Below are 185,425 nucleotides of genomic sequence, written 5' to 3' on the forward strand. Positions count from 1 at the left end.
CGCGTCGACAACGCTTACGGCGACAGAAACCTCATCTGCACATGCCCCCCCATGTCAGAATACGAAGAAGCCGCAGAATAATACAACAAAACCCCGCCAAAATCGGCGGGGTTTTTCGCCAATCGGAAACCGATGTTCTGATTTGAACCCCTTTTGCGTGTCGTTTTTACCCAGCGAAGCGTCTTTTTCGCTTGCTGCAGGTGCGAGCGCCCCATACGCCTGTGCGTGGGACACCCCTCCCCAACGAGGGGCGTGTATCTGGAAGGGTAATACAGATGACTATCGAACAACCGGCGACGCGGCCGGCAAATCCGCGTTTTTCCTCGGGCCCCTGTGCCAAACCCCCCACATTTGATCTGTCGAAACTGGCCGATGCTGCATTGGGTCGTTCGCACCGCGCGGCTGTAGGCAAGGACAAGCTGAAAGCGGCCATCGAAGGCACGCGTGAGGTTCTGGGCATTCCGGCGGACTACAAGGTCGGCATCGTTCCCGCCTCGGACACTGGCGCGGTTGAGATGGCCCTGTGGTCGCTTCTGGGCGAACGCAAGGTTGAGATGCTGGCTTGGGAGAGTTTCGGATCCGGATGGGTCACTGACGTAGTCAAACAGTTGAAGATCGATGCCGAGGTGAAAACCGCAGATTACGGTCAGATCGTCGATCTGGCTTCGGTCGATTTCGCCAATGATGTGGTGTTTACGTGGAACGGCACGACCTCGGGCGTGCGGGTTCCCAATGGCGATTGGATCGCTGATGACCGTCAGGGGCTGACCATCTGCGATGCAACTTCGGCGGCCTTTGCGATGGATTTGCCTTGGGACAAGCTGGATGTGACAACTTTCAGCTGGCAGAAGGTGCTGGGTGGCGAAGCGGCCCACGGGATGCTGATCCTGAGCCCCCGCGCGGTTGAACGGCTTGAGAACTATACGCCCGCTTGGCCGCTGCCGAAGATCTTCCGCCTGACCAAAGGCGGCAAGTTGATTGATGGTATTTTCACCGGCGCGACGATCAACACGCCCTCGATGCTGGCAGTTGAGGACTACCTGTTCGCGCTGGACTGGGCGCGTTCGGTTGGTGGGCTGCAAGGGCTGATCGCGCGTGCTGATGCCAATGCCGGTGCGGTGCACGCGTTCTGCGACCAAAACGACTGGATTGCCAATCTGGCTGAAGATGCGGCGACTCAGTCGAATACTTCGGTCTGTCTGAAATTCACGGACGCACGCATTCAAGACGGTGCTGTATTCGCAAAAGCTGTGGCGAAACGACTGGAAACCGAGAACATCGCGCTGGATATCGGCGCCTATCGCGACGCGCCTGCGGGCCTGCGTATCTGGTGCGGTGGTACGGTTGAAACCTCGGATATCGAGGCGATGCTGCCCTGGTTGGCCTGGGCTTTTGAGGCCGAGATCGCAGCGCAGTCGGCAGCCGCCTGACAAGAATTTTCGACGAAAATTCTGGGCCCGCCTGTGGCCCGGACCTTCCATATAATTCAAGGACCAGAGAATATGGCCCCCAAAGTACTCGTATCCGACAAGCTCAGCGAAACGGCTGTGCAAATCTTCCGTGATCGCGGCATTGACGTGGATTTCATGCCCGATCTGGGCAAGGACAAGGATAAATTGGCCGAGGTGATCGGTCAGTATGACGGCCTTGCCATCCGTTCGGCTACCAAGGTTACGCCAACCATTCTGGAGCAGGCCGAAAAGCTGAAAGTCATCGGCCGTGCCGGGATCGGTACTGACAATATCGATAAAGAGGCTGCGTCGAAAAAAGGTGTGATCGTGATGAACACACCTTTCGGCAACATGATCACCACCGCCGAGCATGCGATTGCGATGATGTTCGCTGTTGCACGCCAGATTCCCGAAGCCTCTACCTCGACCCACGCGGGCAAGTGGGAGAAGTCTAAGTTTATGGGCATCGAGCTGACCAACAAGACTCTCGGTGTAATTGGAGCGGGCAATATTGGCGGAATCGTTTGCGAACGCGCCTTGGGTCTGAAGATGAAGGTCATCGCCTATGACCCCTATCTGGGCGAAGAGAAAGCCGCACAGATGGGCGTGGAGAAGGTCGATCTGGACGAGTTGCTGGCTCGGGCCGATTTCATCACCCTGCACGTGCCGCTGACCGATCAGACCCGCAACATCCTGAGCCGAGAGAACCTGGCCAAGACCAAGAAAGGTGTGCGCATTATCAACTGTGCGCGTGGTGGTCTGGTCGATGAGGATGCGCTGGCCGAGGCGTTGCAATCCGGTCATGTCGCCGGTGCGGCCTTTGACGTGTTCAGCGAAGAACCCGCGAAAGAAAACGCGTTGTTCAACCTGCCCAACGTGGTCTGTACTCCGCATCTGGGTGCTGCGACGACCGAAGCGCAGGAGAACGTGGCGCTGCAGGTGGCCGAGCAGATTTCGAACTATCTGCTGACCGGTGCGGTGGAAAACGCGCTCAATATGCCCAGCGTGACGGCCGAAGAGGCTAAAGTCATGGGCCCCTGGATTAAGCTCGCCGGGCATCTGGGCAGTTTCATCGGTCAGATGACAGACGAACCGATCAAGGCGATCAACATTCTCTACGATGGTGTTGCCGCCGAGATGAATCTGGCCGCGCTGAACTGCGCGGTCGTCGCGGGGATCATGAAAAAGTTCAACCCCGAGGTGAACATGGTTTCCGCCCCAGTCGTCGCAAAAGAGCGCGGTATCCAGATTTCGACCACAAATCAGGATAAATCCGGCGCGTTCGAGGGTTATATCAAGGTGACGGTCGTCACCGAGAAGCGAGAGCGCTCGATCGGCGGCACCGTGTTCAGTGATGGCAAGCCACGCTTCATCCAGATCAAGGGCATCAATATCGATGCCGAGATCGGGGCGCATATGCTGTACACCACCAACGAGGATGTGCCGGGTATCATCGGTGCTCTGGGTCAGACGATGGGCGAGAACGACGTGAACATCGCTAACTTTACTCTTGGCCGATCCGAGGCTGGGGGCGAGGCCATTGCGCTCCTGTATGTGGATGAGCCCGTTCCGGCAGAGGCGCGTGCAAAATTGGCTGAGACTGGTCTGTTCACTCAGATCAAACCGTTGGAATTTGACGTCGTCTGATACCGGCGGCTCGTTTATGACAACTATGGACGCCCGTGCCGGTTCCGGCGCGGGCATCCTCTTTTCAACGCGCTGATTTTGCGGCAGAACAGCTGCAGCTGCACCGGCCTGAGGGGAAAGAGATGACCAACCCAATTTATGCTATCGGTGATCTTCACGGGCATGTCGACGAATTCGAACGTGCGGTGTCTCTGATCGAGAGCGATGGTGGCCCGGAGGCGGAGGTTGTTTTTCTGGGCGATTATGTAGATCGGGGGCCGGACAGCCGGGGCGTTCTGGATCGGTTGATTGCAGGGCGTGATGCGGGCAAGCGCTGGATCACACTGCTTGGAAATCATGACCGGATGTTTGCCTGGTTCCTTGAGGATATCCCGCGCCACGATCCACATTTGCTGGTCGGCTACCACTGGCTCCATGATCGTTTGGGGGGGATTGAGACTCTGCGCAGCTACGACGTGGTCTTTGAGCTGCAAACGCGACTAGAGGATGTGCACGCGATGGCGATGGGTGTCGTGCCGGACGCTCATCGACTTTTTCTGCGCGGTTTGGTGATGATGCACCAGACACCGGATCTGGCCTTCGTGCATGCCGGAATTCGGCCCGGTGTGCCGCTGAATGCCCAGCAAGAAAGCGATTTGGTCTGGATCAGGCAAGCATTCCATGCGCATCCCGGACCGCATCCGAAATTGATCGTGCATGGACATACCCCGGTAGATCGGGTGACGCATTATGGCCATCGGATCAATCTGGACAGCGGCGCGGGCTATGGCCGCCCGGTTGGCGTCACAGTGTTTGAAGGCGACATGTGCTGGGAGCTGACGAATAAGGGGCGTGTATTGCTGAAGCCTTAGGTGCCAGCTCTTCGTGCTTCCTGAGGCAGATATGACAACCGCTTGGGATCAGAATTGCGTGGTCATTCGATACCCGGCGGCAAAATACATCTTGGCAAAGGTGACGGGGTGACCCTGCAGCCATGTGATGCGCTCGGCGGTAAAGACCGGCTCTCCTTCCGGTACGTCGAGGAAACCGGCGATCGTAGGATCGGCGCGGCTGGCCAGAAAGGTCAGTTCGACATTTGTGAAGGGCACGGTTTGCACCAACCAGTCATTGGGTCCGATTTTGCTGAAATCGGCTTGTTCCACCTTTGGAACGCTCTCGATCACGATCCAGCGGTCCTCGAACTGAAACGGGGTATTGCCGGAGTAATGCATGCAGCGGACATGCATCACGCTTTGTCCGGGTTGCAGCGCCAACCGGGCGCTCAGCCAATCGGGGGCCAGTTGAGCCCCGGATGAGACCAGCGCATAGCGATAGGTGCCGCCCATCGCTTCGACCTCATCCCGGATCAGCGGAATGGTAAAGCGCGCCTGCCTCTGTGGTGCGCTCAGGACTCGGGTTCCGGCTTTGCGGCGACGCTCCAGATAGCCTTCGTCTGCCAGCTCGCGCAGCGCGCGGTTTACGGTCGTGCGGGTGCACGAAAACTCGACCGCAAGTGCCTGTTCATTGGGCAGCAGCGTGTCCGGCTGCCACTCGCCCGAACGAATGCGGCGCAGGACGGTTTCCTTGATGTCCTTATAGCTGGTGGTGTCGCTGCTTTGAGTCATGTCTAATCTGGTTATCGGGATATGAATCAAATGTCAGCCAACAGATCGGTCATCGCGCTGTGATAGGCCGCCAGGATGGCGTCACGAGCGATATGTCGACCGGCGCGCACCTGATGACGCCCTGCAGACCACAGATCAGTTACGGTGCCATCGGGTGCCGCGAAACACAGGCCATCGAGCAACTGGTCATCGCGCAAGGTACACAAGGTCGGGTGGGACCGGTCGATCGCCACCAGATCGGCCAGCTTACCGACAGCGATCTCGCCTGCCTGGCGGCCAAGAGCCTGCGCACCACCGCGCGCCGCGCCAGTATAGAGCGCATGTCCCACTGAGCCTTCGCCTGGGACTAGCACAGTACGCGCCTTGTCGCGCAGCCGCTGAGAGTATTCCAATGTCCGAAGCTCCTCGGGGAGCGAAATGCGCACATTAGAGTCTGATCCGACACCAAACGCGCCGCCGTTTTCGATGTAGACCGCGCCGTTGAAAATACCGTCGCCCAGATTGGCCTCGGTAATCGGGCACAATCCGGCAACGGCCCCCGAGCGTGCGAGCGCGCTCGTCTCAGCATCGGTCATGTGGGTCGCGTGAATGAGGCACCAGCGTGCGTTGACCTCGACATTGTCCAACAACCATGCAACCGGGCGCTGGCCGAGCGCGGCCTCGACATCGGTAACCTCTTGCACCTGTTCTGAGATATGGATGTGAACCGGGCCCTGAGGCGTTTGTGCCAGCACATTTTTTAGATCATCCGGCGTTGTTGCCCGCAGGGAATGCGGCGCGATGCCGATGCGGCTGTCCGTATGGGGCAGGGTGGATCGGCATTCATCCACCAGACGTAGAAACTGATCAACATCATTGTCAAACCGCATCTGCCCTCCGACCAATGCCTCCTGCCGGACTCCGCCATAGGTGTAGAGGACGGGCAGATGCGTCAGCCCGATCCCGGTCTGGTTGGCGGCTGCGAATATACGCTGGCTCAACTCGGTCAGCTGCGCATAGAGGGCGCCGCCCGGTTGATGGTGGACATAATGGAACTCTCCGACCGAGGCATAACCGGCCTCCTGCATCTCCATAAAGACGAGCGCAGCGATGGCTTCGATCTGCTTAGGCGTCAGACGATCCAGAAAGCGATACATAAGGGTGCGCCATGTCCAGAAGCTTTCGCGCCCGGCAGCGCGTACCTCGGTCATTCCGGCCATGGCACGCTGAAATGCATGGCTGTGCAGGTTTCCCAGCGCAGGCAGCAGAACGTCGACACGGGTGTCGTTGGGTCGTGCCGCGCTTTGCGGTTCAAGCGAGGTTATCCGCCCGTCGGTGATTTCAACCCGCAGATCGCGCACCCAATCCGAGCCTAACAAGGCGGTCTTAGCATGAACCGTCATGGCGTTTCCAATTTGTGTAGACTTTACATTAATACATGTATACGAAAAAACCAAGCGCAGGGGGAGCCCAAAAGATTCGCCATGACGAAAAAAACCATTCTTCGCAGCAAGCACATCGCCACCATGCAAGCCGGCCATCCTTATGGATTGATCGAAGATGGTGCGGTGATCGTTGAAGGGGATCGTATTGCCTGGGTTGGGTCGTGGTCCGAGCTTCCGCAATCTTACGCTGAACTGCCCTGCACCGATTTTGGTGACCGCCTGATCACCCCGACCTTGATCGATGCTCACACACACGTGGTTTTTGGTGGCAATCGCGCCGCTGAGTTCGAGATGCGTTTGAACGGTGCAACCTACGAAGAAGTCGCGCGTGCAGGGGGCGGTATTCTGTCGACGGTCAACGCCACCCGCGCCGCATCGGAAGAGGCCTTACTCGCAGGCGCTTTGCCGCGTGTGGACGCCCTGCTGGCCGAGGGCGTGTCTTGTATCGAAGTCAAGTCCGGCTATGGGCTCGATACCGACACTGAACTGCGCATGCTGCGCGCTGCGCGAGGGATTGCGCAGGAACGGCCTGTTCGCGTTCAGACCAGCTTTCTCGGGGCGCATGCGATCCCGCCCGAATATGCCGGGCGTGGTGATGCCTATATCGAAGAGATCTGTATTCCGACCCTGCGCGCGGCCCACGCCGAAGGTCTGGTGGATGCCGTCGATGGGTTCTGTGAGGGTATTGCCTTTGACCCGACACAGATCGAGCGCGTTTTCCAAGTCGCGAGAGAGCTGGGCCTGCCGGTCAAGCTGCATGCCGAGCAGTTGTCCAACCTGGGTGGTGCCAAGCTGGCGGCCTCATACGGTGCCATTTCTGCCGACCACATCGAATACCTCGATGCCGAAGGGGTTGCAGCCATGGCGCAGGCGGGCACGGCTGCGGTTCTGCTGCCCGGGGCCTTCTATACGCTGCATGAAACTCGACTGCCCCCGATCGAGGCGTTGCGCGAACAGGGTGTTCCGATGGTGCTGGCCACCGATTGCAACCCGGGCTCGTCGCCGCTGACATCGCTGCTGTTGACGATGAACATGGGATGCACCCTGTTCCGCCTTACGCCACAAGAGGCCCTTGCCGGCGTGACCTGCAACGCCGCGCGCGCCCTGGGTCTGAACGATGCCGGTATGATCGCCGCCGGGCTGCGCGCTGATCTGGCGGTCTGGGATGTTACGCATCCTGCTGAACTGTCCTATCGTATCGGCTTCAACCCTCTGCACACTCGCATATTCGGAGGTCTGCAATGACGCCCTTATCCCTCGTTCCGGGTCAGGTTTCGCTGGCTCAGCTTGAGGACATCTATTGGTCCGAGGTTCCGATCTTGCTGGATGCCTCATGCCGACCCAAAGCCGAGGCCGCGGCAGCGCGCATCGCGCAGGCGGCGCAAGGGTCTGACCCGGTTTACGGAGTGAATACGGGGTTCGGCAAGCTGGCCAGCCACAAGATCGCGGCCGAGGACACGTCAACCCTACAACGCAATCTGATCCTCAGCCATTGCTGCGGTGTTGGCCCATCTGTGCTGCGTCGACTGGCGCGGCTCATGATGTCGCTCAAACTGCTCTCGTTTGGGCGCGGTGCATCTGGCGTACGCTGGGATCTGATCGAGCTGCTGCAGCAGATGCTGGCGTGTGGGGTCACGCCTGTGATCCCGGCACAGGGTTCGGTCGGGGCATCCGGCGATCTGGCCCCATTGGCGCATATGACGGCGGTCGTGATCGGTGAAGGCGAGGCCGAAGTGAACGGCGCGGTTCTGCCGGGGACCGAAGCGCTTAGATCCGTTGGATTAGAGCCGATTCAGCTAGGACCCAAGGAAGGATTGGCCTTTATCAACGGCACCCAGTTTTCGACCGCTTATGCCCTGGCTGGCCTGTTTGAAGGCTGGCGCGCTGCGCAGAATGCTTTGGTGGTATCAGCGGCCTCAACCGATGCGATCATGGGGTCGACCGCGCCTTTGCAGCCGGAAATCCATGCCCTGCGCGGTCATCGCGGCCAGATTGAAGCTGCCGCTGCCATGCGCGCGGCGCTAGACGGGTCGGAAATCCGCGAAAGCCACCGCGACGGTGATACACGCGTGCAGGACCCTTATTGCATCCGCTGCCAGCCGCAGGTGACGGGTGCGGCCATGGATGTGATCCGGCAGGCCGCGTCGACGCTGGTGATCGAGGCGAATGCGGCCACAGACAACCCATTGGTATTGACTGACCCCGAGGCGATTGTCTCGGGCGGGAATTTCCATGCCGAGCCGGTAGGGTTCGCCGCCGACATGATCGCGCTGGCCCTGTCCGAGATCGGAGCGATTGCCCAGCGTCGCATTGCCCTGATGGTAGACCCGGCGCTCAGCTTCGATCTGCCGCCGTTCCTTACCCCGCAACCGGGCCTGAACTCGGGCCTGATGATTGCCGAAGTCACCGCCGCCGCACTGATGAGCGAGAACAAACATCTGGCCAATCCGTGCGTGACCGACAGTACGCCCACCTCGGCCAATCAGGAGGACCACGTCTCGATGGCCGCCCATGGCGCGCGGCGATTGGCGCGGATGGTCGAGAACCTGAACTATATTCTTGGGATCGAGCTGCTCTGCGCTGCACAAGGCGTTGAATTCCGCGCACCTCTGCAAACCAGCGCGCCGCTGCAGCGTGTGATCAGCCGTTTGCGGGCCGATATCCCGTCGCTGGCCGAGGATCGCTATCTCGCGCCTGAACTGGAGCAGGTGCGTACCCTGATCGCCGATGGGGCCGTTCTGCAGGCGTCCGAAGTGTCGATGCCGGGATTGGTCTGATGCAGGTGTTTGAGGTTCAAAGGGGGGATGGCCCCATTGTTCTGGGCCAACCACATGGCGGAACCTATGTGCCACCAGAAGTTGCTGAGCGGCTGAATGCAAACGGGCTGTCCCTGAAAGATACGGATTGGCACATAAACAGGCTCTATGATGGGCTATTGCAGAATGCGACCGTGGTGCAATCGCATGTTCATCGCTATGTGATCGACTGCAACCGCGACCCGTTGGGCGTGTCCCTGTATCCCGGTCAAAATACAACAACTCTGGTGCCTTTGACCGACTTTGACGGGCAGCCGATCTGGAAAGATGGGCAAGAGCCATCTGCGGATGAGATCGAAGCGCGCCGCCAAGCCTATCATGCGCCATATCACGCGGCGTTGGAGGAAGAGTTGCAGCGGGTCAAAGCCAAGCATGGTTTTGCGATCCTGTTCGACTGCCATTCGATCCGCAGCCGAATTCCCTTTCTGTTCGAAGGCACCTTGCCCGATCTGAATATCGGCACGGATGGCGGCGTAACCTGCGCGCCTGAAATCGAGTCTATTACGAACGAATTTGCTGCGTCTTCACCCTTTAGCACGGTCTTGAATGGCCGCTTCCGAGGGGGGTGGACCACCCGCCATTATGGCCGCCCTGCCGAAGGGATGCATGCGATTCAGATGGAACTTGCCCAATCGACCTATCTGACCTCGGAAGCTGCACCTTGGGCCTTTGACGACAATAAGGCGACACGTCTGCGCCGCTGGCTATACGACATTCTGGACGCCATCCAAGACACTGCATTGGAGCTAACGCCATGACCGACCCTCGCAAGAACACCCGTGATGTTTTCCCCCCGACCGGCCCTGAGCTGAACGCCAAAAGCTGGGTGACCGAGGCACCGTTGCGGATGTTGATGAACAACCTGCACCCCGATGTAGCCGAAAACCCGCATGAGCTGGTGGTCTATGGCGGCATCGGACGCGCGGCGCGGACATGGAAGGATTTCGATACTATTGTGGCCGGTTTGAAGGATCTGGAGGAGGACGAAACCCTGATCGTTCAGTCCGGTAAGCCCATCGCCATCATCCGTACACATAAGGACGCGCCGCGTGTGCTGATTGCGAATTCCAACCTCGTGCCGCATTGGGCAACCTGGGATCATTTCAACGAGCTCGATAAGAAGGGCCTGATGATGTACGGCCAGATGACCGCTGGTTCGTGGATTTACATCGGCACGCAGGGCATCGTTCAGGGCACTTATGAAACCTTTGCCGAAGCTGGCCGTCAGCACTACGACGGCGATCTGACCGGTAAGTGGATTCTAACCGGGGGGCTCGGCGGCATGGGTGGCGCGCAGCCGCTGGCTGCAGTGTTTGCGGGGGCGTGCTGTCTGGCGGTCGAGTGCAACCCGGACAGTATCGATTTCCGTTTGCGCACCAAGTACCTCGACGAAAAAGCCGAAACGCTGGACGAAGCGCTTGAGATGATCGACCGCTGGACCAAGGCGGGTGAGGCGAAATCTGTTGGCCTGTTGGGGAATGCCGCTGAGGTCTTCCCTGAAATCTACCGTCGTATGTCCGAGGGCGGCATGCGCCCGGATATCGTCACCGATCAGACCAGCGCCCATGACCCGATCAACGGCTATCTGCCTTTAGGGTGGTCTATGGCGCAGTGGCGCGAGAAGCGCGAAACAAACCCTAAATCGGTGGAAAAAGCCGCGCGCGCTTCGATGAAGCAGCATGTGGCGGCGATGGTCGATTTCTGGAACGCGGGCGTTCCGACGCTGGATTACGGCAACAACATTCGCCAGGTGGCGCAGGACGAGGGGCTTGAGAATGCCTTCGCCTTCCCCGGTTTTGTCCCCGCCTATATCCGCCCGCTCTTTTGTAAAGGCATTGGCCCGTTCCGCTGGTGTGCGCTGTCAGGCGACCCCGAGGATATCTATAAAACCGACGCCAAGATGAAGGAGCTGTTTCCCGAAAATGAGCATCTGCATCGCTGGCTGGACATGGCGCAGGAACGCATCGCGTTTCAGGGTCTACCTGCGCGTATTTGCTGGATCGGGCTGGGGGATCGGCATCGTGCTGGGCTCGCTTTCAACGAAATGGTCGCCAATGGAGAGTTGAAAGCACCGGTTGTCATTGGGCGCGATCATCTGGATTCGGGTTCGGTCGCCAGCCCCAACCGTGAAACTGAGGCCATGCTTGATGGCTCGGATGCGGTGTCGGATTGGCCGTTGCTGAATGCTCTGATCAATACTGCCAGTGGCGCGACATGGGTGTCGCTGCACCATGGCGGCGGTGTGGGAATGGGCTTCAGCCAGCACGCCGGTGTGGTGATCTGCGCCGATGGTACTGACGATGCCGCGCGGCGGCTGGAGCGGGTACTGTGGAACGACCCCGCCTCAGGCGTGTGGCGGCACGCGGATGCAGGGTACGAGATCGCGAAAGATTGCGCACGGGAACATGGGCTGCGTCTGCCGGGTATTCTGGGTTAGGTCAAACTGTCTCTGGCGAAACATCGACCCCTGCGATATCTCGCAGGGGAACTTGCCGGAGATCGAATATGTACGTAGCCACCCTGCTGACCAATCCGAATGCGCCGACGCTCGAACAGGCTTTGGTCGAGTCTCTGCGCAATGCCTGGGGCGGGGGCGATGCTATCTGGCTGAGCCCCGATGAGGCGGCCGAGTTTTCCATGCCCGAGATGCCGGATAACCGATGGGATGTCTGGGCGGATCTTCAGCAGGTCGGCGTAGATCTGGTGGTTCAGCCATCAGAAGGGCGCCGCAAGAAAATGTTGCTGGCCGATATGGACAGCACGATGATCCAGCAAGAGTGCATCGACGAATTGGCCGATGAAGCAGGCGTCGGTGAACGGGTCAAGGACATCACGGCGCGCGCGATGAATGGTGAGCTGGACTTCGAAGGCGCGCTGACCGAGCGTGTGGGCTTGCTGAAAGGGCTGGACGAAAGCGTTATCTCCAAGGTGCTGAACGAACGGATCACGCTGATGCCCGGCGGCAAAGTGCTGTTGGCGACGATGCGGGTGAACGGGGCCTATGCCGCATTGGTATCGGGCGGATTTACGGCTTTCACCGCACGCGTTGCTGCGCAGTTGGGCTTTGATGAGAATCGGGCCAACACTTTGCTGGCCGAAGACGGCAAGCTGACCGGTGATGTACAACGACCCATTTTGGGACGGCAAGCCAAGATTGAGGCGTTAGAGCAGATCTCGACCCGTTTGGGCATTGCTGAAAGCGATGTGATTGCCGTGGGTGACGGGGCCAACGATTTGGGCATGCTGGGCCGGGCAGGGACCGGTGTGGCGCTGCATGCCAAGCCCTCGGTTGCGGCCGAATGCGATGTCAGGGTCAATCACGGCGATCTGACGGCGCTGCTTTATCTGCAAGGATACGGCCGTTCCGATTTCGCCGCAGCATAACAGGGTTTTCATTATTTAACATTTGTGTTAAATAATAGTCATGAGCACGCTTCTGACCAGTTTCTCCGCATTGTCTGATGCCACCCGGTTCTCAATTGTCGAGCAACTGATGGATCAGGGAGAGTTGCCTGCCGGTGATCTGATTGAGGGGCGCGGCATCTCCGGTGCCGCGATATCACGCCATCTGAAGGTACTGCGCGAAGCCGGGCTGGTGCAGCAGCGTGTGCAGGGCACGCAACGGATGTATTCCATCCGCCCCGAAGGCCTGCGGGCCATTGCTGACTGGACGATCTCAAAACGGCAATTCTGGGAGAGCAGCCTCGATCGCCTCGGTGAAATTATCGAAAGGGAGAATTCATGGCCGACCTGAAACTGGAACGGGAATTTCCCGTCAGCCCCGATGACCTGTTTGCATGGGTCAGCGATGGTGCAAAACTGTTGCAATGGTGGGGCCCTGAAGGGATCCACGTGACCGAGCACAATCTGGATTTTTCCCGCATCGGGCCGTGGTTTTCGGTCATGGAGAACAGCGAGGGTCAGACATATAAGGTTTCTGGTCATGTAACCCATGTTGATCCGCCAAAATCGGTTGGACTCACCTGGGCTTGGCATGACGATCAGGATCAACGCGGAGCTGAAAGCCACGTCACCTTTTCCGTGGCGGCCACGGAATCCGGGTCTCGATTGACTCTGGATCACCGGGAACTGGCGGATGCCGAAGCAGCTTCGAACCACAATCAGGGTTGGACATCGTCGCTGCGTAAGCTGGAAGCGCAAGCGAAGTAGGTTTTCATCAGGGAGGAGAGATATGCCCCAATATTTGTTTGTCTATCACGGGGGACATACCCCAACTGACCCCGCCGAGGTCGAAACCACCATGGCCGCGTGGGGCGCGTGGTTTCAGAATATGGGTGAAGCGTTGGATATTCCGGGCAACCCGGTGGGTCAGTCTTACACCGTGAGCAGCAGCGGCGTTGTCGACAATGGCGGCGCGAACCCGGCTTCGGGATTTACGGTCATCAAGGCCGACAGCATTGATGCCGCGACCGAGATGGCCAAGGGCTGTCCAATGGTGGTGAATGGTTCGGGCTCGGTCGAGGTGGCCGAGGTGCACGAGATCGAGATGTGAGCCTTAGCCGGGGAAACCCGGCGCTGGTTTGATCACACCACATTCCAGCCCGCGGCGGCTGTATTGCGCGGCGTTCATGAATTTGCAGGTGGCCGGGTGATCGGCCTCCAGCACGCCAAGGCTGACCAGAATGGCGGCAATGGCGCATTCGCTGGCGCGGGTAGTGCCATCGGTGATCTTAAGCGCGACGCCCATGCGTTTTTCGGGGATGATGGCTACAAAGACGGCCTCAGCCCCGGTTTTGATTGCGGCACGACCATTCATGGCGCGCATAAGCTCAGTGCAGGCGCGGTTTTCGCCTGCGACCAGTTCAGGGTGCTGCATCATAGCGGCCGTTAACTGCTGAGCGGCATCACTTGCCCGGTCCGACCGGTCGGCTGCGGATGCAAACCAGGCCATCGAGCGGGCCAGTCCCACCAGAGAGGTGGCGAAGTTCGGGGCCGAGCATCCGTCGATTCCATAACAAGGGCTGGTCTCGCTAGTGGTTTCTTCAAAAGCAGAGAGGCAGGCTTGCTGAACCGGATGGTCGATCTCAAGATATTCGGGGCCGGCCCCCATATGCTGCGCAACGGTCAGGAAGCCGCAGTGTTTGCCCGAGCAATTGTTATGAATCTGGCACGGCGTGTCATCGGCCAAAATCAGCCCGTCCCGCGCGGCCATGTCTTGCGGCTCTTGCGGACCGCAACGCAGGTCGGGCTCAGCCAGACCAAGATGATTCAACCATGCCGAGACGCGGTCCGTATGGATATGCGCACCACTATGTGAGGCACAGGACAGCGCCAGATGTTCGGAAGTCAGGCCGTATTTCGCTGCGGCACCCGAGGTGATCAGAGGCATTGCCTGTATCATCTTGGCTGAAGATCGGGGATAGATTACCGCCTGCGGATCGCCCCAGCTTTGCACGATCTGACCGGCATCGTTACAGATCACCGCGTGGCCCAGGTGCAGGCTTTCCAACAACGGTCCGCGCCATAGTTCTGTCATCGTTACCGGTTGTGTCATCGTGGTCTCCGATCCATGCGCAAAAAACTGCCAATCGCCCTTTCGCCTGTGGCGAAACCTGCGTTAGTGTGTGTATGTCGACAATCATCGGGATACGCAACTTATCAAGGACGAGCCGGGCAGAGCTCGCGAGCCGATTCCGATGGGTATGAGGTATAGGTCGGGCTAGGAGGCTGAAGAGATGGGATCAAAGCTCGTTCGCGTGATCGCGGGCCTGTGCATGGCAGGAATGGCGACAACGACGTTTGCGCAGCAGGCAACAAGCACAAATCGCGTTGCAGCAAAAACTGATTGGAGCGTATTCGTCGAAGAAGATCCAACCGAATGCTGGAGCGTTTCGGCGCCGAAGGAAACGGTGAACACGCGCGGTGGTCGTGTCGTGTCGGTACGGCGCAGCGATATCCTGCTGTTCGTCTTCTACCGCCCGAACGCTGAGGTTAAGGGCCAGGTTACCTTTACAGGCGGCTATCCATTTGCATCTGGTTCGACCGTCAATCTGGTTGTGGATGGCAGCGAGTTTGAACTTTTTACCGATGGCGAATGGGCATGGCCTGCAACGGCCTCGGACGATGCCAAGATCGTCACGGCGATGAAACGGGGCAGTGAAGCGGTATTGACCGCCCGCTCGGAACGCGGAACGCAGACCAAGGATACATTCTCGCTGCTGGGCTTCACCGCCGCCATCGAGGATGCCGAAAAGCGCTGCACGAACTAAGCGACTTACATGTCCAAGCTGTAAACCCCGCCACTCGGCGGGGTTTTTTGATTTTACCCTCTTTTCGTCAAAGGTTTACGCGACGTCCCCTCACATAAATTGATCCCGATCAAAGCCTGACGGCCCGGCTTCTGAACTAATTGGTTCAGACAGAACAGTGGGAGACACCAATGACTTTGAAACCCTACCTTGCCGCGCTCTTGATGGTATCCGCAGCGTTTCTGACGGCCTGTGAGAAGCAATCGGACACATATCCGATTACGGGTGAGCAATGCGCGCCGGAAGACCCGGTGCAAACTCTGGATGCCGGGGATTGTTACATCCCGCCGGCAGTGAACTGACCTGAAAGGGCCGCAGGCGAACCGTTCCTCTGCGGCTCTTTTGTTCTAATCCGCGCTCTGTGTTAGGCATTGGTGGAATATAGTCACCACCAGAGAGGTCGACCGATGCGTTGGATTCTGATCCTGTTTCCCTTTGCTGCGCTGGCAGATCCGACGATGGAATGTTCGGAAGCCGGTTCTCAGGTTGAAATCGGGGCTTGCGTCTCGGAAATGGAAGAGCGTGTGGAGGCCGCGATCGAGGCCAGCTATTCCCTCGCAATGCAGGCAGCGACGGAGTTGGATGACGTCACCGGTCGCGTTGTCGCCCAGCCAGCGCTGGAAGCGGCACAGGATGCATGGACCGACTACCGGGATACGCAGTGCGATGCGGTTGGCGCTTCGTTTGGTGGCGGGTCGGGTACGGGCATCGCCATTACCGCTTGTCGTGTTGATCTTGGCCGCGCCCGTGTCGATGAATTGCTGCAGTTTGCGAACTGAAGCACGATTCCTTTTGATCTTTGCGCGCGTTCCTATATAGAGGCGCATCCCAAGCCAGAATCCATTGAGATAGCCACATGTCGCCCAAAGCGCCGATCACTCAAGACGTCATGACCATCCCCCGCAAATTGCCTGAGGGGAAGGTGAACCTTGTTGGCCTGACCCGTGATCAGTTGCGCGAGGTGCTGATTGAACATGGCACGCCTGAGAAGCAGGCAAAGATGCGCACCGGTCAGATCTGGCAATGGATCTATCAATGGGGTGTGCGCGATTTTAGCGAGATGACCAACCTCGCCAAAGCCTACCGTGCGCAACTGGCCGAGAATTTCGTGATCGAAATTCCCGAAGTGGTGACCCGTCAGGTGTCTGAGGACGGTACCCGAAAGTATCTGTGCCGCATCGCGGGTGGGCACGAGGTCGAGGTGGTGTATATCCCCGAAGAGGATCGCGGCACGCTGTGTATCTCGTCTCAGGTAGGCTGCACGCTGACCTGTTCCTTTTGCCACACCGGCACGCAGAAACTGGTGCGCAATCTGACAGCGGCTGAAATCGTTGGTCAGGTGATGATGGCCCGTGATGATCTTGAAGAATGGCCGACCCCGGGCGCGCCCAAGGATGAAACCCGCCTTCTGTCGAACATCGTTCTGATGGGCATGGGTGAGCCGCTGTACAATTTCGAAAATGTCCGCGACGCCATGAAGATCGCGATGGACCCCGAAGGGATATCCCTGTCGCGCCGCCGGATCACGCTTTCGACTTCGGGCGTTGTGCCGGAAATCGCGCGCACCGCCGAGGAAATCGGTTGTCTGCTGGCGATCTCGTTCCACGCCACCACGGATGAGACCCGCGACGTGCTGGTCCCGATCAACAAGCGTTGGAACATCGAGGAGCTGTTGCAGGCGCTGGCCAGCTATCCCAATGTCTCGAATTCGGAACGGATCACGTTTGAATATGTGATGCTGGACGGTGTGAATGACAGCGACGAGGACGCGCACCGGCTGATCGCGCATATCAAGCGCCACAACATCCCGGCCAAGATCAATCTGATCCCGTTCAACGAATGGCCCGGCGCGCCGTACAAACGCAGCTCGAACAATCGTATTCGGGCTTTTGCGAACATCATTTATCAGGCGGGCTATGCCTCACCTATCCGCAAGACGCGGGGCGAGGATATCATGGCTGCCTGTGGTCAGCTGAAATCAGCGACCGAGCGCGCCCGGAAATCGCGTAAGCAAATTGAATCTGAGGCCGGATTGGGCTGAATTGTCAGAATTAATGTGAACATTGTGCTTTAATTTGATATGATTGTTCACGTATTGGCGGGGATGGAAGCTCACCACTACACACAAGGCGGTGAGTCTGCGATCCGGCTCATGGCAAGTTATTGTAAGCGCGCTATCCTCTATTTTGAGGCTTAACGCGGCGTTCAGGCAAAACCGTTTATCGGATGGGCCAGGTAAAATGTTTGAAAACCAAAGGTATCTTGTCGGCACGACATTATTATTATCTGTGCTGACAACCGGCGCATTAGCGCAGAGTACGGATCAAGAAGCGCATTTGGCGATCGAGAATCCGGCTGATTTGTCGAAAGATGAAGCACAAGATCACTATCGTTCTCTCACAAAGCGCATGTCGCGTGGCTATGCGGCGGCGCAGCTTGGTCTGATCCTAAACTATCAAAGCTGGCCTCTGTTCAACGATGCGCCCTATATCTCGGCCACCCATGGGCAGCGCTATGTGAACAGCTATGCCAACCGGATGGCGCATAACTACGGGACCTTGACCGAGGGCGAGGTGCTGCCCGTCGGCTCCGTACTGGCCAAGGACAGCATGACCGTGACAGATGAGGGCAATGTTCATCCCGGTGCTTTGTTCGTGATGGAGAAGCTGGCTGCAGGAGCAAACCCTGAAACTGCCGATTGGCGCTATATCATGGTGATGCCGGACGGATCGTTGTTCGGCGATACGATGGGATTTCGCGCAGCGTCGGTGGCCTATTGCCATGACTGCCACGAAGCCGTTGCGGACCGCGACTATACATTCTACGTCCCCGAAGAGTACCGCACCGAATAACCTTCAGATCGCCCGGTCTTGTAACTTCAGGTCGCTCGCTTCCTGACGGCTGAGCTGTTCGCCCTGCTTGCGTTTGGACAGAACCTCGCGGGCCAGTGCATATTTCTCATCCTGCCAGAAGATCAGGCAGCCATTGCAGCCCTTACCGCAGCAGCCCTCGGTCCCGATGCGGTTGGTCTTGAAGCGGCGTTCATTGCCGTCCTCGCCGATCTTCTCGACCAGTTCATCGCGGCGGCGCGCATAGGCGGTGGGATTGTCGCGCCCGGATGTTTCCAGCCCCTGTACCAGCTTGTCAAAGCGGATGCGGCTCCAGTGTTCGTCGGTCAGTGCGCGCTCTTTTCGCAGGACGGAATAGACCGGGAATCGTGCGCGCAGGTCGTCGATGTCCTCGTGATCGAACAGGGCGAAGGGTATGCGGATGATGGTTTTCGAGCTGCCATGCACCACGTCCAGCCGTGTGCCATCCGATGCGCGTTCAAAGTCATAGACCCGCAGCAGCACCGTCTCGCGTGAGATGGGCGAGACGAAATCCAGCACATCGCCCGCTTCCAGCTTGTTTTTAACCTCGACCAGAAAGGCATCCTCGGTCACGTCGGTGACGATCCCGGCATATTCCCATTGCGCGATCGAGGCCGTGTGTTCGTAGTCATGCGAGTAGTTGGTCAGGCGGCCTTCGTGGAAAGCCAGCGTATAGCCGCGGTTTCCGACAGTTTCGAGCTCGCGCATATAGGGCTTCGGGTCCCAGTTCTCGGGATTCGCGTGATAATCGTCGACGGCCATGCGATAAGCCCGCGCGACGATGGCAGCGTAATATTCAGACTTGCCGCGCCCTTCGACCTTGAGGCTGTCGACCCCGATCTTCAGGTACTCATCCAGCTTCGGCATGATGCAGAGATCGCGGGAGTTGAGGATGTATGAGCCGCGATCATCCTCTTCGATAGGCATCAGATCACCGGGGCGGCAGCCTTCTTCCAGCAGAAACTCGAACAGGTCGGCGTTTTCCTCGGTGATGCGCAGCTCCTGATGCGTGCCATCCTTGAGGCGCAGTTTCAGCCCATAGTTCCAGCGGCAGGAATTGGCGCAATTGCCCTGATTGGCCCCGCGTTCGGCCATGAAGTTCGACAGCAGGCAGCGGCCCGAATAGGTCATGCACATCGCGCCATGAACAAAGGCCTCAAGCTTGATATCGGGGCATTTCTCGCGGATTTCCACCAGTTCGGGGTAGGAAACCTCGCGCGCCAGAACCACCAACTCAGCCCCCTGATCCTGCCAGAACTTCACTGACAGCCACGAGCAGATATTGGCTTGAGTCGAAATATGCAGCGGCAATTCGGGAGCCCGTTCGCGGACGTATTGGAACACGCCCGGATCGGCGATGATCAGCCCGTCAGGTTTCACCTTGCGCACCGTGTCGATATATTCGTCCAGCTTCGGGATGTCTTTGTTGTGCGAAAACAGGTTCAGCGTCAGATAGGCGCGCCGTCCATGGCTATGACAGAACTCTACGCCCTCAATCACCTCTTCCAGCGAGAACTCGGACTTGGTGCGCAGCGACATATCCGGCGTGCCCAGATAGACAGCATCCGCGCCGTAGAGAATGGCGAGTTTCAGTTTGCGCAGATTGCCCGCAGGCATCAGCAATTCGGATCTGGACTGGGTCATGGGACTACCGGGCAAGAGGTCAAGGCGGCCTTCTACGCCATATCCTGTGCCACCAAAACCCCGTTACCTGCGACGGAACCGCGCTGTGCCTATGACCTCGATCAGCTGTTGGCGCACGGGTTCGGGCTGTGTCTCGACGGCATTCAGAACCTCGCGCAGTTCAGCCCGCAGCCCGTGCATCTGGTCGATCAGAGAGATCATCATCGACAGCGCGTCGGCCTCCATGTCGTATTGCTCGTGCAATTCGCAGGCCAGTTCCAGACGAGCAACATCGATACTGTGATACACCATGCCCTGGTCCGATTGCTCAGGGATCACGATCTCGGCCGCCAGATACTCTGTCAAACGGTCCGAGGTCAGGCGGGTGACGGTTTCGATCAGTTCCTTCTCGGTCAGGGTCATGACGGCATTCCTTTCCGCGGATCATAGCTGTGCGTCTCACGCCATGTCTCCAGGAACTGCTTCAACTCATCATCGATCTTGTCCGGCATGGTGACGGTCAATTCGATCAGCTGATCCCCACGGTCCGAAGACCCACGTTTCTTGACCCCCTTGCCCCGCAGCCGCAGGGTTTTGCCGCTGCTGGTGCCCGCCGGGACGCTGACACTTACGCCGCCATCGATCGTGGGCGCAGGGACTTTGCCGCCCAGAATGGCTTCGTCGACCGTGATGGGCAGCGTGATGTGGATGTCGTCGCCCTGACGGTCAAACACCGGGTGCCCGGCGACAGACACTGTCACCAAAGCATCACCCGGCGGGCCTTCACCATACCCCGGTGCCCCTTTGCCCTTCAGCCGGATGGTCTGGCCATCGGTGATGCCGACGGGGATCTTAACTTCGATCCGGTCGCCATCCGGCAAGGTCAGTTTCTGGCTGGCCCCAAACACCGCATCCAGAAAACTGATCTGCAGTGAGTAGTTCAGATTGTGACCTGGCGCATGAAACTCTTGCGTGCGCTGACCTCCAAACCCGCCGCGCCCGCGCATGAATTCGGCGAAGATATCGGACATATCGTCGGGGTCCGCCTGACGGCCGCGATAAGGGTTGCCAGCAGCCTCGGCATAATCGCGATAATACTGTTGCTGGGGCCGCTCCTGCCCCGCAGCATCAATCTCGCCATTATCGTACTTAGCGCGCGTCTCGGGGTCTTTCAGCAGATCGTACGCGGCTGCGGCGGCTTTGAACTTTGCCTCTGCCTCGGCATCGCCGGGTTTCAGGTCCGGGTGGCACTCCTTCGCAATGCGCCGATAGGCTTTCTTGATCTCGGCAGCACTGGCATCTTTGGCGACACCGAGAACGGAATAGGGATCGTCGCTCATCTCACCTCTCGTGGGTTTGGGTGGGGCTGATCTTGATGAAGGTATTTTATCATGTGATTTCAACAGGTCAAAATGACAGAGGCTCTGAATTACCTCGCAAAATCCAATTGCCCTGCTAATATCTGCATGTTTCGAACTGTCATTTGCCGGAGGTCGCCCCATGTCGCGCAGAATAAAGTCCGCCCTCGCCTTGTTGGCCGGGAATGCCATCGGGTTGTTGCTGGCCTCGCTGCTGCTGGCGGGCTTTGCGGTCAAGCCGATCTCGTTCATCGTGGTGGTGATTGTGTTCACGCTGGTTCAGGTGGTGGCCGAGCCGCTGATCCTGAAGCTGGGCGAAAAGAAAGCCCCGGCGCTGAAAGGCGGGATCGCGCTGATCGTCACCTTTGTGGGATTGCTGGTAACCGATCTGATCACCGCTGGGCTGACAGTCGGCGGCATTTCCAACCTGCTGGCCGCGACTTTGCTGGTCTGGCTGGGAGCTTTGATCGCCAGCATCGTGCTGCCGATCTATGTGTTTACCGAGCTGCGTGAGCCCAAGAAGAAATCATAGCGCGTTCAGACTGGTCTCGATCGCCTGCCACAGCTCTTCCACTGGTTCGCATCCGACCGACAGCCGGACGAAAGCGGGGTCGACATCGTCACCCCAGCGCGCGCGACGTTCGGCCGAGCTGTGGACGCCGCCGAAAGAGGTCGCGGGGCGCAGCAGAGGGCAGCCATTGATAAAGGCCTCGGCCTTGTCTTCGCTGTCCAATGTCAGGGAGAGCAGAAAGCCGAACCGTGTGGTTTGGGCGTGCGCCAGCGTGTGCGAGGGATCATCAGTCAGACCGGGATAGCGTACTTGCTTCACCGACGGATGCTTGGCCAACCGCTTCGCCAACATCTGAGCCGAGGTACACATGCGGTCGAACCGTACATCCAACGTCTCCAAACCGCGATGCAGCAACCACGCCTCATGTGGTCCGGGGATCGCCCCGGAGACTTTGCGCCATTCCTCGACCCGTTCCATGATCTGATCGTTGCGGCTGGCCACATGGCCCATCAGCATGTCAGAATGACCACCCATCGCCTTGGTATCCGACGAGACGACAACGTCGATGCCAAGGTCCAACGGGCGCTGGCCCAGCGGTGTCATCGTTGTGTTGTCGGCAATCGTGATGCCGCCCGCAGAGCGTACCTGTTCTGACACGGCCCTAAGGTCGATCATGTCCAAACCGGGGTTCGAGGGGCTTTCGACGAACACCACGTCGAAGACGTCAAAACCACCTTCGGCAAACGCAGTGGTGGGGCGTTCCTCGACCACGACGCCGAGGCGTGACAAGAATCGATCTGCCAGAAGGCGGGTAACGTAGTAACCGTCTGACGGGATCAACAGGCGTGAACCAGCTTGTACGGTGGCAAAAAGCGCCGCCGAGATCGCCGCCATGCCCGACGGGAAGCTGAGGCAGGGTGCCGCTTCCAGATGCGACAGCACGTGCTCCAACTGCACCCATGTCGGGTTGTCGACTCGGCCATAGGTCGCGTGCCCATCAGGGGCGCCCGGCAGATGGTACATGCTGCTTTGCGTTAAAGGCAAAGCCACAGGCTCACCCTTGTTCAGAGCGTTTCCGCGCAAGTGCAACATCTCTCCGGTCTTGGGTGCCATAGTTCAGCGCCCCGGAATTTCGTCGCGGGGTGGGGCGGGCTCCCAGTTCTCGATGATGTCGACCGCCTCTTGCGCGGTGTCGACAAAGCGGAACAGGTCGAGGTCTTCATCCGAAATGGTGCCTGCGTCTGCGAGGGCTTCCCAGTTGATGACCTTCTCCCAGAACGCGCGCCCGAACAGCAGGAAGGGAACGCGGTCCATCCGGCCGGTCTGGATCAGGGTGAGGGATTCGAACAGCTCATCCATCGTGCCGAAGCCGCCCGGGAAGATTGTGATGGCGCGGGCGCGCATCAGGAAATGCATCTTGCGGATGGCGAAATAGTGGAAATTGAAGCTGAGGTCCGGCGTCACAAATTCGTTCGGCGCCTGTTCATGCGGCAACACGATGTTCAGTCCGATGGAACAGCCACCCGCATCCTGTGCGCCACGGTTTCCTGCCTCCATCACGCCGGGGCCGCCGCCCGTGACGATCACGTTCTCACGGCAGCCGGTCTGGTTCGACTTCTCCGTCATCAATCGGGCGAACTCGCGCGCTTCGTCATAATACTGCGACAGCCCCGCTAATGTTTCTGTCCGTGCAGTGTGCTTTTGCGATGGCTCGGGAATCCGCGCGCCACCAAACATGACGATGGTCGAGGTGATCTCGCGTTCGCTCATGATCATCTCGGGTTTCAGCAACTCCAGCTGCAGGCGTACGGGGCGCAGCTCGTCGCGACACAGGAATTCGTCATCGGCGAAGGCAAGGCGATAGGCCGGGGACCGCGTCTGGGGCGTGTCCGGAACCTCGCTCGCGGTTGAGCGGTCGGTTTGCGCGTCACGGAACGGGTTGTGGCGGTCTTCTCTCATCGGTGATCGATCCCTGCTTGCGTGTTCATGAAACAGCTATAGGGTTCGCGGGCAGAGTGCCAGTCACGGAAAGACAAGTAATGGATTGGAAGAGTGAAATATCCGCCGCGCGGGATCGCATCGCCGGTTACGCGCAGATTACGCCGGTGATGGAAAGCAACATGCTGGGCTATCCGGTCGAGATGAAGCTTGAGCATTTGCAGCACACCGGCAGCTTCAAGGCGCGCGGGGCGTTCAATACGTTGCTGAGTATGGATGTGCCAGACGCGGGCGTCGTTGCAGCCTCTGGCGGCAACCACGGTGCGGCAGCGGCTTATGCCGCGCAAACGCTGGGATATCCGGCCAAGATTTTCGTGCCCGAGTTGGCAGGGCCGTCAAAGATTGCGTTGATCGAACAGACAGGCGCGGACCTGAGCGTTGTGTTCGGTGAATACGCAAACGCGTTGATGGGTGCGCAGGCGCACGAGGCCGAATCCGGCGCGATGCAGATCCATGCTTATGATGCGCCCGCAACTGTGGCCGGGCAGGGCACTTGTTTTGCTGAGTGGGAAGCACAGGGACTGCAGGCTGACACCGTTCTGATCGCAGTAGGCGGCGGCGGTTTGATCGCGGGCGCACTTGCGTGGTTGCAGGGCGCACGCAAAGTTGTGGCGGTGGAGCCAGAAACCTCTTGCGCTTTGAACGCTGCGTTGCAGGCGGGTGAACCCGTGGATGTCTCGGTTTCGGGCATTGCTGCGAATGCGCTGGGCGCACGGCGGATCGGATCGATCTGTTTCGAACTGGCGCAGGGGATGGCTTCGGTTCTGGTCACGGACGAGGCCATCGCAGAGGCGCAGAAGCGGTTGTGGCAGGCACATCGTATTCTTGTCGAACCCGCGGGCGCGACGGCGTTGGCTGCACTAATGTCCGGCGCTTACAGGCCCGCACCGGATGAAAGTGTTGCCGTACTTATCTGCGGTGGCAACATTTCTCCGGACCCGTTGGGCGCCTAAGGGGGCAAGTCAGCCGCAAACCGCGCGTTCTGCGTCGCATTGCGGCCAGTTCCGCGCGCGCTTATACGCAAGACCAACGTGAATAGATTCTGCAGGGAGCCCTCACATGTCCAATGCGCAACTGGAAGCCGCCATCGAAACCGCCTGGGAGGCGCGCGACACCATCACCCCCGCCACCACAGGCGAAACGCGCGAAGCGATCGAGGATACGCTGAACGCGCTGGACAGCGGCTCTCTGCGTGTGGCTGAGAAGCGCGACAGCGGAGACTGGCACGTAAACCAATGGGCTAAGAAAGCGGTTCTGCTGGGCTTCCGCATCAAGGATATGGAAATTCAGGCCGGTGGTCCGCAAGCCGGTGGCTGGTGGGACAAGGTGGACAGCAAGTTCGCTGGATGGGGTGAAAACCAGTGGCGCTCGGCCGGGTTCCGCGCCGTGCCGAACTGTGTGGTCCGCAAATCGGCCTATGTTGCGCCGGGCGTGGTGTTGATGCCGTCGTTCGTGAACTTGGGCGCATACGTTGATGAAGGCACAATGGTTGATACCTGGGCCACCGTTGGTTCATGTGCGCAGATCGGCAAGAACGTGCACCTGTCGGGCGGCGTCGGCATCGGCGGTGTGCTGGAGCCAATGCAAGCCGGTCCGACCATCATCGAAGACAACTGCTTTATCGGCGCGCGCTCGGAAGTGGTCGAGGGTTGCATCGTCCGTGAGGGCTCGGTTCTGGGCATGGGCGTGTTCATCGGCAAATCGACCAAGATCGTCGACCGCGAAACCGGAGAGGTCATGTATGGCGAAGTGCCGCCCTATTCGGTTGTCGTAGCGGGCTCGATGCCGTCGAAGAACAACGTCAGCCTTTACTGCGCGGTTATCGTTAAGCGCGTCGACGAAAAGACCCGTTCGAAAACCGGGATCAACGAGCTGCTGCGCGACTGATCCCATAGATTCGGTTTGAGAAGGTCGCAGAGCGCACGCTCTGCGGCCTTTCTTATTTCGGCATGAATTCCAGCACTGTTTGCTGAAAGAAGTCAATCGCCGCTTCACCTCCGGCCCCTTTGGCCAAAGGACCGACTTGATATCGTGGTGATTGAAGGGCGCGCTGCATCTTTTCGCAAACCCAAACATCCTCGGTCTGGAAATCTCCGGTTTCCAGCGGGTGTTGCGTCCAATGAGAGGATTTGATCCGGCCGGTTTCCTGGTCATATCCAGGTATGTCCGCCGCACGATGACTGTAGCTAAACCAGCCTCTGGGCGACCAGTTTCTGACCCGCAGCAGTGTTGTGTTGGCATCCACCGACTCCATCACCGAGATCGAAAATCCCCAGGGGTTTGGCGTCAGGATTGTGGTTGGAAACAGCATATAGACCCCGCCATAGCCGGGGGTGTCTGCATTCCGAACCGTTTTCAAACCTGATCCTTTCGCCGAGTTTTCCACAAATTGAGGAATACGATGTTTGACGCCTTCACGCTCGGTCGACCACCAGACCATGTTGTGTCCAAAGACTTCCCAGAGGTTCTTGTCGTGGGTCGGGCCGCCCAGCGTGTCCTTGTGCAGATAAGCCAGATGGTAGCCGTCGATTGCATTTTCAAAGAAGACCTTCCAGTTGCAGCTGATCTCATAGATCACATCGTCCGGATTCTCCTGCATCTCGGTTGACGCCAGATCATGAGGCCACGGGACCTGATCCAGATCGCCGAGCCATGTGTCAAAGCTCTGATCCGGTTCAGGATGAACAAATACAAGGTTGCGAAACACGCCGACCGAAGCGCCGAATAGCCCAGTAGCTTTCTTATCCAGATCCGGGAAGCATTCGCGCTGGGCCGGGACGCCACGCAAAGCGCCATCCAGGTTGTAGACCCAGTTGTGATAGGGGCAGACGATGGTTTTACCTGCGTTGCCGCAGCCTTCCAGCAATTCGGTTCCGCGATGACGGCACTGGTTATGGAAGGCGCGTAAGTCCCCGGCTGCATCCCGTATGACGATCAGAGCATAGTCTCCGGCCTGAATCGTTCTGAAATCGCCGGGTTCGGAAAAATCCATGGTCACCCCGGCGAAGGTCCAGCAATTGCTGAACAGAGCTTTCTGCTCGGCCTCAAACCACGTGTCTGAGATGTATGACTCGCGCGGCAGGCGTTGTTGGGGTTGCTCTGGAAGTGCGGCAAGCAGCGGCATCGGTGAGTCCATTGATTGTCAAATATGATAATTATCAATATTGACAATCAATGACCGAATGTCCAGATTTGATCTGAAGATTTTTTTTACGGCTGACATGGAGGCAGGATGAACTTCGCTCACACCCTGAAGCATCAGAAATGGATGACTGTATTGATACTGGCAGTGCTTCTTGTTTCTACTGTCGCTGGCTTCTATGGCCTGTGGGGGCTGTTATTCATCTTCTGGGGGGTGCTGTCGGTACGCTCGGGGCAGGCTTTTCTGATTGAGCCGATTGACCGGGCAAAGGATCCTGCCTTGTTCTGGTTGCTCACGGTTCTGTGGATTTCACTGGGGCTTCTCTACATTCTCACAGATGTCTTCCAGCTCTCTGCGAACGGGTTCTGATGCCACGCCCCAGCCTGAAAGACGCCAGATCCGAACAGATTCTGAACGCCTTTATGCGCTGCGTCGCGCGATATGGGTTGGACGGTTCGACCCTGGCTCGCATATCGGAGGAAGCGGGTGTCGGACGACCATTGCTGCGCCACTATCTGGGCAATCGGGATGAGATGGTGCGCAAACTACTGGAGCACGTCCTGAAGGTATTTGCAGATCAGACAGAGGCGCTTTTTGGTTCTCTGCCGCATTCAGGTCGGGTAGAGGCGATGATAGAGACGTTGTTTGGTCGCAGCGCCTATTCCTCAGAAAGCGCCGCAGTCTTCGCGGCATTGGTCGCTGCATCTGAGCGGCATGAGGATCTTCGAGAGCCCTTGCTTGGGTTCATCTATGATTTCGAAGCGAGGATTGCCGCTGAAATCACGCGCGAACACCCGGGTGCAGATGCGCGGGACGTTCAAGTCGTGGCTGCGGGGATGTCCGCAATCTATTTCAATACGGATGCGGTGATGCCGTTGAGCCCTCGGGGCGATTGGCGCGATACGCAGCGCGCAGCCGCAGAGATGTTGCTGGCCCACTTGGCAAGCGCTGCCAGCGATTGAGTTGACCGTTTTGCCAGGTCGGCGTATTGCGGGCGATATGGAAAAGCAGAAAAAACCTTCGCGCCAGCAGGTCTATACGTTGTTGGTTCAGATTGGCCGCAAGGATGGCGACGGCCTGCCCGAAGGGGCCACCGGCGCGGCACTGATGTGTTTTGCCAGCGGTGTGGATGAGGCCGAGGCCGTGCGCGAGACGGTTGCGATCCTGAAACAGGCTGATACTGCGCCGCTGGATGTCACGGGCTATGGCACCCTGGCCGAGCGTGAGGCGCAGGGGCACGATATTGATCCGGATGAGCGGGCATTGATGCAGCGAGCTCTGGATGAAAACGCCGTTATCGTGGCGCAGATGACGCCGTTTTTCGGAGACGAGGAAACCGCTTAGTTCGGCGATCCGAACCACTTGCGGTAGATTTCATCATATGTGCCATCTTCGCGCAGTGACAGCAGCGCCTGGTTGACGTCTTCGACCAAAGGCGAACCCGTCGGGAAAGCAATCCCATAGTTTTCGCGCAGAAAGACACCGCCGGTCATCGTAGCGATGCGACGCCCTTCGTGCGACGCGTAATAGGACAGGATCGGTGCGTCGAACACCACCGCGTTCAATTCGTCATTTTCAAATGCGGCCAGCATCTCTTGCAGGCCGGGATAGCCGGCAAACTCGATCTCGCGTCGGTTCAGGAAACTGGCCGCTGTCGATCCGTTGATTGTGCCGACCTCTTTGCCATAGAGGTCATTTACCGAATTCACGCTGCCCGTAATGGCATCTATGGTCATGACCGAGGTGATGCGCGCGGTGAAGACTGACACGATGAACAGCGATGACACCACCAGAATCACACCCAAAAGGCGGCCAAACGGGGTGCGGGGCATCCGTTCTTCAAACCCGCCATTGACGACGAGGTTGAGGGCCCACCAGAACGAGGGAAACCAGGCTTCATTCAGTTCGCGGTCAAAGTAAGGTTGCGCGCGGCGTTCAAAACCCCACATCAGCATCCCGCCGCCCAGCAGGATCGCAAAGGCCAATCCTATAGCGATGAACAGTTCGCGCGATAGCAACGCCTGCAGCAGTGATGGCCTGCGTGTAGCTTCGGACGGCACCATGATCTGCAGGCCAGCCTCAAAGATTGGCTGGCTGAAGTCCATCTGCGTCTCGCGCATTGCCGTGATCGAGATGTTTGCAATCGCCAGATCGGCCGAACCGTCCTGAACCGCGCCTAGCATTTCGCTGAACCCTTCGACCCGGTTTACGGAATACTCCCAGTCCAGCGACCCGGCCAAAGCCGCCAGAAGATCCATCGAGAATCCGGTCTGGGCGCCATCCTCGACAAATGAGAAAGGGGCGCGGGTCACTGTTGTAACCGTAAGGGTCTGGGCCTGGCTCTGCTGCGCGAAGACGGCGAAAGTCAGGCAGATCAATACGAAGAGGGCACGCTTCATGGTCAATTCACCTGTTTCGCGGCCCTCTACCTCAAATTGTTGCAGCGCGGCAAGGTCGCCGCTAGGTCAAGGCCCATGTTTTGTTGGGGTATCAAACCGAGAGTGCCTGCGGATCAATCGGGAATTTTAGCTCTTCAGGGTTGGCATTCCGGTCAATTCGTTGAATCTGTGCAGGAACACAGGCACTCGCAGCGATGAAAGGCCCATTATGACCAACCCCGTTCAGCTGACCGCAGATTTAATCCGTTGCCCATCGGTCACACCCGAGGAAGGCGGAGCGTTGGTCTTGTTGGAACAGGTCCTGTCGAAAGCTGGCTTTGACTGCACCCGCGTGGACCGTGGTGGCGTCAGCAACCTGTTTGCGCGGTGGGGAAGCAAAGCGCATGCGAGAAGCTTTGGCTTCAACGGTCACACGGATGTTGTTCCGGTGGGCGATGAAGCGGCATGGACCAAACCTCCGTTCGGGGCTGAAGTCCATGATGGGGTGATATTCGGCCGCGGGGCAACTGATATGAAATCGGGTGTGGCGGCCTTTGCGGCGGCGGCAGTGGATTTCGTCCGTGATACGCCTCCGGATGGGGCGATCATTCTGGCCATCACCGGCGATGAAGAGGGGGACGCGCTGGATGGCACAACCGCGTTGCTCGATCATATGGATGTAGCTGGTGAGCAAATGTCCGTGTGCCTGGTGGGCGAGCCCACCTGCCCGAACCGGATGGGCGAGATGATCAAGATCGGTCGGCGCGGATCGATGACGGCTTGGTTCACGGTGACCGGTGTTCAGGGCCATTCAGCTTATCCACACCGGGCAAAAAACCCCTTGCCCGCGATGGCGCGGCTGATGGATCGGTTGGGCAGTCATGAGCTGGATCAAGGCAGCGACCATTTCGACGCCTCGACGCTGGCCATTGTCACCATCGATACCGGGAATCCAGCGACCAATGTGATCCCGGCCCAGTGTCGTGCGGCCGTCAACATTCGGTTCAATGATCTGCATTCGGGGTCCAGCCTCAGCGATTGGCTACTCGAAGCGGCGGATCAAGTGGCCCGGGAGTATGGCGTACAGATTGATACGAAAATCAAGATCTCGGGCGAAAGCTTTCTGACCCCACCCGGCGCATTGTCGGATCTGGTGTCTCGGGCGGTAGCAGCAGAGACGGGCCTCACACCCGAACTGTCGACAACCGGCGGGACTTCGGATGCGCGGTTTATCAAGAACCACTGCCCGGTGGTCGAGTTTGGCCTTGTTGGCCGGACGATGCATCAGGTGGATGAATGCGTCGAGGTCGCCCAAATCGAACAGCTTAAGGCGATCTATACCCGAATCCTGGCGGACTATTTCGCCTGATCCATGCAGCGCACTTTGGTGATCATGGTAAAGGAACCCCGCCCGAGGCGTGTCAAAACGCGGCTGGGTCGCGACATCGGCATGGTCGGTGCGGCGTGGTGGTTTCGTCATCAGACCGGGTCTTTGATCCGGCGTTTGCGCGATCCGCGCTGGCAGATCGTGCTGGCCGTCGCTCCGGATCAGGAGGGGCTGACCAGTCGAATCTGGCCCGCTGACCTGCCCCGCGCAGCGCAGGGGCTGGGTGATCTGGGCGACCGAATGGGTCGGATGCTGCGCGGGATGCCCAAAGGTCCGGTCTGCCTGATCGGCGCAGATATTCCGGGGGTCACGCGCAGGCATATCGCGCAGGCGTTTGATGCATTGGGGTGCACGCAGATGGTGTTTGGCCCCGCGCCAGATGGGGGATACTGGTTGGTCGGTGCGCAGCGCTATGCGGCCTTGCCGCGCAACCTGTTTCGCAATGTACGCTGGTCGACCGAGTACGCCTTGGCGGATACTCTGGCTTCAATCCCCGGCTATCGCGTTGCACTGCTCGACCAGCTCCGTGATGTGGATACGGTGGCTGATCTGAATCCCTAGTTTTTTTGGTCATGACGTGGTCGCAAACGCATGATAGGCCGAAAGCATGACTCGCATTCCCTCCAAGCAGGAGGTCCTGGACTGGATCTCGGCGAACCCTACCCTGACCTCGAAGCGCGATATTGCCAAGGCTTTTGGCATCAAGGGCGCAGATCGGATTGATCTGAAGCGTATCCTCAAGGAACTTGAGGCCGAGGGGCACCTGGAAAAGCGCAAGCGCAGCTACCGTGACCCGGATCGTTTGCCACCCGTGAGTGTCCTGCAGGTCAAGGCCTCGAACGCCGACGGGGACTTGTTTGCCCGTCCGCTGGAATGGCATGGCGAGGGAGTCGAACCCATCGTGCTGATCATCGCCCGCGCCAGTGACCCGGCGCTGGGTGAGGGCGACCGGATTCTGGCCCGCCTGACGGTGGTGCATGAGGAAGACCACAATTATGAGGCGCGCCTGATACGTCGCATCGGAACCAACCCGCGCAAGATCGTCGGTATCTTTCGCAAGGGGGCCGAAGGCGGTCGGATCGTGCCCATCGACAAGGCTGGTCAGACCGAATGGCTGGTTGCAGACGGTGCCGTTCTGGGGGCCAAGGACGGAGAGCTGGTCGAGGCCGAACAGGCCGGGCCGAAGAACCGCATGGGGCTGCCCCGCGCACGGATCGTGGAACGGCTGGGGGACCCCACTGCTCCCAAGGCAGTCTCGCTGATCGCCATTCACCAACACGGCATTCCAGACGATTTCCCTGACAAGGTGATTGAGGAAGCCGACAAGGCCAAACCTGTCGGCCTTAAGGCGCGTGAGGACCTGCGGGATATGCCGCTGCTGACCATCGACCCCTCGGATGCGCGCGATCATGACGACGCTTGCTATGCCCATGCGGACGATGATCCCAAGAACCCCGGCGGCCATGTGATCTGGGTCGCCATCGCCGATGTCGCCGCCTATGTGCAGCCCGGTACTGCGCTGGATCGCGAGGCGCGTAAACGAGGCAACTCCAGTTATTTCCCCGACCGCGTGGTGCCGATGCTGCCGGATCGTCTGTCGGGTGATCTGTGCTCGCTACACGAAGGTGTACCGCGCGCCTGTATCGCCGTGCGCATGCAGATCGACGCGGACGGCAACAAGATCGGGCACCGGTTCGTGCGGGGTCTGATGCGTTCTGCTGCCTCGCTGAACTACGCCGAAGTGCAGGAGGCCATTGACGGCACTCCCAATGACCGCACCGGACCTCTGTTAGAGACGGTTCTGAAGCCGCTCTATGCCGCTTATACGGCGCTAAAGAAGGCACGTGCCGCACGGCAGCCATTGGAACTGGACCTGCCCGAACGCAAGATCGTGCTGTCCGACACGGGCGAAGTAACCAGCGTCGCCTTCCGCGACCGGCTGGATGCGCATAAGCTGATCGAGGAGTTCATGATCCTCGCCAATGTCGCCGCCGCCGAAACCCTGATCGCCAAACGCCGACCGCTGCTGTTCCGGGTGCACGAGGAACCCGCGCCTGAGAAGCTGGAAAGCCTGCGGGAAACGGCGCAGGCGGCGGGGCTGAATCTGGCCAAGGGGCAGGTGTTGCAGACCCGGCACCTGAACGCGCTGCTGAACGCCGCCGCCGGGACCGAGGATGCGGAACTGATCAACCTGACCACCCTGCGGTCGATGGCGCAGGCCTATTACAACCCTGAGAATTTCGGCCATTTCGGGCTGGCGCTGCGGAACTATGCGCATTTCACCTCGCCCATTCGCCGCTATGCCGACCTGATCGTGCACCGCGCGCTGATCTCGGCGCATGGCTGGGGCAAGGATGGGCTGACCGAGGATGAAATTGCGCGGCTGGAGGAAACCGCAACGCATATCTCGGATACCGAGCGTCGCTCGATGATGGCCGAGCGGGATACGACCGATCGCTATCTGGCGGCCTATCTCAGCGAGCGGGTGGGCAACGAGTTCACCGGTCGCATTAGCGGCATTGCCCGGTTCGGAGCCTTCGTGAAGATGGACGAAACCGGCGCGGATGGGCTGGTGCCCGTGCGCTCGCTGGGGCGTGAGTTTTTCCACTTTGACCGAGAGGCCGGAACCCTGATGGGTTCGGATACCGGCCTGATCATCGCCATCGGCCAGCGTGTCACCGTGCGGCTGACCGAGGCGACCCCGGTGACGGGCGGGCTGGAGTTGGAGTTGCTGTCGATCGATGATCAGGACCTTCCGCGCGGGCGTGGCCCGGCCAAGCGTGGCGCGCGGCGCAAGGCCGTCAGCACCAAGCGCAAGAAGGACAAGATCAAGCGCAAGGTCGAGCGCAAACGCCGTCAGAGGTGATAAGTCAGCGCCCGTGCAATCAGCCAGCCATGGCGTGTCGGGTCGATTTGGTCCGGGTCGTCGAACAAGATGGCCCGGTTGCCGTCGATCCGATCCTCGCCCGGAAAGGCTGACGTAAAATCGCCCATCAACCTGCTCTGGCAATGTACGAATAGGGCAAACGACGCCGATTTGTGCCCGCCCAGCCGGATCGTTGATCCTTTTGGTGCCAGATAGGCGGGCTGGTCCCAGCGCAGTGCCTCTTGCAGCGGCTGGGCGCCCGATAGGGACGCGGCAGTTTCGAAGATAAGCATGCGCAGAGCCAACGCGCCCGCGCGGGTGTCCTCTGGTAGCGCATCAAAAGCGGCGGCCACTTTGGGGTCTTCAAACGGCGTCATAAGGGGATCGCCTGTTCCATCCGGTCCACATAACTGTTCAGCAGCTTATCCTGTTTGATCCTGCGGGTCAGCGGTGTATCGGCAGGCGTGGCCCGCATTGCCGCGAGCATGGGGCCGAGGCTCATGTCCGCCGAGGTCGGCGTGTCGCTCACCAGATAAGGTGACTGCCACAGATAGGTCGAGATCGCTTCGAGATCGCGCTCCAGCCTGTCTTGCTGTTCAGCCGGCGAAAAGCGGGACACGCCTTGAAAGGACAACCCCTTGAGGACCGACCTGCGGATCGAATTGGACACAGGCTTGCGGATCAATGCCGGGATCGTGGCAAAAAACGTATCGCGCAGGATCGGCCAGACCTGATCGTTGGCCCAGCGATCCTGTACGATGTGAAAATACAGATGCTCTTCCGCCAGCCGGATCAATGCGCGGGACTGAGCCTTCTGCATGTCACTAAGGCCGGTGTCGAAATCGGCCCCCTGTGCCTCAAGCCAGTCACGGATCAGATCGCTGTCGGGCACCAGACGCTCGGGCGTGCGCAGTACCGGCAGTTTCTGATGCGGCATCTTGCGGGGGTCTAGCATGTCGGACCGCCTCCAGCGCAGGCCCGAGCGTTGCAACATCAGCGCGGTTTTCACGCAGAACGGACTGGCGCTAAACTGGCCAAAGGCAGAGGGGAAGGTGAGTAGGGTCAGCATCGTGATCTCCATCTTGCGGGTTGAGTGATGGATACGCTGCCCTAATGACAGATATTGTCATTAGGGTTAGATTAACTTTCATCATGTCTCGTACCGCTCGCCTGTTCCAATTGATGCAAGCCTTACGTTCTGGCCCATCGCCCAGAACATCCGTCCAGTTGGCGCAGGATCTGGGCGTCTCCGCACGCACTATCCATCGCGATATCGACGCTTTGCGCGCCTTGGGCGCGGTGATTGACGGAGAGGCCGGGTTCGGATTCACCCTGATCGAAGATGCCACTCTACCACCGCTGGGGTTCACCAATGATGAGCTTGAAGCGCTTGTTCTGGGACTGCGCGAGGTACAGTTGATCGGTGACCCGGCGCTGTCGGATGCGGCCAGCGAGGCGCTGCGCAAGTTACAGGGGCGTCTGCCACCGCGGCAATCGCATCGGCTAAGCCATGCCGTTCTGACCGCCACGCGGTTTGACCGGCCTACAGCGCCCACGATCGAAGTTGCCGCCCTGCGTCTGGCTGCATGGGATGAGCGCGCGGTCGAGTTTGCCTATACCGATGCCAAGGGTGATGGCACACGCCGCCGGGTCAATCCGCTGAGCATCGTTTACATGGATCGCGCCAGTGTTCTGCTCAGCTGGTGCCATTTGCGGCAGGATTTTCGGGTCTTTCGGCTGGACCGGATGCAAGAGATGACCGTGACCGAAGAAAGCTTCCGACCCAATCGCGTGCCTCTTTTGCGGGAAGCCATTGCGCGCATCCGCGCCCAACACGACGCACAAGAACGCGAGACAGGGTCCTGAGCACTTTGTGAAACGTCTCTTTTGCGCTATCATCTGCCGCGAGCAGTAATCAGGAAAAACGGAATGCATAAATGCATAGGTGGCGTCATGACCGCCGCATTATGGGCATCCATCGTGCAGGCGGATATATCAGACAAATCAATACGGCCCTTGGCCCGACCTCAGGTCGAAAACGTACAGCTGGCCTCGGCGGATGTGACGATTTCCATCCGTCCCGTGGTGCGGCCAGAGGCGAAGGCATATCCCGTGTCGGCTGAGGGCAACGCGCGGTTTCAGGCATGGTTGGGTGCGTTTCACGAACGAGCGATGGCGCAAGGTATTTCAGCCGCAACGCTGGATCGGGCGTTGGCAGGGCTCAGCTATGACAAGGATGTCATACGGCGCGATCGCAATCAGGCCGAGTTTTCCAAGCCGATCTGGGAATATCTGGATACTGCCGTCTCGGACACGCGAGTTGCGAATGGTCGCGCAGGGCTGGAACGGCACCGGGACGCTCTGACCCGGATTGAGGCACGATATGGCGTTGAAAAAGAGGTCGTGACCGCAATCTGGGGTCTGGAAACCTCGTTCGGGTCCTATCGCGGCAGCAATCAGACCATCCAGTCACTGGCGACACTGGCTTTCGATGCGCGGCGCGCGAAGTTCTTTGAAACACAGCTGATCGCGGCCCTGCAGATCGTACAAGCTGGAGATGTTCATCCGAGAATTATGGTTGGCAGCTGGGCCGGGGCGATGGGGCATACGCAGTTCATGCCGACATCATTTTTGGACTATGCGGTTGATTTCGACGCAGATGGTCGACGCGACATCTGGTCGGATGATCCGACCGATGCGCTGGCCTCGACCGCTGCCTATCTTGCGCGGCATGGTTGGATCAAGGGGCAGCCCTGGGGCGTCGAGGTTCGGCTGCCGGAGGGTTTCGACTACCAGCTTGCCCGACGCGATCATAAATTGATGCCATCAGAATGGGCCGAATTGGGTGTCTTGTCCCGGAACGGCAGCGCTGTGCCGGATCATGGCCCAGCATCAATCCTACTGCCTGCTGGGGGGCGTGGGGTCGCCTTGATGATCTTCGACAATTTCAAAGTGATCGAGGCCTACAATGGGGCCGACGCCTATGTGATCGGCATAGGCCATCTGTCCGACAGGCTGGCGGGCAGCACGCCGTTTCAAGCCGGTTGGCCACGCGGTGACAGGGTGCTGAGCTTTACCGAGCGCAAAGAGCTGCAACAGCGCCTGACTCAGGCCGGGTTTGACACGAAGGGCGTTGACGGTCGCACGGGGCCGAACACGATCAATGCCGTCCGCGCCTTCCAACTGGCGCAGGGATTGGTGCCGGATGGCTATCCGTCGCTCAGTTTGTTGGAACGGATGCGTTGAAGGATCGGGTGGCCTGTCCGGGGCCGCCCGATCGCTCAGGATACGATAGTCAGACGGGGCTAGTTTTGCGACGCTACAGAAGCGCGACTTCCAAATCATATCCTGCTTGGTAGTCCGGGGCTCCATTCTCAACCCGCCAAAGGCAGTAGGTTGCCATGCGCCAAGCATACCATGGTCGCAGTGCCTCGTAGCGTTGAGTGATATCCGGATCTCCGTATGCAATAAGAAAGCGGTTTGTTTCAGCTTCTGTCAAAGTTTGTCCACGATAAATCTGCTGCATCGCGGGGGACAGAAACATTGCCAGATCCTCGCTAGGGTCACCAAACGCGGGACACTGCCAGTCGATCAGGGTCAACCCGTTTTTGGTCTGCAAGATGTTACCAGCGACCGGATCGCCGTGAATCAGGCATCTGCTTGATAGCGGTGGGACTTGGCGCTGAGGTCGCCGATGAAGCAAACGGTTTGCATTCTCAGTCTTGCACAGAGCCAATATCGCTTGCGTGTGCTTGTCCAGATCATCACTGCCATTGCAGCCCAAGGGAACATCCAGCTCGACGGGCCGTAAATGCACCTGCCGCAATAACTGCGCGACGTTTTCGACCCCGTCAGACCACGGCGCGCCCGGGGCATGGTCATAGTAGACCCAGTTTGATCGCCCAAACGAGCCGGTTGCGCGCAGTTTTGGCACGAAGCCGGTGTCACTTAGCGCTTGCAGACAGGCCGCTTCGAGCTTCGCGTCATTGCGAAACAGCGGGTTCTTTTCGTTTGCCCGGTAGAGCTTCAAGACCGTGCCACCGTCATCGGTTCGCACTTTCCAAACCTGATTGGTTCGGCCACCATAAAGGACCTCGTACCGGACATCCGGTTCGACCAGTTTCCGGGCGTGTAGCTGTTCCACAAGATCGGGCGGTGGTTGAATGTGATTGGACAGGAGCTTTACCAGTTCTTCGGGCGAGTCGTACTTCGCCAAGCTTTGGCGCGCTCTGATGATCAGATCAAGCGCCTGTGCGGATTTGTCGGACCGTTTCAACCGCTACTTTGGCCCCACTATTCAGAGTCAGCATGATGGCCCCATCGCCAATCTGCGCCTCAACCACGCGGCTGAATACCGAGGCGGACACGCTGCTCAATCTCTTGCCATCCTTGAAGCTTTCGAGCGTGGCCGAGTACGCACCAGCGGGCAGGGGGCTGCCGGTGTCATCGACACCAGACCAGTCGAATTCTGTCGCGTCGATTGGCACCGTGATGCGGTCGACAATCTCGCCCTGATCGTTCCGTATGACCAGCTCGGCAGCGTCGGCCGTGGCTTCGGCCTGCGCGAATATGGTGATCGGCTGGTTCTCAAACCGAAATGGGGCGGGGACCTGAACATCCATCCCGACCCAACTGCCAAGCTGTTCGAGATTGACGACCCCCAGCGCTTGGGTCAATGCCGACAAAAGTTCATTGGCTTTGACCTGCTGTTCAACCATGGAAAACTGTGCCAGTTGCGATGCGTATTCCGAGGAATCCAGAGGTTCCAGCGGGTCCTGATTGCGCGCCTGCACTGTCAGCAAGCGAAGAAATGTCTCAAAGTCTGAGGTCAACGCCGAGCTTTGCGCGCTATTGGTCGTAACTGAAGTTGGTGTGGTCGCTGAGTTTGTGGGATTGATCATGGTCAGAGTCTCATATCAAGGCCCCGATCGGGGTCGATCCGTATAGGGCGTACCGTGGTTTCTACACCGCCGGTCGCTTCATTGGTGTTTGAAGTCTGCTCAAATTCTGGTCGTGCACGCTCAGGCGGTGCGTTGCCGGATGTTCCGAGATCCAGCGACAGGCCACCATATCCCAACCTTTCGAATTCAGCAGATAAAATCGCGACGTGGCGGCGCATGAGATCGAGCGTCTCGGGCCTTTCGGCCAGAATTACCAGATGCATTCCGTCATCACGTCCGTTGAGCGTGATTGATACACGTCCAAGTTCTTCGGGGTTGAGAGCGATTTCTACTGCGCCTGAGCCGGGTTTCGCGGAAATGACAGCCGCCATCTGACCAGCAATCAACCGTGCCGTTTCGGGCCGTGCAGGCAAAGATGACAAGTGAGAAATGCCGTCACGCAGGATTTGTCCTGTTGCGGTTTCTCTCAAGGCGGACAAATCCTGTGGTTCGGTTTCGATCTCTGGACCAGTCTTATCTGTGACACCGATCAACGTGGGGATGGTGATCTGCGGCGCAGCAATCGTAGCGGATTTAGAAGCCTGCGACGGCTGCCTGTCGACCAGATCCAGAGCCGCGAGGTTATGCGCTTTGGGCAAAGGGTCATGCTTAAGATTTCTGGCAAGCGCCTCCATGACCGATACGACGTTTTTGGGTTGCGGCGCGGTACTTTGTTCGACTTTCACCTCAATTTCGTTGGTAGGCATCAAACGCGGCTCAACGGCCTGTACGCTGACGACAGGCGATGTCTCTGTTGCTGGTTTGGATTGTAATGCTGTGACTTCATTTACTGAATTTGGAGCAACTGAGGTTAACTCAACCTGTGTCTGGTCGCTGATCGCATCAGTTTCGACCTTTGGTTCTATCGATGTCACGTCACTCTCAACGGGCAATGTATACGATTGGGCCAATTCTTCTATCGAGTGATCCTCTGAGGGCGCATTTCCGACCTGAGGCTCTAATACGGGTGCCGAATATTCGGTTTCCGGAAGTTCAGCTGGCGTAGTCTGATCATCTGTTGCGGCGACCATCGCCTCTTGATCTGCAACCGGGTGCTCGGCCTCTTCATTCATCGCGGCTTCAAAGTCGAGGCCGCTTTTGGGATCTCGATCGCTACTTTGCGAGGTGTCCGGTCCGGTTCCACCACGGGGTGTCACTGTCATCAGTGTCAGCGGGTTGGGCATGTTGCTGCGACTCCGTTTGTCTGCGCTGCAGCTTGCCCTCAGGAAGTTACGTTTATTTTAACTGCTTTCGCTTCTGATCGCGAAAGTTCGAAGCAAATTTCGGAGAAACCGATGACGAATCCACTGGCTGCGCCCGGCGCAGGAAATTCAGCTCTGCCGCAGAAGCTCAAGGCGGCGTCTGTCGAGCTTGAGGCTGCTTTTCTGGCTGAGATGCTGAAATCGGCGGGCCTGGGCGAGGCGCGGAGAAGCTTTGGTGGCGGTGCTGGCGAGGACCAGTTCGCCTCGTTCCTTGTGCAACAACAAGCGCAACAGATGGCACGAGCCGGAGGCATCGGCCTGTCTGAAATCCTGTTCAATGCAATGAGGGAGAAATCAGATGGATAATGACCCGATCAGAGCACTTGAAGAGTTGTTGGATACTGAACGTGCAGCGCTTATGCAGGGCAATTTGGAGGCTCTGGATCAGTTGACACCTCAGAAAGAAGACCTGATTGGCGCGATCAACGATCAGCGGGTTTTTGAAGCCGAAGATCTGGTCCGTATCCAGAATAAGGTTGAGCGGAATCAGGCCTTGCTGAACAGCGCGGCCGAAGGGATTCGTGCGGTGGCCGACCGGATGTCGGAACTGCGTCGGGTACGACAGGAGTTCAGCACTTATGATGCCTCGGGTCAGCGCAATGGCTATGCCGTTCGCGCATGCGCGAAGCTTGAGAAACGGGCTTAGAAGCCGTTTGATTCAAATCCTTGGTTTTGCAGATGCACATCTTAGCACTCCGTTAGGGGATAGCGGTCAAAGGTTGCAGTGCACCTGATCAGCAGGTGGCGCGTAAGCCACAGGGCACGACGCACAGGTCAGAACGACAGAATGCCTACCGCTTGAGGTGGGAAAGCAGCGGCGCGAAACGCGCCCGAACGTAAAGAGGATGACAAACATGTCCAGCATTCTGACGAACAATGGCGCGATGGTCGCGCTGCAAACCCTGAAATCAGTCAACAAGAACCTGGAAATGACCCAGAACGCGATCTCGACCGGTAAGGATGTCGCGACCGCCAAGGACAATTCGGCCGTCTGGGCGATTTCTAAGGTCATGGAGTCGGATGTAAAGGGTTTCAAGGCGATTAAAGACAGCCTTGCTTTGGGTGAATCGACGGTCGCGGTTGCGCGAAACGCGTCGGAAACCGTGACCGACCTGCTGACGCAAATGAAAGAAAAAATCGTCGCGGCGCAGGAAGACAACGTTGATCGTTCCAAGATCAATGATGATGTTGCCGCACTTCGTGGTCAAATCGCATCTGTTGTGGGGGCCGCGCAGTTCAATGGCCTGAACTTGGTTGACGGCACTGCCGGTACCGTCTCCGTCCTGTCGTCGCTGGATCGTGATAACAGCGGCGCGGTGAATGCGTCTTCGATCTCGGTTGCCAGCCAGGACTTGTCTATCGGTGGCTATACCGCGAAGGGTGTCCTTGCCGGTTCGGACAACGCCACGACAGACAATGACGTCGCCGGTTTCACGCTGAACCGCGCAACGGGCACTGGTGACATCGTCATCGACAGTTCCACTGACAACTTTGAAGTTGGCGACAGCGTATCGATCCGGGTCGGTGATCAAGAGGTGTCTTACACCATTCAAACCAGTGATCTGGATCCGTCCGGTACATATGACGAAAACTATACCGATGCGCTGGTTGCTGTTGGCCTCAAGAACCAGATTGATGCGCTTGGCATCACAGGTCTCGCGGCGGATTATGATTCTTCCGGTGCGCCGAACACCATTTCCTTTGCAACCGGTGCTGCTGCTGCGGGTGCTGACGCCGATCAGGATATTTCCATCTCGGCACAATTTACCAACGCGGGTTCGGGCGGGCTCGGCGCGCTGAGCTCGATCGACGTGTCCACGGATGCGGGTGCAGCCGCTGCGCTGGGCACCATTGAATCGCTGATCGATACCTCGATTGACGCGGCCGCAGCATTTGGTTCTGTGCAAGGTCGTATCGAAACTCAGCAGGATTTTGTGTCCAAGCTGACCGACTCGTTTAAATCGGGCATCGGTTCGTTGGTCGACGCTGATATGGAAGAGACTTCGGCCCGTTTGCAAGCGCTGCAGGTTCAGCAACAGCTGGCGACACAGTCGCTGTCGATCGCGAACCAGGCACCACAGTCCATTCTGTCGCTGTTCCGTTAAACCAGAGCTAACCCGGGGCGCGTATGACGCGCCCCGGATCTGATCGCCCCCGAAGGACAATTGGAAGGATTTCAAGTGACCCCGCAAACGCTGGCCCAACGCGCTTATGGACAATCGACTGCACCAACGCGCACCCCTCGGGATACGGAATACGAGGCGATTTCAAGAATTACTCACCGTCTGAAGGCGGCAGCATCCCGCAAGGCAACAGATTTTGGCGGCTTTGTGCATGCCCTACATGAAAACCGACGGTTGTGGAGCGTACTGGCAACGGAAGTTTCGGATACCGATAATGCGTTGCCGAATGAACTCCGCGCCAGGATATTCTATCTGGCCGAGTTTACGGAACACCACAGCAGCCAAGTTCTGGGCAACAAGGCCGAGGTTGAACCCTTGCTTGAGATCAACATGGCCGTCCTGCGCGGGCTGCGTCAAATGAGGGGCAACTGATGGGCGGGCTGGTTCTGAAACTCGCCCCAAAGGAACGTGTTCTAATCAATGGGGTCGTGATCGAAAACGGGGATCGTCGCAGCCGGTTCTCGATCGTGACGCCAGAAGCCAACGTCTTGCGCTTGCGTGACGCGATTCACCCGGAAGAAGCCAATACTCCGGTGCGTCGGGTCTGCTATGCCGCGCAGCTTGTTCTGTCCGGCGACAGCGAACCGGATCAGGCGCGCCAGCAATTGCTGCGTAGAGTCGAAGAGCTGAGTCAGGTCTTTACCGACGCTGATAGCCGGCGCGTGCTGACGGACGCAACCGAGGCCTTGGTGGCCGAGCAATACTACAGATGTCTCAAGTCGCTCCGGTCTTTGCTGCCACGCGAAGAACGTTTGATGGCCTATCAGCAATGACGTTCCAGCCGGTCATACCGACGGGTGGGCTGGTAGGCTGGCGTTTCCTGCAGCGGACCTATGACGCGCAGTTTCAAAGCTATTCGGCGTCCACCGTGAATGAGAGGGAAACGAATTACTTCCTCGACAATATTAGCAAGGCGCGTTCAGCCGAAGATCTGGTTTCAGATCGACGGTTGTTACAAGTGGCGCTTGGAGCCTTTGGGCTGGAGCAGGATCTGAACAATCGGTTCTTCATTCAGAAAGTCCTGTCTGATGGTACGCAGGCGGATGATGCGCTTTCCAACCGGTTGGCGGACAACCGGTACCGTGAGCTTGCCAACGCGTTCGGTTTCGGTCCGGGGGATGTGCCAAAGACCAATCTGGTCAATGCAATGCGAAAGGTTGCTGACGATAATCTGATAACTCGTTTCGAGGTCTCGGTTGGTGAGCAGGACGAGACCATGCGCATTGCGTTGTATACTCAGCACGCCTTATCTGACATCGCGGAACGAAGCGGAAGTGAAGATAGAAAGTGGTTTGACCTGATGGGTTTGCCACCATTGCGCAAGATGATGGAGACAGCCCTTGGGTTGCCTTCTGCCTTTGCGCAGCTTGATATCGACAAGCAGCTTGAGGTTTTCAAAGACCGATTGCAGCGCATCACAGGCTCTTCTGATTTGTCTCAATTCACTGATGTGCAGGCAGTTGAAAAGTTGACGGATACCTATCTGGCCCGCAGCCAGATTGCCCAGTTACAGAACACGATCTCGCCCGCGCAGACAGCGTTGATATTGCTGGATGGAGGATGATCAGGCGAAGTTGACCTTTATGCATCCAATATGTCGTCTGCAGGGGTACGCATCGCAAAGGACTTGACGGGTTTGGATACATTATGCAATTTCACGGCCCCCAAAGTGACGGCGTGCTGACAACTCGGTTCTATATCTTGTGACACAACGATTCTGTGGCCGATGGATTTCCCATATTCGCCAAGGCGCGCGGCCACATTGGCGGCTTGCCCGATCACCGTGAAATCCAACCGCTCACGTGACCCAACATTGCCATAGGTCACGCGCCCGTAGGCAACGCCGATCGAACAATCGCAGTAATGATCGCTCTCTTCTTTGCGCAGCTCGGCCAGTTTCTCGACGATTTCGACCGCCGATTGCTGTGCATTTGAACGGGCTTGGGCCGGCTTGTCCCCGGCAGGGAACACGGCCAACACAGCATCGCCGATGAATTTCAGAACTTCTCCGTCATGATCGTGCACGATGCCCGACACGGTTTCGAAAAACGAGTTCAGGATCGTAATATAGTCGCTCCGGCCCAGCGTTTCCTCCAGTGTGGTGGAGTTGCGAAGGTCACAGAACATGATCGCGGCATCGATGTCATCACCGTCACCGCGGCGGATTTCGCCACCCAGCACGCGCGCACCCGTGCGCTTGCCCACATAAGTCTCAAGTAGAACCTGTGCGTTTTCGCGTTGCATGAAGACCTCGTAAAAGCGAGCGATAACTGACGAACATTCGAAAACCAGCCCAAGGTTTTCAGTTGTGAATCCGTTGGGGTGATCGCAGGTCAAGGTCAGGACATTCGTCCGCCCATCCGAAAAGGGCAGCGGCATGGCAACGTAATCGGTCGCACCTTTGGCGCGCAAATCTTCGATGATCGGAAAGCTGTTATGCGGATTGTCATCATTCAAGCGCTGACGCACCCCGCCCAGCCCATTCGAGACATGGCGCAAGGGGCTGTTGGTAAAGGCCGGGTGGTCGTGGATCTCATAGCTTGGGGTATGCGTCGAAATTTCGGCCGCGTCTTTTTCCCAGATATAGTGTTTGCCCGCGATCAGCGGGTGCAGCGACCAGACCAGAATGCTGAGGCGCTGAATAGCGATGCCGTGTTCCAGCATCTTCTCGGCCAGCGCTTTGGTAAAGCCGTCGGGGGTGTCGACCTCGGACGCACCACGCATTAGCCAGTCGATCAAAGGCCCGCTGATATTGCCGTCATCGGGTTGCCGCAGCGTATTGTCGCCAAGGTCGATCCGCGTTGCGGTGTTGGGCATGAAACCGATATGGCCCTGAATAGCCTTGCTTTCGGGCAGGGCGTCCTCATAGGCCCAGATTGAGTTGGTCAGCCGTTCTTCGGGCAGGCTGATGTCGTGATAGGTCGCGGTGCCCTTGAAGGGGCAGAAGGTCTGCAGCTCGGTTTCGGGGCCCAGCTCCACACACAGATCTTCGCGTGGCACATAGATTGCCGGCGGCAGCCGCGTTTCATACATGACCTTGGCGTTGCGGCTTTCGGCCAGAAGGGTTTCACCGCGATAGATTGCAATCCGCCCGCGCAGGGGTTCGACGGAAATCCCATAGCCTTTGGTATTCGGAGTGGCGTGGACGTTCATCTGTAACCTCCCTTGACCAGCCCTTATAGGATGGGTCCTAACAGGCACATTGCCAAGGGGAGGGCGAGAGTTTTTCCGGAGGGTCGCGGCCTAGACCATCTGAATGACGTCTTTTTCAATCGACAGCATGTAGCCTTTCTTGGCGATATTTTTCACCAGAAGCTCACTTACCATTTGATTGCCCAGGGCATCCCGCAGGCGTTTGATCCTGGTGGCGCCTGCCGCTTCATCGCAATCGGAGGCATCCTTGCCCGAGATCATCGCCTCGATCTGCACACCGGACAGAACCTCGTCATCCAACCGGGATTCGGCCAGCACCGACAGGGTTTCCATCGCGGCTGGCGTCAGTTTGAAATCCATGTTGTTGAGGTAGACCGTATTTTCCTCGCGGCTGATCAGGAGTGAGGTCACCTGAATCCCGGTACGCTCGATCTGCGCCATGCGGCGATTGAACAGGACCAGCATTACCAAAAAGACCAATGCCGCGATCAGCATGGCGCTGGCAAAGACCAGCAGTACGAAGATCACCATGCGATAACTGGACAGCGTGTCCGCAAAAGCAGTGCCGGACTGTGCCAGAATTTCAAGCAGTCGGATTTCTGATTGCGAGGTAAGGTCGGCCTCGACAAACAAACGCTCAACCCTTGCGTTGAAGGCATTCGCGTCGGGCAGCGTCCAGAACAGGAATACCGCAGCCGTTACGAGGATCGCAACGATCGCTGCAATCCCCAGCCCAACCAACCGAACCCCCGAACGACGCGCTTCAGTAACGGAGATAGAATTTTCCGGCATTGGCCTTCCTTTGATCCAACCCATCCGCCTCGAACACGGACATGACGTTTAGCAGGGTCCAGCCATTCGACTTCAGCCGTTTTGCGACTTCTTTCTGGGCCGATCCCTTTTTGCAGCTTGAGACCTGCATAACGCCATAGTGCAGCCGCAAGGGATCATCCTGCTTGGCTTTGTAATCGGCATAACAATCTGCCGCTGTGGCCTGCGACCCAACCGATATCAGAGCCGTCAGAACCAAAGAAGAGAGGATCTGTTTCATGGGCTGCATCCTGCGCACGAGTTGTGCGGATATTCAATAACTCAAGGGGTTTGGAGGCCTGATATTGGATAACAACTTGCCGTTATTGCTTGTCTGGACGGGGCGGTCGCAGTGTCGATGCATCAAATACGCGGTCCGATATGGGCCTGCCCCAATATCCGAAAGGACATGAAACATGCACCGGAAGTTTATCGCTCTGATTATTGCCACAGCCATCGCCATTACAGGAGTCTCTGTTTCACAGGCGCGCGCTGCTGATACTCGGGATATCCTCGGCGGGTTGGCGGCGCTCGCCATTCTGGGTGCGGCAGTGAATTACTATCAGGATGAAAAGCGCGAGGAAGAAGAGCGCCGCAAGAAACATAAGCGCAAGAAGGCTTCCAAGAAGAAAAAGCCCCATGTGCGCCCGCTGCCTGATCGTGTCGCGCGCTATAATCTGCCACAGCGCTGCCTGCGCACGTTCAATGCCTATTCGAAAAAACATCCGTTGCTTGGGCCGAACTGCCTCAAGAAACACTACAAATATGCAGATAGCCTGCCCCACCAGTGCAAGGTTGGTTTCTGGAATGGTAAAAAGGTAAAACGGGCATACGAACCCGCTTGCCTGCGCCAGAAAGGATACCGCGTCTTTTACTAGTAACCGGTTTCGAGCAGGAGTGGCGCCAAAGAAGCGTCACGCTGGGAGAGGGTGGCGCAAGCTGCCCTCTTCTTTTTTCTTGCGTCTGCCTTTGAAACGCGATTTGCCACAGGCATGTCGACACCTGATTTTGCACTTGAACAAGCCTTGCTGGCACACGGCTATCTCAGAATTGCCGGTGTGGACGAGGTTGGACGCGGGCCGTTAGCTGGCCCTGTCGTTGCCGCTGCGGTGGTTTTGAACCCGGAGGATATTCCCGCAGGGCTGAACGACTCTAAAAAGCTGACTGCCAAGCGCCGCGGCGCACTTGAGGTTGTGCTGCGCGAACGGGCGGACGTGGCCATTGCCGAAGCCTCAGTCGCTGAGATCGACGCGCACAACATCCTACGCGCCTCGCATCTGGCGATGGAGCGCGCGGTGGCGCAGCTGGATCCGGCGCCGGGTTTCCTGCTGATTGATGGAAATCTGATTCCGCGCGGATTGGAAATTCCGTCTGAGGGGGTGGTGAAGGGGGATGCACGGTCGGTGTCGATTGCGGCGGCCTCGATCCTTGCCAAGAACTGGCGCGATCGGTTGATGGTGGATTTGGCGCAACAGCACCCGGGCTATGGCTGGGAGGCAAATGCCGGATATCCGACAAAACAGCACCGCGAGGCGCTGCGAAATCTCGGCGTGACCCCACACCATAGACGTTCCTTCAAACCTGTCCACAATATCTTGTATCAAGAGTAAATCGTAAGTCGCTGATTCAAAAAAGAAATTGACGGCGAATCATCTTTGACTCATCCTTGTCTCAACCAAATGAGCGCAAAAGCGCCGTGGAACTGAGGCAGTGATATGACCACAATCAAGACGAAGGGCGCAACCGCGCTCCCTTTAAACACGATCCTATCCGGGGACTGCATCGAGATGATGAACAGTCTGCCCGAGGCGTCGGTTGACCTGATTTTTGCGGACCCGCCGTATAACCTGCAGCTGAAAGGTCAGTTGCATCGGCCCGATAACTCTCAGGTGGATGCGGTCGATGATCACTGGGATCAATTCTCCAGTTTTGGGGCCTATGACCAGTTCACGCGCGAATGGTTGAAGGCAGCGCATCGTCTGCTGAAACCCAACGGTGCGATCTGGGTGATCGGGTCTTATCACAACATCTTCCGCGTCGGATCGGCCTTGCAGGATGCCGGGTATTGGATTTTGAATGACGTCGTTTGGCGTAAGTCGAACCCCATGCCGAACTTCCGCGGCAAGCGATTCACCAACGCGCATGAGACGATGATCTGGGCCTCCAAGCGGGAAGGCGCGAAATACACCTTCAACTATGAGGCGCTGAAGGCGCTGAATGAAGGCGTGCAGATGCGCAGTGACTGGGTTCTGCCGATCTGCACCGGGCATGAGCGCCTGAAGGACGAAAACGGAGACAAGGCACATCCGACGCAGAAACCGGAATCGCTGCTGCATCGCGTTCTGATTGGTTCGACCAATCCGGGTGATGTGGTGCTAGACCCGTTCTTCGGCACTGGTACCACCGGAGCTGTCGCCAAGATGCTGGGGCGTGAGTTCATCGGAATCGAGCGTGAGGAAAGCTATCGCAAGGTGGCCGAGAAGCGTATCGCCAAGGTCCGTAAATTTGACCGCGAGGCGTTGGAGGTCAGCGCCAGCAAACGCGCCGAGCCGCGCGTGCCCTTTGGCCAGTTGGTTGAACGCGGCATGCTGCGCCCGGGTGAAGAGCTCTATTCCATGAACCAGCGACATAAGGCCAAGGTTCGGGCTGACGGTACGCTGGTGGGCGACAACGTCAAAGGTTCGATCCACCAGGTCGGGGCGCATCTGGAAAATGCGCCGTCTTGCAACGGCTGGACCTATTGGTGTTTCAAACGTGATGGCAAGACGGTTCCGATTGATGTTCTGCGTCAGCAGATCCGGGCCGAGATGCACAACTGATATTGCAAATACCGCCGGTGCCTGTGGCCTGACACTAGGCACTAAGCCTTGCCCCGCCGAAGCTACGGCGGGGTCTTTTGTTTTCTCATAAACAGTGGTTGCATGGGGCAGCCTCTATACGTCGCAAGAAAGATCACGGCCATGACCGAGACCACCGTGCGCAGACCTCGCAGCCTGTTTTTCACGCAACCCGACACGTTCGATCTGAACAACAAATACACCGAAGCCACCCTCGAACGACACAAGCGCGAGGGACTGGAACTGGCCGTGCGTGCCCGCTGGGTGGCGATGGGGCTTACGGGGCTGCTGCTGATCTACCTCAATCCGCAATGGGAGGTGATGTGGTATCATTTCATCCTGCTGCTGATCTGCGCCAATGGCTGGCTGATCCAGCGCGCAGGTCGGGTCGGGCAATCCCGGACCGAGTTGCTTTTGATCTTCGTGGACCTGCTGATCATGACGCTGGGCATGATCATTCCCAACCCGTTCAGCGATGATGTGCGGCCTTTGGCGATGCAGTACCGGTTCGATAATTTTCAGTATTTCTTCATCATCCTGGCCGCAGGCACGTTGGCCTATTCCTGGCGCACGGTGATCGCCATTGGAACCTGGACCGCGGGAATGTGGACGGCGGGCTGGATCATCGCCTGGTGGGTGGCAACGCCAATTCCGGGAATCAGCGAGAGGGTGGCAGAAGCGTTGTCGGGCTATCCGGATGTGGCCGAGTTCATGGACCCGAACAGTTTCATGCCGACCATGCGCATCCAGCAGGTAATCGTGTTCGTCATGGTTGCCGTCACGCTCGGTATCTCGATGCGTCGCCTCAATCGCTTATTGATGAGCAATGCCGGGTTAGAGCGTGAGCGGGCCAATCTGTCGCGTTATTTCTCGCCCAATGTTGTGGATGAGCTGAGCCAGAACGATGAGCCTTTGAAACAGATCCGCAAGGAAGATGTGGCGGTTCTGTTCATCGATATCGTCGGATTTACCAAATACGCGGCGGGGCGTGATCCTTACGAGGTGATCGAGGTCTTGCGCGGCTTTCACGCACGGATGGAGACTGAGGTGTTCCGCCATCACGGAACGCTGGACAAGTATCTGGGGGACGGGTTGATGGCGACTTTTGGCACGCCGGTGCCAACGCCCTTGGATGCGAGCAACGCGCTGGGCTGTGCGCGTGCGATGGTTGGGGTGATCGACCGCTGGAACATGGATCGCCGTCGGGCCGGAGAACCGGAAATCCATGTTGGGATCGGAGTGCACTTTGGCTCTGTGGTTTTAGGGGACATTGGCGCAAACCGTCTGGAATTTGCGGTGATCGGAGATGCGGTGAATGTCGCCGCCAAGCTTGAGGCGCTGACCCGCGATTTCCATGCCCGTATCATTGTGAGTGATGCCGTGCGGGCACGGGTTGCGGAAGAAAATCCCTCCGCTCTGGACGCCATGGCCGGCTTTGAAGCCAAGCCACGGCAAGCCGTACGCGGGGTTGAGGCGCCGATGGATATCTGGGTGATGGCAGACTGAGGTCCTCCCGCCCATCAGCGCAGCATCGCAGATGCAGCTCTGACGGTTGGGTCGGGCAGCGCGCGGGCGCGCGCTGTGGTCACGCCCCGGGTCTGGGGTTTTGAGCTTTGTTGTAGGGCAGCCAGTTGGTGATCTCGGGATAGTATTGCCGTCGCCATGCTCGCACGCGGGGGTTCATAACCCGACGCCAGAGGGGCGGGATCATCGCGGTCACGGTCATTACCGGATAGCCATAGGGCAATTGTGGTGCGGTATCCTGTGAATGGTGCTGCAGCAGCGGGAACCGACGATTGGGCTTGTAGTGGTGATCCGAGTGGCGCTGCAGATTGATCAGCAGCCAGTTCGATGCCTTCTGCGAGGCATTCCAGGAATGGCAGGGCCGGACGTGTTCGTATTTACCATCGCCGAGGTATTTGCGGGTCAGGCCGTAGTGCTCGACATAGTTGACCAGTTCGAGTTGCCAGATTGCGGTTCCGGCCTGCAGCAGGAACAAGGCCACGCCGGACCAGCCTCCGACCAACAGGGCCAGAAACAGCATCGCGCCCTGCAACACCCAGTAGCGCCAGAACGGGTTGGCGCGATCACTCCACGGGCGGTCCTTGCGGGCCAGCTTTTCGCGCTCGGTGCGGAAGGCTGAGATCAAGCTTTGACGCAGCACGCGAGGGTAGAAGCGGTGGAACCCTTCGTTATAGAGGGCTGTTACCGGGTCACGTGGGGTGGCGACATAGCGGTGATGGACCAGAAGGTGTTCGGACCTGAAATGGGAATAAAGCACCATGGCCAGAAGGATATCGCCCAGCCAGCGTTCAAGGCGGCCTTTCTGATGCATCAGCTCATGGCTGTAGTTGATCCCGATCGTGCCTGAAATCACGCCCATACCAAAGAAAACGCCGATCTTTTCCAGCGTCGACAGGTCCGCGCGGGTCACGTACCAGATCAGGCCAAACAACGTCAGGAACTGTATCGGAGCCCAAAGCTTGGTCAGCAGGATGTACCAGCGTAACCCGGTTTCGGGCGTGTCAGGGTCGGCGTTTTCGAGGTTCAGCCCGGTCAACTGATCGAGCACGGCAAAGGCCCACCAAGTTGAGAGCGGGACCAGAAGAACCCACCAGCCTCCCGCCAGTGTCGTGGCCCAGATCAGCGGGATCAACAGGATCGAGATCCAGTAGGGAAGGGCGGATTGCCAGCGGGACAGGGTGTCTGGTGCGATCATTTTGGCGCTCGGGTCTGTTGCCTTCACCTAGCCATGTTTGCGTTAGATTCACAACGCGCTATTGGCCGCGCCAGAGCGCATGGGCCTTGCGCATCACCGTTGGTAGATCACTGGGGCGGAAGGCGTGCTTGTCGATCAGGATCAGATCGCCGGTTGGCGCGCCTTCGGGCAAATCAGCGATCCAGACGCGCAGGATCAGGTGAAAATGGGTAAAGGTGTGGCGCACTTCGCCCGGCAGGACTTGCCAGTCGGCGGGGAACGGAGGGGCCTCGGGCGGGGCCTCCGACCATTCCGATCCGGGCCAGCCGAGCATGCCGCCCAGCAGGCCTTTGTCGGGGCGCCGCTCCAGTAGGAGGGCTTGGCTCGCGTCTTGCGCGATATAGATATGCCCGTGGCGCGTGGGTTTGGGCTGTTTTGGTGTCTTGCGCGGAAGCTCGGCCTGAGTACCAGCGATCCGTGCCTGGCAGGGATTACGCAAAGGACAGATGCCGCAAGCGGGTGATTTGGGTCTGCAGATGGTGGCCCCCAAATCCATCACCGCCTGGGCGTAGTCTCCTGGGCGGAGGGTTGGGGTCAGCGCTGTGGCTTTCTCTTTCAGCACAAGTTTGGACCCCGGAAATGGGTCGTGAATATCGAAAAATCGCGCCATGACCCGTTCGACGTTGCCGTCCAGCACTGTCTCGGGCTGATCAAAGGCAATGGCCGAGATCGCGGCAGCGGTATAGGGGCCGATACCGGGCAGTTTCAGCAGAGCCTCATAAGTGTCGGGGAACCGCCCCCCATGATCCTGCGCCACGACGCGCGCGCATTTCAGCAGGTTGCGGGCGCGGGCGTAATAGCCCAGCCCAGCCCATTCCGCCATCACCTGATCATCCGGGGCCGCAGCCAGGGCCTGCACGTTTGGCCAGCGCGTGGTGAACCGCATGAAATAGTCACGCACCGCAGCGACCGTCGTTTGCTGCAGCATCACTTCGGACAGCCAGACTTGGTAAGGATCGGGCTGCACGCCGTCAGCGCGCTGAGCAGGACCCACACGCCAGGGCATTTCGCGGGCATGGCGGTCATACCAGTCCAACAACGCGGCGCTCACGGTGAATTCAGTGGAATCACGCAAGTTTTATTCATCTCCCTGTCGGGTTTTGCTGGCACCCGGTTTCCTGCCCATTACAATAGCGGCACAGGAGTTGGAAACCAGATGCAGCGCAAACGGTCCACGACCCGCGGGTTCAAACGCACCGCGACTTTGCTGAACGACCAGATCAGGCGCGCCGGTGAGAGCCGGGGCTTTGCTGTGTCGCGTCTGTTGACCCACTGGGCCGAGATTGTCGGGCAGGATATCGCCTCGATCGCTCAGCCGGTGAAGGTGGGATATGCCAAAGGTGGGTTCGGAGCTACTTTGACGGTCCTGACCACCGGGCCACAGGCTGCGATGCTGGACATGCAGCGCGAACAGCTGCGCGACAAGGTGAACGCGGTCTATGGCTTCAACGCGATCAGCCGCGTGCGCATCACCCAGACCGCTCCGACCGGATTTGCTGAGGGGCAGGCCAGTTTCGATCACAAACCGAAGGTGGTAAAACCCACGATTTCTACGGAGATTGCCGCCGAGGCGGACAAAGTGTCACGCGATGTAAATGATGAAGATTTGCGTGCGGCCCTTGAACGTCTCGGTCGCAACGTTTTATCCAGACAGAAACACTAAGAAAGGGCTTAGCATGAGCCGTATTGCAACCGTAATCTGTGCGGCCGTCGCCGTCGCCGCTGGCGGCTATTGGCTGTCGCTCTCGAATTCATCGACCCCAGCTTATCCTTTGGTCAGCGCGGCCGAGGCGCAGGAGGCTGATCTGGATACATCGACCGTCGTCGAGATGGTGCAGGGCGCCGAAGATGCGCCGGTCGAGATCATCGAATATGCCTCCTATACCTGCCCGCATTGCGCGAACTTCCACCAAGGTGCCTATAAGCAGCTCAAGAAGGATTTCATCGATACCGGCAAGGTGAAGTTCATCTATCGCGAGGTTTACTTTGACCGCTATGGTCTCTGGGCCTCGATGGTTGCGCGCTGCGCGGGGCCCGAGAAATTCTTTGGCATCACCGATCTGATCTATGAAGGTCAGTCCGAATGGACTCGTGCCGGTGGTCCGGCCGAGATCGTGGACGAACTACGCAAGATTGGTCGTCTGGCCGGTATCGACAATGACCAGCTTGAGGCCTGCCTGCAGGATGGCACCCGTGCCCAGACCCTTGTGGCTTGGTATCAGGAGAACGCCGAACGCGACGGCATTCAGGCGACCCCGTCTTTCGTGGTGAATGGCAAGCAGGTCGACAACCAGTCTTACGACGAATTCAAGAAGCTGATCGAAGACGAACTCGGCAGCTAAATCTCAACAGGCCAGCCCGCCAAGGGCTGGCCTGTCTTTCAGGGTGATGGGGCGATCTGTGCCAACATCTCTTTGATCTTTTCATCCTCATCAATCTGTAATCGCACCGGCAGCGTCAGTACCTTGTTGCGGAATGAGGCTGGAAGGCGAACAGCGTCTTTTTCGGTGGTCACCAGCTGGGCCCCCAGAGCGCGGGATTCATTTTCGAGCCGTGTCATCAGAGCAGCGGTCAGTGGCTGGTGGTCATCCAGCGCCTCAGACCGCAACAGCCGGGCACCCTGCTGGCGTAAGGTGGCAAAGAACTTTTCCGGATGGCCGATGCCTGCGAAGGCCAGAACAGGTGTTTCTGCCCAATCCATCCCGGTTTGCAGCGGGCACACCTCACCTCTGGCATGAGGAACGGTCAACGCCGGACCCCAGCGCTTGGCAAACGAGGCCTGCGCATCGTCAGCACCCAGAGATAAAACAAGATCGGCGCGTTTCAGGCCGATGGCGACGGGCTCGCGCAGTGGGCCAGCAGGCAAGCACAGACCGTTGCCGAAGCCGCGCTCGGCATCGACGACGATGACCGAGAAATCCTTGGCGACCGCAGGGTTCTGAAACCCGTCATCCAACACAATGGCCGTTGCGCCGTCCTCAGCGGCGGCCTGCGCCCCGGCGGCGCGATCCTTGGCGACCCAGACATCGGCGAAGGCGGCCAGCAGCAGGGGTTCATCCCCGACCTGCGCAGCGCTGTGCTTGCGTGGGTCAACTTTGACCGGCCCTTCCAAAGATCCGCCATGGCCACGTGTGACCACATGCGGCTGGTGCCATTTGTCGCGCAGACGTTCGAGCATCCAGATTACCGTCGGGGTCTTGCCGGTACCGCCCGCGTTGAGATTGCCGATACAGATGACTGGAACGCCGGGCTTGAAGCCGGGTTCCTTTGCAACTCTTCGAGCAGTAGCTGCGGCGTAGAGATGACCGAGCGGGGCCAGCAGCCGGGCACGCAGGTCAAGCTGATCGGGGGGAGTGTTCCAGAATTCAGGAGCGCGCATCTTCAGCCCTCCGTCGATCCAGCGTGTCCTGAACCAGATCAATCAGATGGTCAGCCTGCGGCGCCCCTTCGGTTACCATCTGCCATCCCGCCAGTGCCATGTCGGCGGTGCGGTCCGGGGCCAGCAGCTCCACGACACCATCCCCCAGTTCAGTTGCGGATTTGATCGTCATCGCTGCACCGACCTGGTCGAGCCGATCATAGATATTGCGATGCTTGCTCACATGGGGGCCATGTATAACGGCCGATCCCAATGCAACAGCGATCAACGGGTCGCATCCGCCTGCGCTGCGTTCCAGCGAGTTTCCCATGAATGTGACGGCCGAGACGCGGTGCCATAACCCAAGATCTTCGGGTGCGGCAGAAAGAATGACTTGCGTTGTATCCTCGATCGGGTGGCCCTCATCCCAATTGGCGCAGCGCAAATCCATGGCTTCAAGCCGTTTATACAGCGGAGTTGCTTCGGACATGTCGGCCACATGCAGCACAAGCGCCAATCGCGGCAGCATACGCAACGCCTGCCGGTGGGCGCTCAGCACCGATATGAATTCTTTGTCCTGAACCCACGCAGCCAGCCAGACGGGTCGCCCGGCCAATGCATGGTTGGTTTCGATCAACTCATCTTCGGGCCAGGGGTGGGGGTTCGGGCTGATATGCAAGGATGGAGCGACAGAGATTTTGGCCGAGTCGATGCCAAGGCGACGGATTTGGCGGGCGATCTCATCGCTTGGGGTAAGGATCGAATCGAAGCAATCCAGGGTGTAACGCTTGATATCCGGCAGCCATCGCCCACCCCGCGCAGTTTTTACGTCAACTGATGCCTCAAGCAGGATCAGGGGTGTGGCCTGTTCTTGCGCGCGGCTGATGAGATTGGGTAAAAGCCCACCTCCGAACCACAAGGCCATGTCTGGCTGCCAGTGATCGAGAAAAGTCCGCGCGGCCCCAGCCTGGTCGGCGGGCAAACAGACGATCGCAAAACTGCAGCCTTTCCACTCGGACAGGTCAGCCTCGGCGGGGGCGGTCATCAGTATCGACAATCCTGGCCGTGCAGACAGCAGGCGGCGGCACAGATCATCGACGGCGCGCAACCGGTCGGGTGTACTGACATGGACCCAAAGCAACTCACCTTCGGGGCGGGGCGTGTCTGCGTACCCGCCGCTTTGCGGAACGCCCCAGGACAGTACCCGATAGGCTGCAAGGCTGAGAGATCCGGGCTTGCTCATGGAGCGATCCCGGTGCCGCTGGGATCAAGCCGGTCATGAAGTCCTGCATGCAAAGCGGGTCCGGCGGCGACCACACCGTTAAGGCGCGGATGAGCATTGTTGAAGCGCAGAGGCTGGCCCATGCGATCAGTACATAACCCACCCGCTTCGCGCAGGATCAGGTCGCCTGCAGCTATGTCCCATTCCCAACTGGGGCGAAGTGTCAGCATCCCGTCGAACCGCCCTTGTGCCACCAGCGCCATGCGATAGGCCAGCGAGGGGCGATAGACACGTTTGAACGCGGGGGCCGAGCCTGACAACCAGTGGCGCGCGTCTAGATTGGGTTTTGCAGCCAGAATCTCGGCCTCAGGCAGGCGGGTCTGGCCTGAGACGCGGATCGTTGCACCATTCAGCGTTGCCCCCTGCCCACGCGATGCCGCATAAAGCAGGTCGCGCATAGGAAGGTAGATGACAGCTGCAATCACGTCTCCTTGCTCTGCAATGGCCAGAGAATGCGCCCAGGTGCGCGAACCTTCGGCAAAGCTGCGGGTGCCATCGATCGGATCGATGATGAACGAACGATCACGGGTCAGGCGGTCGGCGGAGTCTTCGGTCTCTTCGCTGAGCCAGCCATAGTCGGGCCGGGCGGCCCGCAAATCACGCTCGAGCATGGCGTTGACGGCCAGATCGGCCTCGGTCACCGGCCCCGCGCCATCGGGTTTGTCCCAGCGCTGTGCCTGCGGCCCGGTAAAACGGGTGGCGATCTTTCCGGCTTCAAGAGCGGCATCAATCAACAAAGACAGGTCAGTTGCCGGCAAGTGTCATCCCTTCGATCAGCAACGACGGTACCACGCGCGACAGGTAAGGCCGTGCGTCATTGGCCGGAACGATCCGCATCAGCATGTCCCGCAGGTTGCCTGCGATGGTGCATTCGTTGACAGGGTAAGTGATCTCACCGTTTTCCACCCAAAAGCCCGAGGCCCCACGTGAATAGTCGCCGGTATTGGGATTGATGGTCGACCCGATCATTGAGGTTACCAGCAATCCCGTTCCCATGTCGCGCAGCAGATCAGCGCGGCTGCGCTCGCCCTGCGTCAGGCTGAGGTTCCAGTTGCTGGGAGACGGAGGGCCCGACACGCCGCGCGCAGCGTTCCCGGTTGAGGTCATGTCCAGTTTGCGGGCGCTGGCCAGGTCCAGCGTCCAGCCGGTCAAAACACCATCTTCCACGATGGCCCGGCGTTGTGTCGCCAAACCTTCGGCATCAAACGGGCGCGAGCCTGAAATGCGCGGGCGGTGTGGGTCTTCGATCAGGGACAGATGCTCGGGCAGAACCTGCTCGCCAAGGCTTTCTTTCAGCCACGAGGCTCCGCGCGCTATGGCTGCGCCATTGCTGGCGGCCAGCAAGTGACCGATCAGTGAGGACGAGATACGTTCATCAAACAGAACCGGAAAGCTGCCGGTCTGCGGTTTGCGCGCGCCCATAAGGGAAACGGCACGTTCACCGGCCGTGCGGCCAATCTCGGACGGGCTGCGAAGGTCAGACTGAAAGCTTCGGCTATCACCGTCATAGTCACGCTCCATCCCGGTACCTTCACCGGAAATCGCAACGCAGGAGGTTGAGCGGCTACTGCGTGCATAGCCGCCGGAAAACCCATTGGTCGCGGCAAGGTGGACACGATGGGTGCCATAAGCCGCTGCCGCATCCGAAACTTGTGTGACCCCATCCACCTCAAGCGCCGCAGCCTCGGCGGCCAGTGCATCCTGCATCAGCGAATCGGCGCTGGGTTCGGGCGTCGGGTCGAACAGCTCAAACGCGTCCATGTTCCAATCGCTGATCAACTGATCCGGATCAGCGAGGCCGGTAAACGGGTCCTCGGGCGCTTCGCGAGCCATGGCGACCGCACGTTCGGCCATCGCGGTCAGCGTGTCGGGGCGACTGTCAGAGCTGGAGACAATTGCCTGGCGCTTGCCTAGGAAGACGCGCAGCCCCAGATCCGTGGCCTCGGACCTCTCTGCATGTTCCAGCGCACCGCTGCGGACCTCGACCGATACGGATGAGCCATCGATAACAATGGCATCCGCCGCCTCGGCCCCCGCTTTGCGCGCCGCATCCAGCAAATCGTGGCTGATGTCTTGAGGTGTTCTGTTCATGAAGCCTCCGGGGTCTTGATGTCTTGGACCTAGCCTCGGAGCGTGCGTCCCGCAAGGCCTGCGATCCATTTGCGCCGCCTGCCTTGGGTGGGACAGGCCGCCCTTGCGGCTTGTCCCGAAGTTTCTGCTACTTGATCCTCTGGCCGTTCGCCAGGATCTGGCCGTCCTCGGTAAACTCGATTGTCGAGTTCAGCGTATCGGGTTCCTCACCCGGAACCGCCATCAGACCCATCATCATCCGCGCGCCGAGTGCATCGTTTTCGGACACAAAACCCATACCGATCAGCGTATCGAGCAGCGCATTGGCTCCGACGAGTTTCAGATTGGCGACACCCGACGGGGCAGGCATGCCATCAAAAGCCTCAGTGTTCGAGTTGTCGAACTTGAAGTCGCCATCGCCCGTAAGCTCGGCACCGACCAGTGAGACCAGCAATTCGTTGATCTTCAGCGAATGCAGTTCACCCGGTGCTACTTCCGAGGTCTCAAGCGCTTCGACTGCTTCCGGGTCCATGAAATCGACGAGCACTTTGGCGGTGCCGGTCGTATCCAGCGCAATCGTGGCCGGGTCACGGGGCAGGGCGCCTGCGGGGTCGAAGAGGCTCCACAACACGTCGGACATTGTGAAATCGGTCAGGTTCAGGCCAAACCCAAAGGGCTGGATTTCTTCCGAGGCCGCAACCGGAATCTCAAGCTTCAGCCCGGCATTGGCCATCGCGATCTCGATCGGGAAGGGCAGATCAGCCGTGGTTACCGCCAGTTTGGTGCTGTTTTGCACAAGGTCGTACACCAGGCGCTGGGCATCAATGCTGCCGGTGAATTCGCCGCCCTCGGAACTGCTGCTCAGCGAAAATGCTTCACCCTCGGCGGTTCCGGCCATTTCGGTGCTGCCTGAGCCATAGGTAAATGTACCGGATGCCGCAAATCCGGCTCCATACAGATCCTGCACGTTGGTCACATCAAACCCCGCCGGGATTGTTGTATCACCTTCAAATGCCAGATCGTCCAGCTTGCCGCTGATCCGACCGTCGTCGTCACTGTCAGGTTCGTCGAAGGCCACGTCATAAGACATGGTGCTTGCGGTGAACTTCTGCGCGATATCGCGCATTTCGCCGATTTTCATCAGCGAAGAGCCCGCAACCTCGTTCATCGTAAAGTTCAGGCCCAGCACGTCTTGCGATACGGCTTCCTCGCCGAATTTCATCGAATCCAGTGCCAGCGTCAGGCTGTTTGCCGTGTAGTCATAGGTCATCTCTTCCGGGGTGCCAGAGACGACCATATTCAGCGCGTCCTGCGTATAAAGCAGATCGGCTGAAAATGCTTCTCCGTCGGATTCGCCCGAGATCGACACTGGGAAGCTGTCGGGGAAATCGATATTGACGGTTCCATCGCCGTTTTCGGTCAGGGTCATTTCAGGGATGACCATGTTGAACTGCCCATCGGTCTCAGGCAGGGCCATGGCCATGGTCATGTTTGCGATCGTGGTGACGTCGCCAGATGTGCTCTGGTCGCCTGTCACTTCATAGCCCATGCCGCCCAGATAGGCCTGCCAGTCGGCCCAGACATCATTGGCGGTGATTTCTGCAAACGCGCCCTGAGTTGCAACGGCATAAGCCAGCGCTGCGCCGCAGCTCCGGCGAAGGAAAACAGTCATAAGAGAACCCTTCTTGATCAATTTTGCCGGCATCGTCGTGCCTGTCGCGGTCAGCGTCAAGGGGCAAGGGGTGGACCAGTTCCCCATTTCCGCTGTACGACTTTACACAATTTCAAATGCAGGGATTTAAACGATGCAAATGCAAGGGAAAACCGTACTGATAACGGGGGCCAGCCGAGGTATCGGTGCCGAAGCCGGGCGCGTTTTTGCCGCAGCCGGGGCCAATGTGGTGCTGGTGGCGCGCAGCCGTGATCAGATTGAGGCACTGGCTGCCGCACTTGGCGATAACGTGATCGCGTTGGCCTGCGATGTCAGTGACTTTGCGCAGGTTGAACAGGTGGTGGCCGATTGCGTGGATCGGTTTGGATCGCTGGATGTTCTGGTCGGGAATGCCGGGGTGATCGATCCGATCTTTCATATGTCCAACGCAGATGTTTCCGCTTGGAGCTCGGCAATCGATATCAATCTCAAAGGTGTTTTCTACGGCATGCGCGCCGCCCTGCCCATCATGCGCGCCGCGGGTGGGGGCACGGTGCTGACGGTCTCGTCCGGTGCTGCGTCGAACCCGGTTGAGGCCTGGAGCCACTACTGCGCATCGAAAGCCGGTGCGAAGATGCTGACCGAGTGTTTGCATCTGGAGGAGGCGCATCATGGTATCCGTGCCATGGGTTTGTCGCCGGGCACCGTGGCCACCGACATGCAGCGGGTGATCAAGGCCAGTGGTATCAACCCGGTCAGCCAGCTGGATTGGGACGATCATATCCCGGCTGACTGGCCCGCGCGGGCGATGCTGTGGATGTGCTCATCGGATGCGGATGAATTCCGGGGCACCGAGATTTCGCTGCGCAATGAAGATATCCGCAAAAGGATCGGCCTCACGTGATTGATCTGACCAAGGAAGACGGCCTCTGGGCGGTTACCCTGAATAACCCGGACAAGGCCAACGCTTTGACTGCGGCGATGCTGGGCGAATTGGTCCAGATCGCCGAGGCTGCCACCGAAGCCCGGGCCTTGATCCTGACCGGTGCCGGGCGTGTCTTCAGCGCTGGTGCAGATCTGGACGAAGCGAGGGCGGGACTTGCCACCTCTGACCTATGGGAGAGATTATCGGGCGCTATAGCAGCGCTGCCCTGCCTGACAGTGGCTGCGCTGAATGGCACGCTGGCCGGTGGGGCGAATGGGATGGTTATGGCCTGTGATCTGCGCATCGCGGTGCCGTCGGCAAAATTCTTCTATCCGGTTATGAAGCTGGGCTTTCTGCCGCAGCCATCGGACCCGAAACGCATGGCGGCTTTGATTGGTCCGGCGCGCACCAAGCTGATCCTGATGGCTGGGCAGAAGATCACCGCAGATGAGGCCTATGCGTTCGGACTGGTCGACCGTGTGGTCGAGCCGGATCTGCTGATGCCAACTGCACGGGAACTGGTGGCAGATTCTGTAACCGCCGATCCCACGATTGCCACCGGGATCGCTCGGTTATGCCCATGAGGCTCGCCGCGTTGCGACTGCGGGTTGCTGATCCGGACCGCCTGGCCGCATTCTATCGCGACGCGCTCGGTATGACTGTTCAGATCGAAGGGCCCAACCGTCGTCTCAGCTATTCCGGACAAGGGACCGATCTGCTTCTGATGCCGGGCGGGGGTGGATACACACATGATCAGGGGCAGCGGTACTGGAAGATCGGTATCACATTGCCCGATGTCGATCTGGCCGCCGATTTCCTGCGTCGGAAGGGCATAGCCGTCAGTACACCGCATCAGTTCATAGACATCGGCTATATGTGCCACCTAAGCGACCCCGAAGGTTTCGTGATCGAGCTTCTGCAACATGATTTCGAGGGCAACCGGCCAGACGGAATTGCAAATGCGGAGGCCCCGTTTGCCGGGGCCTGTATCGGTCAGATCACCCTGAGAACGGGCGATATCGTCGCCGAAGATGCCTTTTGCCGCAAACTGGGGATGTGCTTGCTGTCGATGCAGGAAGTTGCGCCCTACGGGTTCGATCTGCATTTCTACGCGTTCACCGATGAGACACCACCCAACCCCGATCTGTGGGCCGTAGAGAACCGCGAATGGCTGTGGAAACGACCGTATACGACGCTTGAGTTTCAGCACATCGCGGGGGCACAGTTCGCCCCGGTGCCCGATTATCTCGGGATCGAAATCGAAGGGCTGGAGGCCGAGCGGCAAGACGCATTCGGCGATCCGATCCTGCCCGCCTGATCAGCGTCCTCGCCGCTTGCCCGGCACTTTGGAGCGAAACCCGGGGGGGCGTTTGCGGACCCAGATCAGGAATTTCTCAAGCCTCGGATGCGCGCGCAAGGCCTCAATCGAGTTGAAATTGCGCGCTAGTTCGGCCTCGGTCAGGGTCGCGTGCACCTCTTTATGGCAGATCTGATGTAGCAAGACAGTCGGCCCGCCCTTGCCTCCTTTGAGTTTTGGGATCAGATGGTGCAGGCTGCCGCCCCCATCGGGGATCGGGCGGTCGCAGAGCGGGCAGATCGGATCGGTGTTCGCCATAAGAGTAATCTCGCGTCGATGCGCGAGCAGGGCAAGAGGGGCGCGATGGCGCAAGCAGTGGTGATCGGTGCAGGCCCCGCAGGGCTGATGGCGGCTGAGCAACTGGCCATCGCCGGTCATCAGGTGCTGGTGGCAGAGGCAAAACCTTCGGTCGCGCGCAAATTCCTGATGGCAGGCAAGTCAGGGCTGAACCTGACCAAGGATGAGCCGTTCGAAACCCTGATGACCGCTTATGGCGAGGCTGGGACGTGGCTGCAGCCGATGATCCATGCGTTTGACGCACAAGCTGTGAGGGGGTGGGCGCAGGATCTGGGGCAGGAGTTGTTTACCGGCTCAACCGGACGCGTGTTTCCCAAGGTCATGAAAGCCTCGCCCTTGTTGCGTGCCTGGCTGGCGCGGCTGGATGAGGCGGGTGTGCAGATTCGGACCCGTTGGCGCTGGATCGGGTGGCGAGAGGGGGCGCTGGTGTTCGAAACGCCGGACGGTGAACAACGCCTCAACCCTGATGTAACGGTACTGGCGCTGGGAGGGGCCAGTTGGGCGCGACTGGGCTCTGACGGGGCCTGGGCCTCGGGTCTATCGGAAAAGGGCGTTGAACTGGCCCCCTTCGCTCCGTCGAATTCGGCGCTCTCGGTGGAATGGAGTCCTTACATGCAGCCGCATTTTGGGGCTGCCCTGAAATCCGTTCGTTGGGTAGTCGGTGACCTGACCAGCCGGGGCGAAGCTGCCATTTCAGCCAAGGGGTTGGAAGGAGGCGGTCTTTATTCTCTGACGCCAGCGTTGCGTGAAGGCGCGCCGCTCTATATCGATCTGGTGCCCGATGTCACGGCCCAGACATTGCAGGCGCGCTTGGCAGCCAAGAAACTCAAAGCAACGCTATCGCACTGGCTGAAAAACACATTGCGCCTGCCGCCACAAAAGATTGCCCTGTTTCATGAGATGACCAAGGGCCATCCGTTGACGCAATCAGATTGGATCGCGACGCTGAAGCATTTGCCTGTTCGACATTCTGGCCTGCGCCCGATGGACGAGGCGATCTCAACCGCCGGAGGTGTAGCGCGCAGCGCCTTGGATGAGGGCTTAATGCTGAAAGCCCTGCCCGGAATATTCTGCGCCGGAGAAATGCTGGACTGGGAAGCACCGACAGGCGGCTATCTGCTGACCGCCTGCCTTGCCACAGGCCGTTGGGCGGGGCGTGCCGCCGCTGAGTATCTCACTGCACGCCCGCTCGGCTAAGCGGTCGCCGCCATCCCGGCCATTTTCAGATAGGCCGGACGTTGGCGCATGTCTTTGCCGTAGGCGCTTAGAACTTCGGAATTCAGCGGGAAACCTGCATTTTTTGCCCAGCTCATGCAGTGGATCAGAAGGATGTCCGCGATGGTCATCTTGTCCCCCATCAGGAACGGTCCCTTGAAGCGTTTTTCGAGCCGCTGAAAGTTGTGATCGAATTCCCACGTGATCGAGTCGCGGATTGCCGGAACACGCTTGTCTTCGGGCAGGATGAACTTGTGCCGCGTCGCGACCCACAAAACTGCATCTATCTCGTCCAGAATTGTGTGGAATAACGCATCTTGTTCGGCCCGCTCGATGGTTCCGGCAGGGTATGTCAGAACCCCATGCTTGTCTGCCAGATAGGTCATGATGGCCGAGCTGTCGTTGATTGCGCGGTCCTCATCGACCAACACCGGAACCTTGCCGGAAGGGTTCAGCGCCAAAATCTCGGGCGAGCGTGGGGCGACCGGGTCCAGTTCATAGGGTTCCCCCATTTCTTCCAACATCCAAACCACCCGTGACGTGCGGGTCATAACGGGGCCGTAAAGCTTGTACATGCTTATATCCTGCTGGTTCACAATCTTTGGGCAGTGTGCCCGCCATCGGAAACGGGTCAAGCGAAACCCGCGGTCAACGAGACCGCGCCAGCATGGCCAAACGGATCATAGCACGTTCAACCAGCGCCATTGCGGGCGCAGTTTGACCGGCCGAGCGCAGGGACAGATCGGTATCGGTCAGCACTGTCAGCGCCGTCTGCAGCTTGGCGGCACCCCAACCTTGTGCCTGACGCAGGATACGATCGCGGCGTTTGCCGTAGACCGGCGGACGCAGCTTGCCGATGCCCTGCGCCGCACCACCGGGGTCTGCGGCGCAAGTATAGAGTGTTCGAAAATGCCGGGTCGCCCCAATGCAAAGCGTGACCCCATTGGTGCCCTGTGCTTGCAACCGCCGGATCAGCGGCCCGATCTCGCCCGTGCGGCCCTCGGCGACAACGTTCAGCACGTCATCCAGAGCGGCCTCGGTCGAGCGCGGGGCGCAGGCCTCGATATCCTCGATGCTCAGCTCAGACGCATCGCCCTGTTTGTAAAGCGACAATTTATCAACGGTTTGCGTGAAATCACCGGGGCTGAGCGCCAAGGCCAATTCGCTGAGCGCCGACATCGAGTCGCGCGGGATGTTCTGCAGCCCGGCCCGTGAGACAATGCGTTCAACTTCGGCTCGTGAGGGCGGATCGTCATAGATGCCGACAGCATAAGTGGCCGGATGCGCCTCAAACGCTTTACGGATTTTCGAGCTTGGTTTGAGTTGGCCTGCGGTCACGATGATTTGGGCATCGCCTGCCGCCCAATCTTCGAGCGCAGCGAGGATCGAAGGAGCGGCGGTCTCGGTTGCATCCTCGACAAACACCGCGCGCGGGCCGGGGAAAAAGCCAACTGCTTTGACCGCATCAAGCAACAATGCGGGGTCGCCGCGCAGATCGGCTCCGGGGATACGGCTCAGGCGCATCTCTTCTTCTGCACTGGGTCCGAGAAGGGCTGCCAGAGCCTGTTGCCGTTTCAGTGCGACGCGCATAGCGTCGGCCCCGTAGATCAACAGACCGGCCTTGTCCGCGTCCGGCTTGGCGAAATAGCCCTCGGCCTCACGCGGGCTAAGCTTCATGTGATCAGGCCCGGTGTGGCGTAAAGGCGGGTGACGATCTGATCTGACAGGATCACCATCAGCCGTTCCTTGGCGTCACGCTCATCCGCCAGCGTCGAAACGGTCGACCCAGCGGCAGAGTACCCGACAAACTCGGTGACCGTGCCCGAGGCAAGGATCTGACCGGTATTGTTGGATTTCAGCGCATAGGTGGCCCGCCCGTCGATGGTGTAACGCGTGGTTTCATTCGACGTGGTGATCGACGCGGCGCGGGTGACCGTTGACACCTGCACGTCCAACGCATAATCGCTGCCGGATGTAGCACTTCGGCCCAGTTTACGTTCCAGATTCTGAACCAGCAGGAAACTGTCGACGTTATTCGGGGCCGAGACGGCCACTTTCCCGTCCAAAGCTGTCCCCGATCCGCCGGGTGCATAGACCGGTTCAAAGCCGCAGGCCGCTAAGGCCAACGGCATCAAGATCAGGGTTCTGCGGTCAAACGACGACATTCACGATCCGTCCGGGAACTACGATGACTTTCTTTGGCGCGGCACCATCCAGCGCCCTTTGCACAGCTTCGGTGCTGAGCGCGATTTTTTCAACCTCGTCCTTGGCCATATCCTTGGGAACGCTGATTTCCGCGCGGCGCTTGCCGTTGATCTGGATGGGCAGGGTGACGGTGTCATCGACCAGCATCGCCTCATCCGCGACGGGCCATGCAGCGGTCGCCACCAGACCTTCGCCGCCCAGCATTTGCCACAGCTCTTCGGACAGGTGCGGGGTCATGGGCGACATCAGCTGCGCCAGCGTCTTGGCGGCTTGGCGCTTGGCGTCGGTACCTGCCTTGGATTTCGCCAAAGTGTTGGTGAAGGCATAAAGCTTGGCGATCGAAGCGTTGAAGCCAAAGGATTCGACGCCCCCGGACACATCGTGGATCGCTTTGTGCATCTCGCGCAGCAGGATTTCGTCTTCGCCATTGGCGGGTACGTCTGATTCTACGATCTCGGACGCGATGCGATGCACGCGGCTGAGATGCTTGAACGCGGCCTCGGCCCCAGAGGCTGTCCATTCCACGTCACGTTCGGGTGGCGAATCGGACAGCACGAACCAGCGCGCTGTGTCTGCGCCGAAGGCAGAAATGATGCTGACTGGATCGACCACATTCTTCTTGGATTTCGACATCTTGGCCGAAGGGATAATTTCGACCTCGGTGCCGTCGGCCAGTTTGCCGTCGGTCACATCCTCGGGCAGGTGATAGACCGGGCGGCCATTGGCATCGCGAGTTTGGTAAATCTCGTGCGTTACCATGCCTTGGGTGAACAGCGCGTCGAAAGGCTCGATGGCTTTCTTGGGCAGGTGGCCGGTGATCTGCATCGCCCGCGCGAAAAAGCGGGAATAAAGCAGGTGCAGAATCGCGTGCTCGATGCCGCCGATGTACTGGTCGACATTCATCCAGTATTCAGCTTCTGCCAGATTGGTCGGCGTTTCGGCGCGTGGGGCGGTGAAACGGGCGAAATACCATGACGAATCGACGAATGTGTCCATCGTGTCGGTCTCGCGCTTGGCCGGGGCACCACATTTCGGGCAGGCACAGTCACGCCAGGTCGGGTGGCGGTCCAGCGGATTGCCCGGTTTGTCGAAGGTGACATCGTCGGGCAGGCGGACCGGAAGGTTTTCTTTCTTTTCGGGCACCACACCGCAGCTTTCGCAATGCACCACGGGAATCGGGCAGCCCCAATAGCGTTGGCGGCTGAGGCCCCAATCGCGCAGGCGGTACTTGGTAACACCTTCGCCCCAGCCCGCCTTTTCTGCGAAATCAACGGTTGCGTTGATCGCCTCATCCCCGGTGGCTTCGGTCAGGCCCGCAAAGTGATTCACCCAGCGTACTTTTTCCGTCTTAGGTGGAACAAAGGCGATCTTGTCGACCGGCGTATCATCATCCAGCGCAAAGAATGTATCGACTACGGGCAAGCCGTATTTGCGGCAGAAGTCGAGGTCGCGCTGGTCATGTGCCGGGCAGGCAAAGATCGCGCCGGTGCCGTAATCCATCAGGATGAAGTTCGCGATCCAAACCGGCAGTTCCCAATTCGGGTCCAGCGGGTGTTTGACCTTGATGCCGGTGTCGTAACCAAGCTTTTCAGCTGTCTCGATGGCCTCTTCCGTGGTGCCACCCTTACGGCATTCTGCAACGAACTCAGCAACTTCTGAGTTCTCGGCCTCAAGCTGTTTGGCAATCGGATGGTCCGGTGAAATACCGACGAAAGACGCGCCCAGCAGCGTGTCGGGGCGAGTCGTATAGACAGTAATGGGCTCGCCGCCATCGGTGCGTTCAAAGCCAAATTGCAGACCGCGCGACTTGCCGATCCAGTTCTCCTGCATCAGGCGCACCTTGGCGGGCCAGTTGTCGAGCGTGTCTAGCGCGTCGAGCAGTTCTTCGGAGTAATCCGAGATTTTGAAGAACCATTGAGTCAGTTCACGCCGTTCCACCAGCGCGCCCGAGCGCCAGCCGCGCCCGTTCTCCACCTGTTCATTGGCCAGAACGGTCATATCGACCGGATCCCAGTTCACCACGGCGTTCTTGCGGTAGACCAGCCCGGCCTCGAGCATATCCAGAAACAGCGCTTGCTGCTGGCCATAATATTCGGGGTCACAGGTAGCGAACTCGCGCGACCAGTCGATCGACAGGCCCAGCGGCTTCATTTGCCCGCGCATGTCAGCGATATTGCCATAGGTCCAGTCTTTGGGGTGCCCGCCAATAGCCATCGCCGCGTTCTCTGCGGGCATCCCGAACGCATCCCACCCCATCGGATGCAGCACGTTGTGGCCGGTCGCCAGTTTATGACGCGCGATCACGTCGCCCATCGTATAGTTGCGCACATGCCCCATATGGATTCGGCCGGACGGGTAGGGGAACATCTCAAGCACGTAGTATTTCGGCTTGTCCGCCTTGTGGTTGGCGGCGAAGATTCCGGCCTTGTCCCAGGCCTCTTGCCATTTTGCTTCGATTTCGGTGGCCGAATAGCGCGACATCGTGCGGTCCTTCGTGAATGAAAACGCCGGGTAGGAACCCGGCGTGGTAATATTGTGATTTTCTGCGGGTTTCTAGAGCTTGTTGTCCGCAATCCGTAGCTGTCGCGCCCGAGAGAGGATCGCATCTTCGACCGCACGGTTGGTTGCTGCGCTGACCGGAGAGCCTCCGCTTGTTTGCAGGGACACGGACAGAGAGCGGGCTGCAAGCGCCGGATCGCTGATATGCACCGTCGCACGATATTGCCGTCCTCCGCCCGGAGGGGTGCCATAACCGGTTACGATCACACCAGTAAAGGGATCAACCTCTTGAATCGGCAGGAAATTCAGAACATCAAGCGAGGCCGACCACAAATAGCGGTTCACATTGGTGATCTGCTCAGAATTGTCGGGACCAAAAACATCAAAGATGGTTGATCGATTCGGATCATTCAGTTCACGCTCCTCTGACGAACTCCCATCCGCGGTGAGGATGCGAGCATTTCCCGGAGGCGGCTTTCCTCCGCAGGCCGAGACGGTGGCCATCCCTATGGTCAAACCCAGAATCGTCAGCATGCGCATCGTCAAAAGGTCCCGTATCACTTGTTTTGCACTGTCGGGTGATACTCCTAGACAAGGACCCGTGCAGCAACAAGCCTATTCTTTACATATGGGCGTGAGCGGGTGACGTGATTTGCCGGAATTTTGACTGTGGCATCCTTGCACCAATTTGGGCCGAATGACAGCAAGACGTTTATGCCAAGCTTGCGCAAAGGGGGCAAAAAAAGCGAAACGGTGACCGTGCTGAGACGCGTGCTTTGCATGTGTCGAGTAGAAAAATCTTTGAAACCGAGGGAAACAAGATGAAAAAAGTTCTCTTTGCAACGACCGCGCTGATCGCGACGGCAAGCGTTGCAGCAGCTGACGTTAAATTCAGCGGCTACGGTCGTTTTGGTATCGGCTACCTGGAAGATCGTTCGACCACCAACGACAACATCGACGACACCATCCTGGTTTCGCGCTTCCGTCTGAACATCGACGGTACCGCAGAAACCGACGGCGGCGTTGAGTTCTCGGCTCGTGTTCGTCTGCAGGCTGACGAAGACGCGGGTACCGGTGAGGCAGGTTCTGCTTCGCTGAGCGGCGCACGTTTCTCGGCGATCTATGGCGGTCTGCGCGTTGACGCAGGCAACGTTTCGGGCGCAATCGACAACCTGGCCAACTACTACGGTAACGAGCCTGGCTTGGAATTCTTCATCGGTCAGTACGCCGGTGTTGACTATGAATTCCTGTCGTTCTCGTCGACCGGCGCAGGTGCAAACGCTGTATTCTTCCAGTACGCCGTTGGTGACTTCGCCTTTGGCGCGTCTTATGACCAGAACTCGACCCTGAACGGCAACGCCGCTCTGGGCGGTGCAGATTCCTGGGATCTGAGCGCGACCTACACCTTCAACAACATCACAGCTGCTCTGGCCTACGGTCAGACCGACGCTGCTGGTGGCGGTTCTGACCCGAGCCTGCTGGTCCTGACTCTGGGCGCAGACTTCGGCGACTTCAACGGTACCCTGTTTGTAGCCGACGATTCGGACACACCGCTCAACGACGCAGGTGAAGAAACCGACGGCACCGCATGGGGCTTCTCGCTGGCCTACAACCTGGGCGCAGCAACCACCCTGCTGGCTGCTTACGGCGACGGTTCGGCTGATGGCGACACCCAGCAGTACGGTCTTGGTTTCATCCACGATCTGGGTGGCGGCGTATCGCTGAAAGGTGGCCTGGGCCGCACCAAAGTTGGTGACGCAGACGGTCAAACCCGCGCAGACTTCGGTGTTAACTTCAACTTCTAAGTTGATTTAAATCACCAGAGTTTAAGGGCAGGTCTTAGGACCTGCCCTTTTCTTTTGTGCTCACATGGTGTTTCTCTGCGGCTACCATGAAAACGAGAGGCCCCATGTCGCTGCAAGAAATCTCCGACCGCATCGCCAAAGCTGAAGCTGCCGCCGGACGTGCCCAGGGGTCGGTTCGACTGATCGCAGTGTCCAAGGTGCAGCCCAATGAGCGGGTCGAGGCGGTTCTGACTCAGGGTCATCGTTGCTTTGGCGAAAATCGAGTACAGGAAGCGGCAGGAAAGTGGCCTGCATTTCGCGAAAAGTTCACAGGTATTGAACTCCATCTGATTGGCCCACTGCAGACCAACAAGGCGCGACAAGCGATGGAGCTTTGTGACGCCATCCATTCGGTCGATCGTCCAAAACTGGCGAAAACTCTGGCCCGGCTGGCGCAAGAGATCGGCGCTTGCCCAGAACTGTTCATTCAGGTCAATACTGGAGAAGAGGAGCAGAAGGCCGGAATCCTGCCCGCCGATGCCGATGCGTTTGTGTCAGAGTGCCGTGCGTTGGACCTGCCGGTACGCGGGCTAATGTGCTTGCCTCCGGTTGACGAGGAGCCGGCGTTGCACTTTGCGCTATTGGCAAAGATTGCTGAACGCAACGGTTTGGAAGGCCTCTCGATGGGCATGAGTGGCGATTTTGAATCCGCCATCGCACTGGGTGCGACTCACGTGCGAGTTGGTTCGGCCATCTTTGGTGAACGGATCAAACCTCAGGAATGATCAGGCGCGTTCCGGGCGCGATTTGTCGTGCAATCCATCTTAGGTGATCGCGGCGAAAGGCAATGCAACCTTCAGTCGGAAAGCGCGGGCGACGCCATTGATGCAGGAATATGGCCGAGCCATGCCCGGGAATTGCATTCGGCCAGTTCCAGTCGGTGATCAGAACCAGATCATAGAGCGGATCGGCACGGCGCAGCTTTTCATGGCTAAATGGGTAGGGTGCCCGGACAAGATGGTTGTAGGAGCTGTCCTTGCTATCGTCCGACCACAGATCACGCGGCCCAATCGGTCGCGCCCATGAAGCGGGGCGGGTGATACGGTCGGCGCGGTAGAGCAATCCGACAATACGATGCGTGCCAACGGGGGTCGCCCCGTCGCCTTCGCGTTTGGCAGCGCTTAACCCGCCCTTGCCAATGGCGCAGGGAAAGACACGCCCCGCAAACCGGATACCGCGCGGGGTCAGGACAAGATCATCGGGCGTCACAGCAGATGGCCCGATTTGGCCGCTTTGGTTGCCAGATATCCGCGATTATGATCAGTTTCGCCCACTTTCAGAGGTACGCGTTCGGTGACAGCGATGCCCGTCCGTTCCATCATCGCGATCTTGGCCGGGTTATTGGTCAGCAGGCGAACGGAGTTGAAACCAAGCGATTTCAGGATGTCAGAGCCCAAACGGAAGTCTCTCTCATCATCTTCAAAGCCCAGCCGATGGTTGGCCTCGACCGTGTCAAAGCCTTGATCCTGAAGGAAATAGGCGCGCATTTTGTTGGCTAGTCCGATCCCGCGGCCTTCTTGATTGAGATAGAGCAAAACGCCGGAGCCTTCGGCCCCCATCTGGGCCAGCGCACCACGCAATTGCGGACCGCAATCACATTTCAAGCTGCCCATCAGATCACCGGTGAAGCAGGCAGAGTGCAGTCGGGCCAGAACCGGCTTGTCGCGATCGGGGCGGCCGATTTCGACGGCATAATGCTCCTCTCCGCCATCTTCGGGGCGGAAGACGTGAAGACGACCGGCCTCTGACACTTCCATGGGCAGGCGCGCAGCCACAACGGCGTGCAGGGCGCTGCGATCAGCAAGGTGGGGTGCTGCGCGCGTGTGATCGATGCAGGTCAGGCCGTGGGTCACGGCAAATGCGCGTCCATCATCAATGGACAAAACGACGGCAGCGGGCAGCAAATGTGCCGACTTAGCCAACGCGATGGCGATGCGGTGCAGGTTTGCATTGCCGTGCCGCTCGGTCATCAGCGGACCTTTCATCGGTGCGTTCAGATCGTCCGAAGGGTCGGCCACCGCTTGCACCCAGTTCAGGTCGACATCAGCCGGAATCAATACCCTGGCGAGATCCCCGTCATAGGCTCGCGCTTTCAACGTTTCAGCCCGCCGCACGGTAATGGCAATGACAGGCTCTCCTCCCAAACCACGCAGGTCGGCCAGGCGCTGCGGGCTAAGAGTCTCTGTTGCCAGGGCCAGAACGCTATATCCGCTATCATCCGTCAGCACGACGGGCACGCCCATGCGCAGATCGGCCCGCGCACGTGCGAGCAGTTCGGTAATGTCAGGAAAGAGACTCATGTATGTTACCCTGTAACGATCTGGCTTTTTTCCTACCCTGATCACCGGGGAATGTGAAACATTTCCTCCGCGTCAGACACGAGGGCGTGAAACGATTGCAGCAAATCTTGCTGATTGCATCTTCTATGCGCAAGTGGTGGAAAAGGCTTAGGAGGACCGGAAATGGCACAGCTTAAGAAAATCCTGCTGGTGGATGACGATGAAGACCTGCGCGAGGCGCTGAGTGAACAGCTTGTGATGACCGAAGACTTTGATGTGTTCGAGGCATCCGATGGCGCATCCGCGATGGAGCGTGCACGCGAGGCGATTTACGATCTGGTCATCCTGGACGTGGGCCTGCCTGATACCGATGGGCGCGAGCTGTGCCGTCTGATGCGCAAACAGGGCGTCAAAAGCCCGATCCTTATGCTGACCGGTCATGACAGCGATGCCGACACTATCCTGGGCCTGGATGCCGGTGCGAATGACTACGTCCCTAAGCCGTTCAAATTCCCGGTTCTTCTGGCCCGCATCCGTGCCCAACTGCGCCAGCATGAGCAATCTGAAGATGCGGTCTTCGTCCTCGGCCCCTACACGTTCAAACCGGCCATGAAGATGCTGATGACCGAGAATGATCGCAAAATCCGCCTGACCGAGAAAGAGACGAACATCCTCAAGTTCCTCTATCGTTCGACCGATGGCGTTGTGGCGCGCGATGTATTGCTGCATGAGGTCTGGGGTTACAACGCGGGTGTCACGACCCATACGCTGGAAACCCACATTTATCGCCTGCGTCAGAAGATCGAGCCCGATCCGTCAAATGCGCGCCTTTTGGTCACAGAATCGGGTGGATATCGTCTGGTCTCTTGATCTTTGTGGATTGACTTGGATCAAAGTGATACTCTTGAGGCATAATTAGTTTACTCCCAACCCGTGCATGTCCGGGTTATGACATGTACCTCCCTGTTGGACTGCCGGGCCTGATGGCCCGGCTTTTTTTAGTGCACAGCTGTTTGATTGCCTGAATTCAGGAATGCGATCACGATCAGAGTCTAAGATGAAGATAACCTTCACGCGCCTGTCCGAGGTTGATCCGGAAGACATACTTTCGCACATGTCTGACCCTCGGTTGGCTGAACATTTGCCCCTGTTAAAGGGCACCTGGAACCGGGCGGCTGTGGATCATTTCGTCCAGGTCAAGGAAGAGTGTTGGGCGCGTGACGGCCTTGGACACTGGGCAATATTGCAAAACGGAAACTATGTTGGCTGGGGTGGATTTCAAAAGGAAGGCGACGAATGGGACTATGGGCTGGTTCTAAAGCCCGAGTCATTTGGACTTGGCGCGCGGATCACGCGTCTGGCAATTGAATATGCGGTGTCGGATCCGCGTATTCCATTTGTGACGTTTCTTCTACCGCTATCGCGGCAACACTTGGGTGCCCTGGCACGGTTGGGCGCGCAGTTTGTTGGTGAATTTGAGTATGATGGGGCGACCTTCAAAAAATTCCGAATGGATGCCGGATAAGAACTCGCTTCCCACCCGTACGATGATTCAGCAGACATAACTCGCTTTTTCCGATGGCACCCTACTCAGTCGCGCGCTAACCTGCGCAAATCGAGATAAAGGAACCCCTTGATATGCCCTTCACTCTTGCTACCTGGAATATCAACTCTGTCCGTCTGCGTGAGCCTATCGTGCTGAAATTGTTGGAAGAAGAGGCCCCGGATGTGCTGTGCTTGCAAGAATGTAAGTCGCCCGTAGACAAGATCCCGACCGATGGGTTCGCCAAGCTTGGCTACACCCACATGATTGCGCGGGGGCAGAAAGGTTATAATGGGGTCGCCATTCTTTCGCGTCTGCCGATGGAAGAGGTTGGCGACAAGGACTTCGCCGGTCTCGGCCATGCGCGTCACATTGCGGGGCGGCTGGAGAATGGTGTGACGATTCACAATTTCTATGTCCCTGCGGGTGGGGATGTTCCCGACCGCGAAGTGAACGAAAAATTCGGCCAGAAGCTGGATTACCTCACCGACATGCGGGATTGGTTCAACGCCGAAAAGCCGCAGAAATCCATTCTGGTCGGCGATCTGAACATCGCCCCGCGCGAAGACGATGTGTGGTCGCATAAACAACTGCTCAAGGTGGTGTCGCACACGCCGATTGAAGTTGAAACGCTGGCTGAGACACAAGATGCGGGCGGATGGGTCGATATCACCCGGCAGGATATCCCCGAAGGTCAGCTTTACAGCTGGTGGTCCTATCGCGCGCGTGATTGGGATGCGGCGGACAAAGGGCGCAGGCTGGATCACGTCTGGGCCACGCCCGATATCTCGAACGCGGGCCACTCCAGCCGGATTCTGCGCGATGCGCGCGGATGGGAGAAACCCAGCGATCACGCGCCGGTTTTTGCGACATTCGACGTCTGATTGATGCAAAAACGCCCGACTCAGCCCTTGGTTTCTGACCCGCGCGGCTGCATATAGGGCGCAAATACGAACCAGAGAGTAATTGCCATGGACCTTCTGAACGGCGCAGCCAGCTCTGATGCCACCGATCTGATCAAGGACGGGACCGAGGCCACCTTCATGGCCGATGTGGTCGAAGCCTCGCAAGAGATGCCGATCATCGTTGATTTCTGGGCCCCCTGGTGCGGCCCCTGCAAAACGCTGGGTCCCGCGCTGGAGGAGGCTGTGACGGCCGCCAAAGGCGCGGTCAAGATGGTCAAGATCAACGTGGATGAGGCGCAGATGATCGCCGGCCAACTGCGTATCCAATCGATCCCGACTGTCTATGCGTTCTACAAGGGCCAGCCGGTCGACGGGTTTCAGGGTGCTTTGCCCGGGTCCGAGATCAAGGCTTTCATCGATCGCGTAATCGAAGCTGCAGGTGGCGAAAGCCCCGGTGGTCAGTTGGATGATGCGGTTCAGGCCGCCGAAGAGATGCTGACCGAAGGGGCCGCAGTGGATGCGGCGCAAACCTTCGCGGCAATTCTGGGCGAAGACCCCAACCACGCTGCAGCCTATGGCGGGCTGGTGCGTGCTCATATCGCGCTGGGCGATCTGGATCAGGCCGAGGCGATCCTCAATGGTGCTCCGGCCGAGATTTCGACCTCGCCCGAAGTTGAGGCGGCGCATGCGCAGCTGGAATTGGCCAAGCAGGCCGCAGATGCGGGTCCGGTGGGCGAACTGACGGCAATGGTTGAGGCGGAACCCGACAACCATCAAGCCCGGTTCGATCTGGCGCAGGCCCTGCACGCCAATGGTGATGTTGAAGACGCGGTCGCCCAACTGCTCGAATTGTTCCGCCGTGATCGCGAGTGGAATGAGGGTGCGGCCAAGGCCCAACTCTTCACGATCTTCGATGCGCTCAAGCCCAACGATCCGATTGTGCTGAACGGGCGGCGTAAGCTCAGCTCGATGATATTTGCCTAAAATCTGATCAGGGCTACACTCGACTGTATGATGCATCCCGCTGATCTGCCGGAAACCATATCTGTGTTTCCTCTGCCCGGAGCGTTGCTGTTGCCACGCTCCCGTCTGCCGCTGCATGTTTTCGAGCCGCGTTATCTGCAGATGCTGGATGACGCGCTGAAGACGCCTGAGCGGTTGATCGGGATGGTGCAGCCGAACACCTGTCAGGGGGATGAAACCAAGCTGCATCAGATCGGCTGCGCCGGTCGCGTCACGCAGTTCTCAGAGACTGAAGATGGCAGGTATCTGATCACGTTAACCGGTATATCGCGGTTTCGGGTCAGGGCGGAGCTAGATAGTTTCACCCCTTATCGTCGCGCTTCGGTATCATGGGATGGATTTGACCGTGACCTGGGCAAGGCCGAAGTGGATGACCGCTTTGATCGAAACCGGTTCCTGAGGCTGTTGGAGCGATTCTTCTCGTCCCGTCAGTTGTCGACCGATTGGGACACGATGAAGGACGCCGATGATGAGCTTCTGGTCAATTCTCTGTCGATGATGCTGGAATTCGACCCCGAGGAGAAACAGGCCCTGCTTGAGGCGCCTTGTTTGCGCACGCGGCGCGAGACCTTGGTGACATTGATTGAATTCGCCATGCGCGGCGGATCGAATGAGGAAAAACTGCAATGAGCGCACCCGAACACGCCTTTGACCGCCACATGTTAGAGGCGCTGATTTGCCCGCAGACCCATACGACCCTGCACTACGACGCCGAGCGGCAGGAACTCGTGTCCAAAGCCGCCGGTCTGGCCTTCCCTATCCGCAACGGCATCCCGGTGATGCTGGCGGATGAGGCGAGAGAGCTGGATTAAATCGGACGCCCTTGCAGCAGCTTGGGCAGATCACCGGTCAGGCCCGCAGCCTCGCGCACGAAACCACGGCGCAACCCGGGCAGAGAGCCGACGATGCCCATACCGATATCCCGACCGATCCGAAGCAGCGGATTGTCGTTCGAAAATAGCTTGTTGAACACATCTGTCGCCATCGCAAGCGCGGCAGTGTCAAAGCGGCGCCACTCCTGATAGCGCTCCAGCACCAGCGTTGATCCGATATCCTCGCCACGTCGGCCTGCAAGGGTCAGAACCTCGGCCAGGGCACCCACATCACGCAGACCGGCATTCAGACCCTGCCCGGCGATCGGGTGCATGCCGTGGGCGGCGTCTCCGACCAAGGCCAGCCGGTCCGAGATGAAGGAATTGGCGATAGTCAGGTTCAGCGGATAGGTGAACCGGTCGCCCTGCAGGCGGATATCGCCAAGGAAATCACCGAAGCGCGGGCGCAGGACCTGCAGGTAGTCTGCTTCGGACAACGCGTTGATCTGCTCGGCCGTCTCAGTGCGTTCGCTCCACACGATGGAGCTGCGGTTGCCGGTCAACGGTAAAATCGCCAATGGCCCGGGGGGCATGAAGAGCTGATGGGCTATACCGTGATGCGGCAGCTCGTGCTCAATGGCGCAAACCAGAGCGGTCTGGCCATAATCCCAGCCGGTTCGCTTGATCCCGGCGCGCATAGCGGTGCCGCTGCGGCGGCCATCGCAGCCGACCAGAATACTACCCGACAGCGTGGACCCGTCGTCCAGCGTCAGCGTTGCCCCATTCGCCGAGATATCCTGGGACACGACCGTTTTGCCGCTGATCTCGGTGATTCCGTCTTGTACGGCCATGGCCTCCAGAAAAGCCCGCCGCAAGTGGCGATCTTCGACCATATAGCCCATAGGGCCTTCTTCGATCTCGGCATGATCGAAATGCATGAAGAACGGGGAAGGACCAGCACCGGCATGACCGTCGGTGACCTTGATCTCCAGCATCGGCTGGGCGTGCTCTTCCACTTTTTCCCATACGCCTATCGCGTCGAGCAGACGTTGCGAGGCCAGCGCCAGCGCATATGCGCGCCCGTCAAAGGTCGCGTTCTTGCGCACTTTTTCGGCCAGAGCATCAACAACAGTGACTGAATGCCCGGTCTGGGCCAGCGCCAGCGCAAGGGCGGGGCCGTTCAGGCCGCCGCCAACGATCAGGATGTCGGATCTGTGTTCCATGTGCTGCAATATGCGCGCCCTTTCGGGATTGTCCATGTGCGGTCCTGTCGCTACCGTCCGGACACGGGCAAACTCGGGAGGGGCAGGATGCAAGACTGGCTGACCATGACGGCATGTGATTTGGGCCGTGGCATCGGAATGGGGCAGATCGATCCGGTTGAACTGACCGAGACCTATCTGAGCGCCATCGATACCCATCCACATCGCGATCGCATTTATGCCCGCGTCACACATGACCGCGCTCGCGCCGAGGCCCAAGCAGCGCAAGAGCGGACCAAACTCGGCCTGCGTCGGTCTCTGCTGGATGGTGTTCCGATCAGTTGGAAAGACCTGTTTGACACCGCCGGTGCAGGAACTGAGGCCGGTTCGGCCTTGCTGAAAGGCCGTGTGCCCGAGGCGGATGCGCAGGTGCTGCGCAATGCGACCGCGATGGGCACGGTTTGTCTGGGCAAAACGCATATGAGTGAGCTGGCCTTCTCGGGCCTGGGTCTCAATCCAGTGACGGCCACACCGCCTTGCGTGAATGACGAAGATGCGGTGCCGGGCGGATCGTCTTCGGGGGCAGGGGCCTCGGTCGCGTGGGGGCTTGCGGCCTGTGGTATTGGGTCTGACACCGGTGGATCTGTGCGGATCCCTTCAGCGTGGAATGACCTGGTAGGGCTTAAAACCACAGCCGGGCGCGTGAGCCTTGAAGGCGTTGTACCGCTGTGCTTGAAGTTCGATACGGTCGGACCTTTGACGCGATCGGTTGAGGACGCCGCACATATGCTTGCCGCACTTGAGGGGACCGTACCGGCAGACCTGCGCGGTGCGTCTCTGAAAGGCCGCCGCTTTGCCGACCTACAGAACGTGGCGAAGGACGATCTGCGCGAGGCCCCGGCCAAGGCTTACGATGAGGCTCTGGCACGCCTGAAAGAAGCGGGGGCTGAGATTGTCCCGCTTGAGGTGCCAGAGCTGAACAACGCAATGAGCTTGTCAGGTGTGCTCTATACGACCGAAGCCTATGGCCTGTGGTGCGATGTGATCGAAGCGAACCCCGATGCGATGTATCCCGAAATCCTTGAACGGTTCCGCATGGGCAAAGCCTATACCGGCCCCGATTACGTGGCCGCCTGGTCGAAACTAACCGCCTGCCGACAAGCTTGGGACATGGCAACTGCCGGATTTGACGCCGTACTCGCCCCGACGGCACCGATCCTGCCGCCCAATCTGGATCGGCTGATGAATGATCATGACTACTATGTCACCGAGAATCTATTGGCCTTGCGCAACACAAGGATCGGCAATCTGATGGGGCTCGCGGCGCTGACCCTGCCCACGGGAACACCCGGTTGCGGGTTGATGATGCTGGGCTATCCGGGGTCGGAAGAGGCCTTGCTGCGGCTCGGATCAGCGGCTGAAAGCGCTTTGACCTGAATGCCACAATCCCCTGATTCGGAACCTCTTTGTCTGGACGAGGGGTGCCCCGATCTGTAATCTGCCAGGAAACGGGGCGCAAAATGACCCCGAAATTGAGGCAGTATTATGAATTTCCCCGAGCGGTTTTCGAACCTACCGGAATATGCATTCCCGCGTCTGCGCGCTCTGTTGGATCACCATCAGCCGGGCGGTGACGTCGTTCACATGACCATTGGCGAGCCCAAGCACGATTTCCCGTCCTGGGTGACCGATGTGATCATGGAAAATGCCGCGGGGTTTCAGGGCTATCCCCCGAACGAAGGCTCGCCCGCGCTGCGCGCTGCAATCGCGGGCTGGGTCAACCGCCGCTATGGCGTGTCGATGGATGCAGATGCCAATGTGATGGCACTGAACGGCACGCGCGAGGGTCTGTACAATGCCGCAATGGCGTTGTGCCCCGAGCAGAAGAACGGACAGCAGCCAATCATCCTGTGCCCGAACCCGTTTTATCAGGTTTACATGGTCGCCTCGATTTCGGTCGGCGCGCAGCCCTATTTTGTACCTGCAACCGCTGCGACCGGCCATTTGCCTGACTATGCAGGCCTGCCCGAAGAGGTGCTGAACCGCACCGCCGTTGCCTACATCTGTTCACCCGCGAACCCTCAGGGGGCGGTCGCCTCGCGCGATTATTGGGCTGAGTTGATCCAATTGGCCGAGAAGTACGATTTCCGCATCTTTGCGGATGAATGTTACTCCGAGATTTACCGCGACACCGCCCCGGTGGGCGCGCTGACCGTTGCGCAGGAACTGGACGCTGATCCCGAGCGGGTTACGCTGTTCAACTCACTGTCCAAGCGATCAAATCTGGCCGGATTGCGGTCCGGCCTTATCGCGGGCGGGCCTGAGACGATCAGCCGTGTCAAACTGTTGCGCAGCTATGCGGGTGCCCCCTTGCCCGCACCGTTGCAGGCCGCTGCCGCCAAGGTTTGGGCGGACGAGGTACATGTGCAGGAAAACCGCGCGCTCTATCAGGAAAAATACGCCATTGCAGATGAAGTCTTTGCAGGCGTGCAAGGCTATATGCCGCCCGAGGCAGGGTTCTTCCTGTGGCTACCCGTCGAAAACGGCGAAGAAACTGCATTGAAGCTCTGGCAGGAAACCGGTGTCAGGGTTCTGCCGGGTGCATATCTTTCTCAAGGTGATCCGGTGCAAAACCCGGGCGAGCAATTTATCCGGGTCGCCATGGTGGCCCCAAAAACAGAGATGAAGCGCGGGCTGATCACGCTCCGCGACTGCATCTATTCGTGAGGTACGAGGGCAAAATGGCATCATTGAACGCGCGCAACCGCGACCCGTTACTGGACAGCACCACGCAAGCCGCCATCGAGCGGCGCAGTAAGGAACTGATCGGGATCGCTCTGATCCTGCTCGGCATGGCTGCTGCTGCGATGGTCTGGTCCTATACGCCGGATGATCCAAACTGGATGGTGTCGACCGATGCGCCGGTGCAGAACTGGATGGGACGTGTGGGCGCCTCGATCGCCGCACCTTTGTTCATGATTGTGGGCTGGGGCAGCTTTGGCGTGGCGCTGGTACTGGCTACATGGGGCGTGCGCTTTGCCGGTCATTTCGGGGAAGAGCGTGCGATTGCCCGCCTGATATTCGCTCCGATCTGGATCGCCGTTCTGGCGGTCTATGCCGCCACGCTGGTCCCGGGTGCTGAATGGCGTGCGACGCACAGCTACGGGCTAGGTGGTCTGTTTGGTGACACGGTGATGGGTGCTTTGCTGACGCTGCTGCCGATCTCGTCGCATTTTCTGGTCAAGTTGATGTCGCTTGCCATGGCGGTGGGCATGTTGGCGCTGGGTGTGTTTGTGCTGGGCTTTACCAAAGCGGATGTGCGCAAGGGCTTCCGTGCTTTCTTGCTGGGTCTTGTCATGGCCTATGACCTGTTGATGAACGCTTTGGGGCGTGGGGCCTCGGTCACGGCGCAGGCGGCGCGTGATCGTCGCGCGCAATGGGCTGAGCGTCGGGCGGAACGTGCCGTGCCGGTGCAGGCAGAGTTTGACGATGATCTGGCCTATGCCGACCCGATTTTTGAAGAGCCCGAACTGGAGACACCCGAGCCTGAAGCAAAGTTGGGTCTGCTAGCGCGGATGCCGTCGCTGATCCGTCGTCCCGATCCGATGCCCGAGCCCGAACTGATCGATCCCGTCGCGGTTGAGGGCTACTACGATATGCCTAAAGAGGACCGCATCCGGTCAAAGATCTCTGCCGCTGTGCGCAACCGTAAAGTGGCCGCAGGGCAGATGGCACCTGAGCCTGATCCGAGCCTGCCGCTGACCAAGGGGCGCGGGCGTGGGCCCGATCCGCTGATCCTGAATGCCGGACCCGTGGATGAGCTTCCGCCGGAACCACCCATAACCTCAGCAGCATTGCCGGTCGAGCCGCCGTTGAGCGCGGCGGATGAGACCGATTGGCAAGCGCAGCAGGCTTATGTGGACGAGCCGGATTATGACGACGAGGCCGTGTTTGAAGAGCCCGCGCCGCAGTCGCGTCAGGCAGTAAAAATCCCTGTTGCTGAACCGCGCAAGCCGGTTGTGGCACAGCCAGTGCGCCGCGCACCCCCGCCATCGCGCCGGGCACAGGCCGAGGCGCAGCCGACCTTGTCATTTGAGGAAAAGCACAGCGATTTTGAGCTACCCCCACTGGGTCTGCTGTCCAACCCGGCCAGCATTCAGCGCCATCACCTGAGTGATGAGGCGCTGGAGGAAAATGCCCGGATGCTGGAAAACGTGTTGGACGACTACGGCGTCAAGGGCGAGATCGTCAGCGTTCGTCCCGGTCCCGTTGTTACCATGTATGAACTGGAGCCTGCTCCGGGTCTGAAAGCCAGCCGTGTGATCGGTCTGGCCGATGATATCGCACGCTCGATGTCGGCGCTGTCGGCGCGGGTTTCGACCCTGCCGGGCCGCTCGGTCATCGGTATCGAATTGCCGAATGAGAACCGCGAGATGGTGGTGCTGCGCGAAATCCTCGCCAGCCGCGATTTCGGCGATGGCAATCATGCGCTGCCTCTGGCGCTGGGCAAGGATATCGGCGGTGAGTCCGTTGTGGCGAACCTGGCCAAGATGCCTCACCTGCTGATTGCCGGTACGACTGGTTCGGGTAAATCTGTTGCGATCAACACGATGATCCTGTCGCTGCTGTATAAGTTGACGCCAGATGAATGCCGCCTGATCATGATCGATCCCAAGATGCTGGAGCTGTCTGTTTATGACGGCATTCCGCATTTGCTGTCGCCTGTTGTGACCGACCCGAAAAAGGCGGTTGTCGCCTTGAAATGGGTGGTCGGCGAGATGGAGGATCGCTATCGCAAGATGTCCAAAATGGGCGTGCGTAATATCGCAGGCTACAACGGTCGCGTGAAGGACGCGCTGGCCAAGGGCGAGATGTTCAGCCGCACGGTCCAGACCGGGTTCGACGATGAAACCGGTGAGCCGATGTTCGAGACAGAAGAATTTGCACCCGAGTCGATGCCCTATATCGTTGTCATCGTCGATGAGATGGCTGACCTGATGATGGTCGCCGGCAAAGAAATCGAAGCCTGCATCCAACGTCTGGCGCAGATGGCGCGGGCCTCGGGTATTCACCTGATCATGGCCACACAGCGCCCCTCGGTCGATGTGATCACCGGAACGATCAAGGCAAACTTCCCCACCCGGATCTCGTTCCAGGTGACCTCGAAGGTCGACAGCCGCACCATTCTGGGTGAGATGGGTGCCGAGCAACTGCTGGGGCAGGGCGATATGCTTTACATGGCGGGTGGTGCCAAGATCACCCGTTGCCACGGGCCCTTTGTCTCGGATGAAGAGGTCGAGGAAATCGTCAACCATCTGAAACAGTTCGGCCCGCCGGATTACATGAGCGGCGTGGTCGATGGCCCTGCCGAGGAAAAAGCTGACAATATCGACGCCGTTCTGGGCCTGAATACGGGCGGCAATACCAACGGAGAAGACGCCCTGTATGATCAGGCGGTGGCGATTGTGATCAAGGATCGCAAATGCTCCACCTCTTACATTCAGCGGAAACTCGCCATTGGCTACAACAAAGCCGCGCGGCTTGTTGAGCAAATGGAAGACGAAGGTGTTGTTTCTGGGGCAAATCACGTGGGCAAACGCGAAATCCTCGTTCCTGAGCAGTAGGATATTTAATAACAAGGGCAGAACGCTTATCTGGGTCTCATGAAACAGATTGCTTTTGCCCTTGCTCTGACACTGGCTGCGCCCGCCGCTTGGGCGGCTGAAAAGCTGCCGCTGTCACAGATATCCAACTATCTGAACCAGATGAAAACGGTTCAGACCACGTTCACGCAGGTGAATGATGACGGTTCACTTAGCACCGGTAAGCTGTGGCTGCAGCGCCCGGGCAAGATGCGCTTCGAATATGATCCGCCCAACAGCGCGGTGGTGCTGGCGCGAGCCGGAACGGTGCAGATATTCGACCCGAAATCGAACCAACCGCCCGAGCAATACCCGCTGAAACGCACGCCCCTGTCCTTGGTGCTGGCGCGGAATGTGAACCTGTCGCAGGCCAATATGGTCGTCGGTCACGACTTTGACGGCACCGCTACGGTCGTGACTGCGCAGGATCCGAAGAACCCGGACAGCGGTCGGATCGAGCTGATGTTTACCTCAGACCCGGTTGAGCTGCGGAAATGGGTGATTCATGACAATGCAGGCAGCCAAACGACTGTCCTGCTGGGGCCATTGACCGAGGGTGGAACCCTCGATCAGAGCGTGTTCTCCAAGAAAACCCGTATCGGGTCAGGCGATCGCTGACCCGACAGGTTCAATAGCGGCAATTGGCCAGTTGCGCCTGATACAGTTGCGCGCGGGCATCAACATCGTTCGCCACATTCAGCAGCCACGACTTGCTGTTATAGCTGCCGCGCGCAAATCCGGTATGACCTTCGTGATAGGCCAGATACTGGTTGCGCGTATCGCTGGGATGGATGCCGTTGCGTTCATAGCTTTTGTTCATATACCAGCCGATGAAATCCGACGCATCGCGTATGCGATCCCGCTTGGCTCGGCGCTTGCCGGTTTCGCGTTGGTATTGCTCCCAAGTGCCATCTAGCGCCTGACCATAGCCGTAAGCGCTGCTTTGACGGCCCATCGGGATCACGCCCAGTACATATTTGTGCGGCGTGCGCGCATCGTGACGATAGCGGCTTTCCTGATAAATCGTGGCCATCTGAACGTGAACGGGAACACCCCATTTGCGTTCGGTGCTTTTGAAGGCCTTGATATAGTCGGGCTTTTCGCGCGCAATGCTGCACGCGTCATTCAGTCTGCTTGGCGGTTGCTTCGACCCGCCGCCACAGGATGCCAAAAGCAGCACCCCGAAGAGTACGAAAAGAATTCTGCTCATGTGCCTCGTGCCTTTTTTCTTTATTCTAGCGCAGATTGAGCCCTGAGGAAATCACATTCGCTACAGAATAATAGCAAGAATTATTGGCAGTGCTGCGACGGACAACACGGTAGAGACCATGACCATGCCTGCAACCGCGTCGGAGTCTGCCTCAAACCGTTCGGCCAGCAGGTATGAGGTCACTGCGACGGGCGTACACATTTGCAAAACCAGCACGCCGAAGGCCACCGGTCCCAGATCGAAACCGACGGCGATGATCCAACCAAGTCCGAAACAGACCGCCAGTTTGAGCAGCGAGAGCCAGATCGCCTGCGCCAGTTTCTGTGTCGTCAGCCGCGCGATGGCGACGCCCACGGTGATCAGCATCATCGGGATTGCCATTTGTCCCAGCAGATCCAGTGTGTTGGTCAGGAATAGCGGCGTTTCCCACCCACGCCACAAGAACAGAGCGCCAAGCAGCGTGGCCCAGACCATGGGCTCGTGCAGGACCTTGCCAAAAGCGCCGCGTCCGGCGACCAGATAGATGCCATAGGTGAAGGAAAACAACGCGGTAACGGCGAGAAAGATCACCGCATAGCCCAGCCCGGCCTGACCAAAGGCAAAGATGCAGAGGGGTAAGCCAAGATTGCCGGTATTGCCGAAGATGAGTGGGGCCAGATAGGTCCGCTGCTCCATTCCCGTGACCCGGACGAAGATCCAAAACACAACTGCCAAAGCCACATGCGAGGCGATAGCCGCGAGCGTAAAGAGTGTCAGTTCGCCCCCTGGGATGTCGGTTTGCATGAGGGCCACGAAGATCAGACTGGGTACTGCCAGTGTCACGGCGAGGCGCGTGACGAATTGCAGCCGATACTCAAAACCCAGCTTTACCCAGGTGAATCCAATGCCCGACAATAAGAACACCGGGGCCACGATTTCGAACACTGTTAGTAGAAGGTTCACAAACTGTTTCCCCGAATTTCAGTTCAATGATTGGCATTTCCGCCGGAAAAGATGTACTAACCTCTTTGGGGGCTGAAACAATGCTAAAGACACACGCCAAGTACCGCCTGGGACAGGTGGTCCGACACCGTAGACACCCTTTTCGAGGGGTGATTTTTGATGTCGATCCGGAGTTTTCCAACTCTGAGGAATGGTATCAGGCCATCCCGGAAGACAGCCGTCCGTTGAAGGATCAGCCGTTCTACCATCTGCTGGCTGAGAACGACCAATCCTTCTATGTGGCTTATGTTTCAGAACAAAATTTGGTTGAGGACCAATCCGGGGAGCCCGTGGACCACCCCGATATCCCTAATATGTTCGGACCGTTTCAGGACGGATCATATCCACTGCATTTCCAGTTGAACTGATTTTCGTAACAAAGCTGCCTGGCCTAGTAGCCAAGCGCGCATCCGTCTTTGCGCGGGTCGCTGGCCCCCTCCAGAACTCCGGTCTCTGAGATTCGAATGGCTTGCGCCCCACCAAGCGGGGTTTCCGGAGTTTCGATAATGTGGCCAAGATCGGCCAATTGTTGCCTTACTTCGTCTGAATAACCGCGTTCAAGTTTCAGGACGCCGCCGTCCGCAAAGGCGCGTGGCATGTCTATGGCGGCCTGAAGTTCCAGATCATAATCCAGCAGGTTCGACACCAATCTCGCGTGACCGGTCGGTTGATAGGCGCCGCCCATCACACCGAAAGGCATGAGGATCTGATCGTTCTTCCGCAACATGCCCGGGATAATCGTGTGCATGGGGCGTTTTCCGCCGCCCAGTTCATTGGGGTGACCGGGGGTGAGCGTAAAGCCCGCGCCGCGGTTTTGCAGCAGAATACCGAACTTCTCAGACGCGATGCCCGAGCCGAAGCCATGGTAAATCGAGTAGATTAGCGAAACCGCCATGCGGTCGCGGTCGACCACGGTGATATAGACAGTGTCCTTGTGCACATTTTCCGTCAGCGGTGCAGCGGCGGGCATTGCGCTGTCCAACTTGATCAGCGCTGCAAGTTTTGCTGCCGTTTCCGGGGCCAGAAAATGTTCCATCCGGGCCGTATGATCGGGATCGGCGATAAATCGGTTGCGCGCATCATAAGCCAGTTTGCTCGCCTCGGCTTCGATATGAATACGCGCGGCGCTACCAGGATCGAGGGCCGATAGATCGAAATGCTTCAGAATGTTCAGCAACAAGATCGCTGTCGCGCCCTGTCCATTCGGCGGATGCTCAAAGAGTTCGAGATCACCATATGTGCCGCTGACCGGTGTCGCGTCTTCGCTTTGAACCGCTTCGAAATCCTGAGCGGTGTGAACACCACCGAGGTTGGTCAGGGCGGTCAACATGTCATCTGCGACCTCGCCAGAATAGAAGGCCTCACGCCCGTGCGCGGCAACGCGGCGCAGCACTTCCGCCTGGCCCGACGCACGAAATATTTGCCCAATCTTCAACGGTTTACCGTCTGCCAGATAGTGCTGACGCGCCACACCCTGCAAAGTTGTAGCCGCGTTCTTCCAGTCAAACGCCACGCGTGGGGCCACCGGTACGCCGATTTCGGCGTAGTGAATTGCAGGTTGCAGGATCGCATCAAGTCCCAGGCGCCCCTCGGTCTGGGCCAGCCGACAAAAAGCATCGACCGCGCAGGGCAGTGTCACCGCATCCGGGCTATCCAGCGGGACCGTATCCAGGCCCTGATCACGCAGGCCTTGTGCGTCCGCCTGGGCGGGCGCACGGCCTGATCCGTTCATTGCCCGAACAGTGTTTTCACCGGCTCTGTTGTACAAGACAAAGCAATCGCCCCCTAAACCCGTCATCTGGGGTTCGCAAATCCCCAGCAGTACCGCTCCGGCCATGGCGGCATCCATGGCGTTTCCGCCCCTCTGCAGAACGTCCAAGGCGGTTTTGGCTGCCAGCGGATGGGATGTTGCGCACATTCCTTCGGTCGCCAGAACTTCCGAGCGGCCAGCCTTGTGAAAATCGTGCATGGTTCTTTCCTTCTGCAAACGTGCAGAGACTAGAGCACTTCATGCCCGATCTGAATCAAAAATGCGTTGACCCACATTTCGACGGAACGCGCTGCGAAATACCGGCACCATCATAGGAACATTGCACGACACTTGGTCGAAAACTGTCCATTGCTGTTGGAGGGAGGAGGTCCTCGGCGCCGTTCACTGGGTGGGGGCTGTGACGCTAGGCGCCGAGGGAAGCTATCTGAGCTACCCTTTGTGTATGTCCTTTGTTTGCGGCGCAACAATGGTTCGATCACGGCGTTATTGTGACCATTTGGCGCTTATTATGGCGCATCGGCGAAATCGAAACGCAAGAGCAGCACGTTGCTGCCATCTGTCCGCTCATAGTGAATTTCGCTGGCAAGTTGGTGAATCAGGAACCAACCAAACCCCCCTTCGGGCAGGTCTTGCAGCGAAGTTTTGACTGAGGCCGGTGTTGCCTCAGGCGGCTGCAGATCGGGCAAGGGTTTGCCGGTATCTCGAATTCGGATAACCAGCTGCTTTTTACAAAGACGGCAATCAACCTGAATATCGGCAGGGGCAATTCCGGCATAGGCATGCTCGACTACGTTGTTGATCGCCTCGGCCAACGCGATTTTGACGTCATCCGCTTTGTTGGCAGGAAGCCCATATGCGGCCAGCTGTTTGCTGAGCATAGCGATACCCCTGCTAGCCTGTATCTCGGTTGCCGGAAAACTCAGGTCCAGACAGTCCTGTTCGCGCTCAGAGGCCACGCTGTCCCCTCCTACCGGTCAGTCGGCGCCAGTGGCGATTGCGTCTTCCAATGATGCAAATAGGCGAAAGACGGTGTCCATGCGGGTCAGTCGGAATACTTTTTCGACAATCGGATGCAGGCCCGCCAGATCCAGCCGCCGCCCATGGCCAAGCTGTTTCATCGAGGCCACGATTGCCCCCAGACCACTGGAATCGATGAATTCGACCGAGGACAGATCCAACACAACCCGCGATGCGCCTGTCTGGGTCTGCGCACGCATGTCTTCCTTGAACTGAATTGCCATTGCTGCGTCAATCCGGTCGCAATGAACTGATATTACCTGTGTATTGCCGGTCGTGCTGCTGCTCAGCCCCATGGTCAACCGCCCTTCGCATTGCAATTAGATCGTAGAAATACGCTAGACGGGAATTCTTACCATTCGGTATCCAAGGGCGGGAAAGCATGAGGAGGCGTCAAATGAGGGAAGTAGTGATCGCAGGGGCCGCGCGTACGCCGATGGGCGGGTTTCAGGGCATGTTCGATGGCGTCCCGGCTGCGGATTTGGGCGGCGCCGCAATCAAGGCTGCTTTGCAAGGGGCAGGCGCCGATACGGTGGACGAGGTCCTGATGGGTTGCGTTCTGCCTGCGGGTCAGGGTCAAGCGCCCGCACGCCAGGCAGGATTTGCAGCCGGTTTGGGCGAAGAGGTGCCTGCCACGACTTTGAACAAGATGTGCGGCTCAGGGATGAAGGCCGCAATGATGGCGTTCGATCAGATCGCGCTGGGCCATGCCGATACGATGGTTGCGGGCGGGATGGAGAGCATGACGAACGCCCCCTACCTGCTGCCGAAAATGCGCAGCGGCGCACGCATCGGGCATGGGCAGGTCGTTGATCACATGTTCCTCGACGGGCTTGAGGACGCCTATGACAAAGGTCGCCTGATGGGCACTTTCGCCGAAGATTGTGCTGAATCCTATCAGTTCACCCGCGAGGCACAGGATGAATACGCGCTGCAATCGCTGTCGAATGCCCTGACAGCGCAGGACACCAACGCCTTCGATGGTGAGATCACTTCGGTCACGATCCAGACCCGCAAGGGCGCAGTTACGCTGGATGCGGATGAACAGCCGAAATCGGCGCGGCCCGAGAAGATTCCCACGCTCAAACCTGCATTTCGTAAGGACGGTACGGTGACGGCCGCCAATTCCTCGTCAATTTCTGACGGGGCGGCCGCGCTGGTGCTGGCGTCTGCCGATGTGGCAGAGGCGCAGGGCCTGACGGTCCGCGCGCGCATTCTCGGCCATGCCAGCCACGCGCAGGCTCCGGGTCTGTTCACCACCGCTCCGGTTCCTGCTACGCAAAAGTTGCTGGAACGGATCGGCTGGGCCAAGGACGATGTGGATCTGTGGGAGGTTAACGAAGCCTTTGCTGTCGTCCCCATGGCTTTCATGCACGAAATGGGCCTGCCCCGAGACAAGGTGAATGTGAACGGGGGCGCTTGTGCGCTGGGTCACCCCATCGGTGCTTCAGGTGCCCGGATCATGGTCACGCTGCTGAATGCGCTGGAAAAGCGGAACCTGAAACGCGGGGTTGCGGCCATCTGCATTGGCGGCGGCGAGGGTACGGCTATCGCGATAGAACGTGTTTGACCCTTTGTCCGTTTGGAAATACCTCACGAGGGGGCATTGCCCCCTCAAACTTAAACCCGCAAAGCAAGACCTATGACCGCAGACTACGACACGCTCGCCAAAACCATCGCCGCACTGACCGAAGGTGAGACCGATCAGGTCGCGCTGATGGCGACAGTGGCTTGCGAGGTGCATCATTCCGATGACCGCTTTGACTGGACCGGATTCTACCGTGTAACTGAGCCGGAGTTGCTGAAAATCGGACCCTATCAGGGAGGCCACGGCTGCCTTGTGATTCCGTTTGCACGCGGAGTTTGCGGTGCAGCCGCGCGGACCGGAGAGGTACAGCTGGTGCCGGATGTCGATGCTTTTCCCGGGCATATCGCCTGTGCTTCAACAACCCGGTCAGAGTTGGTTTTGCCGGTGCGCGATGTCACGGGGCATGTGATCGCGGTGTTTGACATCGACAGCGACCAGCCGGATGCGTTCCGAGATGAAGACGCCGCGGCGCTGTCTTCCATTCTGGATTCGGTTTTTGCGCGTTAATGCGATTGCAGCATCCCGATCAAGTCGTATGAGAGGAGCAGGTAGCCCAACGCCACCTGAACCCCGACAATCGCGTAAAGCCAGATCGAGAATCGCCGTTTGCGGGTTTTGTGACTGAATATCCAGCGCCCCAATAAAGCGCCGGGGCTGCCTCCGAGCGTGGCAAGCCATAACAGGCGCTTTTCCGGGACGCGCTTTTTTCGCCGTCGCGCATTCAGCTTATCCCAGCCAAAAGCCAGCAAAGTCAGAGCGTTGATCGCCCATAGATAGAGCACTGCTATCCACATGAACCGTGCATAGCCAATCGCGCCTGTGACCCCAAGTGAAAAAATGCTTGGAAATTTCACCGATTCGGCGCATCGTGAAAATACGAGAGAAAATTTCACCAACAGCGAGAGCGTCCTTTGAACAGTCAGGCCTCACATAGCGCCACACTTGGCGCTGATCTGCGTGCCCTCCGCAAGGCGCGCGGCTGGACCCTGACTGACATAGCGACGCGTCTGGACCGTTCTGTCGGATGGCTCAGTCAGGTCGAGCGGGACTTGTCCGAGCCGACAATCTCGGACCTGAGGCAGATTGCGGATTGTCTCAACGTCCCCATGTCGATGCTGTTTGGCCAATCTGCTGCCCCTGCTGACGAACAGGGCCTCATCGTTCGCGCGGGGTCCCGTCGGAAGATGGGATCCGGTGAGGAAGGTCTGATCGAGGAACTGCTCTCACCCGATCTGACCGATGACTTTGAAGTCGTCCATTCAACGTTCCAACCCGGATCCCGTCTGAAAACACCTACCCTGCGTCCGACGCAAGAGGTGGGCTATATCCTGTCCGGAAAACTGGACCTGACGATTGGTGATCGTTCGTTCACGGTCGGTCCCGGGGACAGCTTCCGCATCCGCAATGAACGCCATCTTTGGTCCAACCCCTATGACGAGCCAGCCGTAGCCGTCTGGGTTATCGCCCCGCCGGTGTACTGATGAGTTTCGAGGCATGGACCATATTCGCGCTGTTCTGGGTGGTGTTCGTGACCACACCAGGACCGAATGCGGTGAACTGCATCTCGAACGGGATGAGCCTGCCCTTTCCGAAAGCCATACTGGGCGTTCTGGCGATTCTGACCCAAGCGAGCGTGTTTCTGATCCTGTCGGCACTGGGCATCACTGCCCTGATTGCCGCGTCGCCGACCGGCTTCTTCGTCGCCAAACTGATCGGTGCCGGGTTTCTGATCTGGATGGGGATACGCGGGTGGATGAATGCCTCCAAGCCGGCCCCGGCCTCGGAACGACCCGCCCGGCATGTCTATCTGCACGCTCTGGCCGTGGCCACGATCAATCCCAAAAGCGTGGCCGGATACCTCGCCGCCTTTTCGCAATTCGTGCAGCCCGAGGTGCCGATCTGGCAGCAAATGTCGATCATCATGCCAACCGCTCTGGTTATCACGACGCTAAGCTACATCGGTTTTACCTTGTTGGGCGCGCTGATGGGGAAGGCGGCTCTGGGGGCTGTGTTCAATATCTGGGTCCGCCGCGTGATGGCGACCTGTTTCATCATCTACGGCGTGTTGCTGGGGACCAGCACAACGCCCGCAGCTAGGGGGTAACGGTATGCACAAAGGATCCTGCCTCTGCGGCAAGGTTGCGTTCACGATTGACGGCAACCTCACCCCGCCCAACGCGTGTCATTGCGGACAATGCCGCAAGCAGTCGGGGCATCTGTGGGCCTCGACCGTGACGCATCAGGATAATCTTAGCTTTACCAGCAGCGAGACATTGGGCTGGTATCGCGCTTCTGACATCGCCAAGCGCGGCTTTTGCAGCGCGTGCGGCTCGTTCCTCTTCTGGCAGCACAACGATGAGGACACGATCGCCATCTCCGTGGGCTCGTTGGACGAACCCACCGGGTTGAAGCTCGCCCAGCACATCTTCGTCGCCGACAAGGGCGATTACTACGACATTCAGGACGATCTGCCCCAGCGGGCACACTAACAGGGAACCAAGCGCATGAGTGATTTTCCAACCAAGGCCCGTGTGGTCATCATCGGCGGCGGCGTTGTCGGCTGTTCATCCCTTTATCATCTGGCCAAGAAGGGCTGGACCGATTGCGTTCTGTTGGAAAAGAACGAGCTGACTGCGGGGTCTACATGGCATGCAGCGGGTAACGTGCCCACCTTCTCGACTTCATGGGCGATCATGAACATGCAGCGCTATTCGACCGAGCTATATTCGCGTCTGGCGGATGAGGTCGATTATCCGATGAACTACCACGTCTCGGGTTCGATCCGCCTGGCGCATAGCAAAGAGCGGATGCAGGAATTCGAGCGCGCCATGTCCATGGGCCGCTACCAGGGTATCCCGATGGAGATGTGGACACCCGAAGAAGCCAAGGAGCGGTACCCCTTCCTTGAAACCCATGATCTTGAAGGCGTTCTGTACGATCCGACCGATGGCGACATTGATCCGGCACAGTTGACGCAGGCTCTGGCTAAGGGTGCGCGCGACATGGGGCAAAAGATCATCCGCTTCTGCCCGGCGACAGACGTGACCCAGCACGACGATGGCACGTGGACCGTTCACACCGAGAAGGGCGATATCGCCTGTGACTATGTGGTCAATGCCGCCGGTTATTATGCGCAGCGCGTCGGTGAATGGTTCAAGCCCTATGGCGGGCGCACTGTGCCCGCGATGGTGATGAGCCACCAGTACCTGCTGACCGACGAGGTACCTGAGATCGAAGCGTGGTCCAAGGAAAATGGTGGCAAGCTGCCTCTGCTGCGTGATGTGGATATCTCCTACTACCTGCGGCAGGAGAAGAACGGTTTCAACCTCGGCCCCTATGAGCCCAACTGCAAGGGCCACTGGATGACCGAGGACGACCCGATGCCCGAGGATTTCAGCTTCCAGCTGTGGAATGACGATCTGGACCGGATCGAAGACATCGTTACCGACGCGATGGAACGGGTACCTCTGATGGCAACTTCAGGCGTTGGCCGCGTGATCAACGGCCCGATCCCATACGCACCGGATGGTCTGCCGCTGATCGGGCCGATGCCCGGTGTGAAGAATGCGTTCGAAGCGCACACCTTCACTTTCGGCATCGCGCAAGGCGGTGGCGCGGGCAAGGTGCTGGCCGAATGGATCGTCGATGGCGCAACCGAGTGGGATATGTGGGCCGTCGATCCGCGTCGCTATACCGACTACACTGATCAGGACTACTGCAACCAGAAAGGCATGGAGGTTTATGGCAACGAATATGCCATGCACTTCCCGCATCACGAATGGCCTGCGGCACGCGACAAGAAACTCTCGCCCGTTCATGAGAAGGTCAAGGAACTGGGCGGCGTGATGGGTGCCTATAACGGTTGGGAACGGGCCAACTGGTTCGCGAAACCGGGCGATGATACGTCGCTGGACGCGACGCATACATGGGGTCGCTCCGGACCATGGGAACAGCGGATCAAAGAGGAATGCGAGGCCGTACGTGACCATTGCGGCGTGCTGGACTTGCCGGGATTCTCGCGTTTCATGGTTAAAGGTGAAGGTGCGGCCGAGGCGCTGCGTGGCCTTGTCACCGGTGGTCTGCCCAAGGTTGGGCGCATCAATCTGGTTTATATCTCCGACGAACGCGGTCGCATCCTGACCGAGATGTCCTGCCTGCGACTGGACGAAGACGCGTTCGTCATGATCACCGCCGCCACCGCCCAATGGCATGACCGTGATATTCTGATGGCAGCGATGCCCGCTGGTGTCAGCGTCGAGGACGTCACCACGACCCGTGACACGCTGATCGTCACCGGCCCCAATGCGCGCGAGGTTCTGTCGGGTCTGACCGATGCCGATCTCTCGTTGGGGTGGCTGACCCATCAGGCGGCAACCGTCGCCGGGCGACCCGCCCATCTGATCCGCGTCTCCTTCGCCGGAGAGCTGGGTTGGGAAGTGCACGCCCTGAACGAAGACATGCCTGCGATCTATGACGCGATCATCGATGCTGGTGCCAAGCCGTTCGGCATGTATGCCCTGAACTCCCTGCGTATCGAAAAGGGATACCGGGCTTGGAAGGGCGATCTTTCGACCGACTATTCGTTGCTGGAAGGCGGATTGGAGCGCTTCGTCAAACTGGATAAACCGCAGGACTTCCCCGGCAAGGCCGCGATCCAGAATGAAAAGCAGCAGGGCGTGAAGAAGTCCTTCGTGACCCTGACCGTTGACGCGGGTGACTGCGACGCGCCCTACATGTCCTGCATCTGGCACAATGGCGAGATCGTGGGCGAAACGACCTCGGGCGCGTGGGGTTATCGCGTTGGCAAGTCTATCGCGCTGGGCATGATCAAGACCGACCTGGCGAACCCGGGTACAGCGTTGGAGGTCGAAATCTACGGCCAGAAATACCCCGCTGTTGTGCAAGAGGATCAACCCCTCTGGGATCCGGCCAACGAACGGCTGCGGGCCTGACCTGTGGGTGTCCCCAGCGTCATGCAAGGTGTCTATCTGACCCGCCACGGCGGGCCAGAGGCGCTGGAATGGCGCGAGGATATCCCCGTGCCAACGCCCGGACCCGGGCAGGTGCTGGTCCGGGTTGCGGCTGCTGGGGTAAACAACACGGATATCAACACACGCATTGGCTGGTATTCCTCGGACGTGACCGGCGCAACCGACGCGGTCGATCAGAATGTCGAGGCCGGGGGCTGGGGCGGAGCTTTGCAGTTCCCCCGCATTCAGGGCGGTGATCTTTGCGGCATTGTCGAACTGGCGGATCCAGAGACCGGGTTTCAATCCGGCCAACGCGTCACCTGCCCCATCAATCTGCCACGCCCCAGCCCCGGCAATCCAACCGGGTTCATCGCGCTCGGCTCCGAAGTTGACGGAGCCTTTGCGCAATATTGTTTGGTCGAGGCGGCCGATCTTTATGACGTCACGCCCTCGCCGCTGACTGACGTCGAAATTGCGGCCATCCCGTGTGCCTTTGGCACGGCGGAAAACCTGCTGACCCGCGCGGGTGTGGCAGCGGGCCATAAGGTTTTGATCACAGGCGCGTCAGGCGGTGTTGGTCTTGCCGCTGTGCAACTGGCCGCGATCAGAGGCGCGAGTGTCTATGGCTTGACCAGTCTCATGAAAGCAGATGTTGTCAAAGAGCAAGGAGCCGTGGGCACGTTCGACCGGCAAGCACCCCTGCCCAAAGACACCTTCGATGTGGTGATCGATGTCGTGGGCGGCCCTGCATGGCCCGGTCTGATCCTGGCGCTGAAACCCGGTGGCCACTATGCTGTGTCGGGTGCCATCGCCGGACCCATCGTTGAGGCCGATCTCCGCGACATCTACCTGCGCGACATAACGATCCACGGCTGCACCCATCAGGCGTTCGAGGTCTTTGGTCGTCTGGTTGATTTGATGAATGCGGGCCGGATCAAGCCGCTGATCTCAAAGACATACGCGCTGAAAGACATCGCCCGGGCGCAAGAGGATTTTCAGTCGAAAACACTGCCGGGAAAACTGGTGCTTATCCCATGAGGACAACGGAATATGGCTGACATCACACTTCTGGATGGCTCAATCGGGCAGGAACTGGTCAAGCGCAGTGGCGACAGACCCACGCCGCTTTGGTCGACGCGGGTGATGATCGACAAGCCCGAGATTCTGGCTGAAGTGCACGACGCGTATTTTCGCGCCGGTGCCACGGTCGCGACCACCAATACATATGCCATTCATCGCTCGCGCCTTGTGCGCGAAGGGATCGAGGATCAACTGCAGGCCCTGATCGATGCCGCCCTATCCGAAGCCGAACAGGCGCGCGCCAGAAACGGTGGGCGTATCGCCGGTTCTCTGGGCCCGCTCTTGGCCACCTATCGCCCCGATCTGAACCCGGACCCCGAAGATGCGGCAGAGAAGTTCGGAGAACTGGCTGCGATGATGGCCGACCGCGTCGATCTGTTTCTGATCGAGACCGTATCGTCGGTTCAGGAAGCCGAAGGCGCATTGCGAGGCGTCGAAGGTCACGGAAAACCCATCTGGATCGCCTTCTCAGTCAAGGATGACGATGGCACGCGCTTGCGTTCGGGTGAGGCGCTTGAGGACGTCGCGCCCCTGCTTACCCGGTTCCGACCCGAAGCGGTGTTGATCAACTGCTCGCGCCCCGAAGCCATCCCCGCCGCGCTGGACATACTCGCCCCGATGGGACTGCCGTTTGGCGCTTACGCCAACGGGTTCACCGGTATAACGGACGGTTTTCTCGAAGAGGCCCCCACAGTAGACGCGCTGGAGCAGCGCACCGATCTGGGGCCTGCGGCCTATGCAAAACACGCAATGGGCTGGGTCGGTCAAGGCGCCACGATCATAGGCGGTTGCTGTGAAGTTGGCCCCGATCACATCGCCGCCCTCGCGCAACAGCTTAACGACGCCGGTCACCGGATCGTCTGACACGTAACTTTGAAAGACAGGAAAAGGCACCCAAATGGTTGATCTTCCCAACAAGGCCCGCGTGGTCATTATCGGCGGCGGCGTCATTGGATGTTCGGTCGCGCATCACCTGACCAAGAAAGGTTGGAAAGACGTCGTTCTGCTTGAACGCAAACAGCTGACCAGCGGTACCACCTGGCACGCAGCTGGCCTGATCGCGCAGCTGCGAGCAACAGCGAACATGACCAAATTGGCCAAGTACAGCCAGGAACTCTACGGATCGCTGGAAGAGGAAACCGGTGTCGCCACTGGGTTCAAACGCTGCGGCTCGATTACCGTCGCCCTGACCGAAGAACGCAAGGAAGAAATCTATCGCCAGGCCGCCATGGCCCGCGCCTTCGGGGTCGAGGTTGAGGAGATTTCGAACGAACGCGTCAAAGAGATGTATCCGCATCTGAATGTCGAGGACGTCAAAGGCGCCGTCTACCTGCCGTTGGACGGGCAGGGTGACCCGGCCAACATCGCGCTGGCATTGGCAAAGGGCGCGCGCCAGCGCGGCGGCATCGTCAAGGAACGCGTGAAGGTTACTGATATCGTCAAGCAAGGCCGCTCGGTTACGGGTGTGGACTGGGTCGCTGATGACGGCAGCGCGTCGGGGCATATCGAATGCGACATGGTGGTGAACTGTGCGGGTATGTGGGGCCACGAGGTTGGCCGCATGGCGGGCGTGAATGTCCCGCTTCATGCCTGCGAACATTTCTACATCGTCACCGAGGGCATTGACGGGCTGACCCAATTGCCGGTCCTGCGTGTGCCGGACGAGTGCGCCTATTACAAGGAAGATGCGGGGAAAATTCTGCTGGGCGCATTTGAACCAAATGCCAAACCCTGGGCGATGAATGGCATCCCCGACAGCTTCGAATTCGATCAGCTGCCCGAGGATTTTGATCATTTCGAACCCATCCTCGAAGCAGCTGTCAACCGGATGCCAATGTTAGCAGAGGCCGGGATTCATACCTTCTTCAACGGCCCTGAATCCTTCACGCCGGACGACGCCTATCATCTGGGGCTTGCGCCCGAGATGGATAATTACTGGGTCGCGGCGGGGTTCAACTCAATCGGCATTCAGTCCGCGGGCGGCGCAGGTATGGCGCTGGCCGAATGGATGGATAGCGGCGAGAAACCGTTTGATCTGGGCGATGTTGACATCAGCCGTATGCAGCCGTTCCAGGGCAATAAGCAGTACCTCTTTGAGCGCTCGAAAGAAACGCTGGGTCTGCTTTATGCCGACCACTACCCCTATCGCCAGAAGGCCACCGCGCGTGGTGTGCGACGTACCCCGTTCCATCATCACCTCAAAGAACAATGTGCGGTTTTTGGTGAATTGGCGGGATGGGAACGTGCCAATTGGTTCGCGAATGAAGGGCAGGAGCGCGAATACCAATACAGCTGGAAACGCCAGAACTGGTTCGAGAACTCCGCCGCCGAGCACAAGGCCGTGCGCGAGAATGTGGGCATGTATGACATGTCCTCCTTCGGCAAGATCCGCGTCGAAGGCCCCGATGCCGAGAAGTTCATGAACTATATCGGTGGTGGGGATTATTCGGTTCCAGCTGGCAAGATCGTCTACACTCAGTTCCTGAACCGCAATGGTGGGATCGAGGCCGACGTAACAGTCACCCGCCTGACCGAAACAGCGTATCTGGTTGTCACACCGGCCGCCACCCGATTGGCTGATCAAATCTGGATGCAGCGTCATGCCGGTGGTTTCAACGTGGTGATCACGGATGTGACCGCGGGCGAGGGTGTTCTGGCCGTCATGGGTCCGAATGCGCGCGCTTTGCTTCAGAAAGTCTCGCCAAACGATTTCTCAAACGCGACGAACCCGTTTGGCACTGCCCAGGAGATTGAGATCGGCATGGGCCTCGCTCGTGCGCACCGGGTGACCTATGTGGGTGAGCTCGGGTGGGAGATCTATGTTTCTTCGGACATGGCGGGTCATGTGTTTGAAACCTTGCATGATGCGGGGCAGGACATGGGTCTGAAGCTTTGTGGCATGCACATGATGGACAGCTGTCGGATCGAGAAAGGTTTCCGCCATTTCGGTCACGACATCACCTGCGAGGATCATGTTGTTGATGCAGGGCTGGGTTTCGCGGTCAAGGTGGACAAGGGCAGCGATTTCATTGGTCGCGAAGCCGTAATCGCACGCAAGGAAAACGGGCCAAAGAACCGGTTGGTGCAGTTCCGTCTGACCGATCCGGCGCCTTTGTTGTTTCACAATGAACCCATCGTCAGAGATGGTGAATATGTCGGTTATCTGAGCTCGGGGAATTACGGTCATACGCTGGGTGGCGCAATTGGCATGGGCTATGTCCCATGCGATGGTGAAAGCGCGGCAGATGTTCTTGCATCGACATACGAAATCGATGTCTGCGGTGTAAAAGTTCAAGCTGAGGTTTTGTTGAAGCCGATGTATGACCCCAAGTCAGAACGGGTGAAAGTCTGATACAGGGCAGGGGGGCTCTGCCCCAGCCGCGGCAAGCCGCGACTCCCCCGAGATATTTGGGGCCAGATGAAGTTGGGAACGCCTGCTTCATCTGGCTAAAAATATCTCGGGGCGCGAGGCGGAGCCTTGCAAAAATCCTTGAAACTCGAAATTCCGGGAGTTGTCGAACCATCAGAAACCGTGATGGCGCGCCCAACAGAATAGAGTGTTTTCTGAAACGCTGGCTTGTCCTAGACAAGGTTGTTGCCTCTCGGAGAACCAAATGACTTCGCGTGACATATCTGGTCGGAATGCGGACACACCCAAGGGTTTGATCCTTGCTGTAACCGCGTATGTCTTGTGGGGATTTCTTCCTCTGTACATGAAGGCCATGGCGCATGTCGGGCCCGTGGAAATTGTGGCGCATCGGATCATCTGGTCGGTGCCGGTGGCAGGCTTGTTGCTCGTTGTCTTGGGCCGGACAGCCGACCTGAAGGCTGCGCTGCGCAATCCACAGATGTTGGGCATGGCGGCACTGACCGCAGCGTTGATTTCTGTGAACTGGGCAATTTACGTGTGGGCGATTTCCTCGGGGAACGCTTTGGATGCGGCCTTGGGGTATTACATCAACCCGCTGTTCAGCATCGCGTTGGGGGCCGTTCTGCTGCGTGAGCCGCTGAACAAGACGCAGATGCTGGCCGTTGGTCTGGCCGCGTTGGGCGTACTGGTGCTGGTGGTTCAGGCCGGAACTCTTCCTTGGGCCGCGTTGGGGCTGATGGTGAGCTGGGGATTTTATGCTTTTTTCAAGCGTTCGCTCCCAATCGGGCCCAATCAGGGATTTCTGCTGGAGGTCTTGATCCTGCTGATTCCGGCCTTGGCCTATGTGACCTGGCTGGGGGCAACGGGTACGGGGCATTTCGGCACAGCGGTGTCCGACACGATGATGCTGGCGGGGGCGGGCATTGTGACCGCAGTACCCTTGCTGGTCTACGCCAACGGGGCCAAGCTGGTGCGTCTGTCCACGATGGGCGTCTTGCAATACATTGCGCCCACGATGATCTTTATCACTGCCGTCACCCTGTTTGGAGAACAGATCGACAGCGCCCGGATGATCGCCTTCCCGCTGATCTGGGCCGGGCTGGTTGTGTATTCGATTCCGATGATCCGACAGATACGATCTCAGGCCTGAGTGATCAGACGCGCCGCCTCTGCGGCCCATAATGCATAGGCCTTCGGGCTGGGATGATAACCGTCCGGGGCGGCGAGCGCCGGGTCGTCTGGCAGGTCCAACGTCAGATGCCGCACTTGGGGGAACCGAGAGGCCACCTGCTGCAACCCTTGGTCCAAGCGTTTGGCCTGCTGCCCCAAAACCCATGCCAGAGGTTGGGGCAGAGCGGGAAAGCGGTTCATCTGAGGTACTGCCGTCATGATCACTGTCCGCGCGCGCAGCCCATTTGTGAGAAGGCTCATTAGATCCGATTGCCGCGATTCGAATTGCCCAAGCGAGACAGCGCGCGAGACATCGTTCACGCCAAGGGCGGTGACCACCACATCAAACTGCTGGTCGAGTTTGCTGAGACGATGAATGGTGTCTTGTGTGGTATACCCAGTCGTCGCCTCCAGCTGCCATTCGACCGAGTAGTGCCGCGCCAGACGGCTGGCCAACTGACCCGAGAGCGCCTGACGCTGTGTGCCTGCGCCCACTCCGGCGGCCGAGCTGTCACCGGTAATGAGCAGACGCAGGCGAGGGCCTCGTCCTTCGCGCCCTTCCCGTGGTCCACTGGGTTCGGGCAGCAACTGCGCGTTGCGTCGAACCGAAAGCCCCTGCAGAGCCAGAACAGGCAGCAGAGGTACGCGCAGAAACTGATCGGCGGCCAATCGCATGGTCAGCTCAGGGCGTTCTTGAATTCCAGGAATCGAACATCCTTCATTACGCGTGCCATCATCGCCTCACGTAGGGCGCCGACGGTTTTGTATGGGCGCATGGCGACTTCGAACTCCTGAATCAGGCCGTCATCGTTTAGGGTGATCAGATCGACGCCAACAGCGTCAAGTTCACCCACTTTGCATTGGAACTCCAGCGCCCAGTCCTTACCATCGCCCATAATCCGGCGATAGCGAAAGTCCGAGATCACCTGACCCACGTGACCCAATACGGCGGCAACAGGCGCGCGACCGGTCCAGGTGCTGTAGTAGGTTGGCGGTGAGAACCGCACATCTTCGGCCAGCAATTCATGGATCAGGTTCTCATCGCCTTTCGCGACAACCTCTTGCATGCGTTTGATCGTGGGGTGCATGGGGTCTCCTCTCGGTTGGTGCGAGAGTGACTGAACCATGCCGCACCACGCAAGGGCGACGTTGCGGGAGGTCGCGTGCTGGGATAGGCAGGCGCGCATGAGCGAGACCTATGATCCCCCGCAGACGCCTCTGGACGTGCTGTATGAAGATGCGCAGTTGATTGTCGTGAACAAGCCCTCGGGCCTGCTGTCAGTGCCGGGCCGTGGGGCGCATTTGGCCGATTGTCTACTGACGCGTGTGCAGGCGGCGTTTCCGCAGGCCTTGCTGGTGCATCGGCTGGATCGGGATACATCGGGTGTGATGGTTTTTGCCCAGACGCCGAACGCGCAACGGCACCTGGGGTTGCAATTCGAAAACCGCCAGACTCGTAAAACCTACGTCGCGCGGGTCTGGGGGCGGGTAGAGCCCAAGACTGGCACCGTTGATCTGCCACTGATCGTTGATTGGCCCAATCGCCCACGTCAGATGGTATGTCACGAGACCGGAAAACCCGCGGTCACCGACTGGCGCGTAATCAAGTATGAAGGCGGGACAACACGCGTGCGACTGTTTCCGAAAACCGGGCGCTCGCATCAGCTGCGCGTACATATGTTGGCGCTGGGTCATCCGATATTGGGTGATCCTTTCTATGCCGAAGGTCCGGCGCGGGACTTCCCGCGCCTGATGCTGCATTCGGAGGAGCTGCGCCTGAAAAACCCCGAAGGCGGGGTGGCGATGAAGTTCCGCGCCAAGGCGGACTTCTAGGCCGTACGGGTCCAGAACACCTTGAGATTACCCAGGGAAAATCGCCGTGCGCGTTGCCTGGGCGCGCAGCGCTGGCGGGTGGCCATGATCTCGCGTTCGATTTCGAACCCGCGCAGAGTATGGTCTTGTGTCCAGCGGTCCAGTTTCAGGGTCATCAGGACGTGATGGTCTCGGCTTGGCATGATGGGTCTCCTTTCCTTTGACCTCACCGTTGCCGATCACTCCTGACACCACCTTGTCAGGGGGCTGTGCTAGGATGTCAGCAGATCGAACCGGAGACACCGATGCGCCGTTCCACACGACTGTTTGAAATTATCCAGATTCTACGCGCTGCCAATGCCCCCGTTACTGCGGAGGCGCTGGCGGAAAAGCTCGAAGTCTCAGTACGGACGGTTTATCGCGATATCGCCGCGCTTCAGGCTCAGCGCACGCCGATTGAGGGTGAGGCAGGCGTCGGCTATCTGATGCGGCGTGGCTATGACCTGCCGCCATTGAACTTCGACGCCGAAGAGGTCGAGGCGCTTTGGGTCGGCCTGTCGATGCTCGCCCGTACCGGGGACAGCACCTTGCAGCAGGCTGCAGACAGGGTGTGCCGCAAAATCGAAGCCTTGCGCGCACCTGCCGACTGGTTGCAGGTTGCACCTTGGGGGGCGCCCGCTGACGACCCGGCGAAAGGTTGCGTTCCGGTCGTGAATTACCGTGAGGCGATCCGGGCCGAGCGCAAGATTCGCATCACCTATGTCAATTCCGACGGCGAGCGGACCGAACGCACGGTGCGACCCGTTGCGCTGATCTATCACATCGAATGCACTATGCTGGCCGCCTGGTGCGAGCTGCGAAACGGGTTCCGCCATTTTCGAACGGATCGCATCTGGGCCTGCGATCTGACCGAGGATCATTTTTGCGGACAAGGCCAGCCTTTGCGCGCAATCTGGCAGGAACAGAACCATTGGGATGATCCTGTGCAAACCCACTGAACGGCGGGGAACTGCCGAATTCACCCGATTGTTGCTTGAGCCCGGAGCCAACCGGAGCGATACAGTAGGGCAAAGAACGTGGCCCCCGGCAGAAAAACGGGAGCCAGAGCAGAAGGTTGAATCCATGACGATTTCCAAGTTTTTTGTTGCAGCCGGGCTGAGTTCGGTTTTGGTACTAGGAGCCTGCACGGACCCCGGCACGCTGAACCTGCCCGCCGATCCCAACCAGAACGCCAAGCAAGGTGCGATCATTGGTGGTCTGATCGGGGCCGGGGTAGGCGCGATTGCGAACGATTCCGATCCGCTGCTCGGCGCATTGGCTGGCGGCGCCATCGGGGCTGCTGGTGGCGGTGTCATCGGCAATCAGCTGGACCGGCAGGCGGCAGAACTGCGTCAGCAGCTGGCCAATGACGGGATAACCATCACCAATGCCGGGGATCGTTTGATCGTCACCGTGCCGAATGACATCACCTTTGCCACTGACAGCTCGACCGTGAACCCGGCGCTGCGGGCGGATCTGGTGCGGGTCGGGCAGAACCTCGTGCGCTATCCCAACTCAAACGTGCAGGTCATCGGGCATACCGACAGCGACGGAGAGGCATCGTACAATCAGGGCCTGTCTGAACGGCGTGCGCGTTCGGTTGCGGATATCCTGCAAGCCAATGGCGTGAATGGTTCACGCATCACCACGATTGGTCTGGGCGAAAGCCGGCCCGCAGCGTCAAACCTGACGCCAGAAGGCAAGGCCCGGAACCGCCGGGTTGATATCGAGATCATCCCCAGCGGAAACACGTAATATTCAGGGGCACCTACGGGTGCCCCTATTTCCTGCACAGTGACTGCGCGTCACCGGGGCTTTGGTCTGGTGCGATCTCGGGCTAACAATTGGGGATACAACGTAACGGAGTTCCCCCATGCCCGACCCGATCCTTGTTGGCCTCTCTGGTTCGCTGCGGCAAGACGCGACCAATCGCAAGCTGCTGCGCGCGGCCGCGCGCCTGTTCGAGCCCGGCACATTTATCGAAGCGGATCTGAACTTGCCTCTCTATGATGGTGACGTTGAGGCGGAACAAGGTATCCCCGAAGCGGTGCAGATACTGGCGGATCAGATTACACAGGCTGATGCCGTGATCATCTCGACCCCTGAGTACAACAAGGGGCCGTCGGGCGTGTTGAAGAACGCGCTGGACTGGGTCAGCCGGACAAGTGGCAAGCCGTGGATGGACAAACCCGTGGCTGTGATGTCTGCCGCTGCGGGCCGTGCCGGAGGGGAGCGTGCGCAGATGATCCTGCGGTCATTCATGGTGCCATTCCAACCTCGGATTCTTCAGGGTCCTGAGTTTCATCTGGCGGACAGTTCCAACGAATTCGATGACGAAGGACGGTTGATCAGCGACCGATATGAACACTCCCTTCAAACACTGATGAAAAAACTGCGGGTCGAGGCCGGGTTCTGATCCGCGGGGATGGAATGGAAGCAGAGATCGTCACAGACCTGATCGACCCGACGCGGGCCAATGCGTTACAGGTGTCGCTGGGACAACAGCCGTCGATTGACGCCGGTTTGCCCCTGCCACCGTTTTTCCACCAGCTTTATTTCTGGTCACCTTTGCCGTCGAACGATCTGGGGCGGGATGGGCACCCGAAGGTTGGTCTTGGTCTTATCCCGGATATGGGTCTTCCTCGTCGGATGTGGGCTGGTGGTCGGCTGGAGTTTCATGCGCCATTGATCGCGGGCACTCAAGCCGAACGTCGTTCCGTTCGCGAGAGCGCCAAGAAGAAGACAGGGCGCAGCGGACCGTTGGCTTTTGTCACGCTACGCCACGAGATCTGGCAGCAAGGTGCGCATTGTCTGACCGAATGGCAGGATCTGGTCTATCGCGAGGACCCGTCGCCGGACGCAGCGGCCCCTCAGCGCCCGGAGGCCCGAAAGGATGAAACCGACTTTCGGGAGGTCCGGTTCGATACAACGCTGCTGTTTCGCTATTCGGCACTGACCTTTAACGGGCATCGCATCCACTATGATCTGGATTATGCACGGGACGTTGAAGGGTATACCGGGTTGGTTGTACACGGCCCCCTGCTGGCACAGCTTCTGATGCTCTACGCGACCGAGTTGATGGGTCCACTAACCCGTTTTTCGTTCCGTGCCACGGCCCCGCTGATGCATTTTGAGACAGCTAGCCTTTGCCGAAACGGACGGGATTTCTGGGTGCGCGGACCCGACGGGCGGGAATGCATGCGGGCCGAAGCCTCAGCCTAAGCGCTTTTGCATCGTGATTGAGGTGGTACGGTCATAACCGGGATGGGCCACCTCTCCGGTTTTCACAAATCCCATGCGGGCAAAGGCGGTGTGGTTCTCGACAAGCTCGACCCGTGTCTGCAGTTCCAACACCTTCAGCCCCAGCGCTTCCGCACGTGTCTCGGCCTGCGTCACCAGACGGTGGGCGAGGCCGCGCCCGCGTTGGTTCTGATCGACGGCGAGTTTGCTCAGATACAATCGCCCCGGCTTGGGTGTCAGAAAAACCACGGCATCCGGGCGATCCCCGATGACCCAGACCTCACCATCTTGCATCTGATCCCGTAATGCGTCCAGCGACAGACGATGCATCGATGAGGGCGGATCAATGCGCCCCTCCATATAGGCAAAGCTGGTGCGGATCAGGTTCAGGACACCGGGCAGTCTCGGATCTTTTTGGGTCAGGCGTTCAGGTGTTCCGCCAAGGTTGCTCATAAGGAAGCCTCGGGCCGGAAATCCTCGGGGATTTGATCTTTCCCTTCCAACATCAGATCAGCCATCACCTCGGCCACTTTTGGGGCCATGCCGAAGCCGATCTTGAAACCTCCGTTCGCGATGAATTGTCCGTCATGCAAAGGATGCGCGCCCAACATCGGTGCGCGGCTTTTGCTGCGAGGGCGCACTCCGGCCCATCGCTCGATCACCTCAGCCCCATGCAGTAAGGGCAGGGCGCGCGTGGCACGGTCCAGAACATCGTCCAATGCAGCATCGGTGCTGTTTGGGTCATCATAGTCCCGCTCTGACGTCGAGCCGATGGCCAGCGTGCCATCCGCGTGCGGGACGATATGGATGGCATCCGCAAACAGCTGCGGAACCTCGCCTGCATCAAAGCGCAGCAAAGCGGCCTGCCCCTTCACGCCATTGCCGACGGTCTTGCCAAAAGCGCGGCTGAGCTCTTCCAAACCGGCCAGACCCGTGGCGTGAATGACTTGACCTTTGTCGGGGGCCTCTGCCACCACGTCGACCCCCATTACACCCAAGGCGGCAACCAGCGCGGCACAGGCGCGTCTGGGGTGCATACGGGCACTCAGCGTATCATGGATGACAAAGCCCGTGGGGCTTGGAGGACACCAGGATCCGACCTCTGCCACCGGAACCACGTTCCAACTGGCGCGCCCCTGCCAGAGTGTATCGGCCGTTGTCGCGCGTGCATGCGCAAGGTCCAGATTGCGCTGATCCGCGACGGGTTGCAGCCGACCTAGGCGTGCATAGCCGGGGGAAACGCCCCCCGTCGCCTCAACCTGCTGCCAGAACGGTTTGGCCATGATCAGACTGTCGAACTGAAAGGCTTTCTTGGCGTTCCAGTTTTCGGGCACATGCGGAGCAAGCGCGCCGACCAGACCGCCGCTTGATCCCGCGCTGGGGCCAAAGGGGTCAACCACCTGCACCCTGGCACCGCGCCGGGCGCAGATCCAGGCGATGGATAGGCCAAAGACGCCTGCGCCGCGCACCGTCACATCGACCATTGCCAATCCCCTTTTCCTTGTTCAGTGTCGCGCAGCCTAGCTACAGGATAACCCGATGGCAGACCAGCGTGCCGAACTGACATGGACCGAGGATCATATCCCGGTTTCTAACCGTTTCGACGATCCCTATTACTCGTTGCAAAACGGGCTGGAAGAGACGCGCCATGTGTTCCTTGCAGGCAACGACCTGCCTGCGCGGTTCACCCCCGGGTTTCGTATTGCGGAGCTGGGGTTTGGCACCGGCCTGAACATGCTGACGGTCTGGTCCGCGTGGGAAGGCGCGGGGCAGACGACCCCGCTACGCTTTACCAGTTTCGAAGCCTTTCCCATGTCCGCTGACGATATGGCACGGGCGTTAGCGGCGTTTCCTGAATTGTCGCTGTGGGCTGAGCGATTTCTGGCTGTCTGGACCGGTCAGGCCTGCAAGCTGGACACTTTGCAACTTGAGGTTATCCATGGCGATGCACGCCAGACTTTGCCGCAGTGGTCTGGCTTAGCGGACGCATGGTTTCTGGATGGTTTCTCGCCCGCGAAGAACCCTGAATTGTGGGGGGCTGACCTGATGCAGCAGGTGGCGGACCACACGGCCCATGGTGGCACTGCGGCGACATACACCGCCGCTGGCTTCGTGCGTCGGGGGTTGTCCGATGCAGGGTTCGACGTAACCCGCAGCCCCGGCTTTGGCCGCAAGCGGCACATGACCCGGGCGGTAAAGCCATGAGCCAGAAGAACAACGTCAACGCGGGCATTGCCCTGATGATCGGCGCGACGATCGTATTTGCGTTGCAGGACGGCATCTCACGCCATCTGGCGGGCACCTACAACACCTATATGGTCGTGATGATCCGGTATTGGTTCTTTGCCGCCTTCGTGATTGCCGTGGCGGCGAGATCACCCGGAGGGCTGAGAGCAGCGGCGCAAACCAGCCAGCTTGGGCTGCAGATATTTCGGGGTTTGTTGCTTGCCGGTGAAATTTGTGTGGCTGTCTTCAGCTTTACCATCCTCGGGCTGATCGAAAGCCAGGCGGTGTTCATTTGCTATCCGCTGCTGATCGCCGCGCTCAGCGGTCCGGTTCTGGGCGAGAAAGTCGGCTGGCGGCGCTGGGCCGCCATCGGGGTCGGCTGTATCGGCGTGTTGATCATCCTTCAGCCCGGCGCGGGCGTGTTCAACCCCTGGGCCGTGGTCCCTCTGATCTCGGCCCTTATGTTCGCCGTCTATGGTCTTTTGACCCGATATGCAGCACGTCGCGACAGCACCGCAACCAGCTTTTTCTGGACCGGCGTCGCCGGGGCGGTGGCAATGACCAGCGTCGGCGTATGGTTCTGGGAACCGATGATCGGCAGCGACTGGCTGTGGATGGGTTTGCTGTGCATCACAGGCGTGCTGGGGCATTGGCTGCTGATCAAATGTTATGAGATGGCCGAGGCAAGCGCAGTGCAGCCCTTCGCCTATTTCCATCTGATGTGGAGCGCAATTCTGGGCATCACCATCTTTGATGAGACGCTGCGCTCTGCGGTCGTGCTGGGCGCAACTCTGGTCATCGCGGCGGGTCTGTTCACATTATGGCGCGAAAGACGCAAGGGTTGAGCCGACAAGCTCCTGCGAGAACGGCACCGGCAGCGGTGATTGTCCGAGACGCGCGCGATACACAGGCAGGCTTTCGGCCACCCGCATGACATAGTTGCGGGTTTCCTTGAAAGGGATCGTCTCGATCCAGTCGATCACATCCACCTCGCCCCGGCGCGGGTCGCCATAACGTTCCATCCACGATATCGGCCTGCGCGGCCCGGCGTTGTAACCGGCTGCCATCATGACCACATTGCCGTTAAAATCCTCGGCGAGGCTGGACAGGTAGTTCGCGCCCAGCTTGGCATTGTATTGCCAGTCCGAGGTCAGCCGTCCGGTCTTGTGCCCAGCGAGAATGCCCAGATCCTGCGCGACCAGTTTTGCCGTCGCGGGCATCACCTGCATCAATCCACGCGCGCCTGCGCCGCTGATGACAACCGGATCGAACTCGCTTTCGCGCCGGGCAATGGCCAGCGTCATTTCTTTCGCCATGGGCAGGCCCATATCGGCAACCGGATGCACGGGATAATAGGCCGCAGGCAGCACTGTGCCCATGGTCGCTGCGCGTTTGGCGATCATGACGGCCAGATGCGGCTCATTCAGCTCGATCACCAGATCACCCAGCTGAGCGGCCTGCGTCTGATCAAGGCTTTCCACCAGATGGGTCAGGAACCGTTCCGACAGATTGCCTTCACCTGCGCGCAACAGCAGCAGACCGGCCTCCAGCACACTGGAATCAGCAAACGCGGCCTGTTTCCAATGCGGCGCTCGGCGCGGATTGGCCAGTTCGCCGTCAAACGGACGACCGATCCTCTCGGCGGCCAGCAATCCGTAGAACGAGGTTTGATAGTCCGCCCCCGCTGAGTAAGCCTCATGCGCTTTGTCCGCATCGCCCAATGCCGCGTATGCGCGACCTAGCCAATACCCGCCACGCCCTTTCGAAATCGGAGATTGCACGGCCCCCGAAAAGTTCTGGAAATGCCGCACTGCCGTAGCCGGATCATTTAGCCTGCGCAAAGCCAGGAACCCCGCCAACCACTCCAGATCGGCATAGCCATAGCCCATGTCCGGCGTCATGTGGTGATTGGCGGCAATTGCATAGGCGCGCTCGGCGCTGCCCGTGCGCATCTCAAGGCGCGCCAACCTGCGTCGCCCTTCGGCCCATTTGTCAGGCTCTCCCAGAGTCTTCGGGTCGGTCGACCGCGCCAGCATCAGATCGATGGCACTGTCATCCAGCTCTTTCCGATCGCGCCAGACAAACCGGTCAAAGGCCAGACCTGGCGCGTCGGTCAGGGATTTCGGAACCGCAGCTACCTTGCCATCCACACTATTCTGGCGCTTTTGCAAGGCGATCCGCGCTTCGGCCAGCTTGCGATAATCCGCACTGACCAGAGGCAACATTTGCTCTGCACTGACCAGGTTGCCGTCCCACAGCATCCGATCCAGACGTGCTTCGTGATGCGGTTTCAGCAGCTTGCTGAAATTCTCCATATAGGTCTTCTGCAGACCAGCCCCCATAGGCATGGTCCGCCACGCCGTCACGATGTCGGCCTCCGCTTCACCGTGGCGGCCCTTGCTCATCAGTGCGACCGCATAGTTCAATGCGCCTTCGGCAGTTTGCGGCGACATGCCGTCATAGAATTTCAGTACCCGATCCGGGCTTGCGTTGGTGAAAGAAGGTTCGCTCTTTCGGCGTAACCAAGCCAATCCCGGCCAATCCGGGCGCCGCTCCAGGAACACAAGCACATCGCCAGAGCTGCCAAAGCCTTCACGCAGCCAGTGCCAGACAATGATGTCACGCGATACCGATCCCCGTTGACCGGACACACGCAACGCGGCGTTCCAGTCGCCCTTGCGCATCTCGATGAGCCCTGCACGCAGATCACCCACGGCCTCGGCCCGCGCCTGCCCCCAAGATCCCAGAATCACCGCCACCAAAAGCGCTAGAACGCGTGTCATGCCTTGCATTTCCCAACCAACCAAGGATAGAGCCATTCAGGATAAACCTTGCGCCGCCGGGATCAACTCACATCGCGATGATTGTGATCTGCGCGGGCGCAAAAATTGCTAACTGCACCTTAAGGAGCGTGTCATGTTTAAAGGCTCGATGCCAGCCCTCGTCACCCCGTTTTCAAACGGAGCGTTGGACCTGGATACGCTCAAACGCTTGGTGGAATGGCAAATCAAGGAAGGCTCGACCGGTCTGGTGCCAGTGGGAACAACCGGCGAAAGCCCGACGCTCAGCCATGATGAGCATGAAACGGTTGTGGCCGAGGTGGTCAAGGCCGCTGCTGGTCGCGTTCCGGTAATCGCCGGGGCCGGTTCGAACAACACCGTCGAAGCGATCCGATTCGTCCAGTTCGCCAAGAATGTGGGTGCGGATGCCGCTTTGGTGGTCACGCCCTACTATAACAAGCCGACGCAAAAGGGCCTGCTGGAACATTTCCGTGCGCTGCATGAATGTGCCGACATCCCGATCGTCATCTACAACATCCCGGGCCGTTCGGTCATCGACATGACGCCTGAGACAATGGGTGAACTGGCCAAGCTGCGGCGTATCGTCGGCGTCAAGGATGCCACGGGTGATCTGGCGCGTGTCAGCCAGCAACGTGCCTCCTGCGGGGCCGATTTCTGCCAGCTGTCGGGTGAGGACGCGACCGCGCTGGGCTTTAACGCCCATGGCGGCGTCGGCTGCATTTCGGTAACGGCCAACGTGGCCCCGAAACTTTGCGCCGAATTCCAGCAGGCAACACTTGCGGGTGACTATACCAAAGCACTGCAATATCAGGACCGCCTGATGCCCCTGCACGAGGCGATCTTTATCGAACCCGGTCTGGTCGGTGCCAAATACGCCCTCAGCAAACTCGGCCTCTGCAGCACTGAGGTCCGCTGCCCCCTGACCGAACTGGAAGACAGCACAAAAGCCGCCATCGACGCAGCGATGGCCCATGCGGGCCTGATCTAAACCAACCCGATATAGCAAAGGGCGGCCTCGAACCCCGAGCGCCGCCCTTTACTTTTGCCAGATCCAGACTTCATCTGGCCAAAAATATCCCGGGGGAGTCGCGACCCGCCGCGGCGGGGGCAGAGCCCCCTCTACCGTTTCCCGTAGTACAATCCTACGACATGCTCGGCCTGCGCAAAGAACAGCCAACGAGAAACAACGACACCGGCCAGATGCGACAATACGGCGAGAAGCGCAAAGAGATGTTTGATCGCTACGCCTGAGACAGGGATCAGGATCAGCGCCAAAGGCAGCACAAAAGCGAGACCGAAGGCAATCATGCGCAATTTTTGCGCGTGCTTGCGACCGACAACGTGGACGAACTCGCGCAGCAGATAGTTGGTTCCGGTGTGCGGCGGCTCGAATGCGCGTACCGAGCCCCGGCTTCCCAATCCTGTCGCGGTGCCCAGAGTTGTTCCCGAACGCTCCAGCGCGCCATCCCCTTTAGCCCAGTAGGCAAGCTGCACTGCTCCGGCGATGGCCAGCAGCCAGGGTGCGAGCGTCTCAGCTCCGGCCAATAGTGCACCACCTGCCAGACTGAAGGACAGGAACATTAAGGGCGTCAGGTTCATGTTCCAACGCGGGATCGTTTTGAGCTGAGTGTAGATCATTGAGGTGGTGAACACGGTCGTCAGGCTGAGTATCGCTCCGAGCCAACCCAATACGATCCAGTGACTTTGCCAAAAAACGGCGCCAAGCGCGTAAAGCCCCATGACGACAAGCGCCGCCACGGCGCAAACGCCTTCCCGGCTGAGCCAGCTGGATCGCCATTGGCTAAAGGCTTTCCAGGCGCGCTCGGGGTGGCCCAGATGGAAGGTTGAGGCCAGCAATCCGCCCACCGCCAGCGCATAGGCAATGAGGTAGAAAACAAACGCGACAAACCCTGTTACTCCGGGCTGACCGAGCCCCAGAAAGAACAGCAGGCCAAAACCCAGACCGGACAATGTGGTGAAGAGGATAACGGAAGGGGCTGGATGCATCAGAGTTTCTCCAGCGTCTTGTCGAGCCAGCCAAGGAAGCCCTTGGGTTCTTCGGCCACGGGGGCCAGTAGTGGGGCGAGAATGTCGATCTGGTCTTCCACCTGATCCTTGGGGCGCGGTGGCAGGTATTTGTTGACCGGTTTGGTGCCCATCTTGGGCATCAGGTCCATACCTTTGCGTTCGGCAACCAGCTTGCTGACATCACTGTCCGGATCGCCCAGATCACCGAAATGCCGCGCGCCGGCCGGGCAGGTGCGAACACAGGACGGGACCCGGTCCACCTCGGGCAGGTTCTCGTTGTATATGCGATCGACGCAGAGGGTGCATTTCTTCATCACACCTTCGGCTATGTCCAACTCGCGTGCGCCATAGGGGCAAGACCAGGCGCAGAGGCCACAGCCGATGCAATCGCTTTCGTTGACCAAAACGATGCCATCTTCGGCGCGTTTATAGCTGGCCCCGGTGGGGCAGACGGTGACGCAAGGTGCATCCTCGCAATGCAGGCAGGATTTTGGGAAATGAATCAGCTGAGCGGGCCCCTGATCCGGTTGCACCTCATAGGAATGCACCCGATTCAGGAAGGTGCCGGACGGGTTGCCGCCATAGGCGTCCTGATCCGACAGCGGTGCGCCGTAGTTTTCGGTGTTCCAACCTTTGCAGGAGATCACGCAGGCGTGGCAGCCGACGCAGGTGTCGAGGTCGATGACCAGACCCATCTTGCGCTCGGTGGATTGGGGGAGCTGGGTCATGTCAGCGAACCTCCGCTGGTGAGGTGGGGGCAGGGGGCCAGCCCCCTCTTGAGCCTGCGGCTCAATTCACCCCCGGGATATTTTTGGCCAGATGAAGTGCGGATCCGGATCATTTGCCAACCTTCCATGCCAAGTCCTTTGGTCCGGTGCCAACGGGCGACTTGATCGGGGCAAATTCGGGCTGGCTTTCGGCATCTGTCGGAGGATCGGCTTTTTCGATTTTGACCTTCAGATCGAACCACGCGGCCTGACCGGTGACCGGATCGGAATTGGCCCAGCGCAGGCCATCGCCCTTCGGTGGAAGAAGCTCATGGATCAGGTGGTTCAGCAGGAAACCCTTGGTAGCTTCGGGTGCATCCTCCTGCAGGGCCCAGGCGCCTTTGCGTTTGCCGATGGCGTTCCACGTCCAGACGGTGTTCTCGTTCAGCGCGGCCATTTCCATCACGGGCACAGTGATTTCCCCGTGTGGAGAGCTGACTTTCGCCCAATCGCCGTCCCGCAAGCCGTGCTCACGCATCAGTTTGGTGGGCACGTAGAGCGGATTGCGCCCGTGCAACTGCCGCAGCCACGCGTTCTGTGTGCCCCAGCTGTGATACATCGCCATCGGGCGTTGGGTCAGGGCGTTGACGGTGAAGCCCTCGTTGCCGTGCTGATCGGTTTCGTACCAGATTGGCAGCGGGTCCATGGTGTCCTTGATGCGCTGACGCAGGTGTTCAGGCGGCTGACGGTCGCCATGCCCTTCGGCTGCCAGTTGGAACTTGCGCATCGGTTCGGAATAGAGCTGGAACAGATAGGGTTGAGGGCTGTCATAGATACCCATGCCCACGGCCCAGTCCTGATAAGCCGTGTTCCAAGGCTTGTAGTAGTCTGCACCTTCGGGAATATGCGCGACGTAGAAGCCGCCGTTTTCGATATAGCGGTTCAACTGCTCGGGATTGACCTCGCCACGCCCTTCCTTGTCGCCGTTTTCGCCCCGGAACCCGGCGAGCGGGCCGATGCCCGGCTTGCGCTGGTGGTTGACGATGTAGTCAGCGTAGTCTTTCCACTTGGGTGTACCATCCTCGTTGGTGAAACCCGGCAGGCTCATGCGGTTGGCGAGTTCGATCAGGACCGACTGAAAGCCGCGTACGTCGCGGTCAGGCTCGATCACCGGCCAGCGGATCGCGTCGGCGGCGGCATCAGCCTCGCAGATTGGGCGGTCGAGCAGCGAGATGCAGTCGTGCCGTTCCAGATAAGTGGTGTCGGGCAGGATCAGGTCGGCATAGGCGACCATCTCCGAGGAATAGGCATCTGAATAGATGATCCTGGGGATGACGTATTTGCCGTCTTCGTTCTTTGCCGACAGCATCTCCATCACACCTTTGGTGTTCATGGATGAGTTCCATGACATGTTCGCCATATACATGAACAGCGTGTCGATCTTGTAAGGATCGCCCGCGGCGGCGTTCGAGATCACCATATGCATGAGCCCGTGGGCCGACATCGGGTTTTCCCAGGTGAACGCCTTGTCAATTCGTTGCGGCGTGCCGCAATCGTCGATCAGAAGATCTTCGGGGCCGCGTGGGAAGCCCAAATGCGGGCCTTCCAGCGGGCGGCCGGGGCGACGGTCGCCATGCGGGGTGGGGTGCGCCTCGACCGGTTTGGGGTAAGGTGGCTTGAAGCGGAAGCCGCCGGGTACTTCGACCGTGCCCAACAGGATTTGCAGTACATGGAGTGACCGGCAGGTTTGGAACCCGTTGGCATGGGCCGAAATCCCGCGCATGGCATGAAAACTGACCGGACGGCCGACCATTTTCGAGTGCGTCTCGCCCCGGAAATCGGTCCATTCGTGATCCAGCTCGATGGCTTCGTCAAAGGCGACACGGGCGATCTCGGCGGCGATGGCGCGGATACGTTTGGCAGGGATACCACAGCGTTCGGCGACGGCCTCGGGGGCATGGTCGTCTGAGAGGTATTTCTCGGCCATGAGGTGGAAGACCGGGCGGTGAGTGACGCCGTCTTTTTCATAGGTAGCCGACAGGTCCGGACGGACGCCGGGTTTGTCGAAGGCGGTCGGTTCACCGGTGATGCGGTCGATCACCAGAGGTTTGCCATCCGCATCGCGCAGGAACAGACCTTTTTCAGGACCTTCAGCAGCGTTCACCAGAACCGGCGCATTGGTGTAACGGCTGAGATAGTCGAGGTCGATCTTACCCGCTTTCATCAGCACATGGATCAACGACAGGATGAACAAGCCGTCGGTGCCCGGCGTAATCCCGACCCAATCGTCTGCCACAGCGTTATAGCCCGAGCGGATCGGGTTTACCCCGATCACGCGTGCGCCACGCTTCTTGATCTTGCCGATGCCCATCTTGATCGGGTTGCTGTCATGATCCTCGGCCACACCAAACAACATGAACAGTTTGGTATGGTCCCAATCGGGCTGGCCGAACTCCCAGAACGCGCCGCCCATGGTATAGATGCCGCCCGCAGCCATGTTGACCGAACAGAATCCGCCATGGGCCGCGTAGTTGGGCGTGCCGAAGTTCTGGGCCCAGAACGATGTGAAGCTTTGGCTCTGATCGCGACCCGTGAAGAAGGCCAGCTTCTGCGGCGCGGTCTCATGTAGCTCGTTCAGCCAGCCGACGGCTGTGCTGATTGCTTCGTCCCATTCAATCTCGCGGAACTCACCAGATCCGCGTGGCCCAACCCTGCGCAGCGGTTTGCGCAGGCGCGACGGCGCGTTGACCTGCATGATCCCGGCGCTGCCTTTGGCGCACAGAACGCCCTTGTTCACAGGATGGTCACGGTTGCCTTCGATATAGGCGACCTTGCCATCTTTCATATGCACGTTGATGCCGCAGCGGCAGGCACACATGTAGCATGTTGTGCGCCGAACCTCGTCTGAAACCTTGGGCGACAGGTCGATCTTGGGCTGCTGCATTTCGTAAATTCTCTCCCTGCGGCCGATCGCCTTATTGCCCGAGCCTTGTTGCCATTCTTGAGAGTTCTGGCGCCAGGCTCAAGCTTTTCGTTACTTTTCCGGAGGTTTTCCGGTTTTTAGAAACAAACATATGAGGGCCGGACCCATCGGACCCGGCCCACACATCACATTATTGAGGACGCATGTCGCCTGCGTCGATGCCCGCCACTTCGACCGGCTTCTTCATGGCGTCACGGCGGAAGGGCTCGCCCAGTTCCTGATTGATCATGGCTTCGATCAGGGTGGTGATGCCGTTTTTCTGATCTTCAACGGCTTGCGCCAGCGCTGCGGTCAGCTCATCCATGGTGCGGGCTATGACACCTTTCAAACCACAGGCTTGCGCGATACCGGCGTAAGACACCTTGGTGTCCAGTTCGGTGCCGACGAAGTTGTCGTCATACCACAGGGTCGAGTTCCGCTTTTCCGCGCCCCATTGGTAATTGCGGAATACCACCTGAGTGATTGCGGGCCATTCCTCGCGACCGATTGCCGTCAACTCGGTTACCGCGATGCCGAACGCACCGTCGCCTGAGAAGCCAACCACGGGCGTATCCGGGCAGCCGATCTTGGCGCCGATCACCGATGGCAGGCCATAGCCGCAAGGACCGAACAGGCCGGGGGCCAGATACTTGCGGCCTTCTTCGAAGGACGGATAAGCGTTGCCGATGGCGCAGTTGTTGCCGATATCGGACGAGATGATAGCCTCTTTCGGCAGAGCGGACTGAATCGCACGCCATGCCATCCGGGGGCTCATCCAATCGGGTTTGGCCGAACGGGCGCGTTCGTTCCAGGTGGTGCCGGGGTCGTCGTTTTCGTGGTCCATCGACGACAGCTCCTGCGCCCAGGCCGATTTGGTCGTGGCGATCAGGTCCTTGCGCGCCTGGCGTCCTTCGTCGCCTGCGGTCCCGGACAGTTTTTCCAGCAGGGTTTCGGCAACCTTCTTCGCGTCGCCTACGATACCGACGGTGACGGGTTTGGTCAGACCGATACGCTCGGGTTTGACGTCAACCTGAATGATCTTCGCCTCGGTCGGCCAATAGTCGATGCCGTAGCCGGGCAAGGTCGAGAACGGGTTCAGTCGGGTGCCCAGTGCCAGAACAACATCCGCCTTCGAGATCAGCTGCATCCCGGCTTTCGAGCCATTGTAGCCCAAGGGGCCAGCGTGCAGCGGGTGCGAGCCGGGGAAGGCGTCGTTATGCTGATAGCCGCAGCAGACCGGCGCATCTAGACGTTCAGCTAGCGCAGCGGTTGACGGAATGGCACCGGCCAGTACCACGCCCGCGCCGTTCAGGATCACGGGGAAACGTGCGTTCGACAGCAGTTCAGCAGCCTGATCCAGCGCCGCTTCACCGCCCGAGGGCAATTCGAAATCGACGATGCGGGGCAGTTCGATATCGACGACCTGCGTGAAGTAATCGCGCGGCACGTTGATCTGTGCCGGGGCGCTATAGCGCTTGGCGTTCTGGATCACGCGGCTCAGCACCTCGGCCATGCGCGAGGGGTCGCGAACTTCTTCCTGATAGCAGACGCAGTCGGCAAACATGTTCATCTGCTCGATTTCCTGGAAACCGCCCTGGCCAACGGTCTTGTTCGCGGCCTGCGGGGTCACCAGCAGCAGCGGCGTGTGGTTCCAGTAGGCGGTCTTTACGGCCGTCACGAAGTTCGAGATGCCGGGGCCGTTCTGCGCGATCATCATCGACATCTTGCCGGTGGCACGGGTGTAGCCATCTGCCATCATTCCGCCCGAGCCTTCGTGGGCGCAGTCCCAGAAGGTGATACCGGCTTTGGGGAAGATATCGGAAATCGGCATGAAGGCCGAACCGATGATGCCGAACGCATGTTCAATCCCATGCATCTGCAGCGTTTTTACAAAGGCTTCTTCGGTGGTCATTTTCATCTGCGTGTTCTCCGATCATGGATGGCTGTAACGGGATCTCTCGCCCCTGTTTTCCGCTCGGTTTTGACCCAAGGGTGACTGTGGCGTTAGGGCCAGAACCAACAGCGGGATAGGTCCAGTAGTATTATGCCTAACGAATGGTCTCTGCGATTTGCGCGATCCCCGGTCCGATCCGATCGGGCGTGATCGAGGAATAGCCGAGGCGATAGTAGTTCTTTGGACGGTCGGGGCCCGAGAAGAAGGGCTCGCCCGGTTCGATATGAACGCTCTTGTGCTGCAACTGATGTGCAAGCTGCGTGGTATCTATATGTGTCGGTGCCTGCATCCAGATTGATGATCCGCCCAGCATTCCCCGGCCCGCGACCGTGAGGCCGGATTGACGGATCGCGTCATCGATGGCCACGCGTCTTTGTTGCAGAGCTTTGGACATCCGCCGGATCTGCGCATCGTAATGTCCGAGAGACAGGAAGTAGGCCGCCGTGCGCTGCACGTGCCCGGGGGGATGGCGCAACACCAGCGAACGCAAAGCACGCGCCTCGCGGATGAAGCTTTCGGACCCAACCATGTAGCCCAGCCGCAACCCCGGAAACAGCGATTTCGAGAAGCTGCCGACGTAGATCACGCGGCCCTCCGTATCCAGCGAGCGCAGTGCAGGTGAGGGCGCCCCCAGAAAGGACATCTCGAACTCGTAATCATCCTCGACGATCATCGCGTTCAGCTCTTTGGCGCGTTTCAAAAGGGCGTGTCGGCGCGCGATGGGCATCGTGGCCGTGGTGGGGCATTGATGGCTTGGTGTGGTGAAGATGACATCGGTATCATCAGGTATCGCATCTGGCGGCAAGCCATCTCGGTCGACGCGCAATGGTGCCAGTTTGCATTCGGAATGCACCAGCAAATCACGCAGGGCGTAGTAGCAAGGGTCTTCGATGGCCGCTTTGCGATCACGGTTGAGCAACACGCGCGAGGCCAGCCACAAGGCGTTTTGGGCACCGAGAGTGATCAGTATCTCTTCTGGGCGCGCGGCAATACCGCGCCGGGGCAGAGTGTGGCGGGCGATGAACTCGATCAGCATCGGGTCGTCGCGATCCACATAATCCCCCGTCAGCGTATCGAAATCCTTGTGCCCCAATGCGCGCACAGCACAGAGACGCCAGTTGGCATGATCGAACAGCCCCCTGTCGGCCTGACCGTAGATGAAAGGATAGCGGTATTCGCGCCAGTTGCTGGGTTTCGGCAGTATGTCCCCGCCCGAGAACCGGCGCGCAAAGGCGCGATCCCAGTCTACCGTTTCGGTCTCGCGCCTCATCGGCGAATAGGTCGGCGGCACCGGGGCATTTTCCGAGACGTAATAGCCCGAGCGCCCTCTGGACGTGAGATAGTCATTGGCCAGCAGCTCGGTATAGGCCAGCGTGACCGTGATCCGGCTGACACCCAGATGCGCAGCCAGTTTTCGGGACGAGGGCAGTTTCTCTCCCATGTGAAAGCGACCGGACAGGATGCCTTCGGCAATCAGCTGCTGGATCTGGGCCTGAAGCGTGCCCTGTGCGTTTCGTTCCAGAAAGAAGGTGTCGACCGAGATACTCATGGATCGCTTATATGCTGGACTTAAGGCGGGGGCAATCTGGACTTACTGTCAGAAGATGATTGACACGTGGTGGCGAAAAAACTAAATAACCAGAAATCTAGTTTAATGGAGTTGAAAATGTGGGAATCAGCTGCTGCCGGGTTCTCGGCCATGGGGTCCGAAGCCCGGCTGAAAGTTCTCAAGACCTTGGTACGGGCAGGGCAGACCGGTTTGACTGTCGGAGAGATTCAGAATCGCACAGGCATCGCGCCGTCGACTCTGGCACATCACCTGCGGTTTCTGGCCGCCGGTGGCGTTGTTGAGCAGGAGAAGATCGGGCGCAGCACGATCAACCGGGCGTGCTTTGATGAACTTAGAAACCTCGCGCAATTCATCCTCAGCGAATGTTGCGCGGACGAAGTAGGAAAGGCCGCAAACGATGGCTGAGCTGACACAAAACCCCAAGCCGCTGGCGCGCAACTTAGTTGATCTCATCAAGACGCCATGGGCCTTGATCATAGCCTTGTTGATCGCCGTCGCGTTGCTCGATCCCGGCAACTGGACCGCGGTCGTGACATTTGCGGCCAAAGCGCTGGCCCATACCGGGCAATATATCCTGTTTGCGGTGCTGCTGCTGTCCTATCTCAAGGCGACGGGGGCCGAGGTGATGGTTGCCCGCGCCTTTGAAGGGCGCGAAACAAGGATGATCTTTCTGGCCGCGGTGTTTGGCGGTCTTGCACCATTCTGTTCCTGTGAGGTGATCCCGTTTATCGCCGGGCTTCTGGCGTTGGGTGCACCCTTGTCGGCGGTCATGGCCTTCTGGCTGAGCTCTCCTCTGATCGATCCGCCAACCCTTTTGATCACCGCAGGTGCGCTGGGTTGGCCCTTTGCCATCGGCAAGGCAGTTGCCGCCGTCGCGCTCGGCCTGTTCGGAGGTTTCGCGGTCCGGGCTTTGATGCGTGGCGGTGCCTTCACCCAGCCCCTGCGTGAGTACAAACCTGCGGGCTGCTGTGGGTGTGGCCCAAAGAAAGATGACAAACCGGTCTGGAAATTCTGGCAGGTGCCCGAGCGTCGGGTCCGCTTCCGGTCCGAGTTCGTTCATAACGGCCTGTTCCTGTTGAAATGGCTGGCGCTGGCATACGTCCTTGAGGCGCTGTTGGTCAGCTATGTGCCAGCGGACCTGATCGCGCGTGTCGTCGGGGGCGAAGGTGTGGTGCCCATTATTACCGCTGCTCTGGTCGGTATGCCTGCCTATCTGAACTCATATGTCGCACCGCCGCTGCTGGCGGGGCTGATGGAGCAGGGGATGACGGCAGGCGCTGCCATGGCGTTCATGATCGCGGGCGCTGTCAGCTCGATCCCGGCAATGGCCGCGGTCTGGTCTCTGGTCAAGCCGCGTGTCTTCGCCACCTATCTGGTGCTGGGGGTCAGCGGAGCCGTCATCTCGGGCGTTCTGTTCCAGATGATCTGAAGGAAAAACCGCCCGGTGATGTCACCGGGCGGTTTTGCTCGTTAGCTTGCCTCGCAATAGCGAGGCAGTTTGAACCGGTATCTCGGTTCTCCACTCTCAACAAAGATGCGTTTTTCCACGCAGGCGCTGGTACCAACGCTTTGCGAGACCGGGGCCTCGGTCGACGTGATCGACGTCGCCGATCCATCTGGCAGACGCACCGACGCGATAACACCGTTTTTAAGGTCTCCGTTGATCGGTGTCGCCGACAGCACGGGAACCGTCATGAACGAGTGGTGCTCGTGCTCGCCACTGTCGTTCAGCAACAGCAATGCGGCAGCAACCGCGATCACCCCAACCCCACCCAGGATGGCAAGGCCTTTGGTTTTGATGAACGCATAGATTGAGACGGCGCGGTGCGGGCCGAAAATTGCGGATAGAAAGCTCAGCATTTCATTCCCCAAAAGAAAACGGCCCCAACCGGTCGGGTCGGGGCCATCTGCGCATCAGGGGCGCAGGTCGTCCTCGTCTTCGTCGCTGCCGTCACCTTTGGGCAGGTTGAAGAAGCTGTCGGCGTCGACGATGACATCATCGTCTTCCTTGTCCTCAGGCTCATCAGACAACGAGAAGGTTTCCAGACCTTCAATCGCGGTCGGAATCTTCGGTGCCGAATCCATTTCGAGCGACTGCTCGGTCGAGACCAGTTTGCGACGCTCATCATCGCTCATCACGCCGCCTTCGGCAGCTTTCTTCGCGGCAGCTTTCTGCACGATCGCATCCAGTTCGGACTGCTTACACAGGCCCAGTGCAACCGGATCGATCGGTTGCATGTTGGCGATGTTCCAGTGCGTGCGCTCGCGGATCGACTGGATGGTTGGCTTGGTGGTGCCAACCAGCTTGGCGATCTGACCATCGCTGAGTTCGGGGTGGAACTTGACCAGCCACAGGATCGAGTTTGGACGGTCCTGACGCTTGGACAGCGGGGTGTAACGCGGGCCACGGCGCTTTTCCTCGCCCGAGGCAGCCGGGTTGAACTTGAGCTTCAGCTTGTGCAGAGGGTTGTTCTGCGCCGCGTCAATCTCTTCCTGAGTCAGCTGGTTGTTGGCGATGGGATCGAACCCTTTGACACCTGCGGCCACGTCGCCGTCTGCGATGCCCTGCACTTCCAGTTCGTGCATGCCCACGAAATCCGCGATCTGCTTGAAGCTGATCGTGGTGTTGTCCACCAGCCATACGGCTGTTGCTTTGGCCATAAGCGGTTTTGCCATCAGCCCGTCTCCTATAAATACACCTGTCCCGTCGCCGGAATTCGGCGGCCCCGTGGTCTTGGGGCAGGTTTCCGTTGTCGGGGAACTTGGGGCCTATATAGTCGCGTCACGTTAAGAAGGGAAGAGGCGAATGCGCTGGGTGATTTTGTGGATGCTGAGTGCCGTGACTGCGTTGGCCGAAGGTGAAAAGGCGGGCGAGTTTGACTATTACGTCCTGTCGCTCAGCTGGTCGCCCAACTGGTGCGCCCGTGAAGGGGATGCGCGTGGCTCGGATCAGTGTGATGCGCGCCATGACCACGGGTGGATATTGCACGGCCTCTGGCCGCAGTTTCATCAGGGTTGGCCTTCATACTGCCGCACACCTGAGGCGCCACCCACGCGCCTCATGACGCGGGAAATGGAGGATATTCAGGGCTCATCCGGGTTGGCCTGGCACCAATGGAAAAAGCACGGCACCTGTTCGGGCCTCAGTGCATCCGACTATTTCGCCCTATCGCGGCAGGCTTATGCAGGTGTTGCGCGCCCCGAAGTGTTCCGCAAGCTGGACGCCACGGTCAAACTGCCCGCCTCAGTAGTGGAAGAGGCCTTTCTCAAGGACAATCCGACGCTTGAGCCCGACATGATCACCATCACCTGCAAGCAAGGCTATATCGAAGAGGTCCGCCTGTGCGTGTCCCGCGATCTTGACCCGGTGCCCTGTGGCCGCGACGTGATCCGTGATTGCACCGCCAAAGACGCGGTGTTTGATCCGATTCGTTAGAGCTTTTTGTTCTGGCAGTCGCGGGCATAGTCCAGCGCTTTTGCAGTGCCTTTGAGATCAATCGCCATGACAGTCTGACCTTCCGGATTATAGACAGTCATGGTCTTGTTCTGCGCAATCGATGTGACGAAACTCCGGTCGATAAAGAACACCGTCACGCCGGGCACACGATCCTGTTTGAACCCGATGGCGGTGGCGTCAAAGCTTTTGCCGTCCAACTCGAACCGGATCGGGTAGCTCTGCCCTGGTTTGATGTCGCCCCAAGCCTTGTTGTAAACGGTGAAATATCCACGATTGTCCAGCGCGTCATAGCCCAGCCGCACCACCGAAAGATCCTGATACACCGTCTGGATCAGGCACCCATTGCCGAGGTTGGGGTCCATCATGATGTTCCAGCCTTCGACGAAGCCTTTGTCGATGAGTGCCTGCGACAGGGCAGCAGTGGCGGTGAATGCGGCAAAGGTTATGGCGAGAAAGCGGGGCATTTGTTTTGTTCCTCAGAAGCGTATAAGCACGTTTTGGTTATTGATTGCTAAAGATTATCTAAACGAAATCAGGTAGCCAAATAAGTACTATCTGCAGCTACCTGAAGTGAGTACCCCCGGTTCATCGTTTAGTACTGCAGCGACCTCCCGAGCATAACATGCGAGCGACAGATAGCCCGTACTGCTGAGAGAGTAGAACAAGAACCTTATTTCCCTGCCATTTTGTCTACTGGCCACGAACATTTGGCTAACTGCATCAGGGCGGTTCGCTCTAACTTTGTCGAAAATTTCCGATAACTCCTTTGCGCCTGGAGCGTAGTCGACATCTTGCCAACGATCTAAGAAGAAGACTAGGGCGTCGGTGTCATCCAATCCTGATGGTCGTACATCAGGGTTAATGTCAGGATTTGCGAGAGCAAGCGCATGATAAAAAGCGTCAAGGGTAGGGTCATCCATCTTGGAGAAGATAGCAACTCGGAGTTTTTCGTGACCGTCGGCCTTTAGTGAAGTCGTCGAAACGAGAAGCAATAGTACAGTTGCGAATATGCTTAAGAAAACTCTGAGCATTTGTGGTAAGATTCCAACATCTTCACTTTGTTTACATTGCAAATACTTGTTGGTCTACAATTCCTTCCGCGCCCTAAGCGCCGCAGTAATCGTCCCATCATCCAGATAGTCCAACTCGCCCCCAATCGGCACACCCTGCGCCAGCGAGGTCAGGCGTACCTGCCCCTCTAACTGATCGGCGATGTAATGAGCGGTGGTCTGACCGTCGACGGTGGCGTTTAGGGCAAGGATGATCTCGGTGATACCCTCGGCCACAACTCGATCCTTCAACCGCGGGATACGCAATTCATCCGGGCCGACCCCGTCCAGAGCAGACAAAGTCCCGCCCAGAACGTGATAGCGACCCTTGAAGACCCCGGCGCGCTCCATTGCCCAAAGGTCGGCGACGTCCTCGACCACGCACAGCTCTCCGGTCGCGCGAGCCTCGGCGTCGCAGATGTCACAGATGTCGGTGGTGCCCACATTGCCGCAATTCAGGCACTCGCGGGCGGTGATGGCTACTTGTTGCATCGCGTCCGATAGCGGCGTCAGCAACAAGGCGCGTTTGCGGATCAGGTGCAGCACCGCGCGGCGGGCCGAGCGGGGGCCGAGGCCCGGCAGCTTGGCCATCAGGTCGATCAGATTGTCGATGTCACTGTTCGAACTCACTGCGCGTTCTCCTGCAAATGGGCCGGACTTGGGTGCCCGGCCTCGACTCCGTCAGGAGTGCCTATCAGAACGGCAGCTTGATGTCGGCGGGCAGGCCCATGCTTTCGGTAAGCTTGGCCATCTCTTCCTGCGAACGCTCGGCGGCTTTGGTTTGCGCATCCTTGATCGCAGCCAGGATCAGATCCTCGACCACTTCCTTGTCGTCGCCGTTGAAGATCGATGGGTCAATATCGAGCCCTTTGAGCTCACCCTTGGCCGTGGCTGTGGCTTTGACAAGACCGGCACCGGATTCGCCAACAACCATCAGATTGTTCAGCTCTTCCTGCATCTCGGTCATCTTGGTCTGCAGGTCCTGTGCGGATTTCATCATCTTGGCCATGTCGCCCAGACCGCCGAGTCCTTTGAGCATCGATATTCTCCTGTAAATCGCGTTGCCGTCTAAATACGGGTGGCGCGGACCCGGCACAAGGGGCGAGGCGTGTCCCGTCCGTCGCCAAAGTCTTTGGGAAGGCCCTTCCGCCGGTTGAGCCTCACAGGTTTCGCCTCGACCTCAATCCTCCTCGAACGGGTCCCATTCGTCTTCGACCTCAGGCAGGGCTTCGGTTTCGACCTGCGCCGCGCGTTGCTCAGGGGTTTCGATCTTGGTGATTTTGGCCTTAGGGAATTGCGCCAGCACCGCCTGAACCAAGGGGTGTTCGGTGGCCACCTGCTTCAGCGCCAATTCTGCCTCATCGCGAATTTCAGCAATCGTTGCTGCATCGCCATCGGATACAATCGTCACGGCCCATCGATTACCAGTCCAGCGCTGCAAAGCTGATCCGAGCCGAGGGGCAAGGTCCGCGGGCGCATGGGGGGCGGGAGTAAACTCGATCCGACCCGGCTGATAGGAGACCAGACGTACACCGTTTTCAACTTCGACCAGAAGCTTGACGTCCCGATTGATCCGGATCAGTTCGGCCACATGGTCGAAAGTAGGGTAGCGGGCCAGAGCGTTCGCCACGTCCTGGGCCAACGCTGCCGAGGGCGCGCCAGCTGGGTTGCGCGTTGCCGCATAGGTCGTTTGCGTCGCAACGGGGGTTGAGACGTTGCTCTGCGTGGCTGCCGGCAAGCCGCCTCCCGGCCCTCCGTTTGGAGGAGGCATGGGCGCATCCTGAAGGCGTTTTATCAACTCCTCAGGGCTGGGCAGGTCGGCCACATGAGTGAGGCGGATCACGGCCATTTCGGCGGCCATCATCGCGTTGGGCGCGGCGGCAACCTCTTCGAGTGCCTTCAGCAGCATCTGCCACATGCGGGTCAACACGCGCATCGGCAGGGCATCTGCCATCTGCTGGCCCCGGGCGCGCTCATCGGGCGAGACGGTAGGGTCTTCGGCGGCGTCTGGCGTGATCTTCACCACCGAGACCCAATGGGTAATCTCGGCAAGATCACGCAGAACGGCCAGCGGGTCTGCCCCTTCGGCATATTGGGCGCTGAGCTCGGTCAGGGCACCGGCAGCGTCGCCGCGCAGGATCATATCAATCAGGTCGAGTACCCTGCCACGATCCGCCAAGCCCAGCATCGCGCGCACCTGATCGGCGCTGGTTTCGCCTGCGCCATGGCTGATCGCCTGATCCAGCAACGAGGTCGCGTCGCGGGCAGAGCCCTCGGCGGCGCGCGTGATCAGCGCCAGCGCATCTTCGGCGATTTGCGCGCTTTCGGCATCTGCGATCTTGCGTAGCAGGCCGATCATATCTTCGGGCTCGATCCGGCGAAGATCGAAGCGCTGACAGCGAGAAAGCACCGTGACCGGAACCTTGCGGATCTCGGTGGTGGCAAAGATGAACTTCACATGCTCGGGCGGTTCCTCAAGCGTCTTGAGCAGCGCGTTGAAGGCGCTGGTCGAGAGCATGTGAACCTCGTCGATGATGTAGATCTTGTAGCGGGCCGAGGCGGCGCGATATCGGACACTGTCGATGATCTCGCGAATATCATTCACGCCAGTACGGCTGGCGGCGTCCATCTCCATCACGTCGACATGGCGGCCCTCCATGATGGCCACGCAATGTTCACACTGGCCGCAAGGTTCGGTGGTGGGTTTGCCTTCGCCATCTGGGCCGATGCAATTCATGCCCTTGGCGATAATCCGGGCGGTGGTGGTTTTACCGGTGCCGCGGATGCCGGTCATGATGAAGGCCTGCGCGATGCGGTCGGCCTCGAACGCGTTTTTCAGCGTGCGCACCATGGCGTCCTGGCCAACCAGATCGGCGAAGGTTTCCGGGCGGTATTTTCGGGCAAGCACCTGGTAGGCGGGGCTGGGCGTGTCGGTCATGTCTGCTTTCGCGGATTCGAGTTCCGCCGCAGCGTAGAGGCCGCCGCCGTCCGCGTCCACCGCCCGACCGGATGATTTTCGTTTTGGAATGCGAGACGGGGCGGTTAAGATCAGACACTTGAAGACCAGTAGAAAGATCTTCTGATTAACGTTTCGGGGGGAACGTAGAATGTCTCAGATGATTATCCATGCACTTCAGGTTGGCGGAGGAACGCTCGCGCTGACATCGATGCCGGGTCGGGGTGGCGATTATCAAGGCGATCTGGATGCCGTGGCCGATTGGAAGCCCGGCCTGATCCTTTCAATGGCAACCGAGGTCGAGATGATACTCGATGGCGCCAGAGACTTCGGTATCGACGTCCGGAACCGTGCCTGCCGATGGGTTCATCTGCCGGTCGAGGACTATGGCACGCCATCACCCGAGGTGGACGAACGTTGGGTCGAAGTCAGTGCCGCAGTGCGTCATGCGCTGTCCGGTGGCGGACGCATTTTGATTCACTGCAAGGGCGGATGTGGTCGATCTGGTATGGCTGTACTGCGTTTGATGATAGAATGCGGCGAGCATCCGGATGCAGCGTTGCAAAGGCTGCGCGCGTTGCGCCCCTGCGCTGTTGAAACCGACGAGCAGATGGAATGGGCGATCGCGCCCGCCGGTATTCTGGCTGTGGGCTGACTTGTCAGGCAGACGGTCGGTATTCGGGTTGCACCGACGTAGTCTGGGCAAGCGTCAACACTTCGAGCATCGCGCATGGCGGGTTCGACAAGATATTTGTCGACAGTGCTTCGGTCTCGGTGCCGAACAAAAGGTCTGCGTAGCTGTCCAGATGCTCTATCGCTTCGTCTGATCCAGCGCCGCAGAACACTCTGATTTCGTCGGCGCGCGCGCGAAAACGGGCGGTGCACCCGTCCGAACAATGCGCCAGTTCGCTACTGCCCTGAATCTCGAATTCTGTAGTCGCCGCAGGGGCTGATTCCGCCATCGAGGTGGCCAGCGCCCGTGCGATTCGCGCCAAAGCCGGACAGGTTTTCCCCGTCCTTTGGCAAATTGTTGCCGAGAACTGGTGGGTTCCGGTTTTCCATATCATGATGCGCCCTCCGCGCGTGGGCTGAGGGTGTGAAACAGGTGGGACAGCACAGTGCAGTCTGGACCTGCCCGGACACCCCGCCCGAGTTTCAGTTTCGGTTCCGATGGCAGGTCTCCTGACTTGCGGGTCATCGCTTTGCCGACCTTCCCAGCCCTCAAGGCCAGTGGCGCTACGGCATTGCTCTCCGCTTACAGTTGCGGGGGCAGTCGCGGATTTGGTCCGTTCCGGATATTACCGGGCAGGGCCGCACCGTGTTCCCTTTTCATCCCGGCCTCGAACGAGGGCGCGGGAACCATCACCACATCGCTAGCGGTTGCGCACTTCCCGAGTCAAGCGGATTGAATGCCACAAGCTTACCTTTGGTCCAGCCACGTCAACCTTGACTCGAACGCGATCGAGTGAACTGATCGGTTCAGATAACGCATGAGGATCAGATGTTGGACGCGCGGCAAACCGTGATGACCGAGGAGTTCCGGTTTCCCGCCGGGTCCGCGATGCTGTCCGCCCGCTTGTATCTGCCTGCGACCGATCCGGAAACGGTTGTGGTCATTAACAGTGCCACAGGCGTGCCACGAGACTATTATCAGCATTTTGCGCGTTGGCTGGCAGCTGAGCGCGGGATGGCCTGCCTGACCTACGATTATCGGGATTTTGGTCACTCGCTGACCGGGCCGCAGAAGGCCTCGACCGTGACAATGGCAGACTGGGCGCTGGTCGATATCCCTGCTGCACGGGCCGAGATGCGGCGGCGGTTTCCGGGTGCCAAGCTATGGAGTATTGGCCACTCGCTTGGTGCGATGCTTGGGCCGGTGCAATCGGATATCGAACAGATAGATCGGATGATCTGCGTCTGTTCAGGTCTAGTGACGCTCAAAGATCACCCGTGGCCTTACCGCGCGCTGGCTGCGTTGTTCTGGTATGGCCATGTGCCGTTGTTGGTCCGTGCTCTGGGATATCTGCCGGGCAAGGCGGTCGGTTTTGGTGAGGATCTGCCCGCGTTGATCTATTGGCAATGGCGCAAGTGGTGCACGGCTCCCGACAGCTATCTGCCCGAGATCGGAGAGACGCTGCCTCAGGCCCGTTGGTCCACCGCAGGCGGGCGTGTTGATCTGTTCGCCTTTGAAGATGATGAGATGGTACCACCCGCAGCCGTGTGGCGGCTGGCCGATCTTTACGGCTCAAATGCCCATCGTCACCTGTTGTCGCCGCAGGAATTTGGTTTGCCAAAAGTTGGACATATCGGAGCGTTCGCCCGACGAAACGCAGCGGTTTGGCCCCGCCTGATCGACTGACCAGACGGGACGTTGCCTCACAGCTTCTTGCGCGACTTTTTCTGCTGCGTGACACTACGCACCATCTTGCCGAACGCTTTGTCCCGCGCGCGGGATTGAGCGATGGTTTCCGAGTTGCGCTGATCCTCGCGCCGCAACTTACGCCAACGCTCCAGCCGGGACGGGTCAAGCGTGCCGCTTTGGACCGCGACCTGAACCGCACAGCCGGGCTCGGTTTCGTGCTGGCAATCCGAGAAACGGCAATTCAGGCTCAGCTCCGTGAGGTCCGAGAAGACCTCATCGACTCCGTCCTGTGCATCCAGCAAACGCAGCGCCCGCATGCCGGGCGTATCGATCAGCCAGCCACCATTGCGCATCTGATGTAACGCGCGCGCGGTCGTGGTGTGCCGGCCCCGTGCGTCATCCTCGCGAATGCCCGCCGTGGCTTTTTCCTGCCCGGTCATGCCATTGGCCAGCGTGGTTTTACCCACTCCGGATGAGCCCAGCAGCGCACCGGTCTGACCCTTTGGGCACCACGAAAGAACCTGTTCGATCGCAGCCGGGTCCAGTGCATTGATCGCCAACACAGTCAGAAACGGATCGATGGCTTGCGCCTTTTTCACAAAGGTCTCGGGTGCATCGGAATTGTCGGCCTTGGTCAGCACGATCACCGGATAACACCCGGCCTGATGCGCAAGCGCCAGATAGCGTTCCAGCCGGGGCAGACTGAAATCGGCATTGCATGAGCTGACGATGAACAACACATCGACATTCGCGGCGATTAATTGTGCCGAAGCACCTGTGCCCGCAGCGCGACGCTGCAGCAGGCTGCGCCGGTCCAGCAGGTGGTGCACGCGTCTATCATTGTCTGCCAACACCCAGTCCCCAACCGCATAGTCGCCGGTGGGGTGGTTGGGGGTCAGCAACGGGATCTCGCCGTTGGGGCCAAGCCCGATCAACCGATCCCGATGAACGGCTGTGATGCGAAAGGGATTGCAGGTTGGGTCAGCCACGTGTTGCGCGGCAAAATGTGAGGACCATCCGAGGTCCGATAAAGAAAGAGACATTGGTCTGCCTGTTGTCAGAAACAGCGTGTCCGACGGATGGCGATCGCGCATCCGCTGGTCATGTGTTCAGGCAGTCAGAAGATCGTGTCGGATCAGAACCCGGCTGCCCGAAGGGTCATTGCTACAATCATAAAGCCCTCCTGTGGCTCAGGGGTTGATAAAGTGAGAGGCTGGACATCGACCCAAGCGGGACTCGTTGTGGCTGCTTCCTTCCGGACCTGACCAGGTTGGCGAGGCGCTCGCCCGCGCCAACCTCTCGACCCCTCATATAGGCCCGCTGCGCCACATTGGCAACCCGTCAGAGGGTCAGTTGGATAGGCAGGAACCCGTCTTCGTCCAAAGGCAGAACGCAGGGGTCATACTCGGCCAATTCATGCAGATAGGCCTGGGCGGACGGGCCGGTGGTCAGAATAGCTCTGGCTCCGTTTGTCGGCCTCAGAATGAACGGGCGCGGCGCTTGCTCCAGCGGGTCATATGACAGTTTGCCCGCCAGATAATCACGCAGCACATCATGAATGAGCCGCGCAGGCAGCGTGATCGGATGGGCATGTGGAATCGAAGGGAAATGCCCGCCGCCATTGGCGCGGTAATTGTTCGTTGCGACAATGAACTTCTGATCTGGAGTGATCGGATTGCCGCCCACCTTCAGCGAACGGATTCGGGAATGGGCCGGATTCGTCAGACGGCCAGCAGCGTCGAATCGTGCCGGTTGCGAGAGGTCGATCTCGTAAGTTGCGCCGTGCAGAACGTCGAAATTGAACCCTGCACGCTTCGGGTTGATCAGGTGCGAAGGCTGATCGGCCGAGAGCTGATTGAGCACTCCGGCAGACATCTCCAGCCAGTCGCGCAGTTGCTCTGCTGTCACCTGCACCGCACGCAGCTCATTGGGAAAGACATGCAGATCGGCCACATGGCGGACCGAGATCTCGCCTGCGGGAACGTCGGTAAAATACTCCGGGCCTCCACGGCCTCCGGATTTGGCGGGTGCCGCGGCCGAGAGAATCGGAAGGCTCTCCCATTCGGTACTGGCCAGATGGAACCGTACGGCAGCAGCCTGAGCCGCCGCCAGCAACGCAAGTCCTCGGTCTAAGGCGCAATAGGTGAAATAGCTGTGCAACGCCTTGGGCACCGACCCCACGGGTTCAGAGACGCGTTTGCGCGTTTCCGCATGACCTATGGCAAAAAGTTGTTTCAATTCGGGGTCTTCCGGCATCGGCCCGGTTGCCGTTTTGATCGGGGTTGCACAGACTTGGCTTTCAACAATGCGCCAGCGGTGCTCCGCATCCTGTTTCAACTCAAGATCGATTACACCCAGATGCGAGCCCCCCCATCCCGGCATCACAACCGGTTTTCCATGTACCAGCCCTTGCTCGTGATCCACATGAGGCAAACCTTCATGCGCCTTGCCGGGCAGCGTCAGATGAGTATGCCCGGCAATGATCGCATCAATTCCCTCTATTGCGGCCAGAGGGATTACTGCATTTTCCATCCCGGCTTCGGCTTCCGCCTGATCCAACCCCGAATGGGCCAACGCCAGTACAAGATCACTGCCCTGACCGCGGAGGTAAGATGCCGTCTGCGCGGCTGCAGTCAGAATGTCGGTGACCTCTACCTGCTCCTGCAACACATGCGCCTCCCACCGAATGGTTTGCGGCGGCAGAACGGACAAAACGCCAATACGGAGCGGAACATCTTCGTCATCTACGGAAACCGTCCGCTGCAGGATCGCGTGAGGGACCCAGCCCTGAGGCGTGTGTGTTGTGCGCATATTGCTGCAAATCATCGGACAGGCGATCTGAGCAGCAATACGATTTACCAGATTCAGCCCGAATCCGAAATCGTGATTGCCCAACCCGATCGCGTCATATCCCAAAGCGTCGAATGCCTGTGAGAGCGGATGTATCTGGGTTGCGACGTCCGAGGCCCATTCTCCAAGCGAAGTGCCCTGCAACGAGTCACCATTGTCGAACAGCAATACCAGCGCGCCGTCGCACCGGGCCTGATCTCGGGCCGTTCGGATCAGGCTGGCAGTGCGGGTCAGACCCCGGCTCGTCTCGGGAATGTCGGAATAATAGTCAAATGACGTCAAATGCATATGCAGGTCGGACGTGGCCAATATCCGAACCTTTGCACAGGAATTACGCGTCTGCATTTGACGCGCCGAATTATCGTGTTTCAAAATTTCAACTTCTGACTGTCATCGTAACAGATTTTTCACCATGAGGTGGACTTAGTGCAAATTCCGGGGCAATGCTGCGGTCTTTCGGCGGCAGATCAAAAATATTTTGTTTGCTCAAATTCCGTTGCACCGACAGCACAGACATGGCAGCCCTTGGCGCGGCAGGCGAGGACAATAGGCATGAAACGCGCAGAACAGGTCACTTTTGGCGGCTCGGGCTTGAACCGGGCGGGATTGTTGCGGAGCGATCCAGAGAAGCTGGCGCAGGCCTATGATGATCCCAAGGCGCGTTGTTTGCTGCTGTGGCGTGGCAAGGTGCTGGTGCAGGGTGAAGCCCTGGACAAGCTGGCGCTGATCACGATGGACCACGAGATTTTGCAAAATGGCCGGGATGGAGTGATCGAAAAGCCTATTCTGTTGGGTCTTTCGGACGATGCCGTACCTTTGTTCGCTATGGATATTTCCGGCTGGACGGCCGAAGGATTGGATTTGGCCAGTGTCGGAGAATTCGTGGATCGCAGTGAACAGCAGCACCCCGATCTGCCTGAGGGTCATGTCTTTGCCGAACTGCGTCGCATCATGACGCGCCTCAGCGCACGCGATGCAGAGCTCGCGGCGACGGCCAAGGCGGTGATCGGATGGCATGAGACGCATCGGTTCTGCGCTCGATGCGGTGCCGCCAGTGATATCTCTCAGGGCGGATGGCAACGCAGTTGCTCTGCTTGCGGTGGCCAGCATTTCCCGCGCACCGACCCCGTGGTGATCATGCTGATCACACATGGCAATTCGGTTCTGATGGGGCGTTCTCCGGGTTGGCCGGAAGGGATGTATTCCCTGCTGGCCGGATTTGTTGAGCCCGGTGAAACACTTGAGGCGGCAGTGCGGCGCGAGGTGATGGAAGAGGCCGGTGTTCCCGTCGGTGCAGTGCGTTATCTGGCCAGTCAACCCTGGCCGTTTCCCGCGTCCCTGATGTTTGGCTGCGCGGGTGAAGCTTTGTCGCCAGATATCCAGATTGACCCGGTTGAGATCGAAGACGCGATCTGGGTCAGCCGGACTGAAATGATGCAGGCTTTCGCGGGGGATCACCCGACCCTGTTACCTGCCCGCAAGGGCGCGATTGCGCATTTTTTGCTGCAACACTGGCTTGCAGACACGCTGGACTAACGAGAGACTGGCGGCGACGCGAGACAGAGAAGAACCGAGATGCAGTTTTCAGCACAGGAAGATATCGAAGTCCCGATCGACACGGTGTTTGCCATGGTGGCGGATTTTGAGCGTTTTGAGCGCATGGCCATACGCCGCGGGATCGACGTTCGGCGTACTTCCGGGTTTGCATCGCCGCATGCAGGTACGTCATGGGAGACGGTGCTGAATATCCGCGGTAAGCCACGCCAGATTTCAATCGTGCTGAGCGAATGTGAAACGCCGTCGTTGATGCGATTTCAGGCCAGTAGCAAGGGTATGAACGGAGATACTCTTATTGAACTGCTGGCTCTGTCGCAGCGCCGGACACGGCTGAGCGTGATGACGTCGCTGAAAGCAAAGACACTGCCTTCCCGGCTACTGCTGCAATCCCTGAAACTGGGCCAGTCCCGGTTTCGCCGCCAGTTCCAGACACGTCTCAGCGACTTCGCGCGCGAGATGGAAGAACGTCACCTGCACGGGGTTTGATTGAGCAAGAACCTGACCGGTCAACTACCAATGAACAGGTGCTAGCGAATGCGGATAGCCCAAAGATCACAGATCATTCTCCTGCATGGCGCGTCAAGCAGTGGCAAAACGACGATCGCACAGGCGCTACAGAACAGAGCCGATGTGCCATTCTGGCATATCTCTATCGACCATCTGAGAGACGCAGGCATTTTGCCCATGCATCGATTTCGAACCGGTGAATTTGACTGGGCAGACAGCAGGCGAGAGATATTCGACGGCTTCCACTGGTCGCTGGTGGCTTATGCGGATGCGGGCAACAATCTGATTGTCGAGCATATTTTTGACAGTCCGGGCTGGATCGAAACACTCAAACCCGATTTTGGTCGTCATGACGTCTTGTTCGTGGCGGTACACTGTCCGGTCGATGTTTTGGAACAACGAGAGAGGGCTCGTGGCGACCGTAGGATAGGCAGCGCAGTTCAGGATCAGCAAACCATACATCTCGGGCGCGTGTATGACCTTGAAATCGACTCAACGGATGATACCGGTGCGAACGCCGTTAGAATTCTGAACGCTTTGAAGTCAGGGGTGCGCCGGTCCGAGTTCCGAGCGTCGACCTAATCTCGAGTTACCCACGCGGTTGCGCCGCCGGGTATACGCCCAGCAGTTCGACATTGGTCGTGAAATGTTCCAATTCGTCCATCGCGAGTTTGACGTTATGGTCATCCGGATGACCTACGATATCGGCGTAAAACTGCGTTGCTGTGAAAGAACCATCGACCATGTAGCTTTCGAGCTTGGTCATGTTGACGCCATTCGTCGCGAACCCACCCATCGCTTTGTAGAGTGCTGCCGGGATGTTGCGGACTTGGAACACAAAGCTCGTGATCATCCCGTGATCACCCCGGCGCGCAAGATCGACCTCGCGTGACATCACCAGGAACCGGGTTGTGTTGTCGCCATGATCCTCGATGTGGCGTGCCAGCACATTCAGGCCATAGATCTCGCCTGCCAGTTCGCTGGCCAGCGCGGCTGAGTGAAGCTCACCTGCCTCTGCCACCTCGCGGGCAGCGCGGGCGTTGTCAGGGCTGACACGGCCTCGGATGTTGTGCTGTTTGAGGAACCCGGCGCATTGAGGCAGCAGAACCAGATGGGAATGGGCCTCGGTTATGTCGTCGAGCTTTGCGCCCGGAACCCCCAGCAGGTTGATATGCACCCGCACAAAGGCCTCGTCGATGATATGCAACCCGCTATGGGGTAGCAGCCGGTGGATGTCCGCGACCCGGCCATAAGTGGTGTTTTCGACCGGCAGCATCGCCAGATCGGCCTCGCCCGAGCGCACTGATTCGATCACATCTTCGAAAGTTCGGCAGGGCAGGGCGTCCATATCAGGGCGCGCGTTACGGCACGCCTCGTGGCTATAGGCGCCGGGTTCTCCCTGAAATGCAATGCGTTTGGTCATTTGGTCGTTTCCGTGCAACAAGTTCGCGAATTGGGCGTTTAGTCGCGGTGTCTATACCTTGCCTCTTCTCAGGGGAAGCCTTAGACACCCCCAAGACAGCTGAAATGGACACGCGATCAAAATGTTCGACACGATGACAGTTACCAAGGCCGCAGCAGGCCTGTTTGGCACCTTCTTGGTGCTTCTTCTGGCAAAATGGGGGGCGGACGTCCTCTATAGCTCTGATAGCCATTCTGCCGAAGCAGCTTACATTATCGAAACAGAAAGCGCGGGTGAGAGCGCTGACGGTGAAGAGGTCGTATTCGAAGACATGCTCGCCGCAGCCGATCCTGAGAAGGGCGCACGTGTGTTCCGCAAATGCACCGCCTGCCACAAGCTTGAGGACGGTGCCAACGGCACAGGTCCATACCTCTATGGTATCGTAGACCGCCCGGTCGCAACGGCCGAAGGCTTCACCGGCTATTCAGCTTCGATGCAGGCCCATGGCGGCAACTGGACGCCGGAAGCTCTGGACGCGTTCCTCGAGCGTCCCAGCGCCTATATCTCGGGCACTTCGATGAGCTTTGCTGGTCTGAAAAAACCGCAAGAGCGCGCCGATCTGATTGCGTATCTGCAAACCATCGGAAATTGATCGACCGGTCAGAATTGAAGATTTCAAAGCCGCTGCCTGGTGCAGCGGCTTTAATTTTTTGTCTGACAAGAACTTCACAAAGCGTTCACGCATTCTAAACTTGCAACAGTAAGTGTTGGTCTTTTAGCTGGCCTGCACGACATTGAAGATCACAAATGACCCAGAGGACGAGCATCATGAAATCCCTTCTGACCGTACCGCGACCGCCAAAGTTTCAATCTTGGGCTGCGGTGCTTGGGATTTCGGCTACGGTCTTTTTGTCTGGCGGAAATATTGCCGCTGCCAACGAAGAAGCAATAACGCGCAGTCATGGCTATTCTTACTTTGGTAATCTGGATTATCCGGTCGATTATCCGCACCTGAACTATGTAAATCCGGATGCGCCCAAAGGTGGTGAGCTGTCGCTTGCCGGTTCGGGGACGTTCGATTCGCTGAACCCCTTCTCACGCAAGGGGCGCGCGGGCGCGCTGACGACGATCCAATATGACTCGCTGATCGACAGCACTTCTGACAGTGTCGGGCAATACTATGGTCTTCTGGCCAACAGCATCGAGTATGATGAAGGCCGCAACTATGTGATCTTCCACATGCGGCCCGAGGCGACCTTCTGGGATGGAACTCCGGTTACGGCCGAGGATGTCGTCTATAGCCACCGTTTGTTCATCGAGCAGGGCCTGCCATCTTATGCCCAAGCCGTGGGGCGCATGGTCGAGAATGCCGAGGCGCTGGATGATCACACGGTGAAATTCACTTTCAACCCCGAAGTGACACGGCGCGGTCTAATCGAAACGGTGGGCTCAACGCCGATCTTCTCAAAAGCGTGGTTCGAAGCGGATGAGAGCCGCCGTCTGGATGAGCCCCGGCTGGAAGTGGCCGTGGGATCGGGCCCCTACAAGCTGGACAACTACGATATCAATCGCCGGATCGTGTACAAACGGCGTGATGACTACTGGGGTAAGGACCTGCCGATCAACGTGGGTCGGAACAACTACGATACCATCCGGATTGAATATTTTGCGGACCAGACCGCTGCGTTCGAAGGCTTCAAAGCGGGCGAATACACCATGCGCATCGAGAGCGATCCGAAGCTTTGGGCCTCCAGCTATGATTTTCCGAAGTTGAGCGAAGGCTCTGTCGTGCAGGATGAAATCGCTGACGGCAGCCCTCCGACGCCGTCGGGCTTTGTGTTCAATCTGGGCAAGCCGCAATTCGCTGACAAGAATGTGCGCAAGGCTATCGCGCTGGCATTCAACTTCGAGTGGGCCAATGAATCGCTGATGTTTGGCCTGAACTCCCCGCGCAGTTCCTTTGTGCAGGACACCCATCTTGAAGCAAAAGATGTGCCTACAGGCGCAGAGCGTGCGTTCCTCGAAACTCTGGGCGATGTGGTGCCCGCCGCCGTTATGAACGAGCCTGCGCTGGTGGTACACGAATCCAATGCAGCCCGCCTGAATGATCGCCGTAACCTGCGCCAGGCGTCAAAGCTGCTGGATGAGGCCGGTTGGCCCGTGGGTGATGGCAATCTGCGCCGCAACGCAGAGGGGCAGACGCTGAAGGTTAATATCCCCTACGCCTCCAGCATTCCCACATCGACCGCAACGATGATTGAGACCTTTGTCCAGAACCTGCAATCCATTGGCATAGATGCGACGGCGGAAAAGGTAGACCCATCGCAGTTCACCCTGCGTCGGCGCGAGCGCGACTATGACATGGTGTATTCGACCCGTTACGGATCTTTCCTGTCCACGGGCGGCGGGCTGAGCCAGATGTATGGCTCGGAAGAGGCGGCGTTCAGCCTGTTTAACCCGGCGGGTCTTGCCAGCCCGCTTGTGGATGCCGTGATCGAAGCGTCATTCGACACCACAAATCAAGCCGAACAGGACGCGGCGCTTATGGCGCTGGACCGTGTGCTGCGCTATGAGTTCTTCATCATCCCTGATGGGTATGTGGCGGATTATTGGACAGCTTACTACGACATGTATGAATACCCGGAAAACCTGCCTCCGTTCACGCTGGGCTATCTCGACCTGTGGTGGGTCAACCCCGAGAAAGAGGCGGCACTGAAGGCGAAAGGCGCGCTGCGGTAACATGGGCGCCTATATTCTAAGACGTCTGTTGCTGGTCATACCGACCCTTCTGGGCATCATGATCGTCAACTTCACGCTGGTGCAGTTCGTCCCCGGCGGACCGATCGAACAGATCATCGCACAGATCGAAGGTCAGGGTGATGTCTTTGCCGGCTTTGCAGGCGGCGGCGACGCCGGGGCAGGGGCCGAGCCCGCAGGCGGTGTCTTTGACGACAAATACGTCGGTGCCCGCGGTCTGCCGCCCGAATTCATTGCAGAGCTTGAGAAAGAGTTCGGCTTCGACAAACCGCCACTCGAACGTTTTCTGGGCATGATGGGCAATTACCTGACGCTGGATTTTGGCGAGAGCTATTTCCGCTCGATCAGTGTGATCGATCTGGTGCTGGAAAAGATGCCCGTGTCGATCTCGCTGGGACTTTGGTCAACGTTGATCGCCTATCTGGTCTCGATCCCGCTGGGTATTCGCAAGGCAATCAAGGACGGGTCGAGTTTCGACACCTGGACCAGCGGAGCCATCATTGTGGCCTATGCCATCCCCGGGTTCCTGTTTGCCATCCTTCTGCTGGTGCTCTTCGCGGGGGGCTCGTATTGGCAGATCTTCCCGCTGCGGGGGCTGACTTCGGACAATTGGGACAGCCTCAGCCTGTTCGGCAAGATCACTGACTATTTCTGGCATATCGCGCTGCCGATTATCGCGCTGACCATCTCGGCTTTTGCGACGCTAACGTTGCTGACCAAGAACTCATTTCTGGATGAGATCAAGAAGCAATACGTCATGACCGCCCGCGCCAAGGGCCTGAGCGAGCGCAAGGTCCTCTACGGCCATGTTTTCCGCAACGCGATGCTGATTGTGATTGCCGGTTTCCCGGCCGTCTTCATCGGTGTGTTTTTTGGCGGTTCGATCATCATCGAGACGATCTTCTCGCTGGATGGTCTGGGCCGACTGGGGTTTGAGGCCGCAGTGGCGCGCGATTATCCGGTGATCTTCGGCACGCTTTTCATCTTTGGCCTGATGGGGCTGGTTGTCGGCATCATCAGCGATCTGATGTATGTGCTGGTCGACCCTCGCATCGATTTCGAAAAGCGGGAGGGGTAAATGGCGCTTTCCCCCCTTAACCAGCGCCGCTGGCGCAATTTCCGACGCAATGGACGGGCGTTCTGGTCGCTGATCATCTTCTCGGTCCTGTTCGGCCTGTCGCTATTTGCCGAGTTCATCGCCAACGACAAACCGATCCTTGTGAAGTATCGCGGTGAATTCTACACGCCCGTTTTCAACTTCTACGCCGAAACGGAATTCGGAGGCGATTTCCAGACCGAGGCGATCTATCGCGACCCCGAGGTCATGTGCCTGATCGATAGTGGCGGGCTGGAGCAGTGTTTCGACGATCCCGAAGGCATTATCGACGAGATCAAGGCGGGTACGTTTGAAGCCGATGGGTTCGAACGCGGCTGGGCCATATGGCCGTTGATCCCTTATTCCTTCAACACCAGTGTGGATCGCCCCGGAGCGGCACCCTTGCCGCCCAACAGTCAGAACCTGCTGGGCACCGATGACACCAAGCGCGACGTGCTGGCGCGTGTTATCTATGGCTTCCGCCTGTCGATCCTGTTCACGCTGATCGTCACCGGGGCCGCCAGTCTGATCGGCATCTTTGCAGGGGCCATCCAGGGCTTTTTCGGCGGCTGGCTGGATCTGATCTTCCAACGCATCATCGAGATCTGGTCCTCCACCCCTTCGCTCTACGTTATCATCATCATGTTCGCCATTCTGGGTCGAAGTTTCTGGCTGTTGGTGATCTTGATGATCCTGTTCAGTTGGACCGGATTGGTGGGCGTCGTGCGCGCTGAATTCCTGCGGGCACGCAACCTTGAATATGTCCGCGCCGCGCGCGCGCTGGGGGTTGGCAACATGACGATCATGTTCCGCCACATGCTGCCCAACGCGATGGTCGCCACGCTGACCTTCATGCCGTTCATCGTGACCGGAACCATTGGTGGGCTGGCCTCGCTGGACTTCCTCGGCTTCGGTTTGCCGTCCTCGGCCCCGTCGCTTGGGGAACTGACCTTGCAGGCGAAACAGAACCTGCAGGCTCCGTGGCTGGCCTTCACCGCCTTCTTCACCTTTGCCATCATGCTGTCGCTGCTGGTCTTCATTTTTGAAGGCGTGCGCGATGCGTTTGATCCCAGAAAGACCTTCTCATGAGCCTTTTGGATGTGAACAACCTCAAGGTCTCGTTCCGGCAGGACGGGCAGGTTTCGGCGGCGGTCAAGGGCGTGTCCTTTACGGTCGACCGAGGAGAAACCGTGGCGCTGGTGGGCGAATCCGGTTCGGGCAAATCCGTGACCGCGCTCAGCACTGTGTCGTTGTTGGGCGATAGCGCAATAGTCGAAGGCTCAGTCACCTATGACGGGCAAGAGATGATCGGTGCGTCCGAAGACAGATTGATGGACGTGCGCGGCAATGACATTAGTTTTATATTTCAAGAACCGATGACCTCGCTCAACCCGCTGCATACGATCCAGAAGCAGATGGCGGAATCTCTGGCGCTGCATCAGGGCGTTACGGGCGATGCGGCGCGCACGCGGATTGTGGAACTTTTGAACAAAGTTGGCATCCGCGACCCCGAAGAGCGGTTGGACAGTTATCCGCATCAATTGTCCGGTGGACAGCGTCAGCGCGTGATGATCGCGATGGCCTTGGCCAACAAGCCGGACATTCTGATCGCGGATGAACCGACGACCGCGCTGGACGTGACGATTCAGGCGCAGATTCTCGAATTGCTGGCCGAACTGCAAAAGTCAGAGAACATGGGGATGTTGTTCATCACTCATGACCTTGGCATTGTGCGCCGCATCGCCAACCGGGTCTGTGTGATGAAGGATGGCGAGATTGTCGAAACCGGCGTGACAACGGAGATTTTCGACAACCCGCAACACCCCTATACTCGTAAGCTTCTGGCGGCCGAGCCGTCCGGGCACCCCGACCCGGTGGCCCCGGATGCCGAAGAGGTGGCCCGCACTGATCACCTGAAAGTCTGGTTCCCGATTCAGCGCGGGTTTCTCAAACGGACCGTGGGCTATGTGAAAGCTGTCAATGATGCGACGCTTAGCGTGCGCGCAGGAGAAACATTGGGGATCGTAGGCGAAAGTGGATCGGGCAAGACAACGCTGGCGCTGGCCATCATGCGTTTGATCGCGTCCGAGGGCGGGATCACTTTCCGCGACCAGAATGTGCGTCGCTGGTCAACGCGTGAACTCAGGCGGTTGCGCAAAGACATGCAGATCGTATTTCAGGATCCGTTCGGCAGCCTCAGCCCCCGTATGACCTGTATGCAGATCATCGCCGAAGGGTTGGCCATACATAAGGTCGATCCCCATCGTGCCCCGCGCGAATTGGTGGCCGAAGTGATGACCGAGGTTGGGCTGGACCCAGCCGCGATGGACCGTTACCCGCATGAGTTTTCGGGTGGGCAACGCCAGCGGATCGCCATTGCCCGCGCCATGGTATTGAGGCCCAAGCTGCTGGTGCTGGACGAACCAACCAGCGCGCTAGACATGACCGTGCAGGTGCAGATTGTTGATCTGTTGCGGGACCTGCAAAGGAAATACGGGCTGGCCTATCTGTTCATCAGCCATGACCTGAAGGTCGTGCGCGCGATGTCTCACAACGTCATCGTCATGCGCAACGGCGATGTGGTCGAAATGGGCGCTGCCGAGGATTTGTTCGAACATGCCCAAACCGACTACACCCGCGAACTGATTGCGGCGGCGGGCTGACGAGCAGCCCGCACCTTTGACCTCAGGCGATTTCCTTGTTCTTGGCTGACGCGGGAACGGGGCCGCGCAGCTCTTCATAGTGATCGAATTGCAGTTTCACCCAGCCGGTACCACGGGTGGCGCTGGCGAGGGTGCGGTGCAGCTCATCCTCGGCAACAGCCGGAAGTTGGGCGTTGAAGATTTCCCAGCCCGACGCGTTCGGATTGCCCTCGAAGCCCAGCACCTGACCTTGCAGCGAACTGATCGTCGGGACCAGATCGCCGACGAAGGCCGACGGTAGATGGATCTCGGCGTTCAGGATCGGTTGCAGGACAACCGGTTTTGCTTCCGGCAATGCTTCACGTACGGCGTTCTTGCCCGCCGTGCGGAAGGCATAGTCAGAGCTGTCCACGTTATGGTGTTTTCCGTCACTCAGCGTCACCTTGACGTCCACGACAGGGAACCCCTCGGGGCCTTCGACCAGAGCATCCTTGGCCCCATGCTCCACCGAGGGAATGTAATTCCGCGGTACCGCTCCGCCTTTAACCACTTCTTCGAACTGGAACCCAGATCCGCGTGGCAGCGGTGCGATGGATATAACGACATCGGCAAATTGCCCCGCACCACCGGATTGCTTGCGATGGCGATGGCGATGATCGACCTTCGTGCGGATGGTTTCGCGATAGGCAGTTCCGGCGGCCTCTGCCTCGATCTCGATACCGAAATCTTCAGCCAGCTTGGCGCTCACGCGCCGCATATGCTGCGGACCTTGCGAGCCCAGAATGGAATGACCGCTCAACTCGTCCTGTTCCAGATGCAGCCCCGGGTCGATCTCAACCAACCGGGTCAGCGCGTTCGACAGACGTACATCATCACGCTCATGCGCGGGCGAGACGACCTGACGGTGCGCGGCAGGATGCGATGAAGCCCATTCCGGCAGCTCCGTCGCCGCCGCGCTGTCATAGATAAAACCGGGATTGAGATGGTCGGATTTCACGGCCAATCCGATCTGCCCGGCCTCAAGAGCACTGATCTGGGTCTTGGCGTCCAAGGTGGTTAGGTTTCCGACGGTTTCGCCACCCAGAGATTCGTGTGCTTTCACCCCGTCACCCAGACCGCGCAACACGGTGATCTTGCCGATATGCTTTTTCACATCCGCAAAGCCTGCGATGGCACGGGCGTTCTCTTCAGCCTCATCCCGGTCCGCCGCGATGTTGAATTCCGGGGCCTCGTGACGCAATGCCTTCATCAGCCGGGTCAGGCCATTGCCATGGCTGGCCGCGCCCAGACAGGCGGGGATCAGTTGGTGATTCTGCAAAACCTGCGCGGCCAGTTCGTAGACCTCTTCGCTGGGCGGCTGTTTGTCCTCGATCAGCTGCTCCAGAAGGTTGTCGTCGAAATCCGATAGGGTCTCCAGCAGTTCGGTGCGCGCTTCCTGTTCGCGGTCTTCTACCGATTGCGGCAACTCGATCAGGGCCGAGGGCTGGCCTTCCTGATACTTCCACGCGCGTTCCGAGATCAGATCGACGGCACCGATGATGGTGTCCCCGTCGCGGATCGGAACCTGCCGCAGAGCGATGTGATGAGTGCAATAGGTCTGTAGCGCTGCAACGATGTCACGGATGCGGCCATTGGGGCTGTCCATGCGGTTGATGAACAGGAAACAGGGGATACCCGCTTCTTCCACCAGCCTGAGATACGGGGCACACAGGACGGCGGCATCCGGATCAGGCGGCACGACGACCACGGCCGCGTCCGAGATGGCCATTGCGGGGCCGACATAGGCCAGCGCATCGCCGCCTCCGTCCACGTCCACCGCGCACCAGGGTTCGTCCAAATAAGAAAAACCGTGCAGATGCACGGTTCCGGCGATATCGAATGTTGTGGGCCGCCCGTCGAGGCGGCTGATCGCTTCGACCAAGGTGGTTTTGCCCGATTGGCTGGGGCCGAGGACGGTGAAAACGCGCATGGGTGCTGTCCCTCTTTCAGTTGCAACTTGGCTGCACGAAAAGAGTTGCCCGACGCGTATGCGTCGGTACGGGTCTGTCTGATACTCGGCCTGCCTCAGGCGGCGGAGAGGAGTGGCTCTCCACCCCTTAAGTGTGGAGAAAACCAGAGGCGGGCGTCAAGCCCCTCATGCAGCTTCGAAAGGAACCGATCAGTCGGCTGACCGGTCCAAAAGGGTCAAATCGCCGAGCTATGACCCGCCTTGCTCAGGTCATAGGCGTCAAAATTCCGCGCGATCATGCGAGTCAACGCGCGTGCCTCCTCTGGGATGAACAGGCCCTTGTCGGTGATCTGCAACAGGTTTTCAAAGGCCGCGTTGGCCGATTGGTACATCTGATGCAGCTCACTGGCCGAGATATCGTGGTTGCGCAGGATCTCGGCGGTGTCGATCTGGAAATCGCACATCAAGGCTTCGATCAGACGAGAGCGCAGCACATCCTGCCCCTTGAAAAGATGTCCGCGCGCAGTCGAAAACTGACCATCACGAATGGCTTTGGTATGGGCCGACGTGGCTGAGGCATTCTGGGCGTAACCTTGCGGGAAGCGCGAGATTGAGCTTGCACCGACGCCAACCAGAACCTCGGCCTGATCATCGGTATAGCCTTGGAAGTTGCGCTTCAGCCGACCGGCGTTCAGCGCCTTTGTCAGGCCATCATCCTGCGTGGCGAAATGGTCGATGCCGATCTCTGCATAATTGTCCCACAGGAACAGGCGACGGGCGGTTTCGAACAATTCCAGCCGTTGTTCGGGTGTTGGCAGCGCGTCAGAAGGGATCATCTGTTGCCGCTTGGCCATCCACGGAACATGCGCATACCCGTAGAGCGCAACACGGTCAGGTGACAACGACAACAGCTTCTGCACGCTTTCTGTCATCCGTGCTTTGGTCTGGTGCGGCAGGCCATAGAGGATATCGGCGTTCAGGCTGGTGATGCCGCGCGCGCGGATCATGTCGACGGCATTGCGGGTCACGTCATAGCCCTGAATGCGCCCGATGGTTTTCTGGATTTCGTCGTCGAAATCCTGCACCCCAATCGAAGCGCGGTTCATGCCCGCCTCGGCCAGTGCGTCCAGACGCGCCTCATCAATCTCGTTTGGATCGATCTCGACCGAGAACTCGGCGTCCGGGCCCAAAGGAACCACGTCGAGAATACGCGCCGCTAGGTCACGCATCAGGTCGGGGTTCAGCAGGGTCGGCGTACCGCCCCCCCAATGCAGGCGCGACAGTTTTACACCTTCGGGTAGACGTGCCGCCAGCAGATCAAGCTCGGCCTTCAACACATCCACATAGGCAATGACCGGATTATCAGTTTGGGTGCCTTGCGTGCGGCAGGCGCAAAACCAGCACAGCCTGCGGCAGAAGGGGACGTGGACATATAGCGAAATGGAGCTTCCCGGAGCGATCCCGGAAATCCATTCACTGTATAGGTCGGACCCCACGTCATTATTGAAATGGGGGGCGGTTGGATAGCTTGTATAACGCGGTACCTTCGCGTCAAAAAGTCCAAGCCGTGCCAATTGAGCTTTGATTGTCATGACGCTACGGGTATAACGGGGAGGGCTTGCATACTTTGACCGAGATCAAGTGGACGCGCGAATGAACGTAAAAGCCATGTTTGAACACGGAAGCTGCGAGGATTGCCCGATCAGGCATCGCGCAGTATGCGCCCATTGCGAAGCTGATGAGCTCGAAGAGCTTGAAAGCATTAAATATTATCGCAGCTTTGAGGCTGGACAGAATGTAATCTGGTCCGGCGACCCGATGAATTTCGTGGGGTCGGTCGTTTCCGGAATCGCTTCGTTGACGCAAACGATGGAAGACGGTCGCACGCAGATGGTCGGGCTGCTATTGCCCAGCGATTTTGTTGGCCGCCCGGGGCGCGAATCTGCGCCATATGATGTGATTGCAACCACCGATCTGGTCATGTGCTGCTTCCGCAAGAAGCCATTCGAAGAAATGATGACGACCACGCCGCACATCGCGCAGCGCTTGCTTGAGATGACGCTGGACGAACTGGATGCGGCGCGCGAGTGGATGCTGGTACTGGGGCGCAAGACCGCGCGAGAGAAGATCGCCAGCCTGCTTTCGATCATTGCCCGCCGGGATGCGTCGATCCACAAGTCCGGCATGACGGGGCCGATCGTGTTCGATCTGCCGCTGACTCGTGAGGCGATGGCGGACTATCTGGGTCTGACGCTGGAAACGGTGAGCCGCCAGATGTCTGCATTGAAAAAGGATCAGGTGATCTTGCTGGAAGGCAAGCGCCACGTCACCATCCCCGATATGGGGCGCCTTATGGAAGAGGCGGGCGACGATACGGATGGCGGTTTTCTGGTCTGACGCCTGACCCTGTCGGCGCGACCCTCACAATGTCAGGAGTGAGCCATGGTATTCAGTAGCCTGTTGGCGATGTTGTTCATCGGCGCGATTGCCGGGTGGCTATCCGGCAAGATCATGGAAGGTCGTGGCTTTGGTCTGATCGGGAATATTATCGTCGGGGTTGTCGGTGCATTTCTGGCAGGAACGATCTTTCCCGCGCTAGGCTTTGGGGTTGGTGGCGGCCTGTTCTCTTCGATCTTCTTTGCGACTGTGGGGGCGGTGATCCTGCTGTTCCTCATAGGGTTGATCCGAAAAGCGTAAAACGCTCAAAGCCGCCCGGATCAGGGGCGGCTTTGCATCTTGTTTCGCAAGCGGATCAATGGGCCAGGAAGACCGGCACGTTGGATTGCTCGAGCATATTGCGGGTTGCTCCGCCCAGAATTGCCTCGCGGAAACGGGAATGCCCATAGGCGCCCATCACGATCATGTCCGCCTCGGTGTCCGCTGCGTGGCGGTTGAGGATGTCCGAGACGCGAGTCATGGTCTTGCTCAGCACATCGATCTCACATCTCACCCCGTGCCGTGCCAGCATCTGCGACAGCAGTCCGCCGGGGTCGGACCGGTCGGGCCCATGCCGGGGCGGATCAATGACGACGATGCGTGTCAACTCGGCCTGTTTCAGGAAGGGCAGGGCGCAGCGGATAGCCCGCATTGCCTCGATGCTCTCATTCCAGCCGATCATAACGGTTCCCGGCGAAGCAAGTGGTTTTGAATCGTCCGGCACCAGCAGAACCGGGGCGTGGCCTTCGAACATGGCAGCCTCGACAATCGGTTCGGCTTCGGCGTCCCGGTCTTTGCCGTAGGGTCGTGGCAAAATCACCAGATCCGAGAAACGCGCACGTCGCGCAACATGGCGTCCGATATCGGCGATCTGCGCAACGCCATTCTCGGTAGACCAGCGGATGCCGGACTTGCCTAGATAGTCCTGAGCATAGGCGAGTATTTCATCGGCCTCGGCATTGGCGCGGCTCAAGGTTTCCTGCAAAATCAGTGCGTTGGCACCTGCGTAGTAATAACCCGTCTGACTGCGGTCGACTCCAAGACACAGCGCCTCGGCGTGGGCGTCCTGTGCCTCAGCCAGTGCGACCATCTGCGCCAATGCAGATTGTGACAGCTTGGTTTCCGTCATGACCGTCAATAGGGATTTATATGCCATGTCGCCCTCGTGATTTCGGCGCGACCATTGTGCGGTCCGCGCATCGGTTTCTTGAGGAAAACCTGTCACATTAAACAGGGGCTTGTCTTGACACAGATCAAAGCGGAAAACGTGGCCTCGCTGCATTACAGCATGCAGTCAAAAAGGTTTCGCGCGGCATGAAGAATCGCGCGGGGCATGGCAAAGGGACGCAATATGTCAAATTACATCAAGCTGATCGTGCTTGGGCTGGTCGTGGTGTTCGCCGCGATTGGGTCCAACTATGCACGCGATTTGGCGTATCAGGTGCATGCGATTCTGGTGATGTTGATCGCCGGTGGTTTGTTCATCTGGACGCTTAGAAAAACGGACGAGCCAGATATTCTCTTAGACCGCTCGGGCGAATACATGGATGACGTGATCCGCTATGGCGTGATCGCGACCGCCTTTTGGGGTGTGGTCGGGTTTCTGGCGGGAACCTTCATTGCGTTCCAGTTGGCCTTTCCGGCGCTGAACTTCGAATGGGCGCAGGGCTACGCCAACTTCGGCCGGTTGCGTCCGTTGCATACTTCGGCGGTGATCTTCGCCTTTGGCGGCAACGCGCTGATTGCAACTTCGTTCTATGTCGTACAGCGCACCAGCGCCGCGCGTCTCTGGGGCGGTAATCTGGCGTGGTTCGTGTTCTGGGGCTATCAGCTGTTCATCGTTCTGGCCGCAACCGGCTATCTGCTGGGCGGAACCCAGTCGAAAGAATATGCCGAGCCTGAATGGTACGTAGACCTGTGGCTGACCGTTGTCTGGGTCGCTTATCTGGCGGTCTATCTGGGCACGATCATCAAGCGGAAAGAGCCCCATATCTATGTGGCCAACTGGTTCTACCTCGCGTTCATCGTCACCGTCGCCATGCTGCACCTGGTCAACAACATGACCATCCCCGTCAGCATCTGGGGCTCGAAATCGGTTATCGTCTGGTCGGGCGTTCAGGACGCTATGATCCAGTGGTGGTACGGTCACAACGCCGTGGGCTTCTTCCTGACCGCGGGCTTCCTGGGCATGATGTACTACTTCATCCCGAAGCAGGCCGAGCGTCCGGTATTCTCGTACAAGCTGTCGATCATCCACTTCTGGGCGCTGATCTTCCTGTATATCTGGGCGGGTCCGCACCACCTGCACTATACCGCGCTGCCTGATTGGGCGTCGACGCTGGGTATGGTGTTCTCGATCATCCTGTGGATGCCTTCGTGGGGCGGTATGATCAACGGTCTGATGACGCTTTCCGGCGCTTGGGACAAGCTGCGCACCGATCCGATCATCCGTATGATGGTCATCTCGGTCGGCTTCTACGGTATGTCCACATTCGAAGGACCGATGATGTCGATCCGCGCTGTGAACTCGCTCAGCCACTATACTGACTGGACCATTGGTCACGTGCACTCGGGCGCGCTGGGCTGGAATGGCATGATCACCTTTGGTGCGCTGTACTTCCTGGTTCCCGTCCTGTGGAAGCGCGAGCGTCTGTACTCACTGCAGATGGTCAGCTGGCACTTCTGGCTCGCCACCATTGGCATCGTGCTCTACGCCGCGTCGATGTGGGTCACCGGTATCATGGAAGGTCTGATGTGGCGCGAAGTGGATGCAAACGGCTTCCTGGTGAACTCGTTCGCCGACACCGTGGCCGCCAAGTTCCCGATGTACGTGGTGCGTGGTCTGGGTGGGGTTCTGTTCCTCGCTGGCGCAGTGATCATGTGCTACAACCTGTGGATGACCGTGCGGAAAGCGCCGGCCAAAGAGGCCAGCCTGACCGTCGCGGTCCCGGCTGAATAAGGAGGGCCGGAGCAATGGCAATTCTCGACAAACATAAGATCCTCGAGACCAACGCGACCCTCCTGCTGATCTTCAGCTTCCTGGTCGTAACCATCGGTGGCATCGTTCAGATCACCCCGCTGTTCTATCTTGAGAACACAATCGAGAAGGTGGAGGGCATGCGCCCTTACACCCCTCTCGAAATGGCGGGGCGTGAGATCTACATCCGCGAAGGCTGCTATGTCTGCCACAGCCAGATGATCCGCCCGATGCGGGACGAGGTCGAACGCTACGGCCACTACTCGCTGGCGGCTGAATCGATGTATGACCACCCCTTCCAGTGGGGCTCCAAGCGCACGGGGCCTGATCTGGCGCGTGTTGGTGGCCGCTACTCGGATCAGTGGCAGGTCGATCACCTGCGGGACCCGCAGTCTGTGGTGCCTGAATCGGTGATGCCCAAATATGGCTTCCTCGAACACCGCAAGATCGACGGCAAGTATATCGGTGACATCATGGCGGCCAACGCTCTGGTCGGCACCCCATATACCGAAGAGATGCTGGAGAACGCGCAAGCCGACTTCCGCGCTCAGGCCGATCCGGACAGCGACTATGACGGTCTGCTGGAACGCTATGGCGACAAGGTCAACGTGCGCAACTTCGACGGCCAGCCCGAGCTGACCGAAGCGGACGCGCTGGTTGCCTATCTGCAAATGCTGGGCACGTTGGTCGACTTCTCGACCTTCACGCCTGACGCAAACCGCTAAGGAGGGTGTGATGGAAGAATACACAATCCTCAGACAGTTTGCGGATAGCTGGATGTTGCTGCTGTTGTTCGCCTTTTTCCTGGGCATCGTGATCTGGGTTTTCCGCCCCGGTGCCAGCAAGGAATACAAGGACACGGCCAATATTCCGTTCCGGCATGAAGATAAACCCGCCACATCCAAGGAGGCGCGGCAATGAGCAAGACACCTGAAAAACAGCCGGGTGATCCGAATACAACCGGTCACAGCTGGGACGGTATCGAAGAGTTCGACAACCCGATGCCGCGCTGGTGGCTGTGGACCTTCTACGCCACCATCTTCTGGGGTGTGATCTATACGATCATGTATCCCGCATGGCCTCTGGTTCAATCGGCAACCGCCGGTGTGTTGGGCTGGTCTTCGCGCGAGCTGGTGCAGCAGGAAATGGTTGCCTTCGAAGAAGCGAATGCGCCGTGGAATGCGAAGCTGGTTGAAACTCCGCTCGAGGAGATCTCGGCCGATGCAGAGCTGCAGCAATACGCCGTGAATTCGGGCGGTGCCGTATTCCGCACATGGTGTGCGCAATGCCACGGCTCGGGTGCGCAAGGTGCGCCGGGTTTCCCGAACCTGCTGGACGATGCCTGGCTTTGGGGCGGTACGCTTGAGGATATCGAGTACACCATCGCCTATGGTATCCGGAATGAGGAAAGTGACGATGCGCGCTATTCCGAAATGCCGGCCTTTGGCGAGATCCTCGAGCATGACGAGATCACGCAGGTGGTTCAGTATGTCATGTCGCTGACCAACGCTCAGACCGACGATGCAGCAGCGCAGGCGGGCAAGGTTGTCTTTGAAGATAACTGCGCGGCTTGCCATGGCGAAGATGGCAAAGGCGATGTCTTCCAGGGCGCGCCGAACCTGACGGATGCGATCTGGCTTTACGGTGGTAGCGAAGAAGCGCTGACCGAGACGGTCACCAACAGCCGGTTCGGCGTCATGCCATCCTGGGAAAACCGCCTGACTGACGCGCAGATCCGTGCTGTATCGGCTTATGTCCACCAGCTGGGTGGCGGTCAGTAAGAGCTAAAAGAACACCTCCGGGCGGTTTCCCGCCCGAAGGCTGAGGCACCGGCTGTTCCATCTGTTCGCGCGTTTCCAGAACAGCCGGTGCCGAATTTTCCAAGAATAAGCCCTTGTTGTGTCTCGGTCCAGAACCGGGATTCAGGCTGGTTCAGCGATCGTCCAGATCTGTTGCGCGCGGATGTTCCTTCCACCAATGATGTTCGGGCAACCAACGCGCCTTGCGGCGGCTTGGTTTTGGTGTGTCCTGAATATGGGGCGTGTCGACCCGTGTCGCAGTCATGAAAGATCGGGCAAAAACGTTCAGCATGGCGTTTCTCCTAAGCGATAAAGTTCCTGCCTAAAAGATTGACCTTTGGGGCGCCAAATGCGACTCAATAACCATTACTCTGTGTAAGTGTGGTTTACATATGGACTGGCTGAACCTTCCGCCGCTTGCTGCGCTCAGGGCCTTTGCAGCCTTTGCTGAGAAGCGTAATGTAGTCGATGCCGGTCTGGCGCTTAATGTCAGCCACGCTGCCATCAGCCAGCAGTTGCGTGCGCTGGAAAAGCACTTGGGCGTTGCGCTGCTCGACCGTTCCGGCAAGTCACTGACCCTGACCGGGGACGGAGAGCATCTGGCGCGTGCCTTGCATCTGGGCTTTGGCGCGATTGAGGTGGCCGTTGGCGATTTGGCCCGTTCGGGTCAGGACCGGCCGGTTCATGTCTCGCTGACTTCGTCCTTTGCCGCATCGTGGCTGATGCCGCGTCTGCCAAGTTTTCGCGCCACCCACCCGGAGGTCAATCTGATCCTCGATCCAACCTTCGAGGTGGTCGAATTGCGCCCAGGCGGAGTCGATGTCGCCATCCGCTATGGTGCCGGAGGTTGGCCGGGGGTGGATTGTGAGATGTTGCTGCAAACACCGATGGTTATCGTGGCCTCACCCACTCTGTTGGGGGGCAAAACGGACTGGTCGCCAGCCGAGCTTGCGCAACTGCCGTGGCTGGAAGAAATCGGCACGACAGAAGCTACAACATGGCTGACCGAACGCGGCGTTGGCCCCGAACGCGGTGCGGGGCGCACGCAACTCCCAGGTAATCTGCTGCTGGATGGCCTGAGGTCCGGACAAGGGGTCACGGTCACCGTGCGACAATTCGTCGAGACTGATATCGAGGCGGGCCGTATCGTCGAGCTTTATGCCGAACCCGATGCGCGCGGATATCATATTTTGACGCAAAAATCAGCACTTAGACCTTCGGTGAAGACGTTTATCAGCTGGCTGAAACGCGAGGCACGCAACGCGCGGTAACATTGGCGCGAAAAGATGTCTGTACGATGCGCGTTTTGACCCATGTCAAAGTCTCTCGTCCCGTGATCTGGAACAAGACACACTCAGAAAAGCCAGTTGTGGAGCCAGCCTGTGAGCGATTCCAACCCCACCCCCAGTCTCTATGCCGCCAGAGAGCCGATTTTCCCAAGGCGGGTGTCCGGCCCGTTCCGCAATCTCAAGTGGATCATCATGGCGGTGACGCTGGGCATCTACTATGTGACGCCGTGGATCAGATGGGACCGGGGTCCAAGCCTGCCGGATCAGGCGGTGCTGCTGGATCTGGCCAACCGGCGCTTTTACTTCTTCTGGATCGAAATCTGGCCGCATGAGTTCTACTTCGTCGCAGGCCTTCTGATCATGGCCGGGCTGGGACTGTTCCTGTTCACCTCGGCTCTGGGACGGGTCTGGTGCGGCTATGCCTGCCCGCAGACTGTATGGACCGATCTCTATATCTTGGTCGAGCGCTGGATCGAGGGGGATCGCAACGCGCGTCTGCGTCTGCATCGACAGAAGAAGCTGGATTTTCGCAAGGCACGATTGCGTCTGACGAAATGGGCGGTCTGGTTCCTGATCGGCCTCGCCACGGGCGGGGCTTGGGTGTTCTATTTCGCGGATGCGCCGACGTTGGCCCGCGATCTGGTGACCGGCAACGCACATCCTGTGGCTTACACGACCATGCTGATCCTTACCGCCACTACCTTCTTCTTCGGTGGCTTCGCGCGTGAGCAGATCTGTATCTATGCCTGCCCCTGGCCGCGGATTCAGGCGGCGATGATGGATGAGGATACTCTGGTCGTCGGATATCGCGAATGGCGGGGTGAGCCGCGTGGAAAGGGCAAACGCACTGCCGATTCTGATCTGGGTGATTGCATTGACTGCATGGCCTGCGTCAATGTCTGCCCTGTGGGGATCGATATACGGGACGGGCAGCAGCTGGAGTGTATCACCTGCGCTTTGTGTATCGATGCCTGTGATGACATGATGGCCAAGATAGGCAAACCACGCGGCCTGATCGACTATATGGCACTCAGCGATGAGGTGCACGAGCGAGAAGGTCAGCCGCCCAAGAACATCTGGAAACACATCCTGCGGCCCCGCACGATCCTTTATACGACCTTGTGGTCGCTGGTCGGCTTTGCCCTGCTCTTTGCGCTGTTTATCCGTTCGGATATCGACCTGACCGTTGCGCCGGTGCGGAACCCGACCTTCGTCACCTTGTCGGATGGCACGATCCGCAACACCTATGACGTGCGCCTGCGCAACAAGCATGGGGAAGAGAGGTCCTTCCAACTGACGCTGGCGGGCGATCCGTCGCTGCAGGTCGAAATTGAGGGCATCGAAGGGAATGCTGTCAATGTCGCAGCAGATACGGCACAATTGACGCGGGTCTACATTACTGCGGCTCAGGGCACCGGTCCGGCCGCTGTGGACAGCACTTCGGTCCGCATCTGGGTGGAAGATCTTGGAAGTGGCGAGCGGGCCTATAAAGACACCACGTTCAACGGACGAGGAAACTGAGAATGGCAAAGCGTCAATTTACCGGAAAGCATGCGCTTGCCGTGTTTGTTGCAGCCTTTGGTGTGATCATCGCGGTGAATCTTGTGCTGGCCTACAGTGCGGTGAAGACATTTCCGGGACTTGAGGTCAAGAACTCCTATGTCGCCAGCCAGGAGTTCAACGAACGTCTCAAAGAACAGCAGGCGCTGGGCTGGGAGATCAAGGCCGAGGTGACCGGCGGATTGCTTGTGCTGCGCATCACCGATCAGACGGGTGCCCCCGTCGAGGTGGCTGAGCTGCAGGCGGTTGTTGGTCGTGCGACCCACGTGAAAGACGACTTCTCGCCGGATTTCACCTTTGATGGTCTGGCCTACGCGGCTCCCGCCGCACTGGGCAAGGGGAACTGGAATATCCGTCTGGTCGCCAAGGCCAAGGACGGTGCCGAATTCGCGCAGCGCGTGCCGCTGTATGTGAAAGGGTGATGGGATGACCGCACAGGCCCCAACCGGTACAGCGGCTTGTCCGGGCTGCCTCGCAGCCCCGGCCGAGCCAGCGCGTGCGGCGCCCAAGGACGCGCAGATCGCGCTGTCGCTACCGGGGATTCACTGCTCGGCCTGTATTGCGACGGTTGAGCGGGAATTGAACGCCCATCCCGGCGTCTTGGACGCGCGGGTCAACCTGACGCTCAAACGCGCCATGATCAAAGCCGCTCCGGACATGCGTGCCGTCGACCTGATCCCGGTGCTGGAACGCGCGGGCTATGAAGCGCATGAGCTTGACCCCGGAGCGTTGTCGGCCACGCAATCTGACAAGGCAGGTCGTGATCTGCTGATGCGGCTGGCCGTGGCCGGGTTTGCGTCGATGAACGTGATGCTGCTGTCGGTATCGGTTTGGTCCGGCGCAAGTGATGCGACTCGGGACATGTTCCACTGGATTTCGGCGGCCATTGCGTTGCCTGCGATTGCATTCTCGGCCCAGCCATTCTTTGCCAACGCCTGGAGCGCCCTGCGTGTGCGTCGCCTGAACATGGACGTGCCGATCGTGCTGGCCATCCTGCTGGCGCTGGTCACTTCGCTCTGGGAAACCGCGCTTAGCGGCAAGCACGCCTATTTTGACGCCGCCCTGACGCTGACCTTCTTTCTGCTCGCCGGGCGGTATCTGGATTACCGCACCCGCGCCGTTGCCCGCTCCGCGGCTGAAGAACTGACCGCGTTGGAGGTGCCACGCGCCACCCGTCTGGTGGATGGCGCTGAGGAAGAGATCGCAGTTTCCTCTCTGAATGTCGGCGACCTGATCCTTGTCCGGCCCGGCGGTCGGATGCCAGTGGATGGAGAGATTGTCTCGGGTCAGTCCGAACTCGACCGCTCCCTGCTGACCGGGGAAACCCTCCCTGTATTCGCGCAGGAAGGGCTGGCGGTCAGCGCTGGTGAGGTCAACCTGACCGGACCTCTGACCATCCGTGCGACGGCGGTGGGTGAGGATACTTCGCTGCATCGGATGGCCGATCTGGTGGCCATCGCTGAATCGGGTCGGTCGCGGTACACATCGCTGGCCGACAAGGCGGCCAAGCTATACGCGCCGGGTGTGCACATCCTGTCGGCGCTCAGCTTTCTGGGCTGGTACATCTATTCCGGCGATGTCCGTACGGCGCTGAACATCGCCGCAGCGGTTCTGATCATCACCTGCCCCTGTGCGCTTGGCCTTGCGGTTCCGGCGGTGACAACTGCCGCCTCCGGTCGGCTGTTCCGCAGCGGGATGCTGATCAAACATGCCACGGCGCTGGAGCGTTTGGCCGAGGTCGACACGGTCGTCTTTGACAAAACCGGTACGCTGACCTCGGGCACACCCGAGCTGACCAATCTGGGTGACCATTCCCGCGCCGATCTGGAAGTGGCTCTGGCCCTGGCCGAGGCCTCCTCGCATCCCTTGTCGCTTGCCGTTGCCAAGGCCGCGCGTGAGGCCGGGATCAAACCTGCCACCCTGCGCGATGTGGTCGAAGTGCCGGGCTATGGCACCGAGGGCCTCTATCGGGATCAGCGCGTCCGGTTGGGCCGCGCCGCCTGGGTCGGTGGCGAGGACGGCGCGCAGACCTCTGCATGGCTGGCCATCGGATCGCACACGCCCCAGCGTTTTACGTTCACGGACAGCCTGCGCGCCGGTGCGGCTGAGGCCGTCGCCGCCTTCCGCAAAGCGGGCAAAGAGGTCATCCTGATCTCGGGCGACACCAAAGGGGCCGTTGAAGTGCTGGCAGATAAACTGGGCATCGAAACCTGGATTGCCCAAGCCTTACCCGAGGACAAAGCCGCCAAGGTGCAAGCGTTGTGCGATCAGGGCCATCGCGTCTTGATGGTCGGCGACGGGTTGAACGATACGGCAGCGCTGGCGGCGGCACATGTCTCGATCTCTCCTGCGTCAGCGCTGGACGCGGCGCGGGTGGCGTCGGATATCGTGCTGCTGGGCAATGACCTGTCACCGATATCGGATGCCTGCGATACGGCCATAAAGGCGACCAAACGGATTCGCGAGAACTTCCGCATCGCTACCGTCTACAATGTGATCGCGGTGCCTCTGGCCGTTGTGGGCCTCGCAACACCGCTGATCGCGGCGCTGGCGATGTCGACCTCGTCGATCACTGTGTCCCTGAATGCATTGCGGCTGAGGTAATACGATGGAAGTTCTGGCTTATCTCATTCCGATTTCACTGCTTTTGGGCGGTGTTGGGCTGGTCGCGTTCATCTATACTGTCCGATCCAACCAGTATGACGACCCCGAGGGCGACTCGCGCCGCATCCTGAGCGACGAATGGGACGACAAGCCCAAGCCCTGACCGCCCTTGAAATTGCCGCAATGCCCGGTTATGTCCGGCCCATCCGCTAGCAGAGAGATACGCCTCATGGCCACCACAAACCCGATCCAGTTCATTCAGCAGGTCCGTGCCGAAGTCGCAAAGGTCGTCTGGCCGACGCGCCGTGAGGTTCTGTTGACCACGGTCATGGTGTTCATCATGGCGGCGCTGACGGCTGTGTTCTTTGCATTGGTCGATCTGGGCATTCGCGGCGGGTTGCAACTGATCCTGGGCGCCTTCGGCTAAGCCGGTTAGGTAGGCGGAAACGCCACTGCCCCCTTGCACAGCACGGCGTGTCAGAGTAGGTGACATGACTATTCGGAATGGGCGTGCGGCGAATCGGGCTGCGCGCCGCTTTTTATTCCGGGTGACGCAATTGGATTTTAACGAGGGGTGCGCTTAGCCGCGGCCCGAAGGCAAACAAGGACGACAGGTTCATGGCGAAACGGTGGTACTCGGTCAGCGTTCTTTCGAATTTCGAAAAGAAGATCGCAGAACAGATCCGCACGTCGGTGGCTGAACAGGGCCTTGAGGACGATATCGACGAGGTTCTGGTGCCCACCGAAGAGGTGATCGAAGTGCGCCGGGGCAAGAAAGTCACCACCGAGCGCCGCTTCATGCCGGGCTACGTGCTGGTGCATATGGAAATGTCGGATCAGGGCTATCACCTGATCAACTCGATCAACCGCGTAACCGGCTTCCTGGGCCCGCAGGGCCGCCCGATGCCGATGCGTGACGCCGAAGTGAACCAGATCCTCAACCGCGTTCAGGAAGGTGAAGAAGCGCCGAAGCTGATGATCACCTTTGAGGTCGGCGAGAAGGTCAAGGTCAACGACGGCCCGTTCGAAGATTTCGACGGTATGGTCGAAGGCGTGGACGACGAGAACCAGAAGCTGAAGGTCTCGGTCTCGATCTTCGGTAGGGAAACACCGGTCGAGTTGGACTTCACGCAGGTGACCAAACAGAGCTGATCAAGCTTTGCTGCAAAAAACTACAACGCCGCGATGCAACATGCGCCGCGGCGTTTCTGATTCCGATATGAAGACGGCGATACTGTTTCGCTTACCGCCTTATTGCGATTGCGTCATCGCCGCGCGCAAGAGCTGCGGACGGTCGGTCTGGGATGGCAGGAAGACAGCTTGCGATCCGGCGTCCAGTGCGGACAGGCTCGCATCATACCACTGCATCGCAAGGTCGCGGCGTTCCTGCACACCAAAACCTTCGCGCAGGTGGTGCCCAATCAGTTCTCCGTAGGCCGGTTCCCCCATAGCAACCAGCATCAGCGCAGAGCCAACGGCGGTGTCCATGTTGTCCTGTCGGTATCCCATCGCCAGGCAGACCTTGCTTGTCGCGGCAAGATCAGTGGGGCTCAGCCCTGAATCCAATGCCAGTTTGCGAACCTGAGTTTCAGCCTCAGTTTTTGAACTGATGGACAGGGCATCAACTTGTGGTGCCAACATCTCACCGTAAGAGGCGCACTGGGCGCTCACCTGATCCGGCGTCAGCCCCTGGATGTCCTGCATCAGATCTTCGCCGCGCGCCATCGCATAGCTGCGGGCAAGGCAAAACTGTTCGCTGAGCGCAAAGTCAGGATCGGACATGTTCGACAAAGTCGTATAGCCGCCATTGGTCGAGGTTTGCAGCATGACCCCGCTACAGCGATTGGCCAGCGACGGACCCCCGGCACCACCAGAAAACAGGCTTGGCAGACTTGCAGACGTTGTTTCGGCAGTGCTCGCTTCCGGCTCAGCCGTCTGGGGCTTGATAACCGGTATCGCTTGTGCCGGAGCCTGAGGCACCGCAGCCAGTGAAGACCCTGATTGTACCTGTCGGCGGTATTCCATCAAAAGCGGCTGGCCCGAAAGCTGGGTGGCTGCCTGTCCACCGCTTGTTGCCCAGTAATATGCCTGCTGCAGGAAGTCATACTGATAAGGCTGGAAATCATAGCCATTCACAGGATAGCCCATGGATGCCTGATACCGCTCGATTGCCGAGCGGGTTCCGCGACCGACCTGCCCGTCGACACGACCAGCATTGTATCCAAAGTAATTGAGCGCCGTCTGTGTCTGGGCTCCTTGGGTGGTGGACGGGATGCCTGACCGGTAGGTTCGTGTGGTTGTCGTCCGAGCCTGCTGTTTCTTGCCTTGCTCTTTACCAATGGCATAACCGATGACGCCACCAACAACTGCGCCGCCCAGGATTTCGCCTGCGTCTGCACGTGCGGTCTGAGGTGTGGATGTTGCAAAAGAAATCACGATGCCCAGTGTTATCAATATACGAATGATCATAGTTAACCTCCACTAACCAATCCATTTCCAAAGACTATAGCACAGCCACAAGTGTTAATGTGAGACAAAGGCCGAGAGTTGCCCAACTCACCGACTTATCCAGGTATTTCTGGGCCTTGTTGGTTTGTCCGTAGCTTGTATTTCCTTGTCTATTGCGCTCTGCAGTTGGTGAGTTGAATGAAATCCGCGAGTGCTCGATTCGATTGCGCGACATTCGAGCGGGCCAGCCCCTTGCCAACCCTCGCATTCCCCTTTAAATGCCGCCTCTATCGTCTTCGGGCGAGATTCTCTCGTGGGAGATTGCCGGGATCGCGATCCCGCATCGGACCACGCAACATAATCTGGGTGAGACGCGTCTCATCTAAGTTGAAAGGAAAACCAAATGGCCAAGAAGCTTGCTGGTACAATGAAGCTGCAGGTTCCTGCAGGTCAGGCGAACCCGTCGCCGCCAGTTGGTCCGGCGCTGGGTCAGCGCGGCATCAACATCATGGAATTCTGCAAAGCGTTCAACGCCAAGACCGCAGACATGGAGCAAGGCGCACCTTGCCCGACCGTGATCACCTATTATCAGGACAAGTCCTTCACCATGGACATCAAGACGCCGCCCGCGTCTTACTACCTGAAAAAAGCGGCAGGCCTGAAGCCGGTTGGCAAGCGTAACCGTCCCCGTGGCGCGGAAAACCCTGGTCGTGAGACCGTGGCAACCGTGACTTCGAAGCAGGTTCGTGAAATCGCCGAAGCCAAAATGAAAGATCTGAACGCCAACGACGTCGAAGGCGCAATGCAGATCATCCTGGGCTCGGCCCGCTCCATGGGCATCGAGGTGAAGTAAGATGGCAAAACTCGGTAAACGTACCCGCGCTGCGCGCGAAGCTGTCGCTGGCAAGGAAAACCTGTCGGTAGACGAAGCAGTTGCCCTGGTCAAAGCCAATGCAACCTCGAAATTCGACGAGACCATCGAGATCGCTCTGAACCTGGGCGTTGACACCCGTCACGCAGACCAGATGGTTCGCGGCGTTGTCGGCCTGCCGAACGGCACCGGCAAAGCGATGCGCGTTGCTGTATTTGCTCGTGGCCCCAAAGCTGATGAAGCGAAAGAAGCAGGCGCAGATATCGTTGGCGCAGAGGATCTGATGGAGACCATTCAGGGCGGCACCATCGAATTCGATCGCTGCATTGCCACCCCGGACATGATGCCGATCGTTGGCCGTCTGGGTAAAGTTCTGGGCCCCCGCAACCTGATGCCGAACCCCAAAGTTGGCACCGTGACCATGGACGTGAAAGCGGCCGTGGAAGCAGCCAAGGGCGGTGAAGTTCAGTTCAAGGCGGAAAAAGGCGGCGTCGTGCACGCAGGTGTTGGCAAAGCGTCGTTTGACGAAGCCAAGCTGGCCGAAAACGTCCGCGCTTTCGTCTCGGCTGTGGCCAAGGCCAAGCCCTCGGGCGCCAAAGGCACCTATATGAAGAAGATCGCGCTGAGCTCGACCATGGGCCCTGGCGTGACCGTCGATGTTGCGGAAGCATCCGGCGAATAAGCCCGAGCGCAGAACTACAAAGAATTGGTCCCGAGTGGTGTGAACTGCCCGGGACTTTTTCTTATCTTCGATCGAAAGTCATCATCGCTCGGACCAACTCGTCGAAACAACACTGGGTCTCGTTAATTGCCATTAGACAAACAAGCTAACTGAACCCATGTCGTCAGTAATCCGATCGCTAATCCCAGATTGGCTATTCAACGGATTCCCACTTCATCTCGTTCATCAGCACCTTTGGATGTGAGACCAGCATATGCCAGACCACGGCCTGAAAGCTCTCTACCTGAGCGGTGACATCCCCTAAACTCGGGATTACCAGAACGGCATCACCCACCTCGGCTGCATACCCGCCGTCTCGACCGACAACGCCCATGACCGAAGCGCCAACGTCCTTGGCAAGTTGCATGGCTTCAACAAGGTTCATAGAGATATTCTTTTCCTTGCTACCGCCGCCTACGGAGAACACAAAAACAGCGTCCTCTTTGCGAATTCGGCTGACTTTGAGCCAGTTGGCGTAAGAACTGTCCCAGCCGTCATCGTTAATCCGTGCCGTTAGCTCGGAAACATTATCGGTTGGCGTATAGCATTCGATTCCAGCAATCTTTCGGAAATCGTTGACCGCGTGACTGGCATGACCTGCGCCACCACCCGATCCGACAAAAAACAACCGCCCGCCTCGCGCACGCACCTGCACAATCAGATCGACCATGTCAGCGCAGGTCTTTCGATCAAGCGTTGCGATGATGTCAGAAGCATTCTTAAAAAATTCGTCAATTGCGTCCATGAAACAGTCCTTTCTGCTATGTGATCGTGTCGAGGGCGATATCTACGGCCCCCAACAATGTGTCCGCGTGGTGGTCAGCCTCGACCCCGTTGTTGTAAGAGGTATGAATCAGAATAGTGGTCATTCCGGCGGCGGTTCCTGCCAGCATATCCTTGGCGGTATCACCGATCAAAACACTGCGACCCAGGTCGATCTGCCATTTGTCTGCTAGGGCAAGAAAAGCACCGGCTTTCGGCTTTCGGCAATTGCAATTGTCCGCGTCATCATGGGTACAGCAATATATCTGATCGGGGCCAAGCACGGCCTCGATCCTTGCGTTCATCTCGCCCAAGGTATCTTCAGTCAGTTTTCCGCGGGCAACATCGGGTTGATTGCTGACAACGAGCACTGGGAATTCACGTGAATGCAACCGGTCTGCGACCTCAGACAACCCATCGGAAAGCCGAAAGTCGTCTAGGGTGCGCGGCGAATACCAACCACCATCACGCGAGACGACTTCGTTCAGAACGCCATCGCGATCGAAGAACAGCGCCGGTCGTTTCACGAAACCTTCTCCAGCTGTACCGGAATGTCTGTCTCGGACGACTCATATATCGCTTTCAAAGTTCGCATGACGCCGACACCTTCAGCGAAATCCCCCCAGATTGGATTTCCCGTTTGGATTCCCGACAGGAAATCCTGCCATTCCAAATCCCAACTTTCGTCAGCACCTTCATACGAGAGGGTTTCCATATCCGGTACACCGCCTTCAGGCCTGCGGATCGCTTGAGTCAGCGTCTCAGTCCCATAGCTGCGCCCCAACCCTTCGATCACAAGGGAGCCCAAGGTGCCAAAAACCTCGAAAGAGAACAGGTTCTTCCATTGCGTCCAGGCGGTGTGAAAACTGGCAATCCGCCCGTCCTGCCATCGCAAAAGGGCAAAACCATTGTCTTCGAGGTCGCCCAAAGGCCAAACTGCGGTCTGAAGGCATCCGTAGGCCGAGTTTGGCTCTGCCTTCATGAACCAGTGAATCAAGTCGATGATATGGACGCCTTGATCCGTCAACTCTCCGCCACCGGCCATTTCACGATTTCCGCGCCATTCCTTTTCGTAGCCTGGACGCCCACCATGGCCATAGCGGGCGCGAATATGGATAATGTCGCCGATCACTCCGTCAGTCATCCTGCGATGTGCCTCGGTCAGGGCAGGGTGATAGCGATGGTTGAACCCGATCTTCAGTCGCCGTCCAGTGGCCTCAGCCGCTTTCTGCATTGCAAGCGCCTCGGACAGGTTTCTGCCCATCGGCTTTTCCACCAGCACATGACACCCAGCTTCCAGCGCTACCACGGAAATCTCGGACAGCCCCGCATTGGGTGTTGCCACGCAAACAATATCTACGCCTTGCGCTGCGATCGCGTCGCGCCAATTCGTGAAAGCCTCGGCGTGGTGTTCGGCGGCCAGTTCCTGAGCGGTCGTTTCGAAAACATCCGCAACGGCCACAAGTCGCGTTTTAGGATGTCGCGCGGCCACGTCCGCCCGACGTTTGCCGATCAGACCACATCCGATGACTGCTACGCCTAAGGTTCCATCCAGTTCCGCCATGTCCGCACCTTAACGACCGCGTATATTTGCGACTGTCGTCGAGCCGTCGAAATCGATGCCGTATTGGATGCGTGGCATTCCACGCGCGGCCATATACGCCTCGAGCTTTGCGGGATTTTTGGCGCAATAAAGCATCAAAAAGCCACCACCTCCTGCCCCGATGATCTTGCCCCCCAAGACATTGTAGTCGGCGCGCACTTCGTCGTAGAGCTGGTCCCAGCCATCAGAGGAAATCTTTGAAGACATCCGCCGTTTGTTCATCCAATGCTCGTGCAGCGACAAGCCGAATTCGTCGAATTCCTGCGATTTGATCTGATCCAGAATTCGATAGCCAAGATCCTTGATCGCATCGAGACTGTTCTGAACCTGATTTGATCCACCACCCCCGCTCGCCTTGGGGGCAACTTTTTTCATTGCTTCGTCTTGATCTTTCAGCACCGCTTCGGCACCGCGTCGTGTGCCGGTATAGTAGATATGCGTATTGCCCGTCAGGTCGGCGAGCGCGGATTCACCGAGATCAACTTCTGTAACCTTGACGGTGCCGTCTTTTGCGATGTCGAGTTGTGTTAGACCACCAAAGGCAGCCATATACTGGTCCTGCTTCCCAATACCCTTGTTGAGAACATTGAGTTCGATATCGCAGGCCTCTTCCGCAACCTCCTGGATCGATACAAAGTCGCGTTTTTGAGCGCGCAGCGCTGTCAGGAGCCCGACAAGATAGCAGCTGGACGATCCCACACCGGTGCCTGCCGGGATGTCGGCGAGCGACGAAATCTCAATCCGCTCATCGAAGCCATGGCGCAAGAGGGCTTCGCGCGCCAGTTCATGTTTCAAATCTCGTGCGTTATCGACCTCTTCGGCCTGCGTGTAGTTTATTCTGACCTTGGTATCTACGACTTGCCGGTTCACACAGACATACATGTACTTATTCAGGCACATGGCAAAGATGAAGCCGCCATCCTTCTCATAATATGATGGCAGATCTGTACCGCCGCCGCCCAAAGTGACTCGAAACGGTGTACGCGTGATTATCATGACAAAATGACCTTTCCAGATTGAACAAGATCTTCGGCAGTGGAAAAAGACTCGGGCGTATCAATGCCCAGGCAATAGCCGGAAACTGGCGCTGCATAGACAGATTGATTTTCTGCCAACAGCGCTGGAAATACATCTTTCCCGAAATCAAAAAAGCTTGCAGACGGAATTGTTTCGAGCACGCACGGTTCCAACACGTAGATACCTGCGTTGACGAGCGAAGAAATTTCATCGCCGGCGCCTTCGACGAATTCCACTATTCGGCCTGCATCATCCACCGCGACTCTACCCCCGGCAATGCCGGTATGAGGGTGGACGTTGCGGTCAAAGACCGCAACTGTAGCGATCGCACCAGTTGCTTCGTGTTTTTCCAGCAGCGCCTTCAGGTCGGTATTAAGCAGGTTGTCGCCGTAGACCACCAGAAAGCGACCGCCGAATTTATCGCCAATCTGCTTTGCGGCGCCCGCTGTACCCCGTATTTCAGGCTCATGCGAATATGAGACCGAGAGGCTGAATTGCTGTCCGTCACCGACAAAGGCAGTTATGTCTTCGGGGCGATGGTGAAGATTGATGAATACCTCTTTCACGCCTTCACGTGCGAGCCAGCGCAAGTTACGTGCCAAAATCGCGTCGCCGCCAATTTGCAACAACGGTTTTGGACGCCCACCCGAGATCGGTTCGATCCGCGTGCTCTTCCCGGCGGCCAGGACAAGGGCTTTGGGCATCAGGGTCACAGACGGATCAACCCTTCTTTGGCCAGATAGTCGATCATGGTCTTGAGGCCAGCATCAAGCCCTATCTGCGGCCTCCAACCAAGCCCGCGTGCGCGGGAGATATCGGCAAGCGTCTCTTCAGCCTCACCCGGCAGATCAGGCTTGTGTTCGGGCGGATAATCCTTGCCCATCAAAGCGGCAACGTGATCGTATATATCGCGCACGGAATAGTTTTCGCCGGCGCCCAGATTGTAGACTTGGCCATTGGTTCGCTGATCTGTAATGCACAGCTCGTGAAAGCGGTTTACGTCGTCCACGTGGATGAAATCCCGGCGCTTTCCACCTGTTCCAAATATTGTTGGTGCCTTCCCCTCGGCCAATCGCATAATAAAGGCACTCATAACCGGTGGGATCGACCGTCTATAGTCCTGCTTCGGGCCATAAACGCAAAAATAGCGGAGCGCGGTCGTCGCAACGCCATGATATTCCGAATAGGCGTCAGCGAATGCCATCGAGGCCGCCTTTGAAATGGCATAGAAACTTTTGGGATGCAGTTCTTCCTCGGGCGTCGGAAGTACCTGCGATCCTTCATACAAGGCTGAGCTTTCAGCGTAGATTACCTTCGCCGCTTTCTTCAGCCGTGCCGCTTCAAAAACATTGACCGAGCCGGCCACGTTGATTGATGCCGTCTCCACCGGGTCGTCCTGGCAGTCCGCAATACAATTTTTGGCAGCAAGGTGGAAAATCACATCGCCTGCTTGTATCACGTCAATCAATTGCGGATCACGTATATCGATCTCGTGAAACGTACAATCGTCCGGTATCTGGCTCTTCAGGCCATAGGCAAGATTATCGATGCCGACGACATGATATCCTTTGCTCAGCAGGTAATCCGCCAGATTGCTGCCGACAAAGCCGGCAACACCTGTAATAACAATACGTGGTTTGTTCACAATGTGTATCCGGCCGCAGTCGCGTCGTCATAGAACATCTGCACAGTCTCAAGCGAGTATTCAGCCAGATCCTTGCCAAAAGTTCCGGTCGCCTTAATCAAATCCGGAGTGATGGTGATGATATGACACCCAGTCTCCTGCGCCTGAATAATGTTCAGCGCTTCCCGTGGACTTGCCCAAAGAACCTCGGCGGCAGGATAGCGAGCAGCCATAGCGACAGCAGCTTTCATTACCGGCATCGGGTCAATGCCCGCGTTGGCAATACGCCCGGCAAAAATCGAGATCACACTGGGGGTCTCGGGACTCAACGACTGCAGCACGTCATTGACCTGCTCAAGGGTAAAAATTGCGGTGACGTTCAGCTTCACCCCATCAGCGCTGAGGCATTTGAGAATTGGGCCGGTGAATTCACCCTTTGTGTTTGTCACCGGAATCTTGACATAGACATTGTCGCCCCAACTGTCGATCAGGCGCGCTTGACGCTCCATCTCAGGCAGATCATCTGAAAACACTTCGAACGAAATGGGCGCGTCTGTGATCTTGTTTAATACGTCTTTGGCGAAAGAGGCGTAGTCCGTAATCCCAGCCTTCTTCATAAGTGTCGGGTTGGTCGTAAATCCCGAAACCTTCCCGCTTGCCTTGGCTTCAAGCATATCATTGATATCTGCACCATCGGCATAGAGTTTAATCGTCAATTCCATAGTAAAATCCCAAATGGTTAACCGTTACACATCAATTCACTGACCGGGAAACCAACTCTTATTACAACTGAATAACAAAAAGTCGTCACCCGAGAGGCTCTAGACAGGTTAAAGACCTAGCTTATCACTTCTTGTAAAGATAGCTCTTTATAGAGAATTTTAGCAGGTCTTTGACTAACCGGAGGGGCAAATGTCACGGAGTGTAGTGGTTTTTGGAGGTGCACGTGGCATCGGTGCGACGGTAGCCAAAACCTTCGCAGAAATTGGGGATAATGTTGTAATTTCTGCCCGAAATCCAGAAGAGGTCGCAACCACCGCCAGAGCAATCGGAGCCAAAGGGCAGGTGTGCGATATTACTGATACGGCGGCTGTCCGGGCGGTGCTGGCCACTTCGGGACAACCTGACATTGTAATCAACACAGCGGCAATTCAGGGCGGTCGTGGCGCAATTGGCCCCATTTGGGAAACAGACCCGGAAGCGGTTGCAGCGACGATCAGAATCAATCTGATCGGTGCCGTCAATGTCATTCGCGAATCGCTGCGGGTCATGCGGCCAGTCGACAACGGAGTCCTGATACAGTTTTCAGGCGGCGGCTCTACCGCGCCCCGTGCGGGTTTTGCGGCATACGGTGTCAGTAAGACCGGGGTACTCCGTTTGGTCGAGACCGCCCAAATGGAGCTGGAGGCGGAGGGGTCGAAAATTCGCTTGTTTGCCCTTGCACCGGGCGCAGTTGCAACGGCAATGACCCGTGAAGTTCTGGAAAATGAAGATCGGGTTCCCGAAGAGGCCAAAGAGGCAGGCGATATCGCGGGCGGTCGCGCCGGAGTGTCCCCTGATCTTGCCGCCGAGCTTTGCCAGTTTCTGGCCAGCGACCAGGCAACGCCACTATGCGGTCGGTTGATCCACGTGCTTGAGAAGTATCGAGACTATGTTGGATTCGATCTTGGGCCCAATGACGGAAGACTGAGGCGTGTGGATTATACCTCTGCTTGATTCTTAATTCGTCGATCGCTAGCCTCGCCCGCGTGCAACGCTATTTCTTCGGGTAATTTTATGTCTTCAAGACGATTTGGTGTGTTTTCTAATGTGTTAGCGATCAAGCGCGCCAACGGAAAATTTGTTCTCGCGGGTCGTCAGATCAGCGGCATGGAGGCACATGGGAGGCACTGGAGCGGCCCGCTGACCTGCGTCTGTGAGCCCGCTCCGGAAGCCCGTTTGCACGAAGATGTCGATCGATTGCTGGGCGGTGATAACGTTGAAGTCGATCAAGCCGATTTGCCCTTTGATCTGGTTGTTGCGGATTTTGAAAGCGACGAAGCGCGACAAGCGCTTTCAAGCATGACCGCTGCAGTTGCGGGTATCGGTTACCGCGCCACTCATCTTTCACGCTGGGGGCAAGAATTGGGCGTGCCCGTTGTTTATGGCAGCGAGTATTCCCTACGCACCAGATTGCAGATTGTTCATGCGGAAACCAGCAACCCAATTAAAAGATTGCGGCGCACGATCTGGGAACGAAACCTTGAGAGACGACAGCAAGCCGCCATACGCATCGCGGCCGGAGTACAATGCAACGGAACTCCAACTTTTGACGCCTATAGGCGGATTAATGACCATGCCATGCTGTTTTTTGATGGTCGTTTGGGCGATGAAATGCTGGTTGGCGAAGACAAGCAAGACGCACGTCATGCTCGTCTGACATCAGAAGAGCCACTTAGGCTTGCCTGGTCAGGGCGGATCAATAGAATGAAAGGTGCCCACCATATTCCCAAAATTGCACAAGAAATTCGAAAAACGGGTGTCCCGTTTACATTTGATGTATTTGGCGACGGTGTCCTGCTCGACGATCTAAGGGCGGAAACTGCTGCCATGGGTCTTGACGACATTCTTACGTTCCACGGATTTGTGGATTACTATAAAGAGCTTACTCCATTCATGCAGCGCGAAGTCGATATCTGGGTCTGCCCGCACGTGCAGGGAGACCCGGCAGGCGCCTACATGGAAGCTTTAGGCAACGGCACCCCGATATTGGGTTTTGACAACGAGGCACTGAATGGGCTGCTGGCGAGAGTGGACGCTGGTTGCATCGTCCCCATTGGGGATGCCACAGCGCTTGCGCAAGAAGTGGCGCTTGCCCATAGAAACCGAGACCGCATCAAGTTTTGGTCAGACACAGGAAGAAGTTACGCCGCTGAACACACATTCGAAAAGAGCTTTGCCCGACGAATGGAACACATTGATAGCTTGCTTATCCAAAACTCAGCGCGCCCGGCAGCATCGCGCTAACAGTCTTTTGGGTGGGGCTCTTTTCTTTTCGAGGAGCCCCGAGAGTTCGCAAAATAAGGACGGTCAACCGAAACATTTGTTTGGGTGAAACCAGTTAGCATCGAGTATTGTTCCTCTGCCGAGAGCACACATCATTGCTGCCACATTCACATTAGAACCTAATGAGCAATTGACCGTCAAACTTCATGCATTCAATCGGTTCTCACTGGGCAATTAACCTACGGCTTATCGACCTGCACCATCAGTTTTTCGCCTAATTTAGCGAAATCCGGAGTAGTCACTGTATCTTGGCGTAGCATCCGGTTCAAACCGCGAATGTCGCTGTGAGGTGCCGCATGTATGTGTATTCGGATAACCCGTTATCAGCTAGACGGGTGTGGTAAATTGCAAGCTGTTCAAAAGTAGAGCATGAGTGGCTGATCGCACCATTTTACCCCTTGGAAATCCCGCACATCTGTCCTAAGTAAAGCCACGGAATAAAGCGTGCGATTCGTCGTGCGCTTTATTTTGTTTCGTCCAAGACGGTGGGTGGTGCCATACGGCCCCTTAATTCCCTGCCTGAGACGGGTAAGACCAAAGAATTCTGAGGGTCACGATCCTCGGGCGCATTTTGGCCAATCCCGTAACAACGGACCTGAACGCCGGAGGCTTGCCTTCGGCAAATATGAGCCGGGGTGAGTGATCGCCCCAAACTTGGAGAGAACTGTGGATAGAGCCCAGAAAGAGAAAGTGGTCGAGGAACTCGGCCAAATCTTCGAAAGCTCTGGCGTCGTAGTGGTATCGCACTACGCCGGTCTGACAGTTGCCGAGATGCAGGACCTTCGCGCACGTGCTCGTGACGCGGGTGGTGCCGTGCGTGTTGCCAAGAACAGGCTCGCCAAAATCGCCCTTGAGGGTAAGCCGTGTGAAAGCATGGCCGACCTGCTGACAGGGATGACCGTTCTGACCTATTCCGAGGACCCCGTGGCAGCAGCCAAGGTGGCCGAGGACTTCGCCAAGGATAACAAGAATTTTGAGATCCTCGGCGGTGCTATGGGCGAGAACGCTCTGGACCGCAAAGGCGTCGAAACAGTTTCGAAAATGCCGTCTCGTGAAGAGCTTATTGCTTCGATCGTGGGCTGCATTGGCGCACCTGCTTCGAACATCGCCGGCGCGATTGGCGCACCTGCAAGCAACATCGCAAGCATCCTTTCCACCATCGAAGAGAAGGCGGAAGCTGCGTAAGCGGTTGGCACTGAATGATCTGCGTAGGGGAAATCCCCTGACGTTGGAACACACACTGTAAACGGAAAGAGCTGATAAAATGGCTGATCTGAAAGCACTCGCAGAAAGCATCGTGGGTCTGACCCTGCTGGAAGCACAAGAACTGAAAACCATCCTCAAAGACGAATACGGCATCGAGCCCGCAGCTGGCGGCGCCGTAATGGTTGCAGCTGGTGGCGACGCCGGTGGCGCAGCTGAGGAAGAAAAAACCGAATTCGACGTCGTTCTGAAGAACGCCGGCGCATCGAAAATCAACGTCATCAAAGAAGTTCGCGGCATCACCGGCCTGGGCCTGAAAGAAGCCAAGGAACTGGTCGAAGCCGGCGGCAAGATCAAAGAAGGCGTGGACAAAGCAGAAGCAGAAGACATCAAAGGCAAGCTGGAAGCAGCTGGCGCCGAAGTCGAGCTGGCCTAAGCTTAGTCTCTGGTGCATCGCTGATGCGCCGAAAAATTTGGCTGGGTCCGGAGAAATCCGGGTCCAGCCGAACCTGTCTTAGAAAGGGCCTCAATATCTGGGGCGTTTTCTAAGACACGGTTTTCGGATCGGGAGGCTGCCTTCGGGACGGTGGCCATGAATTGATCCGGACGTGTCGTCTCGATTGTGCAAGATGCCGGGGCCCGACGGTGTCTTTGCCCGCTGAGAACATCGAAAGGTGACATCTGACATGGCTCAAACGTTCCTTGGCCAGAAACGTCTTCGTAAATATTACGGCAAAATCCGCGAAGTGCTGGAGATGCCGAACCTCATCGAGGTGCAGAAATCTTCTTATGATCTTTTCCTGCGCTCCGGCGATGCAGAGCAGCCCACAGACGGCGAAGGCATCAAAGGTGTGTTCCAGTCGGTTTTCCCGATCAAGGATTTCAACGAAACCTCCGTTTTGGAGTTCGTGAAATACGATCTGGAAAAACCCAAATACGACGTCGAAGAGTGTATGCAGCGCGATATGACCTACAGCGCGCCGCTCAAGGTCACTCTGCGTCTGATCGTGTTTGATGTCGATGAGGACACCGGCGCGAAATCGGTCAAAGACATCAAAGAACAGGACGTGTTCATGGGCGACATGCCCCTGATGACGCCGAACGGTACGTTCATCGTGAACGGCACCGAGCGTGTGATCGTCAGCCAGATGCACCGCTCGCCCGGTGTGTTCTTTGACCACGACAAGGGCAAAACCCATTCCTCGGGCAAGCTGCTGTTTGCCTGCCGCATCATCCCGTATCGCGGCAGCTGGCTGGACTTTGAGTTCGACGCCAAGGACATCGTGTTCGCCCGTATCGACCGTCGCCGCAAGCTGCCTGTGACGACCCTGCTCTATGCGCTGGGTTTGGATCAGGAAGCGATCATGGACGCGTATTACAACACCGTGTCCTACAAGCTGGACAAGAAGAAAGGCTGGGTCACGCCCTTCTTCCCCGAGCGTGTGCGCGGCACCCGTCCGACTTACGATCTGATCGACGCGAAATCCGGTGAAGTGATTGCCGAAGCGGGCAAGAAAGTTACCCCGCGCGCGGTCAAGAAGCTGATCGACGAAGGCAACGTCACCGACCTGCTGGTTCCGTTCGACAACATCGTCGGCAAGTACGTTGCCAAGGACATCATCAACGAGGAAAACGGCGCGATCTATGTCGAAGCCGGTGATGAGCTGACCTTGGAATATGACAAAGACGGCGACCTGATTGGTGGCACCGTCAAGGACCTGATGGATGCGGGCATCACCGATATTCCGGTTCTGGACATCGACAACGTCAATGTCGGCCCCTACATGCGCAACACCATGGCTCAGGACAAAAACCTGAACCGTGAAAGCGCGCTGATGGACATCTACCGCGTCATGCGCCCAGGCGAGCCGCCCACCGTCGAGGCTGCGTCGGCTCTGTTCGACACCCTGTTCTTCGACAGCGAGCGCTATGACCTGTCCGCCGTTGGCCGTGTGAAGATGAACATGCGTCTGGCTCTGGATGCGCCGGACACCCTGCGCACCCTGCGCCGCGAAGACATCGTGGCTTGTATCAAGGCACTGGTTGAACTGCGTGACGGCAAAGGCGACGTGGACGATATCGACCACCTCGGCAACCGTCGTGTCCGTTCGGTCGGCGAACTGATGGAAAACCAGTACCGCGTCGGTCTGCTGCGCATGGAGCGCGCGATCAAAGAGCGTATGTCGTCTGTCGAGATCGACACCGTCATGCCTCAGGATCTGATCAACGCGAAGCCGGCCGCCGCCGCTGTTCGCGAATTCTTTGGCTCGTCGCAGCTGTCGCAGTTCATGGACCAGACCAACCCGCTGTCGGAAGTCACCCACAAACGCCGTCTCTCGGCGCTTGGCCCCGGTGGTCTGACACGTGAGCGCGCGGGCTTTGAGGTGCGCGACGTGCACCCGACCCACTATGGCCGGATGTGCCCGATTGAAACGCCGGAAGGTCCGAACATCGGTCTGATCAACTCGCTGGCCACCTTTGCCCGCGTGAACAAGTATGGCTTCATCGAAACACCCTACCGCGTTGTCAAAGACGCTGAGGTGACCGATGAGGTTCACTACATGTCCGCGACCGAGGAAATGCGTCACACGGTGGCGCAGGCGAACGCGACACTGGATGCCGATGGCAAGTTCATCAACGATTTGGTTTCGACCCGTCAGGCCGGTGACTACACGCTTGCCCCGCGCGAGAATGTGGATCTGATCGACGTGTCGCCGAAACAGCTGGTATCAGTAGCTGCATCGCTGATCCCGTTCCTTGAGAATGACGACGCCAACCGCGCTCTGATGGGCTCGAACATGCAACGTCAGGCGGTTCCGCTGCTGCGCGCCGAGGCACCGCTGGTTGGTACCGGGATCGAGGAAAAGGTTGCCATCGACTCGGGTGCTGCGATCCAGGCGAAACGCGCCGGTATCATCGACCAGGTTGATGCCCAGCGTATCGTTATCCGCGCCACCGAGGATCTGGAACTGGGCGACGCTGGCGTTGACATCTATCGTCTGCGCAAATTCCAGCGTTCGAACCAGAACACCTGCATCAACCAGCGTCCGCTGATCAAGGTAGGTGACACCGTCCAGAAGGGCGAGGTTATTGCCGATGGTCCGTCGACCGATATGGGTGAACTGGCTCTGGGTAAGAACGTGGTCGTCGCGTTCATGCCTTGGAACGGCTACAACTACGAAGACTCGATCCTGATCTCGGAACGTATCGCGCGCGATGACGTCTTTACCTCGGTCCATATCGAGGAGTTTGAAGTCGCCGCCCGTGACACCAAGCTGGGCCCGGAAGAGATCACTCGCGACATTCCGAACGTCGGTGAAGAAGCGCTGCGTAACCTTGACGAGGCGGGCATCGTCTACATCGGTGCGGATGTTGAGCCGGGCGATATTCTGGTCGGTAAGATCACTCCGAAGGGTGAAAGCCCGATGACGCCGGAAGAAAAGCTGCTGCGCGCCATCTTTGGTGAGAAAGCATCTGACGTGCGCGATACATCGCTGCGCGTGAAGCCGGGCGATTACGGTACGGTCGTTGAGGTCCGCGTTTTCAACCGTCACGGCGTCGAAAAAGACGAGCGTGCGCTGCAGATCGAGCGTGAGGAAGTCGAACGTCTGGCCCGTGACCGGGACGACGAGTTGGCGATCCTTGACCGCAACATCTATGCGCGTCTGCAAGGCCTGATCCTGGGTAAAACCGCTGTTAAAGGCCCGAAAGGCGTCAAGCCGGGGTCGGTGATCACCGAGGAGTTGCTGGAAACCCTGACCCGTGGTCAATGGTGGCAGCTGGCACTGGAAGGTGAGCAGGACGCACAGATCGTCGAAGCTCTGAACGAGCAGTACGAAGTTCAGAAGCGCGCTCTGGATGCCCGGTTCGAGGACAAGGTCGAGAAAGTCCGCCGTGGCGACGACCTGCCGCCGGGTGTGATGAAGATGGTCAAAGTCTTCATCGCCGTGAAGCGTAAGCTGCAGCCGGGTGATAAGATGGCCGGTCGTCACGGGAACAAAGGTGTGATCTCCAAGGTTGTTCCGATGGAAGACATGCCGTTCCTGGCCGATGGTACGCCGGTTGACTTCTGTCTGAACCCGCTGGGTGTGCCTTCGCGTATGAACGTTGGTCAGATCCTTGAAACACACATGGGTTGGGCCGCACGCGGTCTGGGTCTGAACATCGACGACGCTCTGGGTGAATACCGCCGGTCCGGCGATCTGACCCCGGTGCGCGAAGCGATGAAGCTGGCCTATGGCGAGAATGTCTACGAAGAAGGCATCACCGGTCTAGACGAGGATGGCCTGATCGAGGCTGCGGGCAACGTGACCCGTGGTGTTCCGATCGCAACCCCGGTCTTCGACGGTGCCAAAGAGGCGGATGTCAACGACGCGCTAGTGCGTGCGGGCTTCTCGGAAAGCGGTCAGTCGGTTCTGTTCGACGGTCGCACCGGTGAGCAATTTGCACGTCCGGTGACCGTGGGCATCAAGTACCTGCTGAAACTGCACCACCTAGTGGATGACAAGATCCACGCGCGTTCGACCGGGCCATACAGCCTGGTGACCCAGCAGCCGCTGGGTGGTAAGGCGCAGTTCGGTGGTCAGCGCTTTGGTGAGATGGAAGTCTGGGCTCTGGAAGCTTACGGCGCCGCCTACACCCTGCAGGAGATGCTCACCGTGAAATCGGATGACGTCGCCGGCCGGACCAAGGTCTATGAGTCGATCGTCAAGGGCGAGGATAACTTTGAAGCGGGCGTACCGGAATCGTTCAACGTTCTGGTTAAAGAAGTCCGTGGCCTCGGCCTGAATATGGAACTCCTGGATGCGGAGGTTGAGGAGTAAGGGCCTTGCCCTTTCTCCCGTCCCCCCTTCCGCAAGATTTGAGGTAACAAATGAACCAGGAAATCACCAACAACCCGTTCAACCCGCTGACGCCCCCGAAGGTGTTCGACGAGATCAAGGTCTCGCTGGCGTCGCCCGAGCGGATCCTGTCTTGGTCCTATGGCGAGATCAAGAAACCCGAAACCATCAACTACCGGACGTTCAAGCCTGAACGTGACGGTCTGTTCTGTGCGCGTATCTTTGGCCCGATCAAGGATTACGAGTGTCTGTGCGGCAAATATAAGCGGATGAAATATCGCGGCGTTGTCTGCGAGAAATGCGGTGTGGAAGTCACCCTGCAGAAAGTCCGCCGCGAGCGTATGGGCCACATCGAACTGGCCGCGCCTGTTGCACACATCTGGTTCCTGAAGTCGCTGCCGTCCCGCATCGGCCTGATGCTGGACATGACGCTGCGCGATCTGGAACGTGTTCTGTACTTTGAAAACTACGTCGTCATCGAGCCCGGTCTGACTGACCTGACCTACGGCCAGATGCTGACTGAAGAAGAGTACATGGACGCTCAGGATGCCTACGGCATGGACGCGTTCACCGCGAATATTGGTGCCGAAGCCATCCGTGAGATGCTGGCCCAGATCGATCTGGAAGCCGAAGCCGAGCAGCTGCGCGCTGATCTGGCCGAAGCCACTGGCGAACTTAAGCCCAAGAAAATCATCAAGCGCCTGAAGGTTGTTGAATCCTTCCTCGAGTCGGGTAACCGCCCCGAGTGGATGGTGATGACCGTGATCCCGGTCATTCCGCCGGAACTGCGTCCGCTGGTTCCGCTGGATGGTGGCCGTTTCGCGACCTCGGATCTGAACGATCTGTATCGCCGCGTCATCAACCGGAACAACCGTCTGAAGCGTCTGATCGAACTGCGCGCGCCTGACATCATCGTCCGCAACGAAAAGCGGATGCTGCAGGAATCCGTGGATGCTCTGTTCGACAACGGCCGCCGTGGCCGCGTGATCACCGGCGCCAACAAGCGTCCGCTGAAATCGCTGTCGGACATGCTGAAAGGCAAGCAGGGTCGTTTCCGTCAGAACCTTCTGGGTAAGCGCGTCGACTTCTCGGGCCGTTCCGTCATTGTGACCGGCCCCGAGCTGAAGCTGCACCAGTGTGGTCTGCCCAAGAAGATGGCGTTGGAGCTGTTCAAGCCGTTCATCTACTCGCGCCTTGAAGCCAAGGGTCTGTCTTCGACCGTGAAACAGGCGAAGAAACTGGTCGAGAAAGAGCGTCCCGAAGTTTGGGATATTCTCGACGAGGTGATCCGCGAACACCCTGTCATGCTGAACCGTGCGCCGACGCTGCACCGTCTGGGCATTCAGGCGTTCGAACCGGTCCTGATCGAAGGTAAAGCCATCCAGCTGCACCCGCTGGTCTGTTCGGCCTTTAACGCCGACTTCGACGGCGACCAGATGGCCGTTCACGTCCCGCTGAGCCTTGAGGCCCAGCTGGAAGCCCGTGTTCTGATGATGTCGACGAACAACGTTCTGTCGCCTGCAAACGGCGCGCCCATTATCGTTCCGTCGCAGGATATGATCCTGGGTCTCTACTATGTGACCCTGGAACGCGAAGGCATGCCGGGTGAAGGCAAAGTGTTCGGGTCGATCGACGAAGTTCAGCACGCGCTGGATTCCGGCGAAGTGCATCTGCACACCAAGATCACCGCGCGGATCACGCAGATCGACGACGAAGGCAACGAAGTTCAAAAGCGTTACGAGACCACTCCGGGCCGTCTGCGTCTGGGTGCCTTGCTGCCGATGAACAACAAAGCGCCGTTCGAACTGGTCAACCGCCTGCTGCGGAAGAAAGAAGTGCAGCAGGTGATCGACACCGTCTACCGTTACTGCGGTCAGAAAGAGTCGGTCATCTTCTGTGACCAGATCATGTCGATGGGCTTCAAAGAAGCGTTCAAGGCGGGCATCTCGTTCGGTAAGGACGACATGGTCATTCCGGACGACAAGTGGGGCATCGTTGATGACACCCGCGGTCAGGTGAAGGACTTTGAACAGCAGTACATGGACGGCCTGATCACTCAGGGCGAAAAGTACAACAAAGTTGTTGATGCTTGGTCGAAGTGTAACGACCGCGTCACCGAGGCGATGATGAGCACGATCTCGTCGTCGGATCGGGCAGAGGACGGCTCCGAGCAGGAACCGAACTCGGTCTACATGATGGCCCACTCGGGTGCGCGTGGCTCGGTCACTCAGATGAAACAGCTGGGCGGTATGCGTGGTCTGATGGCCAAGCCGAACGGTGATATCATCGAGACGCCGATCATCTCGAACTTTAAAGAAGGTCTGACCGTTCTCGAGTACTTCAACTCGACCCACGGTGCCCGTAAGGGTCTGTCGGATACCGCTCTGAAGACGGCGAACTCGGGTTACCTGACCCGTCGTCTGGTCGACGTCGCACAGGACTGTATCGTTCGTGAGATCGACTGTGGCACCGAGCGTGCGATCACTGCCGAAGCAGCCGTGAACGACGGTGAGGTTGTCGCCTCGCTGGCTGAACGTGTGCTGGGCCGTGTGGCGGCTGACGATGTTCTGCGACCGGGCACCGATGAGGTGATCGTGGCCGCAGGTCAGCTGATCGACGAACGTATGGCTGACACCATCGACGAAGCCGGTGTTGCCTCGATGCGTATCCGCTCGCCTCTGACCTGTGAGTCCGAGGAAGGCGTCTGTGCAACTTGCTACGGTCGTGACCTTGCACGCGGTACCATGGTGAACACAGGTGAAGCTGTCGGCATCATTGCCGCCCAGTCCATCGGTGAACCCGGTACGCAGCTGACGATGCGGACTTTCCACATCGGTGGTGTTGCGCAAGGTGGTCAACAGTCGTTCCAGGAAGCCAGCCAGGAAGGCGTCGTTTCCTTCGAGAACCCGCAGATTCTGGTTAATGCCGCAGGCGAAAGCCTGGTCATGGGCCGGAACATGAAGCTGGTGATCAGCGACGAACACGGCGAAGAGCGTGCGAGCCACAAGCTGGGCTACGGCTCCAAGCTGTTTGTCAAAGACGGCACCAAGGTGGCCCGTGGCGACAAGCTGTTCGAATGGGATCCCTACACCCTGCCGATCATCGCCGAGAAAGCCGGTACTGCGAAATATGTCGACCTTGTTTCGGGCCTTGCTGTCCGGGATGAGACTGACGATGCAACCGGCATGACCCAGAAGATCGTGATCGACTGGCGCGCCGCCCCCAAAGGCAGCGACCTCAAGCCCGAGATCATTCTGGTCGGTGAAGATGGCGAGCCGGTCCGCAACGATGCGGGCAACCCGGTTCACTATCCGATGTCGGTGGATGCGATCCTGTCGGTTGAAGATGGCCAGCAGATCGAAGCCGGTGACGTTGTTGCGCGTATCCCGCGTGAAGGCGCCAAGACCAAGGACATCACCGGTGGTCTGCCGCGTGTGGCCGAACTGTTCGAAGCCCGCCGTCCGAAAGATCACGCGATCATCGCAGAAGCCGATGGTTACGTGCGCTTTGGCCGCGACTACAAGAACAAGCGCCGCATCAGCATCGAACCGGCTGACGAGTCCATGGAGACCATCGAGTACATGGTGCCCAAGGGCAAGCACATCCCGGTCGCCGAAGGGGACTTCATCCAGAAGGGTGAATACCTGATGGACGGTAACCCGGCTCCGCATGACATCCTGTCCATCATGGGTGTCGAAGCGCTGGCGGATTACATGATCGACGAGGTGCAGGACGTCTATCGTCTGCAGGGCGTGAAGATCAACGACAAGCACATCGAGGTTATCGTGCGCCAGATGCTGCAGAAGTGGGAGATCCTGGATTCAGGCGACACCACCCTGCTGAAAGGCGAACATGTCGACAAGCAGGAGTTCGACGCAGCCAACGAGAAGACCATCTCGCGCGGCGGTCGTCCGGCTCAGGGCGAACCGATCCTTCTGGGGATCACCAAAGCCTCGCTGCAGACGCGTTCGTTCATCTCGGCGGCCTCGTTCCAGGAAACCACGCGCGTTCTGACCGAGGCTTCGGTTCAGGGCAAAAAGGACAAGCTGGTTGGCCTGAAAGAGAACGTCATCGTTGGTCGCCTGATCCCTGCCGGTACAGGTGGTGCAACTCAGGCTGTCCGCCACATCGCGCAGTCGCGTGACAACGTGGTCATCGAAGCCCGCCGGGAAGAGGCCGAAGCCGCCGCTGCTCTGGCTGCGCCGATGATCGACGACGATATGGTCGGTGACGAGCTGGATGTACTGGTGGAAACGCCGGAAAGCCGCGAGTAAGCGCACCGAAAAGCTAAAAAAAGGCCCTGCAGCATCGCGGGGCCTTTTTCTTTGGTCGATCCGCCTCATACGCGGCCAGACCACCACTGATTTCAACCTTCGGCGTACCGTATCAAGCGCTCTTGCAGCGTGCCACTGTGCAGTTCAAACATATGGTTGTCGTGGTCATAGAAATAGATCGACTGACCTTCCCCTGGAACCCGCGCCCGGCCTTCCCGCAGTTCGAGGCCAAGCGATCGGATGCGCTGCAGCCTGTCCTCGTACTCATCCGCACCCATTTTGAAGGCGACGTGGTTATAGGTTTTCTGGGTTAACGGGTCGCCTTCCATTGCCGCGACCCAGACACCGCCGATGTCGAAGAAACGCTCTTTCGAGAGTGAGAAAGTCTTGTCGCCGCTGTCATAGACCTTACGCGCATCCAGAACTGTCGTCAGGATTTCTTCCATCTTGTCGAGGTCGGCTGTGATGAATGTTATGTGGCTCAGACCTTCGATCACGGTGCACCTTTTTGCTATCGTTGGGTTTTAGCATAACAGGGCGCGGGTCAAAGTCAGCGGGTTCTGTGAGCGCGGTCAATGATGAGTTGACATTGCAGCAGGCTGTCCGGCCAATGGTCGCAATAATTTAGGACCGGACCAAACCAGAATGACCCCAAATGTCAAAGGCGCGCTGTTGATGATGGGCAGCATGGCCGCCTTCACCGTAAATGACACGCTGGTCAAAGTCGCATTGCAGGATTTGCCGTTGTTTCAGATGATTGCGATCCGGGGCGCGGTGGCGACTGCTCTGGTCTATCTGCTCGCGCGCCATCTGGGGGCGTTAAATCTGGATTTTCCGCGCCACGATAAATGGCTGGTCGCGCTGCGGTGCGTCAGCGAGTTAAGCGCCACGTTTTTCTTTCTGACAGCGCTGAAGCATATGCCGCTGGCGAACGTGACGGCAGTGCTTCAGGCCTTGCCTTTGACGGTGACGCTTGGGGCGGCGCTGATCTTTGGTGAGCGGATCGGCTGGCGGCGCATCGTGGCAATCGCACTTGGGTTTTCCGGTATGCTGCTGATCGTCCGACCCGGCCCCGATGGGTTCAGCCTCTATGCATTCTATGCTCTGGTTGCAGTGGTATCGGTGACCGCGCGGGACCTGATCACCCGGCGCATGTCGGCCGAGGTCCCCTCGATGGTGGTTACGCTGGCCACCTCGCTGACGATCACGGTGACCGCAGCGGTGGTTTCGGTCTTTGAAGGCTGGGTGCCGATACCTCTGGCAGCAGGCACCCTGACCGTTTCTGCGGCGGTGTTCGTGCTCGGGGGCTACCTGTTCAGCGTGATGGTCATGCGCGTGGGCGAGGTCGGCTTTGTCGCGCCGTTCCGCTATTCCAGCCTGATCTGGGCTTTGGTGCTGGGCTGGCTGGTTTTTGGCGACTGGCCCGATCCAGTGACGATGCTGGGGGCCACACTTGTGGTTGGCGCAGGGTTGTTCACCCTGTTCCGTGAAAGATCCACTCAAGCTGCCGAGTGAACCTGTCGGACCAGGTTTTGGTTGATCGCAAACCGCGCGATGAACTCACTTTCAAGCTCTGGTGTCAGTTCCGGGAATTCATCCTTGTTGTTGCGCGCGCGTTTGGAATCGTTGAAGCCATTGAGCGTGCGCACCCACATCGGCGCATCCGAATAGCTGAGTACCGGCATGAAGCGTCCGACGCGGTGGTGGGTGAAATTCATGATCGAATGGCTACAGCCACCCGCGATATACATGCCCAGCCCGACCCCCAGCAGTGGTTTATAGACCTCCGCGGCACGCACGCCAGCCGGGCCAAATCGGGCGAGGAACCCGAGGCTATAGTCAATTCCGACCATTTGGTTGTTTGCCATCAACCCGGCCCCTTCCTGCGCCGCGATGCGCAGGCGTTCCACGAAATCAACGGACACCGCGTCATCGTCGTCATGTCGGAACTGGATGCAGGGTTGCTCGGGGTTGGCGCGGGCCGCGTTCAGGATCTCTTTCATGATCTGCCGGGGGCCGATCTGCGTGTCGGCAGATTTCTGAATGATCCGCACCTGACGCATCCCGGCAGTCAGGTCGTGCAGCCGGTCAAAGGCCGGCTTCGGCAGGCAATCCCCGATTACGATCAGGAATTCGAAATCCTCATCGGTCTGTTCGCGAAAACAGGGCAGGGTGGTGACCTCGAACAGGCGAAAACGCTCTTCCAGACGGGCAGGGTTATAAAGATAGCGGCGGCGTTCTTCGACGGTTTCATGTTCGATCTGAAATCCGCCGAGGGCGGGGTAGGAAAAGCGGCACAGGCCGATGGCTTGCATGATTCACCCGTCAGGATTGGCGTCGCCAGACTATGCCTTTGCACTGTCGGGCCTGCAACCGGGCGCGCGGGCTGGAATTGTGCAGGATACGCTGATAAATCAGCACTATCCGGCGTCAGGGGCGTCCAGACCCGCGCGCTGTTGACACTTGGCCCGACTCCCCCTATTACGCGCGTCATCTCGGTACCGGGGGCCGCCCCATAACCGATTTCAGTAATGAACTGGTCAAGGCCCGGACACTTTTATCGTTCGCGCCCTCTGATAACAAACCGCGACGTTCACCTCGGAATGGGAACGCTCGCGGGTTTTGCGCTTGTGGACGCATGAGTGCAGCGAATTTAACCGCACGCAGCCGCGTGCATGTCATGTGTGTTGCAAAACGGGGAAGAAACCGGAATGCCAACTATTCAACAGCTGATCCGCAAACCGCGGCAGCCCAAAGTAAAACGCTCGAAGTCCATGCACCTGGAGCAGTGCCCGCAGAAACGCGGCGTCTGCACCCGCGTGTACACCACCACACCGAAGAAGCCGAACTCGGCGATGCGTAAGGTTGCCAAGGTGCGCCTGACCAACGGGTTCGAGGTGATCTCGTACATCCCCGGTGAAAGCCACAACCTGCAAGAACACTCGGTTGTTCTGATCCGTGGCGGCCGTGTGAAAGACCTTCCCGGTGTGCGTTACCACATCCTGCGCGGTGTTCTGGATACTCAGGGCGTCAAAGATCGTAAGCAACGTCGTTCGAAATACGGCGCGAAGCGTCCCAAGTAAGAAGGAGAGGCTGATATGTCACGTCGTCACGCCGCCGAAAAACGCGAAGTCCTGCCTGACGCCAAGTTTGGCGATAAGGTTCTGACAAAATTCATGAACAACCTGATGATCGACGGCAAGAAGTCGGTCGCCGAGCGCATCGTTTACAACGCCTTTGACCGCGTTGAGAACAAGGTAAAGCGCGCTCCTGTCGAAGTGTTCCACGAAGCGCTCGACAACATCAAACCGTCGGTCGAGGTTCGCTCGCGCCGGGTTGGTGGTGCAACCTATCAGGTTCCGGTCGAAGTGCGCCCCGAGCGCCGCGAAGCACTGGCCATCCGTTGGCTGATCACTGCTGCGCGTGGCCGCAACGAAAACACCATGGAAGAACGCCTCGCCGGCGAACTGCTGGACGCTGTACAGTCCCGCGGTACCGCCGTGAAGAAGCGCGAAGACACCCACAAGATGGCCGAGGCGAACAAAGCCTTCAGCCATTATCGTTGGTAATCCGAGAGGCTTAGACCAATGGCACGCGAATATCCGCTCGAACTGTACCGTAACTTCGGTATCATGGCGCACATCGACGCAGGTAAGACCACCTGCTCGGAGCGTATCCTGTATTACACTGGTAAATCCCACAACATCGGTGAGGTGCACGATGGTGCAGCCACCATGGACTGGATGGAGCAGGAGCAGGAACGCGGCATCACCATCACTTCGGCTGCGACCACCACCTTCTGGGAGCGCACCGAGGACGGCCAGACCGCTGATACCCCCAAGCACCGCCTGAACATCATCGACACCCCCGGCCACGTTGACTTCACCATCGAAGTCGAACGCTCGCTGGCGGTTCTCGACGGTGCCGTCTGCGTTCTGGACGCAAACGCCGGTGTTGAACCCCAGACCGAAACCGTGTGGCGTCAGGCTGACCGCTACAAAGTTCCGCGTATGGTTTTCGTCAACAAGATGGACAAGATCGGCGCAGACTTCTTCAACTGCGTTCGCATGATCGAAGACCGCACCGGCGCACGCGCTGTTCCGGTTGGTATTCCGATCGGCGCCGAGTCCGAGCTGGAAGGTCTGATCGATCTGGTCACCATGGAAGAGTGGCTGTGGCAGGGCGAAGATCTGGGCGCAAGCTGGATCAAAGCTCCGATCCGCGACAGCCTGAAAGACATGGCTGACGAATGGCGCGGCAAGATGATCGAAGCGGCCGTCGAAATGGACGACGACGCGATGATGGAATACCTGGAAGGCAATGAGCCCGACGTTGAGACCCTGCGCGCCCTGCTGCGCAAAGGTACACTGGACATCGCGTTTGTTCCGGTTCTGGGTGGTTCGGCGTTCAAGAACAAAGGCGTTCAGCCGCTGCTCAACGCTGTGATCGACTATCTGCCCAGCCCGCTGGACGTTGTCGATTACATGGGCTTCAAACCCGGCGACGAGGAAGAAGTTCGTGACATCGCACGTCGTGCAGACGACGACATGGCTTTCTCGGGCCTGGCGTTCAAAATCATGAACGACCCCTTCGTTGGCTCGCTGACCTTCACCCGAATCTACTCGGGCACCATGAACAAGGGTGACTCGATCCTGAACTCGACCAAAGGCAAGAAAGAGCGCATCGGTCGTATGATGATGATGCACTCGAACAACCGGGAAGAGATCGAAGAGGCGTTTGCAGGCGACATCATCGCGCTGGCGGGTCTGAAAGACACCACCACCGGTGACACTCTGTGTGACGCAAAGGATCCGGTGGTTCTGGAAACCATGACCTTCCCCGATCCGGTTATCGAGATCGCGGTTGAGCCCAAAACCAAGGGCGACCAAGAGAAGATGTCCCAGGGTCTGGCCCGTCTGGCCGCCGAAGACCCGTCCTTCCGTGTGGAAACTGACCTGGAATCCGGTCAGACCATCATGAAAGGCATGGGCGAACTTCACCTGGACATCCTGGTTGACCGTCTGAAGCGCGAGTTCAAGGTTGAAGCGAACATTGGTGCACCGCAGGTGGCCTATCGCGAAACCATCTCGATGCCGGTTGAGCATACCTACACCCACAAGAAACAGTCGGGTGGTTCGGGTCAGTTCGGCGAAGTTAAGCTGGAAATCCAGCCGACAGAGCCGGGCGAAGGTTACTCGTTCGAAAGCCGCATCGTTGGTGGTGCTGTTCCGAAGGAATACATCCCGGGTGTCGAAAAAGGCATCAACTCGGTCATGGACAGCGGCCCGCTGGCTGGCTTCCCTGTGATCGACTTCAAGGTTGCCCTGCTGGACGGTAAGTTCCACGACGTTGACTCGAGCGTTCTGGCGTTCGAAATCGCGGCCCGTATGTGTATGCGTGAAGGCATGCGCAAAGCTGGCGCGAAACTGCTGGAACCGATCATGAAGGTCGAAGTGATCACCCCGGAAGAATATACCGGCGGTATCATCGGCGATCTGACCTCGCGTCGTGGCCAGGTTTCTGGCCAGGAACCGCGCGGCAACGCAATCGCGATCGACGCGTTTGTGCCGCTAGCGAACATGTTCGGCTACATCAACACCCTGCGTTCGATGTCGTCGGGCCGTGCCCAGTTCACCATGCAGTTCGACCACTACGATCCGGTTCCGCAGAACATCTCGGACGAGATCCAGGCGAAATACGCATAAGCGAAGATTTGAGGGAGCTCCGGTCCGGGGCTCCCTTCATTACCGAAAAAGGAGGCCATCATGGCAAAGGAAAAGTTTGAGCGTACAAAACCGCACGTCAACATCGGCACGATTGGCCACGTTGACCACGGCAAGACGACGCTGACCGCAGCAATCACCAAGTATTTCGGT

General features: G+C 58.6%; 188 protein-coding genes, 1 other RNA gene and 1 riboswitch. Of the genes, 113 read left to right on the forward strand and 76 right to left on the reverse strand.

Going from position 1 to position 185,425, the window contains the following annotated elements:
* The first annotated feature begins 275 nt into the window (after positions 1-275).
* The 3 genes from ACR0NF_RS14780 to ACR0NF_RS14790 all read left to right on the forward strand — a co-directional run bounded on the left by ACR0NF_RS14780 (position 276) and on the right by ACR0NF_RS14790 (position 3,949).
* The gene (locus ACR0NF_RS14780) at positions 276-1,430 is read left to right on the forward strand and encodes a phosphoserine transaminase (RefSeq protein WP_480471650.1); all 1,155 of its coding nucleotides are present in this window, start codon (positions 276-278) and stop codon (positions 1,428-1,430) included.
* A gap of 72 nt (positions 1,431-1,502) precedes the next feature.
* Positions 1,503-3,098: a phosphoglycerate dehydrogenase gene (gene serA, locus ACR0NF_RS14785; protein ID WP_480471651.1), complete on the forward strand. Its 1,596-nt coding sequence runs from the start codon at positions 1,503-1,505 to the stop codon at positions 3,096-3,098.
* Positions 3,099-3,220: 122 nt separating this feature from the next.
* Positions 3,221-3,949: a metallophosphoesterase gene (locus ACR0NF_RS14790; RefSeq protein ID WP_480778496.1), complete on the forward strand. Its 729-nt coding sequence runs from the start codon at positions 3,221-3,223 to the stop codon at positions 3,947-3,949.
* 48 nt (positions 3,950-3,997) lie between these two features.
* On the opposite strand, the gene ACR0NF_RS14795 is transcribed toward ACR0NF_RS14790, so the two are convergent.
* Together ACR0NF_RS14795 and ACR0NF_RS14800 are read right to left on the reverse strand one after the other, a co-directional pair.
* Positions 3,998-4,702, reverse strand: coding sequence for a GntR family transcriptional regulator (locus ACR0NF_RS14795; protein ID WP_480778497.1), 705 nt, complete (start codon positions 4,700-4,702; stop codon positions 3,998-4,000).
* 26 nt (positions 4,703-4,728) lie between these two features.
* Positions 4,729-6,084 carry a formimidoylglutamate deiminase gene (locus ACR0NF_RS14800; RefSeq protein ID WP_480778498.1) on the reverse strand — a complete coding sequence of 452 codons (1,356 nt, stop codon included), beginning with the start codon at positions 6,082-6,084 and terminating at the stop codon, positions 4,729-4,731.
* An 81-nt stretch (positions 6,085-6,165) separates the two neighbouring features.
* Between ACR0NF_RS14800 and hutI the strand changes: the two genes are divergently transcribed.
* The 8 genes from hutI to ACR0NF_RS14840 all read left to right on the forward strand — a co-directional run bounded on the left by hutI (position 6,166) and on the right by ACR0NF_RS14840 (position 13,455).
* The gene (gene hutI, locus ACR0NF_RS14805) at positions 6,166-7,371 is read left to right on the forward strand and encodes an imidazolonepropionase (protein ID WP_480778499.1); all 1,206 of its coding nucleotides are present in this window, start codon (positions 6,166-6,168) and stop codon (positions 7,369-7,371) included.
* On the forward strand, positions 7,368-8,903 hold the full coding sequence (hutH, locus tag ACR0NF_RS14810; protein ID WP_480778500.1) for a histidine ammonia-lyase: 1,536 nt from the start codon (positions 7,368-7,370) through the stop codon (positions 8,901-8,903). Before hutI ends, hutH begins: the two co-directional genes overlap by 4 nt.
* Positions 8,903-9,700, forward strand: a complete 798-nt coding sequence (hutG, locus tag ACR0NF_RS14815; protein ID WP_480471657.1) for an N-formylglutamate deformylase — start codon at positions 8,903-8,905, stop codon at positions 9,698-9,700. Before hutH ends, hutG begins: the two co-directional genes overlap by 1 nt.
* The gene (hutU, locus tag ACR0NF_RS14820; protein ID WP_480667813.1) at positions 9,697-11,379 is read left to right on the forward strand and encodes a urocanate hydratase; all 1,683 of its coding nucleotides are present in this window, start codon (positions 9,697-9,699) and stop codon (positions 11,377-11,379) included. Before hutG ends, hutU begins: the two co-directional genes overlap by 4 nt.
* A gap of 68 nt (positions 11,380-11,447) precedes the next feature.
* The gene (gene serB, locus ACR0NF_RS14825; protein ID WP_480471659.1) at positions 11,448-12,326 is read left to right on the forward strand and encodes a phosphoserine phosphatase SerB; all 879 of its coding nucleotides are present in this window, start codon (positions 11,448-11,450) and stop codon (positions 12,324-12,326) included.
* 40 nt (positions 12,327-12,366) lie between these two features.
* Positions 12,367-12,696: an ArsR/SmtB family transcription factor gene (locus tag ACR0NF_RS14830; RefSeq protein ID WP_480471660.1), complete on the forward strand. Its 330-nt coding sequence runs from the start codon at positions 12,367-12,369 to the stop codon at positions 12,694-12,696.
* Positions 12,684-13,112 (forward strand): SRPBCC family protein, encoded by a 429-nt coding sequence (locus tag ACR0NF_RS14835; RefSeq protein ID WP_480778501.1) that lies wholly within the window; start codon positions 12,684-12,686, stop codon positions 13,110-13,112. Before ACR0NF_RS14830 ends, ACR0NF_RS14835 begins: the two co-directional genes overlap by 13 nt.
* A 22-nt stretch (positions 13,113-13,134) precedes the next feature.
* Positions 13,135-13,455, forward strand: a complete 321-nt coding sequence (locus ACR0NF_RS14840; RefSeq protein ID WP_480778502.1) for a YciI family protein — start codon at positions 13,135-13,137, stop codon at positions 13,453-13,455.
* Positions 13,456-13,458: 3 nt separating this feature from the next.
* On the opposite strand, the gene ACR0NF_RS14845 is transcribed toward ACR0NF_RS14840, so the two are convergent.
* A complete protein-coding gene (locus tag ACR0NF_RS14845; RefSeq protein ID WP_480667816.1) occupies positions 13,459-14,457 on the reverse strand; it encodes an asparaginase in 999 nt (332 codons plus the stop codon).
* Between the two features lie 181 nt (positions 14,458-14,638).
* Between ACR0NF_RS14845 and ACR0NF_RS14850 the strand changes: the two genes are divergently transcribed.
* The 5 genes from ACR0NF_RS14850 (at position 14,639) to ACR0NF_RS14870 (ending at position 18,063) form a co-directional block, all read left to right on the forward strand.
* Complete coding sequence (locus ACR0NF_RS14850) at positions 14,639-15,172, forward strand: invasion associated locus B family protein (RefSeq protein ID WP_480667817.1); 534 nt, start codon at positions 14,639-14,641, stop codon at positions 15,170-15,172.
* A 170-nt stretch (positions 15,173-15,342) separates the two neighbouring features.
* A complete protein-coding gene (locus ACR0NF_RS14855) occupies positions 15,343-15,513 on the forward strand; it encodes a hypothetical protein (protein ID WP_480667818.1) in 171 nt (56 codons plus the stop codon).
* Between the two features lie 105 nt (positions 15,514-15,618).
* Positions 15,619-15,990, forward strand: a complete 372-nt coding sequence (locus ACR0NF_RS14860) for a lysozyme inhibitor LprI family protein (RefSeq protein WP_480667819.1) — start codon at positions 15,619-15,621, stop codon at positions 15,988-15,990.
* 77 nt (positions 15,991-16,067) lie between these two features.
* Positions 16,068-17,252 carry a dual-specificity RNA methyltransferase RlmN gene (gene rlmN / locus ACR0NF_RS14865; RefSeq protein WP_480471667.1) on the forward strand — a complete coding sequence of 395 codons (1,185 nt, stop codon included), beginning with the start codon at positions 16,068-16,070 and terminating at the stop codon, positions 17,250-17,252.
* 367 nt (positions 17,253-17,619) lie between these two features.
* On the forward strand, positions 17,620-18,063 hold the full coding sequence (locus ACR0NF_RS14870) for a cytochrome P460 family protein (RefSeq protein ID WP_480667820.1): 444 nt from the start codon (positions 17,620-17,622) through the stop codon (positions 18,061-18,063).
* Positions 18,064-18,066: 3 nt separating this feature from the next.
* Here ACR0NF_RS14870 and ACR0NF_RS14875 read toward each other — a convergent pair whose 3' ends face one another.
* The 3 genes from ACR0NF_RS14875 to ACR0NF_RS14885 form a co-directional block, all read right to left on the reverse strand.
* Entirely contained in the window at positions 18,067-19,725 is a 1,659-nt protein-coding gene (locus ACR0NF_RS14875) for a U32 family peptidase (protein WP_480778503.1), read from the reverse strand.
* A 63-nt stretch (positions 19,726-19,788) separates the two neighbouring features.
* Positions 19,789-20,127, reverse strand: coding sequence for a hypothetical protein (locus ACR0NF_RS14880; protein ID WP_480471670.1), 339 nt, complete (start codon positions 20,125-20,127; stop codon positions 19,789-19,791).
* Positions 20,124-21,044 (reverse strand): DnaJ C-terminal domain-containing protein, encoded by a 921-nt coding sequence (locus ACR0NF_RS14885; protein ID WP_480778504.1) that lies wholly within the window; start codon positions 21,042-21,044, stop codon positions 20,124-20,126. The genes ACR0NF_RS14880 and ACR0NF_RS14885 overlap by 4 nt, the downstream gene beginning before the upstream one ends.
* A 160-nt stretch (positions 21,045-21,204) precedes the next feature.
* On the opposite strand from ACR0NF_RS14885, the gene ACR0NF_RS14890 reads away from it, so the two are divergent.
* Entirely contained in the window at positions 21,205-21,594 is a 390-nt protein-coding gene (locus ACR0NF_RS14890; RefSeq protein WP_480667823.1) for a hypothetical protein, read from the forward strand.
* Here ACR0NF_RS14890 and ACR0NF_RS14895 read toward each other — a convergent pair.
* Entirely contained in the window at positions 21,589-22,686 is a 1,098-nt protein-coding gene (locus ACR0NF_RS14895) for a cystathionine gamma-lyase (RefSeq protein ID WP_480667824.1), read from the reverse strand. The two genes, ACR0NF_RS14890 and ACR0NF_RS14895, sit on opposite strands and share 6 nt — an antisense overlap.
* A gap of 3 nt (positions 22,687-22,689) precedes the next feature.
* Positions 22,690-23,532, reverse strand: a complete 843-nt coding sequence (locus ACR0NF_RS14900) for an LOG family protein (protein WP_480471674.1) — start codon at positions 23,530-23,532, stop codon at positions 22,690-22,692.
* Positions 23,533-23,612: 80 nt separating this feature from the next.
* Between ACR0NF_RS14900 and ACR0NF_RS14905 the strand changes: the two genes are divergently transcribed.
* Complete coding sequence (locus ACR0NF_RS14905) at positions 23,613-24,524, forward strand: threonine/serine dehydratase (RefSeq protein ID WP_480667826.1); 912 nt, start codon at positions 23,613-23,615, stop codon at positions 24,522-24,524.
* Positions 24,525-24,630: 106 nt separating this feature from the next.
* The gene (dapD, locus tag ACR0NF_RS14910; protein WP_480667827.1) at positions 24,631-25,458 is read left to right on the forward strand and encodes a 2,3,4,5-tetrahydropyridine-2,6-dicarboxylate N-succinyltransferase; all 828 of its coding nucleotides are present in this window, start codon (positions 24,631-24,633) and stop codon (positions 25,456-25,458) included.
* A 52-nt stretch (positions 25,459-25,510) separates the two neighbouring features.
* Here the strand turns inward: dapD and ACR0NF_RS14915 are convergent, their stop codons facing one another.
* Positions 25,511-26,707: an aromatic ring-hydroxylating oxygenase subunit alpha gene (locus ACR0NF_RS14915; protein ID WP_480778505.1), complete on the reverse strand. Its 1,197-nt coding sequence runs from the start codon at positions 26,705-26,707 to the stop codon at positions 25,511-25,513.
* 96 nt (positions 26,708-26,803) lie between these two features.
* Between ACR0NF_RS14915 and ACR0NF_RS14920 the strand changes: the two genes are divergently transcribed.
* Genes ACR0NF_RS14920 through ACR0NF_RS14930 form a run of 3 tightly spaced genes read left to right on the forward strand, consistent with a single transcriptional unit; the run spans position 26,804 to position 28,057 of the window.
* Entirely contained in the window at positions 26,804-27,082 is a 279-nt protein-coding gene (locus ACR0NF_RS14920) for a hypothetical protein (protein WP_480667829.1), read from the forward strand.
* Positions 27,082-27,675 (forward strand): TetR/AcrR family transcriptional regulator, encoded by a 594-nt coding sequence (locus ACR0NF_RS14925; protein WP_480667830.1) that lies wholly within the window; start codon positions 27,082-27,084, stop codon positions 27,673-27,675. Before ACR0NF_RS14920 ends, ACR0NF_RS14925 begins: the two co-directional genes overlap by 1 nt.
* A gap of 37 nt (positions 27,676-27,712) precedes the next feature.
* Entirely contained in the window at positions 27,713-28,057 is a 345-nt protein-coding gene (locus ACR0NF_RS14930; RefSeq protein ID WP_170399025.1) for a hypothetical protein, read from the forward strand.
* On the opposite strand, the gene ACR0NF_RS14935 is transcribed toward ACR0NF_RS14930, so the two are convergent.
* Complete coding sequence (locus ACR0NF_RS14935; protein ID WP_480659837.1) at positions 28,054-29,112, reverse strand: transporter substrate-binding domain-containing protein; 1,059 nt, start codon at positions 29,110-29,112, stop codon at positions 28,054-28,056. The genes ACR0NF_RS14930 and ACR0NF_RS14935 overlap by 4 nt on opposite strands.
* Positions 29,113-29,320: 208 nt before the next feature.
* Between ACR0NF_RS14935 and dapE the strand changes: the two genes are divergently transcribed.
* From dapE to rnr, 3 genes are read left to right on the forward strand one after another with little or no spacing between them, the layout of a single operon-like run.
* Positions 29,321-30,460, forward strand: coding sequence for a succinyl-diaminopimelate desuccinylase (gene dapE / locus ACR0NF_RS14940; RefSeq protein WP_480778506.1), 1,140 nt, complete (start codon positions 29,321-29,323; stop codon positions 30,458-30,460).
* A gap of 3 nt (positions 30,461-30,463) precedes the next feature.
* Positions 30,464-31,039 (forward strand): TIGR04282 family arsenosugar biosynthesis glycosyltransferase, encoded by a 576-nt coding sequence (locus ACR0NF_RS14945; RefSeq protein ID WP_480778507.1) that lies wholly within the window; start codon positions 30,464-30,466, stop codon positions 31,037-31,039.
* A gap of 46 nt (positions 31,040-31,085) precedes the next feature.
* Positions 31,086-33,344 (forward strand): ribonuclease R, encoded by a 2,259-nt coding sequence (gene rnr / locus ACR0NF_RS14950; protein WP_480778508.1) that lies wholly within the window; start codon positions 31,086-31,088, stop codon positions 33,342-33,344.
* Here rnr and ACR0NF_RS14955 read toward each other — a convergent pair.
* Both ACR0NF_RS14955 and ACR0NF_RS14960 read right to left on the reverse strand, forming a co-directional pair.
* A complete protein-coding gene (locus ACR0NF_RS14955; RefSeq protein WP_480471684.1) occupies positions 33,335-33,721 on the reverse strand; it encodes a DUF1801 domain-containing protein in 387 nt (128 codons plus the stop codon). The two genes, rnr and ACR0NF_RS14955, sit on opposite strands and share 10 nt — an antisense overlap.
* Positions 33,718-34,413: a glutathione S-transferase family protein gene (locus tag ACR0NF_RS14960; RefSeq protein ID WP_480778509.1), complete on the reverse strand. Its 696-nt coding sequence runs from the start codon at positions 34,411-34,413 to the stop codon at positions 33,718-33,720. Before ACR0NF_RS14960 ends, ACR0NF_RS14955 begins: the two co-directional genes overlap by 4 nt.
* A gap of 83 nt (positions 34,414-34,496) precedes the next feature.
* On the opposite strand from ACR0NF_RS14960, the gene ACR0NF_RS14965 reads away from it, so the two are divergent.
* Both ACR0NF_RS14965 and ACR0NF_RS14970 read left to right on the forward strand, forming a co-directional pair.
* Positions 34,497-35,210: a helix-turn-helix transcriptional regulator gene (locus ACR0NF_RS14965; protein WP_480471686.1), complete on the forward strand. Its 714-nt coding sequence runs from the start codon at positions 34,497-34,499 to the stop codon at positions 35,208-35,210.
* Between the two features lie 63 nt (positions 35,211-35,273).
* Positions 35,274-36,590 carry a lytic murein transglycosylase gene (locus ACR0NF_RS14970; protein WP_480778510.1) on the forward strand — a complete coding sequence of 439 codons (1,317 nt, stop codon included), beginning with the start codon at positions 35,274-35,276 and terminating at the stop codon, positions 36,588-36,590.
* A gap of 73 nt (positions 36,591-36,663) precedes the next feature.
* Here the strand turns inward: ACR0NF_RS14970 and ACR0NF_RS14975 are convergent, their stop codons facing one another.
* Genes ACR0NF_RS14975 through fliK form a run of 3 tightly spaced genes read right to left on the reverse strand, consistent with a single transcriptional unit; the run spans position 36,664 to position 39,468 of the window.
* A complete protein-coding gene (locus ACR0NF_RS14975; protein ID WP_480778511.1) occupies positions 36,664-37,620 on the reverse strand; it encodes a phosphotransferase in 957 nt (318 codons plus the stop codon).
* The gene (locus ACR0NF_RS14980; RefSeq protein ID WP_480471689.1) at positions 37,586-38,245 is read right to left on the reverse strand and encodes a flagellar hook capping FlgD N-terminal domain-containing protein; all 660 of its coding nucleotides are present in this window, start codon (positions 38,243-38,245) and stop codon (positions 37,586-37,588) included. Before ACR0NF_RS14980 ends, ACR0NF_RS14975 begins: the two co-directional genes overlap by 35 nt.
* Positions 38,246-38,247: 2 nt before the next feature.
* Positions 38,248-39,468: a flagellar hook-length control protein FliK gene (gene fliK, locus ACR0NF_RS14985; protein ID WP_480778512.1), complete on the reverse strand. Its 1,221-nt coding sequence runs from the start codon at positions 39,466-39,468 to the stop codon at positions 38,248-38,250.
* Positions 39,469-39,579: 111 nt separating this feature from the next.
* Between fliK and ACR0NF_RS14990 the strand changes: the two genes are divergently transcribed.
* The 6 genes from ACR0NF_RS14990 (at position 39,580) to ACR0NF_RS15015 (ending at position 43,293) form a co-directional block, all read left to right on the forward strand.
* Positions 39,580-39,852: a rod-binding protein gene (locus ACR0NF_RS14990; RefSeq protein ID WP_480659825.1), complete on the forward strand. Its 273-nt coding sequence runs from the start codon at positions 39,580-39,582 to the stop codon at positions 39,850-39,852.
* On the forward strand, positions 39,845-40,192 hold the full coding sequence (locus tag ACR0NF_RS14995) for a flagellar biosynthesis protein FlgN (protein ID WP_480659824.1): 348 nt from the start codon (positions 39,845-39,847) through the stop codon (positions 40,190-40,192). Before ACR0NF_RS14990 ends, ACR0NF_RS14995 begins: the two co-directional genes overlap by 8 nt.
* Before the next feature lie 208 nt (positions 40,193-40,400).
* On the forward strand, positions 40,401-41,651 hold the full coding sequence (locus ACR0NF_RS15000) for a flagellin N-terminal helical domain-containing protein (RefSeq protein ID WP_480471693.1): 1,251 nt from the start codon (positions 40,401-40,403) through the stop codon (positions 41,649-41,651).
* A gap of 75 nt (positions 41,652-41,726) precedes the next feature.
* Positions 41,727-42,101, forward strand: a complete 375-nt coding sequence (gene flaF, locus ACR0NF_RS15005) for a flagellar biosynthesis regulator FlaF (RefSeq protein WP_480471694.1) — start codon at positions 41,727-41,729, stop codon at positions 42,099-42,101.
* A complete protein-coding gene (gene flbT, locus ACR0NF_RS15010) occupies positions 42,101-42,502 on the forward strand; it encodes a flagellar biosynthesis repressor FlbT (protein WP_480471695.1) in 402 nt (133 codons plus the stop codon). Before flaF ends, flbT begins: the two co-directional genes overlap by 1 nt.
* A complete protein-coding gene (locus tag ACR0NF_RS15015; RefSeq protein ID WP_480471696.1) occupies positions 42,499-43,293 on the forward strand; it encodes a DUF1217 domain-containing protein in 795 nt (264 codons plus the stop codon). Before flbT ends, ACR0NF_RS15015 begins: the two co-directional genes overlap by 4 nt.
* Positions 43,294-43,310: 17 nt before the next feature.
* Here the strand turns inward: ACR0NF_RS15015 and ACR0NF_RS15020 are convergent, their stop codons facing one another.
* From ACR0NF_RS15020 to ACR0NF_RS15030, 3 genes are all read right to left on the reverse strand, one after another.
* Positions 43,311-44,882 (reverse strand): DUF427 domain-containing protein, encoded by a 1,572-nt coding sequence (locus ACR0NF_RS15020; protein WP_480471697.1) that lies wholly within the window; start codon positions 44,880-44,882, stop codon positions 43,311-43,313.
* A 90-nt stretch (positions 44,883-44,972) separates the two neighbouring features.
* A complete protein-coding gene (locus tag ACR0NF_RS15025) occupies positions 44,973-45,674 on the reverse strand; it encodes a winged helix-turn-helix domain-containing protein (RefSeq protein ID WP_480471698.1) in 702 nt (233 codons plus the stop codon).
* The gene (locus ACR0NF_RS15030; protein ID WP_480471699.1) at positions 45,646-45,933 is read right to left on the reverse strand and encodes a hypothetical protein; all 288 of its coding nucleotides are present in this window, start codon (positions 45,931-45,933) and stop codon (positions 45,646-45,648) included. The genes ACR0NF_RS15025 and ACR0NF_RS15030 overlap by 29 nt, the downstream gene beginning before the upstream one ends.
* A gap of 175 nt (positions 45,934-46,108) precedes the next feature.
* On the opposite strand from ACR0NF_RS15030, the gene ACR0NF_RS15035 reads away from it, so the two are divergent.
* From ACR0NF_RS15035 to ACR0NF_RS15050, 4 genes are all read left to right on the forward strand, one after another.
* Complete coding sequence (locus ACR0NF_RS15035; protein WP_480471700.1) at positions 46,109-46,570, forward strand: hypothetical protein; 462 nt, start codon at positions 46,109-46,111, stop codon at positions 46,568-46,570.
* Between the two features lie 114 nt (positions 46,571-46,684).
* Positions 46,685-47,302, forward strand: a complete 618-nt coding sequence (locus ACR0NF_RS15040; protein WP_480471701.1) for a ribonuclease HII — start codon at positions 46,685-46,687, stop codon at positions 47,300-47,302.
* A gap of 105 nt (positions 47,303-47,407) precedes the next feature.
* On the forward strand, positions 47,408-48,511 hold the full coding sequence (locus tag ACR0NF_RS15045) for a DNA methyltransferase (protein ID WP_480471702.1): 1,104 nt from the start codon (positions 47,408-47,410) through the stop codon (positions 48,509-48,511).
* Positions 48,512-48,652: 141 nt separating this feature from the next.
* Positions 48,653-50,035, forward strand: coding sequence for an adenylate/guanylate cyclase domain-containing protein (locus tag ACR0NF_RS15050; RefSeq protein WP_480471703.1), 1,383 nt, complete (start codon positions 48,653-48,655; stop codon positions 50,033-50,035).
* Positions 50,036-50,114: 79 nt separating this feature from the next.
* On the opposite strand, the gene ACR0NF_RS15055 is transcribed toward ACR0NF_RS15050, so the two are convergent.
* Positions 50,115-51,248 carry an alkane 1-monooxygenase gene (locus ACR0NF_RS15055; RefSeq protein ID WP_480471704.1) on the reverse strand — a complete coding sequence of 378 codons (1,134 nt, stop codon included), beginning with the start codon at positions 51,246-51,248 and terminating at the stop codon, positions 50,115-50,117.
* Between the two features lie 58 nt (positions 51,249-51,306).
* Positions 51,307-52,362, reverse strand: a complete 1,056-nt coding sequence (gene mutY / locus ACR0NF_RS15060) for an A/G-specific adenine glycosylase (RefSeq protein WP_480778513.1) — start codon at positions 52,360-52,362, stop codon at positions 51,307-51,309.
* Positions 52,363-52,443: 81 nt separating this feature from the next.
* Between mutY and ACR0NF_RS15065 the strand changes: the two genes are divergently transcribed.
* Both ACR0NF_RS15065 and ACR0NF_RS15070 read left to right on the forward strand, forming a co-directional pair.
* On the forward strand, positions 52,444-52,950 hold the full coding sequence (locus tag ACR0NF_RS15065; protein WP_480471706.1) for a DUF721 domain-containing protein: 507 nt from the start codon (positions 52,444-52,446) through the stop codon (positions 52,948-52,950).
* Positions 52,951-52,963: 13 nt separating this feature from the next.
* Complete coding sequence (locus ACR0NF_RS15070) at positions 52,964-53,629, forward strand: DsbA family protein (RefSeq protein ID WP_480471707.1); 666 nt, start codon at positions 52,964-52,966, stop codon at positions 53,627-53,629.
* Positions 53,630-53,667: 38 nt separating this feature from the next.
* Here the strand turns inward: ACR0NF_RS15070 and lpxK are convergent, their stop codons facing one another.
* The 5 genes from lpxK to ACR0NF_RS15095 all read right to left on the reverse strand — a co-directional run bounded on the left by lpxK (position 53,668) and on the right by ACR0NF_RS15095 (position 59,669).
* Entirely contained in the window at positions 53,668-54,666 is a 999-nt protein-coding gene (gene lpxK, locus ACR0NF_RS15075) for a tetraacyldisaccharide 4'-kinase (protein ID WP_480778514.1), read from the reverse strand.
* Positions 54,653-55,888, reverse strand: coding sequence for a 3-deoxy-D-manno-octulosonic acid transferase (locus tag ACR0NF_RS15080; RefSeq protein ID WP_480778515.1), 1,236 nt, complete (start codon positions 55,886-55,888; stop codon positions 54,653-54,655). The genes lpxK and ACR0NF_RS15080 overlap by 14 nt, the downstream gene beginning before the upstream one ends.
* A complete protein-coding gene (locus tag ACR0NF_RS15085) occupies positions 55,885-56,685 on the reverse strand; it encodes an inositol monophosphatase family protein (RefSeq protein WP_480778516.1) in 801 nt (266 codons plus the stop codon). Before ACR0NF_RS15085 ends, ACR0NF_RS15080 begins: the two co-directional genes overlap by 4 nt.
* Positions 56,672-58,018, reverse strand: coding sequence for a TldD/PmbA family protein (locus tag ACR0NF_RS15090; RefSeq protein WP_480778517.1), 1,347 nt, complete (start codon positions 58,016-58,018; stop codon positions 56,672-56,674). The genes ACR0NF_RS15085 and ACR0NF_RS15090 overlap by 14 nt, the downstream gene beginning before the upstream one ends.
* A 127-nt stretch (positions 58,019-58,145) precedes the next feature.
* Positions 58,146-59,669 (reverse strand): DUF2125 domain-containing protein, encoded by a 1,524-nt coding sequence (locus ACR0NF_RS15095; RefSeq protein ID WP_480778518.1) that lies wholly within the window; start codon positions 59,667-59,669, stop codon positions 58,146-58,148.
* Between the two features lie 133 nt (positions 59,670-59,802).
* Here ACR0NF_RS15095 and ACR0NF_RS15100 point away from each other — a divergent pair, with 133 nt between their 5' ends.
* The 3 genes from ACR0NF_RS15100 to ACR0NF_RS15110 are packed head-to-tail and all read left to right on the forward strand — an operon-like array spanning position 59,803 to position 61,891.
* A complete protein-coding gene (locus tag ACR0NF_RS15100; protein WP_480667846.1) occupies positions 59,803-60,552 on the forward strand; it encodes an SDR family oxidoreductase in 750 nt (249 codons plus the stop codon).
* Positions 60,549-61,157 (forward strand): enoyl-CoA hydratase/isomerase family protein, encoded by a 609-nt coding sequence (locus ACR0NF_RS15105; RefSeq protein WP_480667847.1) that lies wholly within the window; start codon positions 60,549-60,551, stop codon positions 61,155-61,157. Before ACR0NF_RS15100 ends, ACR0NF_RS15105 begins: the two co-directional genes overlap by 4 nt.
* Positions 61,148-61,891, forward strand: a complete 744-nt coding sequence (locus ACR0NF_RS15110) for a VOC family protein (RefSeq protein ID WP_480778519.1) — start codon at positions 61,148-61,150, stop codon at positions 61,889-61,891. The genes ACR0NF_RS15105 and ACR0NF_RS15110 overlap by 10 nt, the downstream gene beginning before the upstream one ends.
* Here the strand turns inward: ACR0NF_RS15110 and ACR0NF_RS15115 are convergent, their stop codons facing one another.
* The gene (locus ACR0NF_RS15115; RefSeq protein ID WP_480659806.1) at positions 61,892-62,188 is read right to left on the reverse strand and encodes an HNH endonuclease; all 297 of its coding nucleotides are present in this window, start codon (positions 62,186-62,188) and stop codon (positions 61,892-61,894) included. It abuts the gene before it with no gap.
* A gap of 45 nt (positions 62,189-62,233) precedes the next feature.
* On the opposite strand from ACR0NF_RS15115, the gene ACR0NF_RS15120 reads away from it, so the two are divergent.
* Positions 62,234-63,424: a TIGR03862 family flavoprotein gene (locus ACR0NF_RS15120; RefSeq protein ID WP_480778520.1), complete on the forward strand. Its 1,191-nt coding sequence runs from the start codon at positions 62,234-62,236 to the stop codon at positions 63,422-63,424.
* Here ACR0NF_RS15120 and ACR0NF_RS15125 read toward each other — a convergent pair.
* The 5 genes from ACR0NF_RS15125 to ACR0NF_RS15145 all read right to left on the reverse strand — a co-directional run bounded on the left by ACR0NF_RS15125 (position 63,421) and on the right by ACR0NF_RS15145 (position 68,686).
* Positions 63,421-64,017, reverse strand: a complete 597-nt coding sequence (locus tag ACR0NF_RS15125) for a glutathione S-transferase family protein (protein ID WP_480778521.1) — start codon at positions 64,015-64,017, stop codon at positions 63,421-63,423. The two genes, ACR0NF_RS15120 and ACR0NF_RS15125, sit on opposite strands and share 4 nt — an antisense overlap.
* A 73-nt stretch (positions 64,018-64,090) precedes the next feature.
* On the reverse strand, positions 64,091-65,119 hold the full coding sequence (holA, locus tag ACR0NF_RS15130) for a DNA polymerase III subunit delta (RefSeq protein ID WP_480471719.1): 1,029 nt from the start codon (positions 65,117-65,119) through the stop codon (positions 64,091-64,093).
* Positions 65,116-65,607, reverse strand: a complete 492-nt coding sequence (gene lptE, locus ACR0NF_RS15135; RefSeq protein WP_480471720.1) for an LPS assembly lipoprotein LptE — start codon at positions 65,605-65,607, stop codon at positions 65,116-65,118. The genes holA and lptE overlap by 4 nt, the downstream gene beginning before the upstream one ends.
* The gene (gene leuS / locus ACR0NF_RS15140) at positions 65,594-68,128 is read right to left on the reverse strand and encodes a leucine--tRNA ligase (RefSeq protein ID WP_480471721.1); all 2,535 of its coding nucleotides are present in this window, start codon (positions 68,126-68,128) and stop codon (positions 65,594-65,596) included. Before leuS ends, lptE begins: the two co-directional genes overlap by 14 nt.
* 72 nt (positions 68,129-68,200) lie before the next feature.
* On the reverse strand, positions 68,201-68,686 hold the full coding sequence (locus tag ACR0NF_RS15145) for a DUF3576 domain-containing protein (protein ID WP_480471722.1): 486 nt from the start codon (positions 68,684-68,686) through the stop codon (positions 68,201-68,203).
* A 281-nt stretch (positions 68,687-68,967) separates the two neighbouring features.
* Between ACR0NF_RS15145 and ACR0NF_RS15150 the strand changes: the two genes are divergently transcribed.
* Both ACR0NF_RS15150 and ACR0NF_RS15155 read left to right on the forward strand, forming a co-directional pair.
* Positions 68,968-69,951 carry a porin gene (locus tag ACR0NF_RS15150; RefSeq protein WP_480471723.1) on the forward strand — a complete coding sequence of 328 codons (984 nt, stop codon included), beginning with the start codon at positions 68,968-68,970 and terminating at the stop codon, positions 69,949-69,951.
* Positions 69,952-70,055: 104 nt separating this feature from the next.
* On the forward strand, positions 70,056-70,715 hold the full coding sequence (locus ACR0NF_RS15155) for a YggS family pyridoxal phosphate-dependent enzyme (protein ID WP_480471724.1): 660 nt from the start codon (positions 70,056-70,058) through the stop codon (positions 70,713-70,715).
* Here ACR0NF_RS15155 and ACR0NF_RS15160 read toward each other — a convergent pair.
* The gene (locus ACR0NF_RS15160) at positions 70,699-71,199 is read right to left on the reverse strand and encodes a L,D-transpeptidase family protein (RefSeq protein WP_480471725.1); all 501 of its coding nucleotides are present in this window, start codon (positions 71,197-71,199) and stop codon (positions 70,699-70,701) included. The genes ACR0NF_RS15155 and ACR0NF_RS15160 overlap by 17 nt on opposite strands.
* Complete coding sequence (gene ribA, locus ACR0NF_RS15165; protein WP_480471726.1) at positions 71,196-72,290, reverse strand: GTP cyclohydrolase II; 1,095 nt, start codon at positions 72,288-72,290, stop codon at positions 71,196-71,198. The genes ACR0NF_RS15160 and ribA overlap by 4 nt, the downstream gene beginning before the upstream one ends.
* 162 nt (positions 72,291-72,452) lie before the next feature.
* Between ribA and ACR0NF_RS15170 the strand changes: the two genes are divergently transcribed.
* From ACR0NF_RS15170 to ACR0NF_RS15195, 6 genes are all read left to right on the forward strand, one after another.
* Entirely contained in the window at positions 72,453-73,139 is a 687-nt protein-coding gene (locus tag ACR0NF_RS15170; RefSeq protein ID WP_480471727.1) for a response regulator transcription factor, read from the forward strand.
* Positions 73,140-73,326: 187 nt separating this feature from the next.
* Positions 73,327-73,794, forward strand: coding sequence for a GNAT family N-acetyltransferase (locus ACR0NF_RS15175; protein ID WP_480471728.1), 468 nt, complete (start codon positions 73,327-73,329; stop codon positions 73,792-73,794).
* A gap of 113 nt (positions 73,795-73,907) precedes the next feature.
* Complete coding sequence (locus tag ACR0NF_RS15180) at positions 73,908-74,696, forward strand: exodeoxyribonuclease III (protein WP_480471729.1); 789 nt, start codon at positions 73,908-73,910, stop codon at positions 74,694-74,696.
* Between the two features lie 87 nt (positions 74,697-74,783).
* Positions 74,784-75,701 carry a tetratricopeptide repeat protein gene (locus ACR0NF_RS15185; protein WP_480471730.1) on the forward strand — a complete coding sequence of 306 codons (918 nt, stop codon included), beginning with the start codon at positions 74,784-74,786 and terminating at the stop codon, positions 75,699-75,701.
* 27 nt (positions 75,702-75,728) lie between these two features.
* A complete protein-coding gene (locus ACR0NF_RS15190) occupies positions 75,729-76,370 on the forward strand; it encodes an LON peptidase substrate-binding domain-containing protein (protein WP_480471731.1) in 642 nt (213 codons plus the stop codon).
* A complete protein-coding gene (locus ACR0NF_RS15195; RefSeq protein WP_480471732.1) occupies positions 76,367-76,552 on the forward strand; it encodes a Trm112 family protein in 186 nt (61 codons plus the stop codon). The genes ACR0NF_RS15190 and ACR0NF_RS15195 overlap by 4 nt, the downstream gene beginning before the upstream one ends.
* Here the strand turns inward: ACR0NF_RS15195 and ACR0NF_RS15200 are convergent.
* Positions 76,549-77,775, reverse strand: coding sequence for an FAD-dependent monooxygenase (locus ACR0NF_RS15200; protein ID WP_480471733.1), 1,227 nt, complete (start codon positions 77,773-77,775; stop codon positions 76,549-76,551). The genes ACR0NF_RS15195 and ACR0NF_RS15200 overlap by 4 nt on opposite strands.
* An 87-nt stretch (positions 77,776-77,862) precedes the next feature.
* Between ACR0NF_RS15200 and ACR0NF_RS15205 the strand changes: the two genes are divergently transcribed.
* The 4 genes from ACR0NF_RS15205 (at position 77,863) to ACR0NF_RS15220 (ending at position 84,014) form a co-directional block, all read left to right on the forward strand.
* Positions 77,863-79,191: an amidase gene (locus tag ACR0NF_RS15205; protein WP_480667853.1), complete on the forward strand. Its 1,329-nt coding sequence runs from the start codon at positions 77,863-77,865 to the stop codon at positions 79,189-79,191.
* A gap of 108 nt (positions 79,192-79,299) precedes the next feature.
* Positions 79,300-80,481, forward strand: coding sequence for an aminotransferase class I/II-fold pyridoxal phosphate-dependent enzyme (locus ACR0NF_RS15210; RefSeq protein WP_480471735.1), 1,182 nt, complete (start codon positions 79,300-79,302; stop codon positions 80,479-80,481).
* Between the two features lie 14 nt (positions 80,482-80,495).
* Positions 80,496-83,378: a DNA translocase FtsK gene (locus ACR0NF_RS15215; RefSeq protein WP_480778522.1), complete on the forward strand. Its 2,883-nt coding sequence runs from the start codon at positions 80,496-80,498 to the stop codon at positions 83,376-83,378.
* A gap of 39 nt (positions 83,379-83,417) precedes the next feature.
* Complete coding sequence (locus tag ACR0NF_RS15220) at positions 83,418-84,014, forward strand: LolA family protein (RefSeq protein WP_480471737.1); 597 nt, start codon at positions 83,418-83,420, stop codon at positions 84,012-84,014.
* Between the two features lie 10 nt (positions 84,015-84,024).
* Here the strand turns inward: ACR0NF_RS15220 and ACR0NF_RS15225 are convergent, their stop codons facing one another.
* Both ACR0NF_RS15225 and ACR0NF_RS15230 read right to left on the reverse strand, forming a co-directional pair.
* Positions 84,025-84,606: a transglycosylase SLT domain-containing protein gene (locus ACR0NF_RS15225; protein WP_480471738.1), complete on the reverse strand. Its 582-nt coding sequence runs from the start codon at positions 84,604-84,606 to the stop codon at positions 84,025-84,027.
* 60 nt (positions 84,607-84,666) lie between these two features.
* Positions 84,667-85,548, reverse strand: a complete 882-nt coding sequence (locus ACR0NF_RS15230; RefSeq protein WP_480778523.1) for an AEC family transporter — start codon at positions 85,546-85,548, stop codon at positions 84,667-84,669.
* An 80-nt stretch (positions 85,549-85,628) separates the two neighbouring features.
* Here ACR0NF_RS15230 and hspQ point away from each other — a divergent pair, with 80 nt between their 5' ends.
* Complete coding sequence (gene hspQ / locus ACR0NF_RS15235) at positions 85,629-85,955, forward strand: heat shock protein HspQ (RefSeq protein WP_480471740.1); 327 nt, start codon at positions 85,629-85,631, stop codon at positions 85,953-85,955.
* A gap of 23 nt (positions 85,956-85,978) precedes the next feature.
* On the opposite strand, the gene ACR0NF_RS15240 is transcribed toward hspQ, so the two are convergent.
* The 3 genes from ACR0NF_RS15240 to ACR0NF_RS15250 all read right to left on the reverse strand — a co-directional run bounded on the left by ACR0NF_RS15240 (position 85,979) and on the right by ACR0NF_RS15250 (position 88,671).
* Positions 85,979-87,556 carry a gamma-glutamyltransferase family protein gene (locus ACR0NF_RS15240; protein ID WP_480778524.1) on the reverse strand — a complete coding sequence of 526 codons (1,578 nt, stop codon included), beginning with the start codon at positions 87,554-87,556 and terminating at the stop codon, positions 85,979-85,981.
* 308 nt (positions 87,557-87,864) lie between these two features.
* Positions 87,865-88,314 (reverse strand): ATP-binding protein, encoded by a 450-nt coding sequence (locus ACR0NF_RS15245; protein WP_480667855.1) that lies wholly within the window; start codon positions 88,312-88,314, stop codon positions 87,865-87,867.
* Between the two features lie 18 nt (positions 88,315-88,332).
* Positions 88,333-88,671 (reverse strand): STAS domain-containing protein, encoded by a 339-nt coding sequence (locus tag ACR0NF_RS15250; protein WP_480471743.1) that lies wholly within the window; start codon positions 88,669-88,671, stop codon positions 88,333-88,335.
* 101 nt (positions 88,672-88,772) lie between these two features.
* Between ACR0NF_RS15250 and ACR0NF_RS15255 the strand changes: the two genes are divergently transcribed.
* Together ACR0NF_RS15255 and ACR0NF_RS15260 are read left to right on the forward strand one after the other, a co-directional pair.
* Positions 88,773-89,945 carry a thiolase family protein gene (locus tag ACR0NF_RS15255; protein WP_480471744.1) on the forward strand — a complete coding sequence of 391 codons (1,173 nt, stop codon included), beginning with the start codon at positions 88,773-88,775 and terminating at the stop codon, positions 89,943-89,945.
* Between the two features lie 72 nt (positions 89,946-90,017).
* The gene (locus ACR0NF_RS15260; RefSeq protein ID WP_480471745.1) at positions 90,018-90,470 is read left to right on the forward strand and encodes a GAF domain-containing protein; all 453 of its coding nucleotides are present in this window, start codon (positions 90,018-90,020) and stop codon (positions 90,468-90,470) included.
* Here the strand turns inward: ACR0NF_RS15260 and ACR0NF_RS15265 are convergent.
* A complete protein-coding gene (locus tag ACR0NF_RS15265; RefSeq protein ID WP_480778525.1) occupies positions 90,467-90,757 on the reverse strand; it encodes a DUF1294 domain-containing protein in 291 nt (96 codons plus the stop codon). The two genes, ACR0NF_RS15260 and ACR0NF_RS15265, sit on opposite strands and share 4 nt — an antisense overlap.
* A gap of 117 nt (positions 90,758-90,874) precedes the next feature.
* On the opposite strand from ACR0NF_RS15265, the gene ACR0NF_RS15270 reads away from it, so the two are divergent.
* From ACR0NF_RS15270 to rarD, 8 genes are all read left to right on the forward strand, one after another.
* Entirely contained in the window at positions 90,875-91,444 is a 570-nt protein-coding gene (locus ACR0NF_RS15270; RefSeq protein WP_480471747.1) for a helix-turn-helix domain-containing protein, read from the forward strand.
* Complete coding sequence (locus ACR0NF_RS15275) at positions 91,444-92,067, forward strand: LysE family translocator (RefSeq protein ID WP_480778526.1); 624 nt, start codon at positions 91,444-91,446, stop codon at positions 92,065-92,067. Before ACR0NF_RS15270 ends, ACR0NF_RS15275 begins: the two co-directional genes overlap by 1 nt.
* A 4-nt stretch (positions 92,068-92,071) precedes the next feature.
* Positions 92,072-92,452, forward strand: a complete 381-nt coding sequence (locus tag ACR0NF_RS15280) for a GFA family protein (RefSeq protein WP_480778527.1) — start codon at positions 92,072-92,074, stop codon at positions 92,450-92,452.
* Positions 92,453-92,467: 15 nt separating this feature from the next.
* Positions 92,468-94,915 carry a GcvT family protein gene (locus ACR0NF_RS15285; protein ID WP_480659772.1) on the forward strand — a complete coding sequence of 816 codons (2,448 nt, stop codon included), beginning with the start codon at positions 92,468-92,470 and terminating at the stop codon, positions 94,913-94,915.
* 21 nt (positions 94,916-94,936) lie between these two features.
* Positions 94,937-95,971 (forward strand): alcohol dehydrogenase family protein, encoded by a 1,035-nt coding sequence (locus ACR0NF_RS15290; protein ID WP_480471751.1) that lies wholly within the window; start codon positions 94,937-94,939, stop codon positions 95,969-95,971.
* Positions 95,972-95,983: 12 nt separating this feature from the next.
* Positions 95,984-96,877, forward strand: coding sequence for a homocysteine S-methyltransferase family protein (locus ACR0NF_RS15295; protein WP_480471752.1), 894 nt, complete (start codon positions 95,984-95,986; stop codon positions 96,875-96,877).
* A gap of 34 nt (positions 96,878-96,911) precedes the next feature.
* Positions 96,912-99,365, forward strand: coding sequence for a GcvT family protein (locus tag ACR0NF_RS15300; protein WP_480778528.1), 2,454 nt, complete (start codon positions 96,912-96,914; stop codon positions 99,363-99,365).
* A gap of 262 nt (positions 99,366-99,627) precedes the next feature.
* Positions 99,628-100,533 (forward strand): EamA family transporter RarD, encoded by a 906-nt coding sequence (gene rarD / locus ACR0NF_RS15305; protein ID WP_480778529.1) that lies wholly within the window; start codon positions 99,628-99,630, stop codon positions 100,531-100,533.
* On the opposite strand, the gene ACR0NF_RS15310 is transcribed toward rarD, so the two are convergent.
* Positions 100,524-101,228 carry an SGNH/GDSL hydrolase family protein gene (locus ACR0NF_RS15310; RefSeq protein ID WP_480778530.1) on the reverse strand — a complete coding sequence of 235 codons (705 nt, stop codon included), beginning with the start codon at positions 101,226-101,228 and terminating at the stop codon, positions 100,524-100,526. The genes rarD and ACR0NF_RS15310 overlap by 10 nt on opposite strands.
* Positions 101,229-101,230: 2 nt before the next feature.
* Positions 101,231-101,641 carry a nuclear transport factor 2 family protein gene (locus tag ACR0NF_RS15315; protein ID WP_480778531.1) on the reverse strand — a complete coding sequence of 137 codons (411 nt, stop codon included), beginning with the start codon at positions 101,639-101,641 and terminating at the stop codon, positions 101,231-101,233.
* A gap of 97 nt (positions 101,642-101,738) precedes the next feature.
* Between ACR0NF_RS15315 and ACR0NF_RS15320 the strand changes: the two genes are divergently transcribed.
* The gene (locus ACR0NF_RS15320; RefSeq protein ID WP_480667861.1) at positions 101,739-102,386 is read left to right on the forward strand and encodes an RluA family pseudouridine synthase; all 648 of its coding nucleotides are present in this window, start codon (positions 101,739-101,741) and stop codon (positions 102,384-102,386) included.
* On the opposite strand, the gene ACR0NF_RS15325 is transcribed toward ACR0NF_RS15320, so the two are convergent.
* Positions 102,383-102,568, reverse strand: coding sequence for a hypothetical protein (locus tag ACR0NF_RS15325; protein ID WP_480667862.1), 186 nt, complete (start codon positions 102,566-102,568; stop codon positions 102,383-102,385). The genes ACR0NF_RS15320 and ACR0NF_RS15325 overlap by 4 nt on opposite strands.
* Positions 102,569-102,670: 102 nt before the next feature.
* On the opposite strand from ACR0NF_RS15325, the gene ACR0NF_RS15330 reads away from it, so the two are divergent.
* The 4 genes from ACR0NF_RS15330 (at position 102,671) to ACR0NF_RS15345 (ending at position 105,626) form a co-directional block, all read left to right on the forward strand.
* Positions 102,671-103,363, forward strand: coding sequence for a helix-turn-helix transcriptional regulator (locus tag ACR0NF_RS15330; RefSeq protein ID WP_480667863.1), 693 nt, complete (start codon positions 102,671-102,673; stop codon positions 103,361-103,363).
* Between the two features lie 124 nt (positions 103,364-103,487).
* Complete coding sequence (locus tag ACR0NF_RS15335; protein ID WP_480471760.1) at positions 103,488-104,159, forward strand: YiaD family glycine zipper/OmpA-like lipoprotein; 672 nt, start codon at positions 103,488-103,490, stop codon at positions 104,157-104,159.
* A gap of 118 nt (positions 104,160-104,277) precedes the next feature.
* Entirely contained in the window at positions 104,278-104,820 is a 543-nt protein-coding gene (locus ACR0NF_RS15340) for an NADPH-dependent FMN reductase (protein WP_480778532.1), read from the forward strand.
* 14 nt (positions 104,821-104,834) lie between these two features.
* A complete protein-coding gene (locus ACR0NF_RS15345) occupies positions 104,835-105,626 on the forward strand; it encodes an HTD2 family dehydratase (protein ID WP_480778533.1) in 792 nt (263 codons plus the stop codon).
* Here ACR0NF_RS15345 and ACR0NF_RS15350 read toward each other — a convergent pair.
* Positions 105,618-106,097: a GNAT family N-acetyltransferase gene (locus ACR0NF_RS15350; RefSeq protein ID WP_480778534.1), complete on the reverse strand. Its 480-nt coding sequence runs from the start codon at positions 106,095-106,097 to the stop codon at positions 105,618-105,620. The genes ACR0NF_RS15345 and ACR0NF_RS15350 overlap by 9 nt on opposite strands.
* Positions 106,094-107,128, reverse strand: a complete 1,035-nt coding sequence (locus ACR0NF_RS15355; RefSeq protein WP_480778535.1) for an NAD(P)/FAD-dependent oxidoreductase — start codon at positions 107,126-107,128, stop codon at positions 106,094-106,096. Before ACR0NF_RS15355 ends, ACR0NF_RS15350 begins: the two co-directional genes overlap by 4 nt.
* Positions 107,129-107,183: 55 nt before the next feature.
* On the opposite strand from ACR0NF_RS15355, the gene mnmC2 reads away from it, so the two are divergent.
* A complete protein-coding gene (mnmC2, locus tag ACR0NF_RS15360) occupies positions 107,184-107,849 on the forward strand; it encodes a tRNA (5-methylaminomethyl-2-thiouridine)(34)-methyltransferase MnmC2 (protein WP_480778536.1) in 666 nt (221 codons plus the stop codon).
* Complete coding sequence (locus ACR0NF_RS15365; protein WP_480667868.1) at positions 107,846-108,715, forward strand: DMT family transporter; 870 nt, start codon at positions 107,846-107,848, stop codon at positions 108,713-108,715. The genes mnmC2 and ACR0NF_RS15365 overlap by 4 nt, the downstream gene beginning before the upstream one ends.
* Here ACR0NF_RS15365 and ACR0NF_RS15370 read toward each other — a convergent pair.
* Positions 108,689-110,653, reverse strand: a complete 1,965-nt coding sequence (locus ACR0NF_RS15370; protein WP_480471767.1) for a lytic transglycosylase domain-containing protein — start codon at positions 110,651-110,653, stop codon at positions 108,689-108,691. The two genes, ACR0NF_RS15365 and ACR0NF_RS15370, sit on opposite strands and share 27 nt — an antisense overlap.
* A gap of 133 nt (positions 110,654-110,786) precedes the next feature.
* On the opposite strand from ACR0NF_RS15370, the gene dapA reads away from it, so the two are divergent.
* The gene (gene dapA / locus ACR0NF_RS15375; protein ID WP_480471768.1) at positions 110,787-111,659 is read left to right on the forward strand and encodes a 4-hydroxy-tetrahydrodipicolinate synthase; all 873 of its coding nucleotides are present in this window, start codon (positions 110,787-110,789) and stop codon (positions 111,657-111,659) included.
* Positions 111,660-111,790: 131 nt separating this feature from the next.
* On the opposite strand, the gene ACR0NF_RS15380 is transcribed toward dapA, so the two are convergent.
* The 5 genes from ACR0NF_RS15380 to pdxR form a co-directional block, all read right to left on the reverse strand.
* Positions 111,791-112,678: a dimethyl sulfoxide reductase anchor subunit family protein gene (locus ACR0NF_RS15380; protein ID WP_480471769.1), complete on the reverse strand. Its 888-nt coding sequence runs from the start codon at positions 112,676-112,678 to the stop codon at positions 111,791-111,793.
* A complete protein-coding gene (locus ACR0NF_RS15385; RefSeq protein WP_480778537.1) occupies positions 112,678-113,427 on the reverse strand; it encodes a 4Fe-4S dicluster domain-containing protein in 750 nt (249 codons plus the stop codon). The genes ACR0NF_RS15380 and ACR0NF_RS15385 overlap by 1 nt, the downstream gene beginning before the upstream one ends.
* A gap of 109 nt (positions 113,428-113,536) precedes the next feature.
* Complete coding sequence (locus tag ACR0NF_RS15390; protein WP_480667870.1) at positions 113,537-116,350, reverse strand: molybdopterin oxidoreductase family protein; 2,814 nt, start codon at positions 116,348-116,350, stop codon at positions 113,537-113,539.
* A gap of 169 nt (positions 116,351-116,519) precedes the next feature.
* Entirely contained in the window at positions 116,520-118,286 is a 1,767-nt protein-coding gene (gene xsc / locus ACR0NF_RS15395; RefSeq protein WP_480471772.1) for a sulfoacetaldehyde acetyltransferase, read from the reverse strand.
* 130 nt (positions 118,287-118,416) lie between these two features.
* Positions 118,417-119,871, reverse strand: a complete 1,455-nt coding sequence (pdxR, locus tag ACR0NF_RS15400) for a MocR-like pyridoxine biosynthesis transcription factor PdxR (protein WP_480778538.1) — start codon at positions 119,869-119,871, stop codon at positions 118,417-118,419.
* A 117-nt stretch (positions 119,872-119,988) separates the two neighbouring features.
* On the opposite strand from pdxR, the gene ACR0NF_RS15405 reads away from it, so the two are divergent.
* Positions 119,989-120,297 (forward strand): ArsR/SmtB family transcription factor, encoded by a 309-nt coding sequence (locus ACR0NF_RS15405; RefSeq protein WP_480471948.1) that lies wholly within the window; start codon positions 119,989-119,991, stop codon positions 120,295-120,297.
* Positions 120,290-121,321 carry a permease gene (locus ACR0NF_RS15410; RefSeq protein ID WP_480471774.1) on the forward strand — a complete coding sequence of 344 codons (1,032 nt, stop codon included), beginning with the start codon at positions 120,290-120,292 and terminating at the stop codon, positions 121,319-121,321. The genes ACR0NF_RS15405 and ACR0NF_RS15410 overlap by 8 nt, the downstream gene beginning before the upstream one ends.
* Positions 121,322-121,362: 41 nt before the next feature.
* Here the strand turns inward: ACR0NF_RS15410 and ACR0NF_RS15415 are convergent, their stop codons facing one another.
* Both ACR0NF_RS15415 and ACR0NF_RS15420 read right to left on the reverse strand, forming a co-directional pair.
* Positions 121,363-121,752, reverse strand: coding sequence for a hypothetical protein (locus tag ACR0NF_RS15415; RefSeq protein ID WP_480471775.1), 390 nt, complete (start codon positions 121,750-121,752; stop codon positions 121,363-121,365).
* A 54-nt stretch (positions 121,753-121,806) separates the two neighbouring features.
* Complete coding sequence (locus ACR0NF_RS15420) at positions 121,807-122,568, reverse strand: DUF1013 domain-containing protein (RefSeq protein WP_480471776.1); 762 nt, start codon at positions 122,566-122,568, stop codon at positions 121,807-121,809.
* A 130-nt stretch (positions 122,569-122,698) separates the two neighbouring features.
* Between ACR0NF_RS15420 and ACR0NF_RS15425 the strand changes: the two genes are divergently transcribed.
* The gene (locus ACR0NF_RS15425) at positions 122,699-123,328 is read left to right on the forward strand and encodes a ribonuclease T2 family protein (RefSeq protein WP_480471777.1); all 630 of its coding nucleotides are present in this window, start codon (positions 122,699-122,701) and stop codon (positions 123,326-123,328) included.
* Here the strand turns inward: ACR0NF_RS15425 and ACR0NF_RS15430 are convergent.
* The 4 genes from ACR0NF_RS15430 to ACR0NF_RS15445 all read right to left on the reverse strand — a co-directional run bounded on the left by ACR0NF_RS15430 (position 123,325) and on the right by ACR0NF_RS15445 (position 127,336).
* Entirely contained in the window at positions 123,325-123,813 is a 489-nt protein-coding gene (locus ACR0NF_RS15430) for a hypothetical protein (RefSeq protein ID WP_480778539.1), read from the reverse strand. The two genes, ACR0NF_RS15425 and ACR0NF_RS15430, sit on opposite strands and share 4 nt — an antisense overlap.
* A 621-nt stretch (positions 123,814-124,434) precedes the next feature.
* The gene (gene recR / locus ACR0NF_RS15435) at positions 124,435-125,028 is read right to left on the reverse strand and encodes a recombination mediator RecR (RefSeq protein WP_480471779.1); all 594 of its coding nucleotides are present in this window, start codon (positions 125,026-125,028) and stop codon (positions 124,435-124,437) included.
* Positions 125,029-125,092: 64 nt separating this feature from the next.
* Positions 125,093-125,437, reverse strand: a complete 345-nt coding sequence (locus ACR0NF_RS15440) for a YbaB/EbfC family nucleoid-associated protein (RefSeq protein WP_480471780.1) — start codon at positions 125,435-125,437, stop codon at positions 125,093-125,095.
* A gap of 141 nt (positions 125,438-125,578) precedes the next feature.
* Positions 125,579-127,336 (reverse strand): DNA polymerase III subunit gamma/tau, encoded by a 1,758-nt coding sequence (locus ACR0NF_RS15445; RefSeq protein WP_480778559.1) that lies wholly within the window; start codon positions 127,334-127,336, stop codon positions 125,579-125,581.
* 169 nt (positions 127,337-127,505) lie between these two features.
* On the opposite strand from ACR0NF_RS15445, the gene ACR0NF_RS15450 reads away from it, so the two are divergent.
* Positions 127,506-128,009, forward strand: a complete 504-nt coding sequence (locus ACR0NF_RS15450) for a protein-tyrosine phosphatase family protein (RefSeq protein WP_480778540.1) — start codon at positions 127,506-127,508, stop codon at positions 128,007-128,009.
* A 4-nt stretch (positions 128,010-128,013) separates the two neighbouring features.
* On the opposite strand, the gene ACR0NF_RS15455 is transcribed toward ACR0NF_RS15450, so the two are convergent.
* The gene (locus ACR0NF_RS15455; RefSeq protein ID WP_480778541.1) at positions 128,014-128,421 is read right to left on the reverse strand and encodes a hypothetical protein; all 408 of its coding nucleotides are present in this window, start codon (positions 128,419-128,421) and stop codon (positions 128,014-128,016) included.
* 88 nt (positions 128,422-128,509) lie between these two features.
* A riboswitch (cobalamin riboswitch) is annotated at positions 128,510-128,733 on the reverse strand.
* Between the two features lie 122 nt (positions 128,734-128,855).
* Between ACR0NF_RS15455 and ACR0NF_RS15460 the strand changes: the two genes are divergently transcribed.
* The gene (locus tag ACR0NF_RS15460; RefSeq protein ID WP_480778542.1) at positions 128,856-129,713 is read left to right on the forward strand and encodes an alpha/beta hydrolase family protein; all 858 of its coding nucleotides are present in this window, start codon (positions 128,856-128,858) and stop codon (positions 129,711-129,713) included.
* Between the two features lie 17 nt (positions 129,714-129,730).
* Here the strand turns inward: ACR0NF_RS15460 and rsgA are convergent, their stop codons facing one another.
* The 3 genes from rsgA to ACR0NF_RS15475 form a co-directional block, all read right to left on the reverse strand.
* On the reverse strand, positions 129,731-130,759 hold the full coding sequence (gene rsgA, locus ACR0NF_RS15465) for a ribosome small subunit-dependent GTPase A (protein WP_480778543.1): 1,029 nt from the start codon (positions 130,757-130,759) through the stop codon (positions 129,731-129,733).
* 160 nt (positions 130,760-130,919) lie between these two features.
* Positions 130,920-131,018, reverse strand: an RNA gene (gene ffs / locus ACR0NF_RS15470) — signal recognition particle sRNA small type.
* A gap of 39 nt (positions 131,019-131,057) precedes the next feature.
* Positions 131,058-132,911 (reverse strand): bifunctional 2',3'-cyclic-nucleotide 2'-phosphodiesterase/3'-nucleotidase, encoded by a 1,854-nt coding sequence (locus ACR0NF_RS15475; RefSeq protein ID WP_480778544.1) that lies wholly within the window; start codon positions 132,909-132,911, stop codon positions 131,058-131,060.
* A gap of 207 nt (positions 132,912-133,118) precedes the next feature.
* On the opposite strand from ACR0NF_RS15475, the gene nudC reads away from it, so the two are divergent.
* The 3 genes from nudC to ACR0NF_RS15490 are packed head-to-tail and all read left to right on the forward strand — an operon-like array spanning position 133,119 to position 135,212.
* Positions 133,119-134,102, forward strand: a complete 984-nt coding sequence (nudC, locus tag ACR0NF_RS15480) for an NAD(+) diphosphatase (protein WP_480778545.1) — start codon at positions 133,119-133,121, stop codon at positions 134,100-134,102.
* Between the two features lie 39 nt (positions 134,103-134,141).
* On the forward strand, positions 134,142-134,609 hold the full coding sequence (locus ACR0NF_RS15485; RefSeq protein ID WP_480471787.1) for an SRPBCC family protein: 468 nt from the start codon (positions 134,142-134,144) through the stop codon (positions 134,607-134,609).
* Between the two features lie 48 nt (positions 134,610-134,657).
* The gene (locus ACR0NF_RS15490; RefSeq protein WP_480471788.1) at positions 134,658-135,212 is read left to right on the forward strand and encodes a chloramphenicol phosphotransferase CPT family protein; all 555 of its coding nucleotides are present in this window, start codon (positions 134,658-134,660) and stop codon (positions 135,210-135,212) included.
* Positions 135,213-135,219: 7 nt separating this feature from the next.
* On the opposite strand, the gene ACR0NF_RS15495 is transcribed toward ACR0NF_RS15490, so the two are convergent.
* Positions 135,220-136,053 carry a prephenate dehydratase gene (locus tag ACR0NF_RS15495; protein ID WP_480471789.1) on the reverse strand — a complete coding sequence of 278 codons (834 nt, stop codon included), beginning with the start codon at positions 136,051-136,053 and terminating at the stop codon, positions 135,220-135,222.
* A gap of 121 nt (positions 136,054-136,174) precedes the next feature.
* Here ACR0NF_RS15495 and ACR0NF_RS15500 point away from each other — a divergent pair, with 121 nt between their 5' ends.
* From ACR0NF_RS15500 to ACR0NF_RS15520, 5 genes are all read left to right on the forward strand, one after another.
* A complete protein-coding gene (locus tag ACR0NF_RS15500) occupies positions 136,175-136,684 on the forward strand; it encodes a c-type cytochrome (RefSeq protein WP_480471790.1) in 510 nt (169 codons plus the stop codon).
* Between the two features lie 176 nt (positions 136,685-136,860).
* Positions 136,861-138,771: an extracellular solute-binding protein gene (locus ACR0NF_RS15505; protein WP_480778546.1), complete on the forward strand. Its 1,911-nt coding sequence runs from the start codon at positions 136,861-136,863 to the stop codon at positions 138,769-138,771.
* 1 nt (position 138,772) lies between these two features.
* Positions 138,773-139,867 carry a microcin C ABC transporter permease YejB gene (locus ACR0NF_RS15510; RefSeq protein ID WP_480667877.1) on the forward strand — a complete coding sequence of 365 codons (1,095 nt, stop codon included), beginning with the start codon at positions 138,773-138,775 and terminating at the stop codon, positions 139,865-139,867.
* Positions 139,868-140,974 carry an ABC transporter permease gene (locus ACR0NF_RS15515; protein ID WP_480667878.1) on the forward strand — a complete coding sequence of 369 codons (1,107 nt, stop codon included), beginning with the start codon at positions 139,868-139,870 and terminating at the stop codon, positions 140,972-140,974.
* Positions 140,971-142,548 carry an ABC transporter ATP-binding protein gene (locus tag ACR0NF_RS15520; RefSeq protein ID WP_480471794.1) on the forward strand — a complete coding sequence of 526 codons (1,578 nt, stop codon included), beginning with the start codon at positions 140,971-140,973 and terminating at the stop codon, positions 142,546-142,548. Before ACR0NF_RS15515 ends, ACR0NF_RS15520 begins: the two co-directional genes overlap by 4 nt.
* 22 nt (positions 142,549-142,570) lie before the next feature.
* Here the strand turns inward: ACR0NF_RS15520 and ACR0NF_RS15525 are convergent, their stop codons facing one another.
* Both ACR0NF_RS15525 and hemN read right to left on the reverse strand, forming a co-directional pair.
* The gene (locus tag ACR0NF_RS15525) at positions 142,571-144,496 is read right to left on the reverse strand and encodes an elongation factor G (RefSeq protein ID WP_480778547.1); all 1,926 of its coding nucleotides are present in this window, start codon (positions 144,494-144,496) and stop codon (positions 142,571-142,573) included.
* Positions 144,497-144,711: 215 nt separating this feature from the next.
* Positions 144,712-146,067 carry an oxygen-independent coproporphyrinogen III oxidase gene (hemN, locus tag ACR0NF_RS15530; protein ID WP_480778548.1) on the reverse strand — a complete coding sequence of 452 codons (1,356 nt, stop codon included), beginning with the start codon at positions 146,065-146,067 and terminating at the stop codon, positions 144,712-144,714.
* Positions 146,068-146,128: 61 nt separating this feature from the next.
* On the opposite strand from hemN, the gene fnrL reads away from it, so the two are divergent.
* Positions 146,129-146,872, forward strand: a complete 744-nt coding sequence (gene fnrL / locus ACR0NF_RS15535; RefSeq protein ID WP_480471797.1) for a transcriptional regulator FnrL — start codon at positions 146,129-146,131, stop codon at positions 146,870-146,872.
* A 45-nt stretch (positions 146,873-146,917) separates the two neighbouring features.
* Positions 146,918-147,172: a GlsB/YeaQ/YmgE family stress response membrane protein gene (locus ACR0NF_RS15540; RefSeq protein WP_480471798.1), complete on the forward strand. Its 255-nt coding sequence runs from the start codon at positions 146,918-146,920 to the stop codon at positions 147,170-147,172.
* A 55-nt stretch (positions 147,173-147,227) separates the two neighbouring features.
* On the opposite strand, the gene ACR0NF_RS15545 is transcribed toward ACR0NF_RS15540, so the two are convergent.
* Complete coding sequence (locus ACR0NF_RS15545) at positions 147,228-148,067, reverse strand: universal stress protein (protein WP_480778549.1); 840 nt, start codon at positions 148,065-148,067, stop codon at positions 147,228-147,230.
* A gap of 195 nt (positions 148,068-148,262) precedes the next feature.
* Between ACR0NF_RS15545 and ccoN the strand changes: the two genes are divergently transcribed.
* The 4 genes from ccoN to ccoP are packed head-to-tail and all read left to right on the forward strand — an operon-like array spanning position 148,263 to position 151,669.
* Complete coding sequence (gene ccoN / locus ACR0NF_RS15550; protein ID WP_480778550.1) at positions 148,263-149,870, forward strand: cytochrome-c oxidase, cbb3-type subunit I; 1,608 nt, start codon at positions 148,263-148,265, stop codon at positions 149,868-149,870.
* 14 nt (positions 149,871-149,884) lie between these two features.
* Positions 149,885-150,613: a cytochrome-c oxidase, cbb3-type subunit II gene (gene ccoO, locus ACR0NF_RS15555; protein ID WP_480471801.1), complete on the forward strand. Its 729-nt coding sequence runs from the start codon at positions 149,885-149,887 to the stop codon at positions 150,611-150,613.
* A 10-nt stretch (positions 150,614-150,623) separates the two neighbouring features.
* A complete protein-coding gene (locus ACR0NF_RS15560; RefSeq protein ID WP_480471802.1) occupies positions 150,624-150,809 on the forward strand; it encodes a cbb3-type cytochrome c oxidase subunit 3 in 186 nt (61 codons plus the stop codon).
* Positions 150,806-151,669 carry a cytochrome-c oxidase, cbb3-type subunit III gene (gene ccoP / locus ACR0NF_RS15565; protein ID WP_480471803.1) on the forward strand — a complete coding sequence of 288 codons (864 nt, stop codon included), beginning with the start codon at positions 150,806-150,808 and terminating at the stop codon, positions 151,667-151,669. Before ACR0NF_RS15560 ends, ccoP begins: the two co-directional genes overlap by 4 nt.
* Positions 151,670-151,820: 151 nt before the next feature.
* Here the strand turns inward: ccoP and ACR0NF_RS15570 are convergent, their stop codons facing one another.
* Positions 151,821-151,979, reverse strand: a complete 159-nt coding sequence (locus ACR0NF_RS15570) for a hypothetical protein (protein ID WP_480471804.1) — start codon at positions 151,977-151,979, stop codon at positions 151,821-151,823.
* A 100-nt stretch (positions 151,980-152,079) separates the two neighbouring features.
* Here ACR0NF_RS15570 and ACR0NF_RS15575 point away from each other — a divergent pair, with 100 nt between their 5' ends.
* The 7 genes from ACR0NF_RS15575 to nusG all read left to right on the forward strand — a co-directional run bounded on the left by ACR0NF_RS15575 (position 152,080) and on the right by nusG (position 158,292).
* A complete protein-coding gene (locus ACR0NF_RS15575; RefSeq protein WP_480471805.1) occupies positions 152,080-152,958 on the forward strand; it encodes a LysR family transcriptional regulator in 879 nt (292 codons plus the stop codon).
* 111 nt (positions 152,959-153,069) lie between these two features.
* Positions 153,070-154,497: a cytochrome c oxidase accessory protein CcoG gene (gene ccoG, locus ACR0NF_RS15580; protein ID WP_480471806.1), complete on the forward strand. Its 1,428-nt coding sequence runs from the start codon at positions 153,070-153,072 to the stop codon at positions 154,495-154,497.
* A gap of 2 nt (positions 154,498-154,499) precedes the next feature.
* Positions 154,500-154,958 carry a FixH family protein gene (locus ACR0NF_RS15585; RefSeq protein ID WP_480471807.1) on the forward strand — a complete coding sequence of 153 codons (459 nt, stop codon included), beginning with the start codon at positions 154,500-154,502 and terminating at the stop codon, positions 154,956-154,958.
* 4 nt (positions 154,959-154,962) lie between these two features.
* Positions 154,963-157,140, forward strand: a complete 2,178-nt coding sequence (locus tag ACR0NF_RS15590) for a heavy metal translocating P-type ATPase (protein WP_480778551.1) — start codon at positions 154,963-154,965, stop codon at positions 157,138-157,140.
* Positions 157,141-157,144: 4 nt separating this feature from the next.
* Positions 157,145-157,303: a cbb3-type cytochrome oxidase assembly protein CcoS gene (gene ccoS, locus ACR0NF_RS15595; RefSeq protein ID WP_424831576.1), complete on the forward strand. Its 159-nt coding sequence runs from the start codon at positions 157,145-157,147 to the stop codon at positions 157,301-157,303.
* Between the two features lie 66 nt (positions 157,304-157,369).
* Positions 157,370-157,567, forward strand: coding sequence for a preprotein translocase subunit SecE (gene secE, locus ACR0NF_RS15600; RefSeq protein ID WP_171124314.1), 198 nt, complete (start codon positions 157,370-157,372; stop codon positions 157,565-157,567).
* Positions 157,568-157,758: 191 nt separating this feature from the next.
* On the forward strand, positions 157,759-158,292 hold the full coding sequence (gene nusG / locus ACR0NF_RS15605) for a transcription termination/antitermination protein NusG (protein ID WP_039539910.1): 534 nt from the start codon (positions 157,759-157,761) through the stop codon (positions 158,290-158,292).
* A 99-nt stretch (positions 158,293-158,391) separates the two neighbouring features.
* Here nusG and ACR0NF_RS15610 read toward each other — a convergent pair whose 3' ends face one another.
* Positions 158,392-159,609 (reverse strand): peptidoglycan-binding domain-containing protein, encoded by a 1,218-nt coding sequence (locus tag ACR0NF_RS15610; RefSeq protein ID WP_480778552.1) that lies wholly within the window; start codon positions 159,607-159,609, stop codon positions 158,392-158,394.
* Positions 159,610-159,991: 382 nt separating this feature from the next.
* Between ACR0NF_RS15610 and rplK the strand changes: the two genes are divergently transcribed.
* Both rplK and rplA read left to right on the forward strand, forming a co-directional pair.
* Positions 159,992-160,441 (forward strand): 50S ribosomal protein L11, encoded by a 450-nt coding sequence (gene rplK, locus ACR0NF_RS15615; protein ID WP_037314971.1) that lies wholly within the window; start codon positions 159,992-159,994, stop codon positions 160,439-160,441.
* Position 160,442: 1 nt separating this feature from the next.
* Entirely contained in the window at positions 160,443-161,141 is a 699-nt protein-coding gene (gene rplA, locus ACR0NF_RS15620; RefSeq protein ID WP_171119843.1) for a 50S ribosomal protein L1, read from the forward strand.
* A 193-nt stretch (positions 161,142-161,334) separates the two neighbouring features.
* Here rplA and ACR0NF_RS15625 read toward each other — a convergent pair whose 3' ends face one another.
* The 7 genes from ACR0NF_RS15625 to ACR0NF_RS15655 are packed head-to-tail and all read right to left on the reverse strand — an operon-like array spanning position 161,335 to position 166,908.
* A complete protein-coding gene (locus tag ACR0NF_RS15625; protein ID WP_480471811.1) occupies positions 161,335-161,925 on the reverse strand; it encodes an SIS domain-containing protein in 591 nt (196 codons plus the stop codon).
* Between the two features lie 16 nt (positions 161,926-161,941).
* Complete coding sequence (locus tag ACR0NF_RS15630) at positions 161,942-162,469, reverse strand: D-glycero-alpha-D-manno-heptose-1,7-bisphosphate 7-phosphatase (RefSeq protein WP_480471812.1); 528 nt, start codon at positions 162,467-162,469, stop codon at positions 161,942-161,944.
* Positions 162,466-163,506: a Gfo/Idh/MocA family protein gene (locus ACR0NF_RS15635; protein ID WP_480471813.1), complete on the reverse strand. Its 1,041-nt coding sequence runs from the start codon at positions 163,504-163,506 to the stop codon at positions 162,466-162,468. Before ACR0NF_RS15635 ends, ACR0NF_RS15630 begins: the two co-directional genes overlap by 4 nt.
* Before the next feature lie 9 nt (positions 163,507-163,515).
* On the reverse strand, positions 163,516-164,541 hold the full coding sequence (locus tag ACR0NF_RS15640) for a GHMP family kinase ATP-binding protein (protein WP_480471814.1): 1,026 nt from the start codon (positions 164,539-164,541) through the stop codon (positions 163,516-163,518).
* Positions 164,538-165,266 carry a nucleotidyltransferase family protein gene (locus ACR0NF_RS15645; protein WP_480471815.1) on the reverse strand — a complete coding sequence of 243 codons (729 nt, stop codon included), beginning with the start codon at positions 165,264-165,266 and terminating at the stop codon, positions 164,538-164,540. The genes ACR0NF_RS15640 and ACR0NF_RS15645 overlap by 4 nt, the downstream gene beginning before the upstream one ends.
* Before the next feature lie 5 nt (positions 165,267-165,271).
* Positions 165,272-166,207, reverse strand: a complete 936-nt coding sequence (locus ACR0NF_RS15650; RefSeq protein ID WP_480778553.1) for an NAD-dependent epimerase/dehydratase family protein — start codon at positions 166,205-166,207, stop codon at positions 165,272-165,274.
* The gene (locus ACR0NF_RS15655) at positions 166,204-166,908 is read right to left on the reverse strand and encodes a transaldolase (protein ID WP_480778554.1); all 705 of its coding nucleotides are present in this window, start codon (positions 166,906-166,908) and stop codon (positions 166,204-166,206) included. The genes ACR0NF_RS15650 and ACR0NF_RS15655 overlap by 4 nt, the downstream gene beginning before the upstream one ends.
* A gap of 190 nt (positions 166,909-167,098) precedes the next feature.
* Here ACR0NF_RS15655 and ACR0NF_RS15660 point away from each other — a divergent pair, with 190 nt between their 5' ends.
* From ACR0NF_RS15660 to rpoC, 6 genes are all read left to right on the forward strand, one after another.
* Positions 167,099-167,902, forward strand: coding sequence for an SDR family NAD(P)-dependent oxidoreductase (locus ACR0NF_RS15660; protein ID WP_480778555.1), 804 nt, complete (start codon positions 167,099-167,101; stop codon positions 167,900-167,902).
* A gap of 60 nt (positions 167,903-167,962) precedes the next feature.
* A complete protein-coding gene (locus tag ACR0NF_RS15665) occupies positions 167,963-169,192 on the forward strand; it encodes a glycosyltransferase (protein WP_480778556.1) in 1,230 nt (409 codons plus the stop codon).
* Between the two features lie 705 nt (positions 169,193-169,897).
* Complete coding sequence (gene rplJ, locus ACR0NF_RS15670) at positions 169,898-170,416, forward strand: 50S ribosomal protein L10 (protein ID WP_010441181.1); 519 nt, start codon at positions 169,898-169,900, stop codon at positions 170,414-170,416.
* A 79-nt stretch (positions 170,417-170,495) separates the two neighbouring features.
* Positions 170,496-170,870: a 50S ribosomal protein L7/L12 gene (gene rplL / locus ACR0NF_RS15675; RefSeq protein ID WP_155142436.1), complete on the forward strand. Its 375-nt coding sequence runs from the start codon at positions 170,496-170,498 to the stop codon at positions 170,868-170,870.
* Between the two features lie 250 nt (positions 170,871-171,120).
* Complete coding sequence (rpoB, locus tag ACR0NF_RS15680) at positions 171,121-175,257, forward strand: DNA-directed RNA polymerase subunit beta (RefSeq protein ID WP_480667883.1); 4,137 nt, start codon at positions 171,121-171,123, stop codon at positions 175,255-175,257.
* Between the two features lie 50 nt (positions 175,258-175,307).
* The gene (gene rpoC / locus ACR0NF_RS15685) at positions 175,308-179,549 is read left to right on the forward strand and encodes a DNA-directed RNA polymerase subunit beta' (RefSeq protein ID WP_480778557.1); all 4,242 of its coding nucleotides are present in this window, start codon (positions 175,308-175,310) and stop codon (positions 179,547-179,549) included.
* A gap of 92 nt (positions 179,550-179,641) precedes the next feature.
* On the opposite strand, the gene fosX is transcribed toward rpoC, so the two are convergent.
* The gene (fosX, locus tag ACR0NF_RS15690) at positions 179,642-180,046 is read right to left on the reverse strand and encodes a FosX/FosE/FosI family fosfomycin resistance hydrolase (protein ID WP_480485027.1); all 405 of its coding nucleotides are present in this window, start codon (positions 180,044-180,046) and stop codon (positions 179,642-179,644) included.
* Between the two features lie 148 nt (positions 180,047-180,194).
* Between fosX and ACR0NF_RS15695 the strand changes: the two genes are divergently transcribed.
* On the forward strand, positions 180,195-181,064 hold the full coding sequence (locus ACR0NF_RS15695; protein ID WP_480471823.1) for a DMT family transporter: 870 nt from the start codon (positions 180,195-180,197) through the stop codon (positions 181,062-181,064).
* On the opposite strand, the gene ACR0NF_RS15700 is transcribed toward ACR0NF_RS15695, so the two are convergent.
* Complete coding sequence (locus tag ACR0NF_RS15700) at positions 181,049-181,864, reverse strand: putative rhamnosyl transferase (protein WP_480778558.1); 816 nt, start codon at positions 181,862-181,864, stop codon at positions 181,049-181,051. The genes ACR0NF_RS15695 and ACR0NF_RS15700 overlap by 16 nt on opposite strands.
* Before the next feature lie 396 nt (positions 181,865-182,260).
* Between ACR0NF_RS15700 and rpsL the strand changes: the two genes are divergently transcribed.
* From rpsL to ACR0NF_RS15720, 4 genes are all read left to right on the forward strand, one after another.
* Positions 182,261-182,632 (forward strand): 30S ribosomal protein S12, encoded by a 372-nt coding sequence (gene rpsL / locus ACR0NF_RS15705; RefSeq protein ID WP_005621086.1) that lies wholly within the window; start codon positions 182,261-182,263, stop codon positions 182,630-182,632.
* 15 nt (positions 182,633-182,647) lie between these two features.
* A complete protein-coding gene (gene rpsG, locus ACR0NF_RS15710) occupies positions 182,648-183,118 on the forward strand; it encodes a 30S ribosomal protein S7 (protein ID WP_010441203.1) in 471 nt (156 codons plus the stop codon).
* A gap of 18 nt (positions 183,119-183,136) precedes the next feature.
* A complete protein-coding gene (fusA, locus tag ACR0NF_RS15715) occupies positions 183,137-185,254 on the forward strand; it encodes an elongation factor G (protein ID WP_480471825.1) in 2,118 nt (705 codons plus the stop codon).
* Positions 185,255-185,314: 60 nt separating this feature from the next.
* The coding region (locus ACR0NF_RS15720) for a GTP-binding protein (protein WP_170744588.1) at positions 185,315-185,425 on the forward strand (111 nt) is incomplete at its 3' end.

The sequence above is a fragment of the Ruegeria sp. CF4 genome, assembly GCF_056537345.1.

Bases quoted from the DNA above. Each gene is read 5' to 3' on its own strand.
- ACR0NF_RS14780 (WP_480471650.1), top strand. From the start codon at position 276: ATGACTATCGAACAACCGGCGACGCGGCCGGCAAATCCGCGTTTTTCC.
- serA (WP_480471651.1), top strand. From the start codon at position 1,503: ATGGCCCCCAAAGTACTCGTATCCGACAAGCTCAGCGAAACGGCTGTG.
- ACR0NF_RS14790 (WP_480778496.1), top strand. From the start codon at position 3,221: ATGACCAACCCAATTTATGCTATCGGTGATCTTCACGGGCATGTCGAC.
- ACR0NF_RS14795 (WP_480778497.1), bottom strand. From the start codon at position 4,702: ATGACTCAAAGCAGCGACACCACCAGCTATAAGGACATCAAGGAAACC.
- ACR0NF_RS14800 (WP_480778498.1), bottom strand. From the start codon at position 6,084: ATGACGGTTCATGCTAAGACCGCCTTGTTAGGCTCGGATTGGGTGCGC.
- hutI (WP_480778499.1), top strand. From the start codon at position 6,166: ATGACGAAAAAAACCATTCTTCGCAGCAAGCACATCGCCACCATGCAA.
- hutH (WP_480778500.1), top strand. From the start codon at position 7,368: ATGACGCCCTTATCCCTCGTTCCGGGTCAGGTTTCGCTGGCTCAGCTT.
- hutG (WP_480471657.1), top strand. From the start codon at position 8,903: ATGCAGGTGTTTGAGGTTCAAAGGGGGGATGGCCCCATTGTTCTGGGC.
- hutU (WP_480667813.1), top strand. From the start codon at position 9,697: ATGACCGACCCTCGCAAGAACACCCGTGATGTTTTCCCCCCGACCGGC.
- serB (WP_480471659.1), top strand. From the start codon at position 11,448: ATGTACGTAGCCACCCTGCTGACCAATCCGAATGCGCCGACGCTCGAA.
- ACR0NF_RS14830 (WP_480471660.1), top strand. From the start codon at position 12,367: ATGAGCACGCTTCTGACCAGTTTCTCCGCATTGTCTGATGCCACCCGG.
- ACR0NF_RS14835 (WP_480778501.1), top strand. From the start codon at position 12,684: ATGGCCGACCTGAAACTGGAACGGGAATTTCCCGTCAGCCCCGATGAC.
- ACR0NF_RS14840 (WP_480778502.1), top strand. From the start codon at position 13,135: ATGCCCCAATATTTGTTTGTCTATCACGGGGGACATACCCCAACTGAC.
- ACR0NF_RS14845 (WP_480667816.1), bottom strand. From the start codon at position 14,457: ATGACACAACCGGTAACGATGACAGAACTATGGCGCGGACCGTTGTTG.
- ACR0NF_RS14850 (WP_480667817.1), top strand. From the start codon at position 14,639: ATGGGATCAAAGCTCGTTCGCGTGATCGCGGGCCTGTGCATGGCAGGA.
- ACR0NF_RS14855 (WP_480667818.1), top strand. From the start codon at position 15,343: ATGACTTTGAAACCCTACCTTGCCGCGCTCTTGATGGTATCCGCAGCG.
- ACR0NF_RS14860 (WP_480667819.1), top strand. From the start codon at position 15,619: ATGCGTTGGATTCTGATCCTGTTTCCCTTTGCTGCGCTGGCAGATCCG.
- rlmN (WP_480471667.1), top strand. From the start codon at position 16,068: ATGTCGCCCAAAGCGCCGATCACTCAAGACGTCATGACCATCCCCCGC.
- ACR0NF_RS14870 (WP_480667820.1), top strand. From the start codon at position 17,620: ATGTCGCGTGGCTATGCGGCGGCGCAGCTTGGTCTGATCCTAAACTAT.
- ACR0NF_RS14875 (WP_480778503.1), bottom strand. From the start codon at position 19,725: ATGACCCAGTCCAGATCCGAATTGCTGATGCCTGCGGGCAATCTGCGC.
- ACR0NF_RS14880 (WP_480471670.1), bottom strand. From the start codon at position 20,127: ATGACCCTGACCGAGAAGGAACTGATCGAAACCGTCACCCGCCTGACC.
- ACR0NF_RS14885 (WP_480778504.1), bottom strand. From the start codon at position 21,044: ATGAGCGACGATCCCTATTCCGTTCTCGGTGTCGCCAAAGATGCCAGT.
- ACR0NF_RS14890 (WP_480667823.1), top strand. From the start codon at position 21,205: ATGTCGCGCAGAATAAAGTCCGCCCTCGCCTTGTTGGCCGGGAATGCC.
- ACR0NF_RS14895 (WP_480667824.1), bottom strand. From the start codon at position 22,686: ATGGCACCCAAGACCGGAGAGATGTTGCACTTGCGCGGAAACGCTCTG.
- ACR0NF_RS14900 (WP_480471674.1), bottom strand. From the start codon at position 23,532: ATGAGAGAAGACCGCCACAACCCGTTCCGTGACGCGCAAACCGACCGC.
- ACR0NF_RS14905 (WP_480667826.1), top strand. From the start codon at position 23,613: ATGGATTGGAAGAGTGAAATATCCGCCGCGCGGGATCGCATCGCCGGT.
- dapD (WP_480667827.1), top strand. From the start codon at position 24,631: ATGTCCAATGCGCAACTGGAAGCCGCCATCGAAACCGCCTGGGAGGCG.
- ACR0NF_RS14915 (WP_480778505.1), bottom strand. From the start codon at position 26,707: ATGGACTCACCGATGCCGCTGCTTGCCGCACTTCCAGAGCAACCCCAA.
- ACR0NF_RS14920 (WP_480667829.1), top strand. From the start codon at position 26,804: ATGAACTTCGCTCACACCCTGAAGCATCAGAAATGGATGACTGTATTG.
- ACR0NF_RS14925 (WP_480667830.1), top strand. From the start codon at position 27,082: ATGCCACGCCCCAGCCTGAAAGACGCCAGATCCGAACAGATTCTGAAC.
- ACR0NF_RS14930 (WP_170399025.1), top strand. From the start codon at position 27,713: ATGGAAAAGCAGAAAAAACCTTCGCGCCAGCAGGTCTATACGTTGTTG.
- ACR0NF_RS14935 (WP_480659837.1), bottom strand. From the start codon at position 29,112: ATGAAGCGTGCCCTCTTCGTATTGATCTGCCTGACTTTCGCCGTCTTC.
- dapE (WP_480778506.1), top strand. From the start codon at position 29,321: ATGACCAACCCCGTTCAGCTGACCGCAGATTTAATCCGTTGCCCATCG.
- ACR0NF_RS14945 (WP_480778507.1), top strand. From the start codon at position 30,464: ATGCAGCGCACTTTGGTGATCATGGTAAAGGAACCCCGCCCGAGGCGT.
- rnr (WP_480778508.1), top strand. From the start codon at position 31,086: ATGACTCGCATTCCCTCCAAGCAGGAGGTCCTGGACTGGATCTCGGCG.
- ACR0NF_RS14955 (WP_480471684.1), bottom strand. From the start codon at position 33,721: ATGACGCCGTTTGAAGACCCCAAAGTGGCCGCCGCTTTTGATGCGCTA.
- ACR0NF_RS14960 (WP_480778509.1), bottom strand. From the start codon at position 34,413: ATGCTGACCCTACTCACCTTCCCCTCTGCCTTTGGCCAGTTTAGCGCC.
- ACR0NF_RS14965 (WP_480471686.1), top strand. From the start codon at position 34,497: ATGTCTCGTACCGCTCGCCTGTTCCAATTGATGCAAGCCTTACGTTCT.
- ACR0NF_RS14970 (WP_480778510.1), top strand. From the start codon at position 35,274: ATGCATAAATGCATAGGTGGCGTCATGACCGCCGCATTATGGGCATCC.
- ACR0NF_RS14980 (WP_480471689.1), bottom strand. From the start codon at position 38,245: ATGATCAATCCCACAAACTCAGCGACCACACCAACTTCAGTTACGACC.
- fliK (WP_480778512.1), bottom strand. From the start codon at position 39,468: ATGCCCAACCCGCTGACACTGATGACAGTGACACCCCGTGGTGGAACC.
- ACR0NF_RS14990 (WP_480659825.1), top strand. From the start codon at position 39,580: ATGACGAATCCACTGGCTGCGCCCGGCGCAGGAAATTCAGCTCTGCCG.
- ACR0NF_RS14995 (WP_480659824.1), top strand. From the start codon at position 39,845: ATGGATAATGACCCGATCAGAGCACTTGAAGAGTTGTTGGATACTGAA.
- ACR0NF_RS15000 (WP_480471693.1), top strand. From the start codon at position 40,401: ATGTCCAGCATTCTGACGAACAATGGCGCGATGGTCGCGCTGCAAACC.
- flbT (WP_480471695.1), top strand. From the start codon at position 42,101: ATGGGCGGGCTGGTTCTGAAACTCGCCCCAAAGGAACGTGTTCTAATC.
- ACR0NF_RS15015 (WP_480471696.1), top strand. From the start codon at position 42,499: ATGACGTTCCAGCCGGTCATACCGACGGGTGGGCTGGTAGGCTGGCGT.
- ACR0NF_RS15020 (WP_480471697.1), bottom strand. From the start codon at position 44,882: ATGAACGTCCACGCCACTCCGAATACCAAAGGCTATGGGATTTCCGTC.
- ACR0NF_RS15025 (WP_480471698.1), bottom strand. From the start codon at position 45,674: ATGCCGGAAAATTCTATCTCCGTTACTGAAGCGCGTCGTTCGGGGGTT.
- ACR0NF_RS15030 (WP_480471699.1), bottom strand. From the start codon at position 45,933: ATGAAACAGATCCTCTCTTCTTTGGTTCTGACGGCTCTGATATCGGTT.
- ACR0NF_RS15035 (WP_480471700.1), top strand. From the start codon at position 46,109: ATGCACCGGAAGTTTATCGCTCTGATTATTGCCACAGCCATCGCCATT.
- ACR0NF_RS15040 (WP_480471701.1), top strand. From the start codon at position 46,685: ATGTCGACACCTGATTTTGCACTTGAACAAGCCTTGCTGGCACACGGC.
- ACR0NF_RS15045 (WP_480471702.1), top strand. From the start codon at position 47,408: ATGACCACAATCAAGACGAAGGGCGCAACCGCGCTCCCTTTAAACACG.
- ACR0NF_RS15050 (WP_480471703.1), top strand. From the start codon at position 48,653: ATGACCGAGACCACCGTGCGCAGACCTCGCAGCCTGTTTTTCACGCAA.
- ACR0NF_RS15055 (WP_480471704.1), bottom strand. From the start codon at position 51,248: ATGATCGCACCAGACACCCTGTCCCGCTGGCAATCCGCCCTTCCCTAC.
- ACR0NF_RS15065 (WP_480471706.1), top strand. From the start codon at position 52,444: ATGCAGCGCAAACGGTCCACGACCCGCGGGTTCAAACGCACCGCGACT.
- ACR0NF_RS15070 (WP_480471707.1), top strand. From the start codon at position 52,964: ATGAGCCGTATTGCAACCGTAATCTGTGCGGCCGTCGCCGTCGCCGCT.
- lpxK (WP_480778514.1), bottom strand. From the start codon at position 54,666: ATGCGCGCTCCTGAATTCTGGAACACTCCCCCCGATCAGCTTGACCTG.
- ACR0NF_RS15080 (WP_480778515.1), bottom strand. From the start codon at position 55,888: ATGAGCAAGCCCGGATCTCTCAGCCTTGCAGCCTATCGGGTACTGTCC.
- ACR0NF_RS15090 (WP_480778517.1), bottom strand. From the start codon at position 58,018: ATGAACAGAACACCTCAAGACATCAGCCACGATTTGCTGGATGCGGCG.
- ACR0NF_RS15095 (WP_480778518.1), bottom strand. From the start codon at position 59,669: ATGACTGTTTTCCTTCGCCGGAGCTGCGGCGCAGCGCTGGCTTATGCC.
- ACR0NF_RS15100 (WP_480667846.1), top strand. From the start codon at position 59,803: ATGCAAATGCAAGGGAAAACCGTACTGATAACGGGGGCCAGCCGAGGT.
- ACR0NF_RS15110 (WP_480778519.1), top strand. From the start codon at position 61,148: ATGCCCATGAGGCTCGCCGCGTTGCGACTGCGGGTTGCTGATCCGGAC.
- ACR0NF_RS15115 (WP_480659806.1), bottom strand. From the start codon at position 62,188: ATGGCGAACACCGATCCGATCTGCCCGCTCTGCGACCGCCCGATCCCC.
- ACR0NF_RS15120 (WP_480778520.1), top strand. From the start codon at position 62,234: ATGGCGCAAGCAGTGGTGATCGGTGCAGGCCCCGCAGGGCTGATGGCG.
- ACR0NF_RS15125 (WP_480778521.1), bottom strand. From the start codon at position 64,017: ATGTACAAGCTTTACGGCCCCGTTATGACCCGCACGTCACGGGTGGTT.
- holA (WP_480471719.1), bottom strand. From the start codon at position 65,119: ATGAAGCTTAGCCCGCGTGAGGCCGAGGGCTATTTCGCCAAGCCGGAC.
- lptE (WP_480471720.1), bottom strand. From the start codon at position 65,607: ATGTCGTCGTTTGACCGCAGAACCCTGATCTTGATGCCGTTGGCCTTA.
- leuS (WP_480471721.1), bottom strand. From the start codon at position 68,128: ATGTCGCGCTATTCGGCCACCGAAATCGAAGCAAAATGGCAAGAGGCC.
- ACR0NF_RS15145 (WP_480471722.1), bottom strand. From the start codon at position 68,686: ATGCGCATGCTGACGATTCTGGGTTTGACCATAGGGATGGCCACCGTC.
- ACR0NF_RS15150 (WP_480471723.1), top strand. From the start codon at position 68,968: ATGAAAAAAGTTCTCTTTGCAACGACCGCGCTGATCGCGACGGCAAGC.
- ACR0NF_RS15155 (WP_480471724.1), top strand. From the start codon at position 70,056: ATGTCGCTGCAAGAAATCTCCGACCGCATCGCCAAAGCTGAAGCTGCC.
- ribA (WP_480471726.1), bottom strand. From the start codon at position 72,290: ATGAGTCTCTTTCCTGACATTACCGAACTGCTCGCACGTGCGCGGGCC.
- ACR0NF_RS15170 (WP_480471727.1), top strand. From the start codon at position 72,453: ATGGCACAGCTTAAGAAAATCCTGCTGGTGGATGACGATGAAGACCTG.
- ACR0NF_RS15175 (WP_480471728.1), top strand. From the start codon at position 73,327: ATGAAGATAACCTTCACGCGCCTGTCCGAGGTTGATCCGGAAGACATA.
- ACR0NF_RS15180 (WP_480471729.1), top strand. From the start codon at position 73,908: ATGCCCTTCACTCTTGCTACCTGGAATATCAACTCTGTCCGTCTGCGT.
- ACR0NF_RS15185 (WP_480471730.1), top strand. From the start codon at position 74,784: ATGGACCTTCTGAACGGCGCAGCCAGCTCTGATGCCACCGATCTGATC.
- ACR0NF_RS15190 (WP_480471731.1), top strand. From the start codon at position 75,729: ATGATGCATCCCGCTGATCTGCCGGAAACCATATCTGTGTTTCCTCTG.
- ACR0NF_RS15195 (WP_480471732.1), top strand. From the start codon at position 76,367: ATGAGCGCACCCGAACACGCCTTTGACCGCCACATGTTAGAGGCGCTG.
- ACR0NF_RS15200 (WP_480471733.1), bottom strand. From the start codon at position 77,775: ATGGAACACAGATCCGACATCCTGATCGTTGGCGGCGGCCTGAACGGC.
- ACR0NF_RS15205 (WP_480667853.1), top strand. From the start codon at position 77,863: ATGCAAGACTGGCTGACCATGACGGCATGTGATTTGGGCCGTGGCATC.
- ACR0NF_RS15210 (WP_480471735.1), top strand. From the start codon at position 79,300: ATGAATTTCCCCGAGCGGTTTTCGAACCTACCGGAATATGCATTCCCG.
- ACR0NF_RS15215 (WP_480778522.1), top strand. From the start codon at position 80,496: ATGGCATCATTGAACGCGCGCAACCGCGACCCGTTACTGGACAGCACC.
- ACR0NF_RS15220 (WP_480471737.1), top strand. From the start codon at position 83,418: ATGAAACAGATTGCTTTTGCCCTTGCTCTGACACTGGCTGCGCCCGCC.
- ACR0NF_RS15225 (WP_480471738.1), bottom strand. From the start codon at position 84,606: ATGAGCAGAATTCTTTTCGTACTCTTCGGGGTGCTGCTTTTGGCATCC.
- hspQ (WP_480471740.1), top strand. From the start codon at position 85,629: ATGCTAAAGACACACGCCAAGTACCGCCTGGGACAGGTGGTCCGACAC.
- ACR0NF_RS15240 (WP_480778524.1), bottom strand. From the start codon at position 87,556: ATGCACGATTTTCACAAGGCTGGCCGCTCGGAAGTTCTGGCGACCGAA.
- ACR0NF_RS15250 (WP_480471743.1), bottom strand. From the start codon at position 88,671: ATGGGGCTGAGCAGCAGCACGACCGGCAATACACAGGTAATATCAGTT.
- ACR0NF_RS15255 (WP_480471744.1), top strand. From the start codon at position 88,773: ATGAGGGAAGTAGTGATCGCAGGGGCCGCGCGTACGCCGATGGGCGGG.
- ACR0NF_RS15260 (WP_480471745.1), top strand. From the start codon at position 90,018: ATGACCGCAGACTACGACACGCTCGCCAAAACCATCGCCGCACTGACC.
- ACR0NF_RS15265 (WP_480778525.1), bottom strand. From the start codon at position 90,757: ATGTGGATAGCAGTGCTCTATCTATGGGCGATCAACGCTCTGACTTTG.
- ACR0NF_RS15275 (WP_480778526.1), top strand. From the start codon at position 91,444: ATGAGTTTCGAGGCATGGACCATATTCGCGCTGTTCTGGGTGGTGTTC.
- ACR0NF_RS15280 (WP_480778527.1), top strand. From the start codon at position 92,072: ATGCACAAAGGATCCTGCCTCTGCGGCAAGGTTGCGTTCACGATTGAC.
- ACR0NF_RS15285 (WP_480659772.1), top strand. From the start codon at position 92,468: ATGAGTGATTTTCCAACCAAGGCCCGTGTGGTCATCATCGGCGGCGGC.
- ACR0NF_RS15290 (WP_480471751.1), top strand. From the start codon at position 94,937: ATGCAAGGTGTCTATCTGACCCGCCACGGCGGGCCAGAGGCGCTGGAA.
- ACR0NF_RS15295 (WP_480471752.1), top strand. From the start codon at position 95,984: ATGGCTGACATCACACTTCTGGATGGCTCAATCGGGCAGGAACTGGTC.
- ACR0NF_RS15300 (WP_480778528.1), top strand. From the start codon at position 96,912: ATGGTTGATCTTCCCAACAAGGCCCGCGTGGTCATTATCGGCGGCGGC.
- rarD (WP_480778529.1), top strand. From the start codon at position 99,628: ATGACTTCGCGTGACATATCTGGTCGGAATGCGGACACACCCAAGGGT.
- ACR0NF_RS15310 (WP_480778530.1), bottom strand. From the start codon at position 101,228: ATGCGATTGGCCGCCGATCAGTTTCTGCGCGTACCTCTGCTGCCTGTT.
- ACR0NF_RS15315 (WP_480778531.1), bottom strand. From the start codon at position 101,641: ATGCACCCCACGATCAAACGCATGCAAGAGGTTGTCGCGAAAGGCGAT.
- ACR0NF_RS15320 (WP_480667861.1), top strand. From the start codon at position 101,739: ATGAGCGAGACCTATGATCCCCCGCAGACGCCTCTGGACGTGCTGTAT.
- ACR0NF_RS15325 (WP_480667862.1), bottom strand. From the start codon at position 102,568: ATGCCAAGCCGAGACCATCACGTCCTGATGACCCTGAAACTGGACCGC.
- ACR0NF_RS15330 (WP_480667863.1), top strand. From the start codon at position 102,671: ATGCGCCGTTCCACACGACTGTTTGAAATTATCCAGATTCTACGCGCT.
- ACR0NF_RS15335 (WP_480471760.1), top strand. From the start codon at position 103,488: ATGACGATTTCCAAGTTTTTTGTTGCAGCCGGGCTGAGTTCGGTTTTG.
- ACR0NF_RS15340 (WP_480778532.1), top strand. From the start codon at position 104,278: ATGCCCGACCCGATCCTTGTTGGCCTCTCTGGTTCGCTGCGGCAAGAC.
- ACR0NF_RS15345 (WP_480778533.1), top strand. From the start codon at position 104,835: ATGGAAGCAGAGATCGTCACAGACCTGATCGACCCGACGCGGGCCAAT.
- ACR0NF_RS15350 (WP_480778534.1), bottom strand. From the start codon at position 106,097: ATGAGCAACCTTGGCGGAACACCTGAACGCCTGACCCAAAAAGATCCG.
- ACR0NF_RS15355 (WP_480778535.1), bottom strand. From the start codon at position 107,128: ATGGTCGATGTGACGGTGCGCGGCGCAGGCGTCTTTGGCCTATCCATC.
- mnmC2 (WP_480778536.1), top strand. From the start codon at position 107,184: ATGGCAGACCAGCGTGCCGAACTGACATGGACCGAGGATCATATCCCG.
- ACR0NF_RS15365 (WP_480667868.1), top strand. From the start codon at position 107,846: ATGAGCCAGAAGAACAACGTCAACGCGGGCATTGCCCTGATGATCGGC.
- ACR0NF_RS15370 (WP_480471767.1), bottom strand. From the start codon at position 110,653: ATGACACGCGTTCTAGCGCTTTTGGTGGCGGTGATTCTGGGATCTTGG.
- dapA (WP_480471768.1), top strand. From the start codon at position 110,787: ATGTTTAAAGGCTCGATGCCAGCCCTCGTCACCCCGTTTTCAAACGGA.
- ACR0NF_RS15380 (WP_480471769.1), bottom strand. From the start codon at position 112,678: ATGCATCCAGCCCCTTCCGTTATCCTCTTCACCACATTGTCCGGTCTG.
- ACR0NF_RS15385 (WP_480778537.1), bottom strand. From the start codon at position 113,427: ATGACCCAGCTCCCCCAATCCACCGAGCGCAAGATGGGTCTGGTCATC.
- ACR0NF_RS15390 (WP_480667870.1), bottom strand. From the start codon at position 116,350: ATGCAGCAGCCCAAGATCGACCTGTCGCCCAAGGTTTCAGACGAGGTT.
- xsc (WP_480471772.1), bottom strand. From the start codon at position 118,286: ATGAAAATGACCACCGAAGAAGCCTTTGTAAAAACGCTGCAGATGCAT.
- pdxR (WP_480778538.1), bottom strand. From the start codon at position 119,871: ATGAGTATCTCGGTCGACACCTTCTTTCTGGAACGAAACGCACAGGGC.
- ACR0NF_RS15405 (WP_480471948.1), top strand. From the start codon at position 119,989: ATGTGGGAATCAGCTGCTGCCGGGTTCTCGGCCATGGGGTCCGAAGCC.
- ACR0NF_RS15410 (WP_480471774.1), top strand. From the start codon at position 120,290: ATGGCTGAGCTGACACAAAACCCCAAGCCGCTGGCGCGCAACTTAGTT.
- ACR0NF_RS15415 (WP_480471775.1), bottom strand. From the start codon at position 121,752: ATGCTGAGCTTTCTATCCGCAATTTTCGGCCCGCACCGCGCCGTCTCA.
- ACR0NF_RS15420 (WP_480471776.1), bottom strand. From the start codon at position 122,568: ATGGCAAAACCGCTTATGGCCAAAGCAACAGCCGTATGGCTGGTGGAC.
- ACR0NF_RS15425 (WP_480471777.1), top strand. From the start codon at position 122,699: ATGCGCTGGGTGATTTTGTGGATGCTGAGTGCCGTGACTGCGTTGGCC.
- ACR0NF_RS15430 (WP_480778539.1), bottom strand. From the start codon at position 123,813: ATGCCCCGCTTTCTCGCCATAACCTTTGCCGCATTCACCGCCACTGCT.
- ACR0NF_RS15440 (WP_480471780.1), bottom strand. From the start codon at position 125,437: ATGCTCAAAGGACTCGGCGGTCTGGGCGACATGGCCAAGATGATGAAA.
- ACR0NF_RS15445 (WP_480778559.1), bottom strand. From the start codon at position 127,336: ATGACCGACACGCCCAGCCCCGCCTACCAGGTGCTTGCCCGAAAATAC.
- ACR0NF_RS15450 (WP_480778540.1), top strand. From the start codon at position 127,506: ATGTCTCAGATGATTATCCATGCACTTCAGGTTGGCGGAGGAACGCTC.
- ACR0NF_RS15455 (WP_480778541.1), bottom strand. From the start codon at position 128,421: ATGATATGGAAAACCGGAACCCACCAGTTCTCGGCAACAATTTGCCAA.
- ACR0NF_RS15460 (WP_480778542.1), top strand. From the start codon at position 128,856: ATGTTGGACGCGCGGCAAACCGTGATGACCGAGGAGTTCCGGTTTCCC.
- rsgA (WP_480778543.1), bottom strand. From the start codon at position 130,759: ATGTCTCTTTCTTTATCGGACCTCGGATGGTCCTCACATTTTGCCGCG.
- ACR0NF_RS15475 (WP_480778544.1), bottom strand. From the start codon at position 132,911: ATGCAGACGCGTAATTCCTGTGCAAAGGTTCGGATATTGGCCACGTCC.
- nudC (WP_480778545.1), top strand. From the start codon at position 133,119: ATGAAACGCGCAGAACAGGTCACTTTTGGCGGCTCGGGCTTGAACCGG.
- ACR0NF_RS15485 (WP_480471787.1), top strand. From the start codon at position 134,142: ATGCAGTTTTCAGCACAGGAAGATATCGAAGTCCCGATCGACACGGTG.
- ACR0NF_RS15490 (WP_480471788.1), top strand. From the start codon at position 134,658: ATGCGGATAGCCCAAAGATCACAGATCATTCTCCTGCATGGCGCGTCA.
- ACR0NF_RS15495 (WP_480471789.1), bottom strand. From the start codon at position 136,053: ATGACCAAACGCATTGCATTTCAGGGAGAACCCGGCGCCTATAGCCAC.
- ACR0NF_RS15500 (WP_480471790.1), top strand. From the start codon at position 136,175: ATGTTCGACACGATGACAGTTACCAAGGCCGCAGCAGGCCTGTTTGGC.
- ACR0NF_RS15505 (WP_480778546.1), top strand. From the start codon at position 136,861: ATGAAATCCCTTCTGACCGTACCGCGACCGCCAAAGTTTCAATCTTGG.
- ACR0NF_RS15510 (WP_480667877.1), top strand. From the start codon at position 138,773: ATGGGCGCCTATATTCTAAGACGTCTGTTGCTGGTCATACCGACCCTT.
- ACR0NF_RS15515 (WP_480667878.1), top strand. From the start codon at position 139,868: ATGGCGCTTTCCCCCCTTAACCAGCGCCGCTGGCGCAATTTCCGACGC.
- ACR0NF_RS15520 (WP_480471794.1), top strand. From the start codon at position 140,971: ATGAGCCTTTTGGATGTGAACAACCTCAAGGTCTCGTTCCGGCAGGAC.
- ACR0NF_RS15525 (WP_480778547.1), bottom strand. From the start codon at position 144,496: ATGCGCGTTTTCACCGTCCTCGGCCCCAGCCAATCGGGCAAAACCACC.
- hemN (WP_480778548.1), bottom strand. From the start codon at position 146,067: ATGACAATCAAAGCTCAATTGGCACGGCTTGGACTTTTTGACGCGAAG.
- fnrL (WP_480471797.1), top strand. From the start codon at position 146,129: ATGAACGTAAAAGCCATGTTTGAACACGGAAGCTGCGAGGATTGCCCG.
- ACR0NF_RS15540 (WP_480471798.1), top strand. From the start codon at position 146,918: ATGGTATTCAGTAGCCTGTTGGCGATGTTGTTCATCGGCGCGATTGCC.
- ACR0NF_RS15545 (WP_480778549.1), bottom strand. From the start codon at position 148,067: ATGGCATATAAATCCCTATTGACGGTCATGACGGAAACCAAGCTGTCA.
- ccoN (WP_480778550.1), top strand. From the start codon at position 148,263: ATGTCAAATTACATCAAGCTGATCGTGCTTGGGCTGGTCGTGGTGTTC.
- ccoO (WP_480471801.1), top strand. From the start codon at position 149,885: ATGGCAATTCTCGACAAACATAAGATCCTCGAGACCAACGCGACCCTC.
- ACR0NF_RS15560 (WP_480471802.1), top strand. From the start codon at position 150,624: ATGGAAGAATACACAATCCTCAGACAGTTTGCGGATAGCTGGATGTTG.
- ccoP (WP_480471803.1), top strand. From the start codon at position 150,806: ATGAGCAAGACACCTGAAAAACAGCCGGGTGATCCGAATACAACCGGT.
- ACR0NF_RS15570 (WP_480471804.1), bottom strand. From the start codon at position 151,979: ATGCTGAACGTTTTTGCCCGATCTTTCATGACTGCGACACGGGTCGAC.
- ACR0NF_RS15575 (WP_480471805.1), top strand. From the start codon at position 152,080: ATGGACTGGCTGAACCTTCCGCCGCTTGCTGCGCTCAGGGCCTTTGCA.
- ACR0NF_RS15585 (WP_480471807.1), top strand. From the start codon at position 154,500: ATGGCAAAGCGTCAATTTACCGGAAAGCATGCGCTTGCCGTGTTTGTT.
- ACR0NF_RS15590 (WP_480778551.1), top strand. From the start codon at position 154,963: ATGACCGCACAGGCCCCAACCGGTACAGCGGCTTGTCCGGGCTGCCTC.
- ccoS (WP_424831576.1), top strand. From the start codon at position 157,145: ATGGAAGTTCTGGCTTATCTCATTCCGATTTCACTGCTTTTGGGCGGT.
- secE (WP_171124314.1), top strand. From the start codon at position 157,370: ATGGCCACCACAAACCCGATCCAGTTCATTCAGCAGGTCCGTGCCGAA.
- nusG (WP_039539910.1), top strand. From the start codon at position 157,759: ATGGCGAAACGGTGGTACTCGGTCAGCGTTCTTTCGAATTTCGAAAAG.
- ACR0NF_RS15610 (WP_480778552.1), bottom strand. From the start codon at position 159,609: ATGATCATTCGTATATTGATAACACTGGGCATCGTGATTTCTTTTGCA.
- rplK (WP_037314971.1), top strand. From the start codon at position 159,992: ATGGCCAAGAAGCTTGCTGGTACAATGAAGCTGCAGGTTCCTGCAGGT.
- rplA (WP_171119843.1), top strand. From the start codon at position 160,443: ATGGCAAAACTCGGTAAACGTACCCGCGCTGCGCGCGAAGCTGTCGCT.
- ACR0NF_RS15625 (WP_480471811.1), bottom strand. From the start codon at position 161,925: ATGGACGCAATTGACGAATTTTTTAAGAATGCTTCTGACATCATCGCA.
- ACR0NF_RS15635 (WP_480471813.1), bottom strand. From the start codon at position 163,506: ATGGCGGAACTGGATGGAACCTTAGGCGTAGCAGTCATCGGATGTGGT.
- ACR0NF_RS15640 (WP_480471814.1), bottom strand. From the start codon at position 164,541: ATGATAATCACGCGTACACCGTTTCGAGTCACTTTGGGCGGCGGCGGT.
- ACR0NF_RS15645 (WP_480471815.1), bottom strand. From the start codon at position 165,266: ATGCCCAAAGCCCTTGTCCTGGCCGCCGGGAAGAGCACGCGGATCGAA.
- ACR0NF_RS15655 (WP_480778554.1), bottom strand. From the start codon at position 166,908: ATGGAATTGACGATTAAACTCTATGCCGATGGTGCAGATATCAATGAT.
- ACR0NF_RS15660 (WP_480778555.1), top strand. From the start codon at position 167,099: ATGTCACGGAGTGTAGTGGTTTTTGGAGGTGCACGTGGCATCGGTGCG.
- ACR0NF_RS15665 (WP_480778556.1), top strand. From the start codon at position 167,963: ATGTCTTCAAGACGATTTGGTGTGTTTTCTAATGTGTTAGCGATCAAG.
- rplL (WP_155142436.1), top strand. From the start codon at position 170,496: ATGGCTGATCTGAAAGCACTCGCAGAAAGCATCGTGGGTCTGACCCTG.
- rpoB (WP_480667883.1), top strand. From the start codon at position 171,121: ATGGCTCAAACGTTCCTTGGCCAGAAACGTCTTCGTAAATATTACGGC.
- rpoC (WP_480778557.1), top strand. From the start codon at position 175,308: ATGAACCAGGAAATCACCAACAACCCGTTCAACCCGCTGACGCCCCCG.
- ACR0NF_RS15695 (WP_480471823.1), top strand. From the start codon at position 180,195: ATGACCCCAAATGTCAAAGGCGCGCTGTTGATGATGGGCAGCATGGCC.
- ACR0NF_RS15700 (WP_480778558.1), bottom strand. From the start codon at position 181,864: ATGCAAGCCATCGGCCTGTGCCGCTTTTCCTACCCCGCCCTCGGCGGA.
- rpsL (WP_005621086.1), top strand. From the start codon at position 182,261: ATGCCAACTATTCAACAGCTGATCCGCAAACCGCGGCAGCCCAAAGTA.
- rpsG (WP_010441203.1), top strand. From the start codon at position 182,648: ATGTCACGTCGTCACGCCGCCGAAAAACGCGAAGTCCTGCCTGACGCC.
- fusA (WP_480471825.1), top strand. From the start codon at position 183,137: ATGGCACGCGAATATCCGCTCGAACTGTACCGTAACTTCGGTATCATG.